This window comes from Alphaproteobacteria bacterium, from assembly GCA_023898725.1.
Classification (GTDB): Bacteria; Pseudomonadota; Alphaproteobacteria; order JAUHZC01; family JAUHZC01.
Genome location: CP060236.1, coordinates 620,172 through 850,857, shown reverse-complemented (window position 1 = coordinate 850,857; position 230,686 = coordinate 620,172). Strand labels below are relative to the sequence as shown.

Genomic DNA, 230,686 nt, shown 5'->3' with positions numbered 1-230,686 from the left:
CCGGAGGGAAGTTGTACCGTCCGCATAGTCGGATCAAGCGTTGCAAAAAGCATGTCTTTTTCAAGAACTTTTGCCTGCGTTAAATAGTTAAAAAGTGTTGATTTTCCCGCATTCGTATAGCCGACAAGGGCTACCACTGGGATCTTGTTTTTTTGGCGTGACTTGCGATGAAGCGCCCGTGTTTGAACAACTTTCGCCAGATCTTTCTCAATACGCTGAATGCGCTGACGAATCATACGCTTATCCATTTCCAGCTGGGTTTCGCCCGGTCCACCAATAAATCCAAGCCCTCCGCGCTGACGCTCCAAGTGTGTCCATGCGCGCACAAGGCGTGTCATTTGGTGGCGTAGTGATGCAAGTTCTACCTGCAAAGATCCTTCCGCGGATTGCGCACGAGCACCAAAAATTTCAAGGATAAGTTCAGTACGATCAAGAACCTTACAGTTGAGTAATTTCTCAAGGTTGCGCTGCTGAGTCGGTGAGATAGTAGTATTTATAATACAAACAGGAATATTTTCCTGTGACACCAACGCACTAATATGATCGATGAATCCTGAACCAAAGTAGGTTGCTGGCTTGGGACTACTGATTTTTTGAATAAAACTATGACACACCTGAAGATCTATAGCCGCCGCCAGACCCTCTGCTTCTTCCAATTGGGCGCTATGTGTCCGCGATGACACATAGCCACTGTACAAAGGTTTCCGGACATAATGTTCTGGGTGAATAACGATACACGTCTGTTTGTTTTTATCTACCGATACTAATGAAACGTCGGATTTTTTCAACGATACTCACATTCTTTACACGTCGTGAAGAACTTTATCACAGATAGAAAGCAAGATGCACAATATTCGCAATAAAAAACGAGATTACATAAAGAAGGTTGTGTGTATTACGTAATTTCTTTAAGACGGAGAGAGTCAATTTCTTTAAGGATAATAGGATCCACGGGTAAAATTGTCGATACGGCATGCTTAAAAATAAGCTGTGAATGTTCTTCGCGGCGCAACAAAACTGTGAAACTATCAAACCCTGTTATTACCCCCTGCAATTTTACGCCATTGACCAGAAAAATGGTAACGGAAGCCCTTTCTTTCCGAAGTTGATTCATAAACGTATCTTGAAGGTCTTGTATATTTTTTGACATAATTTATCCATATTTTTAGGGTGTATTTATTACAAATCTACAAATACCAACAACCACTCTACTCATGTTTCTGTATTTTAGGCAATATGATTTTTGACTTTATGTCAATTTTCTTATTCTTCCTTTAAAGAGATAAAATATTTCACAAAATAGCCTCCTACTCGTGTAAAGTTTAGAAAATGACTCATCTAAATTCTATGACACATACAATTTCACTGATTTACGGAGATGGGATCGGCCGGGAAGTGATCACCGCCACCCGCAGGATCATTGATGCCATAGGCCTTAACATCATCTGGGAAGAATGCATAGCCGGCTGCGAGGCCTTTCACAAGGGTATTGCCACAGGCATTCCACAAGAAACACTTGACTCCATCAACCGAAATAAAACTGTGCTCAAGGGACCTTTAGAAACCCCCATTGGTTTTGGTGAAAAAAGCGCCAATGTAACCTTGCGCAAATGTTTTGAAACGTTTGCTAATATTCGACCAGTCAGAAATTTTCCTAACGTCAATACTCCTTACTCCGATGTCCCCATTGATTTTGTTTTAATCCGTGAAAATGTTGAAGATCTTTATGCAGGCATTGAGTATATGACAAACGCAGAAACAGCTGAGGGATTAAAATTGATTACACGCGAAGGGTGTGAAAAAATTATCCGTTTTGCTTATGAGTTCGCACGCTCTGAGGGGCGAAAAACGCTTCACTGTGCAACAAAGGCCAACATTCTGAAGCTTACAGAAGGTATGATGAAGCATGTTTTCGAAAATGTCTCAAAAGAGTATCCCGACATTGAATCGCACCATATTATCGTAGATAACTGCGCACACCAGTTGGTACGATCGCCTGAAAAGTTTGACTGTCTTGTAATGACGAACATGAACGGTGATATTTTATCGGATCTTGCTTCTGGATTGGTGGGTGGGCTGGGGTTTGCTCCTGGCGCAAACATTGGCAGTGATATTGCTATTTTTGAAGCTGTTCATGGTTCTGCACCCAAATATGCAGGGAAAAACATGATAAACCCCACAGCCGTTCTTCTTTCGGGCACAATGATGTTGCGACATATTGGAGAAATACACGCAGCAACCGCTCTTGAAAATGCTCTTTTTGTCACCCTAGAAGAAGGATATCTGACCCGTGATGTTTTTCAGTCTGGTGGGGGTGTAACTACCTCTGACTTTACCGATCGCATTATTAATAACCTGGGAAAATCTCCGGTGGGAGCGATTGCTCGCACCTATAAAACCATTGATATGCGCCAAATAAAACCAAGTATAACCATACCCAAAGATGTCACGTGCACGGGAATCGATGTATTCATTGATAGCCGCCTACCTGTTACAGAAATTGGAGGAATTTTAGAACGAGCATGCCTTGGTCTCCCCATGCACCTTTCCATGATTGCGAATCGAGGAATCAAAGTATATCCGGATGTGGGGATGAAACCAGCGTGCAACTCATCCTGGCAGTGTCGATTACTGTCCTTGGAGGGAACACTCTCTGATGCCTTCATCCTCCAATTCCTCAGTGGTCTTTCAGCAACATTACCTTGGTCAACAATCAAAAAATTGTTCGTGCAGGGAAATACTCTTTTCTACACCAAAGTCCAGGGTGAGGCTTGACACACACGAAGCCATCACTCCCTCACAGATGAGGCCTACAAAGAGACTCGCTTATTTTTGACATCAAACAAGAAAGGGTTTACCGGATATACGGACCAGATATTGAACCATACACAGACAGGGAAACTATCCTCTAGGCTCTTTATTTTCTTTGCCATTTATGGACGCCTCAGCAGCAGAGCTATCTTCATCGGCTTGATAACCGTAAAAACTGTCTCTATCTTCTTCTTCCGTCATAGCAAGATAGGCGCGCACAGAATACCCTCGACCCAAAACACCGCGATGGGAGGCTTTTGATTTACCAGAAAAAGAAGCACGCCCGGGACTAACAAATTGCCTACGACTCTTGCGTTTCTGGCGTCTGTGCATATTCTGCATACGTTTTTTTTGTTTTTCAATCCGATCTTTGTGAAATTTGTCTAGCGCACCCCACGAAAAGCTACTACCCTCATGTACGCTTTCAGGCGAAGGGTTGTATATACGCCGCAATTCAGAAAGAAGCATGTTCTTGTCTGCCTGCGGTCCTCGCGCACTCAAGAGAAGATCGCTCGGCAGCCACGTGCGCAACCATCGCGGGATATTTGGCGCTACATGACGCACATATTCATCGTCAGAAAGCAGTAATCCTTCTGCAACAGCCCCCGATAGTACACTGCGTTGGGAAGCGCGCGCATTCATCTCTGCCCAGCGTACTTCCGCATCACGCGCACACCCAATTAAACGCTTTTGATGGGGGGATAAGTCATCCCAGGAAATGTCTGGAAAATCCTTCAGCGTCTGAATTAAACTATTTTGAGACAGTTCCCGTCCGCGATGCAGGGGGCGATCCCCTGGTAACCACATCCTGATTTTTTTGGGAAAAGAATTCCACACAGCAGGATATTCTGAGCATCCAACTGCTTGTGTGGCAACACTATCGTCAAGAATGCTCTCGGCGCAGGCAGAAATAAAAGAAGTTTCACCTATGGATAATAATAAAATTACTCTGATTAAATATGATTTTTTTTTCAATGGAATCATTCTACTTTATACATCTGTAATTATACGTATATTTTGGCTGTGAAAAAAATCCGCGTCTTTCACGGTGGTCACATTAATGAAAATGCCATACTATATTTGTGCAATCGAAGTCGGAGGTTGATTCATCACATGCGAGAAAAACATTATGCGTCTTTTTTCTTTTGAAGAGCAGCAACAATGACTCCTGTTATCACGAAGCCCTCCCCCAATTACACCCCGCGGTTAGATGCCACAACGGGCAATCAGGTGAAGGTGGAGTTTTTAATTGCACACTTTACACAAATTTCTGCTCTAGAAACGCAAAAAGCATTTTTAACGCCAGGCGGTGTAAGTGCACATTACACGGTTACAGATACGGGAACGATCTGGCAACACGTTGTTGAATCAAACGCTGCCCATCACGCCGGTGTTTCCTCTTGGGCTGGCATCCATAACCTTAACAACCGCTCTGTAGGTATTGAGTTTGTACATCCCGGATACCGGTGGCACGAAAAACTATCCCCAGAAAACACAGTAATCATACCGGGCATGCGGGAGCAATGGTATCCCTACTCATCAAGACAGCTTGAAGTAGCAGTCCCTCTGATGAAAAACATTATTAAGCGCCACCAAATCCCCCAACAGGGGATATTAGGACACAGCGATATTGCCCCCGATCGTAAAATTGACCCTGGCCCACTGTTTCCCTGGGAATGGCTGTCGAAAAATCATGGCATTGGCGTGTGGCCCAAACGAACATCCCCATCCGCAGGTGATACATCAGCAGGCCAGGTTGTCCATTTGTTGCGGATGATTGGATATAATTTTTGCGATACAATGACGCGCAGACACTTAGAAAGGCGGATACGTGCCTTTCAAATGCATTGGCTTCCAGAGAACCTCAGTGGCCAGGCTGATGAAGAAACAGTTTGGCGTATGAGATGTGTGGCTGATGCAATGCAAAAACACCGTTTCAAACCATAGAACTTTCTGAAGAAATTGTACCGCTAAGCCTCGACAAAACCGCCTCCATGCTATCCTTTCGTAAATACAGGACCAGTGGCTCGCCAGCGGGTTCATCCAAGGAGAAACCATCTACCCTGGGTAATGGGATTTTGGGATGTGAACAAAACTTAGCTCGTTGAATTTTCAAGGGTTCTCATGGATACAATAAGCTCCCAGAAAGCCTCATGTGCTGGTAACCACGAACTAACGCCCTTGAGACGCTTGAGTGTTTCTTTGCTTTCAACCGGATTCATTATCAGTGATACCAATGCCTCATCGGTAAAAATACGGGTACGTGGAATATTTCTTTCTTGGGCCAGTCGTTCACGAAATTCCGCCAAGATTTTTAGACGCTCACGCATTGGCGGGCTATAACGATTATTGTTCCAACGTCTCCATACGTTTGCAGGATCTTGGCTGTTTTTCACATGCAGGATCATTTCCCCACTTTGCACACGCCAGGCGTTTATGAGGTTTTCTTCCGTCAATCGCTTCTCAAAAAAGTGATATAACTGAGGGAGATAAAGCACGTCCCGTGCCGCATAGGACGTTTGCTCTTCTGTCAGAGGACGATCTCGCCATTTCCCGTGCTGTTCAGACTTATCCAAAGTAACTGCCATCACCTCCATAACCAGCGAAGCATATCCCACTTGGCGGCCCATATTGAGTAATCGGCTTGCAATTTGTGTATCCAAAACTGAAACAGGTGTGACATTAAAGTCATGCATGAAAATTTCACAATCCTGATCCGCAGCATGCATAATTTTTATAATATTATCATGAACCAAGACAGGCGCTATCACGGAAACATCAAGAAGCGTAGGATCAATAATATACACATCATTTGCCACGCAGACTTGCATCAAGCAAAGCTGTGGCCAATAGGTACGAACTCGCCAAAACTCGGTATCAAGCCCTATAATAACAGGAGCGCTTTGCGCATGCGCAAGAAGACCCTCCACACATTGGGTAAGCTCTTTTTGACTGACGGGGACATGTATTTTCACGGCATTACCTTTGTTGGATTTTGATTATACCGCCTCTCGAACAAAGATTCGACATAAAACTAAGAAAATAAGGCTTTTTAGCGAATGAATCAAGGAAAGTACTTGTGTTTTTCTGAATCAATGGTATACCCCTATTCATATTTTCTAGTGAATATGGAAAATTCCCCTCCTTGCTCATTCAACGCGCATGGGCTTGTAACGATAACGTTCATTAACCGTAAGGAGTTATAAATGAATCTTTATGAAAGCGTGTTTATCGCGCGCCAAGACCTTTCTTCCAAACAAGTCGAAGAGCTTGTTGAGAAATTCTCAAAAATTGTTGCCGATTTTAAAGGCAATGTGTTAAAAACTGAATTTAGTGGTTTACGGCCTTTGGCATATCCTATCCAAAAAAACCGTAAAGGCCACTATGTCATTATGTACATTCAGGCACCGGGTACGTTTGTTACGGAACTTGAACGCACAATGAAACTGCGTGAAGAAATTTTGCGCTTTATCACACTTGAGCTTGAAAGTGTTCCGGAAGGATCATCCCCCCTTCTCAAGCAAGCTCGTTTGTCTTCTGAAGGTGACAACAACCATGGTTCCCCCCGCACAGGAGATGATCGCACCCATCACCACTCACGCAGCTCCCATGAGTCGCGCCAAACTGCACAGGAAGGATAAACACTATGGCATACCCATCAAATCAATCAGGAAGCCGCACATCATCCTATACGCCAGGGCGTTCCGATGATCGTTCGTCAGCACAGGGCGGTAATAGAAAGCCCTTTTTTAAGCGCCGTCGTTCATGCCCTTTTTCAGGTAAAGATGCCATTGCTATCGACTACAAGGATGTGCGCATGCTGCAGCGGTATGTAACAGAACGTGGCCGTATTATGCCACGGCGCATTACCGGTATCTCAGCCGCTGCTCAACGCAATCTTTCTAAAGCTATTAAGCGTGCGCGTTTTCTAGCTTTGCTTCCCTACGTTGTAAAATAGGAGTACACAACCATGCAACTGATCCTCCTCGAACGAGTCCGCAATCTAGGCTTCATGGGCGACATCGTCACAGTGAAGAGTGGCTATGGCCGTAATTACCTTCTTCCGCAGGGAAAGGCTTTACGCGCGTCTGATGCAAACATGAAGGTGTTTGAATCACGCAAATCTGCGCTTGAAGCAAAAAACATTGAACGGCGTCAAGAAGCAGAGAAATTTGCTGCAAAGATGAAGTCCGTTACAATTATTCTTGAACGAAACGCCAGTGAACTTGGGCAACTATACGGCTCTGTTACAGACCGTGACGTTGTTGATTTTCTTGAGACACAAGGTTTTAAACTTGAACGTCGTCAGATTCATCTTACGGCTCCCATTAAACAAGTCAGTGTATCGTCTGTGCAAATTGTTTTGCACCCTGAGGTTGATTTTACACTCCCCATTAGTGTTGCTGCAACACTTGATGAAGCTACGAAGCAACTGCGCGAGCCATCAAAATCGGCTGAAGAAAAGAAAGCTGAAAAAGATGCACAAGCCGCTGCTGAAGCAGCTAAGTGGGAAGCAAGCAATAGTATTGATGACATAGAAGATAGTTCAGAGGAAGAATAAAGAATAAGGATTCTGTCACTGAACCTATTGCCTCATAATTAGCGAATATGATATCCCCTTCCTTAATTTGGTGGGGGATTTTTTTATGGGCAGATACGACATCTGATGCTGACTTTAACACCCCTACAAACGAAGGCTTCATGATTTCGACAACTAGCATGTGCATACGTGGAGTATCTACTTATGCCCATATAATTCAAAAGGGTTCTGTGATCCCCTAGTAATGTGCCCGAGATACACCGAATTCATTCATGGGATAGCTACGATCTCTATGCGAAGGTCAGAAGCAACTGATTGATCGTGTATCAAGAACGATACATTCTTATTTTTTGTGTGAATCACGCAATTATCTAAAAAAAGCCCACCTGATCCTGAAAAAAAAGAAAGTTCAGTTGTTCCTACCTACCAGCTAGGGGCTAAACTACACTACTTCAAAAATCTTTTAAAAAGACCATCCTCACGAAACTGCACAACCGAATAAACTTTTCACGAGGAGGATTACAGCTCAAACAATAGCAACGATGGCATCGCTTAGAAAATCTCTTAAACAAAGCAAGAAGGTACGAAAAAATAAAGAATTCAAAAACTTATAAAAGTCTATAGGCTAGAGGATTTTTTACCTATTCCCGGCAACCCTTACACAAAAGAATGAGAAAGTGTCTATACACACATAAAAATACTATACGTTTAAGCACTTGGTAGATTTATTGTCCTGCATATAACACAAAAAGCTAGAGATATTCTTAAGGAACAAAAGAAAAAGGTGAACACTCTTGTCACAACACTCATAAAGATGTGGGAACGGAATGCCACAGGAAAAAGGCCTGTATTTGCTATCTGAGTTGATAAGTGGGGAGGTAAATTAAGCGTGTGTAAAAATGGAAAATTAGTAACACCCCTATGGATTAGGCGTTAAATATTATCCACGGATCCTATCATTTATTTGGATTATGGGAGAGGGTGTAACAATCTCCCCCACCCAAGGATACCATGCTTCCCTATCAACTCTGCTAAAATTTTTGCTAATCAAACGCTTCCTCCTAATAGGATTGCAAACGTTTGGAAACATAGCAACCGATTTGTTACGTAAATTTATCTATCCACACAAAGACCCAGAAAGGCGATTCAAAAAATGGATTTAGGGCCTGGTAATCTAATTATCGAGGACAGAATAACAATTAATTCTATACTCCCATAAAAAATGGTCAGCGGGACAATGATTCTAGTCTCTCATCAACCCGTAATCTTCGGTCTCTTAGGGGGATACTACGATATTTGCAAGAAAAGTTTTAAAGTTCCCGTTACACATACGTTTACTATTTGTGTGATGCCATTCTCAGCCACTTTGGGCGACACAAGGTACGTTGCGGCTATGAAGGGCGCGACAGGCTGATCGTGCCTGATGTTCTGTTAACGCAAAAAGTTGTGGTTGAGATTTGCCCTTTGTTTTTCGTCCAACATGCACTTTTGGTTGAAAACCAAGTGCTTTCGTAAGAGCCACACGCATCTTTTTGGCCAACTGGAGAGATTGAGATTTATTGGCTAAAGATCCCATGCGCACTTGCCAATTGGATGCAGATTTTATTCTTTTCTTTGCCAACCGTATAGGAACAGGGGGTTTTCGGGACACTGGCTTTAGAGCCAATTGAAGTTTTGTCGTTGGCTTTAGACGAGGAAAAGCTTGCTCAATATGAGCCTGTCGACCATCCGCACGAATAAAGCTGAGAGTTCCTTGTGATTCCTGATCCACACGCCTAAATGTACGCTGAAGCAAACTACGCATTTTCATATCACGGGCACGGCCCGTTGACCCCCCCATAACAACAGCGACTAAACGCCGCCCCTTATACTTAGCCGACGTCGTAAGGTTGAAGCCTGCAGCTGCAATATATCCTGTTTTGATACCATCAACGCCCTGTACATTTCCCAAAAGTTTATTCGTTGTTCCATAGTTACGCCCGTGATGCCTAAAAGTTCTGACTTTAAAGTACTCAAAATAGCGTGGAAAATTTTTCATCAATGCACCGGCAAGTTTTGACATATCACGCGCTGTTGTTTGCTGATAACGATGATGAAGGCCCGATGCATTTTTGAATTGGGTGCGCGTCATTCCCAACGAGCGTGCTTTACGCGTCATGATGCGGGCAAAGCGTTCTTCATTTCCCGCAAGGCGCTCGGCCACTGCACATGCTACATCATTGCAAGATTTGACCACCATTGCGGTTAATGCCTGCTTAACTGTCAGCGTTTGCCCCGCACGCACCCCTAGATTAGAGCGTGGCTTACGCGCCGCATTGCGCGAAAAGCGGATGGATGAATCCATCCTTATTTCCCCCTTATCTAAAGCCTCAAAAAGCATATATAGCGTCATCATTTTTGTGAGTGATGCAGGGTGAACATAGGAATCAGCGTTTTGTGCGTGATACACACGACCGGTATTAATATCAACAACAAAGGATGCAGGAATAGGACGAGCCACCACAACGGTACACAACAGCGCCAACAACGCCAAGATATGTAAAGACTTTAGATACATTCCACTCTTAAAATCCGGATTTTTAACCATTGTTACCTTGTGATTATAGTACTAAAACCCTTAATAATTCTCTAAAGGAATTTCCTAAGACAGTTTTGTAAAATTCATATTAATCGTTACTTTACATATACACTCCTATGATAGTATTTTTTGAATCCTTGTGCAAACCCGTAAGTAAAAAATATACTTTCATGTGCATGCATCAGTTTTTGAGACAAAAAAACAAACAATATTGCATATTTTTTATGCGTATAAATCAAGCTACGCATAAAAAGCCTAGCCTCTAAAAGAAACTAGGCTAAAAAACAAAGAAATCTATATGAAGAAAAAGGAGTATGTTATTATAGCAAAAGCCAAAAGTGATGCGTAAAGCAATAATACACACACAAAACCGAGAAGTGAAAACTTAGACAATTATTGATCCGTTTATTCACCATCACCGATGATTATGGATGAGTCATTTTCAGCAATATCATCGTTTTCAAAGCCGATGTTATCAGAAAAATCCTCATCTTCAAGGTCAGAACTTCCTGCTTCTTCTTGAAAAAAATCACCATCACTAGCAAGAAGACTTTCAAGCTCTTCTTCGGTTTCCTCGAGATGGCCATGGTGCTTGCGCAGTGAGTACAAAAGGCTCTCTCGGAGTTGGTCTGCCGTAACAGTTCCTGCCGCCACTTCGCGCAACGCAAGGACAGTTGGCTTATCGTCGTTGCGATCAATAGTTAGTGATGCACCACCAATAATTTGGCGGGCTCGCTGACTTGTTAGGATGATTAGATCAAATCGATTTGGTATTTTTTGGATGCAGTCTCTGTTTGTAACGCGTGCCATGAATTTTGCCTTTATAGTAAGAGTGGGTACCTAAAGAGTGACTTGTGAAACAAACACTGTAATTATCACTCCCAGAAAAAACAAAGAGTGGATCGATACATTATCGCATCGCACTCAAGACTTGCATTAGCCCTGCCGAACCTTAAACCGAGGGTTCCGCTTGTTAATAACATAGATACGGCCATGGCGACGCACGACCTGGCAATTTTTATCACGTTTTTTAAATGCTTTGATTGAGCTTACTACGCGCACAAAAGAACCCTTAGGAATAATAGTACTCGTTTTATACGGGCTCTTGCCTGTCATTGTCAAGGTAAAAAGACATAACCCTAAAAATATAAGGAGATAAAAAATAAATAAGGTCCTCCACAAAAAACCATGGAGTATGAACACCTACGCATGAGCATGCAGCACCAAAGCCGGTCCCTGTAGGATTAAACGATCTGTTATTTCTTATCGTCAAGACGATTCATCAAAACGCCCAGCAATAAGACGCGCCACCTGTTCGATAGCCTCCTTTTCATCTGCACCATCAGCCTCAACAATAATTTGACTGCCACACTCAGCGCCCAAACTCAAAAGCTCAAGAATTGAAGAGCCATCAACTTTTCTCAACCCCTTACCTATCCACACTGTTGCTTGAAACTGTTGACACACACCTGAAAGCTTGGCTGCAGCCCGGGCATGTAGTCCTTTCATATTAAGAATTGTTACGTTTTTTGCAATCACCGTGTGTTCACTACTCCTTGTCTACGCTACAAAGCTTGATGCAACATTCATATAGTTTTGTCCTGCGGCCCGAGATGCCAAAACGATGTCATTCAATGAAAGGTTCGCCTCACGTCGCTGGACAAGATCGATCAGCATCGGTAAATTTACCCCCGCCACAACCTCCACATTTTTCCCCTTCGATACTGCAATTGCCAAATTTGACGGGGTTCCACCGAACATATCAGTAGCCAACACAACGCCCCGTCCCGAGTCTACTTGGGTAATCATCTCCTCAAGCGTCACGCGCTGAGCAATAATGTTATCATCCGGATTAATTCCCAGGGCCTTAAGGTTATTTCTGGGGCCAGCAACGTGCTCGAGAACAGCGACAAATTCGTAGGCTAGACGCCCATGAGCAATGACAATAATACCAATCATATGTTTCTTTTTAACCTCCCATGATTTACGATATGAAAAATAGCCTTGAGGTGCAATCCTTATTCGCTAAAAAGCAGATAATTAAAACATCGTGGGCATTTCTATGACCAAAACTATAACGTATTTTGTGGGATTTCTTAGTTTTGTAATAGTAACACTCCTCGTCGGGGGATGGTCATTCATTCATAGCGGAAAAACCCTCAACTTTCGGCGCATCCCTGTTATTATTCACCGTGGTGACACACTGCGCAAAACACTTGACCAGCTTGTTAAGCGCAAAATTGTGGATGGACTTCCCATACTTGAGACTTACATTCGCTTGACAGGACGCTGTCTTAAACCAGGAAAATACATTATTCCATCACAGCTTTCGTATAGGAAGCTTCTCAGGCTCTTAACGCGCTCGGATGGGCGTGTTTTCTTTTTTACCGTCATCGAGGGAAGCACACCTTATGAAGTTATTCACCTGATCAATAACAATAAACGCCTTAGCGGACCGCCCATTCCTCTCGACCATACACAGACCCTTCTCGGGGATACATACGCTTACAATCAAGGTGAATCGCGCCATAAGCTTTATAAGCGTATGCAAAAAAATCTTCATCAAATTGCTAAAAAACTTTGGGCACAGGCACAGACAAAAGATGTTCTGCCCTCGCCTAAAGCCCTGGTTATATTGGGATCGATTATTGAAAAAGAAACCGCACTTTCCTCTGAAAGAAACCATATTGCGGGAGTTTTTGTTAACCGTCTCCGCAAGGGCATGCGCCTACAGGCCGATTGCACGGTGCTATATGGTTGCTGCTACACCAATCAAGAGCGTTCGTGGAATCAAGGGTTAACCAAGAAAGAACTAAAAATAGACACACCCTACAATACTTATACCCGCAGCGGATTACCTCCTGACCCCATTGCAAACCCTGGCATAAAAAGTCTTCAAGCAGCAGCAAACCCCTCCAACACACAAGATCTATATTTTGTGGCAGACGGCACAGGAGGTCACGTGTTCTCACGGTTTTCCTCTCAACATGCGCGCAACCACCGTCTATGGAGAAAAATCCGCGCAGAAAAAAGCAATGCAGATACCCAAGCAAAAATATAAAAAATGCATTTTTCTGGCTCAGCGTCAGACAGCCAAACGTTTTTTGAGGTGCAGCAAAAAAACTATGAGCAAAGAAAGAAGTGTTTGGATAAACACTAGATAAAATAGATATTTTGTTTGTTGGCAATAAAAAAATAAGAGTTAATAAAATAGAAACAATAATTGATTATCGTATATATTAAGTTTCTCATTTATAAAAAAATGAACAAAAAATATTTTCTTATAGCACTTATAGCGACAACAGCAGGTGATTTCACAACATATGCATCCCAGGTTACGGCTTCAGAGGCAGCATTGCCAACGGAAGTCCTAGAGGCACGTTTGGCAAAAATTCGCGCAAAACTTGCCCTACTCACCAATGGTTTCAGCGAAACGCCTACAGCGCATGATCACAATCAACCTGTTTGCGACTGCACACAGCGGGTATCACGCCCCCCCATTGCACCCTATGTACCAGAACAAGACCCTCGACGGGTGAGCTTTAACAAAACCACCGAAGTGAGTGTTGGCAGATCTCCCTCTTATACCGATTATACACAGCCAGTCTCGCGCTCTCCACTGGCTCCCAAGCCTCAGAATTATGGACCAGAGTCTCGCACATCCTATCCGCGCAGAACAGATGATCAGCACCCAGATAACTTCCGATCCTCTTATAGCACAGTGCCTCGTCAGCATACCGAACGCCTGGCTACAATTGACGAAAATGCCGTATCCGATCACCGTGAATCCTATAAAAAGACATTGACAGAGCTGTTGCAGGATAAGTATGGAAGGCAAAGAATTGATCCCACGGAAGAAAGAGATACTCCCACACCTGCTGGCTACGCTCGATCTGCACCGACGATCAGCAGTTTGCGGCAAACACGAGCTATAGATCCTCGAGCAGATGATGATTTTGAGACACCTAATCATACATACACGCATATTAGTGAAAAAAGAAAAAGAAACGACCCGAGAGACGACAGGTATCCAAGTCCCACCTCCGGTGTTGGGGGTTACTAGGGTTCCCTCACAAAACACAAAAAAGACAAGCTTCGCAAAAAAGGAGACCTCTCGCTTCCCGAGAGGTTTCCTTTGCTATTGAAGTGTACTGATTACATGAGGGCTATCGAGTGAAAATGCCGGAACTTTTGCAGAAAAGTCATGACCATCAATATCAACCATTTCATAAAAACCCGACATAAAGCCCGTAGGCGTAGTCAAAGGAACAGCGCTGGTATACTCAAAAAGGCTGTCTGGCTCAATGATTGGTTGCTCACCAATGACACCCTCACCCCGAACCTCTCGTGTTATTCCCATCCCGTCCGTAATAGCCCAGACACGCTTCAAAAGCTTCACTGCCTTAGGACGTTTGTTATAAATCTGCACATGATAGGCCCAAACATATTTTTGATCCAAAGGGGCAGACTCATCCTCTAAATAAAAAGGAATAACCTTAATTTCGACACAGTGGGAGCGACGTGCAAAAATGTGAGCATCCACAGCGGTTTCTGACAGATCGTCACGCCTTAGTATGAATGATTTTTTCATATTTAGAACCTTTTTAGTCTTATGACGCAGCAAACTCTACTCCTTTGTAAGAATATGATTCCTTCATCCAAAAGGTCAAGATGAATGAGACAAAAAGAACCACCGGCATCACACTCAACCCATATTGAAAAGCAATAAGGCTTGCCTCACCTTCACCAGGGGAGCAAATATCAAGTATACTCCCAATAAAAGGTTGAGCCACAACACCACTCACCATAGAAAACATATTATATACTCCTGTTGCGCGGCCACTTAAGTTGGTCGGGTTTAAAACACTCACACTTGTAAAGGCAAGAAATTGTCCTGCCACGCATCCGCCGGCGATAAAAAGATAAGGGCCCAGCATCCACAAAGGAACTTTTGGGCCGTATAAAAGGTAAACGAAGCTAATAAAACCTAAAAGGGCTGTCCACCGCATTACACGACTGTGTGTCTTGAGGTGATCACTCATTGCAGCAATTGCAGGACCTGACAGACCAATACCAAGATAAAAAGCAGTCATGTGTCCCGAAGCTTGCATCTTAGAAATATCATAAGCCGCCATAACATAGCTTGTCCCCCACAGATCTCCAAATCCAGAAAGTGGAACGTACATGCAAAAACCAAACATTCCAAAGATCCACGTTTGAATACTGCGAATCAAAAATAGGAAGTCAGCCCATATGCGGCTCCATTCAAGACGATTTTCTATTTGCAGATGCAGCGGGTGATCACGCACAACGCAGGCACTGATGCCCATCAACATAAAGCCAATAGCACCAAAAATAACAAGTGTGATGCGCCACCCATAGCTTTCGATCAAAAGCGTTAAGGGAATGCCCGCAACAGTTGCCCCCAAGGACCCCATCAACAACGTCAGAGAAACCATCAACGGTAGCAATCGTTTGGGGAACCACAAATTAGCAATTTTCAAAGCAGAAAGAAAGGCAAAAGCAGACCCAACACCGATCATAAAACGACCAATTCCCATAGTAAAGAGGGTCTCACCAAGACCAAACAAAACACAACCGACCGAACACAATCCCGTTGCCCAAATTATTGGTCGACGTGGACCCATATAATCAAGAATGAACCCCGCAGGAATTTGCAGCCAGGCATACCCATTATAGTAATAAGAAATTAGGATACCTAAATCACAATTTTGTAGAGATAAATCTGCCCGAATTTCCTGGACCATAACCGTAGGTGAGACACGTAGTACAAATTGATAGGCATAAAAAATACCCCCACAAAGCCACATGAACCACGAGAGGTTTTCTGCTTTTGTAATTGTTTGTTTTTTCATCGAATCAAAGCACACAAAACGATACTGAACCTAAGACTACAGACCTAAACGATTACACTCAATTAGGCAAGGAGACTTCTTCCGGGGCGACGATTCCCACAGAAATAACCATTTTCAATCCTTCCTCTACCGTCATATTGACAGCACGCACACGTTCTTGGGGCAAAAACAGAAGATACCCCGAGGTAGGCACAGGTGTAGTTGGCACAAAAATACTGAGGCAATCATTATTCAGGGACTTTTGCACAGGTCCCTTGGCCTCTGTTGTGATAAAGCCTAAGGACCATGATCCCTCACACGGGAATTCCACCAAGACCACTTTCTGAAAAGAATTTGACTTCGACGAAACCATGGTTTCTAAAATTTGCTTTGTGCCTCCGTATAATGTGCGCACAACAGGCATCTTATTAACCACTTTTTCACCCAGTCCCAATACTGATTTGCCAATTACGCCAGCCATAATGGCCCCAATGATTACCAAAGATAGTAAAACGATAAAAAAACTAATTCCTGGAACCCCCTGAAAAAGAATCCAGTGCTTAATAAATCCTGGCAAAAGAGGTGTAATCACACGATCAACCGAGCTAACAATAAAAATAACCGCATAAATTGTTAGAATACCCGGAACAGTCACAAGAATCCCTGTGAAGAAATATGTACGCAAGCGTGCTAAAAGTGCATTAAAAGCCTTTTTCATCAGGTGACTCCTTTATTAAAACTGGGGTTATGCAGTATGTGTTTTGCGCGCAAACAAACGACCACAGTACGGACACACACACACAGAACGATGGCCGAACGCAAGATATATCTTAGGATGGCTTAAAATACCAGCCCCACCGCACGAAATCTGTGTTTCCTTTTCATCAACATAAACATGGTCGTTTTTTGGTTGATCACTCCGTCGTTCGTCAGGCATTAGCATTTATTTTTCAAAACATATAAGCATCATACGTAGTAAAAAGCCCCCTCGCAAGTGATTGCGTATCCCTTTATCAAACGCCCCTAAAGCAGAATTTATTAAAGAAGGCGCTTGACGTACAAACATAAGTCCTGTAGTTCCTTATGTGTCCTTAGCGGGTGTAGCTCAGTTGGTTAGAGCGCCGGCCTGTCACGCCGGAGGTCGCGGGTTCAAGTCCCGTCACTCGCGCCACTTTCCTTATCATTAGTAAAGATATTTACCATGATTGTTTCGGGGCCTATCTCCACGTATTGTAAGTCCACAAACGCTATATGAACCCATGTTGAACAACGATACTCACCTTTTTATGATTTCATCAGAGCAGGACGATCAGCCCTCTTTGTGCATCGGTCAGCGCCTTGATGCCGCTCTTGCCGCTCTTCTTCCAGATATTTCACGCACACAGTTACGAAATCTGATTGAGGGTGAGCATGTAACGCTAAACGGTCACACAGTCACAAAACCTCGCCATAAAATTCATGGTGGAGACAGACTTCGAATCACCATTCCTCCAGCGGCCTCAAACCACATTGCGGGAGAGCCTCTTCCGTTAACAATTGTGTACGAAGATGACCATCTTATTGTCATTAACAAACCAACAGGGCTTGTGGTCCACCCAGGGGCAGGCAATCACAGCGGGACACTAGTCAATGCGTTAATTCATCACTGCCAGGGATCTCTTTCTGGGATTGGCGGCGTCGAACGGCCGGGAATCGTCCACCGCTTAGATAAAGACACAAGTGGACTCATGGTTGTCGCAAAGACTAACCATGCCCATCAACACCTGACCAAACAGTTTGCCAGTCGCACAATTGGGCGTAAATATATGGCACTTGTCTGGGGTTTACCTAAACCTCTTTTCGGAACAATTGATGGCTCAATCGCACGATCACGCTTTAATCGCCAAAAAATGACAATTACAGAAACCCATGGCAAAGAAGCCCGGACAGAATATCGTGTGCAAGAAATATACGATGAGGTAGCAAGTCTTGTTGCGTGTACCCTCCATAGTGGGCGCACACACCAAATTCGGGTGCACATGGCGTCTATTGGTCATGGCTTGGTTGGCGATACAACGTATGGACGCTTGCCTCGCTTTCCCACCGCACAGCTTCGCGCACGAATAAACGCTCACTTAGCCGCACACAACCATCAGCACTTACACGCCTATGAACTGCACTTTATTCACCCAGAAACAAACAAAGAGATTTCATTTGAGGCGAATACTCCCTATTTATTTGATAAGTTTAAGAAAGAAATCAAAATAACTTGAAATATTGGCGATAATTTGCTAATTTAGAATAAAATTACACTGTATATGCATGGATCTTAGCAAGTTCAAACGACCGATCACGCCGCTGTCTGGTGAAGACTCCCTCTCTCATTACATTCGGAGTGTAAATAAATTTCCCCTCTTGACGCCTCATGAGGAGGAGGTCCTCGTCAAAATGTGGGTCGAGAATGGTAACATTGAAGCTGCCCAAGCACTGATCAACACGCACCTGCGGCTTGCCATAAAAATTGCCGGTGGGTATAGTGGATATAATTTTGTCATGGCGGAGCTTATTTCCGAAGCAACAGTGGGGCTTTCCCTTGCGGTACGGAATTTTGATGCGGCGCAGGGTGCTCGATTTTCAACGTATGCCACATGGTGGATTCATGCACAGCTAAAACAGTACGCTCTTCACAATTGGTCTTTGGTCAAGGTTGGCACAACGCGGGCACAAAAAAAACTTTTTTTTACATTGCGACGGTTAAAAGCAAAAATTCAGGGTGAAGATAGCCAAACGCTATCTTCCTCACAATGTCAATCTATTGCTAGTGAACTTGGTGTCACCACACAAGAAGTTGCCAACATGGAGCAACGTCTGGGAGGACGTGATTTCTCTCTTCAAACACCCCTGAGTTCAGGAGGTGATGGAGACGAATCAACGTTTGAAGACATCACTGAAGACAATGCTCTCAACCCTGAAGAGTATGTTATCGCAACAAATGAACATACCTATCGTCTCAATCTGGCTAAGTCATTTCTGTCACAACTCAGCGCCCGCGAACGTGCGATCATCATGCACAGAATTTGCCAAGAAAAACCAAAAACGCTAGAGGTTCTAAGTCAAAAATTTGGAATTTCCCGCGAACGCATTCGTCAGATTGAATCCGTAGCCCTCAGAAAAGTACGCAGCTTTGCGCAAGGCCTGCCAAATTAGCTCACAAAAAGGAATGAAAAAAAAGGCACGACCCCATAAATACCAGTGATGACGCCACAACGAACACCAACAAACTCCGGCTGCTGCAGCAAGCATGCTTACCCAAGAAAGCCCCTCAACACGCACCATTGCCAGAACATTTAACCGGTCGAACTGCTCCCCAATGAGAAATAACAATCGAAATATCAACACCAACACCCTATTCCAACTTTCATTCGGTTCAATCCCAACACACACGAGACTGACATCGATAAGCAGAATTGGCATAAGCACAAACCCCATTAATGGAATTGCCACAAAATTTGCCAATACCCCAATCCCCAGAACTCCACCTCCAGGGATTTGAGAAGCAAAGACAGCCGTAAGAGCGCTCAAACGCAGGGTAACAGAAAGGTTGCTAAGCGTTCGAATAGGAAATTCTTGCAACACAGAGTCCCTGTATGCCGGAACACCTACGCGACGAGTGTGCATTCCAGCTAACGTGAGCACACACAAGATCGACATTTGAAAGCCTGGCCTAAAAAGAGCCTCTGGCCACACCAAGAGTACGCCCAGCCCCCCACCAAGACTTGCCCATATCAGGCACAATTGACGTTGGCAGATGGAAAAAAACGTCAGAAACGCTGCTGCAATTGTCGCACGCACAGCTGTTATTGATGGCCAACACAGCCAACAATACCCCCCCACCACAAGAAGACTCATCATAGCGCCTGCAACCATAAACGCCCGTGCATACCATGATCGTCCCCATATAAGTGTCAAGGCACGCATACTTGCTGCAATGACGCCACCTAATAAACTAACGTGTAATCCCGAAACAGCCAGTACATGAGAAATACCCGTGTTTCCAAAATGGCATCGTACTTTTTGATTAACCATCCCCTTTCCAAGGACCAGTTTTTGATAAACACCTGCCACATGGGGATGATAGACGGTGAGGTCCTCTGCACGCTTTATAATACGGATACGCAAGGAGGGTAATTGCGGCGCCGGCGATCCCAAAAATGAAGGAAGTGTATGTATGTGCCAAATTTTCATCTGCCCCTGAATACCCTGCCACCGCAAGTAATCGCTACGATCAAAGAATCCATATTTTTTCCCGCTGAACACAGGAGAAACAAGCCCATGCACAAAAACACGTTGCCCTTCTTGAGAACAGCGATTCCGTGATGTCCACGCCTGTATCTTCCACTCTTTACGACGCAACACCATTTGGCATTGTTTTTCCCATATTTGTGAAGAATCCACATCCCACACACCCTTTTCTACATAGGCCTTATCCACTAAAGTATTGGCATAGCGCATACTTTTATGCCAATGCATATGAAGAATACCGCCAACAAGCGCAAGAGGCACCCCAACTCCGTGACATAGTTTCTGATCATACATGATGCGCACCGCAATGCAGCCAACGGCACCCCATGCGACCAAAGAAGACCACAAACACAAAAAGCACTGATAAACCCCTATACCCACAGCAAAAATAATCACATACCAGTAAAAAATTTGGCTTTTATCTTGGTAAAGCGCTTGCGTGAACATGCGTATGCTACCTATGTGCCATAAAAATCGAGTCAGAATGCGATGCGATCTATACATACGTTATTATTTTGCTTATGATCCCTCGTAATAATTGTTTTTAGAATACGTGAAGAGGGTTGGTCAAAAATATGACAGTTGTTACACGTTTTGCCCCATCACCTACTGGATATCTGCATATTGGAGGGGCACGCACCGCTCTTTTTAATTACTTATTTGCCAAGCACCATGGCGGGAAATACCTTCTGCGCATTGAGGATACAGATCGCGAACGCTCCACACAAGATGCTGTTGATGCCATTCTGGAGGGTCTGGCATGGCTTGACCTGCCTCCTGACGCCCCCCCTGTGTACCAATATGCACGTGCGGAACGCCACCGCCAGGTTGTTCAAGAACTCCTTGATTCAGGCAACGCCTACTATTGCTATTGTTCACCCGAGGAACTGGAACAAATGCGTGAAACCGCACGCTTAGCAAAAAAACCAATAGGATATAATGGCATGTGGCGCGACCGGGATCCATCAACAGCCCCTTCTGGTGTACACCCTGTTGTCCGTCTTAAATCTCCTCAGGTGGGAACAAGTACCATTGCTGATTTGGTTCAAGGAGAAGTGTGTGTGGATAACCGGCAACTCGATGACTTTGTTTTGCTTCGCGCTGATGGAAACCCCACCTACATGCTGTCGGTTGTTATTGATGATCATGACATGGGAATCACACACATTATACGTGGTGACGATCACTTGACAAACGCCTTTCGGCAGAAAAATATCTATGAGGCCATGGGGTGGCCTATACCACAATTCGCCCATATTCCCCTCATTCATGGATCTGACGGGGCGAAGTTATCAAAGCGTCACGGCGCATTAGGGGTTCAGGCTTACAAAGATAGGGGATTACTCCCCCAAGCGCTGTGCAATTATTTGCTGAAATTAGGCTGGGGACATGGAGATGATGAAATAATTTCGCGCACACAAGCCATAAATTGGTTTGACGTTGGCGCCATTGGTAAGGCCGCTGCGCGGTTTGATGTGCAAAAACTTCTTCACCTGAATGGGCATTATATCCGCCAGCAATCTCCTCCTAAGATTCTGGAGAACGCTCTTCCTTTCGTCGAAAAAGCTTGGGGCAGCTCTTTGAGCAATGACCAAAAGTCCCTCCTACACAAAGGAATTCATGGACTCCAGGAGCGTGCCAAAGATTTATGTGAGCTCGCACAGCATGCCTTAGTATACATCACCCCGCGGCCCATCACTATTGACCCAGAGGTAGAATCTCTTATTGCATCAGGCAAAGCGTTTCTCCCCGATGTCTTAGTTTTGCTTTCAGCTCTCTCGTTGTGGGAAAGGAGCGGTATTGAGAAAGTATTGCGGGATTATACAGAGAACAAAGGAATCAAGTTTGGTGTACTTGCTCAGGCTTTGCGTGCAGGCGTAACGGGCAAAAAACACTCACCAGGTATTTTTGAGGTCTTAGAAGTTTTTGGTAAAGAAGAGGCTTTGGGACGTATTCAGGATGTGCTAGTATTGTAAACAGTGTCATCTTTATTTTTGCAAAAATGCCAGATTCTAGAAGTCAGGGGCTATTATTAATAGATGACCAGCATGTGCAGTTACCCCACAGGAAAGGCACTTTAGGCCCCGACGTTATTGACGTCCAATCATTTTACAAACAAACGGGGATGTTCACATTTGACCCCGGCTTTACCTCTACCGCAAGCTGCGAATCTGCCATAACATTTATTGATGGAGATAAAGGTGAATTGCTCTACCGCGGATATCCTATTGAAGAATTGGCCAAGCACTCAACTTTTTTGGAAACAAGCTATCTGCTTTTGCATGGAGAACTTCCTACACCACAGGATTATGATGCCTTTGTTGGTTCTATTAACACGCATACAATGGTTCATGAAAAGCTTGTAAAGTTTTATGATGGCTTTCACCATGACGCCCACCCGATGGCTATTATGATTGGTGTTGTTGGTGCATTATCTGCCTTTTATCATCAGGCAGTAGACCTTAATGATTCAGAAAGCCGTCTTGATGCTTGCTATCGATTGGTGGCAAAGATGCCTACACTCGCTGCAATGGCCTATCGATACTCATGCGGTTGGCCATTCAACTATCCTCAAAATACCTTAGGATATGCAGAAAATTTCCTTCATATGTTATTTAGCCAACCCACGCAGGCCTATGCCCTTTCACCAACTATCGCGCGCGCCCTGGATAAAATTTTAATTCTGCATGCTGATCACGAACAAAACGCCTCTACCGCCACCGTTCGTCTGGCAGCCTCAAGTCAAGCCAATCCATTTGGATGCATTGCTGCTGGTATTGCCTGCTTATGGGGGCCAGCACACGGGGGCGCCAATGAAGCTGTCATACGCATGCTTACAGAAATTGGGACACCCGCAAATATTGGGAAGTACCTTGCTAGGGCTAAGGATAAAAACGATCCCTTTCGGCTTATGGGGTTTGGCCATCGCGTATACAAAAACTATGACCCACGAGCCGCGGTTATTCGTGAAGATTGTCATAATGTACTCAAGGAAGTGGGTTGCGTGGGATCTCCTCTTTTTGACATCGCGCTTCAGCTTGAATCACAAGCATTGGAAGATGATTATTTTATAGAAAGAAAACTTTTTCCAAACGTTGACTTTTATTCCGGAATCATTTTAAAAGCTATAGGTATACCCGTACAAATGTTTCCAGTATTGTTTGCCGTTGGACGTACTGTTGGATGGACCTCACACTGGCTAGAAATGAGTAATGAAAGTCATAAAATTGGGAGACCTCGACAACTATATATAGGTGCTAAAAAAAGACACTACATTGATATACAAAAAAGGTAAAAAACAATGGCAGATAATAATAAAAAATCATATAAACTTGTCATTCTCAAGCCTGGCGAAGCTACTGAATGGGGATTCGCCATCAACGACAACACCAATGGCAGCACGAGCAGTATTAGAAAAATCATTCTTTGGATAGGGTTCACAGCATCTGCTGTGGGATCTATGTATTTTCTCGGTTAGAAAAATGTGACAGAAAAAGTGATAATGATTGTTGAGACATAGGCATTTTTCCTGTTTCTCTTCCAAAAACAAGGCCCTGCTCTTTAATGAATACTAAATAAGTGCCCCAGGAACCCCTTGGGTAGTGGAGTGCTCAAAATGGAAGATTTTATCAGGGTATATTTGTGCCCGAATCTGGTGAGCTGCTTGGGCGGCCTCGCTAAATCCTGAAAGAATAAGCTTAAGTTTATGGGGGTAATCCGCCACATCACCCACAGCATATATACCTTCTGCATTGGTTTTCATGGTAAGAGGATCAACTGTAATGTGCTTATTTTGAAGGGTTAGCCCCCACTCACTAATGGGCCCTAAACTCATGGAAAGTCCAAAGAATGCCAACAGCGCATCAACAGCAAGGGTGCGTGTTTCTCCATCCATGTCCGTCACGGTGACACCTGATAGCACTCCCTCATTTCCCTGCAAACCCTTAAGCTGGTATGGTGTCACAAGTTCAATCTTTCCTGAATCTACTAAATCATGGAGTTTCGCTACGGAATCAGGTGCTGCGCGAAACCTATCGCGGCGATGAACCATATATATACACTTCGCCGTTTTGCTTAAGGTCAAGGCCCAGTCAACTGCAGAGTCTCCACCACCTGCGATCACAAGACGCTTGCCATCAAATTGGTTGCGATTTTTTACATAATAAAATACGGACTTGCCTTCGTAGCGCTCAATGCCCTCAAGAGGGGGACGATTAGGACCAAAAGCCCCTACCCCTGCAGCAACAATAACAGCTTTGGCCTTAATCTCCGTACCCTTGGATGTTTTTACGTACCATTCATCTTCCACGTTACGCAATTCATCCACGCGCTGATTTAGGTGATAGACAGGACGAAAAGGAGCTGCCTGAGACTCAAGATTATCAATAAGATCACCCCCCAAAATTGCAGGATAGGCAGGGATATCATAGATTGGTTTTTCCGGATAAAGGGCACGACATTGGCCTCCAATACCATCCAAGGCCTCCACAGCGTGACACTGGAAGCCCATCATGCCACACTCAAAAATGGCGAAAAGCCCAACAGGACCTGTTCCAATTATGACAACATCTGTTGTGTGCATATATCTCTAAATCTATTGCTTTTTTTCTGTACGCATTCTAGCGTGTTTCATAAAAATGAGAAGCCCTAATCCCCCTACTGCCCAAAACGATCCAAGGATAAAAATAGACGAACTGCCATAATGCTGGAGAAGATATCCAGCTGTTGCATTGCTGGCATATAAGAACACCCCTGCGACCAAATAAAATAAACCAAAGCCAGTTCCCCGCAGACCTTTTGGCACAGTATTGGCTATTTCCGCAAACAAAAGACTTTGGTTCAGGCCAAACTGTAATCCCCAAACGGCAACCCCCACATAAACCATCGCAACACCTTCCGCACGGGCCATAAACATATTGGCAACGATCATGAGCACAGAACAAAGCATCAACATATGAATTCTGTTCACACGATCTGAAAGACGACCCACCGGGTAGCTGATAAGGGCAGCGAGAATATTCTGCATCATCATAATTGTGGGCGCATCACAGGCATTTAACCCTTTTTCTTGCGCATGTAGAATCAAAAAGCTTCCTGCAGGATTAGCTAGACAATAAAAGGCAGCAACTCCTAAAATAAACCAGTATTTTTTTGGTAAATTATTAATTTCATGAAAAGAAAAGTGTGAACGGACTTGAGTATTCCGTGGATTCTCTTTTTTATCCTTAACAAAAAAGAGAAGCAGCAAAAGAGCAGTTACCGGAGGAACGATAGCCACGGTAAAAATAAATTGATAGTCTCCACTTGTTTTATGCATTAACCACCACAAAAGGGCGGAGCCTCCCAAAGAACCCACCATCCCAAGGCTATTACGCAGTCCATAGGCTGCTCCTTTTGTTTCCCTGTTCGAGTAGTCACTAATCAGGGCCTCCCGGGGCGACGCCTGCAGTCCATTGCCGAGACGGTCCAAAACACGGGCAAAAATCACAATCCCCAGAAAAGGGAAGAAGGCTAGCAACGGCCGCGAAAAAACAATAAACACAAGGGCAATAACTAGCAAAAATTTACGACACCGAAAAATATCGCTGATTACACCCGAAAATACACGCAAGAAATAGGCGACAAGCTCCAACCCCCCTTCAATATGTCCCAAGGCAAAAGGACTGACCTTCAACACTGTGGTCATATATGTTGGCATCGCCGTAAACATGATGCTTGCCGAAATATTTACAAGCATACTCATAAAGCTTATAATATAAATAGGAAATTCTAACCGGCGCGATTGAGTCATTAATGTAACTTTTATAAAACAAAAGCAAACACTATCAGAAGTATATGATTATGCAAAGAAATACCTTGAAAGCTTTGGTTTTCTTGAGGATTTGGCGTTCTAATCTGTGAAAAAATGGCGCCCAAAATCCTATAGACACAGAATCTACTTTTCCTGCGTATAGTGGTTCAAGAAAGTTTACATCTCACGATGTAACCTATCACGCAACTCAATAAGAGTTTCCGCAAAAGAATCAGGGTGTATCCCGGGGTTTTGCACTCTGTACTCATGGGCAAACCGCTCTAGGTCAACAGCTGTGGCGGTATGACGAAGCCCTTCTTGATAGGCAGTCCAAGCCCCAAGAACAATTATTGCCGTATCAGCAGGAGTAACACAAACAGACTTTACTTCAGTTGCCACTTGCATGGCATCTAAGCCGTCAATATCCACACCAGGAAGGCGCCCCTGAAACAAACTAACGGCTAATCGCTGAAGTTGTCCGGCAACACAAACGCGATGGCCATCACTCTCTATTGCATCTATCAGTCCACTCAAAAATGCTTCTTTTTGCTCTGCCACAGTTCCTCCTCTTGGGTCACGGTAATGCAAGGCAAAGTGCCATAGACGCCCCAGAAATTCATGTGGAGACATATTGATATCCAAAGAGGTTATCTTGTCTTCAATATCAAGAAGACCACCAAATGACTGACCGACTGCACGCATTAGACCAAGAGCTTGCAGAAGCATAGTCTGACGTGACTCTTCCAATAATTCCATCGTTTCCAAGAAATTGCCATAGGAGGTACTTATTGCTTCTTCTGTAAGACCTCTTTGATGATCCCAAACAAGTTCATACGCGCGTTTCGTAGCCGAATCTCGACCCAAAACATGGACATCAATGCCGTCAGCCGCCATATCTATCAGTCTTTCTTGAGGAGGAAGAATATTTTGCCCAACAGGAGACCGAAGAATGTCGAGGACACGGGTGGCGTACCCATGATGCCATGGTGAAAGACCTACATACTCATAAACACGAGCCACACGGCTTTTGCGTTCGTCATGGCTGCGCTCTAAGAGAATAGCCATAGCCTCCTCTCGGCTTTCCCCATCGAGGCGAATACCTTCAATCATATTAATAAAATCATCAACATTGCTCATCTGCGCATGCGGGGAGTACAGTCTATGGGTTGTAAGAAGAGCGTGCATTACATGCTCTTCTTTCTCCAGGCGTGGATAAAGCCTCCAGATCTTGGCAACGAAATCGTCACGATGCAGCGGCTGTATACCGGAGAGAATGCGCATAACTTCCACCCGATTTGATGGCGTCATGTCTTCTGTCGTTAGACTGCCTGCGTGGGCAATGCACCCCTCAACACTCCCTGGTGGCAATCCAGAAAGGATACGAACAAGCCGAGAGACATCAGCACCACGTGCCTCTATGCCCAAAAAAGTGCGCGCATGATATACATTATCCATCCACCTCTCATAGGAGCTTCTATCTGGAGTCAGAAGGCGTGCAGCTACATCGACGTGAGGTTGTTCCAATAAGCCAGAATCAGGAGGAGCCGTATATCCCATCCCAGATAACCCAGGAACAACTGTTTCGGGGGCCTCAGGATTTGCAGCACGCTGATCCGACCCCCAAACATGTGATAGTAATAGCGTGGCATTTGCCGCAAAAAATAGGCTTACATACGTTCCGCTAATGATCTTTTTCATAAGATTAAGAATTATTAATGCAGATTAATGTATTTGAGTTGTATTAAATTTTTATTTAAAAATAAAAATTTAATTTATATCAGTAAAAGACCTCATGTTTAAGGTTGGGAGTAATTATCAAAAAATTATTTTTTGTAATTTCCAGCATCTTCGCTTAGTGACGATTCCAGTTTTTACATTTGTGAGGAGTTTCGTCCAGAAATTTTCTGTAATAAAGTGGAGGAAAGAGTGAAGATTGACCACAGAAAAGTTTTTTTCACTATAATAAGTATGGGGTATTGCATGACTGAGAATTCATACAGTATTGTTTGAAAAAGGGGTTCATTGCGCAACAGAATAAACCCTCAAGAAAGAGAGAGAACAATGAAAATTGTAGCGTTCGCTGCCACCAATAGCAAAAAATCCCTTAATAATCAGCTTATTCACTATGCTTCGGCTCTTATAAAAAGTGAAATTTTACAAGGCGCAGATATTGAAATTATCGACTTGAATGATTTTGAAATGCCAATTTACAGCATCGATCGGGAACAAGACAGTGGAATTCCCGCTCTTGCACATCGTTTCTTTGATACGATTGGCGCTTCCGATGCTCTGATCATTTCTTATGCTGAGCATAATGGGTGCTATACGACGGCATTCAAAAATATTCTTGACTGGATATCACGCATCAATATGCGTGTTTTTCAAGACAAGCCCATGGTAATATTATCTGCTTCTGTTGGAATAAAAGGGGGGTCAAGCGTGATGAGGATCGCTCAGGAATCGGCACCATTTTTTGGAGCAATCGTCAAATCTACGCTTTCTATCGGTAGCTTTAATGATAATTTTGACAATCAATCTGGCAAACTAACGAACGCCACTCTTAATCAAAAACTAAAATTAGCCCTTCAGGCTCTAATCCCAATTGAAAAATTGCAATCCTAGACGTTTGAGGGTAAGTTTCAGATTACAGTGGTTAGTTTTTGGTTATTTACATGGCAACAAAGTCTCATAATGCATCCCCCGCACCCAAGAAAGAAGCCCTTAATAAAGTAACACCCTCTCATGAAAAATCTTCTTACACAGATATTATTCGGGACCTCGCAAAGGTTTTAGACGATACAAAACTTACCGAGATTGAATTTGAAAATCCAGGTATTGGACGGGTGCGCGTGTGCCGCCACACCTATCAGGGTCATTCAGCACCCGTGCCAGCGGGGAATTTTTTTCCTGTCGGTGCACAAACAGAAACTATCGCCCCAGAAAATCCCTCTCCTTCTTCACAGCAACAGTCTGATGAGATTGTGAAATCTCCCATGGTTGGTGTCGCGTACATGGCCCCCACGCCCGGTGAAAAAAACTTTATTGCAGTAGGGGCGAGGGTTAAAAAAGGGGATACTCTTGTGATTATTGAAGCTATGAAGGTCATGAATCCGATTCGTAGTACCAAAGATGGTGTTGTAAAAGCAATTCTTATAAACAACGAAGATCCTGTTGAGTTTGATCAACCTTTGGTTTCTATTGGATAAGCAGAGGGATATATGTTTCACAAGATTTTGATTGCTAATCGCGGTGAAATTGCTCTTCGGATCATTCGTGCCTGCAAGGAAATGGGTGTGCGAACGATCATTGCACACTCTACCATCGATGCAGAAAGCAAACCCGTCCGCCTCGCTGATGAGTCTATATGCATTGGCCCGGCACCTTCCCGTGACAGCTATTTAAATATGCAGTCTATTATCTCAGCAGCGGTTATTTCAGGAGCACAAGCCATTCATCCAGGCGTTGGGTTTTTGTCTGAGAATGATACCTTTGCCAGCATGGTCGAGGAACATGATCTTATATTTATCGGTCCCTCTCCTACGCATATCAAGGTTATGGGTGATAAGGTAACGGCTAAACAAACGCTCGAGAAATTCGGTGTACCTGTTGTGCCAGGATCTGCCGGAGCGGTGCGGGATGATCAAGCTGCACTACAGTACGCACGTAGTATTGGTTTTCCAATTCTTATCAAAGCGTCCAGCGGTGGTGGCGGAAAAGGGATGCAGATCGTGTATAGCGAAAAGGACATTCCTCACGCCTTGCGTATCGCACGATCCGAAGCAAAATCCAATTTTGGTGATGACACCGTATTTATGGAAAAGTATCTGACAAAACCTCGGCACATTGAAGTGCAGGTACTCGCTGATAATTATGGAAATGTTGTGCACTTAGGTGAACGTGACTGTTCTATTCAACGGCGTCATCAAAAAATTTGGGAGGAAGCACCTGGATTTTCTCTTACAGAAAAAGAGCGTTATAAACTAGGAAAAGTGGTTACACGTGCGGTGCAAAAGCTTGGTTACAGAGGGGTTGGAACCTTTGAGTTTTTGTATGAAGAGGGTCAGTTTTACTTTATTGAGATGAACACACGCATTCAAGTGGAACATCCCATCACGGAAATGATTACAGGAATTGACCTCATTCGTGAGCAAATTCGTGTAGCTGCAGGTGAAAAACTACGTTTCAAACAATCAGATATTCGCTTTTCTGGCCACGCTATTGAATGTCGCATTAATGCGGAAGATCCCGAAACATTTATGCCCTCTCCTGGCCTGGTTGAAAAATATCACCCTCCCGGAGGCATGCATGTGCGGGTCGACAGTCACTTATATGCCGGATACAAAGTTCCGCCGACCTATGACAGCCTTGTGGGCAAGATCATTGTCTACGGAGAAACCCGTGCCGAATGTCTTGCCCGACTCCAGCGTGCCCTAGAGGAATTCGTGATTACAGGAATCAAAACAAATATTCCCCTACACAAACGCCTCGCACACAATAGCAATATTGCTGAGGGTGCCTTTGATATTCACTGGCTTGAACGGTACTTGGCAAAGCCTGAGTAGAGAAATAAAGCATTCTTAATAAAAACAAAAAAAACCTGCGTTATTCTCATCTACCTTTGTGTACCGCCAAGGTACTCAATGAGCGTTGGCCATATCTCTGGTCGAGAAAATACTCTGCCCGTTGGATTTTGTGGTGTTATAAGTACTGGGCTGACGACAGTATCGTAACAAAACATGAGAGTTCGAATAAAATCAACTGCTTCGGCTGAGTTTCGCATAGGCTTAAATAAAAATGACCTGTGCTTCGTAAGAAAGCGCAAAAAAACAGGTGATATTTTTGATGCCTCATGAAGCACTTTGAGTACTCTTAGTCCTTGATGTTCTGCCAGTTTTTCATGCAGCGTCAGATAGGGTAAAAAATCAGGAGCACTCATAATTTTGAGGCAAGGAAGCACGTGCTCTATCTTACAGTACATAGTGGTGTGCGTAATACACCTGATAACCTCTAATTGCCCTTCTGGACCCAAACCCCAAGAAGAGTTTTCGGCATAAAAATCTTGCTGCCACGAGAGCCACGAGCGATATCCCTCTTGCGTTGCTCCTGGAAGCCCTAGCGTATTGTGGATCAAGGTGTTTTTTTGTTGCGCGGTGAAGTGAGGAAGAAAATCTTTTGCATAAATTCTTACCAAGCAATCCAGACGAGCTCTCATAGACTCATAGGGCTCACAGCGGCTCACAATACACAGAGCAAGACGGTGAGCTATTGTGTTCTTTTCGTGCAGACTCAAAGAACCAGGAAAATCATCAGCATACACTCTTTCTATGGCCTGAAGCCAAGGTCCTTTATCATGTTCTGGGAGATAAAAAAGTTTTTCAATCAGCCATGCTTTTTCCGATAAACCCAGATTGCCAGGGAAATCAGGGGAGTCAATTCTTTCCATGCACGCCCGCTCAGATAGTTCCTCCGCACCAGAGGAACTATCACTGGGGTCAGAAAAAAATGCTTCAGAGTCAGAGTGTATTGCCCTTGGTGATCGATCATAAGAGGATTCCTCCTCTTCACTTCTAAGCGCCGAGGAAGCCTGTAGCGCTAAGTGAGTAACAAAAAGAAGCGTTAGAATGTAGCATGATTTCATTTTTATATTTATTATCACATATTAGAATAATACGTAATTGAAGTAAATAAACAATAGTTTTTTATACACAAAAAATACACAGTATCCGTGTTTTTCACCACAGTATCTGCGCAATTGTATTGCGTATCTACACTTCTTTTTTATACCAGCATTGTGGGGCATGTGGAGCGAAACAACGTAGTTTTTTGATCGCATTGAATATGTTTTGAAAAATTCTGTAATTAAAGGGATATTGGGATTGTTTTTAAGGTTTTGCTAATAATTTCGGGATATGAATAGATTATAGAAAAAGGAAACGAAGAATGTATTTAGCCGAAGTTATTCGCCTGCTTGTTGGCGCTTTATGTCTTGCGTTTGCTTCAGGGGCGTCTTTCTTCGTTTAAATAGGCATTATTGCGATTTACTCCAAAGATGCGTATGGTGTATCTACGATTGAAGCAGTGTAGTTATGCGGATATGTTTTGTTATTGGTAGCTTGGCCTGTGGAGGAGCAGAGCGCCAACTCATCAATCTTGCTAAAGGACTGCGCCAACGCAAGCACGATATTCATATCGTCAGCCTAAAACCTCTTGATAAAGAAAACCCCCTGGCGTGTGAAAGTGGTCTGCACTATCACTCCCTAAGCATCCATGGGGGAAGAGAGATGGCCTTTGGTATCCCCTCATTAGTCAGCCTCTTCTACAGACTAAGACCTCACATTATTCATAGCTACCTCCCCTTGAGCAATGTGCTCATGGCGGCGCTGAAACCATTCATTCCGAAGCATAAGTTGGTATGGGGAATCCGTGATTCTTTGGCAACCTGGGGTGGCTATAGCCTAAAAACACGAACCATTGCAAGTCTTGAGCGTCTTTTATCGCAGGTTCCTCATCGCATTATTGTCAACTCACACACAGGACAAAAGAATCTGCACACACGGGGATACAGAGCGCCGCAAGAGATTATTCCCAATGGCATTGATACAGATTTTTTTTGCCCGGGACATAGTCAGTTCCGGCAAAGCTTGGGAATTTCTCACGAAAATATTCTTATAGGAATGGTGACACGTGTTCAACGAATCAAAAACATTGAGCGTTTCATTGCAGCTGCCGCTCACGTATCACGTGCAAACTCAACTGTGCGTTTTGTGCTCGTGGGGTCAGGTGACAAAGACTACAAAGAAAAATTGGAGAAAATGGTTGAGTCCCAGGGGCTATCTTCCGTATTCCACTTTTATCCGCACATCACAAATCCTGTTGCTATCTATCGCTCTCTTGATATACATGTCCTCACTTCGGTTGCAGAAGGGTTTCCCAACACACTGTGTGAAGCAATGGCATGCGGAGTTCCCTGCGCAAGCGCACAAGTAGGAGACGCTTCTGCAATTATTGGTGCGCATGGAGAAACGTTTAACCCTTCCACCACACTTAGTGTTGTCAACGCGATCACCCTTCTTGTAAAGCGCATACAGGGTGATAAAGAAAACATACGAAACCAATGCCGTAATCATATTACTGATAATTTTACATGTGAACGACTGGTGAAACGCACAGAGCATGTGTTACAACAAATACTCAGAAGTTAAGGATTTTTTTGATGTGTGGCATTGCCGGTGTTTTTGCACCCCATAAACTGACACCCAACCGCCTCAAGGATGCCCTGGGAATCATGTCAGAGACCTTACTTCACCGAGGACCCGATAGTCATGACACATGGCTTGATGAAAATCTCCAAGGAGGATTATGCCACAGGCGCCTAGCAATCGTCGACCTTAGTCCTGCCGGAAACCAACCAATGGCTTCTCAGTGTGGACGCTATATCCTCTGCTATAACGGAGAAATGTACATCGCTAATGAGCTCCGTATGGAGCTTAGCAAAAAAGGGCATACCTTCCGCGGTCACTCAGATACAGAAGTAATCGTACAAGCGTGCGTCCAATGGGGAGTGGTTGAAGCAACCAAACGGCTTGTGGGTGAGTTTGCCTTTGCGTTGTGGGATACCCACACACGAACACTGGCATGTGTGCGTGATCGCTTGGGTGTCAAGCCTCTCTATTGGGCCTACCGTGATGGCATGTTTGGTTTTTCTTCTGAGATCAGCGCACTCATGCGTACAGGCCTTTACGAAACAACCATTAATCCCCAAGCACTGAATGCCTATCTCACACTTGGTTACGTACCAGAACCACTCAGTATTTACACAGGCGTCTTCAAGCTTAATCCAGGGGAAATTCTTACCTATTCTTTAGGAAAGGAACCTACATGTGGATCCTATTGGGATTTTCATGCCCTTGCAAATAAAGAGCCAGATGGATCCATACCCTATAGCCAGGCAAAAAATCAGGTACACAAACTTCTCAAAAATGCTGTCCGGGGGCGCATGATGTCAGATGTACCATTAGGATCATTGCTTTCAGGGGGCATTGACTCCTCACTGGTTACGGCTATTTTGCAGGAGTATTCTGCAAGCCCTGTAAAAACTTTCACGATTGGATTTGAAGAACAGGGATTCAACGAAGCAATTTTCGCCCGCGATGTTGCGCGTCATTTAGGAACAGATCACCACGAACATTATGTAACATCCATGGATGCGCGCAATATAATTCCTGACCTTCCCGGCATGTATGGTGAGCCTTTCTCAGACTCATCCGCAATCCCCACATTTCTGGTTTCAAAGCTCGCCAAAACTCAGGTCACGGTGACACTTTCTGGGGATGGTGGTGACGAAATTTTTGGTGGATACTCCCGCTATGACTACGCTCAGCGTATCGCTGGATATATGAAAATTCTGTCCTTTCCAAAGGCTGTGGGGTGGTTTCTTGAAAAAATACCAACAGCACTTATTCCCACATGGTTGGGGAAATCTTACGCCACCAGACTCAACCGCCTGGGATTTATCTTGCGAAGCTCCCCATCACATCTGCCGCTTCATTTAGTCCAACAATGGGTGGTGGGGGAAATTCTATCTCCTGAGTGGATATCTTCCTATCATTCTATGTATGAACAAAAGCAACACAACGATCTTATTCCTAGTTTTATGATAGCCGATACGCTACAGTACTTGCCTGGTGATATCTTAACCAAAGTTGATCGCGCGAGTATGGCTGTTTCTTTAGAGTCACGCATTCCTCTTCTGGATCATCGACTGGTAGAGTACGCGTGGACATTACCTCAGACTTATAAGCGCCAGGCTGGGGGAAGTAAAAGAATTTTGCGGGATATTCTTGCGCACTATATACCCAAGCATTTGATTGAGCGACCTAAAATGGGATTTGGTGTGCCAATGGGAGAATGGTTGAAAAATGACCTTCACGCATGGAGTCGGGATTTACTCACGAGTGATACGGCAAAGTTATATTTTCACCATGATAGACTCATGAATACTTTCGACCAGCATGTTTCTGGTGCTGTAAATAATCCCTACCGCCTTTGGAATATACTGAGTTTTGTTTCTTGGCATAAAAGCCACCACTGATTGCCCCCCTAAGAGGATTTGTACGATGACAGAAAACTACTTTATTACAACAAACACAGTGCCAGAAACGCAGTCCCCCCTTCACACTATTTATACTCGCGACGGACATATTATTTTCGCAGGATTTGGCGAGTACAGTGGTGTTATTAGGGCTTTTCATAAACAGACACATAGGACAGATTCGCCCACACCAAAGAACTGTTCCCTCAGTGACATCAAAAAAATGCTCCTTGCGGCTGCTGGAACACCGTTTCAAAAAAAGGTGTGGTCTGCAGTGAAAAATGTACCAAGAGGAACCGTTACAACATATGGACAGCTTGCAGAAGCCATTGGAAAGCCCACAGCCGTACGTGCCGTAGGCACTGCGCTTGGATGCAATCCCATTAGTTATTTCATTCCCTGTCACCGCGTGGTACGCGCATCCCACAATATGTCTGATAGAACACAGGGTTATCGGTGGGGATCAGCCATCAAGCATGATATTATAAGGTATGAAGGTAAATTCATAAATGCTTAAAAACTTCGGGGATAGCCTAATCGCCTATAAGAAAGAGAGCTTCGGGTATAAAGTTATGAAAATTATCCTGCACGGTCAAGGTTTTTCCTGGTGCGACTCCGGCATCGGGGAGGCGGAAGCTATTTTTTAGAAGGGCTTTTCAAGAAAAAGGAAATCATAAAGCACAGCGCAGAAGTGGCAACCAAAACCGATAAAGCAACTGTGTAATTTTCAGCACTGTACACACGCAATCCATTGTCCATTGTTCCATCCCAATTCATGTCAAGCATTTTTCCAATAGTTTGATTCAAAAGACCACTGCCCAGCATATTAAATGTGTTCACTATGCCAATGATTAACCCTGATGTTTGGGGTGTAGCATACTGGGAAGCACCATTAAAACACATCATTTCTGCACCGCATAACATACCAATTGTTACCAAGAACCCAACCAAGAACCCAATGCTCAAACCAGGAATATACAAAATTACACAAAATAGTATCAATATTCCAAGGATAGCCATCCGTAGCATCGCATTAATATTATTAATGTACCGATTCACACAGGGAAGCAAAACAGCACCCAAGATCAAACCCACATACATTTGTACAATTGTTTGCGAAGCAAGTGCGTTATCCCATCCATATTTTGCCGATAAAAAGGCCGTCCCCCACAAGTCAGCAATTGTTGCCAACGGTGTATATACGCCAATAGACATGCATCCATACAGAATAATTGACGGATTAGTCAGTACACCTTTCAAATGTCGGCCAACACCAGAAAAAACAGGGGTATTTGCTTTCTTTTCCTCTTGATTAGAGAGATTTTTAGGAACAAATGTAAGCAAAAGAAAGGCAATCGGAGCACCTATCAACAAGCTATTATTAAGCACCACACGCCAGCTCATAACCTTGAGAAGCTCAGGAACTCCCATTCCCGCACTCAACGCACCCACAACACCGACACTCAAGCCCGCTCCCATAAAAATACCACGCAGATGTATCGGTAACTGATCTGATGTGAACTTCAAACATGACATCATTACTGCGGCAGAACCCAATCCCAAAAGTGATCGACTCACATAGGCCAAATTTAGCGACGTGACATTTGCCAGAGAAAAGACCGCCAGAAGCGTTAAAAAAACAGAAAAAAGACTAATTGTACGCACCCCAAATCTATCCAATAAAATCCCCATAGGGATTTGGGCAAGGGAGTACGCGTATAAATAACATGATCCAAATAGCCCAAACTGCTCACCTGTCATGGAAAATTCTGTTCGCAGTTGAGCAAACATAGCACCCGTACTCACACGAATAGCGTACATGTAAAGAAAAAAAAGATTGAGACTGATCCAGGCAGCTAATACTGGAAAAAAGTGTTTTTTTTGCACAAAAATTATCAACGAACACCGAGTGTAATTACAAACTAAAATAGCAGTGCCGTCAACTGCACGCACGAGCTTCTTCATTATGGATTTTTTTCTGCTGTCGGCTTCTTCCCTGTTCACCTCACACAGTCAGCTCCAGGGGCCCCGGGTTTCTGCAAAAAGAAGGTCCCCACTGCACACCCAGCAACTGCACAAATGATTACAACAAGTGCTGTTGTATAGTCCGCGACTGTATAGACGCGTATATTGCCAATCATCCCTCCACCCCAACTACAGTCAAGAATTTTTCCTATCAGTTGGCTCAATATGGCTCCACCCAGCATATTAAACGTATTCACAATCCCAATGGTTGTTCCTGAAGTTTTCCCAGTTGTATAGTGCGTGGCTCCTGTAAAACAAAGCATTTCCGCACCACACAGTATGCCAATACCAACAAGTCCTGCAGCAAAAGTAATGGCTGAAATATTCGGGATGTACAGGATACTTATCATCAAAAAGAAAATCCCAAATGTAGAAAACTGAATCACCCTGTTATAGTCATGAAGTATGCGACTAATCCAGGGTAAAACGATGCTGCCAAGCATGAGCCCTGCATACATGCGTGTCGCTGCTTTAGCTGCTTGATCAGCCGTCCAATCGAACTTGATCGTGAAATAAGCAGGGCCCCACAAATCTGCCAAAACAGCCAAAGGTGTGTAAACCCCAATTGACAAAAAACCATATAGCATAATGTGGCGATGCGTAATGACTGCCCACACAACACTAATAATCGCCCGCAGATTAAAAGGTTCGGTTGGGGTTCCCCCGTGTGGGGATTTCTTGGCTGGAATGACTATCATGAGCAAAGCAAACAGAGGGATTCCTCCATATGCCACCATCATAAGCACAGAACGCCATGAGTACAGCTCTAAAAAATCCGGAATATTACTCCCTGCTCCCAAAGCACCCATGACCCCAACACCTAAACTCAACCCCATGAATGTTCCCAAGTACTTTTCAGGCATCGTATCAGAAACATACTTGAGGCACGACATCAACACGGCTGCCGATCCAAGACCCAATAACGCGCGGCTGCCGTAAACCAACCAGAGTGTATCGGCATAGGCAAAAATAATCGTCGACATAAGAGTCAGAATCAGTGAAAAAAGAACCACCCAGCGAATACCTAAGCGATCCAATAGAACTCCCATAGGAACCTGCGCAAGAGCGTATGCATAAAAATAACAGGCCCCAAAAATACCGAACTGTCCTGCTGTCATACAAAACTCTGAACGCAGCTGAACAAACATCATGCCTGAACTGACGCGCAACACATAAACATACAGAAAAAAAAGACTTAGGCTGAGCCAGGCTGTAAATGTAGAAAAAGTTAACCGTTTAGTCATAGATCGTATTCTTTCGAATTTCCTGCAGACTAACAGGAAAAAGATTTTTTTGAAGAGACAAGTGATACTTATTTGTTTTTATTTATTTGTTAAATTATTTTTTTTATAATCTTTAAATCATACGCCTGCCTGCACAAAACAGCAGAATCCAACACATGGTTGACTATTTTCTTGTGTTTATCTGCGTTAATTTCTATCCTTATTCATAGAGTAGATAGGTCATTTCGCAAAGTTGAGGTAAAAAATGAAAAAATCTCTTCCCACAAAGAAACAGAAATCCTCCCACCCGCGCCAGGGCTTCTGCGATTCTTTTGCGTATTGGGTTGTGCAAATGTTGCGTTTTTGTGCAGACACATTTTTTAAAAAACGTTACGGTCATAGGGCTGTTGTTCTTGAAACAGTCGCAGCCGTTCCAGGCATGGTGGGGGGAATGTTTCAACACCTCAAAAGTTTACGACGGTGTGCCGATGACAACGGCTGGATTAAAATCTTACTAAGTGAAGCAGAAAATGAACGCATGCATCTGATGACATTCATTGAGATTGCTCAACCTTCCTGGTTTGAGCGCCTTTTGATCATCCTTGTCCAATTTTTCTTTTTTACAGCATACTTCATCCTGTATATTGTCTCCGAGCGCACAGCACACCGCATTGTTGGCTACCTTGAAGAAGAAGCTGTTATTTCATACACACAGTATCTCCATGAAATAGATAGTGGGCAAATTCCAAACACCCTTGCTCCTGCTATTGCTGTCGCGTACTGGGGATTACCCAAAGGGGCGCGTCTGCGTGAGCTGGTTTTGGCTGTGCGTGCGGATGAAGAAAATCACCGAGATGTAAACCATTCTTTTGCTAATCAGCTGACAGCTAAAGAGCACTCATAGCACCAGGGTAGTACTATCAGGGCAGCAACAGACCAATGGCCTATTGCTTTATGATCTTACGGAGATAAATCTTTTCCCCCATGCCCGTGTTGTCATACCCCAGACTTTGATAAAATGCATGGGCGCCTGAGGAGGCGCGATACCTTCCTGAGGTCAAATCAATCACCCAAACGCCCTCATTCCGGGCAAAAACTTCTACAATCCCCATAAGGTACTGACCGACACCACGCCTATGCATGCGAGGATTAACAACAAGACCCTCAATGCTTACTTTTAGACGCGCATTAACAAATAGCCGGCGCATGTGCCATGCAATGACTCCACATACAATGCCTTCACTCATAGCTACATAAGCGTAATACTCCCTCTCATTTGTGTATGTTTGCATAATGGTTGTGAGAGATTCCTCTGTTTGAGGATAACCAAGGTCCAACAGAAGATCTTTTAGAACGATCCTGTCCGTTAAAATAAGAGGACGGTGCGTGTATGTCATACGTTCCCTTTCTAGTATAGATATGGCCTAAATATGGATATTTACGCATTTCTGCATCAAAGATTCGTTTATTAGGTGTTTTTAAACAGTATATAGTTGATTATATAAAATTTTAATCAATTTTTAATACTTATTAATTACTTGGATGGCATTAATATTGTTACGTGTGTGACATTTTTATCAAAACCCCTGTTTTATAGGGGTTTTGGTGGCAGTATCGGGTTGTGGATAAGTCTGTGCATAGTCCAAATTCCAGGTTTTCCCGTTGACACCCATACTATCCCATGATATCCCATAAATAGGCACTTATTACCATTAAAGTGCTTCAAAAACTCACTGTGAATAACTTCAACGCTTGCGAAACAAATGGCTCTTTTTCTTTCCACATACGTCAATAAGCTCGACAAAAAAGCGCGTATTTCCGTTCCGGCCCAGTTTCGCGCAACTCTTTCAGCGGAAAGTTTTCAAGGATTAATTCTCTTTCGTTCATACAAGCACGCGTCTATTGAGGGCTGCACCATGTCACGTATGGAGCGCATGAGCCAAAGTATTGATTCCATGGATTTATTCTCAGATTCACAAGAAGACATGGCGTCCGCGATTTTTGCAGACGCCCATCAATTACCAATAGACAGTGATGGGCGCATCACTCTCCCGCAGGAGCTCATCGAGCACGCGGGACTTGATACGCATGTGGCCTTTGTAGGTCGGGGAGCAACGTTTCAACTCTGGCATCCAGATGTCTTTGCGCACACACAAGCCAATGCGCGCAACCGGATGAAAATAGAAAAACCAACGTTAAAGCTATCCGACACGCAAAAGGCCTAAGATGACTCGCGACACACACACACCCGTTCTCATTGCTGAAGTTTTGAAAGTCCTTTCCCCCACAGATGGCGAAACATATGTGGATGCCACGTTTGGGCGTGGTGGGTATACACGCGCCATCCTTAACGCTGCAAATTGTCGCGTTATCGCCTTGGATTGTGACGAAGCAGCCGTACCGCACGCGACGGCGCTAAAGGCCTCGTATGCGCAGCGGTTTGATTTTGTTCGCGCACGCTTTGGTCAAATTCACAAACACCTTACTGCACTCCCCCATGCTGGGCAGGGAGTTGATGGGATTGTTGCAGACTTCGGTGTTTCATCTCCTCAACTTGATGAAGCCGATCGTGGGTTTTCCTTTTTCCACGAGGGACCTTTGGACATGCGTATGGACCGTACAGAACTCCATACAGCTGCCCACGCTGTAAATACATATCCAGAAGAAGAGTTGATTCGTATCTTTCGGCACTATGGTGAGGAGCCCCGAGCACGAGCAATAGCAAGGGCCATTGTGGCTGATCGTACAGAAACACCCTTTACCACAACAAAGCAGCTCGCCAGTTTAGTAGCAAGGGTTGCTCGTTATGGTCATAAAAAAACGCACCCAGCTACGCGTGTTTTTCAAGCATTGCGTATTGAAGTCAATCAGGAGCTTGATGAAATAGATCGGCTACTCGATCAAAGTCTGATGTCTCTGAGGGCTAACGGGCGCTTAATATGTGTGAGTTTTCACTCGCTTGAAGACAGGCGCGTAAAGCAATTTATGAAGATGCACACACAGCCGCGCACGCACACGAATAAGTATAAAAACACAGTAACCCACAACAATGATCTCGCTCACTATGCCTTTGATCTCATTACACATAAGAGCATTACCGCATCTCAGGATGAACTTGCTAACAACCCTCGGGCGCGATCAGCAAAATTACGTGCCGCACGGCGCCTATTATCCTCTTCCTCACAGGGGGGGGTATTAGCATGAACGCAACGATGGCTCTTGTTGTGCTGATTTCTGGTGTTGCCTTTGGTTTGTTCACTTTGAAATACAAGGTCTCAAGTCTTGAGGATGAGCATCGGCAAATCAATCAAAAAATTCGCCAGCACACAAACTCTATTCGCATTCTCAAAGCAGAGGCAAATTATCTTAGCAGCCCTACACGCATGCAGCACCTCGCTCGTGCGCACACACAACTCCAACCCATTAAGCCTTCCCAGATTTTTCTACCCTCTGAAATCACTTTTGTGACCAACCGGAGAAAAAAATGAAGCGCACACATGTTTTTGGATATACACCTCAACCTGTTACACCCTCATTTTCCCAACGAGGTATTAATGACCTCCACAACCGTGTAATTGTTATTTTAGCTGCACTAACCTTTATCATGATATGTCTCATGATAAGGGTGGGTATGTTTGGCCTAGGTGGGTCTGATGCAGGGGGATCGTCGTCTGCTCTTCCCTACGGCGCGGTTGCAAAAAAAAGACCCGACATTTATGACGCGAATGGAGAGCTGCTTGCCACAACTGTCTCAACAGTGTCTTTGGCAGGTCGTGCTATCGCTCCTGACGAGGCCGACGAGCTTGCACAAAAATTACAAAATATTTTTCCCAAAAAATCCCTTGTGCGCCTAAGGGCAGCACTTGCCCGAGGACCTGGATTTGTATGGCTTGCTCGAAATATTACCCCGCGCCAACATGCGGCTATTTTAAAACTCGGCAATCCCAAGCTTGAGTTAGTGAATGATACACAGCGCTTCTATCCCCATGGTCGTTTGTTTTCGCACGTTCTTGGGTTAACAAACCTTGATAATAGGGGAATATCAGGCATTGAACATACGCTTAATGGCAGTCACTTTCACAATGTCAGTGCGGTGAGATTAGGCCTTGATATTCGCTTTCAGCAAGCGGCCTACGAAGAGCTGACAAAAGGTATTGCTGAATTTGGTGCTAACGCCGGAAACGTAATCATTATGGATGCCAAAACAGGTCTCATTAAAGCCATGATATCGCTCCCTGATTATAACCCCCATAGTTCAAAAGAGCGCACGCCGGTCAATATGTTTAACCGCAATACCTCGGGCGTCTACGAAATGGGATCAACCCTTAAGATTTTCAACACTGCGATGAGCCTAGAAACAGGAGCAGCAACACTTTCAAGTCGTTACAAAACAGGAGCTGGTTTAAAAATAGGACGCTTTCGAATCACCGATTTTCATGGAAAGAGCGAGTGGATGACTGTACCTCAGGTGTTTTTAAAATCCTCAAATGTTGGCTCAAGCTTAATGGCAATCGATGCGGGCATTGCCAAACAAAAAGATTTTTTTGAAAAACTGGGTTTCCTAAAGGCTCTATCGTATGAGCTTCCAGAAAAAGGAAACCCTCTCGTACCCCTCCATTGGTCAGAGACAAGTCTTTCTACTATTGCTTATGGGTATGGTATTTCAGTAACACCCCTGCATCTTGCAAAAGGAGTTGCAACAATTGTTAATAACGGTAAGGAAGTCACACCCTCCTTCATCATAGCTTCTCAACCACACTTAGGGCAGCCTGTTATTTCAAAGCGTGTGTCAGCACAAATGCGTGCATTGATGCGCCTTGCTGTGACAGAAGGCACGTGTAGAAAGGCCAATGTTGACTCCTATGTTGTGATCGGAAAAACAGGAACAGCCAATAAGCGCGTCGGCCGAAACTATCAAAAAAATAATGTGGATGCGGCCTTTGTTGGCGCTGTAGGTTCATCAATTAACGACATACGTTATGTCGTAGTTGTCATGCTGGATAACCCCCAGCGTCTTGCAAAAACATTTGGATTCAACAATGCTGGTTGGAACACAGCTCCCATTGCAGCACGCATTATTGCTAAAATTGCCCCGCTTGCAGGGATTACACCTAACCGTCAGGAAACATCTTCTCGCCATACAGAAGCGCTTATGCGACAAGTAAAATATATTCCTGTGGGGAATCACTGATGTTTCTGCGCGATCTTTTACCCAGCTATCTTCTCGATCAGCTTTCCAATCATCCAGTGATCACCCAAAATCCTTTCCTTACAAGACTGAGTGTGCAGGCGCAAAATGTTCGTCCTGGTGATATGTACTTTGCTCTACCCTCGGAGTCTGGCAAAGACACCCTCCCCTACATACGCCAGGCAATTCGCAACAAGGCATGTGTTGTGATTGTCCCTCCTCGTGTAATTCCAGTTGATACATCACCGACGATTATTGTCGTGGATGACGCTCGTGCGATTCTTTCTTATGCTGCTGCCAAATTTTATGCCGCTAAGCCTGATCATATCGTTGCTGTTACTGGAACAAATGGCAAAAGCTCAGTGGTGAATTTTGTAAACCAGCTATGGGGACATACAGGTATTTTGGGAGCATCTGTGGGAACACTTGGGGTGCATATCAACACGGAAAAAACCTACCGAGACGTGGGTAACACAACACCCGATATTATTTTTACTCATGAACTTTTGCAGGAGCTTAAAAATATCGGAGCGGAGCACGTTGCACTAGAGGCCTCTAGCCATGGCCTAAGTCAAAAACGTTTAGACAATATCAATGTTCGTGCCGCAGCATTCACAAATTTATCCCAGGACCATCTTGACTATCACAAAACATTTGATGCCTATTTCGCTGCAAAGTCACTTTTGTTTACTAAAGTTCTCACGCATCAAGGGACCGCTGTGATCAATATGAATGATCCCTATGGCCAACGCTTGGTTGATCTTTGCATCCAACAAAAAATAGCCGCGATTATTACGATTGGAAATACAGACCACCCATTTGTCTGTGACTTTACCGTGTTAGACATTACACCAAAACAAGACAGACAAGACATCACTGTGCAATGTTTTGGTGTGACCTATCACCTTACACTGCCTCTGATTGGGGAGTTCCAGATATACAATGCGCTTACAGCATGTGCCCTTGCATACAGCGCTGGGATGGCCCTTGAGGACACACTCAGTGGTCTCGAGCAATTACAGCAAATTCCAGGACGCCTTGAGTATACAGGACAAACCCCAACGGGAGGCCGGGTATACGTCGATTATGCGCACACCCCTGATGCTCTCAGTCATGCAATCGCTGCCTTGAAGAAGGGGTGTGGGGGGAAACTCCATCTCGTGTTTGGATGTGGCGGAAACCGTGATAGCAGCAAGCGCTCTCTCATGGGTCATATTGCTGAAAGTATGGCTGATGTTGTCATAATCACTGACGATAACCCACGCTTTGAATCACCCGAAGCAATTCGTACAGAAATCCAAGCCGCCGCCCCTCATGCACAAACTATTGGGGATCGTTACCTGGCCATCAAAACAGCTATACAGAATCTTCAGAAGGATGATATTCTTCTGATAACGGGAAAGGGACACGAAACCTACCAAATCTATAACGAACTTACCTTTGACTTTGATGATCGCAGTGTTGTGCGTGAAATTTTAGGAGACCTTTAAAACCCATGTGGACGTTAAATAACATTCGTTGTGCACTCACACCTGAGGTTATCGCTGAGGGATCGCACACCCTGTTTTCGAAGGTTGTTCTCGATTCACGTGAGGTGACAAATGGTGATATTTTTATTTGTATGCGTGGTACGAAGTCTGATGGTCATGATTATATTTCAGGAGCCCTGAACAAGGGAGCCTCTTGTATCATCCTGTCAAATAAAAACGCGTGTGAGAATCTTCCTCTTGAAGGAGTAACCATTCTTGCTGTTCCCGATACTGATGCTGCTCTTGTGGCAATGGGAACATACAAGCGTCAGCAGTCACATGCTAAAATTATCGCCATAACGGGAAGTTTTGGCAAAACATCGACAAAGGAATGGCTTCTTCATGTGCTGAGTCATTTTGGTGACGCTTATGCGAATTACAAAAGTTATAATTCTTTTCCTGGTGTACCGCTCACATTGGCCAATATTCCGGACTCTTGTGCCTACGCTATTGTTGAGATCGGCATGAACACCCCCCATGAAATTAAACCCTTAGCGTGCATGGTTTCTCCTGATGTTGCTATTATTACAACAATTGGACAGGCTCATCTTGAGCTGTTTGGGACAATTGATGCCATTGCCATAGAGAAAGCCGATATATTTGCAGGTCTTGTTGAGGGGGGCTGTGCAATATTTCCCTCTGATCAAACCACATCTTCTATTCTTTCCGACAAGGCATCTAGTGTTCCTGATGTGTGTATACGATCATTTGGCAAGGTGGATAATGCGCATACACGCCTACGCACCTGCACCCCTCATGGCGACACCCAAGCTATCACCGTTAGCCTTGGAAAATCGGGAGAGTCTGAGTACTCCTATACACTAGGAATTCCCGGCAACCATTGGGCATACAACAGCCTTGCTCTTGTCACCCTCGTTGACTACCTCGGCCTTGATATGCCTCGTGCATTAGCGGCACTTGGAAATTTTCGCGGACTTTTTGGGCGGGGCAAACATGTCCTGATTTCCCTGAACAAAGGTGGGAAAATTCGCATCATTGATGAAGCATACAACGGAGGACCTGAATCAATGATTGCCGCTATTGAAACACTTGCTTATATGTCTTGCTCAGGTCCTCATGGCCGGAAGATTGCTGTTATTGGAGACATGTACGAACTGGGAAATAAAAGTATCTACTTTCATGAGTTAATCGCCCATCACCTTAATAGTGCGGCTATTGATATAGTGCATACCAGTGGGACACATGCACGCACCGTGCACGAGCATGTGAGTCAATCGCGCAGAGGTTTTCACGATGATGACAGCGATCCCTCCGCACTTGGCACACGCATTGCACAAACAGTAAGGGCTGGGGATGTTTTGATGATCAAGGGATCTCGAGGCCCTACATTCACACAAGAGGGTCGTATGGGACAAGTTGTTGCCGCCGTCATGCACCTTGGTACGCTTGTAGAGGAATAAGAACTCATGTTACTTGATATCGCAGAAAAGTATATTTTGGATTATCATTTTCTGAATGTTTTTCGTTACATTACCTTTCGCACCGGGGGGGCAATTTTCACATCTCTTGCTTTTTGCCTGAGCTTTGGTGCATACTTCATTCGCTATCTAGCAAAACATCAAGCCTTGGGTCAACCTATCCGGAAGGAGGGTCCCGAAATGCATGCGCTTACCAAGAAGGGAACACCTACGATGGGAGGGATGCTCATTTTAGGCGCTCTTGTTCTTGGAACAATCCTATGGAGTGATCTGAGAAATCCCTACATATGGATTGTGCTATTTGTAACTTGTGCGTACGGAGGCATTGGCATCATTGATGACTATCTTAAGGTAAAGCATGGCAACAGCAAAGGTCTTGCCGGAAATCTAAAGATGGCATTACAAATTGTTATCGGGATTCTTGCTCTTTTATGGATTCAAGGAGAACTTCCTGAAACGATGTGCACAACTCTTGCATTTCCCTTCGTGAAATCTTTTGTGCTTGATTTGGGAGTATTTTTTATTCCCTTTGGTTTGCTTGTTATTGTGGGAGCATCCAATGCTGTAAACTTGACTGATGGTTTGGATGGCCTTGCTACTGTTCCTGTAATGATTGCCGCATTTTGTTTCGGTGCGATCACTTATGTTGGTGGCAATAGTATTTTTGCAACCTACCTGCAGGTTCCTCATATTCCTGGATCCGGGGAATTGGCGGTGTTTACAGGAGCGCTTATCGGATCATGCCTTGGATTTCTATGGTTTAATGCACCACCTGCTATGGTTTTCATGGGTGATACGGGATCACTTGCACTTGGAGGAGCATTAGGAACTTTGGCCGTTATTAGCAAAAATGAAATTGTTCTTGCAATCGTTGGGGGTGTATTTGTTCTCGAGGCCTTATCCGTAATGCTGCAAGTGGGATACTTTAAGATAACTGGAGGTAAACGCATTTTTCTGATGACTCCTATCCACCACCACTTTGAAAAAAAAGGTTGGAAAGAGGCGACGATTGTTATTCGCTTCTGGATTATTTCATTCATACTTGGCCTTATTGGTCTTGCAACACTCAAATTAAGGTAGGCTATGTACAACGAATACATCAAAGATAAGCATTTTTATATTATTGGCCTGGCACGATCAGGGTTATCCAGCGCCGCATTTCTGCAAGCCAATGGTGCCACAGTAACCGTGTGGGATGATACAAAAAGTAAACTCCAAGGAATCAACGAATCCTATTCCATTTGTTCTCCTGAAACGGTTGACTGGTCCACAATCACGGCTGTTCTGTTGAGTCCGGGTGTACGCTACAGCTATCCAGAGCCACATATCGCTGTTAGAGTGGCTCAGTCTAAAGGTATCCCCGTCATCAATGATGTTATTTTGTTTTGTGATCTTCATAAAAATGATCTGCTCATCGGTATTACGGGAACCAATGGAAAGTCTACAACAACAGCTCTTACGGCGCATATTCTCAGTGGTCTTGGTTTTCCTGCTACTGCCATCGGGAATATTGGCGTTCCTGTGTTTGGATCCTACCCTGAAGAAGGTCTGATTCGCTTAATTGAGGTATCATCGTTTCAACTTGAGCTCATGAAAAAGAGCCCTTTTTCCATTGCTGTTTTATTAAACTTAAGTGCACATCATTTGGATCGACATGGAAACATGGAAAATTACATTAATGCCAAAATGAATATTTTTAATCATGGTGAGCAACTGCGGGTAATCGGGGGTGAAGACCACTACACAAGGAATGTAGGGCGCCACTTGGCTGTCACCCTGCAAAGCAAGGCGAACATCATCACAACAAGCAGCAATGAGACGACGAAAGAGGGTATCTGGATTGATGATCGACGCATTTATATTAAAATGCCTGATTTAACCCATGAATTTGGGAATACGGATCGATACCAAGCACTCCGAGGATCACACAATCACCAAAACATCGCCTCAAGTCTAGGCATTATTTGTCATGTTTTTGCAAAACTAGGCAAGGGCTGCCCCGATTGGGATAAGATCGATGACTTGTTACAAACATTTGAAGCGCTACCGCATCGCCAGCAACTTGTTTTGACGCAAGGAAATGTCACTATTATCAATGATAGCAAAGCAACAAACGTGGCATCTGCCAAACGAAGTCTCAGTGCTTTCTCCAATATTCTGTGGCTTGTGGGCGGAAGATTTACGGACGATGATATTGATTTTGAGAAAAAGCATCTCAAAAATCTGGTTCATGGGTACGCCTATGGTGAGGCCTCTCGCCCTCTTGAGAAGGCCATTTCCCCAATGAAGCCATGCACGAGCCACACCTCTCTTGCAGAAGCCCTGGCACACGCCAAAGCCTACGCAGACATGCACAAAGAACAACACTTTACCTTATTACTTGCACCTGCGTGTGTCAGCTTCGATCAATTTAGTGATTTTGAAGAGCGAGGGAATGTATTCATGAAACTGGCAAAGGAGATATTTGGTTAGGTATGTTTACACGCTCAGACACAAGCTTGCTTGCCAGGTGGTGGTGGACTATTGATCGCTGGCTATTATTCCAGATATTTTTGTTAATGTTCATCGGTATCATTCTGGTTGTTACAGCGAGCCCCTCCGTTGCAAAAAAAATTGATGTGGAAAGTCTCTATTTTGCCAAGAGACACCTCGCTTATATGATCTTGGGATCGGCAGCACTAGTCGGTGCTTCATTACTAAAACCTGAGCAAATTCGTATTTTTGCAGCAGGGTTATTTGTCTTGATGGTTGTTGGTATGCTTCTGACCTTCTTTAGCGTCAGCATTAAAGGAGCACGGCGTTGGATTAATCTTTGGGGTTTTTCTTTGCAACCAAGTGAGTTTCTTAAACCCGCCTTTGTGATCCTCACAGCATGGTTATTTGCAGAACAAGCAAATGATCGAACGTTTCCCGGACAACGCATCGCTATGGGCGTTCTTATTTTTAACCTCATACTTTTGTTATGCCAACCTGATGTAGGGACAAGTGTGTTAATGGCGGCCACTTTCACAGGGCAATTTATTTTAGCTGGTTTATCACTTGTGTGGATTTTATATGTTTTCTTACTCGGTGGCGCATCACTCGTAGGAGCATACTTTTTCTTTCCCCATGTGGCACAGCGGATTGATCGTTTTCTCTTTGCAACAAATGTTGATAAATACGCAGAGGGATATCAAATCCATCAGTCACTTGAGTCCTTTGCCAATGGGGGATGGCTTGGTATGGGGCCAGGAGAAGGCATCATCAAAAAGCACCTCCCCGATGCCCACGCTGATTTTATTTTTTCCGTGGCAAGCGAAGAGTTTGGACTCGTTTTTTGCATCGTTGTAATTGCTATTTTTACATCTATTGTCTGGCAGATATCAAGCCGCGCCCTCCAGGAAAGCTCCTACTTTCATGTGTATGCAACCATTGGGCTTGTCATTCAGTTTAGCCTCCAAACAACCATCAACATTGCCTCTTCCGTTCATCTCATTCCGACTAAGGGAATGACTCTTCCACTTATCAGCTATGGTGGATCCTCAATTATTGCCACATGCATGGCCCTTGGGTTTATCTTGAGCTTCAATCGTCGAGTGGTTATTGGAGGGCGTCATGTCCGCTAGTCCACACATTGTGCTTGTTGGTGGGGGTACAGGAGGACATGTGATGTCTGCTGTGAGTGTTGGTGAGGAGCTCATACAGCGCAACATCCCATTTTCTGTGATCACTGATATCCGGGGGTCTTCCTATTGGCCCGATGAATGGAAAAAAACGATTACTAGCGCAACCCACATTCGCACACGTAATCCCCTGGGTATTCTGCGACGCCTGTGTGTCTTGGGGAAAAGTTTTTATGAATCTTTGATGTATCTGCGCCGCATAAGACCAACGATTGTTTTGGGCTTTGGAGCGTATCCAACAGTGATGCCGCTACTTGCTGCCCGAATTTTGAGGATTCCCCTGGCAATTTTTGAACTCGATACCTGTGTGGGAGCAGCAAATAAGATTCTCATGACTTTTACGCGTTTGCGCATGAGCGCTTATCCTCTTGAAGATCTCGGCTTCAAACATATGGGCATTCCGGTGCGTCAACATATTGAAGAAATTGGCAATACCCCTTATCGTCTGCCTGCAACAAACGAAGCTTTTGTCATCACGGTCCTTGGTGGTAGTCAAGGCGCATCGCTTTTTAGTCAAGTTATCCCAAAAGCTTTTGGAGATATCAAACCCGAAATCCGTGATCATATTATCCTTATTCATCAGGCTCCTGCAAGCGATGTTCTCCACCTTCAAAAGGTCTATCGTGGGCTTGGTCTACAGGCAACAGTAGAACCTTTTGTTCATGATATGGCAACGGCATACATGCGTACCCATATCATGATCTCACGTGCCGGAGCCGCCACCATTGGTGAAGTCATCGCAACAACTCGCCCAACAATTTTTGTACCCTATGCGCGTGCTGCAAAGAATCACCAACTGAAGAATGCTCAGTTATTAGAGCATAAAAATGCAGCTATTGTCATACCTGAAATGCTTTTTATTCCAGAAAATCTTACCGACTATCTTAATAAATTATTCTATAGCAAAGAAATACTTTTGCAGTATAGTAAAGAATTGCGCAAAATCCGTCATCCTGGCGCTGCTTCTAGAATTGTCACTTTTTTATGCAAACATCAACGAGGATAATGATGCACACATCTCCCCAAAAAATTGGACTTATTCACTTTGTCGGCATTGGTGGCATTGGTATGAGTGGAATTGCAGAGGTTCTGCATAATCTTGGCTATCGTGTGGCTGGAAGCGACCGCTCTCTCAGTGCAAACACCGCAAGGCTCGAAGGTCTTGGCATTACGGTGCATCGCGGACATAGTGCGGACAACCTTACTCATGCCGCCGTTGTCGTCATATCAACGGCTGTTTCACGTACAAATGAAGAGGTTATCAAGGCCCGCGAACTTGGTATTCCGATCATTCATCGCTCAGACATGCTTGCAGAACTAATGCGCCTCAAACCCTGTATTGCTATCTCGGGCACACACGGAAAAACAACAACCACATCACTTATTGGATGCGTTCTCGAGAGTGGTAACTTTGATCCCACTGTGATTAATGGGGGAATTATTAATGCTTATGGCACGAATGCGCGCCTTGGAACTGGAGACTGGATGGTGGTAGAGGCGGATGAATCTGATGGATCGTTCCTAGGATTACCGGCAACACTAGGAGTCATTACAAACATTGATGATGATCACCTTGATCACTACGGAAGTTTTGATGCCGTGAAAACAGCTTTTATCACATTTTTTAAACAAATACCCTTTTATGGCTTGGGCATTTTGTGTGGAGATAACGGGGTCATTCAGGAACTATCGCCCTTCTTCCAGGATCGTAGACGTGTTCTTTATGGCCTCAATGACACCAACGATATTTATGCAGAAAACATTGCTTATCAGCGTGATCACGTGCAGTTTGATGTTGTATGCAAATCCCATGTTCTCAAAACTTTTATCCGTAGCCGCAACTACTTCACTGATACAAATGATGACGTTCGCTTTGAACGCTTTCATTTACCCCTGCTTGGTGAGCACAACGTGCAAAACGCCCTTGCTGGAATTTGTGTTGCTTTAGAACTAGGGATATCGATGGAGCACACACGGACTGCCTACACCCAGTTTGCTGGTGTTAAAAGACGCTTCTCAATTGTCGATGAGGTTGCTGGACGGGTAATTATTGATGATTATGCGCATCACCCGACGGAAATTCGCACGGTTCTTCAGGCGGCTCGACGTTCTGCCAAAAACAGGGTTATTGCTGTTCTTCAACCACATCGATACTCTCGTTTATCTAGACAGCTTTCTGAATTTGCCGCGGCGGTTGCTGCTGCAGATAGCGTTCTTGTTACGCCGGTTTATGCTGCAGGAGAAACACAACAGAATGATGTTGACCACACATCTTTGGCAGCAGCAATTAATGCCATCACACCAGGAAAGGCCATTGCTGTATATACACAAAAGGAAGCCGTACATGTTTTGGCAGACCAAAGCAAAGAAGGCGACACAATTCTCCATCTGGGAGCAGGAGATATCACAAAATGGGCCCATGAGTTGCCCGCACAACTCACAACTCTTATTCACAATATCGAGAAAGGATTCTCCCATGATTGATGGAATTTCCCTCATCCAAAGACTTCCAAAAATTCGTGGACGCTACACTCCCAACACCTCACTTAGCGCCATTACATGGTTTCGCGTCGGTGGCCCCGCTGAGGTTATTTTTAAACCTGCAGATCTTGATGATTTGACTTTTTTCATGAAACACAAGCCCTCAGATGTTCCTGTGAAAATTCTCGGGGTTGGTTCAAATATTCTCGTGCGGGATGGTGGCGTTCCCGGTGTAGTCATTCGCCTAGGAAGACACTTTACAAACATTGTTGTCCGTGAGAATACCGTTGATGTTGGTGCAAGTGTTCTCGATCGGACGCTGTCAGTGCTGGCACGTGATCGAGGTCTTGGAGGGTTGAGTTTTTATTGCAGTATTCCTGGTACCCTTGGAGGTGCATTGCGGATGAATGCAGGATGTTACGGCCGAGAAACTTCCGATGTCGTAGAGTCTGCATTAGTTATGGACCCCAAAGGAAAAATTCACCGACTCACAAACAAAGAGCTCGGTTTTTCGTATCGCCATTGTGCTATTCCCGACGACTGGATTTTTCTCGGGGCACGCCTCACGTTCACACACACGGAGCCTCATATTCTTGCACAGGAAATGGAGGAAATGCTCACAAAGCGAGAGGAAACCCAGCCCACAAATTCCCGAACAGGCGGAAGTACTTTTGCAAACCCACAAGGATACTCTGCGTGGGAACTGATTGACAAGGCAGGCTGTCGTGGCCTAAAAGTTGGAGATGCGCAGATGTCTGAAAAACACTGCAATTTCATGATTAACTGTGGACAAGCAACCGCTGATGATCTTGAAAAACTTGCTGAAACCGTTCAAAATTGCGTCCGCGAGTCTTCAGATATTGCCTTGAATTGGGAAATCATCCGTTGGGGGGTTGGCGTAAAAAAAAATAAAAAGGCTGCGTAACCCAGAATGCAAAAAATAAATAAAGTGTTGCTTTTATACGGTGGCTGGAATGCCGAGCGTGCTGTTTCCCTTTCCTCGACGCCTGACATTGTTGCTGCATTGAAAACCAATGGATATGAAGTCATCACCTACGACTTTGACCGTGATCTTATTTGCCTACTGACGCTTATTAAGGAAGAAAAGCCAGATGTTGTTTTTAACAATGTTTATGGCCGTTATGGTGAAGACGGCCATGTGCAAGGAGCTCTTGAGATTATGGGCATTCCCTACACACACTCAGGTCTGTATGCATCTGCTGCAGCCATGTTTAAGCCTTTCACCCAAATGATTTTGCGCGCCCATGGTATACCAGTCGCTCCCCACACACTCGAGGAAAACCTTGACCCCACGCATCCGCCTCAAAAATATCCGTTTGTTCTTAAACCGTGTGATGAGGGTTCAAGCATTGGCGTAGGGATTATTCGTTCAGATGCTGACTATAAGGCATACATTAAAACACGTGTACCAGAGATCAGATACCCTCTCATGGCCGAAACATACATCCCGGGAACAGAGTTATCGGTGGTAGTATTAGAAGGAAAAGCGTACGGCATTATGGAGATCAGGCCAACAAAAGAGTTTTATGACTACACAGCCAAATACATCGACAAGGTGACAGCGCATATTTATCCTGCAGAGATTCCAACAGATATTTATCAAATTTGCCTTTCCTATGGGGAAAAAGCCTATGCAGCCCTTCGTTGTCAAGGTCTTGCCCGGGTTGACATTCGCTTTGATACGGAACGTGGAAGCGATGGCATTTTTGTTCTTGAGGTCAATCCTCAACCTGGCCTTACATCACTTTCAATAGCTCCTGAAGTGATGGAAAACAACGGTATGAGCTTTCCAAGTCTTGTGAAGCAGATAGTTGAAGGCGCCCGATGTCCCGGATAAAGCGCTCTTCCTCCCTACGCAAGCCTCGCACAAAGAGACACCCTGAGGGCCCTCTATGGTCCCACATTTCCCTGAGGCATGTTTCTGTCGTATTCATACTATCATTGCTTATAGGTTTTTTCATTATATCCCAGAGCGTTGATTGTGCCGCAATCTGGAAAACTTATCGTGATCATGTCCTTTCAAGAATATCTCGGGGATTAGAACTAACCGTCAACGAAATCACCATTACGGGTATGCGCCACACAACCCCAGGTGATGTTTACAAAAGTCTTGGGTTCACACAAAATGATCCGATGCTTTTGATTGATCTGAGCCAATCACACACGAATCTTGAACAATTACTATGGGTTAAGCGAGCAACAATTACGCGTATTTTTCCGAGAAATATTCATATAAACCTTGAGGAACGAGAGCCATTAGCCCTATGGCAGCACCAAAAAAAACTGCACCTCATTGATACGCATGGTGATGTTATTAGACTGGTTGATACAAAACCCTTTCATAATTTTCCTCATATTTTGGGAAAGGGAGCGCCGCAAAATGCGCATATGATTATTAGAGAGTTAAAAGGTTTCCCCACACTTGCCAAACATATTCATGCGTGTGCTTATATTGATAACAGGCGTTGGGATATTATCTTGCATAATAAAATTCGCGTGCAACTTCCTGAGGAACGAACCAGAGAGGCTCTTGCGCACCTCAATCAGATGGTCAAAGATGGGTATATTTCGGATGAATCAGTCCTAAAAGTGGATCTTCGCATTCATGGAAGAACATACTTACAGCTGACACCTAAGGCATTTTCCACACAAACAAAACGAACAGGTGCCTACACATGAGATGGTTGTTCGGAAAACATAAAGGGCAATCCCGCGCAGAGCTTATTAGTAGTATCGACATAGGATCAAGCCGCATAAGCTGTGCTATTGCTGAGATCGATGCCGATAATGGTTTGCGTGTTCTGGGTATGGGACACCATAGTTCTGACGGAATTCGTGGCGGCGTCATAACAAATATGGAACACACCAAAGAAGCCATTTCTAAAGCTGTTATGCATGCGGAAAAGCAGTCTCGTGAAAGCATTCGCAACGTGTTCATTAACGTACCATCTCCGCATGTTTTCTCGCACGGGATTGATGTTGAAATGCCCATTCATGGTGCAGAAGTCACAAATGAGGATATTTCACAGCTTCTTTCTCAAGCATCGAAGAATCTCTCACCCGTTGATAAAGAAATCATTCATGCCATTCCATCAAGCTACTATATTGACGGCAGTCACGGTATTAAAGACCCTAAGGGTATGGTTGGTGATGTGCTGGGGGCAAAAATTCATCTTGTTTCATCCACGCTCGGGCCCCTTCGTAACTGGATTGCCTGCGTCGAACAGTGTCATATGGATGTACAGGGCGTTGTTGCAGCTCCTTTTGCTGCAGGAATAGGCGTCCTTGATGACGATGAAATTGATCTGGGAACCGTCGTCATTGATATGGGAGCGAGCAACACAGGGATTGCTATTTTTGCAGAAGGAAGTTTGCTGCAGCTTAGCGATGTTCCTATCGGCGGCAATCACATTTCACGAGATTTAGCGCGTGCATTTTCCACCCCTATTTCCCATGCTGAGCGCGTTAAGTGCTTATATGGAAGTACTATCGTTGGTTCATCCCTCGAGCGCGAAACGATCATTATTCCTATCATCGGGGAACAACAAAGCTCATCAGGCAGTCAAGTGTCACGTTCAAGCTTAACGCGTGTCATTAAACCACGCATGGAGGAAATATTTGAGCACGTTCGTGAACGTTTGCGATCCCTGGGCGTTGATCAAATTCCTGGTTGCCGAATTGTTCTCACAGGGGGTGGTTGCTTACTTAGTGGCACAGCAGAGTTAGCACAAGCAATTCTTGCAAGGCCTGTACGTGTTGGCTACCCCCTTCACTTACAAGGACTTAATAAGGAATATACCGTTCCTTACCTTGCCGCCTGCGCCGGGATTCTTTCGTATGTGCGCCTCCAGCAAAATCAAGAAGAAAGCGATCACCGCCCCTCCTCACCAAGCCCCAGGGGTTTATTACAAAACATTTTCCAAAAACTTAGAGAAAGACTTTAATTATTTGTTAATTGTGTGTAAAGATAGTAACTATTGCTAGAAGGAAACTTTTTAATGAACATCTCTAAATCTCGTAATCGCCTTGATTCTGACTTTAAACCCAAAATAACAGTCGTTGGCGTTGGTGGCGGCGGTGGCAATGCCGTTAATAACATGATCAAATCACAACTCGAAGGCGTTGAATTTGTTGCAATGAACACAGATTACCAAGCGCTCAGTCAATCACTAACCGATGTTGATCGGCGTGTTCAACTTGGGAATGAGCTGACAAAAGGCTTGGGTGCTGGTTCTGCACCTGAAGTCGGACGAGCCTCTGCCGAAGAATCTATTGAGGAAATCAACGAACAAATTCATGGGAGCAACATGGTCTTTATTGCCGCTGGTATGGGTGGCGGTACAGGAACCGGCACCGCACCTGTTATTGCGCGTGTGGCACGCGAAAAAGGGATTCTTACTGTTGGTGTTGTAACAAAACCTTTTCATTTTGAAGGTTCTCAGCGCATGCGCTCAGCGGATCGCGGAATTGAAGAACTGCAAAAATATGTAGATACACTCATCATCATTCCCAATCAAAACTTGTTTCGCATTGCCAACGAACAGACCACTTTTGCCGATGCTTTTCGCATGGCCGATGATGTTCTCTATGCCGGTGTGCGGGGCATTACAGATCTTATGATTATGCCGGGCCTTATTAATCTTGATTTTGCCGATGTCCGCGCAGTCATGAGCGAAATGGGGAAAGCAATGATGGGTACAGGAGAAGCTGAATCTGAAGGTCGCGCGATTGCAGCAGCCGAAGCGGCTATTTCTAACCCACTCCTTGACGACGTTTCTATGAAGGGCGCTCAGGGGGTTTTAATTAACATCACAGGTGGCATGGATATGACGCTGTACGAAGTAGATGAGGCGGCCAACCGTATTCGTGAAGAAGTTGATCCTGAAGCAAATATTATTTTTGGATCAACCTTCGATGAACGCTTGAATGGGCGCATGCGTGTTTCTGTTGTAGCAACCGGCATTGATGGAGTGCACAACAAAGAAAGTCCTCGCACGGTATTTTCCACGAAACCAGCGGCAACTATTGCGCGAGCAAATCGCTTTCATAATGAAGGAACCTCAGCCACGACCAGAACACAAACACCAACGCCCGAAGCAGAGGTTGATGGCGAACAAAGCCACGCCACAGAACATTTACGTGTTATCTCTGGGAATGATACAGACACCACCGATGCACCACATGCCCCTGCAACAAGTCCTTTTGAACCTGATGATGACATGCAACAAAAACCAAAAGTAGGTTTCTTCAGCCGTCTTCTTGGGCGCAAATCTCAACCTGAAAGTAATGTTGTACAGGCACGCTTCAAACGCCCAGACAAAGAAACAGAGATGAATCTCTTCACACATTCATCTCCAGCACCAAGTGCACGATCAGGGGAACACCCTGCCATGCCACACGGGAAAGAACCTAACGAATTAAAAGAGAAAAACCTGGATGTTAAAGAAGAGGAAGATTTGGATATTCCATCTTTCATGCGACGAACCTAGGAGGCACCCAGGGACAAGAACAGATAAATCAAGAGACTCATGTGACATGGGTCTCTTTTTTTGAACTACAGGCATTCACAATACGAGCATCACAAAAGATCAGTTTTCCCAAAAAGCAGGGGTTAACAAAATAACGATGGTAAGGAACTCCAGTCGCCCCAATAACATACACGCTGAATATGCCACCTTCGCATATAGAGGAAGATCAGCATAGTTACCCGAGGGTCCTACACCACCAAACCCCGGTCCGACATTTGTGACACTTGCTAGGGCGCCTGAAAGTGCCGTCAGCAAATCAACCCCAGCAAGAGTAACCGATAGGGTTGCCACAAGAATGATAAGAATAAAGGCGGCTAAAAAAGTGATCACCGACATTAGAATTGCTGGATCAATTGTGCGACCATTGAATTTAGGGCTGACAACCGCACGGGGGTAGATAATCTGTCGCATATATCCTTTTACATGCTCCCAAATTATTTGATAGCGAAAAATTTTGATGCTTCCCGATGTGGACCCTGTACACCCTCCTATTATCATGACTAACCATACAAGCGCCTTCATAAAGCCTCCCCAGGATTCATAATCAGTGCCCACATACCCTGTGGTTGTCAACATAGAAACCAATTGAAAGAGCGTTGAGATCCCCCCACCTATGGTACTATCTTTTTGATACAAACTAGGCACTGCCGCTACACACACCAGAAAAAATAGAACCTTCGCATATCCCCGAATTTGTTGATCCCTAAGTACAGAAAAATCACCCCGGAACGCCCGAGCTTGAAGCACAAGACTACCCCCACCCAAAATCATAAAAACGATGGATATACTTTCAATGACAGGGTTCTGATAGAAACGAAAGGATTCATTGTGAACAGAAAACCCCCCCGTAGAAACAGTGGCTAAGCTGTGACAAACCGTTTCAAGAAGAGGCATACCTGCAAAATAATATCCACAAGCACAGCAGAAGGTAAGGGAGGTATAAATACCTAACAAGTGTGAGGCAACATGAGATAACCGTGGCAGAAATTTTTCCGAGCGATCAGAAAATTCATTGCGATATAACAATACCCCCCCTACTCGCAGCATAGGAAGAACGGTAAGAGCCATCACGATAATACCAATACCTCCAAACCACTGTAACATTGCTCGCCATACATACGTTCCAGGAGACGCATAGCTTAAATCCCGAATCACGGTTGCACCAGTTGTCGTTAAACCCGATGTTGCCTCAAACAATGCGTCAATAAACGTCGGTGTACATCCAGAAAAATAAAAAGGAAGCGCCGATATCACACAAAGGACGCTCCAGACAAGTGTCGTAAGTAAAAAAGCTTGATGGTTGCGTAGCTGAACATCCCCTGCAGGGCGGTTGGCTGTAACCATAAAGCCAGCGGCAATAGTAATAATAATAATGCTGTGGCTGAAGGCTGTTGCCTGGGGAAGACCTAGCGAGAAATCAATTAATGCAGGAATGGTCATAGCCACTGCAAAAATTCCCATAAAAATTCCCACCACGTAGCTTAGCTGATTAACAAAAACAAGGCGCACGATCTACACCCTTTCTACACTGACGATTTGAGAAACTGACCGCAACGACGCGATAATATCCGTAAGGTGATCCGCATTTTTGACATCCACATCAACCACAATATCAAAGAAATTCTCCGTGCGATTGGTAATTTTAAAATTAATAATGTTAGCATCTTGCTGTGAAACCACTGTTGATAGTTTTGCCAGTGCCCCAGACTGATTCGAAAGAAGTACATAAAGCCTACCCACATGAGTACTTTCAGGCGTATTTTCTGAATCCCAAGACACATCCAACCAACGATCTGGTTCTGATTCATAGTGCATAAGTGTGGCACAATCTCGCGTGTGAATCGTCACGCCTTTTCCCGTTTGGACGATCCCCACCACACGATCCCCGGGAAGAGGATGACAACAGCCAGCATAATGAATAGCCATTCCAGGAATCAAGCCCCTCAGTGGAATAGCTGATCGCTTATCTGTTTTGCGGTTTGATGCTTTATCAATTATGCTCGGCACCGTGTTTTGTGTCTGCTCGGCATTTTCTTCGGCCCCACTGCGATTCTCTGGGTGCATACGCGTATAAACATCTGCGGCTGTATAAACGCCTGATCCCACGCTTGCGTAAAGCTCATCTAGGCTCTTCATGCGAAAATTTGAAAGAAACTCAATGAATGTGCGATCGCTGAACGCTTTTTTATATTTTTTAAAATATTTTTGAAGGATCGACTTGCCCAAAATAATATATTGATCTCGCTGTTGAGTGCGAATAAATCGTCGGATATTTGCACGAGCCTTGCCTGTAACCACACAGCGTTCCCACGCTGGTGAAGGGTTTTGTGATTTAGATGTGCATATTTCAACCTGCGATCCATTACGCAAAACAGTCCGAAGTGGAACAAGTCTTCCATCAATTTTTCCACTCACACAATGATTCCCCACATCGGAATGAATAGCATAGGCAAAATCAATCACTGTCGCGCCTTGGGGCATTGAAATCAGGTCACCTGCTGGTGTGAAACAAAACACCTGGTCTTGAAACATTTCAAGTTTTGTATGTTCTAAAAATTCTTCAGGATCACTCGAATGTTCAAGAATATCCAACAACCCCCGCAACCACCGGTATTCACTTTTGTCTTCTGTCGTGTTTTGTTTATATTTCCAGTGCGCGGCCACCCCATTTTCGGCATACTCATGCATGGTGTGTGTGCGAATCTGGATTTCAATACGATGATTTGTAGGACCAATAACTGTTGTGTGCAATGACTGGTAGTTGTTGGGTTTCGGTGTGCTAATGTAGTCTTTAAAGCGCTCTGGAACCATCGCAAAGGCACCATGTACGGCTCCTAGAGCCCGATAGCACTCTTCGCGCGTGCCCAACAATATACGAAAAGCGATGATATCGGTCAGCTGTTCAAAAGGCACTTTGCGTTGGCGCATTTTACGCCAGATGGAATATATGCTTTTTTCCCGACCGGATAGCGAAGCCTCCATAGTATTTTCCTTCATCAGCTGAAGTATTTGTGTTTTTATACTATCAACCGTGTCTTTCCCTTTTTCACGCAAGAAATGTAAGCGCGCGGTTATTGACTCATAGGCCTCGGGATGCAGCTGCGCAAAGGCAAGTTTTTCAAGCTCTTCCTTAATATGCTGGATACCAATACGCTCTGCCAGCGGGGCATAAATATCGAGGGTTTCTTGGCTAATACGTTGTCGTTTTTCCAGCGAAGCGACATAATGAAGGGTGCGCATGTTATGCAACCGATCTGCAAGTTTTACAAGTAAAACCCGCATATCAGAAGCCATAGCCAACACAAGCTTGCGGAAATTTTCCGCCTGCTTTTCATGTTTTGATTGCCACTGAATTTGCGATAATTTAGTAACACCATCAACGAGTGTGCGTACCTCTTTGCCAAAATTTTTTTCAATTTGATCAAGGTTGACGCTTGTATCCTCAACTGTATCATGCAAAAGACCCGTGATAATGGTTTCAAGATCCAGATTCAACTCGGCAAGAATACTAGCAACCTCGAGCGGATGAGAAAAATAGGGGTCACCTGATTCACGCATCTGATTGCCGTGTGCTTGCATGGCAAAGACATAGGCCCGATTCAGTTTGTCCTCATCAACATCAGGGATGTATATACGGACTTTTTCTACCAGTTGGAACTGTCGGATCATGAAGGAGGCACGGCTTTAATGAAGTAATATTGTACAAAATAATACAATCTACACAATAGCACGAGAAAAACCATTTGTATCAAATCTTTTTTCTAGTCTTTGCGTAGCAAGGAGAGGATATTAACACTTAATTAACAAAAATTACTGACTATAATAATTACTTAAAATAATTTGTATAAATGTATATTATTTGTAGATATTTACTGTTCTTTTTATTTGCAACAATGGGCGCGCAAGCCTCAAGACAAATATCTGCCTCAGATTTATCTTCTCCCGAATCCATAGAAAGTCGAAGAGTGAACTTTGTCGTTCCTATGACTGCCATAAACGCCCCAGAACCCCCTTCTGTTATACCTACACCCGCGAACACTGTTCCCATGCCTACCATTCCTATGGATGATCTGGACTTTAGCGTCCAGCTAGCCCCATACAGCTTTGGTCGCCCAATTGAGCGTCCCATATTTATACTCTCATTAGATGGAGGCGGAATTCGCGGACGCCGTGAGGCAGAAATACTTGCTGCACTTGAGCGCGAAACATTATCAGAGTTTGGCCTTCACCTGTGTCGTATTTTTGATATCATGGCAGGAACATCTACAGGAGCTGGTATTGTCGCCGCCTTAAGTCTTCCTGGAAGTACACCACATATACCCGCATTCACTGCCGAACGCTTGCGTGCTCTTTATACCTCACACAACGCAAAGAAAATTTTTCACGCTCCTTTAGGGTATCGCATCCGTACGCTTGGTGGCTTGCGTGGCCCGCGTTTCCCAAGCACCGGCCTATCCCATGTTTTGCGAGAGTACTTTAAAGATCATTGGATAAGCGAAGCCATGACAAACATTCTTATACCTGCTTTCAGTCTCGATACCGGAAGAGAAAAGTACTTTCGAAGCGACCGTGCACAACAACATCTCTCAGAGGATTATTTTGTTTTTGACGCTGTGAAAGCAAGCGCCTCAGCACCCACATACTTCCCCGCACACGCGGCCATTAATGGGGAAGGTTTGGAAACATTATGTGTTGACGGAGGGCTTTGCATGAATAACCCCACAGCTGAAGCTTTTCGAATGGCAGAAGAACTATACCCAGGATCAGAAAAGTACGTGCTGTCCCTTGGCACCGGAGAAAAAGCTCCTCACGGTAATACCAAAGCTCTGCACGCCGAGGGGCTTATTCGTGCTGCACGAGCAATCATAAATGCAACCATGAGTGGAAGCTCACGCCACGTGGATGATGAAATGCATCGATTGCTTCCAACACCCTCTGCAGGTTATCCCGGTCATCAGCATTACTTTCGGTCACAAAGCACCATCACAGGTTCTTTAACTGATATGGCATCCACTGATCCTCATGTCATTGCGGCGATAGCACGTCTTGGAGATCCCGGACACAATCCCGAAGTACGCACCACTATCGAGAGCTTTATGAACGTGCTTAGACCTTTTTACAACAGAGCACACACAGCCCCACACATGGAATAACACAGACAAAAGAGATTAACCAACCGCCGCCAAACGTTGTGGGGACCTGTGCGCTTGTAGGAATTCAGCGATGAGACTCTCAAGACGCACAAATGAGCGGTATATTTTTTTATCAAATTTTTCTTTTGCCAAGTGACTGATGTTGCGCACAGCACGGCACAACGATGATAGTTCGTCAATCTGTGCAGCACTAGGGGAGGATCCCCCGGTTAATGATTGTGTTAGGGTGCGAAAGTCAATAATGAAGGCCCACAAGATCTCACTTTGTTCTTTTGGAGTCAAAAAAGTGACATTCCGCTCAATGCGATCGTTACTCATGATACAATACCTCTTTAAACGTTATTATTGGCAAATTTTTTTTATTATATGGGAATATAGCATGAGACAGATGATTGTAAAGAATTTTAACAAAAGATTTGTAAAGTTTTTAATTTTTAAACAGTATTTTTGACAGTAAAGTATTATGATATTTTTTAGGTGTTTCATTTGCAATGAACCAACAACCATACAGTTCTCTATTTGCACTATGTGTCGTAAAAAAATTTCCAGTCGGAAAGAAATATCCCAAAAAATTCTTGATATTGCTTTATCTCCAGGGAAAGATAAAAAACTTATCGTCACCGCAAATTTTTCTTACCGTGGCCTTATTCGTGATTTTATTATGCTTTTGAAGTATCGAAAAAATCCCCATGTCGCAAAATTTATGACAGAACTCATGTATCCACTCATAGACACACCTGGCAGTGTTATCTTTTGTCCGGTACCAGCACACCCTCTACGCCTTGTATCCCGGGGCTATAACCAGTCCATGGAGTTAGCCAAAGAGATGGCTCAGAGATTTCATCAAGGAACAGTCGTTGACGCGCTGGTACGGCGCCGTAATACACCCCAACAAAAAAAGAAAACTTTCTTAAAGCGCTACCAAAATATCCATAATGCTATAGGCCTAAGGCCCAATGCCCACTCTCATCTTATGAGAAAAGATATTATTCTTCTCGATGATGTTTGCACTTCAGGCGCAACACTTGTAGAATGTGCAAAAGTCCTGCTGACAGATGGGGGAGTTGCAAATGTTAAAGCCTGCGTTTTTGCACTGGCCACAAAAAAAGATCCGAATTCTTATTCTTTTTAGTGCCATTGCAATCGGGTTTCTCTTTTCTCATTGTTTTACAGAACGCTTTTTTGATCGCCCACTACTCACCACAACAAAAGGTTTTCCAATGTCCCACGTTACCATTTACTCCAAATCCGTTTGTCCCTATTGTGTGCGGGCTAAGGCACTATTTGACAAAATTGGTATCGCCTATAATGAGGTGCGGATTGATCTTCATGAAGAAAAACGGGATGAGATGCTCCAGAAATCTAATGGGAGCACAACTGTTCCACAAATTTTTATTGGTGACAAGCACATCGGAGGATGTGATGAGTTATACGCACTACATGCCAATGGCAGACTGATGAAGCTTTTGGCTTAGGTCCGATCCCAAAAATGCTCTTTTACGTACACACAAAGCTCGCGAAATAATTCACTTGCGTTAAGCCAATGAAACACCCTTGACGCGTACAGGGATTGAACATATATCCCTGCACATCACATAAGATTCCCGAACATGCGCGAACATAGCGTGCAATCTCAGCAGGGGTGATAAACTTATTCCAGTCATGTGTTCCTTCCGGAAGAAGCTTAAGAATATTTTCAGCTAGCCCAATGACCATCCACCGTGAAAGCTTCGTGCGGTTTATTGTCGATAAAACAGCAACTCCCCCAGAAGCAATGCGTGCCTGTATCGCCCGCAGAAATTCCGATGGGTCTGTCACATGCTCAATGACTTCAAAGGCAATCACCAAATCGAACTCCCCTTGTATATCAGCAACCTCACCCTCCACATAGGTTATTGCGAGGGTATTTTTTTCGGCATGCTCTCGGGCAATTGCGATACTGGTTGGCGATGCATCAACACCCACCACCAACGCACCGCAGCGGGTTAGTGCCTCGCACAAAACACCTCCCCCACACCCAACATCAAGAATTCGCATGCCTTTGAGTGTGCCGAAACCAGCACGAGTCGCCACACGCATGATGTACTGCATACGCAAGGGAAGCAAATCATGCAACAATCCATGCTCTCCTCTTTCTGACCACCACCCCTTAGCCATTCGTTCAAATTTTTCAACTTCATCTAAGTCAATGGAGGACGTTGTCATGAGGCACTCTTTTCTTTAACGACAGATGCCAAAAATGGCGGGATACGCACACTCACTTCTGTTCCATCTTTCAGCGTTACCAAAACACCATCCACCACCGGAAAATCCCGATATCTAAGCATCAATGCACATACGTGATTGTAACAAAAAAGGAGCTTACCAACACGCACACCTTTATAGTAGACTTCTTGAGGACTCTCATCTACTGATGATCCTTGCGCGGGTACTCCTGCGAAGACGTACTTGCGAACTTCACCAGCGTGTTGCGTGCGTGTTATAAGCTCTTGACCAACATAGCAGCCCTTATTCCAAGAAAGGGCATTGATGAAGGCACCATTGGTTTCCATGGGAAACAGTTGGTCTTCGCCATACTCACGAACGCCCTCTAAAACACCCATAAGAAGGCGCTTTTGACGCCACTGGTTATACATCACGGAATCCTGGGCGCGTTTTTCTTTCAATGATTCTTGTTCGAAAGAAGTAATAAGATAGCGATAACCTAACGCGGGGGGACTATCCCCCCGTTGTGGCACACGAGGGTCCCCTCCCCCCAAAAAAGACGCAAAGGGGGTGTACGTAATACATTCTACCAAATCCGCATTTTCAGCAATTGTCACATCACACCGCAGCTTGTACATCATCAGTAACTGTAACACACGAGAACCAACACGGGCATCACACGACAGAGTCACGCCACCAACGTCTGGCGCTCCTATCGGCACACCAAACGAATGGGTGTAAACAAAAATATCTGCTATCACTTTACTGCGCGGTGTGAGCAAATAACCATAAACAAGATCTCCCGCCAAAACGGCGGCCAGGTCACACGTTAATAACCCCTGCAAAAAAGAGCGCCACTGGGTGCCTTTGATATCAATACACATGCGATAAGGCAGTATGGTTACAGTTTGGGAGTACATGATTATTTCTTCTTGGATTTCTTCTGCCGGGTGCGTTCTTTTTTCTGCAATCTCTGTTTTAGATCATGCCCTATAGCATAATCTGCCCCTGCCCCCCCTACCACAGGAATAATCTGGCCAGACGTTGGTTTTTTGCGCAGTTGCCCAACAGAAGTTCCTCTGGGGATGAGAGCTTTTCCCATATTTCCCCCAGCACCAGATGCAAACAAGCTACTATGGAAAATGCGTATTGGATTCGGAATTTTGCGCCTGCGCCCTCTTTTTCCGCGTTGTGAATGAGAGGCCAAAACGGTGGTATCGATATCACCCTCCACAACAGTAAGGCCGTCACGAAAAGAAATGGCAGACGGAGGACGCATATGTGATGATGGCAATGAGCGCCATAGGGCGTTTTTTCTTGCCAGACCACCACCGCTTCTTGGGGCTTCTCCACGTGAAGAGGGCTGTTCACGTGTTATGAAAATGCCACCATCTCTCCGGGCTTCTCTTTTGCGATCCTTGCGAGAGGCGAGCTGTGCACGATTAAGATCATTATCAACAGGTCTATCAGGCACAGCAAGAGGGATCCGGCGCTCAACAACAGGGCGCCCATCATCACGCGGTACACCTTCATCAATCACAGATACTTGTAACAAGCTAACGGTACTCAAGAAAAAGTATATCATGCGACAAGACGCGTTAAACAATGAAGCAATCTTTTCACGGCTTCAGCCAGGACGTCAACTGTATTTGTCAAACAAATACGCACATAACCAGGGGCGGCAAAATAGCTACCGGGCGTCACACACAAATGCTCTTGCGCAATTAATGTGTGAACAAAGGATTCGTCATCAATCTCACCCGTTGCCTTTTGTAAAAAAGGACGGATGTCTGCAAGAATATAGTATGCACCCTGTGGGTTGGATGTGACAATACCATGTTCTGCAAACAACGTCCGGACAAATGCAGCCCGTACCTTCAACTCTGCGCAAAAAGGTTTGAGAAAATCAAAACCATTCCTCAGGAGCGCTTCTGCTGCTACTTGTGAAATCACACTTGGATTTGATGTCTGTTGAGACTGAATTTTACCCAGTGCTTCTATCAGATGGCGAGGACCAGCAGCAAATCCTAGACGCCACCCTGACAACGCCCCACACTTGGAAACACCGTCAACCACAACAACACGGTCAGCCAAATCTGCATTCACATGGGCAAAACTAGGACAAGGAAGACCGTCATGAACAAGCAGAGCATAAATTTCATCGCATATAATATTCACATGGGGATGGCGGCGCAGAACATCCCCAAGGGCTTGTTGTTCGTCATATGTATAGACAGCGCCCGTAGGATTATGAGGATTATTCAAAAGAAGCCACTTTGTTCGAGGAGTGATGTGGCGCGCTAAACTTTCGGGGGTCACCTTGTAATCATTGATGTACTCAAGAGCAATCCCCACAACAGTGCCACCCAGAAGCCGCACCATCGTCTCATAAGTTGGCCAATAGGGCTGTGGAAGCAAAACCTCATCTTCGGGCAATAACGTAGCCATGAGGGTATTAAAAATACCTTGTATGCTCCCATTTGTAGCGATCACAGCAGTATCATCTGTCAGTGTAATCCCCCGCATATCCCTAAAGTAGTTACGTATTTCATGCAGCAAGGAAGGTCGCCCTGATACAGCTGTATAGCGACAGACGCCATCAAGCATACCCTTGCGCACGGCAGTAAGTACGCATTCAGGAGGGGTAAAGTCTGGCTCACCCACTGTAAGGGCAATAAAGTCTGAGTGTTTTTGTGCGTATTCTTGAGCCGCTGCATTGAGTTTCAACGTACGGGACCCCTCAATACGCCGAACAAAATTGGTAAGAGCTATCATTGGCCAGCCATAACCTTTTTCTGTATTTTTATCTGTTAGCCTAAGTATAATGGATATTGAGAGTAAATCCTACGCGAAAGATCTTCAAAACTGTGAAGAGGTTTCTTCACGACGCTTTTTGTATGTGTACATTTTTTGTATACAAAGACCCTTCTTTCCTCACAGAGGATTCACCCCTTCTGGGAACGCCAATAATCCATAGGACAATCAGGGACATAAAAACAAGGTAACTACACATCATTTGAAGATGCACCCCTGTTTCGCGAAAACTATTCACGATTGGAATCATGGCACTCCCCATCAGGGCAGCTCCCAGTGTTAAACTTGTTGTCACTCCTCGGCATCTGTATTTTTCGGGGAAATCATCCATAACATAGGTGTTGATTCCGGAAGAATACAAAATAGCACACAGATTCACAGCAAGCTGCAAGCCAACAACGGTTCTTAACGGAGCATCTGGAAAAATACTTACCCCAACACCACCACAGATACACAAAAAAATACTTCCGACGCGCATGTTAAACAGATGACCTCTTGCATCTGCCAATATACCAAAAAGTGGATAAAGGACCATATAACCCACACATATCAGCATATTAATAAGAATTTTTACATTCGTTTCTATACCGAAACAGGCAATCAGTTCATTGGTAAGGTAGATATTGAACAGCATATATGGTGCAGCGGAAAGACCTCCAATACAGGCACAGCGCAAAAATTTGCGAAAAAGAACCCCAGATGAAAGAATGTCTATATCTTGATGGCGGTTACGCATTGTAGGACGAGCGACGTCCACTTGCTGCCTTAAAATGAAAAAAGAAAACCCCAAAAGCCCTGAAAAAACAAAGGCTAGGCGCCATCCACCTGGATACCAAGATGCCATCGTAACAATAAAAAAGCTGACAACACAGGCAAGAACAGCTCCCATAAAGTTGCTTGCATTCAAAAAATTTATATGGGTATTAAGGTGAGTATGTTTGTATTTTTCATACAAATATGTGCTGGCCGTACCATACTCGCCTCCGACGGAGAGCCCCTGTACAAACCGACATACTCCCAATAAAAATGCAGAAAATATACCTATACTTTCATGGCTGGGGATTAGCCCAATAGCCAGTGTTGCCATTGCCATCATCAAGACAGATCCCCGCAACGCCCTGCTTAAATGATATTTATCCGCCACCCATCCCCAAAAATAGGCACCCAGAGGACGGCTAATGTACGCCGCTGAAAATAACACATAACTTAAAGAACTTTCCCCACCTCCGTCTGTTGGAAAAAAAACATAGTGAATATGAGGCAGCAAAAACCCCATGAGCGTCGCATCAAAAAATTCAAGGGTATTTCCTCCAAAAACTCCTAAAACTAAGCGAATCGCAGATGTATGATTTTTTGTCATAGTATAAAAACAATTAGTGTAAGGATCTTTTATTTTATTATTTTGTGTAAATCAAGTATTTTTATTTTTTATTCATTTTGAATGACAGTAATAAATCTGTTTTGAGCGTGGTTTTTCCGCAAAAAAATACATGCGTTATAAGGTGGTATACTTATAAAAAAACTCTCTCTTAACTGGATTATAGGTTCTTGCAAAAATGCAGCAACATGGTTAGAGTACTGGATATTAAGCAATGTAGATTTAGACCATGGTTGATATTATCCAAGAAGCCAAAGAAGAAGCCCGCCATGAGGCAATTCGCCATTTCCTCAAGAAGTACGCCACACAAATAGCGCTTGTTTTTGTGATGATATTTTCCGCTGTGGGTGGCTACTCTTACTGGAAGAATGCACAAAAAACTGCAGCCGCAGAGGCATGCAAACAGTATATGCGAGTCCTTCAAGACCTTCAAACAGCTTCCCCAGAAGAACGGCAAAAATCGCTAAAAAGTCTTTTTGATCTTAAGGGATATGGGGCACTGGCCAAAATAATTTTTGGTGTTACTGTCCTCACAGAGCCTGACATCAAGGCTGATACTTTGTCACAAGAAATTGACACGCTTCTTAATGATAAGACTATGGATGATTTCTTACGGGATCTTTTAATTGTTTCACTCGCACAGGGGATGCTGAATAAAAACTTTACCCACGTCAAGTTGACAGAGGCACTCAACCGTATTGCCCGGGCAAACTCATTTCTAAGGACATACGCCCTTGAAACCCTCGCACTCCAGGACATGAGTAGCGGAAACACAACGCATGCGGCTGAGCTCCTTAAGCAAATAGAGAATGATGCTACATCGCCCCGACAGAGTCGTGAGCGTGCGCATATTATCCAACGTCAGATTGCTTCACAAGAATCGGTTTTGGAGCAGTAACACTTCAAAAAATGCCTTCACGTGATTATACTCAGGACCCCTTTATGAAACTCCACTTTCTTTTTACAATGACTTTCGTGCTACTTCTTGCTGCTCTGGGGGGGGGCTGCAGTAAAGAAAAAGTAGTAATTGATGGAAAACGCGAAAACATTATTCTCCTCGAAACAGCGCTAACACCAGAAGTGCCCGGTGATGTTGCAACGTTTACTATGCCAAAGACTTACAACAAACGCACATGGGCAAGCCCCCATGGTGCTACAGATGGGTCACGGAATGCCTTTATATACAGCAACAAACTGACCACTAAATGGGCCTTTTCTATTGGCCAGGGGTCAACCAGCAATCAACCTCTGATGGCCACACCTCTCTTTGTGGATGACCGCATAATTGTCTTGGATGCTTCAGGGAATTTAATCTCCTATGATCTTGCAACACAACGACGTGTGTGGGCAGTACCCACAAACCCTTCTGGATCTTCGTCTTCTGAGGCATTAGGGGGAGGCATTTGTTACGGTGATGGGTTGATTTTTGTAACATCGGGATTTGGACAAACGAGTGCCTATGACTTCAAAACGGGAAAACATCGTTGGACAACTCCTGCGAATGCTCCCTTGCGGATTGCACCGCTTTTCTATGACAAAAAAGTTTTCACCATCTCGATTAACAGTCATATGGACGTGCTCGATGCACAAACAGGAGCGCTCTTATGGTCACACGATGGCATTGCTGAGAGTGCCGGACTTCTTGGCGGTGCAACACCGGTCATTCACAAAAATAGTGTTCTTGTCCCCTATCCATCTGGGGAAATTTTTGTCCTCGATCGCATCAGTGGGAAACTGCACTGGAGTGATAATATTGCTTCTTCATTAAATCTGAGTTCACTGGGAACAATTGCACACGTCCATGCACAACCTGTTATTGATGGTGACACAGCTCTTGTGTCAAGCCATAGCGGGCTTTTGGCAGCAATTGATGTGAACACAGGTGTCCGCAAGTGGTTTCGCGAAACTACCGTCATTCACACACCAACAATGACGAGCGCTTACATCTTTATTGTTAATGACCTCTCACAAGTGGCTTGCTTGCGCAAAAGTGATGGAAAGGTAATTTGGGTACATAATTTAGTAAAGCACGTACCGCAAAAACCTGAAGAACGTATTTTTTGGTCGGGACCTCTTTTGGGTGATGGATTCCTTTATGTTGTTAGCTCTCATGGGGAGCTTGTAAGCCTTAAAGTTTCAGATGGTACACACGCTAAAACGGTGAAAATTCCTCATGGATCAAAAATGATTCCACAAATTGTGAACAATACCCTTTATGTGCTGTGTGATAACGGAAGGCTTGTTGCCTTTAATTGAGGCCTACTCTTATGAATCTCACACACAAACAGCCTAAGGTTCTTCTTTTTGGAAGGGCCAATGTCGGAAAATCGACACTTTATAATAAACTGATTGGCCACGCTCAAGCAATTGTCTATGACGAACCTGGCGTTACTCGTGATGTGCGCGAACATCCATTTACTTTGGGTGGAGTGGATTTTTTGCTTATGGACGCCGCTGGTTACGAGGTAGGAGCAAAAACAGAACTCGCACAGGGTATTCATAAGTTGCTCTCTCAAGCTGCGACTGACGCTGATGTTATTCTTTTTATTGTTGATGGGCGCGAAGGAATTCAAAACCTGGATCAGCAAGCTTCCGCATGGTTACGCAAAGTTGTGGGAAAGACACCGGTTTTTCTGCTTGCCAATAAGTGTGAAAGCAAAAAAGGCTTGGAACAGACAAATGAATTTTTCCATCTCGGATGGGGAGAACCAATCGCCATTGCTGCTGAGCATGGCATTGGTTTTTCTGACATTTATGAGATCCTTATACAAGCCACGCACCATCTTCGTAAAAAAAATCTGGGACCGTCTGAAGAAAGTTCCTCACAGACAGAGGAGTTTTTAGCCGAAGATACGGTCCACAGCCCCTCGTCTGATCCTGCCTCTGCCGAGAAAGACCTTTCCCGTCCTCTCTCCATTACGATTATTGGACGACCAAATGTAGGCAAGTCAACACTTGTGAACGCTCTTTTAGGCAAGGAACGTGTTTTAACCGGAGATCAGCCAGGTGTCACACGGGATTCTGTACGGATATCGTGGGTTTATGAAAATCGAGAGATACAACTGGTGGATACTGCAGGTATTCGCCGCAAAAGCCGCATTGATACAGATATTGAACGTCTCAGTGTGCAGTCAAGTCTCCATAATATCCGCTTTGCCGAGCTTGTAATTTTGCTTTTGGATGCAACCCAACCCTTGGAAAAGCAGGAGCTTCTTCTTGCAGAGCATGCGGTAAACGAAGGGCGGGCTCTGATTCTTGCCCTGAATAAATGGGATCTTGTTCCAATTGAGGAACAACAACCACTTTTGACACATCTGCATCGTCGTATTTCACATGTTCTCCCCCAAGTGAAGGGAATTCCCTGCGTAACGTTGTGTGCAAAAACAGCAGCCGGTCTTGATAAGTTAATGCAAACACTGTTAGTAATGGAAGGTAAATGGAATACCCGTTTATCTACGGGAAAGCTCAACCGCTGGCTCAAGGATGTAACAACCCAGAATCCCCCCCCCCTAGTCAAAGGACGTCCCTTTAATATCAAATACATTGCACAAATCAACAAGCGTCCCCCTACGTTTACTCTCTACACCAGCAAGTCTGCTGAGCTTCCCAAAAGTTATATGCGCTACCTGGTGAATCATCTGCGTGAGACTTTTGACCTGTCAGGCACCCCCATACGTTTACTGACCCGAAGCGCGAAAAACCCCTACCATGAAGCCACCACGTAATCAGCGAACGTGTGTCTTGTCCCTCTTGAATAAATAATGAAATGGGGCTATGTATAAAAGGCTGTGGCTACAGGTGAACATGTACATAATATACCCCGGGGCGATGCTTACGCGAACGGGAGCTGTCTTCTGTCTTTGCCCGTGGGCTTTGATATATGGCCCCCACTTGGTTTTTTGGCCACGCGTGGATATAATCAAGCATGCACGGTAGCTACGGCACCTGTTGTTGCGTCTGTTCAAAAGGGTGTCACATGATACGAATCCTCTTTTTTGGTGATGTTGTTGGTCGATCGGGACGCGATGCCCTCATCGAACACCTGCCGCGTATTCACGATCGTTTTACACCAGACTGCGTGATTGTAAACGCGGAAAATGCCGCTGCAGGGTTTGGTGTTACCAAAAGCATCTGTGAAGATTTATACGCAGCGGGGGTTCATGTGATTACCACAGGGAATCATGTTTGGGATAATACAGACATTCTCAATGCCTTTCAGAGCTTCAAAGGCCTTCTGAGACCGGCAAACTTTCCTCAGTCATCTCCTGGGAGCGGCTGGACTTTATACCCCATACCAATAGGGAAAAATCAGGGGAAGCATATTCTTGTTATTAACTTGATGGGGCGGTTGTTCATGGATCCACTGAATGATCCCTTTGAAATCATGGAAGAAATTCTCCAAAAATATAGCCTTTCTAGCCCCTCTACTGATGCCATTTTTGTTGATTTTCATGGAGAAGCAACAAGCGAAAAACAAGCTTTTGCCGCGTATTTTGATGGCAAAATTAGCGGCGTGATAGGAACTCATACCCATGTTCCCACAGCAGACACCCGCATTTTACCACAAGGAACAGCCTTTCAAACAGATGCCGGCATGTGCGGCGACTATCAATCCGTCATTGGGATGGAATTAAGCACATCATTTCCCAAATTCTTGAAACGAGGCCCATCAAAACGTATGCAAGTTTCATCGGGAGAAGGAACACTTTTTGGGGTATGCATTGATGTGGATGATCAAACAGGAAAAGCCATTGCTGTTGAGCGCCTCCAGTACGGAAAATCTCTTTAGCCGTCTATAAATATCTGTCTTTTTTATGGTGTAAATACGAGGCTGAGAAACAAATGGAGCTTCATCCTTCTGATCCCTTTCCCGTGCTTTTGCCACTGACACAGTTATAAAGATTTGCCCAGTTATAAAATCCTGCAAGGAATTCCCAACTGGAGAGCCTTCTTTGCTACAAGAGTTGAAGCATTTACCACAAGAGCAGCACAGGCAGATGGCCATACCTGCAAATCATCCTTAGAGTTTCCTGCATAAAGGTATCTGCCTTTTCCCAACCGTTCGTTCAGGGCAATCGCCTTTGCCTGAGCACGCCGGTTAGTCGTGCCATCACTGGCAACTACAGCATCAAAGAGACCTAAGTACTGAGAAATACGCTCGGCCACACTTTTATCTGCGGCAGTGGCTAACACGGTTAGTCCTCCTTGTGCACGGTGACGCTTGATCAAGTTCAAGAGTCCTTTATTGTATGTAAGGGTTCTCACATCCACTTTGTAAGACTGCTCCACATATTGTTTTGCTTGGGCATGACCGCGAAAAAAACATAACAGACCCCGCATCAGTTTAAGAGGGCTCGGTTGCCTTACAAGACCCCAAAAAGCACGCACAGTCACATCTTCTGTAATGAGAGTTCCATCCAGATCAATGCACCAGGGAATCTTGGGATTATCAAATATTTTCGTATCAAGCATATGGGCGACTATGGCCTCTCCTATGGTTTTTTGTTGTACAATGGTATGCATTGCTTTATAGATTTGCAACAGGAATGGAAAAATAAATGGGTCAAGAAATCACATTATCGCTTGCGCTTCGTTCGCGTCATGCACGTATTGTTGGTGTGCAGACATTGTTTGTTGCCATCCGGGATGACACCCCAGCACGTAACCTTGACAAATCAATCACAACAGCACTGTCTAAAGCGGGTGCAGACACGGACACAAAAATCACACCAGACTCTGTTGTTTTACGGCGTATTGTCTCAGCCTATGATGATAACCGAGAAAAAATATGGGAGATTGTTTCTGGGCACCTTCCCGAAGCATGGCCCCTTAAGCGTGTAGACCCTGTGATTAAAGCGATCCTCGGGGCCGCTTTAGCCGAAGCATTCAGTCAGAAAACCCCAGGTAAGGTTATTCTGCGAGAATACACAACTATTGCTGATTCATTTTTTTCTCACAAAGAAATAGACTTTATTCACAGCATTATCAGTGGCATGCTACAAAAGACTGGTTATCTTGAAAACAACACATGCACCAAGGACTTACTGAAAGTCACGTAATTGATGCCCTGCGGCGCGCCTTCCCTCATGATGCAGATTTGCATAATGATGCTGCCATGCATCATGCGACCTCACACGAAATTATTGTGTGCTCGGATAACTGTATTGAAGGAATCCACTTTCATAACACAGACTCTCCCAAGACTGTCGTTAAGCGTTTTATGTGTCGTGTATTTTCGGACCTTGCCGCTTCGGGAGCATACCCAACAGCAATCTCCCTTAATTTCATGCTTGGTTCCAGAATAACCCTTTCTTATATCACCGAGATGATTGCACATATTAAAGACATCTGTGAAAGTGATAATATTCGGCTGCTGGGTGGGGACACATCCTTATTACCAGGAGAGACATCGGCTTTTAGCATTACAGCTCTTGGCCACACTGACCATCGATTGAGGCGAGATTTAGCCATTGATGGACAGCTTTTGTTTGTAACGGGAACAATTGGTGATTCATATCTTGCTTTTATGATTAAAAGTGGAAAACTTACAGCACCAACATCGGCAATTCGGGAGTATTTTTATGCGCACGATGAATCGCCAAACGCACGCGTTTCCTGTATGCAAACACTGTGTCCTCACATTGACTGTGCTATTGATATTTCAGATGGTCTTTTGCAAGATGCCCATAACTTAGGCTTATCCTCCAACAAACACACCGTAATCCATATTTCAGACATCCCGCTTTCTGTCCAAGCATGCGCCGTTCTTCAGGCATGTGACAGTGACACCCGGCAGGAACTTCTCATAAAAATGTTAACCTGGGGGGATGATTATGAAGTTTTGTTTACAGCCTATCCAGAAACCCTTTTGCCTATCAAGAAAGTCCAAGAAATCCATTCTCTGCCTGTGACGTGCATTGGGTATGTTGGGATTAAAAAAGATAAGAACTCCTGCGTTACACTGATTGCCTCTGATGGGTCAGATATCACCCCATCAGTTTTAGGATACGCACACAAAAGGATTATGAGAAAATGAAGATTTCTTTTTGGGGAACACGTGGATCACTTCCTTGTCCAGGAGCACGCTATACAAAGTATGGAGGAAACACCAGTTGCATTTCTATCACGACAAGCAATGGTGAGCTTGTTATTGATGCCGGAACAGGGTTGCGTAACTATGGTAATGCACGTCAAGGAAAAGCAACGCAAAACCTCCCCAACGTATACCATATTGCTCTTTCGCACTTTCACTATGATCACATTATTGGAATCCCCTTTTTCAAGCCTTTATGGGATCCAAACGCTATCATTCATTTTTATTCTGGAACATGCGCAGGAAGAGAAGATCTTGAGCGTGTGCTACGGTTGCTCTTTCGCGAGCCATTTCTGCCTATGTGCTACGATGATATTCCAGCAACACTCATACTCCACACGCTGACAGAAACACAATCCATAGAAATTTTTTCTGGTGTTTGTCTTCGGGTATTTCCCCTTAATCATCCCGGAGGAGCATGCGGCTATAGCGTGAGTGAACAAGGAAAGTCGGTTGCCTATGTTTCTGACCATGAGCACTCTCAACAAGGAGAGAAAAATCTAACCCCTTTTCTTCATGGACATGACCTGATGATTTTCGACGCATTTTTCTGCAATGAAACATACCGTGCAGGATGGGGACATTCCACCTGGGAGCAGGGGGTATCTCTCGCAAAAAGCCTAAACATACCCCAAGTTGCCCTTTTCCACCATCACATCGAGTGTGATGATGGTGCTCTTGATATCCTACAGAACCAAATTTCCCAGGTTTTTTCAGGTGCGTTCTTTGCGCGCGAAGGAACAACTGTCACTCTTACTGAGGCTTTTTGATACGATTGGTGCCCAACCCATGAACCATAACCAATCAAAGGAAAGGGCTTTTTCTGCATGATCGTGAGAGAAGTTTTGCTGCAAGACTCGCAAATACGTTGATGTCACGGGATACCCCAAAAGAGGGATGCCGGTATGAACCATAAGATCACGCAACACATCCTCGACACGCGCATACTTCACTTGTATACGATCCCAATCACAAACAGGAAGGGAAAAGGATGCATATTGCAAAAGTTGAGCAACACTTTGGGGTTTTATAAATGGTAATAAACGCTGATAGGCCTTATCAAAAACCATCAGATCCGTATTAATTAGTGTTTTGTGAAAGCTATGAAGTGTTTCATTCCCCCAGCATCCTCCGATATACAAACCCCCATCTTTGAGAAGATTTCGTGCCTGAATCAGTTTTTCTTGAGGATCTTCCTCACGATGCAGACGCTCCCAGTCCACAACAAGATCATAGCTTCCCATATCGATGTTTTTCAAAGGCTTTTTCACAAAAGATGGTATCGCAACGGTATGGATATCAGCATGAGGATAACACGCACGCACAGCTTTCACTACAAGGGCAAGGTGATCCCCCAGCACACAAACTCTAGTAAATGAGCGCTTAACAAACGATAGGCGCTCTCCTAAGTCAGCAATCAACTGCACATAGCAGTTCTGAATATGGTCAGGCAGACATGCCTGTAGTGAGCCTGACTCAGTGATTACGCGCGCGCAAGAAGCCATTTTTTCACAATAACATAAAAAGCAGGAACCACCACTAACGTACACACGGTACCAATTGACATACCTCCCACAATCACCATGCCAATTTGACGACGAACCTCAAACCCATTCCCTGTTGCAAACATAAGTGGGAGAGCTCCCACAACCATTGCAAAAGTTGTCATAAGGATAGGGCGCAGCCGCAGGCAGGCCGCATCAATCACAGCAGGAAACGGATGAATCCCTTCTTCATGGACCTGGTGATTGGCGAAATCCACAATGAGAATGGCGTGTTTTGTTATTAAACCAATCAGCGTTACGAATCCAATCTGGCTATAAAGGTTTAGAGTCCCTCCAAAAACATACAAAAAGAGTACCCCACCAGAGAGTGATAACGGAACACTAAAAAGAATGATCAAAGGATCAATATAACTTTCATATTGCGCAGCAAGAATAAGAAAAATAAAAAGCAAGGCCATTCCATACACAAGGACAATGCTGGATTGCTCATCCAAATAGCGGCGACTTTCACCCGCAAAATCATACAGAACATTGTCAGGAAGATGTTCCTTAGCAAGCACACGGACGTCATCAATAGCTTCGCCCAAAGAGCCTCCTGGACGTATGCGCCCAAAAATGCTTACTGAACGAACCCCTCCGTAGTGCCGAATTTCTGTTTGCGAGGTTGTCTTTGTGACCTTTATGAGCTCACTCAGGGGAATCATGCGATCCTGATCCGTATCACCGCTTGTTTGTTTGCGTATGCTGCGCAGGAAAATGCTTGAAAGATCTTCCGGCGTCGCCCGAAAATCATCGTCAAGCTCAACACGGACAGGATAGCGCTTTCCATCCCGTTGAAAATGATCAGCGATTCGCCCACTAATAGCGGTATCAAGAACTTCACTCACAGTGCTCACATCGACACCCAACGCCGCAGCTTTATCCCTATCCACGTCAACAGTAAACTGTTGCCCTTCAGGGATAATATCAGGCACAACCTGCATCAAGTTTTTGTTGCGCATCAAGTGTCGACTAAAATTATCCGCAATCTCCACAAGCTCTTTATATGGCTTTGACGATTGAAGAACAATTTGAAAAGGGTTTGCACTGTTAGGAATTACGCCACTAGAGCGTGGTGACATCCGTATATCAAGACCCGTAATTTTCATCATTTGTTCATTGAGCTCAGTCGCGATTGTTTCTGAGCTACGCGTACGTTCATTCACTGTTCCTAGCATAACCCGCAACGTGGGCTCACCAGGTGTTTGTGATTGTGCCAAGATACTTTTAACTTCAGGAATGGCACGTACAATTTCTTCAGCCTGTATCATGTATTTATCAACGTACGCAAGATTGGCACCGAAAGGCGGTGAAATCCGCGAAGCAATGATCCCTGTATCTTGTGTAGGGTTAAGCTCTGATTTTAAAAGTGTCGAAAGGCCAAAACTCATAGTAGATAGAATCACAGCACTCAGAAGCACAATACCCGGTTTAAGTAATGTTCTTCCCAAAAAAGAAGCATAGTAAACGCTTGTTTTGTCAAATACTCTATCAACCCAAGCAATGGCCTTAGAAATAATTGTTTTTTTCTCTACAGAACCTGCATCATGTACCCGCAAAATCTTCGCACACATCATGGGAGAAAGCGTAATAGCAATAAAACCTGATATCAAAACAGCACCCGCTAATGTAATGGCAAACTCTGTAAACAGTTTACCAACAAGCCCAGGCGTCAAAGCAATCGGCGCATAAACAGCCGCTAGCGTGAGAGTCATCGCAATTACCGCAAAACGAACCTCAGACGCTCCTTTAATCGCCGCAGGAAGAGGCTTCATCCCCTTTTCAATATAGCGATAGACATTTTCCAAAACAACAATAGCATCGTCGACAACCAAACCAATAGCAAGAACAAGAGCCAGTAGAGTCAAAATATTAATCGTAAATCCCAACAAATACATCAAGGCAAAGGTCCCAATAAGAGAGATGGGAATTGTTACCGCTGGAATCCAGACGGCCCGTAGCGATCCAAGCGTCAACAAAACCACCACAATAACAAGAAATGTTGCCTCAAAAATAGTACGCTTTACTTCATTAATCGATTCCTCAATGAATACTGTGGAGTCATAGGCCACATGGATTTTCATTCCCCGCGGGAGATTTTCTGAAATTTTTGGTAAGAGCTTTTCTAATCCACGGGCAATATCGAGTGGATTGGCAACAGATTGTTTAACAATAGACAACGAGACAGATGGAAGCTGATTAAAGCGAATTTTATTCCGGCGATCTTCTGCTTTTAACACTACCTGTGCAACGTCTTTTAAGCGGACAAGTCCGCCATCTTTTTCAACAAGACTAATATCGCGAAAATCATCCTCTGTTTTAAGAGCTGCTGTTGTTGTCACAATGATATCACGATCTTTCATACGCAACTGACCCGCAGGTTTCTGTACATTCTGACGCTTAACCGCAACCACCACGTCTTCAGGGCTGAGCTGGTACGAAGCAAGCTTCACAGGATCTAACATAACGTGCATCTCAAACATACCACCGCCAAAAACTTCCGCACTCGAAACACCTGGTAGTGCTTCAAATTGGTTGATCAGATATTTTTGGATATAGTCAGCCATTTCCTCAGGTGTATGTTCTGAGCTTGTCAGGGCCAAATCAACTACCGAAACAGCATCAGCATCGGCTTTACGAATCCGAGGATCCGTAATTCCACGTGGCAAGGTATCACGCACACGAGCAATTCTGTCACGTACATCACTCGCCGCATCATCAATGCGCCGCCCATTATCAAACATCAAACTAATGCGACTCTCACCAATCATACTTTGAGAAACAATCGTTTCAACCCCTTCGATTCCCGAAAGAGTGCTTTCCAGTTTCTTTGTAATGAGGGTTTCGATAATCTCGGGACTTGCGCCTTCAAGCTGGATAATAACACTGACTTTCGGGAATGAAACATTCGGATATTCCCGTAAATTCAACCGAGACATCGTCACAAGACCTATTAATATAATGATCAGGGATAAAACAGTCGCTAATACAGGGCGTCGGATAAATATTTCTGTAAAGCCAAATGATTGGGAGGAGTTATCAGAATTTTTGGGTGCTGTCATGGCTTATACCGATACTTTTCTCTGTGTATCTGTTTCTAGGTCTTCTGCCTTTTTGTTCTCACTGCCGTCAACGGAGTCTGACGAAACGGGAGTCCGTGAGGATTTTTGAATAGGAGGTTTTGGTTGCTTCAGCGAAGAATCCGATGACTCTGCGTGCGCATCTTGATGTTTTTGCAATACATCTTCGTCGTCATCTTCGTCGTCATCGTCATCCTCATCTTCATCAAAAATTTTATTGCCAGAATCTGTAGTTGTCTGTGTCTCTTTTTTTGCGGGTTCGGGAGAACTCTCTGAAACTTTTTTCCCAGCCAATACCTCCTCTTGTGCCTTTTTTTTATCGGCATTTTTTCGTACAAGGGCGTCATAATCAACTGTTTGTTTTTGCAAATCAGGATAATCATCTGCATTCACAACATCTGCACGCGCATGAGGAATGCCTCCAAACTTCATGCTTCCCACAGTTACAACGTGATCTTCAGGGCCTAAACCAGAAAGAATTTCAATATCTGATCCCTCACGAATACCTGTTCTCACGGTAACTTTTTCCGCCAAATAGCCCAGTTTTCCACCCTGCAAGAGCGGCACAACCTTGTAAACAAAAGACTCTTCCGCGGACATGTCAACAGCAACCTCGGGAATGACCAAGGCCCCAGGGCGTGTTCCTGCCTCAAGAAACACACGACCAAATAGTCCTGGCCGCAAAATTCCATGAGCATTTGAGGCAACAGCATACATGCTGAGACTGTTTGTTGCTTTATTCACCTGCGCATCAATAGAATCGATGGTCGCTGTCATTTTTTTATCTCCTTGGCCATCCACATTAAATTGGACAGATTGGCCCTTATGAAGCTTCATAGCAATACTTGCCGGCACAGCAAAGCGAATGCGTATGGGATCCACATCCACAATGCGCAAAAGTTCCTGGCGTTGGTCCACGAGTGCACCCACGCTTAGGGTTTCTTGACGTAAGCCTACTGTCCCATCAAATGGTGCACGAATAACCGTATTTTCAAGTTGGTGCTTACTGACTTCGTATCTGCTCTCAGCCTGGCGATACTTTGCCTCGGCCTGCTCGCGAGACTTTTGTGACGCATAGGTATTCTGTTGAGAGAGTTTTTCTATACGCTCAAAGTCAGCTTTTGCCGTTTTAAACTGGGCTTCCGCATCCAAAAGGTTTGCCTTATATACACGATCTTCAATCGTAATAAGCGGAGAATCTTTCGCAACAGAATCTCCCCCTTGAAAGTGAATTTCACTGATTGTACCTGTTACCTGCGCACGCAACACTACCAACTGGTTTGCCTCTAGACTCCCAATAACAGTGGCTTTTTCATACAACCCGGCTGTGCGCACTTTTGTCACCTCAACCGTCACACTCCTACCGGACTTTTGTGTGTGCACCCCAAGCACATAATATCCCAGCCAAGCAGCGATAAATCCCACAACAACCGCAGGGATTATAATCTGCAAATACTTAGGAAGCTTTAAAAAGAGCGCGATCGCCCGTTGGGTTTTTTCAATAGTAACCGTGTGTATATTCGTAATCATATGGATGCTCTTTCAGTCGTTTTACGCATGCACAGAATTTTATTCTTAATATAATTTTCAATGACTGTATATCTTCTAATAGCAGCTATTATAATAATGTAAAAAATTCACATTCTATAATTTATTATATATAGATGTCGTGTACAATAAATTAATTTAATGAATTTTTTTATTATTTATTTTCTCTCTGTTGATTATAAATTATATTTTTTAAGTAATAAACTCAAGAGATCTTTGCAGTCAGTGGCTTACATGCAAGGGGCGTAAGCCTTCCTGCAGTAATTTTGAGCTCCCTATCACTTTCTCCAGGACGACCAAGCGTGCATATCCCCGGAATTTTTTGCGATTCTATGGTGCGCTCAGATGGGCCCTTCATTTCATACGCAAAAAGAGTCACATGCTTATCCGCCACGACGTACACGATGTATTCTCCTTTTTGCGAGTTCCCCGAAGCACGCAGCTCTATTGTTGCTGCATTATTAGGGGGTATAATAATTTTATTTTTCTCAACTGGTTCAAGCGTTATTTCTGACCGCACACCAATCATTGGCTTTACAACCTTAGGCTCAAGATTTTCCTGACGCAATTCCACTTCAATAGGGCGATCAAGTGTATTTTTCAGGGTAATAAGATTTGCAGGCCGTTGTTCGGCTGCCTGCGCGCTGGCCAAAGACAAAAACTGAAGTGCCCAAAAACCAATAGAAACACTCAAGTTTCTTATCATAATTTGTAGTATCATTATCATAATTCCCTTACGTACGAAGACATTCTACGAGTTTATCGATACACACACAATGCTCAATTGCATCGGGAGAACCCAGCTTCAGCTGATGCGAAACCATAATAATCGTTTTTCTTTTATGACGCGCTAAATCAACAAGATCACTGCGCACCTGACGAGCTCTGTCTAGGCTCAGGTAATTCAATGGTTCATCAAGCAGAATTGCTGAATGGGGTACGAGACGGGTGCGCAACAAACTAATCAGTTGTTTCTCGCCAGAACTTAAGTCACGAGGATAACGTACACTGAGATTTTCCGCATCATACGAAGCAAGCAAATGATGCACGAGCTCCATATCACCGCCACCTGCAACAGCTAAGTTTTGTTGTACAGTAAGCCCAGGAAACAAATTTCCATGAGCAAACACAAGATAAACCCCCCTATTTTCAAGCATTTTTCGTGTAATATCGTTTGGGCCATAAAAAATCTTTCCACTATGCAACGGGACAATACCCGCAAGGGCATGCAAGAAAGTCGTTTTTCCCGATCCATTTTCTCCCGTTATTGTCGTAACTGACGCTTCCTTAAACACACCGTGTGCGCGATATTGAGGACCCTTCTCATATCCATAAACTAAATCTTCACAACGTATCATAGAATCTCCTTCCGCTGGCTTAGCCACACATAGGCTCCCACACAAAGACCGTTCATGAACATAAGCAGAGCAACAGCAGGAAATGCCTCTAAATAGCGGTAGTGCCCCAATGCGGCGGTAATCATTGTTGGTAAGGGCATAAGTGTTGCAAAAGAAAGTGCCTGAGCCGTAACAAATTCATTCATGACAATCAAGCAAAACAAGGGATAGAGCGCCCAAACATGAGGCAAAACCTCCGTCTTAATAACTCCCCTCCAAATGTCCTGTAAAGACAGGCGGTGGAGGCGCACAAGAGGAAGATACTTTTTTTGCATACTCTGTAAAATACCATGAAGAAACCATGTCGCCGCCGAAAAACCCAGAATACCCTGGGCAAGGATAAAGGAAACGTGAGGATAGTTAGCCCCAATTAAGACAAAGCGTGGTGCGATAAAACCCAAAATAGCACAAAAAACCATGACGTTCACACCATAAGGCCTTACAAAAAAAAGAACTGATGCGGACACAAAAACAGCGGCACCGATCAGCGCTGCACTCATGGCAACCCCCAAACTATACGCACCACTTATGAGAAAATCAGACGAGATCTTCCATTCTAGGGCCTGTTGAACATATGGTGCAGCACCTTCTCCCACCATAAAAAATCGTATAACAGGAAACAAAATAGGCCCTCCATAGAGAAGCATAACTCCCAGAAATACAACCATGGGCCAATAACGCCATGGCATCGAAACCCCATTGTTCGACAGGCTCCACGTATCTGCTGGTATTGGAGTACGTGCTATCCCTCCCAGCAAAGCTGTTCCCGCAATAATAATATGTGGCACCCATACGAGGGGATTACTGACCCATGATGCTCCCTCGTGTGCATGCATTAGCACATACGTGTTAATGCTAGGAATGGCTTGGGGGATTATCTGTGGTTCCGTAAATAAAAAAACTCCGCATACGCCAAAAAGAATAAAGGGAATTGTTACAAAATATCCTCTATAAGATTCCCACATACACGGCACATATACAGCCCAAAAGAATCGTATTGGAGCAAGACGCACCTGACGTGCTTGTACAATCAGGGATTCTGGCAGTTTTTGATTCGCTCCTAATACCATTACACTGACAAAGCCCACACCAATCCACAGCTCAAAAATACCGGCCCAAAGCCATCCATTCACGTGCGGCCATGCACGCTGCACAAGGGGGATAAGAATAACATGTGGCACGAACACAGAGCCCCCTACGCATGCGCGCACAATTGTTTGGACTTTGAGGGGGGTAAATGCCCCTAACCATCCCAACACAAGGCCACAAATTACACTCAAGACGCCGATTAGAATGGAAAAAACTGCTGTCACTGTAGTTGTTAATCCAAGATTAGTCACATGATTAATGAAGTGCGGACGATCAAATCGCCTCATGTACTCTCGCACAACATGTTGATGCAAATGCCTGTTTTCAAGGAAGTGTGCCGGAGAACCCCCTGGTGGATACATACGAAAGACACGCTGAATGGCCTGGGTATGCTGATCATCTTGAATAAAATCCAAAAACTCTGCACTTCCACGAGACGGGGTCACTTCCATCGCCACATAGCGATGGATGAGATGACCCTCATCCATTACCATAGGAATAAACTGCGTGGGGGGATAGTGGGTAGACTGTGCATGAAAAAGAGAGGATCCTGCATAGGAAACAACAAATGGGGCATGTCCATACAGAAAAGAAACATACGCACTGGACCACGAGGATGCATGCTGAAGGTTCAAATTATGCTGACCACAGACATGCGCCAAAACAACCATCATATCGCGCCCCTGTGCGGAACCAATCGTATGTGGCATAAGAATTGTGTGCCGTAACCGACACATGCGCAGCAAAGATTTCTGCTCCACAAAGCCACGGGATAGCATCAAAAATCCATTAGGGATCTTTGCTACAGCCCGGTTCACCATCAGCGTAAGGGGAGACTCGGCAAATACCTGTGATTTTCCTTGCGCCCGACCATGAAACCGCAAGGCATCAGCCTCATAATCAAGCAACCCCATAATGACCGATGGTTTGGGACCGGGGTAATCATGAGATCCAAGGATACGCCAAAGATGGCCTACGTGCGCAACAGTTACAAATCGGACCTTCCCCTGAGTGAGGGACGGATATTTTTTGCAAAACACAGGATTTTTTTTCTGATCCTTCAATGTTTTTGCGTAATAAGAAGCCAGACCTGATTTTCCTGCTATGTGAGGGGTGATATAAATAATAATGTCATCAGAAGGCCCCACGGCACACACATGTGTGAACATAAATAAAAACAGCATCCACCAATACGCGTAAATGTGCACGGATATTTTCTTTTCGGTTGCATGATCTAGGTCAAGCATACGCTTGAAACAGAGGCTCCTCAAATCAGTTGGTTGTGAGGAAGAAGCGTTCATTTTACCTTGAAAATATACTCTGAGAACCCCAAAATCTGGAGCGGATGAGGGGAATCGAACCCCCGTCTGAAGCTTGGGAAGCTACTGCTCTGCCACTGAGCTACATCCGCGCATGTGTGTTGAATACGGCAACACTGAACAAAAATCAAGTGTCTCCATTGGGTGTGTTTGGAAAATTTGTAAACATTTTTTGAAGAGCCATAGTATTATCTATTGCAAGCTTTTTCAGAGATGTGTATCTTGCCTGTAAATTCATGGGGTGTGGCCAAGCGGTAAGGCAACGGGTTTTGGTCCCGTGACCGAGGGTTCGAATCCTTCCACCCCAGCCATTTTATAGCACGCAAAGCATTTTACCCCCCACGTAACATTCCATCACCCCCTTGGAGATCTCGCAAAGGCTTGATATTTGCATCGTGAATCCCCAAGGTTAGGGTACACCCCTATGGGAAGTCCCGTGCGGAGTCTCGCAAAAGGATGCGCCAAAACGATTTTCGGGTAACCGCCCTTTTCCCCACACGCTCGTTGCTAACACACCAGAAAACATGGCTATCATAGCCAAGAACTGATAGAAAGGGTATCCTCCTAATACATGTAATCTTGCGACGATTCTCACAAGAGAGTCATCATTGATACAGGGATTTTGATGAGGAAATTTGATTGTGGCATGGGAAAATATCTGTTAGATTTGGGGGAGTTATTTTTGAGATGTCTATTATGCAAAAACTGCGCGATTTTCTGTTTTCCCCCCTGATTGAACGCATTATTATTGGCTTGATTTGTGCAAACGCGCTGGTATTAGGGCTGGGTACAAATATGTACCTCCAGGAAAACTATGGTATGCTCCTCGATTTTATGGACCACCTGTTTGTTCTTGTTTTTGCTACAGAAGTTGCCCTGAAAGTTTTCTTGTTGCGGAGCAAGTTTTTCAAAAGTGGCTGGAATGTTTTTGACTTTTTGGTTGTTGCCATCCCACTCTTAAGCTCTGTGCGTCAATTATCTGTGTTGCGATCCTTGCGTATTTTGCGCGTTATGCGCTTACTGCATTTTATTCCTCGCTTTCAGATTATTATTGATTCTTTTATGCTAAGCTTGCCAGGGATTATGGGAATCATCGGGTTGCTTTTAGTCTTTTTCTATACCTATGCCGTAATGGGAGTTGCCCTTTTTGGCGGTGATCACCCTTCTCTTTTTGGGGATTTAGGAACAGCCCTATTTTCCGTTTTTCAAGTAGCAACCATTGAAAATTGGCCAGATATCGCGCGCGCCGTTATGGAGACACACCCATGGTCATGGGTATACTTTGTGGCACTTTTGCTGACAACCGCTTTAACCGTTATGAACCTTATCATCTCGCTTCTCTTGGATGCTGTTTCTGAGCTTCGTGAAAAGCAAAAAGGATCATCGAATGATAAAATGGCTGAGCTTCTCCGTGACGTGCGCGAGATTAAGGAAAAACTTCAACAGCAATAAAGATCAGTGTCAACGCAGGGCTTCCATTTAGAACAGGTATAGTATTGCCACTCCCACCTCTTTCCGAGAGAAACAGTTGCGGCATTAACGCACCTTGGATTTCCTATAGGAATGGCACTCAGGCCTCAAAAAGCATGTAGCATAGACAACCCTTCAGTCTTTCTTATCCTTATCTTCTTTTGCTTGACGTGCCATTGCTTCGAACTCTCCTGACCACATGCCCTCAATATCATACACTTTGCGAGATTCTGCCCGGAACAAATGCACAATCACATCATTCGTGTCTATTAACAGCCAATTGGGGCTACCTTCACCCTCTACGTGGATTCCCTTAATTCCCTGTTCACGCAATCCCTCTAGTACACGATTTGCCATGGATCCCAAGTGACGATCTGATGTTCCTGTCACAACAATTAACATATCTGCCAAAGATGTTTTTCCTTTCAGAGGAATGGTAACAATTTCTTGCCCCTTAGCACTATCCAGAATGTCCACAATTAATGTAACCAGTGATTCGGATGTTATAGTCTTTGGAAGTGTTGGTAAGTCATGCATACTGTAGCCTTTTTTGTTGGAGTGTTTTCTACCAATTATGTATCAACTGTCGGGGTTGTTAGGGATCGCCCAGCCTGAACGTGATGCAACAGCGCATTTACTACCGCATCAACACCCTGACCAGTTGCTGCCGATATTACAAAGACATCAGCGCCTGTATGCGCCTCAAGCGCCACACGTTTTTCATGTAACAGCTGTGAATCAAGAGATTCACACTTATTGAGCGCTACAAGGATGGGTTTTTTCAAAAGATCCGGTGCATAGGCATGAAGCTCATACTGAATGGCGTCATACCGTCCGATCACATCTTCCTCAAGAGCATCAACAAGGTGCAACAAAACGTTGCAACGCTCAATATGTCCAAGAAAACGTGTGCCCAAACCTTTTCCTTCATGCGCGCCTTCAATCAAACCAGGAATATCGGCCAAAACAAAAGAATCATCATGAACACTTACAATGCCCAGGTTTGGGTGCAGCGTGGTAAAAGGATAATTAGCAATTTTAGGCTTTGCACGGGAAACCTGACTCAAAAATGTGGACTTACCAGAATTTGGAAAGCCGACTAAACCCGCATCAGCCAACAATTTCAAGCGCAACCATACCCATAGCTCCTCAAACGGTTGCCCAGGATTTGCCCGCTGAGGTGCCCGATTGACGGACGTTTTGAAGCGAGCGTTACCAAAACCACCATTCCCACCTTTGAGAATCGTATAGCATTGACCCTCCTCACACATATCCACAATCATTGTTTCTTTATCATCATGAAAAATTTGCGTGCCACGGGGGACTTTGATAATCAGATCCTCACCCCGGGCCCCTGTGCGGTTACTACCCATTCCGTGTGTGCCAATCGGCGCCTTGAAATGCTGCTGATAGCGAAAATCGATAAGTGTATTCAGGCCTGAATCAACAACAAACATTACGTGGCCTCCACGCCCACCATCGCCGCCGTCAGGTCCCCCAAATTCAATAAATTTTTCACGACGAAAGCTGGTGCACCCATCACCACCAGCACCACTTCGCAAATATATCTTGGCTTCATCTAAAAATTTCATGCGCTTGCACTCACTTGATTACTCTCGTTATAGTTCTAACGCCAATGATTTTTTTTGTCACAGGAGAACCAAAAGAAAGTGGGCAACCACAGGAATTGCCCACTCTATAGTTCAGAACGTAACCTACCACGACGAGACTTATGCCTCGGTAATGAAAATTTCTTTACGTTTGTTGTAGCCAACTTTAAAGCGAACAAAGCCTGCAATTTTCGCAAAAATTGTATGGTCTTTTCCCATCCCAACATTCGCACCAGGATGCACCTTTGTGCCCCGCTGACGAACAAGAATATTACCCGCAACCACTTGCTCACCACCAAATTTTTTAACGCCTAACCGACGACCTGCGGAATCGCGTCCATTCCGCGAACTACCACCAGCTTTTTTTTGTGCCATGACTTATGCCCTCACTGATTACTTTGTTGTTTTTGGTGCAGCTGCTTTTGTCGCTGCTTTTGCCTTAGGTTTTGTTCCCGACTTTACAGCTGGCTGATCTGCCAGAGGTTTGTCAGCCTTTTTCACCGTTTTCTTAGGGGCCATTTGAGCGGTAGCTACAACCGGAGACGACTGTCTTGTAGCAGGCGCTTCTGATGACACAGGTGACACAGGCTTAGGAGCAACAAGTTTCTCCGCTTTTCCGGAGATACCTGTGGCAGAAATCTCCAGAATTTGCAAAGCAGTCAAGTTTTGACGATGCCCTTGCTTACGCCGATAGTTATGACGACGCTTTTTCTTGAAAACAATAATTTTTTCACCGCGCTCTTGGTTGATAATCCGTGCCTTCACGGATGCACCACTCACACATGGCGTACCAATGTGTGTTTTTTGACCATCGGAAATAACCAAAATATCACTAAACTCAATAGCATCACCATTAACCCCAGGGAGACGCTCTACGGTAAAAACATCACCAGGAGTTACGCGATATTGTTTTCCACCCGTCTTAATTACAGCAAACATTGGAACCTCTGAACAAAAAATGCACAGTCACAACTTGCGACATATGCGAATGAGTATAACTTTGTAACTTGAGTATAATTCTCTCAGCCGAATGTCAAGCAATTTACCCATAAAAACCAGAAATTTTGCAATTATATGCCGGCGCCACATCATAATCAGGGCACGTTCACCACAAACATCACCATGTCCAAATCCTTGCGGTTACCAACACACCAAGTCTACTCGCTACTCAAAAGGCGTTTTTCCGTACGTTTTCCAGACAGAGTGTCCTCAGAGATTTCAAGTTTCTTTGGTTTCTTTGATTCAGGAACATGCTTTGATAAGAAAATCCGCAAAAGACCATTATCAAGGGCAACATGGTCAATTTCCATAAAATCCGCAAGATTAAAGGTTTGCTGAAAAGCCCGTGACGCAATGCCTTTATGAAGGTAGACACCTTCTTCCTGGGTTTTGCGGGGAGATCCTGAGATCATAAGACGGCTCTCCTGGACAACAACCTCTAGTTCGCTTTTGATGAACCCAGAAACCGCCATAGTTATGATATAGCGATCATCATCAAATTTTTCAATATTGTAGGGCGGATACGAGCTAGGCGTAGCTGTTTCATTGGTCATAGCTCCCTCTAGAAAATCAAAGAGACTATCGAAGCCAATCGTTGAACGAAACAAGGGTTTGTAGTGTGTGCGTGTCATTTTCTCTATCCTTTCATTAAGCAATAGAACACTAAACGAAGAAACCTTGTCAGATGCCCCCATTCCCTAGGTATTGTTTATCATCACTTTTACAGTATCGTGATGGAGAATTGGGACTTCTAATAAAAGCATTTCCCCTTCTATCAATATAGTTTTTATCCATAAAAAAAGTCAACGTTTTCCAAGCAATCATTTGCTCTTTTCTGAGAAAAAAATAAATCTGTTCTGCAGAGTTATAACCTGACAAAATTAACCCAGTATGCCTATGATACTGTTGATAGGAGGCAATCATGCATTTATTTTCAAGCACATTCTGGATTGTGTTTCACCTGTGTTTGTTCGGGGCGATTGGGGGCGACCTTTGGCTCACACGACACACAAAAACAAAACAAATGCCCCTTCTCCTTAGCAGTCTATGGGTATTGGCTGCTTTTATCTTTGGTGTGGCACTGATTTTTACGCACACCCCCGAAACGGCTCAAATTTTCATCAACGGTTATCTTATTGAAAAAAGCCTGAGTATCGACAATATATTCCTTTTTTATCTTGTGTTTCACAAACTCGCCATCCCCCCTGAATTTCAGCACCGCGTTCTGTTTCTTGGAATTTTAGGAGCACTTATTTTCCGGGCATTTTTCATCGTAGCGGGCATTGCCTTAATCAAAAAATTTACGTGGATGATTCCACTAATGGGAATTTTTCTTTTTATCATGGCAATCAAATTCTGGCGAAACACGGAATCACACGAAACCACTGAAACACTCAATTTTCTCAAACGATGGTTGCGGATTCACCCTACAGTCTTGGGGCCTCAGTTTATGACTTTAGACAAAGGAAAGCGCTACCTTACGGTTACAGGACTCTCTCTTATATACATTGAACTCTCAGATGTCATCTTTGCATTTGATTCTGTACCTGCAGTTATGGCTTTTACACGCGAGATTGAACTTATTTATTTATGTAACGTTTTTTCAATATTAGGTCTTCGTTCTTTGTATTTTGTTATTGCAGATATTAGCCAAAAATTCTCATCTGTGCACATGGGCGTCAGTTTACTGCTAGGAATAGCAGGCACAAAGATGCTCCTATCACCTGTCATACAAATCCCGGCATACCTATCAATGAGTCTTATCATGGGCGTTATTATTGGGTGTATCGCAATCGAAGCTCATCGGTCCTGGAGACGCTAGGGACACAAACTTAAAACAGACTCTGTGCGCAATTGGTCACGGGAAATTGCTCCATCAACAATATTTGCCACGAGATGAAGATGCGCCTGCTGTTGCGAAGAGAGCTGTGCAAACAAATCACCCTGCATTAAGGCTTTTGCTGGTCCTGCACTTCCAACATTCAAGAGCGCCCAACAGTTCAAATACAAACTATACGGTGAGTTCGGAGCAAAACTCACAAGCCTCTGAACTCTATCAAGGATCTCCCATGAGTCCTGTGCGCCATCAATGTATGATAGTAAAAGCTCTTTGTTTTGAATAACTTTCCAGCTATTCTCAAGGACTTTATTAACCCCACACACATTCTTTTGCCGCTTAAGACATCGCACTAAATTCTGCACAACTCCTATGTGTTTTGGGTCAGTTTTGAGGGCTTTTTCTAAAGCATTTTGCTGCGCCCGTAGGTCGGTGCACTCCTGTGCAATCGCCCAATAAAAAGCTGTTGTCACACGATTGATATAGGCCGGACTTATGTTCCCCACGCGCGCGAGTTTACGCGCCCACATGTATGCACTCTGGGTATCGTTCACCTCGAGCAGTCGATCGATTAAGGGAATATAGAACAAGGCTTGTTTTGGTTGCATACGAATTGCCTTTTCGAGACATTCTCTTCCTTGTGCATACTGATGATTATCCCACAAAAGCTTACCCTTAAGACTTAAAGCCGCTGCTGAGTCGCCGCTGATTCCCCGCATCAATGTTTCTTGTGTACAACTTTGCAAATGCTTCCATTCATTCCCAACAAAAATGATTTCGGGTGTTTTGCTTGACGAGGGAAACAAGCGTATGCGCCTTAACCATTGGCGCAACCGACCCAAAGCATAGGATAGAGTGATCAGGCTCACAAGAACCCCAAGTGCAATACTCATTGCAAGTGCAATTGAAGCCTGTGCCTCAAAATCCTTATAGACAAAGAGAATGTATCCATCTGAGTCTGGAAAAAGAACATACGACAGCAAGGCAATCATGACAAAAATAAGAAGGAGAATTGGCTTCATTCCGGTACTCCTGATTGACAATTTTTATGGACAAATGATTCAAGCCTTGCATAGGCGTCAATCTGCATCAGCAACGGTGCAAGTTTTTTTGCGGTAGTGCGGTTCCCTCCCATCAGCTGAATTAGGGCACTTTTCGCCTCCACAAAAGATAGTTTTTCCAGAGCCCTCCCAACAGGATCAACCCCTGAAACATCCCCATCCGCGTGAATGGCCATAAATTTATCCGCAAGAGGACTATCATAATACCGGAGTTTGTGAATCAACAAACGATTCTGCTGATAGGTTCGAATTAAGCGAAAATAGGTGCCGGCGCCTTGTTGGTTGAAGTTACGCAACACCCTATCAATGCGACTATCAGCAATCCCCGAACAACTTTTATGCAACACTGCTTGCAACGCGTGCATGTCCCCACCAAGGAGCGCACGCGCATAGGCAAAAGACAAAGCGCAGCTGGGAGTTGAAACAACTGGTTCAGGAGTTAGCGCATCATTGTGACGGACAGCATCACAATGATGGCAGGGCGTGCGATCGGTAGGGGCCACCTGAGGGATAGGAGGATCCTCTGGTAGCAGGTCTACGGGCGCCTCAAAAGATGCAGAAGCGGGCGCCGGGATTGTTGCGGCATCAGAAGGCGCATTGCTTTCTTCTTCCGAGGCATTATGGCGCACTGATTGCTCAAATAAGGCCCCCAAAGAAGAGGACGTCTTATCATCAAAGCCCCCGACAGATTCTTCAGAGTCACCCAGAGAATCCCCTTTTGTGCACGCACAAATCTCCGCTTTCTGAGGATCGCTCAGGGTGCAAGTCATGGGCTTAATTACCTGGTACATGGCATTAAAAACACCCGCTACATGGGTTTGATTGCGCAGCAATCCGACACATAGAAAAAGGGATAGAGTAAGGACAATATAGCCACGTAAAGGCCATCTTCGTATTTTGAGGGTATTTTTTTCCTTACTCACGCACGTCTCCTTTTTGGGCAAATATTGGGTGTAGCAAAAGAGCTCTTAGTAATTCCACAATCAAACACATTCTAACAAAGAAGCTTGCAGATTGAAATCCTTTAGAAATCTTCCTACAAACAGCACATTGCCCCATCCATGTCTTGGGGACATAAAAATGGGATAACGCATGCTATTGATGACGAATACCCCTCTATCGCAAAGAGTGGGTCACAAAAAAACGTTGTCTCAATACCTTACACACATTTGTTGGCAACACATACGTATAAGTATGTCTGTAAGTCAACTGAATTCCTCGCATTTTGATTAAAGGGTAATACGAAAATCGTGGCGCAATCGGTCTCCAATGCGGGTACGAATTATTTCACCTAAATGCGCCCCAATGCGGGCATAATCATGTACATCACCATAGATAACATCCCGAAATATTTCAGAGCCATCTGGCCGAATAACAGCACCCTCAAGGCGAATTTGATCATTTTCCGTAATAGCAAGTGCAGCAATTGGCGTACGGCAAGAGCCATCGAGATGACGCAGAAAAGCACGCTCCGCCATAACCTCACGGTAACTTTGTTCATGATTCAAAGGCTTTGTCAAAGAAATCAGAACATCATCATCGGCCCGACACTGCAGCGCAACAGCCCCTTGCGCAACCGCTGGAAGCATTCGTTCTGTAGACATAATTTCACGAATACAGGGCTTTAAACCTAGTCGTTCCAAACCAATCGCCGCTAGAAATGTGGCATCGGCCTCACCTGAGGCCATTTTTTTGAGTCTGGTTTCCACATTTCCGCGAAAGGGAACAATCTGCAAATCCGGGCGCATCAACCGTGAAAACGCTTCACGACGCAGTGAACACGTTCCAACCACAGCATACTGCGGAAGATCACTAAAGCGGGCATAACCGTTCGATACAAACGCATCGCGTGGATCATCACGGGGCATAACCGCACTAATAGGAAGGCCATCTGGCAGACGCGTTGCCATGTCTTTGAGCGAGTGCAACGCAAGGTCAATACGATTATCCCTCAAGGCTTCTTCCAATTCTTTTGTGAAAAGTCCCTTCCCACCAAAATCTGCCAGTCGCACAGCATAAAGAGTGTCTCCAGTTGTGCGAATGTTCACATACTCAATCGTCACATCAGGTGCATACATTTGTATCGCCTTGCCCGCCCGATGGGCTTGATGAACAGCAAGAGGACTAGCACGGCTGCCTATGCGTATTTTTTGACCCAAACTCCCCAAGCCTTGACAATTATTAATGCCCACACCATAAAAAACATATTCATAAAAAACAACATAATTAACAGCTACAGGAAAGACTTTTGCAAACCCATGGATAGTGATCATCACATGAATGTACTAGCTATCGAAACAAGTTGCGATGAAACTGCTCTTGCCGTTGTCAGTAACAAAGGGACTATCCATGCAAGCACCATTTACTCGCAATTCCCTGAACACGCCGCTTATGGAGGGGTTGTACCAGAGATAGCTGCCCGTACACACCTAACAAAACTGCCAACTCTGTTAGAAAAAACACTCGGTGAGGCAGAACTCTCTCTCAAGGATATTGATGCTATTTGCGCAACAGCTGGGCCCGGACTTATCGGTGGCCTTTTGGTAGGGCTCAATTACGCAAAAGCACTGGCTTTTTCACTCGAAAAACCCTTCTACAGCATTAATCACCTTGCAGGACATGCTTTGTCTGTGCGCCTCCATGAAACAGTTGCGTTTCCGTATATGCTTCTGCTTGTTTCAGGGGGACATACACAACTGATTGTGGTTCATAGCTCCTCACGTTTCACATTACTGGGTGAAAGTCGCGATGATGCGGCAGGAGAAACCTTTGACAAAACCGCAAAACTTTTGGGTCTTCCTCAGCCCGGAGGACCCAATATCGAAAAATGGGCGCTGTCAGGCAATGCACATGCGTATAACTTTCCACACCCCTTCGCCAATGAATCTCACTGCGATTTTTCTTTCTCAGGGCTCAAAACAGCCGTACGCACCTGCATAGCCAACACAAGCGAAAACGAGAAAGCTAATATTGCCGCTAGTTTTCAGCGCACAGTCGCGGAGATTCTCTACGAACGATCATGCCAAGCGTTGGCAACTTGTAGCATCCAAAAAATCCCCGTGAAAAGCTTCGTTATTGCCGGAGGCGTTGCAGCTAATAATTTTATACGTAATGCCCTCATAAAACTAGAGAAAAAATTTCAAATTTCTTGTATATTTCCTCCTATATCACTTTGTACAGATAACGCAGCCATGATCGCTTGGGCATGTATCGAACAAATACGGGATGGCTCAGCAACACCAAACATGCGGGCTGCAGCCACGCCGCGCTGGCCGCTTAATCAACTGAACCGTGAAGGAACAACGAAATGACAAAAGTTGTCGTTATTGGTGCAGGAGCATGGGGCACAGCGCTCGCATCTGCGTTTCAAAAAGCCGAGAATATCGTTTCTCTCTACACGATTGAAAAAGATGTCGCAACACAGATTAACGCCGATCATGAAAACAAAAAACGCTTACCCGGCGTGAAGCTTTCTCCTGCAATTCGGGCAACACTAAAGCCTGCGTGCCTTAAGGATGCCCACATTGTTGTTCTGGCTCAACCGGCACAAGCAACCCGTGAGGTGGTTACAAAGCTCAAACCTTTTATTGGAAAAGATAGCTATATTATTGTCGGCTCTAAAGGCATCGAAGGCAGCACAGGAGAGTTACTCAGCAGTGTCATTGCCAGCATTCTCCCTGAACAACCTATAGCTGTCCTTTCAGGACCAGCCTTTGCGTTACCATTGGCACAACATAGGGCCACAGCCTGCACACTTGCAAGCGCCCGCATCTCGGCTAGTCGTTGGTTAGCCAGCACCCTAAGCAGTAAAACGTTCCGACTATACCCAACAGATGACATGATTGGTTGCCAGTTAGGGGGTGCCCTCAAAAACGTTATTGCGATTGCATCCGGCATTACAGAAGGTGCAGCCATGGGAGAAAATGCCCGTGCAGCCATTATTACGCGAGGCTTACATGAAATCGCACGCCTGGGTGTAATAATGGGAGGGCGTACCGAAACACTTATGGGTCTCTCTGGACTCGGTGATATGATTCTTACGGCTGCATCGCACACATCACGCAATTTTCAGCTCGGGTATGCTATTGGTCAAGGGGAAAGTATCGCAGAGCTTATGCAGGACGCCACCATTACACGTGAGGGGATTTTTACCGTCAAGGCTGCTCATATTCTCAAACAGAAATATGATGTTGATATGCCCATACTAGAGACAATGCATATGATATTATACGATGGCGCTTCTGTTCAAAAAGCATATGATGCTCTACTAAACCGCCCCTTGCGTACAGAGGAAAGAGCATAAAATGAATACATGGTTGATGAAAACAGAACCGGGAACCTATTCGTGGAGCAATCTACGCACAGATCAGCAAACTTCCTGGGATGGGGTGCGTAATTATCAAGCCAGCAATAATATGAAACGTATGGCTATTGGTGATAAAGCCTTTTTTTATCACTCTATCCGTGAAAAATCTATCGTGGGTATCGTGAGTATTGTGCAAACATATCACCCAGACCCAACGGATGATACAGGCAGATTTGGCATGGTTACTGTTGCTATGGATGCCCCGCTCTATCGACCTGTCACGCTGTCAGAAATGAAAACTAATGGAATACTTCAGACAATGCCTCTCATTACACAATCACGGCTATCTGTGATGCCTGTCACTCCCAGTCAATGGAGGGAAGTGCTGATCCTAAGCGGAAATATTGCGGGATGAAAAGAGGGGTACAACTACTTTCCACCAAACAAATTCTTCTGACAATCTTGGTGGGTATCATTCCACTTGTTATCCTCTATATGCCAAAAGCAACGCCAATTATCTGTGTTTTGCTCACAGGCACTATGTTTCTTTACCCACGTAACCCCCATCACCTAACGATTAGCCCCCTGTCTATGCTGGGGATTGCTAGTATAGGGTATGTGGGAGCAACATATTTATGGTCTATTAACACCGAATATGCCGGTCAAACAATACTACAGCTTATGGGAACAGGGCTTCTAACCGTCTGGACGACTATTCTCGTTGCACAACAACCCGCACATACAATCAATCTTCACACGCTGCGTTGGTTTAAGGTAGCACTAATCATTGCGAGTATTTTTGTATTTATTGACGTGTATACCCATGGATTTTTCTGGAATTATCTGAAAAAATCATTATACGTCAACACTTCGTTTAATAAAACATTAGCGATAACGATTATTCTTTCCTCTGTATTCATTTCTCCAATTTTCTATCCCAAAGAACACAAGGAGCGAACAAATGATATATTTATCATAATATGGTTTGTGACTCTTTTATGCGCAACATATATGAGCGAAAGTGATGCAGCAAAACTAGCCCTTGGAGTAGGGATTATTAGCGTATTTCTTGAAAAGAGAATTTCGCATTTTTACGCCTTCGCGCGCTACGGCTTTGTTCTTTACGTATGTTGCGTTCCCTTACTTTTTTACGCTGTACTCACACCTGAAAACATTCGGTACTTTGAAAGTTTTCTTGGGCAATCGAGTATGCACCGTTTGCATTCATGGGCACACTTTAACACGTTCATTAGTCAGCGCCCCCTTATTGGTTGGGGAATTGGCTCTACCCTTACCCAACCCCTGCAAGGAAATGTTGTGCTTTTTCAAAAATTCATTACCGAAACCAGCACATACCCCCATAATTTTGCACAGCAGGTTTGGATCGAAGGTGGTTTTATCGGAGCCTTTTTAACCGCTGGGTTTGGATGGCTTACAAATAAGCGTATCACTCAACTGCCAAACACAATCCGGAAAAACTTTCTTTTTTTATGGGTATTCACAGTAGTTATTCTCTCATTTGGGATCAGTATCTGGCATTACTGGTACTGGTGTACTATTATCATAGCCACAACACTTTCGAAGCTTGCTCTTGCCAACCCACACACTACGACACATGACCCATGAAACGCTTTAGCTCACACAAATCACCCCCCTTACGCAAGAATACCCGCCCATCTCTTTTTCTGCGCGTGAAAAAAACAATTGGCATAATCAGCCGTGACATTTACAAAACTCTTGCTACGTTTCGTGTGTGGCAAAAGAGCCTACGCCCAACCCAGATTGTATTTGTGCATGATGTTGGCATGATGGCTTTAGCGTCATTAGGCCCCCTAGGATTGATTAATCCAGAGCACTTTTCGTTGATTGGTGTATGGTTTATCATGCGTTATGCTTGTGTATACGGTCTTGTGAGCATCGCTGTTTTCATATGGCTGCGCCCTAATCGTCACTCTTGGAAGTACCTTTCTTCGATTGATATTATGCGTGTTATCCTATCAATTTTTTATGTGAACGCCCTCTTTTTTATTCTTCAAGCAAAGCTTTTGTCTTTACCTGATAGTGCAATTCGCATCAGTCTTTTGACCAGCATCATTAGCTTTGTTTTCTTAGCACTTCCACGCTTCTTGTATTACGCGTTCCATAAGAACTGGCTGTTACCCAGATTTTTTCGCAACGAAAAAAAAGTTTTACGCGCGCTTGTTATTGGAGCAACAGATGATGCAGAGCGTTATTTGCGCCATACAAGCAAATACCATCAAAGTCCCTATGAAATTGTCGGAATTCTAGACGACACATCCCATAAACGAGGGCAATCTATCCATGGTATAAGTGTAATCGGCGCGTTCTCAGACCTACAGCATATCTTGAGGCACTACCAACGACGCAACAAGCCCATCAACACACTCCTAATTGCGGACATTAGCATGTATGGGCCTGCCGTGAGACCTCTTGTGGCGCTTCAAGAAATTTTTGCCATTGACTTGTTGCGCATCACAGGTGTGAATGAAATGACGAAATCTTTTTCAGAAAAGATCAGTCCACGGCCCTTACTGCTAGAGAATTTCCGAACAGACGCAAAACTCCCGGCATCTCTTACATTTCTGCAAAAAAAACTCAAAGACAAAAGCGTAATGATCATCGGTGCCAATCATGGAATTTCACCCAGTTTGTGGCGAGCATTCGTAACAATGGAGGTATCACGCTTAAGTGTTATAAACTATACGCGTCATGAGAACCCAGATCTTCAATCAGCTATTACGCAGTCACCCAGTCATGTGCACATAAAAACCTATATGAACGATCTGTCCTCAAAAACTACATTGACACGTATTTTGAAAGAAGAGCTCCCAGACTTTATTATTGTCGCAGCCGAGTTTGTTTCTGAAAAAAATATAGAGACTCAACCAGCACAAAGTTTTCACTTCAATATTTCGCCGCTTATTCTGGCGCGCGACTGCATCCAAAAGATAGCGACACCCCATACAGTGTTACTTTCCTCGATACAATCACCCTCCACTAATGAGTCTTCTGCTGACTTGCAATGGCAATTGTTGGAGCAAAGCTACATGGCATCGCTTAACAAAACGTGCACTATTTTGCGCTTGCCTCCTATTCTTGAGGATCCTTATGGCGTTCCCGCAACGATCATTAATAATGCCATGGATAACCAGCCCATTTTTTTAGACAAACCTGATACGAAGAGCTATTTTCAATCACAGAAAAACGCAGCAACATTTGTATTGAATGGTCTTCAGGTATATCTCCAAAAACGCCAACCTCTTATTATTAGTCCTGTTTTTGAAGCACCAGTCAATATATGTGAGGCCGTGCACAAAACACTCAACGCACTTGGTATTCATCCAGATTTCGACCAGCGTATTCATTACGCCACACATCAAATAGCCCCATCAAATACAAAAGTAGTGCAGAAACACACGGAAAAGTCCCTCGCATCAACCCACCAGGGCTTGCGCCTTTTTACGCCGCACAATTCCAGCATAACTATTCATTCTGGGCTTTCCTTGCTTGTCAAAAATGCACGAGAGGGAAATGACTTTGCGGTTGAAAAATACTTACGATCTATGGGAAATAAAAAACATCTCCGTGAAAAACGCACATAAAAAAACCCCTAAGATTGGGGTTTTTGCTTTCACAGGAACAAAAATACTTTTACTTCAGAGCTGTCACTGATTCCATTTCATGATGTTTCTCAGAATTGTCGGCGGCCCCCTTGGTAATCTTTTTTGCTTCTGCCATTGCTACTTTGTTGAGCTGCTTGCTTTTCGCAGAGGATATTTCTTTCATCACCAACGATTTTGTCATTTCCTTTGATTCTTTTGTTGCAGGTGCAGGAAGCATATTACTAGCCATTGATGGTTTCTGCTTTGGTTTTGTTAGATTTTTTTCATCAATTTTACATGTGGCAAACATGGGAATTGCCCCCATTCCATAATAGGAAACAGGGGTACGGCCGAACCGTGTCCAGTCAACGGAAAAACCACCGACGACAACGGCTACAACAAATAAAGGAAGAGCAATCTTTCCAACGAAACTGCTATTTTTCTTGTTTTTCATAGAATTTCTCAAATAAATACATATATACTTTATTTTAAAAGTATTAATACTTAGTTAAGCTCTATTTTTGAAGTATTTGTTTCTTACGAAGCATACGATCACAATAAACATTTCATTTTTATTCCGTTCTCAGCCAATGTACCAGTATATGCTCCATGTACGGAAGCACCAGGAATGAATCCACATTTCCTATACACATACTGCGCCACCTGATTTGACTGACGCACCACTAACACAGCTGTTCGGATTCCTTGTGTACGCCATACTGCACACAAATGCCGAAGCAAAACAGTTGCATAGCCTTTATGCTGGTAAAGAGGATCTGTCGCCATGCTGATAACTTCTGCCGAATCACCTCCTGTCATATAGCAACAGGTGGAATAAATGCTGTCGGTCGTGGCTATAGCCATTGCGTGTCCATAGGCAAGAAAAGATTCAAATCTTTCCACGGGCCACTGCTCGCCAGGAGATCGGCAAAAACATCGATGAAAAATAGCACTCATTTCTGTCGCACGCGCCTGACACGCAGAGGTGCCCAAAAACTCATACTGTGGAGGAACGAGTAACATCAGGAGCCCGGATATAAAATGGTTTCAGCTCTGACAATTGATGGTTTTCGGCGTATAAAACATCACGCACAAGCAGAACATCAAGAGATGTCACTGCCAACTCTTGACTAGAGGCAGTTGTGTCAGTACGCAGATAAACAGGGACATCTGCAGGAAGCAATCCCTGGTAAGGTGTATCATGGTCCCCGTGATGGCGCCAGTATTGGCAGAAATAATCTCCTTGATGGCTGCGCTGAGCCGTACAAAATGGAAACGATGCTCCTTCCCGCGTGGCCTTACACGCCATAACAGAAAACGCTGTGATACCACATACCGGAATTCCATGCGGAGCGGCAAGACCAAGGGTCGTCGCCACAGCAACACGAATTCCGGTGAATGAACCAGGACCCAAAACAACCCAGATTTCTGTCAAATCACGTATCTTGCGGTCAGCCTGTATGAGCAAAGCCTGAATAGTTGGTATTATCTCTGTGCCTTGGGATCGTTGATCATGCAAAAATGCTGTCTGCATTTTAGCTGAAGCAAGCAATGACAGTGTCCCTGGTGTAACGGTTAGGTCAATGCTTAGAATATTCATACGTGCAGCTACCTTGTGTAAGTATTGGAATTTTGTTAGGGTCTTATAGTTTTCCACAAAATATGGCATGTCTTTAGTTAAAATTGAACCCCAAAAACACGATGTGATCCTTTCTATCGCCTATGGGACACACAATAACGTTACTGGTAAACCTCTTTATCGTAATCCAGCATGCTTCCTGCGCCCAGAAGCAGAACGTTGCCTTATAAAATCCATCGATCTTGCCGCGGCACTAGGGTATCGCATTAAGATTTGGGATGCCTTTCGCCCACAACAGGCGCAGCAGAAACTATGGGACCATACACCCAATGCGAGCTTTGTTGCTCCCCCGGAGCGTGGATCTCCGCATACACGAGGAGTTGCGGTAGACTTAACATTAGTGGACGCACAGGGCAACGATTTGGATATGGGGACGGGCTTTGATGACTTCACGGAAAACTCATTTCACTCCCACCTGGGTATTTCCCGTGAGGCACAAATCAATCGGCGAATTCTCTTAGGGATTATGACTGCCAGTGGGTGGGATTATTTTGAAAATGAGTGGTGGCACTATCAATTACATGGCAGCAAGGATTTCCCTCTTATTACTGCCGGTTCCGAATCTGATGCCATGATGGGCTAAGAAATTTTCTTCAAAAGCAGTGTTGACCACTCTCCTTTTGTATGATGCTCACACATCGTAAGTCCCATAGGGATGTATTTTTGAATAATTGACTGTGACTGCTCATTCAAAAGACCCGAAAGGATTAAAAAGCCCTGCGAACATAGGGCCCCATAAAATTGGGATGCCAAATCCAATAAAGGCTGGGCCAAAATATTTGCAACAATGATATCATACCCTCGAACACCTTTTAAAAGAACCCGGTCACTCACAAATACACGCACACTATCACCAACGCCATTACGTTCGACATTTTCCACACACACGCGTATCGCTTCTGGATCGCAATCAACCGCTGTCACTGCCAGGTGGTCCCAGATTTTGGCTGCAGCTATCCCTAAAATTCCTGATCCTGTACCCATGTCCAGAAGATGATACGGTTTTTTCGCATAAGGTTCACGAGGAAGCTTATCAAGAATACTCAAACACCCCTGTGTTGTTTCATGATGACCTGAGCCGAAGGCAGTAGCCGCCCCAATCACCAGTGGTAGTGTGTCTTTAGGAGTATTTCCCTCATATTCACTGCTGTGTACATAAAACCTTCCGACCGTAAAGGGGGCAAAAAGTTTTGCATTTTCTGTAAGCCAGTTTTTTTCTTCTACTTTTGTTACTGTCATTTCAGGTGTAGCAAGACCCAAAACGCGGCAATATTTGGTGAGATACTGCTGCCAGTATTCACTATTTGGTTCTGTTGAAAAAATAACGGTTACCTGCCACTCAAACTGCTTAGGAACCTCTTTCCAGCTCAACGATACGATCTCATCTTCATCAAACGCCATAGTGATACTGTTCAGGGCTTCAAGTGGACTCATGAAATTCAGTTGCCACATCCGTACGATTTATCCTTGTGCTTTGGTTAAAAAACTGGCCAACACTTTTTTCAACCCCGTATGATCAAAAAATACCGACAACTTGTCGTCCTCAACGGATTTGATGTGCCCGTAACCAAATTTATCATGAAACACACGCTCACCAACTGTGTAATCACTCTCGGACGAACGTACAAATCTACGCTGTGAAAATGACGGCGCGCGGCTTGGCATATGTGTGTACGAGGTGCTCCTTGGATTACATGCAAGGCTTCCGTGTGTTTCAATATGATGAGGAGGTATTTCAGTAATAAAGCGCGAAGGGGGGTTGCTTTGCCAACGCCCTTGAATACGGCGATTCACAGCATAGGTTATATATGCCTTGCGACGTGCTCGCGTTAAGCCAACATAGGCCAAGCGACGCTCTTCCTCAAGACCCGCACGCCCAAGGTCATCTAATGCACGCGGATTAGGAAAAACTCCCTCCTCCCATCCCGTGAGAAAAACGTGAGAAAACTCAAGACCTTTTGCGGCATGCAATGTCATAACCGTTACAACATCTGTACGCGCATTCGCCAGATTATCCGCGACTAAGCTCACATGATCAAGAAAACCATCAATGTTTTCAAAGCCCTCAAGTGCTGTGACCAACTCTTTTAAGTTATCCAGGCGCCCCGGAGAATCAGGTGACTTATCATTCTGCCACATACTCACATAGCCAGACTCTTCAAGCATTACTTTCGCAAATTCCGCCGGTGCCATCTCACGCATGACCCCGCGCATGCGATGAATAAAACCGAAAAAATCCCGCAATTTTGTACGAACTCCTGCTTTTAACTCATCCGTTTCGATGAGCTGTAGAGCAGCTTCTGGTAATGACCAGTGTGCATGGCGCGCTGTTGTATGCAACACCTGAAGGGTTGCCCCACCAATCCCGCGTCGGGGTACATTTACAATGCGCTCAAATGCCATGCCATCATTTGGGCGCGCTATCAAGCGTAAGTACGCGATGGCATCCCGAATTTCTTGACGTTCATAAAACCGTGCACCTCCCACAACTTTATAGGGGATACCAGCTATTAAAAACCGTTCTTCAAATTCACGCGTCTGATAAGCGGCACGCACCAGAACAGCCGTATCACTTAAATGTTCTCCTGCGCGTTGGATAGATTCAATCGTATCAGCAACATAGAGAGCCTCTTCTTCGCTTTCCCACACATTTTTCAGCTGTACTTTGGCACCAGCGTCATACTCCGTCCACAGCTCTTTCCCCAGGCGCTCTTTGTTTTTTGCGATTAACCCTGACGCAGCCCCCAAAATATGCCCTGTAGAACGATAATTTTGTTCCAAGCGAATAACTTTTGCCCCTGGAAAATCTTTCTCAAATCGCAGAATGTTGGTAATTTCAGCCCCACGCCAACCATAAATGGATTGGTCTTCATCTCCTACACAGCAAATATTGTGTGACGATCCCGCCAGCGCTTTCAACCACAGATACTGTGCCGTATTTGTATCTTGATATTCATCCACCAAAACATACTGAAATTGTGCTTGATACCGCTCTAAAACATCAGGGTAGCGTGCGAATAGTTCTAGTGCCATCATCAACAGATCACCAAAATCAAAAGCATTGAGTGTTTTTAAACGGGCCTGATAAAGAGGATAAACATGCGCAGCAGGAGATCCTCCCTCGTGTTGGGTAATTTTTTCAGCTGTGAGTGCTTTATCTTTCCATCGGCTGATGATCGAAAGAATCAAGCGTGGGGGATACTTTTTAATATCGATATTTTCCGCTTCAAGGAGCTGCTTGATAAGACGCTGTTGGTCATCTGTATCCAAAATAGAAAAACCTGCTGTACGCCCCACACGCTCCGCATGAATGCGTAACATTCGCACACACAGTGCATGAAAAGTGCCAATCCAAAGCCCTGAAGTGGGATAGGCAATCATTTTTTCCACCCTCATTCGCATTTCATGCGATGCTTTATTTGTAAAAGTCACTGCCAGGATGTTCGCTGGTGGTACCTTTTGGTGTGTGATGAGGTTCCCCAAACGTGTTGTAAGAACACGGGTTTTCCCCGTTCCAGCTCCCGCTAGCACAAGAAGTGGTCCGGTAACATGAAGAATCGCTTCTTTTTGTTGAGGGTTCAGTGTAGCAAGATCAAGGGAGTTCCCTGATGCATCAGTTGCCATTGTTGAGCATCCTCTTGTTGGCAGTTCCATCACATCCCTTCAACACTTTTTGTGATCTCTTCACATACTTTTTTTGCATCTCCGTAAAGCATCATGGTTTTATCATGAAAAAATAATTCATTCTGAATACCCGCATAACCAGGTGACAGTGAGCGTTTCACAAATAGAATTGTCTTTGCTTTATCTACATCCAAAATGGGCATGCCAAAAATAGGGCTTGTCGAATCTGTTCGTGCGGCTGGGTTTGTTACATCATTCGCACCAATCACAAATGCGACATCACATGCGCCAAAGTCACTATTAATGTCATCAAGTTCAAACACATCTTCATAGGAAATATTGGCCTCTGCAAGGAGAACATTCATATGTCCTGGCATCCGTCCTGCTACTGGGTGAATCGCAAACCGGACGCGTGCACCTTTCTCTCTTAATACCGATACCATTTCTCGTAACGCATGTTGGGCTTGGGCCACCGCCATACCATATCCAGGAACAACGATGATATCTTGCGCATTTTCCATAATAAAAGCAGCATCTTGAGGAGCACCTGATTGCGCCGTGCGATCACCCCGAATCATTGCCTGCGCAGAAGTGGATGTCCCCGCTCCACCAAGGATAACACTTATAAATGAACGGTTCATACCTTTGCACATAATGTAGCTCAAGATAGCTCCTGAGGATCCGACAAGCGCCCCCACTATCACAAGAAGGTCATTATGCAATGTAAACCCAATACCTGCAGCTGCCCATCCTGAGTAGGAGTTTAACATTGAGACAATCACGGGCATGTCCGCACCTCCAATAGGGAGTACAAGTAAAAACCCAAGAGCTAATCCAGAGCACGCGACCATAGTAAAATAAGAACTGTGTTCTGTTGTTGAAAGCATCACAATACTCACGACCAGGACTATTCCAAGAGCAAAATTAAGGTAATGTTGACCCAAAAACCGTAACGGAGCACCACGCAAAAATCCCTGAAGCTTGCCAAAAGCAACCAACGATCCTGTAAAGGTAAGGGCTCCAATTCCAAGCCCGCAGCCCATCTCCACAAGTGATCCAAGGGGAATATGTCCATGATCAAGAATATTAAAGGCGACAGGATTGATAAATGCAGCCATCGCGACATACACAGCCGCCAAGCCTACCAAGCTGTGAAATGCCGCCACGAGCTGGGGCAGGGCTGTCATCGGAATGCGCTGCGCCACACGTAGGCCAATCAGCGCCCCACCAGCCAAAGCACACCACACAGCTGGCTCATATCCAAGATTGTATTGCCACACGGTGGCCACAAGCGCAATGACCATCCCAACAATTGCATAGCGATTGCCACGCACGGCTGTGCGGGCAGAGGATAGCCCCTGGAGTCCCAAAATAAAAAGAATGGCAGATACAAGGTAAACGTACGGGGTCAGTCCCATCATCGGCTATTTCCTTTTGAACATGTTAAGCATACGTTGGGTAACCGCAAATCCACCAAAAATGTTAATGGCGGCAAGAAAAACGCCCAAAATGCTGAAGATTTTCCCCCACCCCCAGAAAGAATCAGCACACCCAATCAATGCCCCAAGAATAATAATGCTTGAGATGGCATTTGTCACAGCCATCAAAGGTGAATGCAATGCTGGGGTGACGTTCCACACCACAAAATAACCGACAAAAATTGCTAAAATAAAAATAGTTATTGCCTCATAAAGCATGACCTAAGAACCCTTTCCATAGACAATTTTTCCTTCATGAAGAACACAGGCCGCCTTGACAATTTCATCCGTTTCCGTGGTAAAGCTCTTGGTATCTGGGTCCCACATGAGCTGAAGAAAGTTGTATACATTTTTGGCATAAAGCAAGCTACAGCTTTGGGCCAGGCGTGAGGATAAATTAGTATACCCAACGATGGTAACTCCTGATACGACCACTACCGCGTCCGGTTTACTCAAAGAACAATTACCCCCAGATCCAGCAGCCATGTCAACAATCACGCTTCCTGGACGCATAGATGCTACCATCTCATCCGTAATCAAACGCGGAGCTTGTTTTCCTGGGATGAGGGCTGTTGTAATAACAATGTCACTTTTAACAACACTCTCTGCTATTCTCAGTGATTGGCGCTCTTTATACGCAGCCGACATTTCTGTGGCATATCCCGATTTTTCGTCATCCGTGACATCAACGTCAACGGCAATAAATGTAGCACCGAGGCTTTGTACTTGTTCTCTAACAGCCGGACGTACATCAAAAGCACTGACCACCGCTCCCAATCTTTTAGCCGTTGCAATAGCCTGAAGGCCAGCAACCCCGGCACCCAAAACCAGAACTTTTGCGGGCGAAACGGTTCCTGCAGCTGTCATCATCAAGGGAAACGAGCGACCATAGCAAGAAGCTGCCTCAAGAACAGCACGGTACCCTGCCATATTGGCCTGGGATGAAAGAACATCCATGCTTTGTGCGCGACTAATACGGGGAATAAGGTCAAGCGAATACACAGTTTGCTTCTGCCAAGACGCTCTCATCACCGTTTGATCGCCACCCAAAACACCATACGTCCCCAGAAAAACGGTGGTTGGATCAAACAACGCAACAAACTTGCTAATTCCCAGACTATCTGCCGCTGGCCGCGTTACACCAACAACGTGCGTAACACCAGCTGTTTGCTTAGGACTATCCACACACAATGCCCCTACCGCACGATAGGCATCATCCGAAAATCCCGCCGAGTCACCCGCACTTTTCTGTACATAAACAGGGGTTTTTTTGATCAAACTTCCTACAATATCAGGGGTTAAGGATACTCTTGCCTCACCAGGAACTGTTTCTTTAGTAACAAAAATAGCCATGCGTATGACGTGTGAATGTTATAAATTTCTAACACATTACATTGTCTTTGACGAGCCTACCATCCTAAAAACTCTCGGGCATCACCACAGATAAAAAAGCCCGAGAAAGCACGGGCTTTTAGAGAACAAAAAATTTTCTTTTTTACCTAGACACGGCTTGATCAACAGCATTTGCAAGTAATCCGCCCAGAATTGAACCAAGTCCTTCTTTTTTAGGGATAGGAGCGGGTTTTGGCGTAACCAACTCTTCCTCAACTTCCAACTCTTCCTCAACTTCCAACTCTTCCTCAACTTCCAACTCTTCCTCAACTTCCAACTCTTCCTCAACCTCGAGGGCAACTTCTTCCTCATTCTCATCATTTTCGGCATCAAGGAAGCTTTCAGGGAGATCCAATCCACCGTCATCGACCATGATTTCTGTTCGTGATGATGAAACAGCCGCAGGAACAAAGGGAGTTTCCTGCTCTACACCTTTTTCAGAGCGGCCCATAGATTGCTGGGTACGGGCTTTTGCCTTTGCAGCCCTGGCTTTTAACAGCGCCACAGCCCTCATACGCTGGGCAGGATCCAACCGTTTCAATGCCGTCTTTTGTTCGGGATTTAAGTCAAGTTCCTCTTCCTCTAACAATAATTCCTCTTCTTCCAAAAAATCGGTGTTTGGCAGTGCCTCTTCAGAACGGCCCATAGATTGCCGGGTACGGGCTTTTGCCTTTGCAGCCCTGGCTTTTAACAGCGCCACAGCCCTCATACGCTGGGCAGGATCCAGCCGTTTCAATGCCGTCTTTTGCTCGGGATTTAAGTCAAGTTCCTCTTCCTCTAACAATAATTCCTCTTCTTCCAAAAAATCGGTGTTTGGCAGTGCCTCTTCAGAGCGGCCCATAGATTGCCGGGTACGGGCTTTTGCCTTTGCAGCCCTGGCTTTTAACAGCGCCACAGCTCTCATACGCTGGGCAGGATCCAACCGTTTCAATGCCGTCTTTTGTTCGGGATTTAAGTCAAGTTCCTCTTCCTCTAACAATAATTCCTCTTCTTCCAAAAAATCGGTGTTTGGCAGTGCCTCTTCAGAACGGCCCATAGATTGCCGGGTACGGGCTTTTGCCTTTGCAGCCCTGGCTTTTAACAGCGCCACAGCCCTCATACGCTGGGCAGGATCCAGCCGTTTCAATGCCGTCTTTTGCTCGGGATTTAAGTCAAGTTCCTCTTCCTCTAACAATAATTCCTCTTCTTCCAAAAAATCGGTGTTTGGCAGTGCCTCTTCAGAGCGGCCCATAGATTGCCGGGTACGGGCTTTTGCCTTTGCAGCCCTGGCTTTTAACAGCGCCACAGCTCTCATACGCTGGGCAGGATCCAACCGTTTCAATGCCGTCTTTTGCTCGGGATTTAAGTCAAGTTCCTCTTCCTCTAACAATAATTCCTCTTCTTCCAAAAAATCGGTGTTTGGCAGTGCCTCTTCAGAGCGGCCCATAGATTGCCGGGTACGGGCTTTTGCCTTTGCAGCCCTGGCTTTTAACAGCGCCACAGCCCTCATACGCTGGGCAGGATCCAACCGTTTCAATGCCGTCTTTTGCTCGGGATTTAAGTCAAGTTCCTCTTCCTCTAACAATAATTCCTCTTCTTCCAAAAAATCGGTGTTTGGCAGTGCCTCTTCAGAACGGCCCATAGATTGCCGGGTACGGGCTTTTGCCTTTGCAGCCCTGGCTTTTAACAGCGCCACAGCTCTCATACGCTGGGCAGGATCCAACCGTTTCAATGCCGTCTTTTCCTTTTGTGACATGGTTGACACAATTTCTTTTGTAGAAACTGCTGGATTTTTAGGATGAGACTCCAGGCTCAGTTGTCTCGTGTTCTGTTGAGAATTTAAGTGCTCCGTAACACGGGCAGCGACAACATCTGCAATATTATTTTGCCGAGCCTCAAGGGCATTTTTTTCTCTTTCAATACGCTTGTTTTCCTCTGAAATTCTTGCAATATCATCTATTATTTTCCGCTGCTTAATTTCAACAAGCATCGCACTCCTTCTAAGCGCCATACTCTGTGAAAGAAGCCGGGTCCTTTCGGACTCTACCTCCGCAAGTTTTGCATTAATTTCTGCTACTGACTCCTGTGAGGAAGCTTCCGATTTCTTGGCATTCTCCAAAGCTTCGCGCAGCTGTGACAATCTGGCCTCTGCAGCTTCTCTCTTTGACTCAAAGGCCTCACTCTGTACTTGAGCAGACTTTAATGTTGCATTTGCGCGCGCTGTGCGCTCAGTTGCAAGCTGATGAGCACTCTGTAAACGAGCTGTTCTGGCTTGAAGTTGAGCCTGTTGAGCAAGCAGTTTTGCTTTTTCTGTTTCAACACTTGCAAAAACTCCTGTAGACCGTGTGACTGCTTGAATCATTTTTCTCTCTGCGTCCTCTTCCGCACGACGAGCTTCTTCAAGTTTGGCCTCAAGCTCCCCAATCTTACTTTCTTTTTCTGATATTTTTTCGGGGGAAGAAAGAACTTCGCCGGTATCCGCATCAACAATTCTCCATGGAGAAGATCCTGCAATACTGATGTGCTTTGTGCCAGCAACAACATCGACTTTAACGCCATCGCTAAGAGCTTCAAGAGTTTCTTTTTCCGGCGTTGAAGGGAGCTCATTCTTAGGTTGTGCGGCTAATTTTGCCATCATCTGATTAAACTTCATCGCATTGGCCGCTGTGCGCAGTGATTGCCTTTCTCCACCAGGAGAAGACACAGATGAAGGTACAGGAGAACCAGGAGAACCAACCGAACGCAACGTGCTACGATCAAAATTGGCAATCTGACCAGCCATTCCAGATGGCATCACAGGACGAGAAGGCGCATCGCCTGCACGCGCTTGGGCGGCACGCTTGGCTGCTGCCTGCGCTTGCAGTGCACGGAAATCAATCGGTGCGGAAGGAGCACCTCTTGGTGATGCAATATCCATACCTCTGGGGCCTCTGGGACCTGCCTGCCTGCTAGAAGCAGAACTACCTGCAGTGCTAGGAACAGCAAGGTTCATACCACGATTAGCTGCAGATAAACGTTGGGAACCCTGTTGAGCATCCTGGCGCTTTGCCATCATCTGATTAAACTTCATCGCATTGGCCGCTGTGCGCAGTGATTGCCTTTCTCCACCAGAAGAAGGCACAGATGAAGGCACAGGAGAACCAACCGAACGCAACGTGCTACGATCAAAATTGGCAATCTGACCAGCCATTCCAGATGGCATCACAGGACGAGAAGGCGCATCGCCTGCACGCGCTTGGGCGGCACGCTTGGCTGCTGCCTGCGCTTGCAGTGCACGGAAATCAATCGGTGCGGAAGGAGCACCTCTTGGTGATGCAATGTCCATACCTCTGGGGCCTCTGGGACCAGCCTGCCTCCCAGAAGCAGAATTACCCGCAGTGCTAGGAACAGCAAGGTTCATACCACGATTACCTGCAGATAAGCGTTGAGCACCCTGTTGAGCATCCTGGCGCTTTGCCATCATCTGATTAAACTTCATCGCATTGGCCGCTGTGCGCAGTGATTGCTTTTCTCCACCAGAAGAAGGCACAGAAGAAGGCACAGGAGAACCAGCCGAACGCAACGTGCTACGATCAAAATTGGCAATCTGACCAGCCATTCCAGATGGCATCACAGGACGAGAAGGCGCATCGCCTGCACGCGCTTGGGCGGCACGCTTGGCTGCTGCCTGCGCTTGCAGTGCACGGAAATCAATCGGTGCGGAAGGAGCACCTCTTGGTGATGCAATGTCCATACCTCTGGGGCCTCTGGGACCAGCCTGCCTCCCAGAAGCAGAATTACCCGCAGTGCTAGGAACAGCAAGGTTCATACCACGATTACCTGCAGATAAGCGTTGAGCACCCTGTTGAGCATCCTGGCGCTTTGCCATCATCTGATTAAACTTCATCGCATTGGCCGCTGTGCGCAGTGATTGCTTTTCTCCACCAGAAGAAGGCACAGAAGAAGGCACAGGAGAACCAGCCGAACGCAACGTGCTACGATCAAAATTGGCAATCTGACCAGCCATTCCAGATGGCATCACAGGACGAGAAGGCGCATCGCCTGCACGCGCTTGGGCGGCACGCTTGGCTGCTGCCTGCGCTTGCAGTGCACGGAAATCAATCGGTGCGGAAGGAGCACCTCTTGGTGATGCAATGTCCATACCTCTGGGGCCTCTGGGACCAGCCTGCCTCCCAGAAGCAGAACTACCCGCAGTGCTAGGAACAGCAAGGTTCATACCACGATTACCTGCAGATAAGCGTTGAGCACCCTGTTGAGCATCCTGGCGCTTTGCCATCATCTGATTAAACTTCATCGCATTGGCCGCTGTGCGCAGTGATTGCTTTTCTCCACCAGAAGAAGGCACAGAAGAAGGCACAGGAGAACCAGCCGAACGCAACGTGCTACGATCAAAATTGGCAATCTGACCAGCCATTCCAGACGGCATCACAGGACGAGATCCAACAGGACCGGTAGGACGTTTGCGCGCCGTTGCTTGCACAGGACGAGGAGCCGCTGACCCACGCTTAGCCGCTGCCAAATAGTTCATTGTGACAGGACGAGATCCAACAGGACCGGTAGGACGTTTGCGCGCCGTTGCCTGCACAGGACGAGGAGCCGCTGACCCACGCTTAGCCGCTGCCAAATAGTTCATTGTGACAGGACGAGATCCAACAGGACCGGTAGGACGTTTGCGCGCCGTTGCTTGCACAGGACGAGGAGCCGCTGAAGAAGGTTCAGCTTTCACCACAGCATGAGAAAAACCAAATAGACTCAATGATACTAAAAATACTGAAAGGACACTTGTTTTTTTACGCATAATACTCTCTCAAAACAATGTGGTTTTCTTTAGTGTAGAATTGTTTGGTTAAGATATTATGAATAATATAATTGAAATGTCCCTTCATTCCTCAGGGCTTAGTACTCACCAGCATAATTTTGGTCAAAACCCTCACCATAGAAGGCATTGGGGTCTTCGTAAAAACCTTCGTCATATCCGGCATTGGAATCTTGATAGGGTTCATAACCGTGGCCGGCGTTGGGGTCTTCGTAAAAACCTTCATCATATCCGGCATTGGAATCTTGATAGGGTTCATAACCGTGGCCGGCGTTGGGGTCTTCGTAAAAACCTTCATCATGTCCGGCATTGAGACCGAACATCCCGTTAGTCCCAAATTCACTACCCTCGTTATGCTCAAAACTTTTGTTCCATGATTCTTGTGGGAATCCATATTCCCCCACCTGCGCTGCCATACCAAGACTTTCTTGTTGGAATCCCTCCATACCACCTTGGTGATACGCTTCGATCGCATTCCCAGCACTTCCCGGAACTACCTGCGCTGCCATACCAAGACTTTCTTGCTGGAATCCCTCCATGCCACCTTGCTGATACGCTTCGATCGCATTCCCAGCACTTCCCGGAACTACCTGCGCTGCCATACCAAGACTTTCTTGCTGGAATCCCTCCATGCCACCTTGCTGATACGCTTCGATCGCATTCCCAGCACTTCCCGGAACTACCTGCGCTGCCATACCAAGACTTTCTTGCTGGAATCCCTCCATGCCACCTTGCTGATACGCTTCGATCGCATTTCCAGCACTTCCCGGAACTACCTGCGCTGCCATACCAAGACTTTCTTGCTGGAATCCCTCCATACCACCTTCTGCATAACTGTTTGCATAGTCCTGCACAAAACCTTCTGGAGCGACACCTGCTGCCATACCAACTAATGATTGGGTATCACCTGCCATCCCAGCCCCAGCAACTTCCTGCATGTTCTGAGGAACAACATCCTGCACGATACCCCTAGCAACGTGTCCCAGAAGCCCTCCCGTAGAAGCGTTTGCTTGCTGAGCAAGAGTACTTGATTTTTCTGTAAGGCCTGAAAAAGTTTCACCTGAACCGAAAAAGCTTTTTTCCTGAGGACCTTCAATATCATCACTACCCTCTAAATCGTAGGAATCTTCATCTAATTCATAAAAATCGCCTGGTTCATCGCTGTCAGGGCTATTGTCTGATTGTTTCTTCCTTTTTCCTTTGCGAGAACCCTTTTGATCCGAACCGCCAGACTGCTTGTCGCGGGCGGAATCATCGCCTGGTTCATCGCTGTCAGGGCTATTGTCTGATTGTTTCTTCCTTTTTCCTTTGCGAGAACCCTTTTGATCCGAACCGCCAGACTGCTTGTCGCGGGCGGAATCATCGCCTGGTTCATCGCTGTCAGGGCTATTGTCTGATTGTTTCTTCCTTTTTCCTTTGCGAGAACCCTTTTGATCCGAACCGCCAGACTGCTTGTCGCGGGCGGAATCATCGCCTGGTTCATCGCTGTCAGGGCTATTGTCTGATTGTTTCTTCCTTTTTCCTTTGCGAGAACCCTTTTGATCCGAACCGCCAGACTGCTTGTCGCGGGCGGAATCATCGCCTGGTTCATCGCTGTCAGGGCTATTGTCTGATTGTTTCTTCCTTTTTCCTTTGCGAGAACCCTTTTGATCCGAACCGCCAGATTTCTTGTCGCGGGCGGAATCATCGCCTGGTTCATTATCTTTCTTCCCTGATCGGACGGCTTTCTTAGAACCTCCACGGGCCGGAGCTGCCCCCTTTTTAGCACCCCCGCGAGCCGGAGCTGCCCCCTTTTTAGCACCCCCGCGAGCCGGAGCTGCCCCCTTTTTAGCACCCCCGCGAGCCGGAGCTGAATCTTTTTTAGCACCCCCACGAGCCGGAGCTGAATCTTTTTTAGCACCCCCACGAGCCGGAGCTGCCCCTTTTTTAGAACCCCCACGGGCCGGAGCTGCCCTCTTTTTAGCACCCCCACGGGCCGGAGCTGCCCCCTTTTTAGCACCCCCGCGAGCCGGAGCTGAATCTTTTTTAGCACCCCCACGGGCCGGAGCTGACCTTTTCTTAGAACCCCCACGAGCCGGAGCTGCCCTTTTCTTAGAACCCCCACGAGCTGGAGCTGCCCTCTTTTTAGCACCACGCGAAGAACTCACCGATGTTTTACTGCTGCGTGTGGGCCTGGTAGATTTTTTAGAAGCAGTGCGCGCAGAACGTGTATTTGACTTAGTACTCTTTGAGGTGCGGTTAGAAGTACGATTTATACGAGGACGAGTAGATTTACTCCTTGTAGAAGACTTTCTATTTGCAGTTTTCTTTTCACGATCAGCCCTGCGCTTTGCCGCATCGGCCTTGCGCTTTGCTGCTGCAGCTTCTCGGGCCTTTTGGCGTTCTTCTGCGCGTTTTTTCCGGGCTGCCTGAATACTTGCCCGTCTATTAGAGCTGGTAACTACAAAAGGTAAATCTTGACTAACTCCTGCATGTGATGATTGAAAAAAAACAATCGACTCTTTTGCCTGAAGATTAGAATATACAGAAATATTTAAAAGTAACAGTAAAAAAAATCGTATGTAATTTCTCATGGGAAAAAATATTTTTTTTTATTATAAATAAAGAATCATAATAAAATCTTAATTTTTTATACTTATCTATCCTCAGAAAATCAGAAAAATGTTATTTTTAATTTGACGATTGGTTTCCTTTTTGCAAAAACTTCATAAGATTCTTAGAGTTTGTAATGTCCGAAAACCCAGACAAAAAGACAATGATCCGCAGAGGATGGTGCGCCGTCGCTCTTGGAAGTGCTTTTTTTTGTTACCAATTTATTGTCCGTGTTTTTCCCAACATTTTGCATGATGAGCTCATGGATATTCTTAATCTGAACACGGCTTCTTTTGGAGTAATTATCTCTGCCTATGGATGGGCATACGCCCTTATGCAACTTCCTCTGGGGCTTGCGATTGACCGTTGGGGACCACGCTATCTTGTATCAAGTGCTTCACTTTTATGTGCAATAGGGTGTCTACTCTTTATTGTTGCAAAAAATATTTACGTTGCATGGATTGGACGTTTTTTGATGGGCATGGGCTCAGCGTGCGGATTCATGAGTTGCGTCAAGCTGGCAACACTTTGGCTCCCTACACGTTTCCTGGCGCGCGCAATCGCCCTTACTATGCTCTGCGGTACTTTAGGAGCTGTTCTGGGAGGGACCCCCTTAAGTTTATATGTAAATGCTGTAGGCCCCCATGCATGTATTGTGACACTTGCAGGACTGGGGGTCGTGATGGGTCTTCTTCTTCTCTTATTCATTCCTCACGCACCACCACCCAAAAAATTTCTGTCTTGCCCTAAATCCACAGGCACGCACAATCACCCTTTGGTAAATCTCAAAACTATTATGCTTAACCCACAATCCTGGATTATAGGGACTTATAGCATGCTTATGTACGTACCTATTACTGTCTGGGGCGAAGCGTGGGGAGTCCCTTTTGTGGAACGTGCCACCCAATCGACTGAAAAAATGGCTGCCATGGCGATTACGTGCATGTTTGCAGGAGCAGCCGCAGGAAGTCCTTTGTTCACAGCTATTTCTGATTTATGGCGTAGTCGGCGATTCCCCATGGTTCTTGGCTCAGTCTTAGCCCTTGCTACAAATGCTATGATTGTTTTTATTGCCGATATACCGCTGATGGGAATGTATGTTCTGTTTTTTTTGGCAGGCCTTGTTTATACGGCAAAAATCCTTACTTTTTCATCTATTTGTGAGATTGTTCCGCGTTCTATGAGCGGTGTGTCCGTAGCGATGGTAAATGCGATTGTTATGATGACAGGACCTATTTATCACCCCCTTGTTGGACATCTCATTGAAAGTCACGCCACTCGTGGAGGCCTTTTACCAGCTGATTATATCTACACATACATGGATTATCATGCTGCACTGTATGTTGTTCCTCTCTCAACGCTGGGGGCCTTTTTCCTTGCTTTTTTTATTAAGGAAACACATCCTGATCGCCCCTCTTCCTGATAGGAACGAAGCGATACTAACGACACATTTTTACGCGCGACCGAATGGCCTCTACCGTTAAAACCTCAGGAAAAACATAACCGTGAGGACATTTGGGACTGTAAATAGCATTAAATGGAATACCATAACGACCGTGATTGTTAATAAAACGAGTAATTTCCGAAGATGGACGTGTCCAGTCTCCTTGTAAAATGAAGACTTGTTGATCCTTAAAATCTTGAATAAGGCGACTATCTGAAAGAATGAATTTTTTATTCGCGATACACGTCACACACCAACGCGCAGTAATATCAACAAAAACTGTTTTTCCTTCTGCAATCAGTGTATCGAGTAATATCTGTGAAAAGATATGGATACGCTTTTTTGCATCAATGACGGTAGACTCACCTGAATGCGTGTTTTCTGTCTGAATTTCCCCCACCAGTACGGTGCTCAGCCAGATAACCGTCACGAGAAGGCTAGCACCCAGAATAATACGCAACCGTTGCATCCAGGGTCCCGGTCGCGGAAGGTAATGATAAAGAGTGGGCTTCAGGATTATTACAAGATAAGGAATCCCAAATCCTACTCCGAGAAATGTAAATACAGCCACAATTGTGGCCGCATCATGTGTCAAAGCATAGCCCACCGCGGTTCCTAAAAACGGTGCGGAACATGGTGTCGCTAATACTGTGGCCAAAAAGCCCAATCCAAAATCCCGCCACAGCGTGTCTCTAAACCTTGAAAAATTAATCCCCATAAAAAGAGGAAGCCGAAACTCAAATACCCCGAACATATTGAGCGAAAAAATTATCAAGACAATCATCATGATGCCAACAAAAACCGGTTGTTGAAAGTGCATTCCCCACCCAACATGAACCCCAAATTTGCGCAAAAATATCACTGCCACTGCCAAAAGCCAAAAAGACACCATAAGCCCCGCAAACGTGGCCAGAGATTTTCTAACGACGCTTTCCCGGGAAAAATCTCCTTTAGTCAATGCCATCAGCTTTAAAGATAAAACCGGCAGCACGCAGGGCATAAAATTCAGAATAAACCCTCCCAAAAGTGCCATCAGAAGAATAATACCGATGCTTCCCCCAACAGAGGGCATTACTTCTTTCAGCGGCACTGGTGGAAGACTTGTTATCCCCCTCTGGTAATCCTGCAGTGATGGTAAAAGTGTTGCCAATTTTTCATCAAAAAAACGACATTCCTCCCGACAAATCGAAAAAACAATTCGCATAATGAAATCCACGGGAATCTTCGAATCGTGGGGATATACACGCATAGTAACCGACGCTCCATCACGCAAAGGTCTCTTAGATTGGGGCCATGTAATTGTGAGATCACGGATATTTTTTCCTTGATCTGTTGTAATGCGAGGCGCAATACCGTCAACAGCCTGACCATCAGGGTGAAGAATTTTCCAGCCACTTTCAATATGGAAAACAAGCTTCACATCAAGGTACTCTTGCGTGGGGGAGTGCGCGGGGATTAGCTGAAGGGTAAAACTCACAGGGTCTACAGGCTTTGCCACAAGCGGAACAGAAGCGGCGCTCAAGAACACTAGCCATCCTACTAACAGCATGTATCGGTTCACGATAAATACCCTCACTGCCCTACACTCTTTGCAACGATTGCCTTCGTGCAGTGTATCCAATTCTGTTGAATTTTACACGAAAAAACTCGTGTGATGTGTGTCGGCTCTGTGATACCACCGACGGTAATAAGCCAATGCCATTCCCAAAAGAACGAAGCTCAGAAAATACCATACCCCCGCGTACATCAAATGCGTATTTCTAATATTGACTTTATACCCAAGCATTATTGGAAATTGTATGAGATTTTGGGGCGATAAGTCACCATTCAGCTGATACGGTTCGCACATGACATAGACCGGCATCAAATGATGCATTCCTGTATGCTTCACAATTTCGTGATAATCAATTTTAAACCATTGATTTTTAGAAGGTTTATTATCAGGACTAAACCACGATTTACGCGGAACAGGCAAAATAGTGGCCATCAACACTATCTCTCCTTCAGGGCGATCAATTTGAACACGCATGAACTGATCCCGGGCAATATCAACAGGAACCCAGCCGCGATTGACGAGTATCTGCGTGCCATTTTCCAATTGAAAGGGAGTCACCACATCAAACCCCGCTTTTTTGATACCGTAGGAAACTTCATGAGAGCGGGGATATACGTGCATTTCTCGATCATGCTGAAATGTTCCACTAATGCGCACCCGTCGATAGTAGTGATTGGTGCGCAAATCATCACCCTCAACAACAGCACGTGCAGCTACCGATGTCAAAACACCATCCAGATCCACAATGGGTTCACGTTGATTCGCATGCACGCGGATGATGGCGTTTTGCGTTTCATGGTGACGCTTGATTTGCCAAATCCCCAGATAGCTCAATACGCCGTATAGCATCACTATCAAAACAAGGAGTGTGCGGGGAAAAGTTCCCGAATTCTGATTCATCTTATCAGCGGCTCCTCAGTCATGTGTAACGTAAACCATAAAACCATATAAATACCAATAGTAACCCTACGTCAACAAGATGCACCCCTCTTGCCTGTGTCTAATATCAACGATCGTTGGCTAAAATGGCTAAAAACGCTGTGTTGGTTTTCTAGACTAGTGTGATGCAGTTTGATCCCACCAGAAACTTTTTTCCGGGATTTTTAGTCGATCAGACTTTGTGAGGAATGTAAGGTTGGACGCATGCAACGCACATGTTTGTGCGGGATGACCCAGTGGCACAACAAGATAAAGGCTTAACAATCGGTGATCAAGCATCTGAGCAGCGGACCGTTGTTCTTCGTAAGTTTGTGACCCCAAAAGAAGGCGGACCGCCTGATCAACCTGTCCATCGCGTACCTGCGCAAAATTCAAAGACCCTTTTATGTCTGCAGATTCTGTTGTCCAGCGATTACGTTGCTCGGCCCCAGGAGACTGAGACCCTGTCCACCGAAAAGCGGTCATTTGATAGTCAAAAGCCAAGACTTTCCGCCAATATTGCGCGGAATCTTTTCTGTGAATTGTCAAAGTGATTCCGAAGGCCTTAAGGTTACGAGCATAGGCAATAGCTTCCGGTTTATGCTCATCGCCCTCAAGAAGAAGACTCATTTCCAAAGGTACGCCGGTTTTTTCAGAAACACAGATCCCATTTTTAATAATCCATCCTGCTCGCTTTAAGAGTCGAATTACACGCTGATGACGGCGGCGAGGGTTTTTTATGTGAAGCGGTGGAGCTTTCTTTACCTGCGCAACAGAACTACCCGCTACCAACGTGTCACCTGCGCAGGCAGAAAAATCCGTGTGCATAAAGTAACTATTCGCACGCACATAAGCTCCCCCATAAAGATTATGTGCTATCCACCCCCAATCACACGCCAGCACCATCGCCTTGCGGAAGTGATAGTTATCAAAGGGAAACTGACGCGTGTTCATGACAAAACCGAGCATTGACTTCGGTTGCACGTTTGAAGCGCACGTCAAGGTAACATCACCCCGTGTGAATCGATCAAAGGTATACCCACGCAAGCGCCTGCGGATATTTTCTTCAATAAAAAAATCGCCTTCACCTGCTTTCAAACCCTCAAACCCCACATTAGCTTCGCGAAAATATGTAAACGTCAGTTTCTGAAAGTTGTACCGCCCCTTGGCAATCATAAGTCTCGCACGATCGCCCCAATAATCAGAACGGCGTACGTAACTAATACGCCTTCCATTGACAACCATACCGTAAGCGTATGGACCACTTCCAGGCAGTTTCTCTTGAACAATCTCATCTAGGTGGCGTGGGCCAATAACGTGCTTGGGTAGAACTGTCATCCCCGCTAGGACCATGATGTTTTCACGAGAGTAGTATGTTTTCCCTTTCTCCGTGGGGTGATCACATGCTTTCATAACAAAGCGTACCGTATGAGGGTTTTCAACAACAATCCGTGCAACAGATGCGTACAGATTGCGAAAAATGATGCGGCCTTGGGTACGTAGCACCTCGCACGTAAACGCTACATCCTCTGCACTGACAGGCTTTCCATCTGCCCACGTTGCTTGAGGATTTAACGAGAATCGCACCCAACTGTTATCCGGGGCCACTTCTACGTAAGATGCCAACCACGGATAAAAGGTAAACGGCTCATCAGGGTTACGGTACATGAGGCGCTCAAATACCAAAGGCTCGTCAGTAATCCCATTTCCACAAGCAGGAATTCCTTTATTTGCAAAGGGAAACAAGCAATCGAAGGCATTGCCAATCACGATCGTTCGCAAGTGCGTATCACGTCCCATAGAGGCATGAGGATTGGCTGCTGGTAGGTGTGTGGCTGATGCGGGAATCTGCGGAGAAGCCATCAAAGTCAAGTACGGATTTTTTCCATACAGCCTGTCTTTTTGTTCACCATTTACTCCTGAAACACTTATCAGAAATAGGTACGCAACAACCGCAACTCTTATACCCATGTAAGACTACTCAGCACGATCTTTTACACAAGCATTAAAATATCAAAGATGAGCTGTCAACTTTTACACAGTGTGTTAGTATTTCATATCCTTGCAAACGAAAACCCAATGCATGTCTGTACACGCGCTCATTGTTGGATCAGGCCCCGTTGGAATGGCCCTGGCCTTAAGCCTTTCACGGGGGGGCATTCCCACCACTCTTCTTGAAAAAGGTCTCGCGCTTTTTGATAAAGCAAACGATTCTCGCGTCTATGCATTGAGTGCCGGAAATGCTGATTTCTTACGTGATTTGGGGGTGTGGGAGCAATTAAAACCCCATGCAACCCCCATTCATACGATTCGCGTGCAAGAATCCGGAAGTCTGGGGGGGGTTCTTTTTGATCATCCTGTACGCCACGGAAGTTCAGGCGAAAATTTGCACGGATACATGATACCCAGCACGGCACTCTGTCAGGTCTTACACAAGGCTGTGCGGGATTGTTCTGAGATTACATACCAAACCGAAACAGCCGTTACACATGTTCACCAGGACAGTGATTCCGTCACGCTAACACTTCAGCAAAAAGGCCCTCACAAAACAACGCTTCGCGGCAATGTCGTTTTTGCCGCTGATGGAAAAAACTCTATGATCAAGCGTTTACTTGAAATTTCTGAGGAAAAATTTTCTTATGACCACGCAGCCCTCATATGCAATGTCACGCATACAAAACCTCATCATAATGGGGCCGTTGAAGTGTTCACACCTTTGGGCCCGCTGGCATTTTTGCCTCTTCAGGGCAATAAATCGGCCTGTGTATTTTCTATGGCAAAACGCTTGGGAGACTCTTATGTCCGTCAGAGTATGGATGTTTTTACCCATAAATTGGAAGAGCTTTTTCCGGATTACGGAACCTACACCTTAGATACACCCCTCTCCTCATTTCCCCTAGTGGCAACGTTTTCCCCTCAGCCTGCTCGGAACCGGGTAATGCTATGTGGAGACGCAGCCATGACTATACACCCCGTAGCAGGACAAGGATTAAACTACGGCCTTAAAGATGTTCGTGCGATATATGATAACATCGCACAGATGTCTGTAGACGGTGATATTCCCACAGTGTTATGTACAATTCAGAATGCCCGCATGACCGACCGACGCATCATGCTCCACGCAACAGATGGAATTATCCGGATTTTTGCCCTAAAAACCCCTGGGATTCGATGTATGCGGCAAGTGGGAATGTCTTTGATCAACCTATCACCATCTATCAAATGGCTCTTTACTGAACGAGCGGGGGCCTAAAGGCGGATTGTGGAAATCCAAAAACCATGTTGACAATTTGCTATTCTTTAATAGAATGGCTCGTAATATGGTGCAATGCCAGTTTGGCAAAAAAATAGTTCTTAACTAAGAACACTTCGCGATATAAGTGTAGCCCCTTTGTCCTAGTGAAAAACTTTATAAAAACATTCTTAAGGGTCTGGTATTGGGGCAATGAAAAGATCGTATTGTTTATTCGGCAGGAGAGGAACCCATGAGCATGCCATTTGATTACGATGCAATAGTCCAAGAAGCACTCCTTGAATCTATTGCACGCATCCTCAAACGCGTAGCGCAAGATGGTTTACAAAATGACCATCACTTTTATATTACCTTTCGCACAGACAGAGATGATGTCAAAATTCCAGCTTTTTTGCGTGAGCGCCATCCCTATGAAATTACCATTGTTATTCAGCATATGTTTTGGGACCTCAAAGTGAACAGCGATGGATTCGCCGTGACACTCAGTTTTAATAACGCACCTGAAACAATTGAAGTTCCCTTTAGCGCCTTAATCAGTTTTGTCGATCCTTCCGTGCAGTTCGGCTTACACTTTGTGCCCTCCACGCGAGAAAACCCGGATGGAACCCCATCATCCCGCGATGAGGGATTAAGAGGGGTCAAGATCACTTCTGCAGGCACGCCTACCGCTTCGGTCCCGATAGATACGCCACCGCCTACCCTGTCTGGGGAAAAGGTTGTCCAGCTTGATCGCTTTCGCAAATAGGCTACTGTGGCTTATTTTTTATAGACTTTACCTTTTGTGCCATCATCCCAAGTAGTTTTCCTAAAATTTCACTATATCCTGTTGACATTTTTCCCAAAGGGACAAAGATACAAAAAAGTAGTGCGAATAATTTGTGATGCTAGACAAAGAGCCCTTTATATCATGTCAACCATCCTGTAGGATTAGGACAAAAGGTTCTTACCTACAATCAAATGAGTGTAAGCACACATTAATGCATACATCTTCACGGCCATCGCCCCATTGTTGGCCTAAGATTAGAGGTGATTTCATCTCACTAATACAGGCACATATCAAACGTTTATTCACTCCCACTCTCCCAGCGTTTGGATTAATCGAGATACTTATAGCACTTGTCGTTGTCGGTTTTTTCTTGCGCAACAGCGTGGGCGAACTTTTTGGAGGCGTCGATGATGCGCGCATCAAAAGTGCCATCAGTCAATATACTACTATCCGCGGGGCAGTAATCCAGTTCGTTGAAACGTTTGATGCACTCCCTGGTAATTTTTCTGAGGCGGATCAAGTATTTGGTCAGGATAGCCCCGTTGGTAGAGGGGACGGACACATAAGTGGTGCTGGTCTTGACGCCCCACATAAAAGTGAAGCCGCTGCTTTCTGGCTACACCTTTCTCAAGCCAAGATGCTGTCTTTGCCCGATATCATCGCACCTGATAGGCCTTTGCGTCCAAACATACATATGCCAGATTCCAGTTTTCAATACGCGGCATTCAGCGTCAAAGAGAGGCCATTTGGATGGAAGGGGGTCTGGCTTGTCTTGGGTGCAGTGAACGGCTCGGACACTGATGGAGGCGCATTCACCCCCCTCCAAGCAAAAAAGTTTCTAAAAATATCGGGACTTCGGGCCCCGCAATCTGGCAATACCCGCATTGCAAATGGACGAGGACTTGACACATGTCTTTCTCACAAAGACCGCCTTAATTTTCGATCAGGAGAACGCGCATGCACGGTATACTTTCGTCTATGGGGGGGGTAATTCGGCGCGGACACAAAGCCTTATTATCCCTGGAATACCAGGCTTTTGGTCTTATAGAGGCTTGTGTATCTCTCATTATTTTAGGTGTTATTCTTTCACTGGGCTTGCGTTACAACACTGTGCAAACACAGCGAATCAAAGCCCATCAATACAACCAAGTACGCGCGGAAATCAAGCGATCTTTCCGCACCTACTACATAGTAAATCGATCCTATCCACTCCCCTGTGGAGCATCCGATAGGGGAGTATCTCCTGAACATGGTGAAACACAGGTTTTTTATAAAAATTTTTTACCTTACAAAACTCTGGGTATTCTGAGCCGAATGTCAGAAAGTCCCTTTATGTATGCTGTATGGGGAAGCGCTACGACAGTACCACCTGCAGCTATTATACATACTGCTTCTATTGATACAGCCAGTGTTGACCTCGGCGATCAAGCACCCATTCAGGCACCATCCTTGATTGATGGAGGTTTTACCGTTCTGGATTCCACACGTACAAATATTATAGACCCCCGCCATCAAAAAATAGTGGTCATTGTGGCTAGTGCAGACACTCTCAAGCGACTCACACACAAAGGAGAGCTTACCCTAAGCCCCGCCGAACGCAGAAATGTTATTCTCATCACCCAGGCGAAAGCAAAAAAGCCATAGGCCCTTGTACAATAAAAACCCTAAATTCCGCCCCTAAAACATTAGGACAAGAGGTCTTTATTTACTTTCACACAGGATTCCTGTGTTCTCTTACGCTATGTATTCACATGAAAAAGTTGAAAACAAAAGGTGTTTCCATACTCACACACAAGGCATTCTGTTGATTATATCAACTGAAGAACCGTTGACAGAGTGGCGCTCTTTGATCTAAATACACGCTATGAGTTTAAGCTATCAACACTGCTATCACGCTGGCAATTTTGCCGATATTCACAAGCACTTATGGTTGATAGCTACGCTGCGAGATCTACATAAAAACCACCAATCAATTTTCTGGATAGATACGCACGCAGGACGAGGGCTTTATGATCTTAATGCGCCAGAGTCTCTCAAAACCCAGGAAGCATCCTTTGGTATTCTTAAGGGTTTTGAAACATCTCTTTCTTGGTTTGACTCCCATATTCATCAAACGTATAAAAATATCATTCACGCATTTAATCCCCAAGGTGGGGTATCTCACTACCCAGGCTCACCACTTATTGCTGCACATCTCCTCAGAAAAAATGATCGCATAGCATGTTGTGAGCTACATCCACAAGAATTTATACATTTGCGTCGTGTCTTGGGAACCTATCCAAATGTTGCTATTCGCCACAAGGATATCACCAAGGAACTCCTTCACTTAATGCCTCCACCAGGCACAGCCGGGGGGATGCTGGTTGACCCTAGCTATGAGATCAAAGCCGAGTACGATACAATTCCGCTTTTACTGATCAGGGCTCACCACAAATGGCCACAAGGTGTTTTTATTCTTTGGTATCCCATTCTCAGCGCGGGTCGCCATAACCGCATCATTGATATAATCAGCGGCCAGTTACCCCCCCATTACTATACGATTGATGAGTGCCAAGCCCCTTACATACCAGGAGGACGCATGTTAGGATCCGGGATAATCCGTATCGAAAAGAGACCCATATGATACCTACTACGAGGGAGGATGGGAAAAAACGCTGCTTTGGAAATAAAACCGGACAAGCCCTCTACGCACACTATCACGATACCCAGTGGGGCATTCCTTTGCACGATGACCGCCTTCTTTTTGAAATGCTTATTCTAGAAGGGGCGCAAGCAGGATTACGTTGGGAGACGATACTCAGCAAACGGGAGGGATACCGGGAGGCCTTTCATCATTTTGACCCTGGAAAAGTAGCCGCTATGACTGATAATGAGCTGGAACACTTGCGTGAAAATCCAGACATTGTGAGAAATCGCCTCAAAATATATGCTGCACGCACAAATGCCTCCTGCTTTATATCAATTCAAAAAGAATGGGGCTCTTTTGATGCTTATGTATGGAATTTTGTCACTAACGTCCCTATCCGCAATCAATGGAAAACAGTAGCGGAAGTTCCCACAAAAACGCCACAAAGTGATGCTCTTTCGAAAGACCTGAAACAACGTGGGATGACATTTGTTGGCAGTACTATTATGTATGCATTTATGCAAGCTGTTGGCATGGTTGATGATCATCTGGTAGATTGTTGGTGTCGGCAGCAATAAAGAAATTCACCATGTCACGTATCTATCCCTCTCTTTTTATCTGTCTTGCTGTGTTCTTTCTATATGGCACCCCTATCCATGGGGGATGGGAGGAAATTATCGAAAACCAATGTCCGACATCATCTGTCTGTAAAATAACACATGAGGATAAAACCTACTGGGTAAAGCGTCCCGAAAGCAAGAAATTCGCCCAGTCCGTTGTCTGGCGCATGCGCATCCTTCAGTGGCTTATTCCCCTGCGTATGCTCAAACCACAGGTATTCACCTCTCCCACCGCACTCATGAACCAAGAAGTTTCTCGCTTACAAACATTTCATCAAGCAGGCATCAGCGTACCTCGCCTTGTTTATCGTGCCCAAAATACCCTTATACTCACAGATGTCGGAATGAATGTAGAAATTCTCCTGCGCATTGATACATCCCCTGATACACGTATCCGCCTTCTAAAGAAGGTTGTACGGGCCATAAAAATCCTGCACACGAAGGGACTGTATCACGGCCGTCTTCTACTAAAAGACGTCTCCTACAAAAATGGGAGGGTAAGTTTCTTGGATTTGGGTGAAGCTTTCTGCGGGCACATGGATATATACGAAGCACAGGCTCGAGACATTCTCCTATTTATGTATGCCGCTCTTCCTTTTATCAACAATGATCATAAAATTCTTCAAGAAATCCTCGGTTATTACGGAGAATATTCTGACACGGTTATAGAGAAACTACGTACCACACGCCGTTATCTCATTCCTGTCTATTGGTTGATACTCCCCTTTGCACGTTTTCTTGGCAATGACACCCGTCGGGCCCTTGTCGCCACACGCACACTTGGTATCGTTTTAGCAACACTGTCTCACAGGATTCCCACGACTACTACGGGCTCACCTCAATTGTTTTATCCCGGTACTTATGCCCATAAGTCATGATTGAGGAAGATGAAATGCATTAGCCAAAACGGCGGTGACTCTTTTAATGGCCGTTCCACCTTCGAACACAACAGTCGTCACATACGCACGGATTAGGAGGCCTTCTGTGGAGAAATATAGTGTATCCTCCCGGCAAACAGGCCTTATAACATACAGCGGGATCAGATTACCTTATTTTCCGTGGTGTACTTTTTACTATCTGCCCTTACTCCCCTTAAGACGACGAATAATCTCAACCTTTGCACGAATAGCCTGTGTATCTGTATGACGAGATTCCTTAGCATAGGTTTCAGAAGAACGATTTTTACGCTCTTCAATAGCAGCAATTGTTTTTTCCAAAGAAGCCTCATCAAGCGCATCAATCCGCGTGGCTTCTTCAGAAATTACAGAGGTCTGCGTATTCGTAATTTCCAAAATACCCCCAGTAACGTAAAAAAACTGAGTCTTTTGCGCGCCATAACGCACAATAACAGGTCCCGAGTCCAGGCACACAACCATCTCCTCATGGCCCGATAAGATTTCCATTTCCCCTGAAAGGGCACTGACATAAAGACTCACCACCTGCTCATCTAATATAACGCCCTGCGGTGTCACCAGTGAAACGGAAAATGTATGCGACATACGATATACCCTTAAGACGTCAATTTTTTTGCTTTATCATGTACGTCATCAAGTGTACCTGTCATATAAAAAGCTTGCTCAGGAAGGTGGTCACACTCACCCTCAATGATCGCATTAAAGGCTTCAATTGTTTTCGCAAGAGGAACATACGCACCTTTTGATCCCGTAAACACCTCAGCCACAAAGAATGGTTGTGACAAGAAGCGCTGCATTTTCCGCGCACGCTCAACGATTAGCTTGTCTTCCTCACTGAGCTCATCCACTCCTAGAATAGCGATAATATCTTGCAAGGACTTATACGATTGCAAGATGCGCTGCACTTCTCGGGCAACATCATAGTGCTCTGCCCCCACAACGGCAGGGGTAAGCGCACGAGAACTAGAGTCCAGAGGATCAACAGCAGGATAGATTCCAAGCTCAGCAATTTTCCGATTTAACACAGTCGTTGCGTCTAAATGCGAAAATGATGTCGCTGGAGCCGGATCTGTTAAATCATCGGCCGGGACATAGATGGCTTGAACACTTGTGATAGAACCGTGCTGGGTGGAGGTAATGCGCTCTTGAAGCTCACCCATTTCTGTAGCGAGTGTGGGTTGATACCCCACCGCAGAAGGAATGCGTCCCAAAAGCGCAGAAACTTCGGATCCTGCTTGGGTAAAGCGAAAAAGATTATCCACAAACAACAACACATCCTGACCTTTCACATCACGGAAATATTCCGCTTGTGTAAGGGCCGTCAAAGCAACACGCGCACGGGCGCCGGGAGGCTCGTTCATTTGACCATACACCAATGAAGCTTTTGATTGTCCTTCGAGATTAATGACCCCAGATTGAATCATTTCATGGTACAAATCATTTCCTTCACGGGTACGCTCGCCTACACCAGCAAACACTGAATACCCTCCATGTGCGCGAGCAATATTATTGATCAACTCCATAATTAGAACCGTTTTGCCTACACCGGCGCCTCCGAAAAGACCAATTTTTCCTCCGCGAACATAGGGCGCAAGCAAATCAATAACTTTGATTCCTGTCTCAAGAACATCAGCGTCTGTGGACTGTTGGGTAAAATCCGGCGCTTTGCGATGAATCGCCCAATGCTCTTTAGCCGCTACAGGGCCACGCTCATCCAAGGGCTGACCCAGTACATTCACAATGCGCCCAAGGGTTTCTTCGCCCACTGGTGTTTTAATAGGTTCACCGGTATCAATCACCTCTTGGCCACGAGCCACACCATCCGTGACTTCCATGGCAATGGTACGCACGACACCATCTCCCATATGTTTCGCCACCTCAAGAGTAATGGATCCTGTTGGCATTGTGATCGATAATGCATGCAAAAGCGCGGGTACTCTTTCAGGAAAATAAACGTCAATGACCGCACCAAGGACTTGTACGATTGATCCTGTATTCTGTTGTTTTGTTGCCATTCTTAGTTCTCGCCCTTCATGGATTCACTTCCTGCTATAATTTCAATTAACTCACTCGTAATTGTTGACTGACGTTGACGATTATAACGCAATGTCAGTTCCTCAATCATCTCTGTTGCATTGCGTGAGGCCCCGTCCATCGCACGCATACGTGCTGCGTGTTCACTTGTCACACTTTGAAGGATACACTCATATAGTTTACTCCGCAGATAAAACCCCCACAAATGATCAGCCCCCGTTTGCAAATCAGGATCAACGGAAATCTCCCGCAAAACACCTATGGCCTCAGCGTATTCATACGGGAAAATTTGGATAGCTTGAGCTTCTTGCAGAAGCGCACTGCGGTAACGTGTACCCAAACAGATCACCTTACGGTAAGTGCCTGCTGTTATGGCAGGTAAAACATGCTGAATGACCCCTTCAATCTGGGAATAATCTGGAGTATCACCAAGCGGATAATGCGCAATATGATCAACATCCTCACAACGCCCAATGAACTCCCCCCCCTTCTTTCCCAAAGTAATAACATCCAAGCTACTTTCCGTTCCTTGATTTTGTTCGAGAATCATCGTGGTCATTCGGAAAATATTTTGATTATAGCTCCCGCACAAGCCTCGATTCGCGGCAACAATGATATACAAATCTTTCTGCACATCAGGAGATTGCGTGTAGCGACCAAACGCTTGAGAGGACTGCGCAACGACCACCTGAAATAAGCGCTCAATATGAGAAACGTAGGCATCAGCCTGCTGTTTAATACGCTGGGCCGCGCGTAAGCGCGAAACAGCAATCATCTTCATCGCAGTTGTAATTTTTTGCGTTGAGCGAACAGCCTCACGACGTTCTTTGATTGCCTGTAGTTGGGACATTAATCAACCTCCTCATAAGCAGTACGCGTACGGACGATAATTGCGCCAAGCTCCTCGGCCATATCGTCTGAAAGCTCACCACGATGGTTCAACTCATCAAGGAACGGCTTATGATTAGCATGACATGTTGCATGGAGTTTCGCAAGAAAACCAGGCACGCGATGCAAGTCGATTTCATCCAGATACCCACCTGTACCAGCAAAAATCTGTACCAGCTGTTCGGCCATGGACAGTGGCGCGTATTGATCTTGCTTGAGAATTTCAACCAGACGCTCGCCGCGGCGTAGAAGCTGTTGTGTTGCTGGATCAAGATCACTGGAAAACTGGGCAAATGCCTCCATCTCACGATACTGGGCAAGTTCCAGCTTCACTGAGCCTGCCACACGTTTCATCGCTTTTGTTTGTGCTGCCGACCCCACACGACTTACGGATAGACCGACATTAATGGCAGGGCGCACACCCTTGTAAAACAAATTTGCTTCGAGAAAAATTTGACCATCCGTAATCGAAATTACATTGGTAGGAATATAAGCCGAGACATCCCCTGCTTGCGTTTCAATAATAGGAAGAGCTGTTAAGGATCCCCCGCCGTGCGCATCACTCATTTTGGCTGCACGCTCCAAAAGACGGGAGTGCAAATAAAAAACATCGCCAGGATATGCCTCACGTCCAGGGGGGCGACGCAACAACAAAGACATCTCACGATAGGCGGTAGCATGCTTAGATAAATCATCATAGATAATAAGTGCATGTTGACCATTATCGCGAAAATACTCACCCATCGCGCAACCAGCATAGGGTGCTAAAAACCGCATAGCTGCAGCCTCCGATGCCGTGGCCGATACAACCGTAGTATATTTCATTGCTCCACGGTCTTCAAGAATGCTGACCAACTGTGCAATAGTAGCGCATTTTTGTCCTACTGCCACATAAACGCAGTGTATTTTTTGTTGGGGATCACCCGACTCAAAGGCTTGACGCTGATTTAAAATAGCATCAATGGCAATCGCTGTTTTTCCTGTTTGGCGATCACCGATAATCAGCTCTCGCTGACCACGACCAACCGGAACAAGTGTATCAATAGCTTTGATCCCTGTAAGAAGAGGCTCATGCACAGACTTACGAGCGATAATACCAGGGGCACTCGTTTCTACCCGGCGAAGCTCAGTTGTCTCTGCGGGCAGCGCTCCCTTGCCATCGATTGGTTCACCAAGGGCATTCACAACACGACCGAGAAGTCCTTCCCCCACAGGAACCTCTAGAATTTTCTGGGTGCGCGTCACCACATCTCCCTCAGCAACCCGAGAGGCATCACCAAATAAAACAATCCCCACATTGTCTTGTTCAAGGTTTAGCGCTAATCCCTTAATGCCTGATGCTGTCACCACCATTTCACCTGCTTGCACATGTGAAAGCCCCATCACCCGGGCAACACCATCACCTACATCAATGACCTCACCCACCTCCGCCGCATGTGTGGGGTTTGCATCACCCAGAATTTCAGATTGGATAAATTTTGTCAGTTCAACAGCTTTTTGCATTTTGAGACCTATATTTTTTGTGTTGTGAGGGTTGTTTGAATGCGTGTGCGAATGCGTCTTAATCGCCCTTGCAAGGTGGCATCAAAACGCCAATCTCCACACACAACATCAAACCCAGCGATAAGAGAGGGTACCAATTGAACCATGAACGTGGGCTTTACCCTTCGGGCCTGATGCACAAGCGTCTCTATTGCCTTGATTTGCTCAACAGACAATGGGTGAGCAGCGCGTATGACAGCGGGAAAGGTTCCGCGTGCCATACATTGACAAATATAGTACGCATAAGCAATCTGAGGCAACAACGGTGTGCGCTTGCGCAAAAGAAGCTGCAGAATGAAACGCCCCAATATGTTCTCTGCAGGAGCACTGTCGTGAGCCAAAAAAGTCCTTAGCGCACGATGCGCTTTTTTGCTGTTCACAGAACCATAGCCCACAAAAGAAGGAGCGCCAAGAATAATAGCGGCAAGGGAATCACTTCCCAAAACAAGACAGGCAAGAGCGCGTCCCACCTCTTCCTCCACAGCGCGAACTTGGGCAGCCTTGAATAATGCAACAGCATACATACGTGATCGTGCAGAAACAAACATCAAGTATGCCTCATGCGTGAGAAATAACAGGAAAAATTCTTCATCATTTGTTATTGCTAGCATATTCACATGACCTCTGCAATAAAGGGTTGTATAGAGTTGCACTGAAATGCGATTTTGTGTACAAGTGTTCAGATCGTGAAAGAGGTAATAATCAGTGTCAGATACGTACTTAGTTACAGGAGCAGCAGGGTTTATTGGATTTCACGTTTGTCAGGCACTTTTACACAATGGTCACACTGTCATTGGCCTTGATAATCTGAATGATTATTATGATCCTATCCTCAAAAGCAATCGTATTAATGCTATTGGTGATACCCCCCACTTTATATTCTATAAGCGCGATATTGCCAATCGCACAGACATGGAAACACTCACAAAAGACCATCCTGAAATCACCCATGTGGTAAATCTGGCAGCGCAAGCCAGTGTTCCCTACTCTCTTAAAAACCCTTATGCGTATATTGATGCGAATGTCTATGGACATTTAAATGTGCTTGAAATGTGTCGTACATTGCCCACCCTGAAGCACTTGGTTTATGCAAGCACATCGTCCGTGTATGGGTACAACACAAAAATGCCTTTTTCCGTTAAAGACAGAGTGGATGCGCCGATGGCCATTTATGCTGCATCAAAACGTGCGGGGGAATTAATGACTCATAGTTATAGCCATCTATACAAAATACCAGCCACGGGTCTGCGTTTTTTCACCGTGTATGGTCCTTGGGGGCGCCCGGATATGGCTGCTTATCTGTTTGCTGATGCTCTCACACACGATCGTCCCATCAAGGTTTTTAATAACGGAGATATGCGTAGAAACTTTACCTATATTGATGATATTGTTAGCGGTGTTGTTGCGTGCTTGCAAAAGCCTCCTCAATGTCCGGTTAATGGGGCGCTCCACACAATTTATAACATTGGCAATGATCGCTCCGAGGGATTAATGGACTACATTCACACACTTGAGCTGGCTTTTGGAAAAAAGGCGAAAATTGAGTTTTTACCCCTTTTGCCGGGAGACGTCAAAGAAACAGTTGCTGATATTTCTGAAAGTCAGGCGGATTTTGGATTTTCACCCCAAACTAATATTACAGAGGGGATCCCTCTCTTTGTTGAATGGTATAAATCTTATTACGGAGTTTCCTAAATGCCCCCTATATACAGCATTGCAGTGATTGGACTTGGTTATGTCGGCCTTCCTCTGGCTATTGGTCTTGCGCGCGTGCACACCGTCACAGGCTTTGACATCAATAATAGGCGGCTAGCCGAACTTCATAGGGGAACAGATTCCACAGCAGAAGTCGCCCCCGAGGATTTGCGCACATCAACTCTCACATACACTAATCAGCTGGGTGATATTAGTGGCAAAGATGTGTATATCGTCACCGTTCCCACTCCCATTACAGATAAAAACGAACCAGACCTTACACCCCTGATGAAGGCCTCCGAAACTGTGGGGAAAGCCATCAAAAAAGGAGCGATTGTTGTTTACGAAAGCACGGTTTATCCAGGCGTTACCGAAGATGTGTGCGCTCCTATTCTTGAGAAGTTTTCAGGGCTCAAAGCGGGGAAGCACTTCCACTTGGGATACTCACCAGAACGCATCAACCCTGGGGACAAAGTGCACACGGTAGCAACCATTACAAAAATTGTCGCGGGTGAAACCCCTGAAATCACAGATCTCTTGGCGGATATTTATGGGTCTATCAATAGCAATAATATTTTTAAGGCTTCCTCCATTAAAACAGCGGAGGCGGCGAAAGTTATTGAAAACGCCCAAAGAGATATCAACATTGCATTTATGAATGAGATTTGCATGATCTTTACCGAAATGGGTCTCAACACGCACGATGTGCTCGATGCAGCAAAGTCTAAATGGAATTTCTTGCCTTTTTCACCGGGACTTGTGGGAGGGCACTGTATCGGTGTTGACCCTTATTATTTAGCCCATGCAGCAAAGAACTATGGTCAGGAACCAAAGATTATTCTTTCAGGACGTGAGATTAATGAAAGCATGAGTTACTTCTTGGCATCTAAAATTCATGACGAAATTAGTAAATCCACGCCCACCCCAGCAGCTCGTATCTTGTTGTTGGGACTTACATTCAAAGAGAATGTCCCTGACTTGCGGAACACAAAGATTATTGATCTTGTACGCCACTTGCGTCAATTTGGCCATAGGCTTGAAATTCACGATCCACTTGCCGATGTAAATGAAGCAAAAGATTTGTATGATTTGGATATTCATGTTCATCTCGAGCAGTTACAGGGGTTTGATGCTGTAATTGGCGCCGTTCCTCACGCAGGCTATAAAAACTTCACATCCGCATCTTTTGAAAAACTGTTGACCCCGAACGGTGTGATTCTTGATATCAAACGCATCTGGTCCTCTCAGGTTGCATCCTCAAAAATGCGTTATTGGTCAATTTAAGGAGCGTCCATGAACTGGCTCACTGATTTTGTTCGCCCTCGTCTTAAGGCACTTATGGGGCAAAAGAACGATATACCGGAGGATCTTTGGCATAAGTGTCCTGCGTGCGAAAAGCTTATTTTTCATCGTGACCTTGAAGCCAACATACATGTGTGTCACCACTGTGATCATCATCTTCGGCTGAATGCCAAAGATAGATTGCGGTTTTTATTTGATGGTGCCACTTATACACGTATTGCACTTCCCCCCTCTTCCCTTGATCCACTGAAGTTTCGTGACTTAAAGAAATATGCCGATCGCCTCAAACAAGCGCGCACTGAAAATGATATGGATGATGCCGTTTGTGTTGCTGAGGGAAAGATTGAAGGACAAGCCCTTGTCGTAGCAGTGTTTGACTTTAATTTCATGGGTGGATCCATGGGTGTTGCCGCAGGAGAGGCTCTTGTGGTTGGTGCACAACATGCAGTCCATCGGAAGCTTCCCTACCTTGTGATCACAGCATCAGGGGGTGCACGCATGCAAGAAGGCATTCTATCACTCATGCAGATGCCACGGGCAACCATTGGTGTTTCTATGGTGAAAGATGCCGGACTTCCTTATATTACCGTTCTTACGGATCCAACAACAGGAGGGGTGTCTGCTTCATTTGCTATGCTAGGAGACATTATTATGGCTGAGCCTAAGGCATTAATTGCTTTCACGGGTGCGCGCGTAATTAAACAAACCATCCGTGCTGAACTGCCTGAAGGATTTCAGCGCTCGGAATATTTACTGGAACATGGAATGATTGATCGTGTCGTCCATCGCAAACACCTGCGTCGTGAGCTTGCAACGGTGCTAAAAGTTCTTTTACCCTAATATATAAAGATTTTATGCGGAAGGAGATTCTGGCTTCTTCTCGGATAGGGATGAGGTTTTACTCTTTTTATCTTGACAGAGTATGTCCCTTTTTTTGTCAGACTCCTCAACTCGTTTCTTTGTATCGTCATCAGGTTCTTGCATGTGTTGGGATTGCAAATCAAAGGCCCCAATTGCAACTAACATACTATTATCGTTTGCGCACTTGAGATCACTAACCCAGGGGTGCTTGGTAAAACTCTGGCGTTGGCGACGGATAGTTTTTTGTCCTTTGGTTTTATCAAGCACCTCTTCGACGCTAGGGACCACCATATAGTATGTCCCTAGCTTTAGGGCTTGTGGTTCTACAGGGGTAACATAACAAGTGCCATTTTGGCTGCGAAAAAAACCAAGCCCCATCGTTGTTTTGCTTTCACCACTTTTTGTACGGGTCACGACAGTTTGTTCTTTGTAGGTCACATAAATAGCTTTTTGCATCCACTGAACCCATGATGACAGAGTATTATCATGGATTTCCATGACTGACGGTACTTCATCACGCTGTTTTTTACCCTGGAAATAACTCCCAGACCTTAGCCACAAAGGTTTGAACTCTTGTGAGGCAGAAGGAGCACTGTGATCCTTCTTTTCTGTTTCCTCTTCTAATTGTTTTATGGGGGAACGCACAGAAACAGTTTCGGTGGAAACAGACTCTTCTGCAGGCTGGTCGCTTTCTTTCGTATCTGGTGTTGTATAAAGCTTCTCAGGCCCAGCCGCAGATACATTTTCTGCCGCATAAAGACTGGGAATAAGGCAAAAAATACTGATGATCCCATAGAAAAAATGCGTTAAAAAAACAGGGATTATCATTCTGGGTATCCGTATACAATTGCTAAAATCTCTACTTCTTTGAGGTTTTTACAATCAAATGGTGCTATCCAATCCTCACCATCTAAATCGCGCACAACGGGCCCCGGGTTCTTACGGACCTTCTGGATCAACGGCGCGCCTGAATAAGAAAAACCGGGCACAGCATTCTTCACGATGCCATCGGCTACAGAACAATTACCCTCGTCATCCTTAAAAACAGATCGATCCTCAGATAGTTTCGTATTCTGAAAATTCTTTAGAAGTGTCGTAGCAATATGGGCCTTTCCTTGGTAGGTCAGTCGATAGAGACCTGGAACTTTGTACATATCAGTTTTTGTTGTTACTTCTTTAAGATTAAGATCTTGTTTTTTATCGGACACAAAGGTTCTCCCCCCCTTAGAAATCCACAACGGATAATGGGGTTTTGCATCGGTTGCGGTTTGATGTACGGGAAAAAGAATTGCAACCTCATTGATTTTCTTCCATTTCCGGCAACCTTGACCTTTTAGGACATCCTTGAAAGCAGTTAAGTCGAGCAAGAGTCGTTTCTCATGTTGATAGGCCGCTAGTAAGGGTAGCGAATACCCAGGTTTTATCCCAGCAATCTCCGTGGGCTGAACAATACTATAGCATTTTCCCCCAGGAGATTTAAAAAGTGTGACGTAACTGGTGAATTTCTTAGCATTCGCAATCAGTACACGTCCGGCTGTTGTCCTATATTCTTTTGAGAGCACAACCGATTCAACAGAATCAAATTCATTGTTCTTGTTTAAAACATAGGTGTTTTTGCGACTTGTTTTCCAAAAAGGTTTGTGACCCTTAAACGGAGATTGTTTCTTTTTTCCTTGAGGTTTAGGTGTTTTTTGAGAGTTCCCTTGGGCTTTTTCTTCACGGACAGGTTCTGCAGCATCAACGGATGGAGGGAGGGGTGTATCCTCATCAAGCGACGATTCGGCTATCTCTTGCTTAGAGCTGTCTTCCAGATTCTCAGATCTGGCTTCAACCGCAACCTCCTCAAGTGGTTCTTCTGCATAGAGATTGTGTGTAGCATGCATGGAACCAAGAAAAAAAAGTAGGAAAAATTTATCGAGATGTTTCATTTTTATTGCGCCCCTAAAAAAATATAAAATATTCTAGCATAAAAACTATGCACCCTACAGATATACGTACCAATATTATTCTTACAAAAAAAACCACCTCCCTGAGGAGATGGTTTTTTTACTGCACTATCGTATAGTATTACTTCGTCGCTGCAACGATGCTTACGGAGTACCTTGACACACTGCAGGTTAGACCACTCGGAACATTGGAAAGCGTATAGAGCGCCTTAGAACCGGCTTTTTCAGGGTTTACTTTGCTTGCCTTAGGAACAACAGCCAGATCATAGGATGATCCAACCTTAATGGATGAAACATTTGTGCCGTTAGATAACTGAAGACACTTGCCATTAGAATCAACAAACCAAGCTGTCTTTCCCGAAACATTTTTGGCAATAGCGGATTTAATCACAAATTGCGGATTCACCGCTGAAATCTTTGTTGTGGCTGAAGCCACTGTCATCATTAGTGTTTTTGTTGCATACGGTTTTGCAGCGTACGCAACTGTTATTCCGGCTGCAATTGGCGCTGGATCAGCAGCAGCGGCGGCTTTTTTCGCAGCTTCAGCTTTAGCAGCGTCTTCAGCAGCTTTTTTCGCAGCTTCAGCTTTAGCAGCGTCTTCGGCGGCTTTTTTCGCAGCTTCAGCCTTAGCAGCTTCTTCGGCGGCTTTTTTCGCAGTCTCAGCCTTTGGGTCTGTAGTTTCCTGTGAAACAGCTGCTTTTTCAGCGGCGGCAGCGGCAGCAGCTGCGGCTGCTTCTTGCTGTTTTTTGAGTGCAAGTATAGCAGTGGCACTAGCTTCAGAAATAGAAACAGCAGCAAAAACAGTCGCTAATATTGCACCTAATGTTCGTTTGTTCATGTTTTTTCTCATAGGGTTAGGAGTTTATTACAAGAAATATAATAAACCCCATATATTAACAAATAGTTAACCAAGTTTCTTAAAGCAATAAGAGATACGAGCCATCATTGTGTGGGATTTATCCGTATGCTTTGTTGTAAAGTCAGTTGTACTATTGGTACCAAACTTTTTGCCATTACCAATATTAACGCGGTAATCGAGACTAAGTTCTAGGGTATCGTTCATTTTCATTGTGCCCCCTACGCCAGGAACAAAGGAAAAATCTGTGTAGCTGCGTTTGGCTGTACGTTGTTGATGAGTTAAACCATTAAAAGCACTACCTAAATTAGGACTAATCTGATGCTTACGGTACTCACCGCCAAGACGGATGAAGAGAGATGATGACTCGTTCACGTTCCAACCAAGCAAAAGACTGGCGCCAAATCCCAACCCAGTTTTAATTTTAGGTTCATTAAACTCTGTGTTGTTGCGTTTTACCTCAGGATCCGCTTCATTCTTATACGTATAAGGAGAGTTAGCATCAATCTCCAATCCCGCATAAAACATCTCAGAAACACCCAGACGATAACCAAGAAACACTTGGCCAGCAAATTTGTCTGAAGTCACGTCATAAATATCAGAGTTGCTTGCTCTACCGCCCAAAGAGGCCGTATATCCTCCCATTTCCGCATGGACTTTTTTCATGCCCAGCCCAAGACCACCATAAAATTTACCCGTCATAGCCGCAGAAGACCCTGTCGTAACGGCTGTTGCTACAGCCAAAAGTGTCAGAATTTTTTTCATTAATAATCTCCGTTAAAAAATAAATTTACACTTCCCTATTGTGCGTGAAATTACGGTACACACAATGGGGCTTCGATAATCAGGCTTGATTATGAAAATTTTTGACACATTTATTTTTTTTATGACACAGGAACGAGTGACAAAAAACTCGTAGAAAAAACACTTTTTTTCTTTGTTGCACAGAAGCATCACAAAAAATCATCTCTTTTGTGACAAACAGACATACGTGAGGTGGTTTTTTAATTTTTTATTAGCTATTTATTATACATAATTACATATAATATTATAATATTAATTTTAATACATTCTATGAACAAAAAAATATCACTATTGATTTGTTATTTATTTTTTTGTCCGATTAAGGCATCAGGTTGGGAAGCTCTTGCCTTCACTACTGTCGGCACACTTGTTTCAGGGGGCGTTGCACTTGCAGGATCTATATGGTCAAACCCCAATCAAGCACGAGAGCGGTGCCGATCATTGTCTTGTTGCTGGAAACGAGATCCCTATGAAAACAATCGTCTCACTGAGTTTTATCCAGACACAATGCCTCGTTTTATGATGCAACTCCTGAATAACGCTGCCAATAAACTAGAAGGCATGTGTCCCGATAGCAACAAAGAAGTGCTTGGGGATGGGCTCTCTTTTCGCACAAGGGATTATGAGTATACCATGCGTTGGTTTCGCGCAAGCGAAGACCCCGACCCCTCAGACCCCCCTGGGCCACCTGATATCTTAGCCGCAACTTTTCGGGAGATACAAGGAGCGGCGCGCCAAACAGGGCGCTTAGATGCTGATTTTTTTACATCTATTAATGAAGCACGCCATCACGGGTGGATTAATCTCCGCGTGCGGGAGGAAGGAGGAAGTAATGTCCTTTATGCCTTTATTTATACAGGTGTTAGTCCGCGTACAGGCGAACAGGATCCCTTCATTTTTCGTGTTTCACGCACCACATCTCGGGGGCATTTATCCCATAGACACGAGGGATTTCCCCACATGCACAGAAGAGGGAGCGAGCACACCTCCCTACAACTCTCAGGGGATTCGCACGCGCTTCACGAGATGCCCGCTAAAAAGGCAACACCCGGCACCAATTACGGCGCACCAAAAGATAGTCCGCCCATCATATCCAGATCCATCGATACACAAACCACGACGGATGAAGAAATGGGGATAGATTCCTCACCCGCTTCAAGAAATTCACTCTTCCGAGTAGGGTTTTTCACCGCACGCATGTTGGCACGCCTTCATGTAGAGGATTCTGGTGATGCGCAAGAAACAGCTGGTAAACCCAAATCTCCAAGAATATCAAGAGACATCGCCGCTAATGATGTAGAAAGAGATATATCCTAAGCGTCCTCACAAAGTAAGTTTTTAAAAGATTGTATGATCTTGGGGATCATCGCAACCATCTGGCTCGACCTGAGGCCAGCGATTCTCCCGCAAAAAATCACAAAAAACAGGTTCTGCTTGATGCGCAAAGACTTCAGTGATGCTTTGATCATGAGTCCAAAGAATATATCCTGTGATCGTTTTTCCGGGGTATATCTTTTCTAAAAGTGAGAAATAGCAACCCATTTGCCCAAGCATATAGGGTGGTAGTCGTTTAGGATCGCGCACAATATGTGTACTTGTTTTGTAATCAAGAAACCACACACCATGCTCATCCACACCCATGCGATCAATAACGGCCATTACCGGTTTGTTTGCGAGGACTCCTCTCACCCGCACTTCTGTCGAGTGATTGCCGGCAAAAAAGCGGGAATATTCAGGATGTTGCCAAATGCTGCTGACTTTCGCAATCTCCTCAGGGGAGGCAAGAAGGTTTTTATCTTCATCAGACACATTCGGCCATAGCTCAAACAACCGATGCAATCTAATTCCTTTTTCCCGCAAGTCCTCGGATTTACGCACCACGGCGCCAACGCCCATAGGATCTTCAGCACGCGCGATACTCCGCGTTAAAGAGGTAGGAGAAACAGCACGCGGCACAGGGCACTCCGTAACCGCTTGTCTATAAAAATGCTCCGGAATAGAAAGAGAAACACATGCTATGGCGGCGTCAAAAACATCACGCGAACTCTCCGAGGAACGCACAGGTACATTACCCACAATGAGATCATCATTTGGCAGAACAGAAACATCGGAGCACGAGCGAACACTGCTTTGAACGATGTGATACCATGAGTCTTGATAGTTAATCACACGTCCAGACTCCCATCCACACACCACAAGCATATCTTCCGCACGCGTCATCGCAACATATAGAAGACGGTAATATTCAGCCATCATCTGGGCATGGGCATGCGCAAAGGCAGCATCCAAGCGCGCAGGACGTTCCCGCCCCGAAGGCAGATAAACTAAATCCCCTTTTTCATCTAACGACAACGCTTCAACGGTTGTAGGCACACGGACAGTATCAGGTAAAATCACGATAGGTGCCTGCAGTCCCTTTGCTCCATGTACCGTCATAATGCGCACACCGCGTACATGATTGGCATGCGGACGAATAACTTCGGTATTCGCATGACGAAACCAAAGCAAGAAACCTGCCACTGTGGGGATCTCTTTGGCTTCAAATATCTCAAGCAGACTCAAAAAATCGCGTGCAGTATCATAGGCTTCATCACCCATTGCTGCTGCCATGCGCTTGATACCACCATCGACATACAAGACGCGCATAAAAAAATCAAAGGGACGGACAGTTTTCGTATCCACGATTAGCCCCCCCAACCAGGATATAGTATTTTTATGCCCAGATGCACACAACTGTTCCCACAAGCACTCTCCGGATAATGTGCGCAAACACAGCAACTCATCATCACACAACCCAACAAATGGGCTCTTCAAAACACAAGCAAGGGCTAAATCATTGCTCGGGAGATCACAAAACTCGGCTAGGTTCAATAAATCTTGTACACCTAGGTTATCGGCTAAATCATAGCGATCTTGGCCTTCCACAGGAATACTGTGTGCACGCAGATGGCGGATTAATGCGGACACAAAAGGACCACGACGCTGTACTAAAACGAGAATGTCATGCGCTTGAATAGGCCTTAACCCTGAAGGTAACAACCGCTTCTCACGTAACCATGTACCCAGTGTTTTAGTGATACGTTGGGCCAAGACTTCGGAGGAATCCTTTTTTGTCGTCGAGGAATGGCGCGGAGCATCCCACGCATCAAAGGGAATATTTGCGCAGGGAGGCGCTTTCTCCAAAGGCCATATCTCCACACGCCCAGGAGCATCAGTGCGAAAGGCAACATGAGAAACTCGGCGTAACTCACAAAGCTGAGCAGCGCGCCCAGGGTCAGCAAACACACTGTCAACAACCCGCAACACCTCGGGTGTTGATCGAAAAGATATATTAAAAGGAATATCTTGCCAGGATCTATGAGCTTCTGTAAAGGCTTGGCGGAAATAGGCGCGGTTGGAAACAAATCCAGCAGGATCTGCCCCTTGAAAGCCGTAAATAGATTGCTTAACATCTCCCACAACAAAAAATGTGCGCTTTCGGTCAGTCGTATTTCCACTAAAAAATTCATCCAGCAGACTCCGCACAAGAGTCCACTGATGGTGAGACGTATCTTGTGCTTCATCCAAAAGCATATGATCAATTCCACCATCAAGCTTATAAAGCACCCATGGAGCCATCGCACTATTGGTAAAAAGCCGCACGGTGGTATCAATTAAATCATCATAATCCAAGACACCCTCTCGGGCCTTTAATTCTTTATAAATACGAGAGACATGGACCGCTAAAAATGAAAATGATTGGCTTATTTCATATGCTTTTGCATCCTTGCGTGCATCACAGGCCGTTTCTAGGGCTAAAATAAGTGCTGCAATGCTTTCAAGCGCCTCAGGATAACTATCCCGCAAGCGTTTCGTTAGTATTTGCTTGCGGGGTTCTCCGGATTGAGTAAAGCATAGGCTATACAACGTATCGTAAATTTTCTGCGATGATGGTGTATCCGCCAAAAGAGCGGCACACGCTGCTAAAAAGGGAGACTCTTCTAATGCTTCGCGACACGTATCAACAAGCTGTTTTAGGAGGGGAGTAACTGATGCCTTCAAGGTTTCATAGAAGGTATTATTGGTTAATTCTGGAGGGAAATTTTCCTCTTTTTCACGAGCAGATAACCACGTACGCCAACGCAAGGACATAAGCTCGCGGAGATAATCCTCAACAGTTTCTGCCGTAAAATACTGCAACATACGTGTCAGAACTGTTGTGATTTGAGGATGAGGAGACGCCAAAAGGTCATGAATAGCCTTCCCCATGAGAGAGCGGCTGGCGTGTTCATCAGCAATCTCAAACCCCGGGGTCAAGCCAGCCTCCAAGGGGAAACGTCGCAGCACCATTTGAGAAAAACCATGCAGCGTATCAATACGGACGCCTCCTGGTGTTTCCAAAACGCGGTTTAGTAATTCTTGTGCGACAGATACCATTGAGAATGGCACAGGACCCCCATTAAGAGCATGCAGTTCTCGTGTCAGAGATTTTTCATCGCTATGGGTAAAATCGCTCAAACGACGGTAAAGACGATTCGTCATTTCTGCAGCGGCCGCATTCGTAAATGTCAAACAAACAATGCGACTTGGATCAACACCAGTAAGCAACAATCGCACCAGACGATCAATTAACACTTTTGTTTTACCACTTCCTGCCGATGCGGCAACCCAGGCACTCGTTTGGGGATCGGACGCACGGGTTTGTAAGACATTTGCGTATTCGCCTAAATTCAAAGAGACTGTTGGTGTGCGCATGGATTTTATTGCCATTCCTGAATGCGTGAAAGGGCCTCATAATCATTAAAACGGGGTGCATGTGCCTCATGCGGACATGCCGGATACCCAGAAGAGGGCTCATTATAATAAGCAAGCAAACGCTCTATACCTTCCTTGGCATGCGCAAGTAAATCATTGAGGCCTTTCTCAAACCGTACAATCTGACCATTCGTTGCACCGCCCGTCAATGACCAGTACTGTAAGGAAGATACGGGCGCTTTTGGTACACGCTCAAAAGACCCAAATGAGGCGATCAGCCCCTCAACCAGAAGTTGGGGGGCAAATCCCTTATTCACATCTACCTGCGAAGGGACTCCGCCCGTTTTGTAATCTATGATGTGTAGATTGCCTGCAGCATCGATATCAATGCGATCTGCTTTTGCAATCAGCGTGCGCGTAGAACCATCCGCACAAATTAGGTTCCATTTCCCCCATACCTCCACATATGTTTGCGCCGGAAGATTTTGAAGCAAGTGTGCGATAAACCAATTATAAACTACCATAAAACGTGGCTGCCATGCACGAAAATAGTGATCGCCAACACCCTCTTCCTCACAAGCAATGCGTCCCAGTTCATTGAGACTTGAAGGCGTTGGTATAAATCTATCCTCAGAAAATCTTTTCATTGCAAGCTCAAGAGAACGATGCAAAACTGTTCCTCGTTTAGCCGCATTCGGCACATCATCAAGATTATCAAGCATACGAATCTTCAGTATTTTCTTCGCAAAGATACTATAAGGATCCGTCACAAGTGTCCCTAAATCCGTTGCGGAAAATTGCGTGGGACGTAAGGAAATCGGAGGAACTGGCGAAGGACGCCCTCCAGGCACATACCCACCACTCTGCCGAGAAAAAACCTGTTTTGCCCTTGCGGACCATGTGTGTGTGTTATCGTGGGCTGCAAAAAGTATCGCCAGTCGCGTCCACCATGGTGCCGGGATTTGTTCCTGACCGTTCACGCGTAGGCTCCGAGTGATATAAACTTCCGGATAAGCGATAGCACTCACAAAATCATGGCAGGAGAGCCCCGTGCGCTGTTCCAAGGGACTCAGCCCCACATCTGCCCTCATTCCCCGAGACATCCATGGATCGATTGTATTACCTCGCGGCCAATCCCCTTGGACCAAGCCCCCAAGAACAGCAACGTCCGCCCACATGCCCCTGGCTTCCAGGGGACCCAGAATCTGTATCCGAGGATGCCTCTCAGAATGCTGCTCACGTATCGTTTCACCATGAATGAGCGCTTGCCAAATATGGCAATAGTCCTCAAATGACACATCCCCATAAAAATTATTTGCGCACGCAAGTTCCTCCCAAATCGTCACCATGCGGGAATGGGGGGCACATATTTCTGTTGTGAGACCCCGGTGCCATAAAGAAAATACAGAAACGCAGTGTTTTTCCCGTCCGTATTTTTCGTACGTTTCAATCCACTTCTTTGCCCACTTATCAACATCTTCTGGCCAAGTGAGGGGTGATAAATCACGACCATCCCGGAGTTTACGCTCACACCCGTGATACGCGGCATGGGTTACATCGTCAAAAACACTGTATGTTTTATAGAGCCTTAGTGCCATCATTCGCACTTGATGGGCGGTTCCCGATACTTGCAAAACTTGCAACGAACAGGCCCCCTCACGCGTGACAGAAAGGGGTTTACCAGCAGAATCCGGTATGCGAATACCCCACATGCGCATCAGTGCCTGGACACGTCGGGCAAGTTGGCGGTTATGAGTTATAAAAATCCCAGTTTTCGCCGTTTTTTCAACAACATCCCGCAAAATACAACTAATCATTTGTGCTTCATGCTCTTGGTCATCCGCAATAAGCGTTGTCAAATCTGGATCATGAAACGACTGATTATCTGGGTCTTTTTGATTCTCTAGCCCCTGTGTTATTGCTAAAGAGCGGATGCGAATATTCGGTACCATACAGGGAATAACTACCGTACGTTCATGATAAGGAGAAAGGCAGCGTATTAATCGGGCCAGTGATGACAAATGATGGGTTGGTGAAAGATTTTCTGAACGGGATGCCAAATCCACAGATGCGCCCGGTGGAAGCACTACATGCCCTCTGGGGAGTTCAGCAATCGCAGTAATAAGTTTCTGGGTAACCGGCAGGCTACCGCTTGAACCGATGACAAAAATAGGCGTCTGAGGGGGTGATGCCCGCCATGCTAGAAGAAGTTCGTTCACAACGCGCACATGAAGACTGGCACGATCCATGACCTCCCGTGTCGCACACACTTTTGGCCACGCACTGTATATTCTTTTGAGAAAATCACTTGTTATCTGCCAGTGAATGGCAAAATCATCAGCAACAACTTTATCCAGATCCATAAGCTCTATACCATGGTAAGTCAGTGTTTCCATCAGTTCCGACAGATTTTTAGCCAGATTAATTGCCTGAGATAATGTACAAGCAAAGGGGTTAGTGTGTTCATCCATAATGAGCTGTGCCAACTGCAGGTGCTGCTGTATGGCCGGCAAAACGGGAGGAAAGTTTTTTACGCGCCCCGTCAGTGTTGCTAAATCAACGCATGAAAGAGCACCAAGATGATAGATACCAGGCAATATTTGGCTTGCTGAATCCCTCGTTAGTTCCGCTATCAAACGCTCCCCCAAGCGTCTCGTAGGAACAAAAACCGCAGTCTCATGCACACGCAAGGGGTCCCAGGTCCGTAAAATGCGCGCAACGTAAGCCACCATATCCACGCCAAATTCCGGGCATATAATTTTATGTGTTTCCACCACACAATCCCAAAAGCTTCTGTTTCAGCTCACAATACCTCTCTTCAAACCCCGGGGGAGGAGAAATTGTTATTTCACGCACCTCTTGATTCATTTGAAATATCACCTCCCAACAAATAGCCGGATACATGGTGTCAAGTTTCTCCGGCCACTCGACAAGTGCCAAGGCATGTGAGCGATCCTGCCATCCCAACTCTATGACATCTTCTGAGTTTTCAAGACGGTATAAATCGAAATGCATAAGAGGAAATCTTTTTCCCTCATAGGTTTGAACAAGGGTATACGTAGGGCTGGGGACGTTAAGATCATAGCCCATGATTGTGTGAATAACCGCACGGGCAAAAACAGATTTTCCCATACCAAGATCTCCCATCAGTGCGCACAGATCCCCCTGAACAAAAAAATTTGCGGTCACGCGGGCAATTGCTATCGTGTCCGCTTCTGAGGATGACAAACAAACAATCGGAGGATTTCTATCACTGGTTTTCATCGGAATTATACGTAATCAAATGAGCGCATAGTAACACCCTTTTCATCATTACAAAAAGTTTTGTGGGTCCATGTCAAGCTTGATCCGTAGGGCACGGGGAAACTTCAAGCTTTGCATCCACGTAGCGGCATACTTACTTAAGGGGAAACGAGAGGGAGCCCGAAACAAAAAGCGCCACCGGTAGTGATTGCGAATTTTTTCCAGAGGTGCCGGTGCTGGCCCTAATACCTGCACATCAGGGTGCAAAGGGATGTGATCTCGCATACGCCTTACCCACTCCGTCACCATGTCAAGAGATGTTGCCGAGACAACAACAGCCATCATGCGCCCAAACGGAGGGAGATTTCCTTGTTCTCGCTGATCGAGTTCCAAACGATAGATGGCATCTCTATCATGGGTGCATAAAGCCTGTAAAACAGGATGCTCAGGTTGATAAGATTGAATATACACATGTCCCGCTTTTTCAGCACGCCCAGCACGCCCAGCCACCTGATGAATTAATTGATAGGTTTTTTCACAGGCACGCCAATCCTCAGACATTAATCCAGCATCAGCATCGACCACACACACACAAGTAAGATTAGGAAAGTGATGTCCCTTAGCTAACATTTGCGTACCAATCAAAAGTCTAATTTTATTAGCTTCAACATCCGCAAGAAGGGCCTCCATTTCCCGAGGAGAGCGCAGGTGATCACTGGATACAACAGCAACATGCGTTCCAGGGAAATACTTGTGCACATAGGACTCAAGGCGCTCAATACCAGGACCACACGGTAGTAGAGCCTCGCTTAGGCACGACGGGCATGTCCTAAGGAGCGTTTGTAAAAATCCACAATGATGACACCGTAACGTATTGTTGGTTGTATGAAGAACAAGGCTTGTGCTGCATTGAGGGCACCCCACGCGATGACCACACGAACCGCACATCACGAGGGGAGCATAACCCCGACGATTCAAGAATAAAAATACTTGATCTTGGCGATCCAAGGTTTCCTTGATCTTTACCAAGACTTTGGGGTGAAGCCATCGCTCAGGCGTGTCACCGTCAGTACGTGCGTTACCTTGGCGCATATCAATCGTTTCAATCGAGGGAAGTGTGCTGACGCCTACACGCTCGGGCATTTTTGCATGCACATATTTCGCCTGCAGTGTATGATGATACGTTTCTAAGCTTGGCGTAGCTGTACTTAAAATCACATCTACTTGCTCAAAATGACTGCGCGCCAAAATTACATCGCGTCCATGGTAAACGGGGGATTCCTCCTGCTTATAGCTCCCATCGTGCTCTTCATCCATGACAATCAAGGAGAGATTGGCAAAGGGTAAAAGAGAACCGGAACGCGTGGCAATAACCACAAGAGGATCTCCGCGCACAACACGTGTCCACACCCGATAACGTTGAGCCGGTGTCATGCGCGAATGCCATACAACACAATCAGCGGCAAATCTCCCCTCAAACCGGGATATCCACGCAGGAGTAAGGCCAATTTCAGGCACACACACTAATACCTGCTTTCCTAAGAGCCAGGCATCATAAACATGGCGCACGTACACTTCCGTTTTTCCTGAGCCTGTGACGCCATCCAGTAAGGCTACTTTTGTACCTGCGGCAAAGCCATTTTTGATGATTTGAAAGGCATTTTCTTGAATAGCATTCAAAGTCAAAGGCTTGGTCTCAGCATCTCTCGGTATTTTTGGTTTTATTGGGCGATAGCAATGGTCAAGGTCAACTCCTCCCAGCGTTGCTTTTAAAAACTGCCCCAAAGGCACTACGTTATAAGTACTTACCCACTCCAATACTGTTAAAAAATCGGCTGTCAGTGCGTACATATATGTTGCCGAAATATTTTTAATACGCGCAGGATCGATTGTGGGATGCACACAAGAATCAATAACAACAGCAGTTACTTCCTGCCGGCCTAATGGCACACGCACAAACATCCCCCTGTGTATATCCAGATGCTCTCCCCACGCATAGTCATAAGCATCCCCGTAAGGGCCAACCGGATGAGCACGGAGATATTTGGGTGAGTGACTCGACAATAGTAAGCTCATTAATTATGATGATGCAGTATAGAGTTCTGTGAATTCCACCGTCAAGTAAGGCCCACCGTGTTTCCTTCATCTTTTGTTGAATGCTATCAATCATGGCTCACATGGCTCAAAGTCTCCAAAGGGGGCTCAAAGCACACGTGCCTCAATTATGCGTGCGATGTACACGCTTTTTTGGTTTTTCTTGCTCAACACACCAATGATACGATAACCATGGAGACTATTCGTACGCTAGAAGCCCGTGATATTCGTGCATTTTTATCTCACCGCCTGAACAACCATGTTTCTCACCGCACGCTCGCACGTAATCTTTCTGCCTTAAAATCGTTTATGCTGTATCTTGAGAGTGAACGAGGCCTCCAAACATCGGCGTTTGCGCATCTGACATTGCCTCGCATTCCCAAAAAAATGCCGCGGCCAATGACTTTTGTAAATATTACCAAAATTCTTGATGCCACAGGGATGCACACATGGGTACACGTGCGTGATCGAGCCATTTTTATGCTTTTGTATGGCTCGGGATTGCGTATCAGTGAGGCACTGGGACTTCGCATCCGCGATATTGCAGACACACTCATCATTCGGGGGAAGGGCCAAAAAGATCGTGAAGTTCCCATGCTTGCCCCATGCAGGCAAGCCATTGAGTGCTATCGTGCGCAATGTCCCTTTCCTGAGGAGTCAGAGAGACTCCTTTTTCTAGGCGCACGAGGAGGAAAACTTAGCGCAGGGGTTATTCAACAATCGCTGAGGCGCGTTCGCAGACTTTTGAATCTTCCAGATGAGGTAACGCCTCATGCTTTGCGGCATAGCTTTGCTTCACATCTGCTGGGTAATGGAGCGAACCTGCGGGAAATACAAACCCTTTTAGGTCATGCGAACCTATCAAGTACGCAACAATACGTTGATGTAAATATGGAGCAGTTAGTTAAAATACACAGCGAAGCGCACCCTCGCGAAGAAGGAATCCTGCTTTCAGAAAGCAAAAAATCTATCAAAAAGCAGTAGCAAAGATCTTATTGCGATGACGTTAAGTCAGCCTTATTTAATGGCAACACGACAGGCCCGCGACATGGTGCGCAGCGCCTGCAAACTCCCTCGGGTTGAGTATGTATCTGTTGTCAACGTTCCGCGAGAAGATTTCCCCTTAACCACAATATTCCCCGACGTCTTAGCAATAGCTAAGGCTACTTTCTTATCTGTTGTAGCCTGTGAAATCCATGCTGTTTCTCCTTGAACGAGGTCAAATGCATAGCTTTTTTGTTGCGCTATAAGAGTCATCTTATGGCCACTATGGATGGTATACCCCGCGTCAATGCTTACTGAGAAATAACTGTTAAGATAGGGGCGATGAGTGACAATAATGAACGCAGGACCACGCACTTTATACTTACCTTCTGCTTTCGTCGCAGATGATGTCATATAGCAGATGGGTTTTCCCTCTTCGGTTGCTTTAAAGACATCCCACGCGCCAAATCTTCCTAGACGTGTCGGGCTTTCAGCCAAAACAGGGGATAAAAAAGCACTGAGAGCAAAAGAGAGACAGAGATATTTTTTCACGGACTATACTAGATTATCTGGATACTACTTTATCATAAGATCTGGAAAAACTAAATGAAAGATACGCATCTGAAGAGCAGATAACCCTGTTTTTTTTACAGCACTTACAGCAAGGACCTCAGGGGCGCAGGTAAAATGATCCTCTACAGACTTCTGTGTCTCCAGCTGACGACTCTCCACCTCATCGGAGGATATTTTATCTGTCTTGGTCAAAACAACCTGAAAAGGTGTCGCTGACGCGTGTAAAATATTAAATAAATCAAAGTCTATCGGCTTTAGCCCATGACGAGCATCCACCAAAACAAAGAGCATCCGCATCCCCCGACGCGTTGTCACATAGGTGGTCATGTCTTTCTGCCAAGCATGCTTTAGTTTTATAGGCACACTCGCAAAGCCATAGCCCGGCAAATCTACAAAGAGGGCCAGTCCACCCAAATTAAAAAAGTTTATTTCTTGGGTACGGCCGGGTGTGCGTGATGTTCGCGCCAAGTTTTTACGATTAAAAAGAGCATTAATAAGTGACGACTTACCCACATTTGAACGCCCAACAAATGCTATCTCGGGCAAATCAGGCAGCTTGAGAACCGATGGATCGCCACTTCCCCCAACAAAATCACAGGATTTTACAAATAACTGCCGAGGGGTAATAGACTTCACGTTATTTCTTCTTCGGAGACTTTGGCTTGTGAGAAATTATTTGACCTTTGTCCCCATTTTCTGCTGCATACGTTCGTAAACCAAGTCCCTTGTTTTGGTTCATAATATACCACTGCTGTGCAATTGTCAGAATATTGTTCCACGCCCAGTAAATCACCAAGCCCACAGGAAACTGTGCCAACATATAGGTAAACATTACCGGCATAATCATAAACATTTTTTCTTGAATAGGATCTGTCGGTGCAGGATTCATGCGTTGCTGAAGCACCATCGTCAGCCCCATGATCAAGGGCCACAAACCCATCATCAAAAAACTGGGGGGGGTCCATGGGATCAAGCCAAAGAGCGTAAAGATATTTGTAGGATCAGGCGCTGATAAATCACTTACCCATCCCCAAAACGGCGCATGACGCATCTCAATAGATATAAACAATACCTTGTATAGGGCAAAGAAAAAAGGAATTTGCACAACCATCGGCAAACAGCCACCCATAGGATTTACACCTTCACGCTTATAAAGGGCCATCATTTCTTGATTCAGGGCCATCTTATCGTTGGCGTAAGTTTCCTTAAGCTTCTCCAGTTTTGGCTGTAATGCCTTCATTCGGGACATAGACCGGTAGGATTTGTTTGCAAGAGGCAAGAAAATAAGTTTGAGAATAACCGTGAGGGCAAGAATTGCCACGCCAAAATTTCCAAGGATTTTTTGGAGAAAGCTCAATAAATGGAAGATGGGTTTTGTAATAAAGTAGAACCAACCAAAGTCAACCGCCAGATCAAAGTGCTCAATACCCAAAAGTTCTTCATAACTGTCTAGCACATTAAGTTCTTTGGGGCCTACAAAAGCATGCGTAGTGGTTGTTACGGTTCCCCCCGGCTTCACAGCAAGGGCATTGCTTACGGTATCTACTTGGTAGCGGACGTCACTCTCATTGCGTGTATGTCGAAATGTTACAGGTTGATCGGTTTTAGGATCAGCAATAATAGATGTTAGCCAGTATTTATCCGTAAAACCAAACCATCCCGCTTGCGTCCGGAACTCCAGCCTTCCCTTCTCTTGGATGTCAGCATACTTAAGTTCCTGAAGTTTTCCCCCAACATAACCAATTAGCCCCTCATGTACCGCCATATAATTCGATACATCAGGAGTTCCATGGCGGCTTATCAGTGCATATTGCTGGATGTTTACATTAGTATTGCCGGTATTGTGAACACTGTCCTGCACAGTAAACAGATACTTATCATCAACACTGATTGTCCGGGTGAATACAATCCCGGTGCTGTTTTGCCAGGTCAGAACAAGAGGATTTCCGGGTGAAAGGTTTTGTGACTGTGCACGCCACGGGGTGTGCTCATTCGGCACTTCCTGCGTACGATCCGTGCTCAACCAACCAATGTCAATATAATACGCACCGGTACTGCGTTGGGGATTCAAAACACGAACCTTAGGATCATCTTGATTAACGTTTGCTTTGTATTTTTCCAACGTTATATCATCAAGACGTGTACCCACGAGACGCAGGGTTCCCGAAAAGGTCGGTGATGAAATAGCAATACGAGGACTTTGTTTCAGAACATCTTCTCGCGACACAGAGGTTGAGAGATCAGCATGAGACCGCAGAGTATCTTCATTGGTAAAAGAACCAGAAGATTTTTTAGCAGACGGAACATCTTCCGAAAGCACTTTCGATGCTTCTGATGCACTTGAGACTGTTTTGATCGGCGTCGTATCAAAAAAAACATTCCACCCGAACAGCACAACCATGCTAATTACAAGCGTTAGGATTAAATTTTTGCTATCATCACTATTCATTGCTTATTCTCGCTTGTGTTACACACTGATTCTCTTACTTTTTAGAAAGAGAATCCTCATTTTGATCATTGGTTGTACCCCAGGGATGGCATTTGCTCAAGCGTTTTAATGCCATCCCCCCTCCTTTAAGAAGGCCATTCTTCAGAATCATTTCATAGGCATAGGTTGAACATGTTGGTTCAAACCGACACTGACGGCCAATGAAATAAGAAAACGTTAGTTGATACAAACGAATTAAAACCAACATTATGGCCGTAAAAAGTTTCATCGCGCACCAACCCTCACGCAAAGGTCCTGGATTCCTTTCTCTAGCGACTCTACAAGTTCACAAAAGGGTGCCTGAGTACACCGTGCATTTCCAATTACAACAATATCAACACAGCAGTCTAATGAAAGCTTTTGCCTATGCAGCGTAGCGCGGCACGCTTCTTTTAAGCGTCTCTTAATACGGTTACGTACAACGGCTCCGCCATTTTTGCGTGTTACAATAAAGCCAAATCTGATCTGTGCTTTTTGCTGATTCGTCATATCGTCTAACAAAGAGGGATCTGCAGGAGTACAAACACCCTGCAGCAAGAAATAGCGGCAAAAAAACCTGTTACCACTATGAGAAACATACTGGTACTGAGGCCTTTTGCGAATGCGTCCAAATGATACCAAGGAAATTCTTTAGATAGTCAAAAAATCTGAAGGGCAGACAGAAAGTCTGCCACGTATAATAACTCAGGAAAACAACGAAAAGATCAGGTTATGCACTTAAGCGCTTGCGACCTTTTTGACGGCGACGGGCAATAAGATTGCGACCATCAGGTGTTGCCATGCGTGAACGAAACCCGTGGCGACGTGCACGAACAAGCCGACTTGGTTGGAACGTACGTTTCATCAAACAATCCTTACATTAAAAAACAATTTAGTACTCTATAAGTGCTCTTTAGGGGTAAGTCAACAGTTCCCACAAAAAAACACATAACCCTTACTAAGAAAAATGACTGATTTACACGCCCGTGCATAGATATCACGAGACATTACGCGCGCACTTAGAAAGCCACGACACGTGAACGGCCTGTGCTGTAAATATAAAGAAGCACGCGTTGACCGGCAGCAATTGGATTGTCCTTTCCTTGAACGACTGTTTTCAAGCGTCCATCTGTCAGGCGCACCACATACTCCAAGCCTTCCTGCGTCGTAAGGGCATCTTCTGCTAAGGCACCAAGACCTGCACCAAGTAGCCCTCCGCCGACTGTGGCTGCAATATTCCCTCTACCTTTACCAAACTGATGGCCCAAAACACCGCCCGTAAGGCCACCTATGGCCATGCCTGTTGCGTTTTCTCCCAATTTCTCAGCGCCCTTTACAGTTACAGATCGAACCTTTAGGATTGTTCCCTCCAGTGTTTCTGCAACACTACCAACCGAACTCTCAGAGTACATCGATGAGCTGATATTACGGGCACACCCACCCACCACAAGAGCGGATATTACCAACCCTGGAACAAGAAAACCTACGGATATTATTTTTTTCATAAAGAGCGACTTTCTTAAAATTTTTGTACTGCTTCAAATAAGCGTACAGTATTTTAGAAAAAAAGTGAAGATATGAAATTTTAGTGGTGGGCCCGGTAGGACTCGAACCTACGACAACACCGTTATGAGCGGTGGGTTCTAACCAACTGAACTACAGGCCCTTATGATCCTTGAAACATAACCGATTCTTAAAAAAACTCAAGCCCTTATAACAAGAGTAGGTATTTTTCGTTAGGGTTTCCAAAGGATTTTGATGTGTACTCACAAAAAAACCTGATCGCATGGACCAGGTTTATACTTTTTTGAAATCTTCTATTGGGCGTAAAAAAATATTCCTCAGCACGAATGACTAGCGTGAGTAAAACTCAATGATCAGGTTAGGTTCCATTTGCACAGGATAAGGAACATCGTCCAACAAAGGATCACGTGTAAACTTTCCTGTGAAGGACTTCGCATCCACATCAATGTAGTCTGGAATATCTCGCTCTGGTGATTGTTGGGCTGTTAGCACCACAACATTCGTGCGCATGGTATCACGCAACTCCACAACGTCGCCTAAACGCAGGCGATAGGAAGGAATATTTACACGCTGACCGTTGACCGTAATGTGACCGTGATTCACAATCTGCCGGGCAGAAAAAACAGTAGGAGACCACTTGGCTCTATACACAAAGGCATCCAGGCGGTGCTCAAGAAAGCTGATGAGATTCTCGCCCGTGTCACCTTTAGCGCGAGCGGCGCGCTCATAGGTATTGCGAAATTGACGCTCATTCAAGTTTCCATAGTAACCCTTAAGTTTTTGCTTAGCCATAAGCTGAATACCATACTCTGATGCCTTGTGAGGTTTTGCGGAATGCTGGCCGGGGCGGGCATTGCGTTTATTAATGGGGCTTTTTGCTCTTCCCCACAGGTTCACGCGCAATCTACGATCAATCTTGTGCTTTGCTTCGATCCTTTTGGACATGTGTTTCCTTAAATTTCTGCGTAATTATAAGAGTTATATTCCTTTATCGTAATTCCAAATGCAGTGTCAATGATTTTGTTCCAAGAATCACCTTTTTACCCCAAGACTTTAACAATCCCAATCTGGTGACGACCCTGCTACCCAAATCGTTTGCCCGAAGGCGGATCTACCCCATATTGCTGCACGCTTCTATATATGATATTTTATTAGCATAAAAATTTTGTATTGCCTTATGCCTATCGTCAAAAAATATTCTTACCCTTTTACATACAGGGGAAACATTGTTCTTTTTATTCTATTCTTGTTTACCTTTCCCCCTGTTGCTCTTATCCTGGCTGTGAAAAATCTTGGTTTAAACTTCAACGATATCACACTTACTCTTGAGTACCGCGGATCCATGGGGTGGCTCTTATTTTGGTCGGTACTTTTTTTCCCATTTGCCATTATCCTTATATTGCTCAAGGGCGTAGATTTAGTAGAGGAACATTATTGATTATGCCAACACGCAAGCTTTCAGGAAGCCTTACCAGAGAGACGACAGACCAGGACTTTTGGCCAGGGTTTGTTGATGCGCTTTCCTCTGTGCTTCTTGTCGTGATCTTTACACTTATTGTTTTCGTTGTAGGCCAAACACACCTAAGTCTTCGCGTAAGCGACCAAAAAACCCAACTCAATGAGACGAATCAAAAGCTCACCCGTGAAACAATTGATAAGAAAAAACTATGGGCGCAATTATCAGCCGCCAACTTTAATTCTCACGCGATGAAACAGGCACTTTTACAGTCATTAAATAGGGAGATGTCTCTTACACAAACCATAGATACCTTAAAGATACAAAATGTCGCACATGCGCAAACTCTTACAGAAAAAGAGCAGGTCATTCAAAATCTTGAGCATATGGTAACTGAGCTAACAGCAAAAACACGCAACCTCAAAGAGGAGTCACAAAGCCTCCAAATGAAACTGTCTGAGGTCAATGCTCTGGTATCAATGGCACAAAAGCGCTCGGATTTTTTAATGCAGGTTTCAAAAAAATTAGAAAAAATCAAAGGCATTCGCCAACATGACGATCGGTTTGTGTTCGACTCAAACCTTCTCTTCAAGACTGCTTCTGCCAAACTTACCCCCGCCGGTATGGCCAAAATTAAAGATCTGGCAAGCATTGTTCAAACCATTCTCTTGGAGCTACCGAATGCTATTCCCTGGATTGTACGCGTCGACGGACATACAGATACTGTTCCAATCAACAATATCCGCTTTAAATCCAACTGGGAGCTTTCCTTTGCTCGCGCAATGTCTGTTGTAGCGGTACTTGAAAAACAAGGAATTCCTGCTGGACGCCTTGCTGCAGCTGGGTTTGGTGAACACCACCCCGTTCAAGACAAAGCCAACTGTTATGAAAACAGGCGAATTGAGATTCGTATTGATAGCCTATAAAACGAATAATAGTTACTCTTTTTTGCTAAAGGTTAAGTAAGAATTTATTTTTATCTACACTTTATAAACTATTCCTTAGGAATTAGGCTCTACACTCTAAAGTATCCAAAATTGGATCGAGGAATGTATAGATATTTAAAATTTATGTCTCTTTTTGCATGTGTGGTAAGCCTCACCGCTTCCGTGCACGCCACATCAGAGAGTGGTGATACAATCAAGAAAATTCTTGATATCTTTACGGGTAAATCTGACACCCCTGCGGCTCCTGTGCCTACTCCCGCTGTGCCTGCTCCTGCTGCAGCTGTCACTAAAGAAGCGACAAAAAAACCAGAGGATAAGACTCCAGAGAAAGAAAAAACTCCGGCAAAAAAAGAAGAGGTTCAGAAAGAAAAGCCAGTCACTGCTGTAAAAAAGAGTACTGACGTACAACCAACAGTACCCCCCAAGACAGACTTTTCAAGCATTGATGACCCCACCATCAGGGCCTGTGCAGAGCAATACAACACAAAAGTAACAGCCTGCGCTAACGATTCAAATTGCACGTTAGAAGCACGCCACACACTCAAAGGGTGTATCAGACCAGCTATTGCCCGCAATCATCTTTATGCATACATCGCAATGTTTAATAAGGCAGATGACCTATTTCGAAAAGCGGGATTCTATCGTGAGTGTGCCGATACATTTTCCCAGCTACGCCCTCAGTGTAACGGAAATAAGGGATGTGAGGAGGTTCTGTACTACTCTTTACATAAAAACTGCGGAAAACGGTTTTTTCATAAAGGCTATGTCCAAAAACGCTCCTCAACTGTTGAGGACCTTGTGATCAATACCCAGGGATCAAAGCAAAAGGCCGTGGGGACATCTGATAATGTCTCTGCCAAAAAAACAACTCCAGATACAGAAAAAGCTGTTGAAGAAGAGACAGAAGTTGTTCTTGAAGCAGAAGATGATTCTAGTAAAGTCCCTACCGAGACCCCTGAGGCCCAAAAAGCCACAAAAGAAGGATCCTGATGATGATAAATACTCACATAAACAAGGGTTTTATTCTTGGTCTGGGGTTCTGTTTCAGTCTTCTCTCGACCGCACCTGTTGTTGCGGTAACAGACCTTCCGACAGTCAGCGTTGATGACGTAGAAAGTAAAATTGCTGAAATTGAAAATACCTCTCAAGAAGCAATTAGCACAGTCACAAATGAGCAACTAAAAAATCTTTACAAAAAAGCACAGTCTCTTGATGAAGCAGCAATGGCTCTCAATGACTGTCGCAATGTTAGTGATATTACATCTGAGTGTGAAGGAAACTCTGCCTGTAAAGACATAATTTGGGATATTACAAAACGGTGTGTTTCAAGATATCCTGAAACAAAAACAGACACTAACTTCAGTGAGTGGTTGAAAGACCGACTGCAGCGGTTGCTCCGAGAGGTGCATGATAATGACCAAAAAATAGCGTATCTCAATGGTGACATCAATCGCGCACAAGCTATTTCAGCAAAAGCGCTTTCTGATATTGCAACTTACGATGCCGAGGGAAGCAAAATCATGCTTAATATGACCAAGCTTGATAACCAAGTCACACAAGAAAAAATTGATGAGCTGCGCAGCCAAAATGAAGAGCTGAGAACAGAGGCCGATGAAAAACCTTCCTCATCAGCACCAACAAACGACACCTCTCTGTCACAGTAGCGCTCTTCGTAACCCCTGTATAGGCCTTCTATAGCAATAGATTCTTAATCTTTTTTTGTTAAAATTTGAAATAGTTCTAACGAGTAAAAAATACGCATGCGCACCATTGCCACGCTCTCCGTTTTTTTTCTGATCTTTTCGCCACTCCTATCAGTCGGTGCGCGCGAACAGCCATCATCAGACTTGCCCAAGCAACAAGAGTACTTGGCGCTTCTTGCCGAAGTTGGTTATGAAAACACAGATGAATTAGAATTTACTGCATCCTCATCAAACGCTAAAGGGAACCACACCACGCCAGGACCAGAGAGCCTTTCCGAAGCAAAAATTGCCCGACTTGAAGCCAACAGTAAGGCCCTACAAGAATTTTTGGCATCTGTGGGAACACGTATGGAAAAAGAAAACAAAGAAACCCGCGATAATCTTAAAAAAGTCCATGACGAAAATAAAAAGATGAATGAAGAGCTGCACCAAAAGATTGCCTCTCTGGATGATAAAGAAAAAGCCATCGAAGCCCGTCAAGTAAAGCTTGAAAAGGCCGTCACCACTCAACTACAGTCAACAACAGAAGGGGGATCTGCACCAGAGGTCACAAGAAAGCACAAAGATTCGCTGGAAAAGATTAAAAAAGAATATGCCTTGAAATCAAAAGCAATAGAAGAGCGGGAAAAAGCTTTTCTTGAGAAACAGCAACGCGATATGCGTCAAGAAATTGAACGAGCTGTGGCCGATTTGAAAAAACAGCTTGCATCTAACTATGAATCTCAGCTGGCGAAATCAAAGATGAGCTGTGAGAAAAAGATTAAGAAAGCTGTTGAAGAGGCCCGAAAAGCCGAAAAACTCACATGCCATGAAAAAGTAATTCCTGCAGCTATTAAAGAAACGGTGAGCAAAAAAGAAGCACTGCGCACACAAGCTGAAGTGGAAGAGAAGCTCAAAATTTCTGAGCAGAAACGTCAAGGCATGGTACTATACGGAAACTTTAAAGGTGTTCGTAAAGAGAGTGAGTGTATCAGTCGTTATAGACTGCACTTCTGGAGTTGCAAATCCAAAAACGATAGCGGGTGCTGGAAACAACTCTTCAAAGAATTCCACAACTGTCTCAAAGTCACCGTTCCTGAGGGAAAAGAGTATAACACTGAGTCTACAAAAATTTTAGCCAAGGAAAAATCTCATGCACAATAATCGCTTTATTCCTCTACTTGCTTCTTATCTGAGACTTTTGTTATGTGTGTCACCCTGTATCGCTGTTGATATACCTGGAACCCCTACAGCTGATCCTGTAAAATCTGCGGAGGCCCAAAAGTTGAAAGCAGAAGCCGATCACATGGAAATGGAAACACTAAGCAAACAAACTGATACAGCCAGTATGTTGCTGAAGAAGTCACAGCATGAATTAGCAACCAAACGTACAGAAGCACACGCAGCACGTCGCAAAGCGGCAAAAGATATAGGTATTGCACAAAAAAAACATCAGAAGTTGCGCGCTATTCGTGCAAAGTTTGAGGAACGGGCAAAACAAAGAGAAAAAGATCTGGAAGACCGTGAGAAAGCCTCCCAACAGAAGCTCATCGATCAAGAAGCACGAAAAGTGATCGATAGTGAACGCAAGTCAGTGATTACAGAGATTTTGAGTGAGCTTCTTGATGTACGCAATATTCAAAGAGATGCCTCCGAGACTACAGACCTTGAAAAGCTTCAGGCAATGCTCAAAAAAAGTGAAGAAAGGCTTAATAATGCTCAGACCATTCATGCAAAATGGCGTGCCCAATATTCGGAACCCCTTCCCCAAGCAGAAGAAGTTCTCAAAGATTTAGGTGCTGCAGTTGGTACCATCAAAGAATTCGTTCAAAAAGCAACTGTTTCGGGATTACCAGACCAGTCTGCAAAAATTAATGCTGAGAAATGACAAGAGAAGAGAGACCGCTGATGATAAATATATGGACACACAGTTGCTTGATTGCACTCATAGCCTTAACTTTTTCACACGCATTTGCCCAGCCAGTTACAGCGGAGAAAGCCTCTACTCCTCAAAAAACTTCCACAGATGTCTCTGCTGACAAAAAAGACTTAGAGAAGATCAAGGCACAAATCACACAGACACCTCCTCTTAAAGAGCCCATTTCAGCCGCAGCTTTTCTTGATACCCAAGAAATTCCCCTCGCAACAGAAGAAGAGCTACGCAAACGTCGTTCAATGCTCATTGCCAAAAACACAGAACTCAAGCGCAAGGAGTTTCTTGCGCGGGCTCAAATAACTGTGCTCAAGGAGGACCCTTCTTTGTCACAACTTCCTGCCTACAGCACTGAAGGCGAATCTGTCACACAAACAACAGAAAAACCTGACTAGTTGGTTACCTCACCCAGACCGAAAAGATTGCGCGCAAAGGCATCTGCGCTCATTGCTTGGAGGGCATCAGCTGATTCACCCACGCCTATGAAATGTACACACAGTTGCTTTGTGTGCACAACATTAAGCAGCACACCTCCTTTGGCCGTTCCGTCTAGTTTTGTCATAATAATGCCTGTGAGAGGAATATACTCTTGAAAGGTGGTGACCTGCTGTAGGACGTTTTGCCCGCTCGTTGCATCAAGAACCATAACGCAATGAATATGCTTTGCATCTACCAGTTTACGGGTCACAGCGATAACTTTAGACAGTTCTTCCATCAGATTTTTCTTTGTGTGTAAACGTCCGGCTGTGTCAACAACGACAAGGTTATCTCCTGTGGTTTTGGCTGTGACTATTTCTTGGTAGGCAAGCGCCGCGGCATCGGCACCATCGACCCCTGAGGCAATTGGAATATCCGCCTTCTCACACCAAGCCCGTAATTGATTAACCGCTGCAGCACGAAAAGTATCACCGGCAACAACCCGGATAGTTCTCCCCTGTTTTTTCAAATATGGAAGAAGTTTTCCAATAGTCGTTGTTTTTCCTGCTCCGTTAATACCCACTACAATTAAAACATCAGGATCTGTACCACCAGGTTCATTACTCCACGCAATTGGTTTTGCATAAGGCTCCAGTTTTTCAGCCACATGCTCAGCCAGGAACCCCCGCACCTCATCAGCAGTAATCTCTTTTGCAAAACGTTTGCTGCGCAGGTAACCACACAAGTCTCCCGCAACTTGTGGGCCCATATCTGTTGTGATTAAATACTCCTCTAGTGCTGTTAAGGTATCATCATCCAGCTTTGTTTTTGTAACAATATCTGAGATGCCCCGCGTAATTGTTGTTGTCGTTTTTGTAAAACCTTCTTTAAGTTTCTGCAACCAACTCATTTTATACCTTTCGTGATCCTGTATGTGAAACAAGCAACGTATTGCCGCTTATGTCATAGGGCTTAGCAATAATGAGCTCTCCAGGAGTGACATCCTCACGGAACGAAACTTTAATATAGTCCTCCGTGTAGCCCTGATTACGTTTTTCACAAAGAACACGCAACGAATCTCCTGAGCGGAGCTTCTCGTAGACGTAGGAGGCAAGCTTAGACGCACCCAATGTCCGTAACTGACCCGTGCGGTCCTTAATGACGCGCCGATCCAGCTGTGGCATGCGCGCAGCCGGAGTGCCCGCCTTCGGAGAAAACGAGAACGCATGGATATGTGTAATATCGCATTCCTCAATAATGGACAGTGAGTCAGCAAACTGCTGATCCGTCTCTGTAGGAAAACCAGCGATGATGTCTGCACCAAAAACAGCATCAGGGCGTAACGCACGCACACGGGCACAAAAAGCAACAATGTGATGACGCGCGTGACGACGCTTCATCCGTTGCAAAATCATATCATTTCCGGATTGTAAACTAATATGAAAGTGCGGCATAATCCGTTGTGACTGGCCCAGAACCCCATACAGGTCTTCATCCACCTCGACAGGATCCAATGAAGATAGACGCAGCCGAGGAAGATCAGGAATATGTCTCAGCATGCGGGCGACAAGCATTCCTAACGTTGGTTTCCCAGGAAGATCAGAACCATAATCCGTAATATCAACACCGGTCAAAATAACTTCTTTTATTCCGGCATCTACACGTTCACGGACATGACGAATGAGCTGTGCGAGAGGAATACTCCGATTGTTTCCCCTGCCAAAAGGAATAGTGCAAAATGTACACCTATGGTTGCATCCATTTTGTATTTGCACAAATGCTCGTGACCTTTCCGTACACCCTTCTGTCATGGACGCGAGCAGGGGATAGGTATTTTTTTTTATCTCCATGATATTGCCAACATCAATGCCTGCACCATGTGATGCATAACTTTCAGGCAGCATTTTCTCGTGATTACCCAGAACGCGCGTGACCCCAGGAAGACTTCCATACGTCAAGGGACTAATTTGTGCCGCACACCCCGTTACAATAATCTTGTGATCCGGATGCTCAAGGTTCAGTTTTCGAATAGCTTGCTTTGCCTGGCGCTCGGCTTCATTTGTTACGGCACATGTGTTGATAATAATGGTTTTCTCCAGTTTATGCGCATGGGCATGAGATGCCATAACTTGAGACTCAACAGTATTCAAGCGACACCCAAAAGTCACAACTTTTATCTGTGTTTGCGGGACATTGGTTCCCATTATTCATGAACTCCTCGCATGATATTCACCTCCATCTAGATAAATACCATCGAATACATAACAAACTGCCCCTATCATCTCAAGCTGATTATTTTCTTTCACAGATATACGCAGCTCTCCACCATCAAGGGAAAGAATAACTTCTGTATCGCAGTATCCCTGTTGCGCTCCCACAAAGACACTGGCGCATGCCCCTGTCCCACACGCCTGGGTGATACACTCCGCTCCTCGTTCATAAACACGCATGCGTCCGTGTGTAGCATCGAAAAATTTCACAAACTCAACATTAATCCCTGAAGGAAAGTTTGGGTGGGAACTATTTAACCACCGTCCATAAGCAATCAACGTCTCGTCGTCAGGAAGAGAATCCACCACGTGTATCATGTGAAAATTACCCGTTTGGACAAAAACAAGACTGTAAAGAGAAGGAAGGGACACAGGAGATTGGGTATAATCATAGCTGCCAACCCCCTGCACAGCGGAGAAACCAACAATCGGGGCAGGAATTGTTACAGAAACAGCCTCAACACTGTGCACCCGACAGGATACTCCGCCTCCCGGTGTATGAATCATAACGTTAGTCTGTTGAAATTTTTGTGCATAGAGGTACGCTAAACACCGCGTTGCATTCCCACATGCCTTGGCTATAGTGCCATCACGATTAAAAATGTGCATTTTGGCCACTGTTACACTACTGAAATCTTCAACCCAAATCAACTGGTCGGCACCAATACCACGCATGCGATCAGACATGCGAATAATGGTTTCACGATCAGGTGCCTGCGGTAAGAAAGACGACTGAAAAACAAAAATAAAGTCATTTCCAAGGCCATGCATTTTTATAAAGGGAATTCCCCTATGATTTTTCTTCATTATAAAAAGTAAAACTTTCTTGGTGTTTTGAAATCAAAGAATAGAATTTTCCTTTGAGTTTCCGTAATTTCTCTTATAGTATCACTTTATGTCTGATCCCTTACACCAATTTTTGATTCAGGTAATCTACCCCATTAGCTTTTGGGGTGTAGATATATCCTTCACGAATGCGAGCCTTTTTATGCTTATCGGGGTAAGTCTCATCCTGGGCGTCTTGATTACAGGGCTATCCTCAGCGGCTGTAACGTCACCATCTCTTTTTCAGTATGTTGTCGAAGCAATTCTCGGATTTGCAAAGAACCTCACAGACGATATCATAGGGGCGCAAAGCACACGCCTTGCTCCTCTTGTTTTTGGTTTTTTCTTTTTTATTGCAACGATTAATCTTCTGGGTATTGTCCCTTTTTCCTACACGGTCACCAGCCAATTTGTCGTCACACTTGCGCTGGCTATCTTCATGTTTATTGTAGCGACAGGCTTGGGACTTATGCGGCATGGATTCAGGTTTTTCAAACGCTTTATGCCAAGTGGTGTCCCCCTTGTGATTGCTCCCATTATTATTCCCATTGAAGTTATTTCCTATATGTTTCGGCCCATTAGCCTTGGGGTTCGCCTTTTTGCAAACATGTTTGCTGGACACATTGTTTTAAAAATTTTTGCAGGATTTTCTGTAGGCTTAGGGCTTGTTGGCATTATTCCCATGTTTTTCAACGTATTGTTTATGTTATTCGAGATTTTTGTGGCATGCTTGCAGGCATATATCTTTACTATTCTTTCGTGTGTATACATTCATGACGCAAGAGAGATGCATTAAGACCTAGCAATTAAAGTAGAAAATTTAATAAGGAGATTAACATGGACGCATCATCAGCAAAGTTTATTGGCGCAGGCATTGCAATGTTTGCCGCCCTCGGGGCAGGTATTGGCCTTGGCAATATTTTTGCCGCTTGGTTGGGAGCATTATCACGAAACCCCAGTGCTGAAAAAAAATATGCAACCATTGGATATGTTGGGGCTGGTCTTGTTGAGGTGGTGGCTCTATTGGCATTCGTTTTGGCAATCATGATCTTGCGGTAAGACACGAGAACACCCATGCCACAACTGGATATTAGTACCTACTCCTCACAATTGTTTTGGTTATTCGTCAGTCTGCTAGTACTCGTTGTTACCCTGCATCGTGTTGTGATACCGCAATACATTACACTTATCCAAACCCGTAAAAACACGATTAATGCAAAAATATACGACATAGAGAAAATTGAGGCTAGCAATCACACACGTGCTGCAGCTATTGCAGAGATCACACGGCAGTCAAAGGAGGCACTACGGAAGCTTCTTTCTCACGAACGCCACGCCCTTAGTCAAGAAAACATCTCGGCGCGGGCTGCAATCTTTGCGCACGAACGCAAACGCCTGCGGTTTGAGATGAAAAAGATTGGCAATGAAGCGCTAGCTATGGATAAAAATCTCAGCGGCGTACGGGATGATATTCATAAACATATCTGTAAATCTTGGATTACAGGCGCATGATTCCTATTTACGATTCTTTCATGATCTCTGCACAACAAAAGCCTGAATTTTGGATTGTCTGCTCTTTTATAGTTACGTGCCTGTTTTTGTGGCGCACAGCCTGGCCATGGGTGCGCAAGGGGGTTACAAACCAGCAATCCGCACTAGCAGAAACATTTCAAACACTCACTGAGAGAAAAAACAATGCCCGCGCGCATACAGACACACTGGCACAAAAGCAGGCGGAAGTTCAAAAGATCATCGATCGCAAAGACGCAGAAACGCGAATGATAATTGATCATATGCGAACACATAACATTGCCCAACGAGCCCATTGGCAGAAACACACCATTGCATCTATCGATCGCACACTCGATCGCGAGCGTCGTATAGTTGCTATAGCGGGCACCGATAAGCTGATTGAAGAACTGACTTCGGTACTTACGAATGATTCCAAAGAGACGCTCGATTTTCAAAAAAAATACACACACGCCATGATCACGCACATGAGAAAAGAACTGAAAAATAGGGACAAGCATGAAAAAGGTGAAGGCTCGACACGACCTAGCGCGTGACGTTACGGGTGCTTTCTTTCGAATCTCGCCGGATTAGCGCCTTGACTACCCACACCGAGCCTTCTCCCCTTATCTAGCCTGTCCGCAAGTATAATTCAAGTCTTATATATAAAGAAACAGTCTTCTTAGCACGTGTACAGCTGTGGTGTTTTTTATCCAATTTCTACAGAAAAATCAAACAGTTCAATATTATTTTATTTATTTAACAATAAAGTAATTATATTTCAATATTATTGAATAAAGTGATTTGGTTCTATTTTATTGCGTGTATTTTTTGTTTATATTTGTCTTTCTTTGGGGACACTCTTGGGGTTTTGTAATATAGCCTTAGCCATGTATGCATTTTTCCAAACATTTCATGCGATTCATGGGTGTAACCCAAACTCATTCATTTTAATGAATAGCGGAGGAACTTTATTGATCCATTTAGGGGTATTAATTTCTGCTCTTACTTCTTTCACTCTTGGTTTTATTGTTTGCACCAAACCTTGGGTTCTTTTTGTGCGGCGTGCATACGACTATGCGTATCATGTAAGCACAACACGCGCGATGCTTGGTTTTGTTCTCAATCCCGTCATCATAGGGTATGTTGGTGGCAAAATTATCTGAATAAATCACGAACAACCCCGCGCGCAACCTTCTGTGATTACATCTGGCACTTAGCAAATACCTATGGTAAGAATTGAGAGGTTTTGTTATAAGCGTACTGTGTCAAATATACTATCCAGCTATCAGGTCTTTGCGCGCAAATATCGCCCGCGCACCTTAGAGGATATCAAAGGTCAGCCGATATTGGTTCGCATTTTAACTAACGCTCTTACTAATGGCCGATTGGGGCATGCGTTCATTTTTCATGGCATTCGTGGAACAGGAAAAACAACGACAGCCCGTGTTTTGGCACGCTGTCTCAACTGTAGCCAAGCGGAGGCACCCACGCTCACCCCCTGTGGTGTCTGTGAGAACTGTAAGGCCATAGAGTCAGACAGACATATCGATGTTATTGAAATGGACGCCGCTAGCCGAACCGGCGTTGATGATATTCGTGAAATCATTGACTCCTCACGCTTTAAACCTGTTTTGGGGCGTTATAAAATTTTCATTATTGATGAAGTGCACATGTTGTCGAAAAGTGCCTTCAACGCACTGCTGAAAACCCTGGAGGAGCCTCCTGCTCATGTAAAGTTCCTTTTTGCAACGACCGAAGTACAGAAAATTCCCGCAACTATTTTATCCCGATGCATGCGCTTTGACCTTCAGCGCTTTCGGGAAGACGATTTGATTGGGCTCTTTGCTAATGTATGCGAAAAAGAATCAATCACGACGGACTCAACGGCGCTTAGGCTCATTGCTCAAGCCGCGGAGGGATCCGCCCGTGATGGGCTTTCGATTTTGGATCAAGTAGCAAACACAACTAATAACAGTTTTGGTGCCCAAGAGGTGCAGCATATGCTTGGCCTTGCCAGTCATCAGCACATTGCTGACCTTGCCTTTCATCTCATGAAGGGGGAAATTGCCATAAGCCTTGAGAAGCTTGATAATCATTACGAAAAAGGGGTAAATCTTTTAAGCCTTTTTCGGCATTTGATGGAGTTTATACACATTCTTACAACAGCTAAAGCAGCTGGGGATAAATACATTACCTATTGGATTCATGAAAAAGACTTACAGCAACAGGCACTAAAAGTTCTTCCACATGTAACCATTGATGGATTAAACCGTTTTTGGGATATTGTGCGTACGAGTTACGATGATATCGCCCGCGCCCTCCTTCCCCTTGCTGCTGCTCGGATGGCCTTTATTCGTTTGTGTTATGTGGCAAACTTACCTACACCAAGAGAATTAGCATCAAGGGAATTCGCCCCCGAAGAAGACACTCGCGAACATACACCACAACCCTCTCCTATCCCTCTCACAAGCCAGGCTGAACCCTTAGCAAAGGAAAAAACTCGCACCTCTCCCTCCTTACAGAAAGCCGATGAGAGATATCCAGAAAACAAGCCTATGGCTGCTAATACAAGTATTTTTGACCGTGTGTGTGCACACGTTTCAGAGGCACGCGAGCCACTAATCCACTCTCACTTATTACACCATGTACGCTGCCTCGATGCTGGTCCCGGGAAACTAGTACTTGCCGTTGATCCCACTGTTCCCAAAGACTTCGTCAAACGCCTTCAGGCTATTCTTGCTCCGCTTGGTACACCATGGGATATTACTCTGCAGCCACAAACAGAGGATATGCAGAAAGATTTCCCTACAACAGCAGAGCGCAACGCCCACGATCATGGCAAAAAATTAAAAAAAGCAGAAGAATATCCCCTTGTAACACAGGCACTGGAAATATTTCCCGGAGCTGCTGTTGTTGATGTAAAACCAACCCCATAGTTATTGAAAGGATCGCCGATGCGTAATTTTGCCCAATTTATGAAACAAGCTCAAAAAATGCAGGAACAAGTTACCAAAGCCCAAGAATCTGTAACACAGATACAGGCCACAGGAGAATCAGGCGCTGGACTTGTGTCCATCACGGTAAACGGGAAAGGTGTTATGAAACACATTGCCATTGACGCGTCTCTTCTGAAGCCTGATGAAGGAGAAATCCTTGAGGATTTGATCCTTGCTGCTTACAACGATGCCTTTGCAAAGGCTGAGGAAGCAGCAAATAAAGAAATGGAAAAAGCAGGTGCAGGACTCAATTTGCCCGATGGCATGCATTTACCCTTCTAAAGGCAAGAGATAGCCCCCTAATGGCCAAAGAAATCGACCAACTTATTCAGATGTTTGCTAAGCTTCCCGGTCTGGGGAGCCGTTCAGGGCGACGCATTGCCTTACATTTGATGAAACACCGGGAAACCATCTTAGAACCCCTTATTAACCGCATGCAAACCGTGCATGATACGCTACGGAACTGTAAGATTTGCCATAACCTTGACAGCAACGATTGTTGCCACATCTGTACAAATCTAGACCGTGACAATCATATTATTTGCGTGGTCACGGATGTTGCAGACGTATGGGCATTAGAACGGGCTCACTTTTTTAAAGGGCGCTACCATGTTTTAGGAGGCGTGCTATCCGCCATTGATGGAGTAACACCCGATAACTTAACCCTAGAGTCTCTCAAAAATCGCTTGAGGGCGACTCCTTGTGTTACAGAAATTGTGCTTGCTCTGCCCGCAACACTTGACGGTCAGATAACAGCCCAGTATGTGCGCCGGCATCTCGAAGGGCTTAATCTTTATGTGAGTTCTCTTGCACAAGGTGTGCCCATGGGTGGTGAGTTGGATTATCTGGATGATGGAACGTTACACGCAGCATACAATGCTCGGCAAAAGTTACCTGATTAATTCTTGCACATAGAAAAAGCCCCAAAAATGGGGCTTTTTCTTAGCAAACAAAGTAGTTATATTTTGTAAATGAAACGCAACTTCAAGGTATCAATCGTGGCCTGACTTTTGAAGTTTCCTTTGTTTCTAAGAACCCGCACAGCCCCTGGATGATCAAAGGCTTTTTTCTCAGTTCTATATAATGCATATTCATAATCTATACCCACAGCAAAATTGTGAGCAATGTTCTTTACGTAGCCAACCCCTACATAATATCCCGTCGCATTTTTGTCATAATGAAGATTGGAAACTTGATTACGGTCAAAGAATGTCCTGTGACGAACTTTTGCAAAAGCAACGCCTGCCTTTAGGTGTACAGCAGAATCACCAAATCTCTTTCCAATAATTAGGCCTGTTTGGATCATATGCGACATTCTTCTGTGGTGAAGCGCGTGATTCTTATTCACATATAGAAGATGAGGGGAGTTGGATTGTGCTTTTAAGTCCCCAATCAAGTAGGAAATTTCTGCGCCTAAGTAGCCACCACTCTCGCCTATGTTCAGATGCCCTTGCACTGTGAAGCCAGGAAGAACCGCACGTTTTGATTCTGTCGTTTTACTCCAAGGGGCAGGTGTTGTGGACGATTGCATCCGGTTTCTTACTGTTAGGTTTTTTCCAGCCAAATCAACACTCAACAAAACGGACCACTTTTTTGAATCAGCTGCTGCAGGTGACGACGATGGGTGAGCAATAGCATTATCCGCCGATAGAGACACAGCCGACATAGCTGCCCATAACGTCAAGCACGTTAATCTTTTAGTCATATTTTCTTCCTTTCAATTAATTGTTATGAAATCAAGCAACAACCGCCTGAGTTTCCCGAACCCCTCTCTTCGTTATCAGTAGATGGTAAATCAGCCCTAGATGATTCTAGAAGGGGAGTACGTGAACTTGGTTCAACACCTTGTTGACTTCTTTGCAAGGCAGCCACAAGGTCCTCCTGGGCTTTTGTTAACGCAGAGGCAAGGCGCCTTTGTGCCTCTTCACGCTCACGCACGCTCTCTTCTACCCTTTTGGCAAGAGAGTCAGCCGAAATGTCAGACGAAAGACCGAGAATATCCCGTATTTTTGCCTCTGCCGTCTCATGGCGCACAAGTCTTTCCTCGCAATCAGTCACGCGCGCCTGCAGATTGTCCGAACGCGTGCGCTCTTCTGCTAGGAGGGTCTTTTGTGTCTTAGAAACGGTGGCAGCTTTGCGTGCTAGGTTAAGCAGTGTGTGTGTGTCATCTATATCTTCAAAATCTTTTAGCACCTTCTTCGTTTCCACAACCTGTTGCATAAGATCAGTGGATTTTTGGCATTGCGAACGGCACAGTGTGGTCACCCCTGTTATAAGACTTTTCAGATCATCACCAGAGGAGACTTCCATTGCATGATCTGCCAAGAAAGTCCGTAGACCAATTGTGATGCCTTCTAGAGGATCATGTAACGTTGGGTCATCGGTGGATTCTTCTGATCCTTGCAGTATAGAATTTCCTCCAGGCCTTGGTGGTGTTGCAGTGTCTTCATTCCATGGCCTACTGTTCTGAAGATCTCTTGATGCTTGATCAAGAAATCGAATACGATCCAACATATTTCTAACGACAGCCTTGAGTGTACGCAGATTTCTTTGTGCCGCATGACGATTCTCTCCCAGCATATTGGAGACACCTCTTTCTCCTGAAGCACTGTCTGCACTTTCTGTAGACTCAATACTGGCAATACTGCGCGTCGGGCTTGCAAAATCCGTTGATTGAGGCTCAGGGAACATCTCCGCAATCCCACGAACTTCGACACAAAGGGCCTCAGATTCCTCTTGAACCTGACCCAGCATACTTAAAAGCTTATGTGCCTCCCTCGCCAGTTTCATGCGGTCACGCAGGAGTGCTCGAACGATCGCGGGAATTGATTCCACGGCAACCTTAACCCCCAAACTTGTAACCAAGTTGTATGAATTTTGAACAAGAGCCTCTTGCCCACTTGGGTCTCCAAGTTCCGCGTATGCATCTTCCTTAGTTTGCAAGGGTGGTAAGGCAAAGAGAGTAGTTCGCATGCGCTGAATGTTTTCAATGCTTGGCAGGATATTTTCATCGTCAGCCAAAGGAGCAGAACTTGCGTGAATTGGGTGCTTACCCACAAAGGAAATTGTTATGACAAAGGTAGTTGTCAGTAAAAATTGTTTAAATACCCCCCCATTACGTAGGTTTTTAAACATTTTGTATCACTATTTTTCTGATGCAAGTATTTGTTTAATCGCATTGAAAAGTAAATATGTTTTCTAAAAATTTAGTGGCATTTTTGCCAAACACACCTTATATGAGTTAAAATTGCAACAAAAAATGGGCTTCTACACATATTGCATTCTTTTTATCAATAATAAAACAGGCAAATATCGCATGCATTGTATTAATGAAAATAACGCATAACCCTTGGCGCAGAAGGCTTTCTCTTCTTTATCCGCCAGAACAGGCGATGCCTAAGTTTTACAAAATCCGCCGAAAGTGTGTTATTCTTGCATCCTTTAAAAAGATTCTAAGCCAAAAAATCCAATGGCCTTTCTTCAATAAATCCGCTTTCTTGAATGGCACCTGATACATGCGGTAAGGTACCTGCTTCGCGCTTCTGCAGAACAATGTGGGCATCAACCCGAACAAGCCCATATCCCTTTGCCTCAAAGTTCCGCATCAGATCCTCGAAAGATGTCGCAAATGAGACACGCAGGTTTGCCGAGGATGTGTTTACGGACAGAGACGACACATTACTCACTCCTGGAACACGAAGAATGGTATCAAGCATTTTCTCAAAATCATCAAGGCCTTTATGATGGATGGTTAAAACAAACTCTTCAGCCTGATGATCAACAGGAGAAATTCCCTGTGTGAACTTTGCGATTGACTCCAAGAAATCAATGAGATAGCCGCTGGCTTGGGGTTCAATTGCAACTTCATCCGCGGCCGAAAGATTCAAGGACTGCGTGCTAAGAATATTTCCTGTGGCGATATCATACGCTATTAAGTTGAGACCTGCCCGACCATCATCTTGCGCCACCAACTCTGCAACAACTAACCGTGTTGCATAATATTGAGAACCGAAAGAAAGTCCGATACTCTGACGAAAAGTGGGGTAGACCGTAACAGGCCATGTGCTCATATCAAAAAGATCACCACGGGGCAAGCGAAAAGGCTGCAACGGGCTATGCGCATCATAGGTGCGCAGAAATTTTCCCCACACATTTGTGTTTCCCCACATAAACACTTTATCACCACGTTTTAGAATCGGCACAACCAATACAGGTGGTTGAGCAGTCGTCAGTACTTTCGTGTTTGCACTAGCAAAAACATCAAGAATGGCCTGCTTTGAAAAAACAATCTGAAAGGTTGCTTGATAGGATGTGTGCGATAACAACTCATTGGAAACCTGATAGCTTTCAACAAATGTATTAATTTGATCAGGGTTATAAGCAAACAAATAAGCCGGAGGAACACCAAGCGCCAGCCGGCGCACAAGTTTGGCAAACGCCACACGCAAGGCCTGGCGCTTAGCATCCATTTGGGCATCTACACCGCTTGACTGATGTGATTCGATACTGACGCCTTTTACAACAAAAACGTTGTGAGCGTCATTCCTGTGAGAACAGAACAAAGACGTTAGCATTAACAGCAAACATAGGATTTTTGACGCTGCCCGAATGTAATTTCCCTCCCCCAAAGAAACTACCCCACGATCTCGCTATCAGCAAAAAAGAATGATATTTCAGTGCGCGCATTCTCTACGCTGTCTGATCCATGAACAGAATTTGCCTCAATGGACTCTGCGTGTATCTTTCGAATTGTTCCCTCATCCGCATTGGCAGGATTTGTTGCTCCCATAACAGCACGATAGCTTGCAACTGCATCTTCGCCTTCAAGGACCTGAACAACAACCGGTCCTGAAGTCATAAACGCACACAGCTCACTAAAAAATGATCGTTCCTTATGCACATCATAGAAAGCAGCTGCCTGGGAAGGGGTTAGCTGAATGCGTTTTTGCGCCACAATGCGCAAACCCGCCGCTTCGATCAAGCTGTTGATCGCCCCTGTCAGATTGCGACGTGTTGCGTCTGGCTTGATAATGGATAGCGTGCGTTGACGACTCATAATATATCTCCGTAAGTAAGTGACATTAATCTAGAAACTTTGTAACAGTTCTTGCGCTTTATTCCAAGAACCTTCATCTTTCCACATCACCATATCCGCATGCAACGCACGATACACATCTAAGCGCTTGCAAAAATGTGTCACTGAACTCTTATCCGAGAGAGAAAATAAATCCAAGATGCGCGTAAAGGCTCCCGCTAATAAATCTTTTTCTGCCACAACTTGGTAATCAAAAACAACCAACACACCTGCGTTGTTGGGGTTTTCAAACACAGAAGTAAGCCAAATTGGTTGCAAAGAGGGGTCCCCAGAAACCCCCTCTCTCTTCTTGCCATGCGGAAGGAAACCAAGAGGGGTATAGGTCCACAATCCTTTGTCAACAACCTCGAGTAAGTCTTGGGGCACAAGAACAGTAGCCCTCTCCTCTGTTTCGAGCACCTTTTCAAGTAACCGTGGTAATGTCCGAATCAATGGACGATCTTGGTGCCCATAAATAGTTACAGAAGCAGAGAAAGCCGACATTACTTTTCGACAAACTCACGGACATAACGATCGAGAAGACGTACCCCGAATCCAGTCGCCCCTCTAGCAGAAAGCGGTCGATCCTTTGATGAATCGGCAACCCCAGCAATATCAAGATGTGCCCATCGTACATTATTCACAAAGCGCTGTAAAAACTGCGCGGCCGTGATACTGCCCGCTGCTCCTGCTGTTTTTTGAATATTACACACATCAGCAATATCAGAATCAATATCCTTATCGTAGGCACCCATAAGAGGAAGTCGCCACAAGCGCTCGTCAACTGCCTCAGAAGCTTTTTGAAGATTAGCGGCAAGCGTGTCATCATTGCTAAACAGCCCTGCATGCTCATGACCAAGCGCAACAACAATAGCGCCCGTCAACGTAGCAAGATCAATCATTGTGTGTGGTTTAAAACGCTCTTGCGTGTACCAAAGAGCGTCTGCCAACACCAAGCGACCTTCCGCATCCGTATTTAGAACTTCGATTGTTTGACCCGACATCGACGTGAGAATATCACCCGGACGTAGGGCATTTCCAGACGGCATGTTTTCAACCATTCCCATAATACCAATCGCATTAATTGGTGCATTACGTCCGGCCAGGGCCCGCATCAACCCCGCCACAACAGCTGATCCTGCCATGTCATACTTCATGGTTTCCATACTCTTAGGAGGCTTCAAGCTGAGACCGCCAGAATCAAATGTGACGCCCTTACCCACAAAAGCAATGGGCTTTTCGCTTGGATCTTCTGCACCGCGCCACTCAATAATAATAAGCTGCGCTTCTTTTGCACTCCCCTCAGCAACACCCAACAGAGCATTCATTCCCAGCTTACGCATGGCCTTCTCGCCAAGAATCTCTACTTCTAGGCCTATTTTTTTAAGTTCGAGAACCTGACTAACCATGCTTTCTGGGTAGATTGTATTCGGAGGCTCACTCACGAGGGTCCGTGTCAACTGCACCCCCTCTATGACAGAGGCCTCAGTATTAAATTGCTCCTCAGCGGCAATTGCCTCTTCGGTCACAATTTTCACAGACACTAAATGGGAAAGTTCTTCCGTTGAGGACTTTGTTTTATAGCGATCAAAGCGCCAGCTGCGCAAAGACATACCTACAGCCACATTCACAGCAACAGTGGCTCCTGATAAGTGGGCAACAGCACAGGAATCGGCATAAAATATCGCACCACTGTCAGGCGTACGCGACATCATAAGTTGAGCAGCGGCACCCGCTTGCTGATAGGCTATTGGTGTCAGTTTTTCAGGCTGCCCCAATCCAACCAGAAGAACCCGTTGGACACCAGACAAACCCTGTGGAGAGGGTATCGCAAATACCTCCCCTAACGAACCTTTAAAGTGATTCGCTTTCAATGTGCGGCTTAACAAACCATCTGTCTCATTGTCCAGCCACTCTGCAGAGGCAGTAAAGGCCTTTCCCTGATAAACCCCCACAATAATCGAGTCACTTGGTGTACTAATTTCATCGACAAAACTGATCTGCATTGCATGTAAACCTTTCCTTGTTACAGGGCATTTTACCCATTTCCCACATACTCACAAGCATTTTATTGGTTGACAAGCATGATACCTGAGTTCATAAAGAAAACAAAATTGTTGGATTAAATCATGGCTAAAGCTATCCGAATTGGTATTCGATTGGTCAGCACTGCAAAGACAGGCTTCTTTTACGTTGGTTTTAAAAACCCCCGCACCAAGCCTGAAAAGCTTGAAGTACGTAAGTATGACCCTGTAGTGCGGAAACATGTTATGTTTCGTGAATCAAAACTCAAGTAATATTGAGAATACTTATCAGTCATTACGAAAAACCTCAGATTCTCTGGGGTTTTTTATTAAATATAAAGATGGTTCTGACAAAAAACCAACAATCTATGGGATTGTTTAAGATTCCCTCTCTCCTATTAATTGTTAATTCGAAGAAAGATTTTTGAACGATGTTGTGTTGTCACTTCCTGGAAATACTGTTAAATGGACGCAACTTATAACAGTGAAACGCAGGCACTTGAAGATGCGTTTTATCAAGCCGGCACATCCCGATTCCCATCGCTTTGCCGAAGTCACAACCCTGCTATGGGGGGTGTTCAAACAGCGCCACCCTTGACTGCTTTGCATTCTTAGGTTCCTCATCCGACGGGGCGACCTGGAGGGGGGGGGAAGGGCTCCTACTTTGCCCCTAACGCTATTGTTCGTTTAATCAAAGCCACTGATGGAGTTGCGTGGACATACAACCACGGCCTTGTGGCTTTAGTTACATACGGTCACATCGTACATCCCAATCCCTGAGGGGTTCTCATTGCCTTTTCCAACGAGAGACTTACCAAAAAAGCAAGTATAGCATGTTTATACTTGCTTCTACAACGCTTTCGGACGATTCAGAGCGGAGAACTTGATAGGCATTTTGCACCCAAACAACTGAAATTAAAACACCTTTTGCGAGAGACCCCCGCTGGAAGTGAATCAACCATTTCAAAAACAGTTGTTGAAAACCACGTATAGGAGGTAAAAATGCTCAATCAATAAAAGGTCAGCATTAAGATGCCACAGATGATGAGAAAATCAGAGGATACGCAAGAATAAGAACGCTACAGGAACTTACAAATTTTCAAATAACAAAGAGTGACCCTACACAAACAGAGCCACTCAGTAGTTCCAAAAAGAATGTATCGGGTGTTATGCGGAGGCAGAGGCGGCAGAGGAATCATTTAAATCCTCTGTTGCCTCCCGAGGCATCGCTGGTTTAGCCGAAAGATCACGCTCAACAAACTCAATATAGGCCATCGGGGCATTATCGCCGTAGCGAAAACCACTTCGAATAATACGCACATAACCCCCTGGACGCTTACGATAACGATCAGCAAGAGTGTCCATCATCTTGGAAACAAGTTCACGATCTTGTATGGAAGAGAGAATGTCACGACGCGCAGCGAGGGTGCCTAAGCGCGCTTTCGTCACAAGCTTCTCAATGTATGGACGGAGCTCTTTAGCTTTTGGCAAGGTCGTCTTAATCTGCTCAAATTTAACGAGGGAGCAGGCCATATTGCGAAGCAAGGCTTTGCGATGTGCACTGGTGCGATTGAGCTTACGTCCGGATAGTTTATGACGCATAATGAGTTTCCTTCGTAATTAAAATGGTTCTTCGATTTTTTTGGTCAATGCATCCACGTCTTCTGGGGGCCAGTCTGGCGTATTCATACCCAAATCAAGACCCATTTCAGAGAGAACAGCCTTGATTTCATTCAAGGACTTGCGACCAAAGTTAGGTGTTTTTAGCATCTCTTGCTCTGTCTTTTGGACAAGATCACCAATATAGACAATATTTTCATTTTTTAAACAGTTTGCCGAACGAACTGAAAGCTCTAATTCTTCAACACGACGCAAAAGGTTACGGTTAAAGGGAAGATCCGCATCTCGCTTCTCAAGAGCAATGTCCTCAGGTTCATCAAAGTTTATAAATTGCTGGAGTTGATCTTGCAAAATGCGTGCAGCAATCGCAACAGCATCTTCGGGACGCATAGAGCCATTTGTTTCCACAAAAAGACTGAGTTTATCATAGTTTGTTACTTGACCGACACGGGTATTGTCGACCTTATAAGAAACTTTCCGAACAGGACTAAACCAGGAGTCAATGGGGATAACACCCACAGGGAGGTCATCTGTACGATTCATCGAAGCGGGAATATAACCCTTACCAGAGTCAACAGTCATTTCCATTTTCAACGTAGCAGTCGCATCAAGCGTGCATATAAAAGCATCAGGGTTGAGCAGCTCAACATCCGCAGGAATTGTCAAATCTCGGGCATAAACAGGGCCCGAGCGAGAGACATTTAACGTAACACGTGCGGGAGATTCTGATTTTTTCTTAAAACAAAGCCCCTTAATGTTCAAGATTATCTCTGGAATGTCCTCTTTTACTCCCTCAATCGTACTAAACTCGTGCACGGCACTATCAAACTTGACAGTTGTCGCAGCAGCACCTTGTAATGAGGAAAGCAAGACCCGACGCAAGGCATTTCCAATAGTCAACCCAAAGCCTTTTTCGAGAGGCTCCGCAACTACTGTTCCCACATATTCGGAGGAGTTATTTGTCTTCAAGTCTAACTTGAAGGGACGAATTAATGCTTGCCAATTGTTTTGGATATTTTGCTGTGCCACTGATGAACCTCTAACTGCTCGTTGAACGCATACTTGACTTAATCGGCGTACTTACACACGGCGACGCTTTGGTGGACGAACACCATTGTGAGGAACAGGCGTAACGTCCCGAATTGATGTAACATTCAATCCCGAAGCCACAAGCGCCCGCAATGCTGTTTCACGCCCACTGCCTGGGCCATAAACCTCAACGCTCAAGGTCACAAGACCATGCTCTTTTGCTTTTGTTGCAACATCTTCTGCAGCCAGCTGCGCTGCAAAGGGAGTTGACTTACGAGATCCCTTAAATCCCACAGCGCCAGCGGACGATGCAGCTATGGAATTACCGTGAACATCGGTAATGGTGACTATTGTATTGTTGAATGTACACTGAATATGTGCGATTCCTGTTGGTATATTCTTCCTGGCGCGACGCTTGACGCGTGAAGGTGTTTTACTCATTTTTATCCCTTATTTCTTTTTACCCGCAATGGCAACGGCACGCCCGCGACGTGTCCGGGCGTTTGTATGTGTACGCTGTCCATGAACGGGCAAATTACGGCGATGACGAAGGCCACGATATGTTTTAAGATCCATAAGACGCTTCATGTTCATAGAAACCTCACGACGGAGATCTCCTTCAACTTTATAATTAGCTTCTATCAATTCGCGCAAGCGAAGAAGATCCTCATCTGTTAATTCATGCACACGCATGGAATCCTTGATCTTCATTTGCTCACAGATTTGTTGAGCACCGTGAGGACCAATTCCATAAACATACTGGAGGCCTATAATTACACGTTTTTCTGAAGGAACGTTTACGCCTGCTATACGAGCCACTCGGATCTCCTTAATAGTAAAGATAACTAGCGAAATCTACAGAAGATTCACCAGGTAAGTCAAGTAATTAGTGTGTGTTTTTTAATATTTTTTCCAAAGCCCCAAAAACGGCTTCAGGAGACGGAGCTCCTGAGATCGTGTGCAAAATTCCACGACCCTCATATACGGCTAAGATTGGTGCTGATTTTTCGTGATGAAGGGTTAGACGCTTGCGAATAGCTGCTGGCTCGTCATCACTGCGTTGTAGAAGATTTGCTCCACACGCATCACATATCAGGTTATTTGTTGGGGGATTATAGAGCAAGTTATAAATTGCCTTACACTGAACACAACTGAGGCGCCCAGAAAGCCTCTCGATAATCAAATCATCTGGAATATGAAAGTGAACAACGGCAGAAATACGCATGCTTTTATTACATAGAACAGTATCTAGGCCATAAACTTGACTAAGGGTACGTGGGAATCCATCACATAAATAAGCTTTCTGAGGATTAGAGAGCTTTTCACTCACAAGATCCAAGATAATTTCATCCGAAACAAGATTACCCTGATCAATTGTTTCTCTTAAATCACGCGCACGATCACTCTGGGAGTAGGCCTCTGCACGAATAAGATCCCCCGTGGAGATGTGAGAAAAGCCATGTTTTTCCACTAGAAGCTTGGCCTGCGTACCCTTTCCGCAACCAGGAGGTCCCATCAACAAAACAACCATCAGCGTGAGCTCCGGGCCCCAATCTGTGATTTATTAATCAAAGATTTGTACTGATGAGCAAGTAAATGGGAATGAACCTGAGCAACAGTATCCATAGCAACGCCTACAACAATTAACAAGCTGGTGCCCCCTAGATAGAATGGGATATTAACTTTTGTCATTAAAAATTCCGGTATTGCGCATATAAAAGCAAGATACAGAGCACCAACGACCGTCAGGCGTGTCAGAACATAGTCGAAATAGTTTGCTGTATCATCACCTGGTCTATATCCCAAAACAAAAGCACCATTTTTTTTGAGATTTTCAGCTGTTTCAACTGGATTAAAGACAATTGAGGTATAAAAGAATGCAAAAAACAGAATAAACAAAACAAATATAAACATTCGAATCGGGTGACCCCCAGAAAGATAGATCGGAAGGTTACCAAAAACACTTTCCGATTTTGATGCCAGTAAAGTAGCCAAGGTAGAAAAAAGAACCAAGATAGAGCTTGCAAAGATGGGGGGTATCACACCCGAAACGTTAATTTTAATTGGTAAGTGTGAGTTTTCACCACCAATAATCTTTTTTCCTACCTGACGTCGAGGATATTGAATCAAAATTCTCCGTTGTGCTCGTTCCATAAAAACAATAATGGCGATCATTCCAATAACTAAGGAGAAAACTCCCAAGATGAATAGAACCGAAGATTTTTGCAACATCCCAAGCTCAAGAGTTGACTGAACTGCTCGAGGAAGGTTAGCAACAATTCCAGCAAAAATTAGCAAGGAAACGCCATTGCCTATACCTCTGGAAGTAATTTGCTCACCCAACCACATAAGAAACAGCGTGCCACCTGTTAAGGTTACAACAGAAGTAAGACGAAAGAAAATTCCTGGGTAAATAACAGCAGAAACGCCATTTGATGTCATAATCTCAAGACCAACAGCCATACCATATCCCTGCACTATGGCTAAGAATACTGTTAGGTAGCGCGTATACTGGTTCATGCGCTTGCGACCCTGTTCTCCATCTTTCTTGAGAGCCTCAAGTGATGGCATCACAGAACTAAGGAGCTGAACAATGATGCTCGCACTAATATAGGGCATAATTCCAAGAGCAAAAATAGTCATTCGCTCAAGGGCCCCACCTGAAAATGTATTGAGATAAGCCAAGAGACCTTTGCTTTGCTCGGTGGCAACACTAGCCATAATCCCCGGGTCAACGCCAGGCAATGGAAGAAAAGTACCCAAACGATAGACGATAAGTGCGGCGAGGGTAAAGTATATACGCTTTTTTAGATCTTCTGATTTACCAAAAGCACTATAGTCAATATTTGAGAGCATACGCTCGAATGTAGACGTCATTGATCCCCCTCATGACACAGATTAGTAATCTAAGACGACTTGGAAATAGACTCGTTTGTATTGTTATCCACTGGAGACAGAATCTCCCCCTTTGATTTCAAGATGGCCTCTTTTGCCGCTTCTGAATAATGAGCTGTTTGAAGAACTAGTGGATGCGTAAGATCGCCTTTGGCCAAAACCTTGAATGTCTTCGCATGACGGTTCAACATACCAGCAGCCTTAAGGACATCGACAGTCACAGGCTTTGATCCGTCGATGCGCTTTTCCGTGACAGCTTGTGAAAGAGCCCCTAGGTTTATCACGTCAAAAACAATCATGTTCCGATTCGTGAAGCCACGCTTGGGGAGACGACGATAATAGGGCATCTGCCCTCCCTCGTATCCCTTAAGAGCAACGCCTGTACGAGCTTTTTGTCCTTTTTGCCCAGATCCAGAAGTTTTTCCTTTGCCAGACCCGATGCCGCGACCAACTCGTTTTGATTTTGAACGAGAGTTACAGTTGTCTTTAATAGTATTTAATAACATAATTCAGCTCTTTTAGACAGTTTCTACCTTAACTAAGTGATTCACTTTACGAATCATGCCTTGGACCATAGGGGTGTTCTCGAGAATACGGAATCTGTGCATTTTTCCAAGCCCAAGACCTTTCAAATTCTGAAGCTGGTATTGAGGTCTACGTAGAGAACTCCCAACTTGGGTTACCTTCACTTTAGATATGTTAGGCATTTTCTGTCTCCTCTGAACGACGAGTTACGATATCAACTGTTCGCTTGCCTCGACGCGCAGCAATACCTTTTGGAGAATTCATTCGGGCGAGAGCTTCAAAGGTTGCACGCACCATGTTGCCGGGGTTAGACGAACCCAGAGATTTTCCCACGATATCCTGGATTCCGACGGCTTCAAAAACTGCTCTCATCGGGCCACCGGCGATCACACCGGTACCAGGAGGAGCTGACCGCATAACAACACGAGCGGCACCATGGCGACCTATAATATCATAATGAAGAGTTCTGCCTTCTCGCAAAGGAACATGATGCAGTGTTGCCTTAGCCTGGTTTGTTGCTTTATTGACAGCATCTGGAACTTCACGGGCCTTGCCATGACCATAACCAACACGCCCTTTACCATCGCCTACTACAACAGTAGCAGAAAAACCCATTCGTCGACCACCTTTCACAACCTTAGAAACGCGCTGAATAGAAACAAGCTTCTCAACAAGGCCTGACTCTTGACGATCTTGACGAACATTATCACCTGTATTTCTGGACATTTATTTTCCTCAGAATTTTAAGCCAGCTTCGCGTGCCGCATCAGCTAGAGATTTCACACAACCATGATACGCCAGCGAGCCGCGATCAAAAACAACAGCGGACACCCCCGTTTTTTTTGCTCGCTCCGCAATCAGCCTTCCAACTTCCTTTGCTGCTAGAGAATTACTATAGTTCTTTAGCTTTTCACGCAGAAGAGGATCCAGAGATGATGCCGACGCAAGGGTACAAGATTTGCTATCATCAATTAACTGAGCGTATACATATCGATTTGATCGATGAACAGACAAACGAACTGATCCTGCCGCACGAAGCAACAGTTGGCGACGAGTTCTCTGCTTTCTACGAAGCGTGCGATCAACTTTAGCTATCACTTTTTCTTTCCTTCCTTACGTACAATATGCTCGTTGGCATACTTTATTCCCTTACCTTTATAGGGCTCCGGCAAGCGAAAAGAGCGGACTTTCGCCGCAAACTCACCCGTTTGTTGGCGATTAAACCCAGTAATGGTAAGTAACGTTGGCTTCTCACAAACAACCGTGATGCCCTCCGGAATAGGGACAACAACATCATGGCTATAGCCAAGCTGCATCGACAAGTCGTTACCCTTGAGTGCCGCACGATATCCGACGCCATTAATCTCAAGGCGCTTCACATATCCCTGATCCACATCACTTACAGCATTGGCTATTAACGACCGATATGTACCCCAAAGAGAAAGGGACTTACGATCTTTCTTCTTGGGAGACACGAGAATTTGTTGATTTTTGTGCTCTACGAGTAACTCATCAACGAGAGAAACGGTCAACTCACCAAATTTTCCAATTACTGTCAGCAGGTTACCCGCAAGGGTGCATCGAACAGATTCAGGAATGATTACAGGGTTTTTACCAACACGAGACATAATATTTCCTAAAATACTTTAAACAGATATTCACCACCAACTGACTGGGCACGGGCTGTCGAATCGGCAAGAACACCCTTAGGAGTGGAAAGAACAGAGACACCAAGGCCATTGTAAACCCGGGGTAGATCTGCCACAGATGTATACACCCGTCTTCCCGGTTTACTTACCCGCACAATTTCTTCAATTCCAGGAACACCATGGGTATACCTTAGCTTTATCTGCAATTGATCAAACTTACCAACTTTTTTTTGAGAAAAGTCACTGATATAACCGTTTTCTTTCAAAACAGTTAAGATAGAAGTCCGCATCCGAGAAACGGGGGCAAGCACAAAGTCGTGGCGACGCATATAACCATTGCGAATACGGGTGATTAAATCACCGATAGGATCATTAATATTCATAGTTACCAACTCACTTTCTTTAGACCAGGGATTAAACCAAAAGAACCCAGATCACGTAAGGCAATACGACTCAGACCAAAGCGCTTATACACGGCCCTTGGACGACCTGTCAGCGCACAGCGAGTGCGTATACGGACAGGGGACTCATTACGGGAACGTTGAGAGAGCTTCATCTGAGCAGAAAAACGCTCATCCATAGGAAGGTTTTTATCATTGATCAGGGCTTTTAGTTTTTGCCGAGATGTACGAGCTCCTGCGCATTTTTTTATATTACGTTTTGTTTTTTCAACCAAACATTTGCGTGCCATTAGATGAAAACTCCTATAGTATTAAGGGTAAATTAAATGACTGCAGCAATTCACGGGCCTCTTCATCGGAGCTTGCAGTCGTTGTGATAACAACATCTAGCCCACGTACGCGATCAACTTTGTCATAATCGATTTCAGGAAAAATGATTTGCTCCTTAATCCCAAAGGAATAGTTTCCTTTTCCGTCAAACGATCTCTTTTTCAACCCTCGAAAGTCTCGTATGCGGGGCAAGGAAATATTAATCAGCCGATCTAGAAACTCATACATTTGGCGTTTCCGAAGAGTAACCTTCGCACCAATAGCCATTCCCTCACGTAGCTTGAACCCAGCTATAGACTTGCGCGCCAGAGTAGGAACAGCCTTTTGGCCCGAAAGGAGTGTCAACTGCTCAACGATACCGTCTATAATTTTTTTGTCGCGCACAGCATCGCCAACTCCCATATTCAAGGTTATCTTGGACAGCGATGGAACCTGCATGACAGAAGTGTACATCATTTTCTTCATGATCTCAGGTCTGATTTTTTCGTTATATTGTTTAAATAGACGTGACACGTAACAACCTATACTATTATTTCACCAGATTTTTTAGCAATACGCTTTTTTTCACTATTTTTATCCCAAACAAAGCCAACTTTGGTCGGGGTCTTTGTCTTCGGATCCAATAAGGCCACATTGGAAATATGAATCGGAGACTCTCTCTGGACCACCCCCCCTTTTGAGGAAGCGGACGCACGCTCAAAATGGTGAAGAAGATTCATGCCCTTGACAAGCAGTGTACTTTTATCGACATTAACCTTAATGATCTCGCCTGATTTACCCTTGGATCTCCCAGCAATAGCAATAACTTGATCGCCACGCTTTAGCCTAAATTTTTTCATTAGATTACCTCTGGTGCAAGTGAAATGATTTTCATAAAACTTTTGGCGCGCAGTTCTCGGGTTACGGGACCAAATATGCGAGTGCCAACAGGCTCTCCCTGAGCATTAATCAAAACCACTGCATTACGATCAAAACGAATCACCGTGCCGTCAGGACGACTAAGTGGATAGGCAGACCGAACAATCACAGCCTTCATCACGTCGCCTTTTGAAACTTTTCCCCGAGGAATAGCACTCTTTACACTAACGACTATTGTATCACCAATAGCTGCTGACTTCCGTTTTGATCCTCCCAAAACTTTTATACACTGAACTTCTTTTGCTCCTGTGTTATCAGCAACATCTAGGCGCGACTGCATCTGAATCATTTTTGCTCTCCAAGGGGATTAGACATGACTTCCCACGTCTTTCGTTTAGACTTTGGAGCAATTTCAATTATTGTTACTAAATCGCCAATGTTGCAAGAATTTTGCTCATCATGCGCCATATAGCGCTTTGATTTAGTCATAATTTTTTTGTACTTCTCATGTGTAACACGGCGAGAAACATTTACGACTACTGATTTATCGCACTTGTTACTCACAACTACACCTGTCAATGTTCGACGTGGCATAAAAAACTCCAATTAACTCTTTTTTTCAAGTGCTACGGTATTAAATCGTGCGATTTCACGACGAATACTGCGCAGTTGATGTGTCTTATCCAAATCTCCGGAAGACTTGCGAAATCTTAAATTTAATAGCTCGCGATTCTTCTCTACCACATGCTTCTGGATGTCTTCAAGGCTTTTCTTGCGAATCTCGATGATTTTTAACATAGGTTATGGCTCCAAGCGAGTGATTAAGCGCGTTTTAATAGGAAGCTTTGCTGATGCTAGCTCAAAGGCCCGCACAGCCAGTTCATGAGGAACTCCGTCAAGCTCAAACATGATACGCCCCGGCTTCACACGTGCCGCCCAAAACTCCGGCGCACCTTTTCCGCTTCCCATTCGAACTTCCGCTGGCTTTGTCGAGACAGGTACGTCAGGAAATATACGAATCCAAACGCGACCTGAGCGTTTAATATGGCGTGTGATAGCACGACGCGCCGATTCAATTTGCCGCGCTGTGATGCGAGCAGGCTCAAGAGCTTTCAGACCAAAGGATCCAAAATTCAGAGTTACCCCCCCCTTAGCCAAACCATGTATGCGCCCCTTAAAGGCCTTACGGTGTTTTGTTTTTTTAGGACTTAGCATAACAATACCTTAACGTTGAAATATTCTGCGCTCGTGAGCCATCGGATCATGTTCAAGGATTTCTCCCTGATAGACCCAAACCCGCACACCACATTTACCATAAGTTGTGAGGGCTGCTGATTCTCCGTAATCGATATCTGCCCGCAATGTGTGAAGGGGAACACGCCCCTCTCTATACTCTTCAGTGCGCGCAATCTCAGCACCACCTAGCCGACCCGAGCAAACAACACGGATGCCTTGAGCACCCATACGCACAGATGATTGAATTGCACGCTTCATAGCACGACGGTAGCTAACACGTCGCTCTAGCTGTTGGGCAATACCATCAGCAACTAGTTTTGCATCAAGCTCTGGTTTGCGAATTTCCATTATATTAACCGCAACCTCTGCTTTGGTAAGCGCAGAGATTTGCTTCTTCATACGATCGATATCAGCACCTTTTTTGCCAATAAGAACACCCGGACGGGCTGTTTGAATAAAAACATTAATTTTTTTTGCTGGACGCTCAATAATCACATGAGAAATACTCGCTTGAGAAAAATTCTTAAAGACAAATTCCCGAATTTTAATATCTTCTAGCAGTAACTTGGCATAGTCACGATCAGCAAACCAACGAGAGTCCCATGTGCGGTTTATTCCCAAGCGGAGCCCAATTGGCCTAACCTTTTGTCCCATTAGTTAAGCTCCTTCTCAGTAAGTATGATAGTAACATTTGAAAATACCTTTGTTATACGAGAGCCGCGACCACGCGCCCGGGCATGCATACGCTTTAACTGCATATTTTTACCCACATAGGCCTCATTAACAACTAAACGATCAACGTCCATGTCGTAGTTATTTTCCGCATTTGAAATTGCAGAAAACAAAAGACCATGAACGTCATTAGCCACACGTTTTGTCGAAAACCTCAGTTGCTTTAAAGCCGCAGAAACGGGCTGACCCCTAATAAGGCCTAAGACTAGGTTTACCTTTCGTGGACTGCAAGAAAGTTTTGTCAAAATAGCCTTAGCCAATTTTTGACCCGCGGGTGAGAGTTTTTCGTGTACCATGTTAACCTCTTTTTGCCTTTTTATCCGCACCATGCCCATGATATGTACGTGTTGGGGAAAACTCACCAAACTTGTGCCCAACCATCTCCTCTGTCACATACACAGGTATGAACTTATTACCGTTGTGAACAGCGAAGTTGAGCCCCACAAAATTAGGCAAAATTGTAGATCTGCGAGACCATGTTTTAATAACATCATTACGAGATGACTCACGAACAACATCTGCTTTTTTAAGCAAATAACCATCCACAAAGGGACCTTTCCAAACTGAACGTGCCACTGATAAATTCCTCTGTTAGTTCTTACGTTTGCGTATAATGTACTTTGAAGAAGGCTTCTTCTTGTTACGCGTTTTCTTGCCCTTGGTACAAATACCCCAAGGCGAAACTGGATGGCGACCACCTGACGTTCTCCCCTCGCCGCCACCATGCGGATGATCAACAGGGTTCATAACCACCCCTCGAACGGATGAGCGGCGACCCAGCCAACGTGAGCGACCAGCCTTTCCAAGCTTGATGTTTTTTTGATTTGGGTTTGATACAACACCAATAGTAGCGCGACAAGCACCCAAAATCATTCTGAGCTCTCCCGAGCCTAGACGCACTTGAACATATGCATCATCACGGCCCACAATTTGTGCGAAGGCACCAGCTGATCGGACTAACTGAGCCCCTTTTTGGGGCTTAAGCTCTAAATTGTGCACAAGAGTTCCCACAGGAATACTGGAAAGAGGAAGGCAGTTCCCCACCTTTATATCAGCACCTACACCAGACTCCACCACATCTCCAGCACTGAGCTTTTGCGGAGCTACTATGTAAGCTTTTTGTCCATCAGCATAAGACAAGAGGGCGATGTGAGCTGTACGATTAGGATCATACTCAATGCGCTCAACAGTTGCCTTTTGACCGTCGCGCTGTCGCTTGAAGTCAATAACACGATAGAGACGCTTGTGACCACCGCCACGATGGCGCATCGTCATACGACCAAGATTATTGCGGCCGCCACTTTTGTGCAAACCCTCCGTCAAAACTTTAATAGGACGGCCTTTCCAAAGACCCTCATGTGACACAAGGACGGTATTGCGTGTTGATGGGGTATATGGTGAAAAAGTCTTTAAATGGGTCATACCACTTGACCTCCAAGATCAATTGAACCAGACAGTAGACGCACAAACGCATAGGAGACATCTGATCGCTGGCCACGACGACCACGAAACACTTTTTTCTTTCCTTTGCGCACAAGGCGAGAAACAGACGAAACCTTAACTTTATATAAATCCTCAATAGCGCCCTTAATTTGGGTTTTTGTCAATTCAGGAGAAACAACAAAAGTATAACGCCCGAAAGTCGTAGCAGCCATAGATTTTTCAGTAACCACAGGCCGGCGAATCCCTGCGTAAACATTTTGAGAATTGAAAATATTAACCATCGAGCTTCTCCTCAAGCTGCTTTGCAGCCTCTTTGGAAATCAAAACATGCTTATGTCGGACTAGGTCATAAACATTCACTCCCTCAACTGGTAAAACATCAATATTTGGAAGATTAGAACCAGCTTGGCGCAATAAACCTACCTTCTCCTTAACATCAATAAGAAGAGTTTTTAAATGAAGATATGAGGCAAAAGATTTTGCGAAATCGGCAGTTTTCAAAGATGAAAGATCAAAATTATCAAAAACACACAAGCTATCCGCACGTAGCTTTTCCGAGAGTGCCGTTTTTAAAGCAAGCTTACGAAATTTACGTGTAAGTTTATGTGCATGTGAACGTGACTGGGGACCAAATATCGTTGCTCCACCACGAAACTGGGGTGATCGCAAGCTACCTTGACGTGCATTACCAGTGCCTTTTTGTCGAAAAGGCTTACGGGTCGTACCACTTATCATAGAGATGGTTTTTGTTTGATGTGTGCCAGCTTGACGCTTGGACAACTGCCAAGTAACCATGCGGGCAATAATGTCTTGGCGATAAGGAACACCATAGACAGCATCAGAAAGTTCTAGACTTCCCTTAACCACGTCATTAATTGTTTTTACACTAAGCTTCATTATATCACTCAACTATTCGCTTTTATCTTCAGAAACAACAGGATTGGATACGACATCCCGCGTAGGTTCTTGTGCCTGATTTAGGGGTACGTTGTCAAGGGACTTTTCATTTAAAAATGCCGCTGGATAAGGTAAGTCTGAAACCCCCGGACCTTTTACTGCATCACATATAGTGACGTATTGATTCTTTGGCCCAGGAACAGAACCAATCACCATAATCAGACTATTAGCGATATCCACACCGTGAACTTCAAGATTCTGCTTAGTCACACGGGTATTTCCCATCTGACCAGCCATTTTTTTTCCCTTTAGTACACGACCAGGGTCTTGACACATACCTGTCGAACCATGACTACGATGCGCTATCGAAACACCGTGACTGGCGCGTAATCCCCTAAAGTTGTGACGCTTCATCGGCCCAGCAAAGCCCTTACCAATGGACGTCCCAACAATATCAACTTTTTGGCCTGCAACAATATGGGAAATCGCAATCTCTTGGCCGACGACATAGCCCTCCGAATCCTCAAGACGAAACTCACGTGAAATTGCTCGAGGAAGCAAGCTGTTAGCGGAAAAACGCCCACGATCCGCAGCAGTAAGACGTTTGGTTTTCACGGCCCCCGTGGAAAGTTGGACAGCGGCATAACCGTGCTTTTCTGGTTTCTTTACATCAGTTACAACACATGAGTCATATTGAAGAACTGTCACCGGAACGACCTCGCCAAGGGCGTTGAAAACCCGGGTCATGCCAATTTTTTTAGCTATTAATCCTGATCGCATCATTTTCTACAACTTAATTTCTACATTAACACCAGCCGCAATGTCTAACTTCATCAGGGCATCTACCGTTTCTGGAGTCCAGTCCACAATATCCAACAATCGCTTGTGCGTTGTCAGAGCAAATTGTTCCCGAGACTTTTTATCAATATGAGGAGAACGTAATACCGTATAAACTTCCTGCTTTGAAGGTAAAGGAATAGGACCAAGAACTTTAGCACCTGTGTTATGAGCGGTATTTACAATCTGCGATGCCGATTCATCCAAGACATTATAATCAAATGCCTTAAGGCGTATGCGAATTGATTGATTTTTCATTACGTATAAATTCCTTATTTAATAATCTTAGCGACGACACCGGCTCCGACCGTACGCCCACCCTCACGGATAGCAAAACGCAGCCCCTCTTCCATCGCAATAGGGGCTATTAACTCAACAACCACTTTCACGTTATCGCCAGGCATAACCATCTCAACACCATCCGGTAACTCAACCGTACCCGTCACATCCGTCGTACGGAAGTAAAACTGTGGCCGATAGTTCTTAAAAAATGGCGTATGACGACCACCCTCTTCCTTCGTCAGAATATATACCTCTCCCTCAAACTTCGTATGAGGGGTAATCGAACCAGGCTTCGCCAAAACCTGACCACGCTCCACATCCTCACGCTTCGTACCGCGCAACAACAATCCAACGTTATCACCAGCTTCACCCTGATCCAACAGCTTGCGAAACATCTCAACACCCGTCACAACTGTCTTCGTCGTATCACGAACACCAACAATCGATACTTCCTCACCAACCTTCACAACACCACTCTCAATACGTCCCGTCACAACCGTACCACGACCAGAAATCGAAAACACATCTTCAACAGGCATCAAAAACGGCTTGTCTACCGCACGCTCAGGCTGAGGTATATAACGATCAACCTCACTCATCAGTGACTTAATCGCCTCAGAACCACGCTCCGCATCACGATTCTCAAGCGCACACAACGCAGAACCCTTCACCACAGGAATATCATCACCAGGAAAATCATAGCTCGATAACAGCTCACGGATCTCAAGCTCAACCAACTCCAACAACTCAGGATCATCAACCTGATCAACCTTGTTCATAAAAACAACAATCGCTGGAACACCAACCTGACGCGCCAACAAAATATGCTCCCGGGTCTGAGGCATCGGACCATCAGCAGCAGAAACAACCAAAATAGCTCCATCCATCTGAGCCGCACCGGTAATCATATTCTTCACATAGTCCGCATGACCAGGACAGTCCACATGCGCATAATGACGATTGCCTGTCTCATACTCTACGTGGGCCGTCGAAATCGTAATACCACGCGCACGCTCCTCAGGAGCTCCATCAATCTGATCATACGCCTTAAACACCGCTCCACCAGACTCAGACAACACCTTCGTAATCGCTGCGGTCAACGTCGTCTTACCGTGATCCACGTGACCAATCGTTCCTATATTACAATGCGGCTTATCCCGCAAAAACTTCTCTTTCGACATGTTGTCTCTCCTGATTAACCTAAGTTTGCCTTGACTTCCTCAGCAATATTGTGTGGAACCTGCGCATAATGATCAAACTGCATTGTATATTGCGCACGACCCTGGGTCATTGAACGCAACGTATTCACATAACCAAACATGCACGCTAGTGGAACATGGGCATTAATAACGCGGGCATTACCACGGTCATCCATCCCCTGCATTTGACCGCGTCGACTATTAAGGTCCCCGATGACGTCTCCCATGTAGTCCTCAGGCGTCACAACTTCGACCTTCATCATCGGCTCAAGCAAGCATGGAGACGCCTTACCGATGCCCTCTCGAAAAGCCGCGCGAGCAGCAATCTCAAAAGCCAGAACACTCGAATCAACATCATGGTAGGCACCATCAAGAAGCGTTGCTTTAAAGTCAATAACAGGGAAACCAGCAATAACACCACTCCCCATAGCTGAGACAATACCTTTTTGGACGCCAGGAATATACTCTTTTGGCACAGAGCCACCAACAATTTTACTTTCAAATGTAAAAGGAACACCCGGATCCTGCGGCTCAAACAAAACCTTAACGCGAGCAAACTGCCCCGAACCACCACTTTGTTTTTTATGGGTATAGTCAACCTCAAAAGGCTTCGTAATTGTTTCACGATAAGCCACTTGTGGCGCACCCATTGTAGCATCAACTTTAAATTCGCGACGCATACGATCAACAATAATATCCAGGTGAAGCTCACCCATTCCTTTAATAACTGTCTGACCTGACTCAGGGTCACTTGATACACGCAGTGAAGGGTCCTCTGCCGCTAAGCGGCCCAAAGCAATACCCATCTTCTCTTGATCAGCCTTTGTTTTTGGCTCCACAGCCGCCTCAATGACAGGCTCCGGAAATTCCATGCGCTCGAGAATAACAGGCTTTGAGAGATCACACAGCGTTTCTCCAGTCGTCGTATTCTTAAGACCACATAAAGCCACGATATCACCAGCTTCAGCAAATTTAATGTCCTCACGAGAATTTGCATGCATGAGAAGCATACGCCCGATGCGCTCTTTGTTGTCCTTCACACTGTTCAAAACTGTTACACCAGCCTCAAGTCTTCCCGAATAGATACGAGCAAAGGTTAAGGACCCAACAAACGGATCTGTAGCAATTTTAAAGGCCAGCGCCGAAAAAGGCTCACTCACGTCAGGATTACGCAAAACCTCGGCCTCGCCGTTCATAGCAACACCCTTAACAGCACCCACATCAAGTGGTGAAGGCAAATAATCAACCACAGCATCAAGAAGTGGCTGAACACCCTTATTTTTAAAAGCAGTGCCACACAAAACAGGGACAAACGAAGAGCTTAAAGTACCCCTACGGATACACTTCTTCAAAACATCAACGGAAACCTCCTCCCCATTCAAATACGCCTCCATGGCAGCATCATCCTGCTCCACAGCCGCCTCAATGAGCTTTGTGCGATATTCAGCCGCTTTTTCTTGGAGATCTGAAGGAATATCGACATAATCAAATTTTGCACCAAGCTCTTCGTTTTTCCAAACAATTGCACGATTATTGATAAGATCCACAACACCAGAAAAATCCACCTCAGAGCCAATTGGAAGCTGCAAAACGAGGGGGCTAGCACCCAAACGATCAATCATCATAGCAACACAACGATAAAAATCAGCACCGGTACGGTCCATTTTATTTACAAAACACATCCGCGGCACACGATATTTATCTGCCTGGCGCCAGACTGTCTCCGACTGAGGCTCAACACCCGCAACACTGTCGAATACCGCAACAGCACCATCAAGAACACGCAAAGAACGCTCAACCTCAATTGTGAAGTCTACGTGACCAGGGGTATCAATAATATTAATCCGATGATCATTCCAGAAACACGTTGTCGCCGCAGAAGTAATCGTGATACCACGCTCCTGCTCTTGCTCCATCCAGTCCATAGTTGCAGCACCCTCGTGCACCTCACCAATCTTGTACGAACGACCGGTGTAGTAAAGAACACGCTCCGTAGTGGTTGTCTTTCCCGCATCAATATGGGCCATAATGCCGATATTGCGATACATGTTCAGAGGTGTCTTTGTCGTCATTATGCTAACCTTAAGTTTTCTTACTAATTACCAACGAAAATGAGCAAAAGCCCGATTTGCCTCAGCCATTTTGTGCGTGTCTTCGCGCTTCTTCACTGCCGAACCACGACCCTCTGAAGCATCCAACATCTCCCCACAAAGACGATCTGTCATTGTTTTTTCTGATCGTGCACGCGCGGAATTAATCAACCAACGAATAGCCAAAGCTTGAGCGCGATCCTGACGAACCTCGGAAGGAACTTGATACGTGGCACCACCAACACGGCGGGAACGGACCTCCAGGGCAGGCCGCACATTATCAAGGGCAGAGCTAAAAATTTCAATACCGTCTTTTTTAGCACGCCCCTCAGCTAAGCCCACAGCTTGGTAAAAAATTGTCTCCGCCAAGGATCGCTTACCATCCCACATCAGGCTGTTGATAAATTTTGAAACAACAATACTCCCGTACTTGGGGTCCTTATTAATTTTCCGCTTTTCTGCAGCGTGGCGACGTGACATTTTTCTTTCTCCTCGATTACTTCGGACGCTTCGCGCCGTATTTTGAGCGACCCTGACGACGATCCTTCACACCCTGGGTATCTAGAGACCCACGGACAATATGATAGCGCACACCAGGCAAGTCAGGCACACGACCACCACGCACCAACACAACTGAGTGCTCTTGGAGGTTATGACCCTCACCCGGAATATAACTCGTGACCTCCATACCCGTTGTAAGGCGAGTACGCGCAATCTTACGAAGCGCGGAGTTCGGTTTCTTTGGTTTTACGGTTCCCACACGCGTACATACGCCGCGCCTCTGTGGGCAATCCTTTAGGGCCGGTGACTTATCACGAAGCTCTTGTGTTTTACGCGGCTTGCGAATCAGCTGATTAATTGTGGGCATAAAACCCCTTCCTTCTAATCAATTATATCTCGTGTCCTGACAGATAATGGAATTTGCCCAATTTCGCAATAGCAAAAAGAAAAAAAACACTAATTTTCCAATTATTTCCAGTTCTCTTCTATGAGAAATGCAAAAAAGGGTGGCGCAGAACCCCACCCTTCACAAAATTCCACAAGATTTTCTACTTAGTTTTCCGGTAAGCTCTCAGGATGAGGCTTAGGACCAAGAGAGGCATGAACACGATTCATAGCTGCTCCCGTTCCAGCTGGAATCAGGCGACCCACAATGATGTTTTCCTTCAATCCCTCAAGCGTGTCTATTTTTCCAGCAACAGCTGCTTCTGTGAGAACACGTGTCGTTTCTTGGAAAGAGGCCGCAGACAAAAAGGATTTTGTATGCAATGAGGCTTTTGTAATTCCCTGGAGAACCGGGAATGTTTGAGCCAATCGTAATCCCTCTGCATCCGCTTTTGCATTGATCTGTGCAAGTGTTTCTTTATCAATCTGTTCACCGATAAGGAGGGTGGTATCTCCTGGATCGGAAACCTCGACCTTTTGAAGCATTTGACGAACGATAACCTCAATATGCTTGTCATTGATCCGAACCCCCTGCAGTCTATAAACTTCCTGCACCTCATCGGTCAAATAGGCAACCAAAGCTTCGGAACCGAGAACACGTAGAATATCATGCGGAACAACACTACCGTCTACAATCACATCTCCGCGACGTACTTCATCACCATCCATAACAACGATGTGCTTGCCACGTGGCACAAAGTGCTCAACTGGCTCACCCTCTTCACCCATCGGCCGAATAATAATCCGACGTTTTGCCTTATAATCCTTCGCAAATTCAACTCGTCCATCAATCTCACTAATAATTGCGTGATCTTTTGGCTTGCGGGCCTCAAATAACTCAACAACACGCGGTAGACCTCCGGTAATATCACGTGTTTTTGTGGACTCTCGTGGAATACGAGCAATGGTTTCTCCACGGGACACCTGTGAACCAGACTCAACTGTTAGGACTGCATCAACAGGAATAAAATAGCGAGCCTCAGATCCATTAGGGAGCTTCAGCTGTTTGTCTTTTGAGTCGCGCAGAATAATGCGCGGCTTCAAATCGCCACCACGTGCATGCTGACGCCAATCGGTAATTACCCGACTGGACATGCCTGTACTTTCATCCAAAACCTCACGCATAGAGATACCATCCACAACATCCACATGATGGGCTACACCATCAGCCTCCGCAATAATAGGCATTGTATAGGGATCCCATTCAGCTATTTTTTGCCCTTTTTGAACAGTGGCATCTTCCTTCACAAGAATGCGTGCACCATAAGGAACCCGATGGCGTGCCTTTTCTGAGTTATTTTTGTCAAGAATAACAAGCTCACAATAACGACCCATCACAACATCTGTCCCATCCGGCGTAGACACAAGGTTCTTATTTGCAAAAGTCAAAACGCCCTCCACCGAAGATTCAATACTTGAACGTTCTGTGTCACGTTGAGCCGCACCCCCAATATGGAATGTGCGCATCGTCAATTGAGTCCCCGGCTCGCCAATTGACTGAGCCGCAATAACTCCTACAGCCTCACCCATATTCACCGGTGTTCCTCGTGCAAGGTCGCGACCATAGCACTTACCACACACCCCAAGTTTTGCCTCACAAGTCAATACAGAGCGCACCTTAATTTTCTCAACACCAGCCGCTTCAATGGCAGATACATGAGACTCTTCAATAATCTCATTGGCAGGGGCAAGAATGTCACCCGTTTGTGGATGCAGAACATCTCCAAGCGGAACACGTCCCAGAATACGCTCGGCAAGCGCAGTAATAACCTCACTACCATCCATCACCGCAGCAACCTCAAGACCACGCGTTGTACCACAATCTTCTTCATGAATAATCACATCTTGCGCAACATCCACAAGACGACGCGTTAAATATCCAGAGTTAGCCGTTTTAAGCGCTGTGTCAGCAAGACCCTTACGCGCTCCATACGTTGACGTAAAGTATTCCAGGACTGTCAACCCTTCCTTAAAGTTTGACGTAATGGGCGTTTCAATAATTTCGCCGGTAGACTTAGCCATAAGACCACGCATGCCCGCAAGCTGTTTCATTTGGTTTGCCGAACCACGCGCACCAGAATGAGCCATCATGTAAACAGAATTCAATGGCTTTCCAGGCTCAATGCGAGACAAACGCTTCATTAAGGCATCACTGATCTTATTTGTGCAACTGGTCCAGGCATCAACAACCTTATTATATTTCTCGCCTTGCGTAATAAGACCATCAAGGAACTGTTGTTCGTATTCGTTCGTGCGCGCACGCGTCTCGTCAACAAGTTCTTTTTTCTCCTCTGGAACAATGAGATCATCCTTACCAAAAGAAACACCTGACAGCGTTGCATACTTAAATCCAAGGGCCATAATATGATCAGCAAAGATCACAGCATCTTTTTGACCGCAGTGACGGTAAACTTCATCAAGAATTGCTGAAATTTCTTTTGATGTTAGCTCACGATCCACAAGACTGTACCCCAACTTGGCGTGCTTAGGCAAGGAATCTGCCAGAATCATACGACCAGGTGTCGTGTGGATAATTGTTGTTTGAAGCGCACCAAACTCATCCACAAACTCATAGCGAGCCTTGACTCTTGCGTGGAGCGAAACAATTTTCTCGCTCAGCGCATATTCAATTTCACTAAGGGTTGAGAAAACCATTCCCTCCCCTTTTTCTGCCTCACGAGAAAGAGACAGGTAGTAAATACCAAGAACCATATCTTTTGTAGGATTAATAATTGGGCGCCCATTTGCAGGATGCAAAATATTATTCGTTGACATTGAAAGAACCCGAGATTCTAACTGTGCCTCAACCGAAAGCGGGACATGAACAGCCATTTGATCGCCATCAAAGTCCGCATTAAAGGCTGTACAGACCAAAGGATGTAACTGAATTGCTTTTCCTTCAACAAGCTTTGGTTCAAAAGCCTGAATCCCCAAGCGATGCAGGGTTGGTGCGCGGTTCAGAAGAACGGGGTGTTCGCGAATAACTTCCTCGAGAATATCCCAAACCTCAGGACGTTCACGCTCAACCATTCGTTTTGCCGCCTTGATAGTTGCGGCCAACCCATATTTTTCAAGCCGCGAAAAAACAAATGGTTTAAAAAGCTCCAAGGCCATTTTTTTCGGCAACCCGCACTGGTGAAGCTTAAGTTCAGGGCCCACGGTAATAACAGAACGACCCGAGTAATCGACACGCTTTCCGAGAAGGTTCTGCCGGAAACGTCCCTGTTTACCCTTTAGCATGTCCGAAAGAGACTTCAGTGGACGCTTATTTGTTCCTGCCATTGGACGCCCTCGACGGCCGTTGTCAAAAAGCGCATCTACCGCTTCTTGTAACATGCGCTTCTCATTGCGTACAATAATGTCTGGTGCGCGCAACTCAAGAAGACGCTTAAGACGATTGTTACGATTAATAACCCTGCGATACAGATCGTTTAGATCAGAGGTAGCAAAGCGCCCCCCATCAAGAGGAACGAGCGGACGCAAGTCCGGAGGAATCACAGGCACCACGTCCATAATCATCCACTCTGGTTTTGTGCCGGACTCGATAAAGGCCTCCACAAGCTGCAACCGCTTCACAATTTTTTTGCGCCGCATCTCAGAATTGCTTGTTTTAAGCTCTTCGCGCAATAATTCTTGCTCTTTCTTTAGGCTGATGTTGCTTAAAAGTTCCTTCAGTGCCTCGGCACCAATTCCCGCCTTAAATGTATCTTCACCAAATTGATCCTGAGCATCCCAATATTCTTGTTCTGTCAAAAGTTGCCGAGGACTCAAAGAAGTCATTCCCGGATCAATGACGACAAAACTCTCAAAATATAAAATTTTCTCTAGATCTTTAAGCGTAAACTCAAGCGCTAAAGCCAAGCGACTTGGGAGTGACTTGGTAAACCAAATATGAGCAACAGGACTGGCAAGTTCAATATGCCCCATACGCTCACGCCGAACCTTTGAAAGCGTAACCTCAACACCGCACTTTTCACAGATGACGCCCCGGTACTTCATGCGCTTGTACTTACCACACAAACACTCATAATCTTTTACAGGGCCAAATATGCGTGCACAGAAAAGACCTTCCTTTTCAGGCTTAAAGGTCCTGTAGTTGATGGTTTCTGGTTTTTTTACCTCACCATATGACCATGACCGAATTTGTTCCGGACTTGCAACCGTAATCCGCAAGCTTTCAATACTTTGCGGCGTTTGAGAGTCTGTTTTTAGTAAGCGTGCTATTTGAGTAGACAAGGTTTTACTCCCGTTCCTAGATTAGTTATGCGGCCTGTTTACCAAGCTCGATGTTCAAACAGAGTGATCTTAGCTCTTGGACCAGAACGTTAAATGATTCCGGAACCCCCGCCTCAAATGTTGTATCCCCTCGAACAATAGATTCGTAGACTTTTGTACGCCCAGATACATCGTCAGATTTAACGGTTAGCATTTCTTGAAGAGTATAAGCAGCCCCATACGCTTCGAGTGCCCAGACCTCCATTTCACCAAATCTTTGGCCACCAAATTGAGCCTTACCACCCAGTGGTTGTTGCGTCACAAGACTATAGCGCCCAATTGAACGTGCATGAATTTTGTCATCAACCAAATGGTGAAGTTTCAAAATATACATATAACCAACAGTAACCGAGCGATCAAAAGCCTCACCTGTCCGGCCGTCATAGAGTGTAACTTGACCAGAAACATCTAGACCTGCCCGCTCTAGCTCATCCACAATGTCGCCTTCATGCGCACCATCAAAAACAGGCGTAGCCATGGGAACACCATGCGAAAGACGCGCACTCATCCTCAGAATTTCGTCATCCGAGCGCGCATCAATCTCTTTGGCATCTTTTGTATTGTGATAAATTGCTTTAAGCCCCTGGCGCAGATCTTCTGTTTTGCCTGTACCGTCTTTTTCCACCTTATCCAATAACGCGCGAACCTGATGACCAAGTCCCGCAGAGGCCCAACCAAGGTGAGTCTCGAGAATTTGCCCAACGTTCATCCGCGAGGGAAGACCAAGAGGATTCAAGATCATATCAACAGGAGTGCCATCTTCAAGATAAGGCATATCTTCAATAGGAGCCACGAAAGAAACAACACCCTTGTTACCATGACGGCCGGCCATTTTATCACCCGGCTGCAGCTTGCGCTTTACAGCAATAAAGACCTTGACCATCTTCAAAACTCCCGGGGCTAATTCATCCCCCCGACGGAGTTTTTCAATTTTATGATCATAGCGCTCCATTAACGCGTCTATTGTTTCGAGATGTTTTTTCTTAATCGCATCAAGCGTCAAAACAACCGCCTCATCAGAAACTGTAATATTTTTCCACTCAAGCTTCCCAAGCGTCTCAAGAGCATTTTCTGTAATCTCGGTGCCTTTTTTCATATCTTTATGTGTTTTGGCCACAACATTCCCGAGAAGAACCTCTCGCAGATTCGCGTAAAAAGCACGCTCAAGAATCTTTCGCTCATCCTCACGGTCGTTCACCATCCGAGAGATCTCCGCCTGCTCAATGGCTAATGCGCGCTCATCTTTCTCAACACCTCGGCGTGAAAAAACCCGCACATCAACAACCGTCCCCGTTATTCCCGGCGGCACACGCATTGAACTATCCCGAACGTCTGATGCTTTCTCGCCAAAAATCGCACGAAGCAGTTTTTCTTCCGGTGTTACAGGCGCCTCACCCTTAGGGGTCACCTTACCTACTAAAATATCTCCTGGCTCCACTTCTGCACCAATAGACACAATTCCAGTTTCATCCAAATGGCGCAGCGCTTCATCACCCACATTAGGAATATCACGGGTGATCTCCTCATGTCCTAACTTGGTATCGCGAGCCATTATTTCAAATTCATCCAAATGGATCGAAGTGAAAACGTCATCACGAGCGATCCGCTCAGAGATAATGATAGAGTCTTCAAAGTTATAGCCGTTCCAGGACAAAAATCCGACCAAAACATTCCGGCCCAGTGCTAATTCTCCCTCATCTGTCGAAGGACCATCAACAATGACATCGCCTTTGGTAACCATATCACCCACACACACAATGGGGCGCTGGTTTAAGCAGGTACTGTGGTTCGTTCGTTGGTATTTTTTCAGATTATAAATATCCACTCCTGGCGTTCCATCATTATCAGAAACATCAACGCGAACCACGATGCGGTTTGCATCAACTTGATCCACAACTCCAGAGTGACGCGCACGAATCACGACCCCAGAGTCCTGGGCTACCACTTTTTCCATGCCTGTGCCAACGAGTGGCGCCTCAGAGACAATAAGTGGAACAGCCTGACGCTGCATATTTGCCCCCATAAGAGCCCGGTTACCATCATCATTTTCCAAGAACGGAACTAATGCTGCAGCTACCGAAACAACCTGTTTTGGTGACACATCGATATAATCAACATCTCCTGGGGGGGCAATAATAAAGTCACCCGCCTTGCGACAATTCACGAACTCTTGCTCAAAGGTCCCATTGTCATTCACAGGCGCATTTGCCTGGGCAATGGTGCAACGCCACTCCTCCATCGCAGACAAGTACAAAACATCTGATGTTACTTTGCCATCAACTACTTTACGGTATGGAGTTTCAATAAACCCATATTTATTCACACGCGCATAGGATGCCAAGGAGTTAATTAAACCAATGTTTTGACCCTCGGGTGTTTCAATCGGGCATATTCGGCCATAATGCGTGGGATGGACATCGCGCACCTCAAACGTTGCACGATCTCGAGACAATCCACCGGGGCCCAACGCAGATAAGCGGCGCTTATGGGTAACTTCTGAAAGAGGATTTGTTTGATCCATGAACTGAGAAAGCTGTGAAGATCCAAAAAATTCACGCAGCGATGCCGCTGCTGGTTTTGCGTTGATCAAGTCATGGGGCATGGCGGTTTCAATATCCACGGAACCCATGCGCTCACGAATGGTGCGCTCCATGCGCAAGAGACCCAAACGGTAGTGATTTTCCAGCAACTCACCCACCGAGCGCACACGGCGATTCGCTAGGTTATCAATATCATCGATATCCCCACGGCCATCCTTAAGCTCAAGGAGGATTTTAATCATACGAATAATATCGTCGCGCGAAAGAACACGGTGATCGTCAGGCAGAGAAAGACCCAACCGCGAGTTCATTTTTACACGACCAACAGCAGAGAGATCATACTTATCCTTATCAAAGAAAAGTCCATAGAAAAGAGCCTCTGAACCCTCAAGGGTGGGAGGCTCGCCAGGGCGCAAAACACGATAGATATCTGCAAGCGCTTCGGCACGGGACATGTTTTTATCAATCGCCAGCGTATTGCGCAAATAAGGCCCTACATGGACGAAATCAATATTCAAAATCTCAAAGGAGGTGACGTTGTGAGCGTCCAACGACGCCAAAAGGGTATCCGTGATTTCATCCCCCGCCTCAGCAATGACCTCACCTGTGGATTTATTGGTAAGAGTCCGCGCCACAAATCGACCCATCAAGGATTCTGATGAAACAAGAATGTTTGTTACTTTTTGTTCCGCCAATTTCTTAAGAATGCGAGGGGTCAAGCGTGTCCCTTTTTCAACAAGAACACTGCCAGATGTTGCATCGACCAAATCGTCCGTTAACTTTTGTGAACGCCAAGCCTCTGCATCAAAGGGAATACTCCAACTTTTATTTTTTTGAGTCACCTGCTGTGGAGCGTAGAAAGTATTTAATATATCCTCACGAGACATGCCCGCAACCTCGAAATCCAGAGAGGCACTCGGAAAAGCATCGAGAACACCAGCCTTCAAACGCTTATTTGCCGTATCAGCATTATCCAAACACATGAGTAAGGTCGTTACAGGGACCTTGCGTTTTCTATCAATGCGAACATACAGAATATCTTTGGCATCAAACTCAAGATCCAACCAAGAACCACGATAAGGAATCACGCGAGCCGAGAACAGGTATTTCCCCGAAGCGTGCGTTTTGCCAAAATCATGATCAAAAAACACACCCGGGGAGCGATGCATTTGCGAAACAATAACACGCTCAACACCATTGACAATAAAAGTACCATGATCAGTCATCATAGGCATATCGCCCATGTAGATAGTCTGTTCTTTTATGTCTCGTATAGAACGAGCACCTGTATCTTCATCAATATCCCAAACAACAAGACGGAACGTTGCACGCAAAGGAGTCGCGTACGTCAAACCACGATAGCGACATTCATCTTCATCATACTCAGGAGAGCCCATCTCATAGGAGAGAAATTCAAGATGCGCACGCCCAGAATAGCCCACAATAGGAAAAACTGAATGAAAAACTTCCTGAATTCCACACAAACCCCTATCAGCAGGAGCCGTGCTCATTTGCAAAAAATCAGCAAATGATGATTTCTGAAGACCAATAAGGTCAGGAACCTCAGCCACAGCTTCGATGGAAGCATAGGACTTACGTAAACGATGACGCGATGTAAATGAATTAGCCATAAGCTGCGAACCCTTCTAAGTACGGTAAATGCCTGCAAATGCGCAAAATGGAGCACTACACCTGTAGCACTCCATAAGATTAAGACTCAGACAGGTTACTTGAGAGCAACCTTTGCCCCAGCTTCCTCAAGTTTCTTCTTTAGCTCCTCAGCTTCGGCCTTAGCAACACCCTCTTTAATTGTCTTAGGAGCACCATCCACAAGCGCCTTAGCTTCTGTTAAGCCAAGCCCCGTAATGGCACGCACCTCTTTAATAACATTAATCTTCTTCTCACCGGCCGCCTCAAGAATAACATCGAAATCAGTCTTTTCTTCTACAACAGCGACAGGAGCAGCAGCCGCTGCAGCAACAGGAGCAGCCGCAGAAACACCCCATTTTTCTTCGAGCATCTTAGAAAGCTCCGCTGCCTGCAGAACACTCAACGCAGACAAATCATTTACAATTTTATTTAAATCAACAGACATTTAGTATACTCCTTATAAGTTTTCTTTATTTATTCGCTTCTGCGTATGCAGAAATTAGTCGCGCCGTCATAGCAGCTGGTTCGGAGGCAAGACGGGCAATGCGTGTCGCTGGAGTGCTGATTAATGCAATAAGCATACCACGCAATTGGTCCAATGACGGCAACTTGGAAAGAGCAACAACCTCATCCCGGGAAAGAAGGACCCCCCCCATAACACCGGCAATCACCTCGATTTTTTCATTAGCCTGAGAGAAATCAACGATTGCTTTTGCAGCAGCAACCGGATCTGTGGCAAACGTTACAGCCGTGGGGCCACTAAATACACCCAGAAGCGCCTCAAAGGCTGTACCCTCAAGGGCACGGCGAACAAGTGTGTTCTTAGCCACACGATAGTTTGCCCCGACACTACGGATACGCTGACGCAAAACCGTTGCTTGAGCAACAGAAAGGCCAGATTGCTTTGTAACAAAAACAGCCTCTACTGAGTGGAACTGATGTGATAAATCACTAACAAAAACTTCTTTTTCTTGGCGTTGCACTTCAAACTCCTTAATAAATAATACGGACGCACGTAGGAGAAGACTGCTTATCTACGCGGGCGGAACATCATTAAACTTAACGTACCAGCGGTCTCAGACAAACGAACGCATGAGCCTTATACACTCATTATTTCACTTCAGCAAGCAAAACCTTTACAGATCCACCCATGGTTGAAGAAAGATGAACTGACTTTAAGAAAGAACCCTTCACCCCTGCTGGTTTGGCCTTAACAACCGCAGACGCAAAGGCCTTAATGTTCTCAATAAGAGACTCAACAGAAAAGCTTTTCTTGCCCACACCAGCGTGAACAATACCCGACTTATCGGCACGGAACTCAGCCTGACCCTTCTTTGCCAAAGAAACAGCAGCAGCAACATCTTGCGTCACAGTCCCTAACTTAGGCGTGGGCATAAGCCCCTTAGGACCCAGAACCTTAGCAACCTGTCCAACCATTCCCATCATATCTGGCGTTGCAACACATAGATCAAAGTTGATCTTTCCCTCTTTGATCATTTTCACGAGATCATCAGAACCCACGATATCAGCCCCAGCCGCTTTGGCTTCTTTCGCTTTTTCATCTTGTGCAAAAACAGCCACACGAACCGTTCTCCCCGTTCCATTCGGAAGAGAAACCATTCCACGAATGGTTTGATCAGATTTTCGTGTGTCCAAACTCAAACCCATGGCAATTTCAATACTTTCATCAAACTTTGCAGAGGCAGAATCCTTTATTGATACAACAGCATCTCTGAGAGAAACCTCAGAGTGCGGCAATTTTTCACGAATGCTTTTGATGCGTTTTCCCATAGTCATTACTCCACTACCTCGATACCCATTGAGCGCGCCGATCCAGCGACCATCTGAGAGGCTGCCTCAACATCTGTCGCATTCATATCTTCCATCTTGTCTGCGGCAATTTTACGAATATCATCCATCGTTAACTTACCAACAAGGGCACTACCAGGTGTTTTACTCCCTGCCTTTAGGTTGGCCGCTTTTTTGAGATAGAAACTCACAGGAGGTTTGCGCATAATAAAAGTAAACGTGCGATCCGCATAGGCCGTAATCACAACAGGAACAGGGGTTCCCGGCTCAAAATCATTTTGCGTTTTTGCGTTAAAGGCCTTGCAAAACTCCATAATATTAAGACCCATCGGACCCAGAGCCGTGCCAACAGGCGGTGCGGGGTTTGCCTTCCCAGCAGGGATTTGGAGCTTTATAATTCCAATTTCTTTTTTAGCCATAACGTACCTAGTTCCTTAGAATAATGAAGAAAACAATGCTTTATAACGCCTCTTTTACCGAATCACACAAATTATGCAAGCATTATTATAAAAAATATCAAAGTTTCTTTACCTGAGAAAACTCAAGATCAACAGGCGTTGGACGCCCAAAAATCGACACAGACACCTTGAGACGCAACCGCGCTTGATCAATTTCCTCCACAATACCATTGAAGGAGGAAAAAGGACCATCACAAACCTGAACTTCTTGCCCAATTTCAAAATCATCGACCGAGTGAACACTTGCGACGCCCTCTTCCAGCTGATTCATAATGCGATCAACTTCTTTTTGACTCACAGGGGCAGGCTTTCCTTGCGCACCCAAAAAACCTGTCACCTTGGGAATATTGCGCACCATGTGCCACGCATCATCGTCGAGTTCCATGTTAACAAGCACATAGCCAGGGAAAAATTGACGCTCGGCGTTCACTTTCTCGCCACGCTTTACCTCTATGACGCTCTGGGTTGGAACTAACACCTCTTTAATAAATCCGTCCAAACCCTTGCGAAGAGCTTGCTCTTTAATCATCTCAGCTACTTTTTTCTCAAAACTAGAATAAACATGCACGACGTACCAACGAGCAGCCATATTAACCCCCAAACCCTAGAACTTTACCAATAACAAACATGAGGGTATTGTCCACAAGAGCAAAGTACAGAGCAGAAATAACAGCCATAACACAAACCATTATAATAGAAACACTTGTTTCTTTTTGAGTTGGCCAGGTAATCTTCGCCATTTCTTGACGAACTTGGCGAACAAAGTGCGCAGGAGTTAATTTCGACATATATTCCTCGTTATCAGGTTGGCAGGAGTGGAGGGGATCGAACCCCCAACCTTCGGTTTTGGAGACCGACGCTCTACCAGTTGAGCTACACTCCTATAACACACAATGGGGGCATGAGCAAACACCCTACCCCCTTATGATCATTACGTATAAATTCCTTATTTAATAATCTTAGCGACGACACCGGCTCCGACCGTACGCCCACCCTCACGGATAGCAAAACGCAGACCCTCTTCCATCGCAATAGGGGCTATTAACTCAACAACCACTTTCACGTTATCGCCAGGCATAACCATCTCAACGCCATCCGGTAACTCAACCGTACCCGTCACATCCGTCGTACGGAAGTAAAACTGTGGCCGATAGTTCTTAAAAAATGGCGTATGACGACCACCCTCTTCCTTCGTCAGAATATATACCTCTCCCTCAAACTTCGTATGAGGGGTAATCGAACCAGGCTTCGCCAAAACCTGACCACGCTCCACATCCTCACGCTTCGTACCGCGCAACAACAATCCAACATTATCACCAGCTTCACCCTGATCCAACAGCTTGCGAAACATCTCAACACCCGTCACAACTGTCTTCGTCGTATCACGAACACCAACAATCGATACTTCCTCACCAACCTTCACAACACCACTCTCAATACGTCCCGTCACAACCGTACCACGACCAGAAATCGAAAACACATCTTCAACAGGCATCAAAAACGGCTTGTCTACCGCACGCTCAGGCTGAGGTATATAACGATCAACCTCACTCATCAGTGACTTAATCGCCTCAGAACCACGCTCCGCATCACGATTCTCAAGCGCACACAACGCAGAACCCTTCACCACAGGAATATCATCACCAGGAAAATCATAGCTCGATAACAGCTCACGGATCTCAAGCTCAACCAACTCCAACAACTCAGGATCATCAACCTGATCAACCTTGTTCATAAAAACAACAATCGCTGGAACACCAACCTGACGCGCCAACAAAATATGCTCCCGGGTCTGAGGCATCGGACCATCAGCAGCAGAAACAACCAAAATAGCTCCATCCATCTGAGCCGCACCGGTAATCATATTCTTCACATAGTCCGCATGACCAGGACAGTCCACATGCGCATAATGACGATTGCCTGTCTCATACTCTACGTGGGCCGTCGAAATCGTAATACCACGCGCACGCTCCTCAGGAGCTCCATCAATCTGATCATACGCCTTAAACACCGCTCCACCAGACTCAGACAACACCTTCGTAATCGCTGCGGTCAACGTCGTCTTACCGTGATCCACGTGACCAATCGTTCCTATATTACAATGCGGCTTATCCCGCAAAAACTTCTCTTTCGACATGTTTTTTTCACACCCTTTATAGAATTACTTAATATACTCATAACACAAAAATAACCGTGGGGAATGGTATTGATGGAGCGGGTGATGGGAATCGGACCCACGTAGCCAGCTTGGAAGGCTGGAGCTTTACCACTAAGCTACACCCGCACAACATTTCCCAGGGTGGTGGAGGGAGTAGGATTTGAACCTACGTAGACATACGTCGACAGATTTACAGTCTGTTGCCTTTGACCGCTCGGCCATCCCTCCAGATACCCATTACGTCTTTACACCAAAACTTTCAGGATCTCAAGGCGTAATACCAAAAAACATTTCCACGCAAAAAAGAGTATGCAAAAAATGCCTGCGAGGGAATCACACAGGCACCTCGTACGTAAAAACTGCTGAGGTTATCAAAAAAGGGTGTGAACATTACTGTGAGATTAAGCTAATCTTAGGAAATAAAAATCCCTCATTAAGGGCCATTTCCATTCTCTCGATTCCTCAGCGCATGCTCAAGATCCGGCCTATTGGCATAAACATCACACCGTGCTTTCCCAAGGTTATCTTTATAGGTATGGATATTGATACTACCGCCGATTGTTGCAGGATCAATGTTCTCTACAGGGCGCCCTTGAAATAAACATGAGGCAGAAACTCTAATGTTTTCCTCTCGAAAATCGCCAACACGGCCGGAGAAACGCTCCACGAGCGTAAGTGTTAATCGCCGCGTGCTATTTTTTAGAACATCAGGCACATCCTGTTCGCCCGTGTATCGATCAACCCGCCGCGCATCCAAGCGCGGTACGGTGGCAACGATACGACTCATATGGCCAGAGCTTCCCTCTCGTTGCATACCAGAGCCTTGCTGTTGGTGTGCAATAACAACTCCGTCGTGGCTGGGATCAAAAGAGCCATCGGTGTTTTTAATAAAGAACCTGAAGTTTTCAATCGCGCCCCCCGTCGATGGCTCAAAAGTTCTTGATGTTCTATCCGTCACCGGATCGCTCGATTGATCCGACTGAAAGGACATGAGGGAACGACGCATACTTTCTAACTCTGACATCATGCGATCAACATTACGAACGAGGTCATACACTCTGCTGTTTTCCTGTCGATCAGACTCGCCGGAATAACGCGCAAAGAGCTTTCCCGAACCCACAGTCACGTAAACAAATACAAGAAAAACCATTGAAAAAATATAATATTTAATAAGCTTTTTCATTTAATTAAGAATCTTTTTAATCACCTCATCATACACAATATCTGTTTAAAAACGGTTAAATTATTTATAAATAAGGAGCATTAGAATATAAAAACCATATTTTTCAACAATAGTTATGGCTTCTCTTAGACGCCAACAAGAGGGGATGTAGTCTTATGAACGCACACTTGCTATTGGTGTTTTTCACAAAAACACCAAATTCTTCAACGTTCTGTGAATAATATCTTTCACCAGTAGTCGTAACCGCTTATATTGTTTGAAAAATTGTAGTTTTTCTGACGTGAAGCATTTTATTTATGGCACGCACTCTGTGCAACACGCACTGAGAAACCCTCAACGGACGCTGTACAGACTTCTCACCAGCACTTCAGCAGCAACGATGCTAAATATTGGCGCAGGAATTCCTCATGATATTCTCGAAATGGGAGCAATGAGTCGCATATGTGGCAATGATGCCGTTCATCAAGGAGTGATCCTCTATTGTGACCCCCTTCCCCAACCCAATCTCGGGAATCTTTTGAAACACCTTGCCAAAAACAAAGGCGCGCACACTCTGCTCATCTTAGATAATCTCACCGATCCTCAAAATATTGGCGCCATTGTTCGCACATGTGCCGCCTTCGGCGTCAAGGGAATTATATGCCATGACCGTCAAACGCCTGCCACAGAAACACCAAGTCTTGTAAAAGCAGCCTGCGGAGCCCTTGAGTACGTCCCTATCACCCGCGTCGGCAACATTGCAGCCACGCAAGAAACATTGAAGGAAAACGGCTATTGGTGTTTGGGCTTAAGTGAGCATGCACAAACAACACTGGATAAAGTCCCAACATACGAGAAGCTCGCAGTGGTGATGGGATCAGAAGGGAAGGGAATTCGCCCCCAAGTTCTCAAAAATTGTGATATCACAGCTCGTATAGCAACCAATCCCAATTTTCCCACACTCAATGTATCCGTTGCAACGGCTGTTACACTTTCCACACTTACTTTAGGGCACAAATAACCATGGATCTCCTTGCACACCCCCCTCTATATTACATACTTGCATATTTTATTGGAGCGATCCCGTTTGGTTATATCTTTACAAAAGTCCTCACGCACAAAGATATTCGCCGATTTGGGTCCGGAAGCGTTGGAGCAACCAATGCCTTGCGATCAGGGAGCACACTTGCCGGCATTGCAACACTCGCCTGTGACACGGCAAAAGCATACGGGTGCCTTGCTTTTCTTAAGCATATCGGGGCCAATGTCCATGAAATAGGTTTCTCAGGGATTATCCTGATCATTGGGCACTGCTGGCCACTCTGGTTAGGATTTAAGGGGGGCAAAGGTATTGCGGTTTTCTTGGGGATAATTTTTACACATGATTACTTTCCCTATGCGATGACACTTCTGGGGGTTATTCCCGCCCTCATTATTATTAAAGCCACACGCCTGTCGTCACTCGGGACATTAACAGGGATATCTTTGAGCCTTGGGTACGGGCTTTACGCCCAACACATTGCATTTCTCTATGGAGGCATCATGTATGCCCTGATTATATGGCAACATCGTGGAAACATTCAACGCCTTGTTTACGCAGAAGAGGGGCGTATTTAACCGTGACATCCTACACAAACATTTCTGGCCACGCCCCCCATGACCCCATGAACAGTAGGTATTGGTACGCTCTTGCCCGCTGTAAGGGAATGAAAGCGCCCTTGTTGCGTGCCTATCACAAAGAAAAAAGATCGCCCATATCCTTGGCGCGAGAGGCACCCTGGTCTCATCAAATAGACGCGTTTCTTGAAGAGCATGATTATCTATATCCACACACGCTATCAATAGAAAAAATAGAACAAGTCCCCCAAAATACGGGTTATATTCTTGCGTGTGATACGCACTACCCTGATTGTCTTTTTCAGCTGGACGACGCTCCATCAGTACTGTGGTATCGTGGAAAAAACACCCTTTTATCAGTACCACAAATTGGGGTGGTCGGCGCGCGTAATGCGTCTCTCAATACACAAAAGTTTGTCCAGAAAATTGTCCGGGAATTGGGGGCCCATGGATATATTATTACGTCAGGTTTTGCAAAGGGCATTGATACCTGTGCGCATGAAGCAAGCCTTTCAACTGGCACAATTGCGGTTCTTGGGTGCGGAACTGATGTCATCTACCCCCAGGAGAATAGGGCACTTTTTGATACGTTAGAAAAATTGAATGGGCTCATTATTAGTGAGTTCCCCCCTGGGACTCCTCCTCGTGCCCAAAACTTTCCGCGCCGGAACCGTATAATTGCCGCGTTGTCTCAATCTATTCTCGTCGCTGAAGCGGGTGCAAGGTCAGGATCCCTTATAACAGCCCGCCTCGGAAACGAACTCGGGAAAGATATCTACGTCATTCCTGGTTTCCCCGAAGATCCTCGCTTTATCGGAAGCATTGAGTTGCTCAAGCAAGGAGCTATCCCCCTTAGCACCGCAACGGATATTATAGAAAACTGTTTTGCCAAAACACCTATTTTTCATCAACGGGCACAAAAAACCCAATCACCCTCATTTTTTCCTGACTCATCAATTCTTGAAGGATACACAGCGGCTCACCAGCAAGTGTTAGAACTCCTCAGTTTCAGCCCAACACCCATTGACGACCTTGCCGTAAAATGCAAAACATCAATGGATACTCTGTGTCAGCTGATCGCAGAGCTTGAACTTGAAGGAAAGATCGCACGCACCCACGATCAATCACTTGTCTTGACTTACTAGTATAGTGGAGGTTTCCCAGCCCTATGGCAAAAATTGTTATTGTTGAATCGCCCGCTAAGGCGCGTACCATCCAAAAATATCTCGGCAACACCTATGAGGTCATTGCCTCTATGGGACACATTCGTGATCTTCCCTCCAAGGATGGCTCCGTCAACCCTGATGCAAATTTTGCTATGGTGTGGGAAAGTGACCCTCGGGCCAAAAAACAAATTACTGCTATTGCAAAGCTTGTTAAAGAGGGAAGTAGCCTTATTCTAGCAACCGATCCAGACCGCGAAGGAGAGGCAATTTCTTGGCACATTGTTGAAGCTCTGCGTGAAAAAAAAGTACTCAAGGATCAACCAATTACACGGGTTGTTTTTCACGAAATCACCAAACGAGCTGTCACCGAAGCCATTGCTAAGGGCCGTGAAGTTGACCAGAATTTGGTTGATGCTTATCTTGCGCGTCGCTCTCTTGATTACCTTGTCGGTTTTTCCCTGTCTCCCATCTTATGGCGAAAACTCCCTGGAAGCCGTTCAGCAGGGCGAGTCCAGTCTGTAGCACTGCGCCTCATTACAGAACGTGAAACAGAAATAGAAGGCTTCAACGCCCAAGAGTATTGGCATGTTGAGGGACAATTTCTTGTTGGTACCCACAAACCATTTGTCGCAAAACTAGTATCCTACAAAGGTGAAAAGCTTGATAAATTTTCCTTGATCAAGGAGACGCAAACGCAAGATGTGGTCGCAACCCTCAAAGATCTCACCTATGCTATCTCCTCTGTTGAGACAAAACAAACGCAACGCAAGCCTGCTGCACCTTTCACAACCTCCACGTTGCAACAAGAGGCAGCACGAAAACTAGGGTTTGGTGCCCGCAAAACCATGCGTATTGCCCAGCAACTGTATGAAGGAATTAACATAGGTGCTGAAAGTATCGGTTTAATTACTTACATGCGTACAGACGGTGTAACAGTTTCCCAAGAAGCTATTGCAGGGGCACGAACACACATTGCAAAAGCATATGGTGGTGATTATCTGCCTGCAGATGCGCGCGTTTATGCGACGAAAACCAAGAATGCTCAAGAAGCCCATGAAGCAATACGTCCGACAGATATCACCCGCACCCCTGATGGGGTCAAAACCTATCTTGATGATGATCAGCTCAAGCTTTATACAATTGTGTGGCAACGCATGGCAGCGTCCCAAATGGCAAACGCTCGCTATGACCAGTTAAGCGTCACCATCAATGATGCATCAAAAGATCATACGTTTCGTGCAACAGGTTCAACGTGTACCTTTGATGGGTTTCAACGTGTGTATCGTGAGGGCAGGGATGAAGCAGATGAGGACGACGAAACAGAAAATCTTCTCCCACCCGTTAAATCCAATGAACGTGCCGATGCGAAGACTGTTACAGGGCATCAGCATTTCACCCAACCTCCTCCCCGCTACTCAGAGGCAAGTCTGGTCAAAAAACTCGAGGAGCTAGGAATCGGACGTCCCTCCACCTACGCCTCGATTATCTCAACCTTACTGGAGCGGAACTATGTGCGCCTAGAGAAAAAGCAATTTATTCCCGAGTCTCGAGGACGCATAGTAACTGCCTTCTTGGAGCATTTTTTCAATAAGTATGTCGCTTATGATTTTACCGCAAACCTTGAAGAAAGCCTTGATGAAATTTCTCGTGGCGAAAAAGCATGGCTCACTGTTTTAGGGGATTTTTGGCAAAATTTCACAGCAAAAATTGCCGATGCAGGGGAACTGCGCACCTCTGAGGTGCTGGATAGGCTGAATGATGACCTTGCACAGTTTCTTTTTGGTGCACAGAAAGATCGCTCCTGTCCCAGTTGTAGCAAGACAGATGGTGGAACTCTGAGCCTTAAACTTGGGAAGTTTGGGGGTTTTATTGGCTGCTCACGCTATCCTGAATGTAAGTTCACACGACAATTTATGGATCAAAGCACTGCGGAAGAGAGCATCACTGAGGGTGATGGGGCAGAATCCAATGAGCCAAAACTCCTTGGTACAGATCCTGTGTCAGGGCTTGAAATAACCCTTCGCAAAGGCCCATACGGGGCCTACCTACAGTGGGGTGAGGCTACAAAACCCAAAGAAAAGCCTAAGCGTGCCACACTGCCGCGCGGTGTTACACCCACCAACCTAACCTTAGAAAAAGCCATTGAAATAGGACAGCTACCGAAAACTCTTGGTAAGGAAGAGGAGTCCGGTGATGATGTTGTTCTTAATATAGGGCGATTTGGTCCCTATGTGAAGGTTGGCAAAATTTTCGCATCTATTCCTTCATCCATGGATATTTTTGAGATATCCTTAGCGGAAGCAATTGACCTTTACACAAAAAAGAAATCCGCTCCTCCCCGAGCGTTCGGACGCAAAGCGAAAAAATGAGCACAGAAATCCCTTTTCCCACATCTGCAGAGATTCTTCATTATATTGAGCAAAATCGGGGAGAGGTCACGCGGCGGGAGTTAGCTCGAGCCTTTAAGATTACCGCCAACAACCGTAACAACTTACGACATATCATTCGTCAGCTATGTGAGGATGGACACCTCCAGATTTTTCGCAATAAACTCTCACGGTTACCACTCCCCAAAATTCTTATTGTTGTCATTAGTGAGATTGATGAGAGAGGTAATATTCTCGCCCGCCCCGATGCCGGACATCTTGCAGGGTTAATTCATATACAAGAAAATGAGAAAACCTATCACCGTATTGGCGATCGCCTCAAGGTGCGTATTGAGGAAAAACTGGAAAGTTATGCCTATACAGCTAAGATCATTGAAACCATCACGAATCAAACAACACGCATTACTGGTGTTTACACTTGTCACCCTCAGGGGGATTTTATCGAACCCACAGAACGTGGGTGGCCACCCAAGATTTCTGTAGATGGCAATGGCCATCACCCAAAATCAGGCGATATTGTGCTTGCAAAAATTTCCCAGAAGCACCGCACCTTCCATGCAACCGTCGAAGAGATTCTTGGTCACTGCACCGATTCTCATATTTTAGGGTTGATTACCCTACACAACTATAAGCTGCCTCTTGCGTTTCATCCCGATGCCCTTAACGAAGCTGAAAAAGGCACTATACCAACGATTGCTGATCGTGTGGACCTTCGGAACATGCCACTTGTAACGGTTGATGGGGCCCATGCCCGGGATTTTGATGATGCTATTTTTGCGGAACCAGATCCAGACAACCCGGACGGATGGCACCTCGTGGTAGCTATTGCAGATGTCAGCTATTATGTACAACCAAACTCTGCGCTTGATCGCGAAGCCCAAAACCGTGGAAACTCTGTCTATTTTCCTGATCGCGTTGTTCCTATGCTTCCAGAAAAACTATCAAATGATTTATGTTCCTTGAAACCACACGAGGATCGTGCATGTCTGGCGGTTCACTTATGGATTGATAAAAATGGCATCCGTAAACGTTATAAATTTGTGCGGGCTCTGATGCGCTCGCACGCACGATTGACGTATCAACAAGTGCAGAACCATCTAGATGGGAGGGAGATTGACGCACCCAAAGGTTTTGATACTGTCCAACTGAATCATCTTCTTGGTGCATACCATGCTTTGCGACGCGCACGCCAACATCGAGGTACGCTAAACGTTGATCTACCTGAAACTGAAATACACGTTGATTCCACAACGGAAGAAACATCTTTTGCGACGGCCGACCGTTACGATAGTCACCGCATTATTGAGGAGTTTATGATCCTTGCAAATGTTGCAGCAGCCCACATGTTGCAGCAACACAAAACACAAGCGATCTATCGCACCCATGAAATTCCAGATCCTTTGAAAATTAAAGAATTGCGTGACACGTTGAAGGCTCTTGGTGTTCCCCTCCCTAAAGGTGAAATTCGCGAGCCTAAACACTTAGATCAAATTCTACAACACGTTTCGGATAGCCCCCTACAGCGCCTCGTGAGTAAATTAGTTTTACGCACGCAAACTCGTGCCATTTACAATCCAGAAAACCAAGGGCATTTTGGGTTGAATTTGCCACAATATGCCCATTTTACATCCCCTATTCGTCGCTATGCTGACTTTGTTGTGCACCGTGCCATTCTGCATGCCATGGGACGTGAGAAACACACACCCTTTAATCGGCCTGAAGTTGAGCGCATTGCGAACCACATCACGCAACGAGAACACCAAGCAGATATGGCAGAACGCTCGTTGCGGGAACGCTATATGATTAATTATCTGAAAGGTCACAGGGGAGGGTCTTTCAAAGGTATTATTGATGGGGTTACCAAATTTGGCCTTTACGTAGAACTTGATGACTATCCTGCTTCCGGATTTGTTCCACGTGAAACATTATTGGGCGATCGATACAGCTATGATCACAAAACCAATCGTATGGTCGGCCAACGAGGAAAACATATCTGGAGCCTTGGAGATATTGTTGTTGTTACCGTCGTTGAAGCAGATCCCCTGCGAAAGAAGCTACTTCTTGCGATAAAAAAGCGCCTCCAATCTGTGGCAGAAATCGCCTTGCATTAATAAATTACGAGAAAAAATTACCATCAAAACTATAGAATTTTTTTATCTGAAGGTGAAAAGCCAGGCTGTGAAAGAAAAACACACAACCTATTCGTAAAGGAGACCCAAAAACAAGGGACTCTTAGGAAGTGTTGCGCCTGACTGGGAAAATAGCTATACATGAGTAATAAAAAGTAACTCCATACTCACTATGCTTACTCGGCAAATTCGTACGACATTTTTGGACTATTTCCAGAGGCACAGCCATCAACACTTGACATCAAGCCCTCTCATTCCCCACAGCGATCCAACGCTTATGTTTGTAAATGCGGGAATGGTTCCGTTTAAAAATCACTTTACGGGCGCTGAAGAACCCGCGGCACCGCGCATCACGTCTGTCCAAAAGTGTGTCCGTGCTGGGGGTAAGCACAATGATCTCGAGAATGTAGGACATACAGCGCGTCATCATACGTTTTTTGAAATGCTGGGGAATTTTTCTTTTGGCGATTATTTCAAAGATGAGGCTATTGCCTTCTCATGGAATCTTCTGACAAAAGAATATGATATAGATCCTCAGCGCCTTTACATTACACACTATCATGAGGATCAAGAGGCTGCAGATATTTGGAAAAAGGTCACCGGATTTGGATCAGATCGCCTCATAGGAATCGCAACATCTGATAATTTTTGGTCAATGGGGGACACAGGTCCGTGCGGCCCTTGTTCGGAAATTTTTTATGATCACGGGGCACATATTGCTGGCGGCCTACCGGGAACACCTAATGAAGATGGCGATCGCTATGTGGAGATTTGGAATCTTGTTTTTATGCAATTTCTCCAACATGCTGATAGAACGCGCACACCTCTTCCTAAACCCTGTATTGATACCGGCATGGGGATTGAGCGCATTGCGGCCGTTTTGCAGAATACTCATGATAACTTTGAGACGGATATTTTTAAAACCCTGATCAATGGATCCGCCACCTACTCACAGACAGATCCCCAAGGGAAACATGCTATCTCTCATCGGGTGATTGCAGACCACCTGCGTGCCTGCTGTTTCTTAATCGCGGATGGTGTGATGCCTAGTAACGAAGGGCGAGGATATGTTTTACGACGTATTATGCGTCGTGCCATGCGGCATATTCATATCATTGGCATTGAGAATCCCTTTATGCACAGACTAGTAGCTATACTTCTTACCTCGATGGGGGAAGCGTATCCTGAGCTTGTGCGTGCGCAATCACTCATAGAAAGTACGCTCCTTCGTGAAGAAGAGCGCTTCCAAACAACCTTGGGGAAAGGCCTACACCTCCTCCATGAGGCAACAGCCTGCCTTGGTTCCACGCAAACTCTTCCTGGTGATGTGGCATTTAATCTTTATGATACTTACGGATTTCCTCTCGATCTCACACAAGACATCCTGAAATCTCAGAACATCACCGTTGATAAACGTGGTTTTGATGATGCCATGGCCATACAAAAAGAACGCGCACGAAAATCTTGGGTTGGATCAAGCGCAAGTAATGATGACGCCCTCTGGTTGGAGTTCAAGGCAATCCATGGAGATACGGAGTTTGTTGGATACCATCATACATCCGTCACGAATGTCATTTGCGGTCTTTTCGATGAAAACGGGGCACCTGTTGAAACACGGACAGAGGGACAGAAAGGGTATTTGCTCAGCAACGCCACCCCTTTTTATGCTGAATCTGGGGGACAAATCGGCGATACTGGTGACATTCTGGGAAAAACGCCCCAAACGCATGCTACGGTTACAGCCACACACAAAAAGGCGGGGGGGCTTCACGTACACACTATCCAAGTTACACAGGGTGTTTTTACCGTTCACGATTGTATCACCCTCACTATTGATACAAAACACCGCACTGCCGTTCGTGCGCACCACTCTGCCACACATCTTTTGCACAGTTCCCTCAGAAAATTCCTAGGTACTCATGTCACACAAAAGGGCTCTTTGGTAACGGCAGATCGGTTGCGTTTCGATTTTAGCCACCCTGACAGAGTTGACGATGCTATGCGCAGAACCATTGAAGCAGACATCAATACAATTATTCGTGCAAATGCCTCTGTAATTACGACAGAGATGACCCCAGATGAGGCAATTACCAGCGGGGCCTTAGCGCTTTTTGGGGAAAAATACAGTGATCGCGTCCGTGTAATTCGTGTAGAGGAACCATCCAATCAAACGGCCTACTCTGTGGAACTTTGTGGCGGCACTCACGTCGCACATACAGGGGAAATTGGGGTTTTTGTTATTATTTCTGAATCAGGAATTGCTGGCGGTATCCGGCGCATTGAAGCGTTAGCGGGAAAAGCTGCCGAAGAGTATCTTTTTTCTCAGCGTGATATTCTAAAAGTTGCATCAGAAACCCTCGGATGCACATCCGCTGATGTTCCTGAAAAAACCATTAAACTTCTGAGAGACAACAAACGTCTCGCAAAGGATCGTAAGGTAGGCCACACCCAAACAGCAACAAAACATCAGGGCTCTGATTTGCGTGATATGCATGGTATAAAAGTTCTTTTTAAAACGATGAGCGGTGTTAGCCCCCAAGATCTTCGCCCCATGGCAGATCATGCAAAAAAAGACCTTGGATCTGGCATTGTTATTTTGTTGAGCACTAATGAGAGCAAAGCTTCTTTAGTAGTTGGCGTAACGGATGATCTCACCAATCGGTATAGCGCTGTTGATCTTGTAAGGGCTGGTTCAGAAGCCCTAAACGGTACAGGTGGTGGTGGACGACCAGACATGGCACAAGCCGGAGGCAATACCCCTCAAGATCCTGCTCGTGTTTTCGATGCAATTGCTTCTTTTTGTTCCTAAGCATGGAGAAACTATTAACTATTAGATCTATATCTTTGGGATATCTGGCTGCGAAAAGTTTTTGATAAAACATTGTATGCTTCATTAATTTTTTTCATCTGCTCATGACTTGTGCGGGAATTTTTATTAATATCTGGATGATGTACTTTGATAATTTGCTTATAGGCTCTTTTTACGTCATCAAAATCACAGGGATATTCCAATCCAAAGAAAGCCAACGCTTTCCCTTCAGGGGTGTGTGGCGGAAAAAGATTACGCTCTTCTTCCGTCAATTGCACAGATCGCCCTACAGCTTCCAGGACCTCGAAACGCAGACGAGCACTCTTGGCATGGTGTTCGTGAACAGGCCATGATGGCCGCTGCCAGGTTAAATCAGCGTGCTGGTGACTTTGAATAGCCCCAGGTGTCATGCCTTTGTAAAAATTCCAATCAGAATTATAACTGCGCACATGGTTCAAACAAAACCAATGATACTCTCGCAAATGCCGATCTTTGGGAGCACGATAATGAGCACTCTCGCAACACCCCTCGTGATGACAAACCGGTGTAGTGTTCTGCGCCTCATCGAAAACAGGCTTTAATGTTTTTTTCAGTCGTGCCATAACAGGCATTAATATGAGAGTGGTTTACGAAAAATTCAAGAGATATGATTCGAACAATGCGAATAAAACAAGTTTTGTCGGCTGCACTCAGGGATTGCGCTCTCACCATTACAAATGATTCTGCCAAACATGCTAAACACAAGGAAAATCCCGGTGGTGAAGAAACGCACCTGATAATCAGGGTTATCAGTACTCACTTTCAGGGTATGAGCCGGATTGCACGTCACCGCTATATTCACAGCTTACTAGCAGCCGAATTTCATACGGGATTGCATGCTATCACACTGATTCTGCTTGCTCCTGAAGAAAAGGTTCTTGCTCTCAAGGAACCCCATAACTAGTACTAAAGGATTTCTTCTTTACGTGCAGGTGGTGTTACTTTCAGAAGGGTTATTTGGTTACGCACCCGCCGTAGCACACGAATCCGAAACCCCTGTATCATATACGCCTGACCAACCGCAGGAATACTGCGTGACTCATACAGAAGAACACCCGCAAGCGTACTTGCATTTTTATCACTCAGCGACCAGTCAAATTGACGGTTCAAATCACGAATTGTGGTGGCACCCTCAACAAGATAGCCACCATCTTGTGTTGGCACAGCATCTTCACTTTCAACATCAAACTCGTCATTAATTTCACCCACAATTTCCTCGAGAATATCTTCCAAACAAACGATTCCCTCAAAGGACCCATATTCATCTACAACAATAGCAAAATGTTTGCAGCGCTGACGAAAGGCCTGTAGTTGATCAAGAAGCGTTGTGGTTTCAGGAATAAACCATGGTTTATCCGTCACATCCTCCAGCACAACCTTCGAGGGATTATTGCCGGCATCAGCCAATGCATGCAGGTATCTCTTTGTGTGCATAATACCCACAATTTCGTCCGCGCTTCCCCGCACAACTGGGATACGGGAATAGGGGCTTTTAAGTACTTCTTGCAAAATCTTTGCAGGCGCATCGTTCAAATTCAGCATCAAGACATTTTTGCGATGGATCATTATTTCAGCAATTTTCACATCGGCAAGATCGAGGATACTTTTTAACATCGCTCGCTCCTGGGCTTCTTTTGATGAAGCCCCTTGATGACTATCGATAAATCCCCGCAAATCCTCAACCGAAATAGTTGATTCAAAATTGCTACGAACCCGTACCCCAATTACACGCAAAAGTGAGGAAACTAACCATTCGATCCATTGCACAAGGGGGGACACAACAAAGAATAAGGCATTCACAAATGGAACCGAGAAAAATGTGAATCTTTCAGGAAAATTAAGGGCAATCGTCTTTGGAAGAACTTCAGCAAAAATCACAAGAATAACCGTCATCATTGCTGTTGCAACGAGCATGCCCGATTCACCCAGCGCCTGAGTGAACAAATGCGTCGTTACCGCCGAAGCAAGACTGTTATTTAATGTATTAGCAATTAAAAGCCCTCCCAGCAATCGAGCCATGCGTTTGCGTAGTTTTAAAACACGCCCAGCAGCCTTATTGCCTGCACGTGCACTGCGTAGCAATCGCGGATTAGAAGCAGCCACAAAAGCAGTCTCAGCTGCAGAAAGAACACCAGAAAAAGCCACGAGAAAAAGAACAAGAATCACATAAAACGCTAAAGACATGAAGAAAAAGCTAACCTCTATTGTAAGGGTATTTTATCACGAACGCATACACACGCCGCGCAATGACCTTCGCACAGTTCAACACCGAGTATCAAGAATTTCCTTGAACTTCTAATGAATTGACTTTAGCACTGAAAACCATAAGGATAAAATTTTAAATGACAGGAATACATAAAAATGAGGCTTTACCGATCGTTCGGCACCGTTGCCCTGCACACTATAGGAAGTCGCATTTTTGGATTCTTCCGCACCATGATGATGGCAAGTTTTCTTGGGCCTGGCCCCATAACTGATGCGCTAACGATGGCCACCAAATTCCCGGCTGTTTTACGCCGTATTTTTGCAGAAGGTGCCTTTAACGCTGTTTTCGTGCCCATGTACACGCGAGAACTGAGCACACATGGCAAGAAATCGGCACACGCCCTCGCACAAGATATCTTCAATATTTTATTCACTACACTAATCATTCTTGTGATGGTTGCTGAAGTTTATATGGAGAATATTGTGACGTTTCTTCTTCCTGGCTTCGTAAGCACCCCTGAGCGTCTTATGCATACCATCCTTTTCACCCGCATCACTTTTCCGTTTATTCTTTTTATCTCTTTGTGTGCTTTTTACAGTGGAATTTTAAACTCACATCAGAGATTTTCTGCTGTTGCCTCATCACCAACGTTGGGAAATATTGCTATTATTGTGGTATTCCTGGGCCTCTACCCCTTTATGGAAAACAAAGGCGTTCCCATGGCCATTGGCATTCTAGCATGTGGGATAGTGCAATGGGCTTGGGTGTGGTTCCCAGCTCACAAACTGAATATTTCACTGACACCGCGTCGACCCCACATTACCCCCACAGTCAAGAAGTTCTTTCGAAAAATTATCCCGGCCCTTGCCGGTGGCGGTGTTGTTCAAATTAACATTCTGGTGGGTGCAATGATTGCCTCCAACCTTCCCAATGATCGTGTATCCTATCTTGAGTTTGCAGAGCGCTTGAACCAACTTCCCTTGAGTGTCATTGGTACGGCAATCAGCACTGCCATGCTCCCTACGCTTGTGCGCCAATTTAAAAACGCTGATATTACCCATGCGCTTAATACCCAAAATAAAGCCCTTGAATTAGTATTGTTTTTAACACTTCCTGCTGCTGTGGGCTTGTTTTGTCTTGCTGATGTTATTGTTACAGTTCTCTTTGAACACGGGAAATTTCTCGCTTCTGACACTGCTGCCACAGCGGGGGCATTGCGCATGATGGCAGTAGGTCTTCCTGCTTATATTCTTGTGAAACTCCTGACGACAAGCTTTTTTGCTAATGAAGACACACGCACACCTCTAACCACCGGGGCTCTTTCAATTATCCTTGACATTGCTTTAAGTCTTGCGTTGATTGGGCGGTATGAACATATTGGCATTGCCGTAGCAACAGCGCTTGCATCCTGGGCAAATACACTGATGCTTTTCATGATTCTTTGTTCCCGGAAGCAGTTCCTTATTTCCAAAGCGTTGCGTCTGTTTATAGCACGCATCTTAGTAATTTCCTTTGGATTTGCAGGCTTTTTAGTCCTTTTGAAAAGCATTATAACTGGATGGCAGGACACATGGATTATCCACCAAATTATCGCACTCTCTGCTTTTTTGATTCTTGGGATAGGCTTTTACGCGCTTTTATGTCATAAAAGTGGCACATACGATGTCCTCCTTTTTTATAAACAGTTTACGCGTAAGGGCGCAGAATAAATGCCACATCACAAACGTATCATCTCAGGCATACAAGCCACTGGACGCATCCATCTGGGTAACTACCTTGGTGCTATTCGCAACTGGCTATCACCAACGCACAATATTCATGAGTGTTTTTTCTTTATTGCGGATCTTCATGCACTTACGGTGGACACAGACCCCACTACCCTGCAATTTAATGCCCGTTTTTTACTCGCAACCTATATTGCTTGTGGGATTGATCCTCATAAACATGTTCTTTTTCAACAAAGCCATGTTGCCGAACACACCGAACTATACTGGCTTCTGGGTTGTCACACACCCTTAGGATGGTTGAACCGTATGACACAATTCAAGGATAAGGCCGGGAAAAATAAAGAAGTCGCCAATCTTGGTTTATACGCTTACCCCGTTCTCATGGCTGCCGATATTTTGCTATACCGTGCAGATGCCGTACCTGTAGGAGACGATCAAAAACAACACCTTGAGCTTACCCGTGATATCGCACAATCGATCAACCATCACTATGACGCGCCTGTTTTTACAGTCCCTGAGCCTCTGATTGTTGCGCAGGGAGCTCGTATCATGAGTTTGCGGGATGGCACAAAGAAAATGAGCAAATCAGATCCTTCTGAGCTCTCTCGTATCCTTTTGAATGACACAGATGAGGCTATTGCAGTCAAAATTCGCAAGGCAAAGAGTGATGCCTTTCCTTTTCCAGGAACAATAGTAGAGGCACAAGAAAGACCAGAAGCTTTTAACCTTGGTCAAATATACAGTGCTCTTACCAATCAATCACTGGCACATGTGTGCGCCCTATGGGCGGGTAAAGAGTTTTCTGTGATTAAAAAAGAGCTTATTGACTCTTGTTGCGCAACTATTGGGCCCATTCGTGAAAAAATAGCCCTCCTCATGGAGAACAGGGATTATCTGGATGATATCTTACGAAAAAATGCCCATAGAGCCAAAGAGATAGCACACGTAACACTTGCTAGTTATAAGCACTGCTTGGGTCTGGGCATATAGTTTACGATCTGTTTTTACCATTTTAATAACCATAGAAAAACCTCAGCTTTAATAGCTGAGGTTTCTCTATGCGCACGAACATAATGCAGCATTTTATTTTTTTACTTCAGCGGCCTTTTGCACCTGGCGCCGAATTTTTAACAGCGACGTGTCAAGCTTAGCCGCGCGGGAATTCACGAGAAACTGGTCAAGGCCTCCCTTGTGCTCAATCGTACGGATTCCGCGTGTCGATAAACGAAAACTAAACGTGCGCCCAAGGATCTCACTCAAGAACGTTGCTTTTTGCAAGTTCGGCAAGAATCGCCGTTTGGTCTTGTTGTTTGCGTGGCTGACGTTGTTCCCCGTCTCAGTTTTTTTGCCCGTTACAATACATACACGTGACATATAAATACCTATAATAAATTATAGATCAGCTGTAAGGTATTTACCATCCTCAGTCAAGAGTTTTCCCCGCGTTCTTTGCAGATATATTTCAAGGGCAACCGGGTGGCACATGAATGTTAGCACATTACATATGTACACATAACGGGGCACAAACGCCAAGGTATTAAACATAATTGTAACTATATACCCCATCACAATCATACTTATAAACACGAGAGAAGATGCAAGTTTTTCCGCGCGCCGCAAACGCACTCCCCAGAAAAAATATAGCAACAAAAAGGGCGCTTGAGTGATATAGGAAAAAACACGAGGCGCAAGGGCTTTTACTTGATCATTGAAGGGTTTTTCTATCCACGGACGAGGGTCATCAGCGGCCACATTTGATCCAACGAACATACGATATACACCATATAGGCGATGCTGCATGTAGGCAAAAGGATGCGCAATGAGGGCTTTGCACCAACGATCCTGCAGTTCCACACGTTCAGCTTCCGAACGCGTACCCCGCAAAGGTGCCTGAGGGAAAGTCACAAGAGTTTCCCACTGATCCGTATAGGCATCCTTAATATCTTGAAGAACAACACCTGGCCTGCTGTTCAGAAATTCTGGTACAGCCCGGATATTTGCATAGTACGAAATGGCTGCCAAATCGTATATCTTCACCCACTGCCACGAGTGTGTGGGTTGGATGCGCGCGACGCCCTGACTATCCAGATAGCTAAAACCCATTCCAGCTGCAACGCCTACAACCAGGCTTGTCGCCATTATCAGCAAACGGCTTTTCAACAGTGTTGACTGCATAAGTGCTCCGCCTATAAGAAGAGGAATTATAAACCGCACTTGGTATTTCATAGCAGCCGCATAGAAAAATAAAAACAGAACCGCCGCTAGTCGCCCCCTGTGCAAGCGCCGATCGTGCACATGGGCGTGAATCATTAATGCAATGGCCGTAAAAATTGCATAGATATAGTGGGGTTCCCGAAGAATAATCGCATTTACATGCAGGTATACCGGATAAAACGGCAATAATAGGGCAAAAATACGGGTGATTGGTTGGCGCAAGCTACCCACCAAATAATAGATACCAACCCACAGCAATCCAACTTGGATAAGGAACATAGGTATTTGTGCCATTATCTGAGGCCATAAGAGTGACCATAGTTTGATGTAGGCAACTGGCACATGTCCGGTGAATGTGCCTGCCTGAGCAAGAGATAATGCTGTCAATGAGTCCGGCTGAAGCACACCAGGCCACAACACAGCCACATTAAATCCATAGAGAACAACACACCCGAGAAAGAGGTGGCGATTTATGCACTGATTAATATATACAAAGATCGTCATATGAGGTCCTTATTACACAACCAGTTGCGGTGATGATTTTTCCTAGCACACGGTTTGGACACATTCAACACAAAGCTAATCTGAGGGTGCAAGAACCTGACGTAATGCGCCTACATTAGAGAGTCCATGGAGGGAAATCCCTTTAAGATTCATGGTTGTTTTGTGAGGAACAATCGCCTTGATGAAACCCAGTTTTTGGGCTTCCTTGAGGCGTTTTTCTGCTTGGGAGACCCGACGAATTTCACCCGTTAAACCAATTTCCCCAAACATCACAACAGACGAAGGCAAAGGAACCCTAACCATCGCAGAGATCAACGCGCAAGCAATGGCAATATCCGCTGCAGGCTCTGTGATACGCAAACCCCCAACAATGTTGAGATAAACCTCTTTATCACTAAAGCGGTATCCTGCATGGGTTTCCAGAACAGCCAAGATCATATTAAGGCGGTTAACATCATACCCCACTGCCGAACGCCGCGGCACGGCCATTGTCGTTGGCTGAACAAGCGCCTGTACTTCCACGAGGAGCGGACGCGTCCCCTCAATGCCCGAAAAAACACAAGACCCAGGGGCATCGTGTGCGCGCTCCTGTAAGAAAAGAGCAGAAGGATTGGTGACTTCTGCCAACCCCTCAGCTTCCATCGAAAAAACACCGATCTCATCCGTTGGTCCAAAACGGTTTTTGACCCCGCGTAAGATGCGAAACTGATGCGTGCGATCACCTTCAAAGTGCAGCACTGTATCTACCATGTGCTCCAAAACACGCGGCCCCGCAAGGGTTCCCTCTTTCGTAACATGACCCACTAAAATGATGGCTATATTTTTTGTTTTTGCTATACGAATAAGCTCCTGTGCACAATGACGCACCTGACTCACACTCCCTGCGGCTGAGTCCAAGTCCTCATGGTGCATCGTTTGAATAGAGTCAATTACAACAACGTCAAGCGTAGGACTTTTTTCGAGATAACTCAGAATCTCTACCATCCGGGTTGAGTTGGCCAAAGGCATGTCGATATCCTCAACACCCATACGGTGGGCGCGCAACCGAATCTGATCGTGAGCCTCCTCTCCGGAAACATAGGCTATTGATTTTCCTGCTTGAATAAGCTTGGTAGAAACCTGAAGCAAAAGTGTCGATTTTCCAATACCGGGATCACCCCCGAGCAAAAGTACAGACCCAGGCACAATCCCCCCGCCACACACACGATCAAATTCTTGGACAGTAGTCAAATGACGCGCAGAGGTAGGGGAATCCTCATCAGTAACCAACGATTGAAATGCCATTGCTCCGGTATCGGCACGCACTTTGGCCCGTGACGGACTCACTATCTCCTCAGTGATAGTATTCCACACATGACAAGAAGGACACTGGCCTGTCCACTGGAGAGTAACTGAACCACACGTATTACATACAAATTGTCGTTTGGGCTTAACCATAATACACGCTGATTCCTGAATGACTGCTGCTATAAGAGTGATACTGAGATATTAGGATTTCGGTGTCAATGGACCCTCAAGGCGACCATTCACAAATTGTTCAACAGCTGGATTTTTTGATGTGTCCAAATTTTTCACATCATCATGCCACAAGATCTTCCCTTGATGGATTAATGCCACACGATCCGCAATCTTACGGGCGCTTGCAAGATCATGTGTGATAGTTACAGCCGTTGCACCCAGCTCTTTTACAGACGTAGAAATAAGATCATTAATGACTGCACTCATAATAGGATCTAAGCCCGTTGTGGGTTCATCAAAAAACACAATTTCAGGATTCGTTATAATGGCTCGAGCCAGCGCTGCACGGCGCAGCATTCCACCAGAAAGTTCAGCAGGATAAAGAGAAGCAACACGCGCTGCCAACCCCACCGCCGCCAGTTTTTCCATAACTTTTTCATGAATTTGTCGTTCAGTAAGATCTTTTTGTTGACGAAGGCGGAAACTGATATTATCTGCAATTGTCAAACTATCAAAGAGGGCTGATCCCTGAAAGAGCATACTCATGCAAGAAATAACACGCTCTTGAAGGCTCGTCGACGCACCAACCATTTCATGCCCACTCACACAAATAGAGCCACTGTCAGCACCCAATAACCCGAGAATACATTTTAGCATCACAGACTTACCTGTCCCTGAACCACCAAGAACAACCAGTGACTCCCCCCTGTTTACGGTGAGATTGACCCCGTTCAAAACAATATTTGAGCCGAACGCTTTGTGCACGCCCTTCAGGACGATGTGTTTGTTATCTGTCATTGGTGAAACATCAGTGCTGTTAAAAAGTAGTTAGACAAAAGAATCAAAATCGACGCAGCAACAACAGCATGTGTTGTTGCCTCACCCACCCCCTGGGCTCCCTTCTTTGAATAAAAACCATTGTAGCACCCCATAAGGGCAATAAAAAACCCAAACACTGACGCCTTCACGAGTCCTGAAAAAACATCTTCAAACTCCAGAAACTCAACCGTGTCGTGCAAATAGGTCACAGGATTAAACCCAAGCTTATAAATACCCACTAAATACCCCCCCATGATTCCGATAACATCGGCAATACCAACCAATACCGGAAGAACTATAACAGCCGCTAGGATACGAGGGCTTATAAGATACTTGAAAGGATTGGTTGCCAGCGTAATCAGTGCATCCAGCTGTTCGGTTACACGCATTGTGCCAATTTCCGCAGCCATGGCAGCACCGACACGCCCCGCAACCATAAGTCCGCCCAAAACGGGCCCCAACTCACGTGTCATTGAAAGAACTACTACAGTGGCAACAGCCTTACTTCCTCCTGCAGACAAGCGACTAACTCCCGTATCTGTTTGCAACGCCAAAACCATACCAGAAAATACGGCTGTCATTCCCACAACAGGCAGCGAGTAATAGCCAATCTCTAGAATTTGCCGCACGAGTTGTCGCCCATAGTAAGGTGGCGTAAAAATATGCACAATGGCTTTCATGGCAAAAATACTGATAGATCCAATACCCCATAAAAGGTTCAAA

At 45.1% G+C, this 230,686-nt stretch carries 226 protein-coding genes, 7 tRNA genes and 1 pseudogene (2 of these 234 only partly in view); 93 read left to right on the top strand and 141 right to left on the bottom strand.

The window, feature by feature from the left end:
• Together hflX and hfq are read right to left on the bottom strand one after the other, a co-directional pair.
• A protein-coding gene (gene hflX, locus H6849_03950) for a GTPase HflX (protein ID USO01223.1) crosses the window boundary here: on the bottom strand, positions 1-788 show its 5' portion. It extends 547 nt beyond the left edge of the window; 788 of the gene's 1,335 nt are visible here — the first part of the coding sequence; its start codon is at positions 786-788; its stop codon lies beyond the left edge, outside the window.
• 107 nt (positions 789-895) lie between these two features.
• Entirely contained in the window at positions 896-1,150 is a 255-nt protein-coding gene (gene hfq, locus H6849_03945; GenBank protein ID USO01222.1) for an RNA chaperone Hfq, read from the bottom strand.
• Between the two features lie 179 nt (positions 1,151-1,329).
• On the opposite strand from hfq, the gene H6849_03940 reads away from it, so the two are divergent.
• Complete coding sequence (locus H6849_03940) at positions 1,330-2,775, top strand: NADP-dependent isocitrate dehydrogenase (GenBank protein USO01221.1); 1,446 nt, start codon at positions 1,330-1,332, stop codon at positions 2,773-2,775.
• Positions 2,776-2,901: 126 nt separating this feature from the next.
• Here H6849_03940 and H6849_03935 read toward each other — a convergent pair whose 3' ends face one another.
• A complete protein-coding gene (locus tag H6849_03935) occupies positions 2,902-3,786 on the bottom strand; it encodes a hypothetical protein (GenBank protein ID USO01220.1) in 885 nt (294 codons plus the stop codon).
• A 186-nt stretch (positions 3,787-3,972) separates the two neighbouring features.
• Between H6849_03935 and H6849_03930 the strand changes: the two genes are divergently transcribed.
• The gene (locus tag H6849_03930) at positions 3,973-4,758 is read left to right on the top strand and encodes an N-acetylmuramoyl-L-alanine amidase (protein ID USO01219.1); all 786 of its coding nucleotides are present in this window, start codon (positions 3,973-3,975) and stop codon (positions 4,756-4,758) included.
• Between the two features lie 149 nt (positions 4,759-4,907).
• Here H6849_03930 and H6849_03925 read toward each other — a convergent pair whose 3' ends face one another.
• Positions 4,908-5,786, bottom strand: coding sequence for an HRDC domain-containing protein (locus H6849_03925; protein ID USO01218.1), 879 nt, complete (start codon positions 5,784-5,786; stop codon positions 4,908-4,910).
• A gap of 231 nt (positions 5,787-6,017) precedes the next feature.
• Between H6849_03925 and rpsF the strand changes: the two genes are divergently transcribed.
• Genes rpsF through rplI form a run of 3 tightly spaced genes read left to right on the top strand, consistent with a single transcriptional unit; the run spans position 6,018 to position 7,372 of the window.
• On the top strand, positions 6,018-6,452 hold the full coding sequence (gene rpsF, locus H6849_03920) for a 30S ribosomal protein S6 (GenBank protein USO01217.1): 435 nt from the start codon (positions 6,018-6,020) through the stop codon (positions 6,450-6,452).
• A gap of 5 nt (positions 6,453-6,457) precedes the next feature.
• Positions 6,458-6,769, top strand: coding sequence for a 30S ribosomal protein S18 (locus tag H6849_03915; GenBank protein ID USO01216.1), 312 nt, complete (start codon positions 6,458-6,460; stop codon positions 6,767-6,769).
• A 12-nt stretch (positions 6,770-6,781) separates the two neighbouring features.
• Positions 6,782-7,372, top strand: coding sequence for a 50S ribosomal protein L9 (gene rplI / locus H6849_03910; protein ID USO01215.1), 591 nt, complete (start codon positions 6,782-6,784; stop codon positions 7,370-7,372).
• A 1,336-nt stretch (positions 7,373-8,708) separates the two neighbouring features.
• Here rplI and H6849_03905 read toward each other — a convergent pair.
• From H6849_03905 to H6849_03885, 5 genes are all read right to left on the bottom strand, one after another.
• Positions 8,709-9,938, bottom strand: coding sequence for a serine hydrolase (locus tag H6849_03905; GenBank protein ID USO01214.1), 1,230 nt, complete (start codon positions 9,936-9,938; stop codon positions 8,709-8,711).
• Positions 9,939-10,334: 396 nt separating this feature from the next.
• Complete coding sequence (locus tag H6849_03900; GenBank protein USO01213.1) at positions 10,335-10,739, bottom strand: DNA-directed RNA polymerase subunit omega; 405 nt, start codon at positions 10,737-10,739, stop codon at positions 10,335-10,337.
• Positions 10,740-10,865: 126 nt separating this feature from the next.
• A complete protein-coding gene (gene rpmJ, locus H6849_03895; protein USO01922.1) occupies positions 10,866-10,991 on the bottom strand; it encodes a 50S ribosomal protein L36 in 126 nt (41 codons plus the stop codon).
• Between the two features lie 207 nt (positions 10,992-11,198).
• The gene (locus H6849_03890) at positions 11,199-11,468 is read right to left on the bottom strand and encodes an HPr family phosphocarrier protein (protein USO01212.1); all 270 of its coding nucleotides are present in this window, start codon (positions 11,466-11,468) and stop codon (positions 11,199-11,201) included.
• A 21-nt stretch (positions 11,469-11,489) separates the two neighbouring features.
• Positions 11,490-11,888: a PTS sugar transporter subunit IIA gene (locus H6849_03885; GenBank protein ID USO01211.1), complete on the bottom strand. Its 399-nt coding sequence runs from the start codon at positions 11,886-11,888 to the stop codon at positions 11,490-11,492.
• Between the two features lie 103 nt (positions 11,889-11,991).
• On the opposite strand from H6849_03885, the gene mltG reads away from it, so the two are divergent.
• Together mltG and H6849_03875 are read left to right on the top strand one after the other, a co-directional pair.
• Complete coding sequence (mltG, locus tag H6849_03880) at positions 11,992-12,990, top strand: endolytic transglycosylase MltG (GenBank protein ID USO01210.1); 999 nt, start codon at positions 11,992-11,994, stop codon at positions 12,988-12,990.
• A 201-nt stretch (positions 12,991-13,191) separates the two neighbouring features.
• Positions 13,192-13,992, top strand: a complete 801-nt coding sequence (locus H6849_03875) for a hypothetical protein (protein ID USO01209.1) — start codon at positions 13,192-13,194, stop codon at positions 13,990-13,992.
• Between the two features lie 75 nt (positions 13,993-14,067).
• Here H6849_03875 and apaG read toward each other — a convergent pair whose 3' ends face one another.
• The 4 genes from apaG to H6849_03855 all read right to left on the bottom strand — a co-directional run bounded on the left by apaG (position 14,068) and on the right by H6849_03855 (position 16,721).
• Complete coding sequence (apaG, locus tag H6849_03870) at positions 14,068-14,460, bottom strand: Co2+/Mg2+ efflux protein ApaG (protein USO01921.1); 393 nt, start codon at positions 14,458-14,460, stop codon at positions 14,068-14,070.
• Between the two features lie 79 nt (positions 14,461-14,539).
• Entirely contained in the window at positions 14,540-15,805 is a 1,266-nt protein-coding gene (locus H6849_03865) for an MFS transporter (protein USO01208.1), read from the bottom strand.
• A 58-nt stretch (positions 15,806-15,863) separates the two neighbouring features.
• The gene (locus H6849_03860) at positions 15,864-16,502 is read right to left on the bottom strand and encodes a DUF502 domain-containing protein (GenBank protein USO01207.1); all 639 of its coding nucleotides are present in this window, start codon (positions 16,500-16,502) and stop codon (positions 15,864-15,866) included.
• 27 nt (positions 16,503-16,529) lie between these two features.
• Positions 16,530-16,721 carry a zinc-finger domain-containing protein gene (locus H6849_03855; GenBank protein ID USO01206.1) on the bottom strand — a complete coding sequence of 64 codons (192 nt, stop codon included), beginning with the start codon at positions 16,719-16,721 and terminating at the stop codon, positions 16,530-16,532.
• A gap of 157 nt (positions 16,722-16,878) precedes the next feature.
• Between H6849_03855 and H6849_03850 the strand changes: the two genes are divergently transcribed.
• From H6849_03850 to H6849_03840, 3 genes are all read left to right on the top strand, one after another.
• Positions 16,879-16,955 (top strand) — tRNA-Asp (locus H6849_03850).
• A 115-nt stretch (positions 16,956-17,070) separates the two neighbouring features.
• Entirely contained in the window at positions 17,071-18,036 is a 966-nt protein-coding gene (locus tag H6849_03845; protein ID USO01205.1) for an RluA family pseudouridine synthase, read from the top strand.
• 49 nt (positions 18,037-18,085) lie between these two features.
• Positions 18,086-18,970, top strand: a complete 885-nt coding sequence (locus H6849_03840) for an RNA polymerase factor sigma-32 (protein USO01204.1) — start codon at positions 18,086-18,088, stop codon at positions 18,968-18,970.
• On the opposite strand, the gene H6849_03835 is transcribed toward H6849_03840, so the two are convergent.
• Positions 18,872-20,512: a ComEC/Rec2 family competence protein gene (locus H6849_03835; protein USO01203.1), complete on the bottom strand. Its 1,641-nt coding sequence runs from the start codon at positions 20,510-20,512 to the stop codon at positions 18,872-18,874. The two genes, H6849_03840 and H6849_03835, sit on opposite strands and share 99 nt — an antisense overlap.
• Positions 20,513-20,640: 128 nt before the next feature.
• Between H6849_03835 and H6849_03830 the strand changes: the two genes are divergently transcribed.
• Genes H6849_03830 through H6849_03820 form a run of 3 tightly spaced genes read left to right on the top strand, consistent with a single transcriptional unit; the run spans position 20,641 to position 23,543 of the window.
• The gene (locus H6849_03830) at positions 20,641-22,041 is read left to right on the top strand and encodes a glutamate--tRNA ligase (protein ID USO01202.1); all 1,401 of its coding nucleotides are present in this window, start codon (positions 20,641-20,643) and stop codon (positions 22,039-22,041) included.
• Positions 22,042-22,067: 26 nt separating this feature from the next.
• Positions 22,068-23,360 carry a citrate synthase gene (locus H6849_03825; GenBank protein USO01201.1) on the top strand — a complete coding sequence of 431 codons (1,293 nt, stop codon included), beginning with the start codon at positions 22,068-22,070 and terminating at the stop codon, positions 23,358-23,360.
• 6 nt (positions 23,361-23,366) lie between these two features.
• Positions 23,367-23,543, top strand: a complete 177-nt coding sequence (locus tag H6849_03820) for a hypothetical protein (GenBank protein ID USO01200.1) — start codon at positions 23,367-23,369, stop codon at positions 23,541-23,543.
• Positions 23,544-23,636: 93 nt separating this feature from the next.
• On the opposite strand, the gene H6849_03815 is transcribed toward H6849_03820, so the two are convergent.
• The 3 genes from H6849_03815 to H6849_03805 form a co-directional block, all read right to left on the bottom strand.
• Positions 23,637-24,647 (bottom strand): NAD(P)/FAD-dependent oxidoreductase, encoded by a 1,011-nt coding sequence (locus tag H6849_03815; GenBank protein USO01199.1) that lies wholly within the window; start codon positions 24,645-24,647, stop codon positions 23,637-23,639.
• A 12-nt stretch (positions 24,648-24,659) separates the two neighbouring features.
• Positions 24,660-25,856, bottom strand: coding sequence for an MFS transporter (locus tag H6849_03810; GenBank protein ID USO01198.1), 1,197 nt, complete (start codon positions 25,854-25,856; stop codon positions 24,660-24,662).
• Between the two features lie 177 nt (positions 25,857-26,033).
• Positions 26,034-27,554 carry a hypothetical protein gene (locus H6849_03805; protein USO01197.1) on the bottom strand — a complete coding sequence of 507 codons (1,521 nt, stop codon included), beginning with the start codon at positions 27,552-27,554 and terminating at the stop codon, positions 26,034-26,036.
• Positions 27,555-27,917: 363 nt separating this feature from the next.
• Here H6849_03805 and H6849_03800 point away from each other — a divergent pair, with 363 nt between their 5' ends.
• The 3 genes from H6849_03800 to accC are packed head-to-tail and all read left to right on the top strand — an operon-like array spanning position 27,918 to position 30,418.
• Positions 27,918-28,478, top strand: coding sequence for an NAD(P)H-dependent oxidoreductase (locus tag H6849_03800; GenBank protein USO01196.1), 561 nt, complete (start codon positions 27,918-27,920; stop codon positions 28,476-28,478).
• A 50-nt stretch (positions 28,479-28,528) separates the two neighbouring features.
• Positions 28,529-29,062: an acetyl-CoA carboxylase, biotin carboxyl carrier protein gene (locus H6849_03795; GenBank protein USO01195.1), complete on the top strand. Its 534-nt coding sequence runs from the start codon at positions 28,529-28,531 to the stop codon at positions 29,060-29,062.
• Positions 29,063-29,074: 12 nt separating this feature from the next.
• Positions 29,075-30,418 (top strand): acetyl-CoA carboxylase biotin carboxylase subunit, encoded by a 1,344-nt coding sequence (accC, locus tag H6849_03790; GenBank protein ID USO01194.1) that lies wholly within the window; start codon positions 29,075-29,077, stop codon positions 30,416-30,418.
• A gap of 50 nt (positions 30,419-30,468) precedes the next feature.
• Here the strand turns inward: accC and H6849_03785 are convergent, their stop codons facing one another.
• Positions 30,469-31,494, bottom strand: coding sequence for a hypothetical protein (locus tag H6849_03785; GenBank protein USO01193.1), 1,026 nt, complete (start codon positions 31,492-31,494; stop codon positions 30,469-30,471).
• Positions 31,495-31,942: 448 nt separating this feature from the next.
• Here H6849_03785 and H6849_03780 point away from each other — a divergent pair, with 448 nt between their 5' ends.
• The 3 genes from H6849_03780 to H6849_03770 are packed head-to-tail and all read left to right on the top strand — an operon-like array spanning position 31,943 to position 35,464.
• Positions 31,943-33,058 (top strand): glycosyltransferase, encoded by a 1,116-nt coding sequence (locus tag H6849_03780; protein ID USO01192.1) that lies wholly within the window; start codon positions 31,943-31,945, stop codon positions 33,056-33,058.
• A gap of 11 nt (positions 33,059-33,069) precedes the next feature.
• Positions 33,070-34,947 carry an asparagine synthase (glutamine-hydrolyzing) gene (gene asnB, locus H6849_03775; protein USO01191.1) on the top strand — a complete coding sequence of 626 codons (1,878 nt, stop codon included), beginning with the start codon at positions 33,070-33,072 and terminating at the stop codon, positions 34,945-34,947.
• A gap of 25 nt (positions 34,948-34,972) precedes the next feature.
• Positions 34,973-35,464: an MGMT family protein gene (locus tag H6849_03770; GenBank protein USO01190.1), complete on the top strand. Its 492-nt coding sequence runs from the start codon at positions 34,973-34,975 to the stop codon at positions 35,462-35,464.
• 119 nt (positions 35,465-35,583) lie between these two features.
• On the opposite strand, the gene H6849_03765 is transcribed toward H6849_03770, so the two are convergent.
• Entirely contained in the window at positions 35,584-36,912 is a 1,329-nt protein-coding gene (locus H6849_03765; GenBank protein USO01189.1) for an MFS transporter, read from the bottom strand.
• Between the two features lie 35 nt (positions 36,913-36,947).
• Entirely contained in the window at positions 36,948-38,216 is a 1,269-nt protein-coding gene (locus H6849_03760) for an MFS transporter (protein ID USO01188.1), read from the bottom strand.
• A gap of 244 nt (positions 38,217-38,460) precedes the next feature.
• On the opposite strand from H6849_03760, the gene H6849_03755 reads away from it, so the two are divergent.
• On the top strand, positions 38,461-39,099 hold the full coding sequence (locus H6849_03755; protein ID USO01187.1) for an alternative oxidase: 639 nt from the start codon (positions 38,461-38,463) through the stop codon (positions 39,097-39,099).
• A gap of 40 nt (positions 39,100-39,139) precedes the next feature.
• On the opposite strand, the gene H6849_03750 is transcribed toward H6849_03755, so the two are convergent.
• On the bottom strand, positions 39,140-39,592 hold the full coding sequence (locus tag H6849_03750) for a GNAT family N-acetyltransferase (protein ID USO01186.1): 453 nt from the start codon (positions 39,590-39,592) through the stop codon (positions 39,140-39,142).
• Between the two features lie 366 nt (positions 39,593-39,958).
• On the opposite strand from H6849_03750, the gene mraZ reads away from it, so the two are divergent.
• The 16 genes and pseudogenes from mraZ (at position 39,959) to ftsZ (ending at position 57,539) form a co-directional block, all read left to right on the top strand.
• Positions 39,959-40,420 (top strand): division/cell wall cluster transcriptional repressor MraZ, encoded by a 462-nt coding sequence (mraZ, locus tag H6849_03745; GenBank protein USO01185.1) that lies wholly within the window; start codon positions 39,959-39,961, stop codon positions 40,418-40,420.
• A 1-nt stretch (position 40,421) separates the two neighbouring features.
• Positions 40,422-41,399: a 16S rRNA (cytosine(1402)-N(4))-methyltransferase RsmH gene (gene rsmH / locus H6849_03740; protein ID USO01184.1), complete on the top strand. Its 978-nt coding sequence runs from the start codon at positions 40,422-40,424 to the stop codon at positions 41,397-41,399.
• Positions 41,396-41,683 (top strand): hypothetical protein, encoded by a 288-nt coding sequence (locus H6849_03735; protein USO01183.1) that lies wholly within the window; start codon positions 41,396-41,398, stop codon positions 41,681-41,683. Before rsmH ends, H6849_03735 begins: the two co-directional genes overlap by 4 nt.
• Complete coding sequence (locus H6849_03730) at positions 41,680-43,386, top strand: penicillin-binding protein 2 (protein ID USO01182.1); 1,707 nt, start codon at positions 41,680-41,682, stop codon at positions 43,384-43,386. Before H6849_03735 ends, H6849_03730 begins: the two co-directional genes overlap by 4 nt.
• Complete coding sequence (locus H6849_03725; protein USO01181.1) at positions 43,386-44,873, top strand: UDP-N-acetylmuramoyl-L-alanyl-D-glutamate--2,6-diaminopimelate ligase; 1,488 nt, start codon at positions 43,386-43,388, stop codon at positions 44,871-44,873. Before H6849_03730 ends, H6849_03725 begins: the two co-directional genes overlap by 1 nt.
• Before the next feature lie 5 nt (positions 44,874-44,878).
• Positions 44,879-46,333, top strand: coding sequence for a UDP-N-acetylmuramoyl-tripeptide--D-alanyl-D-alanine ligase (locus H6849_03720; protein ID USO01180.1), 1,455 nt, complete (start codon positions 44,879-44,881; stop codon positions 46,331-46,333).
• A 6-nt stretch (positions 46,334-46,339) separates the two neighbouring features.
• Positions 46,340-47,431 (top strand): phospho-N-acetylmuramoyl-pentapeptide-transferase, encoded by a 1,092-nt coding sequence (locus H6849_03715; GenBank protein ID USO01179.1) that lies wholly within the window; start codon positions 46,340-46,342, stop codon positions 47,429-47,431.
• A gap of 3 nt (positions 47,432-47,434) precedes the next feature.
• Entirely contained in the window at positions 47,435-48,823 is a 1,389-nt protein-coding gene (gene murD, locus H6849_03710; GenBank protein ID USO01178.1) for a UDP-N-acetylmuramoyl-L-alanine--D-glutamate ligase, read from the top strand.
• Between the two features lie 2 nt (positions 48,824-48,825).
• Complete coding sequence (locus tag H6849_03705) at positions 48,826-49,956, top strand: cell division protein FtsW (GenBank protein USO01177.1); 1,131 nt, start codon at positions 48,826-48,828, stop codon at positions 49,954-49,956.
• Entirely contained in the window at positions 49,946-51,019 is a 1,074-nt protein-coding gene (locus tag H6849_03700) for a UDP-N-acetylglucosamine--N-acetylmuramyl-(pentapeptide) pyrophosphoryl-undecaprenol N-acetylglucosamine transferase (GenBank protein ID USO01176.1), read from the top strand. Before H6849_03705 ends, H6849_03700 begins: the two co-directional genes overlap by 11 nt.
• Before the next feature lie 2 nt (positions 51,020-51,021).
• Positions 51,022-52,497, top strand: coding sequence for a UDP-N-acetylmuramate--L-alanine ligase (locus tag H6849_03695; GenBank protein USO01920.1), 1,476 nt, complete (start codon positions 51,022-51,024; stop codon positions 52,495-52,497).
• Positions 52,490-53,419, top strand: a complete 930-nt coding sequence (gene murB / locus H6849_03690; GenBank protein ID USO01175.1) for a UDP-N-acetylmuramate dehydrogenase — start codon at positions 52,490-52,492, stop codon at positions 53,417-53,419. The genes H6849_03695 and murB overlap by 8 nt, the downstream gene beginning before the upstream one ends.
• A 6-nt stretch (positions 53,420-53,425) precedes the next feature.
• On the top strand, positions 53,426-54,352 hold the full coding sequence (locus H6849_03685) for a D-alanine--D-alanine ligase (GenBank protein ID USO01174.1): 927 nt from the start codon (positions 53,426-53,428) through the stop codon (positions 54,350-54,352).
• Positions 54,340-55,194 carry an FtsQ-type POTRA domain-containing protein gene (locus H6849_03680; GenBank protein ID USO01173.1) on the top strand — a complete coding sequence of 285 codons (855 nt, stop codon included), beginning with the start codon at positions 54,340-54,342 and terminating at the stop codon, positions 55,192-55,194. Before H6849_03685 ends, H6849_03680 begins: the two co-directional genes overlap by 13 nt.
• The gene (gene ftsA, locus H6849_03675) at positions 55,191-56,459 is read left to right on the top strand and encodes a cell division protein FtsA (GenBank protein ID USO01172.1); all 1,269 of its coding nucleotides are present in this window, start codon (positions 55,191-55,193) and stop codon (positions 56,457-56,459) included. Before H6849_03680 ends, ftsA begins: the two co-directional genes overlap by 4 nt.
• Positions 56,460-56,513: 54 nt before the next feature.
• Positions 56,514-57,539 (top strand): annotated as a pseudogene (gene ftsZ, locus H6849_03670) (cell division protein FtsZ).
• 564 nt (positions 57,540-58,103) lie between these two features.
• Here the strand turns inward: ftsZ and H6849_03665 are convergent.
• Together H6849_03665 and H6849_03660 are read right to left on the bottom strand one after the other, a co-directional pair.
• Positions 58,104-59,552 (bottom strand): TrkH family potassium uptake protein, encoded by a 1,449-nt coding sequence (locus H6849_03665; GenBank protein ID USO01171.1) that lies wholly within the window; start codon positions 59,550-59,552, stop codon positions 58,104-58,106.
• Between the two features lie 3 nt (positions 59,553-59,555).
• The gene (locus H6849_03660; protein USO01170.1) at positions 59,556-61,712 is read right to left on the bottom strand and encodes a bifunctional (p)ppGpp synthetase/guanosine-3',5'-bis(diphosphate) 3'-pyrophosphohydrolase; all 2,157 of its coding nucleotides are present in this window, start codon (positions 61,710-61,712) and stop codon (positions 59,556-59,558) included.
• A 314-nt stretch (positions 61,713-62,026) separates the two neighbouring features.
• On the opposite strand from H6849_03660, the gene H6849_03655 reads away from it, so the two are divergent.
• Positions 62,027-63,196, top strand: coding sequence for a patatin-like phospholipase family protein (locus tag H6849_03655; GenBank protein USO01169.1), 1,170 nt, complete (start codon positions 62,027-62,029; stop codon positions 63,194-63,196).
• Positions 63,197-63,211: 15 nt separating this feature from the next.
• On the opposite strand, the gene H6849_03650 is transcribed toward H6849_03655, so the two are convergent.
• Positions 63,212-63,514 carry a hypothetical protein gene (locus H6849_03650; protein USO01168.1) on the bottom strand — a complete coding sequence of 101 codons (303 nt, stop codon included), beginning with the start codon at positions 63,512-63,514 and terminating at the stop codon, positions 63,212-63,214.
• Between the two features lie 208 nt (positions 63,515-63,722).
• On the opposite strand from H6849_03650, the gene H6849_03645 reads away from it, so the two are divergent.
• Both H6849_03645 and grxC read left to right on the top strand, forming a co-directional pair.
• Positions 63,723-64,328, top strand: coding sequence for a ComF family protein (locus H6849_03645; GenBank protein ID USO01167.1), 606 nt, complete (start codon positions 63,723-63,725; stop codon positions 64,326-64,328).
• Positions 64,329-64,416: 88 nt separating this feature from the next.
• Complete coding sequence (gene grxC / locus H6849_03640; GenBank protein ID USO01166.1) at positions 64,417-64,671, top strand: glutaredoxin 3; 255 nt, start codon at positions 64,417-64,419, stop codon at positions 64,669-64,671.
• Positions 64,672-64,693: 22 nt separating this feature from the next.
• Here grxC and ubiG read toward each other — a convergent pair whose 3' ends face one another.
• From ubiG to H6849_03615, 5 genes are all read right to left on the bottom strand, one after another.
• Positions 64,694-65,401: a bifunctional 2-polyprenyl-6-hydroxyphenol methylase/3-demethylubiquinol 3-O-methyltransferase UbiG gene (gene ubiG, locus H6849_03635; GenBank protein ID USO01165.1), complete on the bottom strand. Its 708-nt coding sequence runs from the start codon at positions 65,399-65,401 to the stop codon at positions 64,694-64,696.
• The gene (locus H6849_03630; protein USO01164.1) at positions 65,398-66,321 is read right to left on the bottom strand and encodes a hypothetical protein; all 924 of its coding nucleotides are present in this window, start codon (positions 66,319-66,321) and stop codon (positions 65,398-65,400) included. The genes ubiG and H6849_03630 overlap by 4 nt, the downstream gene beginning before the upstream one ends.
• A gap of 2 nt (positions 66,322-66,323) precedes the next feature.
• Positions 66,324-66,986, bottom strand: a complete 663-nt coding sequence (locus H6849_03625; protein USO01163.1) for a hypothetical protein — start codon at positions 66,984-66,986, stop codon at positions 66,324-66,326.
• Positions 66,983-68,176, bottom strand: coding sequence for an aminotransferase class I/II-fold pyridoxal phosphate-dependent enzyme (locus H6849_03620; protein USO01162.1), 1,194 nt, complete (start codon positions 68,174-68,176; stop codon positions 66,983-66,985). Before H6849_03620 ends, H6849_03625 begins: the two co-directional genes overlap by 4 nt.
• Positions 68,177-68,282: 106 nt before the next feature.
• Positions 68,283-69,575, bottom strand: coding sequence for an MFS transporter (locus H6849_03615; protein ID USO01161.1), 1,293 nt, complete (start codon positions 69,573-69,575; stop codon positions 68,283-68,285).
• Positions 69,576-69,822: 247 nt separating this feature from the next.
• Here H6849_03615 and H6849_03610 point away from each other — a divergent pair, with 247 nt between their 5' ends.
• The 4 genes from H6849_03610 to H6849_03595 all read left to right on the top strand — a co-directional run bounded on the left by H6849_03610 (position 69,823) and on the right by H6849_03595 (position 74,382).
• Complete coding sequence (locus H6849_03610; GenBank protein USO01160.1) at positions 69,823-70,491, top strand: tetratricopeptide repeat protein; 669 nt, start codon at positions 69,823-69,825, stop codon at positions 70,489-70,491.
• A 44-nt stretch (positions 70,492-70,535) separates the two neighbouring features.
• The gene (locus H6849_03605) at positions 70,536-71,849 is read left to right on the top strand and encodes a PQQ-binding-like beta-propeller repeat protein (protein USO01159.1); all 1,314 of its coding nucleotides are present in this window, start codon (positions 70,536-70,538) and stop codon (positions 71,847-71,849) included.
• Between the two features lie 11 nt (positions 71,850-71,860).
• Positions 71,861-73,318 carry a ribosome biogenesis GTPase Der gene (der, locus tag H6849_03600; GenBank protein USO01158.1) on the top strand — a complete coding sequence of 486 codons (1,458 nt, stop codon included), beginning with the start codon at positions 71,861-71,863 and terminating at the stop codon, positions 73,316-73,318.
• A gap of 254 nt (positions 73,319-73,572) precedes the next feature.
• Positions 73,573-74,382, top strand: coding sequence for a TIGR00282 family metallophosphoesterase (locus H6849_03595; GenBank protein ID USO01919.1), 810 nt, complete (start codon positions 73,573-73,575; stop codon positions 74,380-74,382).
• A gap of 122 nt (positions 74,383-74,504) precedes the next feature.
• Here H6849_03595 and H6849_03590 read toward each other — a convergent pair whose 3' ends face one another.
• Positions 74,505-75,116, bottom strand: coding sequence for a haloacid dehalogenase-like hydrolase (locus H6849_03590; GenBank protein ID USO01157.1), 612 nt, complete (start codon positions 75,114-75,116; stop codon positions 74,505-74,507).
• A gap of 35 nt (positions 75,117-75,151) precedes the next feature.
• Between H6849_03590 and H6849_03585 the strand changes: the two genes are divergently transcribed.
• The 3 genes from H6849_03585 to H6849_03575 are packed head-to-tail and all read left to right on the top strand — an operon-like array spanning position 75,152 to position 77,456.
• On the top strand, positions 75,152-75,652 hold the full coding sequence (locus tag H6849_03585; protein USO01156.1) for a hypothetical protein: 501 nt from the start codon (positions 75,152-75,154) through the stop codon (positions 75,650-75,652).
• The gene (locus H6849_03580; GenBank protein USO01155.1) at positions 75,622-76,629 is read left to right on the top strand and encodes a thiamine-monophosphate kinase; all 1,008 of its coding nucleotides are present in this window, start codon (positions 75,622-75,624) and stop codon (positions 76,627-76,629) included. The genes H6849_03585 and H6849_03580 overlap by 31 nt, the downstream gene beginning before the upstream one ends.
• Positions 76,626-77,456, top strand: coding sequence for an MBL fold metallo-hydrolase (locus H6849_03575; protein ID USO01154.1), 831 nt, complete (start codon positions 76,626-76,628; stop codon positions 77,454-77,456). The genes H6849_03580 and H6849_03575 overlap by 4 nt, the downstream gene beginning before the upstream one ends.
• On the opposite strand, the gene H6849_03570 is transcribed toward H6849_03575, so the two are convergent.
• The 7 genes from H6849_03570 to H6849_03540 form a co-directional block, all read right to left on the bottom strand.
• On the bottom strand, positions 77,400-78,191 hold the full coding sequence (locus H6849_03570; protein ID USO01153.1) for a hypothetical protein: 792 nt from the start codon (positions 78,189-78,191) through the stop codon (positions 77,400-77,402). The genes H6849_03575 and H6849_03570 overlap by 57 nt on opposite strands.
• Positions 78,170-81,292 (bottom strand): efflux RND transporter permease subunit, encoded by a 3,123-nt coding sequence (locus H6849_03565; GenBank protein ID USO01152.1) that lies wholly within the window; start codon positions 81,290-81,292, stop codon positions 78,170-78,172. The genes H6849_03570 and H6849_03565 overlap by 22 nt, the downstream gene beginning before the upstream one ends.
• Positions 81,293-81,295: 3 nt before the next feature.
• Positions 81,296-82,840 (bottom strand): efflux RND transporter periplasmic adaptor subunit, encoded by a 1,545-nt coding sequence (locus H6849_03560; protein USO01151.1) that lies wholly within the window; start codon positions 82,838-82,840, stop codon positions 81,296-81,298.
• Positions 82,841-83,063: 223 nt separating this feature from the next.
• A complete protein-coding gene (locus tag H6849_03555; protein ID USO01150.1) occupies positions 83,064-83,579 on the bottom strand; it encodes a hypothetical protein in 516 nt (171 codons plus the stop codon).
• Positions 83,580-83,592: 13 nt separating this feature from the next.
• On the bottom strand, positions 83,593-84,216 hold the full coding sequence (locus H6849_03550) for an ATP-binding cassette domain-containing protein (GenBank protein ID USO01149.1): 624 nt from the start codon (positions 84,214-84,216) through the stop codon (positions 83,593-83,595).
• Positions 84,213-86,645 carry a hypothetical protein gene (locus H6849_03545; GenBank protein USO01148.1) on the bottom strand — a complete coding sequence of 811 codons (2,433 nt, stop codon included), beginning with the start codon at positions 86,643-86,645 and terminating at the stop codon, positions 84,213-84,215. Before H6849_03545 ends, H6849_03550 begins: the two co-directional genes overlap by 4 nt.
• A gap of 36 nt (positions 86,646-86,681) precedes the next feature.
• Positions 86,682-86,755: transfer RNA gene (locus tag H6849_03540), tRNA-Gly, on the bottom strand.
• A gap of 145 nt (positions 86,756-86,900) precedes the next feature.
• Between H6849_03540 and H6849_03535 the strand changes: the two genes are divergently transcribed.
• A tRNA-Gln gene (locus H6849_03535) sits at positions 86,901-86,974 on the top strand.
• A 385-nt stretch (positions 86,975-87,359) separates the two neighbouring features.
• A complete protein-coding gene (locus H6849_03530; GenBank protein ID USO01147.1) occupies positions 87,360-88,115 on the top strand; it encodes an ion transporter in 756 nt (251 codons plus the stop codon).
• Between the two features lie 153 nt (positions 88,116-88,268).
• On the opposite strand, the gene rsfS is transcribed toward H6849_03530, so the two are convergent.
• The 5 genes from rsfS to H6849_03505 form a co-directional block, all read right to left on the bottom strand.
• Positions 88,269-88,670, bottom strand: a complete 402-nt coding sequence (gene rsfS / locus H6849_03525) for a ribosome silencing factor (GenBank protein USO01146.1) — start codon at positions 88,668-88,670, stop codon at positions 88,269-88,271.
• Positions 88,671-88,705: 35 nt separating this feature from the next.
• Complete coding sequence (gene obgE, locus H6849_03520) at positions 88,706-89,725, bottom strand: GTPase ObgE (GenBank protein USO01145.1); 1,020 nt, start codon at positions 89,723-89,725, stop codon at positions 88,706-88,708.
• Positions 89,726-89,863: 138 nt separating this feature from the next.
• Positions 89,864-90,118 (bottom strand): 50S ribosomal protein L27, encoded by a 255-nt coding sequence (rpmA, locus tag H6849_03515; GenBank protein USO01144.1) that lies wholly within the window; start codon positions 90,116-90,118, stop codon positions 89,864-89,866.
• 18 nt (positions 90,119-90,136) lie between these two features.
• Positions 90,137-90,682, bottom strand: coding sequence for a 50S ribosomal protein L21 (gene rplU, locus H6849_03510; protein USO01143.1), 546 nt, complete (start codon positions 90,680-90,682; stop codon positions 90,137-90,139).
• Between the two features lie 218 nt (positions 90,683-90,900).
• Complete coding sequence (locus tag H6849_03505) at positions 90,901-91,374, bottom strand: Hsp20 family protein (protein USO01142.1); 474 nt, start codon at positions 91,372-91,374, stop codon at positions 90,901-90,903.
• A 290-nt stretch (positions 91,375-91,664) separates the two neighbouring features.
• Between H6849_03505 and H6849_03500 the strand changes: the two genes are divergently transcribed.
• Positions 91,665-92,564 (top strand): TerC/Alx family metal homeostasis membrane protein, encoded by a 900-nt coding sequence (locus H6849_03500; protein USO01141.1) that lies wholly within the window; start codon positions 91,665-91,667, stop codon positions 92,562-92,564.
• On the opposite strand, the gene H6849_03495 is transcribed toward H6849_03500, so the two are convergent.
• The 3 genes from H6849_03495 to hemC form a co-directional block, all read right to left on the bottom strand.
• Positions 92,561-93,601 carry a hypothetical protein gene (locus tag H6849_03495; protein USO01140.1) on the bottom strand — a complete coding sequence of 347 codons (1,041 nt, stop codon included), beginning with the start codon at positions 93,599-93,601 and terminating at the stop codon, positions 92,561-92,563. The two genes, H6849_03500 and H6849_03495, sit on opposite strands and share 4 nt — an antisense overlap.
• Positions 93,598-94,563, bottom strand: coding sequence for a hypothetical protein (locus tag H6849_03490; protein ID USO01139.1), 966 nt, complete (start codon positions 94,561-94,563; stop codon positions 93,598-93,600). Before H6849_03490 ends, H6849_03495 begins: the two co-directional genes overlap by 4 nt.
• A 306-nt stretch (positions 94,564-94,869) precedes the next feature.
• Positions 94,870-95,916 (bottom strand): hydroxymethylbilane synthase, encoded by a 1,047-nt coding sequence (gene hemC, locus H6849_03485; protein USO01138.1) that lies wholly within the window; start codon positions 95,914-95,916, stop codon positions 94,870-94,872.
• Between hemC and tsaD the strand changes: the two genes are divergently transcribed.
• Genes tsaD through H6849_03460 form a run of 5 tightly spaced genes read left to right on the top strand, consistent with a single transcriptional unit; the run spans position 95,917 to position 101,569 of the window.
• A complete protein-coding gene (gene tsaD, locus H6849_03480; protein ID USO01918.1) occupies positions 95,917-96,951 on the top strand; it encodes a tRNA (adenosine(37)-N6)-threonylcarbamoyltransferase complex transferase subunit TsaD in 1,035 nt (344 codons plus the stop codon). It abuts the gene before it with no gap.
• Positions 96,948-97,943, top strand: coding sequence for an NAD(P)-dependent glycerol-3-phosphate dehydrogenase (locus H6849_03475; GenBank protein ID USO01137.1), 996 nt, complete (start codon positions 96,948-96,950; stop codon positions 97,941-97,943). The genes tsaD and H6849_03475 overlap by 4 nt, the downstream gene beginning before the upstream one ends.
• Position 97,944: 1 nt before the next feature.
• Entirely contained in the window at positions 97,945-98,361 is a 417-nt protein-coding gene (locus H6849_03470) for an EVE domain-containing protein (GenBank protein USO01136.1), read from the top strand.
• Complete coding sequence (locus tag H6849_03465; protein USO01135.1) at positions 98,358-99,572, top strand: O-antigen ligase family protein; 1,215 nt, start codon at positions 98,358-98,360, stop codon at positions 99,570-99,572. Before H6849_03470 ends, H6849_03465 begins: the two co-directional genes overlap by 4 nt.
• Entirely contained in the window at positions 99,569-101,569 is a 2,001-nt protein-coding gene (locus H6849_03460) for a hypothetical protein (protein USO01134.1), read from the top strand. The genes H6849_03465 and H6849_03460 overlap by 4 nt, the downstream gene beginning before the upstream one ends.
• Before the next feature lie 49 nt (positions 101,570-101,618).
• Here the strand turns inward: H6849_03460 and H6849_03455 are convergent, their stop codons facing one another.
• The 3 genes from H6849_03455 to tsaB form a co-directional block, all read right to left on the bottom strand.
• Positions 101,619-102,023, bottom strand: a complete 405-nt coding sequence (locus tag H6849_03455) for a hypothetical protein (GenBank protein ID USO01133.1) — start codon at positions 102,021-102,023, stop codon at positions 101,619-101,621.
• A 98-nt stretch (positions 102,024-102,121) separates the two neighbouring features.
• Positions 102,122-102,592, bottom strand: a complete 471-nt coding sequence (locus H6849_03450; protein USO01132.1) for a GNAT family N-acetyltransferase — start codon at positions 102,590-102,592, stop codon at positions 102,122-102,124.
• Complete coding sequence (gene tsaB / locus H6849_03445) at positions 102,567-103,169, bottom strand: tRNA (adenosine(37)-N6)-threonylcarbamoyltransferase complex dimerization subunit type 1 TsaB (protein USO01131.1); 603 nt, start codon at positions 103,167-103,169, stop codon at positions 102,567-102,569. Before tsaB ends, H6849_03450 begins: the two co-directional genes overlap by 26 nt.
• A gap of 67 nt (positions 103,170-103,236) precedes the next feature.
• On the opposite strand from tsaB, the gene ddpX reads away from it, so the two are divergent.
• The gene (gene ddpX, locus H6849_03440; GenBank protein USO01130.1) at positions 103,237-103,791 is read left to right on the top strand and encodes a D-alanyl-D-alanine dipeptidase; all 555 of its coding nucleotides are present in this window, start codon (positions 103,237-103,239) and stop codon (positions 103,789-103,791) included.
• Here ddpX and H6849_03435 read toward each other — a convergent pair.
• From H6849_03435 to H6849_03400, 8 genes are all read right to left on the bottom strand, one after another.
• On the bottom strand, positions 103,788-104,642 hold the full coding sequence (locus H6849_03435; protein ID USO01129.1) for a 50S ribosomal protein L11 methyltransferase: 855 nt from the start codon (positions 104,640-104,642) through the stop codon (positions 103,788-103,790). The genes ddpX and H6849_03435 overlap by 4 nt on opposite strands.
• A 27-nt stretch (positions 104,643-104,669) precedes the next feature.
• Positions 104,670-106,832, bottom strand: a complete 2,163-nt coding sequence (locus tag H6849_03430; protein USO01917.1) for a UvrD-helicase domain-containing protein — start codon at positions 106,830-106,832, stop codon at positions 104,670-104,672.
• Between the two features lie 29 nt (positions 106,833-106,861).
• Complete coding sequence (locus H6849_03425) at positions 106,862-108,253, bottom strand: NAD(P)(+) transhydrogenase (Re/Si-specific) subunit beta (GenBank protein ID USO01128.1); 1,392 nt, start codon at positions 108,251-108,253, stop codon at positions 106,862-106,864.
• Between the two features lie 3 nt (positions 108,254-108,256).
• On the bottom strand, positions 108,257-108,529 hold the full coding sequence (locus H6849_03420) for an NAD(P) transhydrogenase subunit alpha (protein USO01127.1): 273 nt from the start codon (positions 108,527-108,529) through the stop codon (positions 108,257-108,259).
• 3 nt (positions 108,530-108,532) lie between these two features.
• On the bottom strand, positions 108,533-109,663 hold the full coding sequence (locus H6849_03415) for a Re/Si-specific NAD(P)(+) transhydrogenase subunit alpha (protein ID USO01126.1): 1,131 nt from the start codon (positions 109,661-109,663) through the stop codon (positions 108,533-108,535).
• 142 nt (positions 109,664-109,805) lie between these two features.
• A complete protein-coding gene (locus tag H6849_03410; protein USO01125.1) occupies positions 109,806-114,479 on the bottom strand; it encodes a hypothetical protein in 4,674 nt (1,557 codons plus the stop codon).
• Between the two features lie 98 nt (positions 114,480-114,577).
• Positions 114,578-115,459: a hypothetical protein gene (locus H6849_03405; GenBank protein ID USO01124.1), complete on the bottom strand. Its 882-nt coding sequence runs from the start codon at positions 115,457-115,459 to the stop codon at positions 114,578-114,580.
• 170 nt (positions 115,460-115,629) lie between these two features.
• On the bottom strand, positions 115,630-116,631 hold the full coding sequence (locus H6849_03400; protein ID USO01123.1) for a hypothetical protein: 1,002 nt from the start codon (positions 116,629-116,631) through the stop codon (positions 115,630-115,632).
• A gap of 59 nt (positions 116,632-116,690) precedes the next feature.
• Between H6849_03400 and H6849_03395 the strand changes: the two genes are divergently transcribed.
• Together H6849_03395 and H6849_03390 are read left to right on the top strand one after the other, a co-directional pair.
• Complete coding sequence (locus tag H6849_03395; protein ID USO01122.1) at positions 116,691-116,909, top strand: hypothetical protein; 219 nt, start codon at positions 116,691-116,693, stop codon at positions 116,907-116,909.
• A gap of 316 nt (positions 116,910-117,225) precedes the next feature.
• Positions 117,226-118,512 carry an MFS transporter gene (locus H6849_03390; protein USO01121.1) on the top strand — a complete coding sequence of 429 codons (1,287 nt, stop codon included), beginning with the start codon at positions 117,226-117,228 and terminating at the stop codon, positions 118,510-118,512.
• 16 nt (positions 118,513-118,528) lie between these two features.
• Here H6849_03390 and H6849_03385 read toward each other — a convergent pair whose 3' ends face one another.
• The 3 genes from H6849_03385 to H6849_03375 form a co-directional block, all read right to left on the bottom strand.
• Complete coding sequence (locus tag H6849_03385) at positions 118,529-120,094, bottom strand: thioredoxin family protein (protein ID USO01120.1); 1,566 nt, start codon at positions 120,092-120,094, stop codon at positions 118,529-118,531.
• A gap of 72 nt (positions 120,095-120,166) precedes the next feature.
• Complete coding sequence (locus H6849_03380; protein USO01119.1) at positions 120,167-120,988, bottom strand: SURF1 family protein; 822 nt, start codon at positions 120,986-120,988, stop codon at positions 120,167-120,169.
• Positions 120,989-121,144: 156 nt separating this feature from the next.
• Positions 121,145-122,977, bottom strand: a complete 1,833-nt coding sequence (locus H6849_03375; protein ID USO01118.1) for an ABC transporter substrate-binding protein — start codon at positions 122,975-122,977, stop codon at positions 121,145-121,147.
• A 112-nt stretch (positions 122,978-123,089) separates the two neighbouring features.
• Between H6849_03375 and H6849_03370 the strand changes: the two genes are divergently transcribed.
• From H6849_03370 to H6849_03340, 7 genes are all read left to right on the top strand, one after another.
• Complete coding sequence (locus H6849_03370; protein USO01117.1) at positions 123,090-124,259, top strand: FAD-dependent monooxygenase; 1,170 nt, start codon at positions 123,090-123,092, stop codon at positions 124,257-124,259.
• A 232-nt stretch (positions 124,260-124,491) separates the two neighbouring features.
• A complete protein-coding gene (locus tag H6849_03365; GenBank protein USO01116.1) occupies positions 124,492-125,004 on the top strand; it encodes a hypothetical protein in 513 nt (170 codons plus the stop codon).
• Between the two features lie 391 nt (positions 125,005-125,395).
• Entirely contained in the window at positions 125,396-126,016 is a 621-nt protein-coding gene (locus H6849_03360) for a hypothetical protein (GenBank protein ID USO01115.1), read from the top strand.
• Positions 125,983-126,669, top strand: coding sequence for a hypothetical protein (locus H6849_03355; protein ID USO01114.1), 687 nt, complete (start codon positions 125,983-125,985; stop codon positions 126,667-126,669). Before H6849_03360 ends, H6849_03355 begins: the two co-directional genes overlap by 34 nt.
• Positions 126,670-126,889: 220 nt before the next feature.
• Positions 126,890-127,648, top strand: a complete 759-nt coding sequence (locus H6849_03350) for a 23S rRNA (adenine(2030)-N(6))-methyltransferase RlmJ (GenBank protein ID USO01113.1) — start codon at positions 126,890-126,892, stop codon at positions 127,646-127,648.
• On the top strand, positions 127,645-128,229 hold the full coding sequence (locus H6849_03345) for a DNA-3-methyladenine glycosylase I (protein ID USO01112.1): 585 nt from the start codon (positions 127,645-127,647) through the stop codon (positions 128,227-128,229). The genes H6849_03350 and H6849_03345 overlap by 4 nt, the downstream gene beginning before the upstream one ends.
• A gap of 11 nt (positions 128,230-128,240) precedes the next feature.
• The gene (locus H6849_03340; protein USO01111.1) at positions 128,241-129,149 is read left to right on the top strand and encodes a hypothetical protein; all 909 of its coding nucleotides are present in this window, start codon (positions 128,241-128,243) and stop codon (positions 129,147-129,149) included.
• A gap of 195 nt (positions 129,150-129,344) precedes the next feature.
• On the opposite strand, the gene atpC is transcribed toward H6849_03340, so the two are convergent.
• From atpC to H6849_03315, 5 genes are read right to left on the bottom strand one after another with little or no spacing between them, the layout of a single operon-like run.
• On the bottom strand, positions 129,345-129,770 hold the full coding sequence (gene atpC, locus H6849_03335; protein ID USO01110.1) for an ATP synthase F1 subunit epsilon: 426 nt from the start codon (positions 129,768-129,770) through the stop codon (positions 129,345-129,347).
• 11 nt (positions 129,771-129,781) lie between these two features.
• Positions 129,782-131,200, bottom strand: a complete 1,419-nt coding sequence (gene atpD, locus H6849_03330; protein ID USO01109.1) for a F0F1 ATP synthase subunit beta — start codon at positions 131,198-131,200, stop codon at positions 129,782-129,784.
• 2 nt (positions 131,201-131,202) lie between these two features.
• The gene (atpG, locus tag H6849_03325) at positions 131,203-132,069 is read right to left on the bottom strand and encodes an ATP synthase F1 subunit gamma (GenBank protein USO01108.1); all 867 of its coding nucleotides are present in this window, start codon (positions 132,067-132,069) and stop codon (positions 131,203-131,205) included.
• On the bottom strand, positions 132,069-133,610 hold the full coding sequence (atpA, locus tag H6849_03320) for a F0F1 ATP synthase subunit alpha (protein ID USO01107.1): 1,542 nt from the start codon (positions 133,608-133,610) through the stop codon (positions 132,069-132,071). Before atpA ends, atpG begins: the two co-directional genes overlap by 1 nt.
• 8 nt (positions 133,611-133,618) lie before the next feature.
• Positions 133,619-134,260: a F0F1 ATP synthase subunit delta gene (locus H6849_03315; GenBank protein ID USO01106.1), complete on the bottom strand. Its 642-nt coding sequence runs from the start codon at positions 134,258-134,260 to the stop codon at positions 133,619-133,621.
• Between the two features lie 94 nt (positions 134,261-134,354).
• Between H6849_03315 and H6849_03310 the strand changes: the two genes are divergently transcribed.
• From H6849_03310 to H6849_03300, 3 genes are read left to right on the top strand one after another with little or no spacing between them, the layout of a single operon-like run.
• On the top strand, positions 134,355-135,344 hold the full coding sequence (locus H6849_03310; protein USO01105.1) for an SDR family NAD(P)-dependent oxidoreductase: 990 nt from the start codon (positions 134,355-134,357) through the stop codon (positions 135,342-135,344).
• Complete coding sequence (locus H6849_03305; GenBank protein USO01104.1) at positions 135,345-136,628, top strand: nucleotide sugar dehydrogenase; 1,284 nt, start codon at positions 135,345-135,347, stop codon at positions 136,626-136,628.
• Positions 136,629-136,637: 9 nt separating this feature from the next.
• Positions 136,638-137,486, top strand: coding sequence for an acetyl-CoA carboxylase carboxyltransferase subunit beta (locus tag H6849_03300; protein ID USO01103.1), 849 nt, complete (start codon positions 136,638-136,640; stop codon positions 137,484-137,486).
• 12 nt (positions 137,487-137,498) lie between these two features.
• Here the strand turns inward: H6849_03300 and H6849_03295 are convergent, their stop codons facing one another.
• The 4 genes from H6849_03295 to H6849_03280 all read right to left on the bottom strand — a co-directional run bounded on the left by H6849_03295 (position 137,499) and on the right by H6849_03280 (position 141,074).
• The gene (locus tag H6849_03295; GenBank protein ID USO01102.1) at positions 137,499-138,335 is read right to left on the bottom strand and encodes a hypothetical protein; all 837 of its coding nucleotides are present in this window, start codon (positions 138,333-138,335) and stop codon (positions 137,499-137,501) included.
• The gene (locus H6849_03290; GenBank protein ID USO01101.1) at positions 138,332-139,435 is read right to left on the bottom strand and encodes a hypothetical protein; all 1,104 of its coding nucleotides are present in this window, start codon (positions 139,433-139,435) and stop codon (positions 138,332-138,334) included. The genes H6849_03295 and H6849_03290 overlap by 4 nt, the downstream gene beginning before the upstream one ends.
• Before the next feature lie 139 nt (positions 139,436-139,574).
• Positions 139,575-140,291 carry a hypothetical protein gene (locus tag H6849_03285; protein ID USO01100.1) on the bottom strand — a complete coding sequence of 239 codons (717 nt, stop codon included), beginning with the start codon at positions 140,289-140,291 and terminating at the stop codon, positions 139,575-139,577.
• A 66-nt stretch (positions 140,292-140,357) separates the two neighbouring features.
• Entirely contained in the window at positions 140,358-141,074 is a 717-nt protein-coding gene (locus H6849_03280) for an outer membrane beta-barrel protein (protein ID USO01099.1), read from the bottom strand.
• Positions 141,075-141,383: 309 nt separating this feature from the next.
• On the opposite strand from H6849_03280, the gene H6849_03275 reads away from it, so the two are divergent.
• Complete coding sequence (locus H6849_03275; GenBank protein USO01098.1) at positions 141,384-142,430, top strand: hypothetical protein; 1,047 nt, start codon at positions 141,384-141,386, stop codon at positions 142,428-142,430.
• A gap of 21 nt (positions 142,431-142,451) precedes the next feature.
• On the opposite strand, the gene addA is transcribed toward H6849_03275, so the two are convergent.
• Genes addA through priA form a run of 4 tightly spaced genes read right to left on the bottom strand, consistent with a single transcriptional unit; the run spans position 142,452 to position 151,166 of the window.
• Positions 142,452-145,847: a double-strand break repair helicase AddA gene (addA, locus tag H6849_03270; protein ID USO01097.1), complete on the bottom strand. Its 3,396-nt coding sequence runs from the start codon at positions 145,845-145,847 to the stop codon at positions 142,452-142,454.
• A gap of 5 nt (positions 145,848-145,852) precedes the next feature.
• The gene (locus H6849_03265) at positions 145,853-148,579 is read right to left on the bottom strand and encodes a PD-(D/E)XK nuclease family protein (GenBank protein ID USO01096.1); all 2,727 of its coding nucleotides are present in this window, start codon (positions 148,577-148,579) and stop codon (positions 145,853-145,855) included.
• Between the two features lie 28 nt (positions 148,580-148,607).
• Complete coding sequence (gene tsaE, locus H6849_03260) at positions 148,608-149,111, bottom strand: tRNA (adenosine(37)-N6)-threonylcarbamoyltransferase complex ATPase subunit type 1 TsaE (GenBank protein USO01095.1); 504 nt, start codon at positions 149,109-149,111, stop codon at positions 148,608-148,610.
• 48 nt (positions 149,112-149,159) lie between these two features.
• Positions 149,160-151,166, bottom strand: a complete 2,007-nt coding sequence (priA, locus tag H6849_03255) for a primosomal protein N' (GenBank protein ID USO01094.1) — start codon at positions 151,164-151,166, stop codon at positions 149,160-149,162.
• A 57-nt stretch (positions 151,167-151,223) separates the two neighbouring features.
• Here priA and H6849_03250 point away from each other — a divergent pair, with 57 nt between their 5' ends.
• Positions 151,224-152,168: a tyrosine recombinase XerC gene (locus H6849_03250; GenBank protein ID USO01093.1), complete on the top strand. Its 945-nt coding sequence runs from the start codon at positions 151,224-151,226 to the stop codon at positions 152,166-152,168.
• A gap of 33 nt (positions 152,169-152,201) precedes the next feature.
• Here the strand turns inward: H6849_03250 and H6849_03245 are convergent, their stop codons facing one another.
• From H6849_03245 to rpsD, 9 genes are all read right to left on the bottom strand, one after another.
• The gene (locus H6849_03245) at positions 152,202-152,720 is read right to left on the bottom strand and encodes a hypothetical protein (protein USO01092.1); all 519 of its coding nucleotides are present in this window, start codon (positions 152,718-152,720) and stop codon (positions 152,202-152,204) included.
• Between the two features lie 24 nt (positions 152,721-152,744).
• Positions 152,745-153,377, bottom strand: coding sequence for a YihA family ribosome biogenesis GTP-binding protein (locus tag H6849_03240; protein ID USO01091.1), 633 nt, complete (start codon positions 153,375-153,377; stop codon positions 152,745-152,747).
• 1 nt (position 153,378) lies between these two features.
• Positions 153,379-155,190, bottom strand: coding sequence for a membrane protein insertase YidC (gene yidC, locus H6849_03235; protein ID USO01090.1), 1,812 nt, complete (start codon positions 155,188-155,190; stop codon positions 153,379-153,381).
• Positions 155,191-155,224: 34 nt separating this feature from the next.
• Positions 155,225-155,458: a membrane protein insertion efficiency factor YidD gene (gene yidD, locus H6849_03230; GenBank protein ID USO01089.1), complete on the bottom strand. Its 234-nt coding sequence runs from the start codon at positions 155,456-155,458 to the stop codon at positions 155,225-155,227.
• Positions 155,455-155,832, bottom strand: coding sequence for a ribonuclease P protein component (gene rnpA / locus H6849_03225; GenBank protein USO01916.1), 378 nt, complete (start codon positions 155,830-155,832; stop codon positions 155,455-155,457). The genes yidD and rnpA overlap by 4 nt, the downstream gene beginning before the upstream one ends.
• 106 nt (positions 155,833-155,938) lie before the next feature.
• Positions 155,939-156,073 carry a 50S ribosomal protein L34 gene (rpmH, locus tag H6849_03220; GenBank protein ID USO01088.1) on the bottom strand — a complete coding sequence of 45 codons (135 nt, stop codon included), beginning with the start codon at positions 156,071-156,073 and terminating at the stop codon, positions 155,939-155,941.
• 154 nt (positions 156,074-156,227) lie between these two features.
• The gene (locus tag H6849_03215; GenBank protein USO01087.1) at positions 156,228-156,713 is read right to left on the bottom strand and encodes a glycine zipper 2TM domain-containing protein; all 486 of its coding nucleotides are present in this window, start codon (positions 156,711-156,713) and stop codon (positions 156,228-156,230) included.
• Positions 156,714-156,797: 84 nt separating this feature from the next.
• Positions 156,798-156,874 (bottom strand) — tRNA-Ile (locus tag H6849_03210).
• A 188-nt stretch (positions 156,875-157,062) separates the two neighbouring features.
• Entirely contained in the window at positions 157,063-157,677 is a 615-nt protein-coding gene (gene rpsD, locus H6849_03205; GenBank protein ID USO01086.1) for a 30S ribosomal protein S4, read from the bottom strand.
• A 495-nt stretch (positions 157,678-158,172) separates the two neighbouring features.
• Here rpsD and H6849_03200 point away from each other — a divergent pair, with 495 nt between their 5' ends.
• From H6849_03200 to H6849_03175, 6 genes are all read left to right on the top strand, one after another.
• Positions 158,173-159,114: an OmpA family protein gene (locus H6849_03200; GenBank protein USO01085.1), complete on the top strand. Its 942-nt coding sequence runs from the start codon at positions 158,173-158,175 to the stop codon at positions 159,112-159,114.
• 144 nt (positions 159,115-159,258) lie between these two features.
• Positions 159,259-160,125: a hypothetical protein gene (locus tag H6849_03195; GenBank protein ID USO01084.1), complete on the top strand. Its 867-nt coding sequence runs from the start codon at positions 159,259-159,261 to the stop codon at positions 160,123-160,125.
• The gene (locus H6849_03190; GenBank protein USO01083.1) at positions 160,125-160,799 is read left to right on the top strand and encodes a hypothetical protein; all 675 of its coding nucleotides are present in this window, start codon (positions 160,125-160,127) and stop codon (positions 160,797-160,799) included. Before H6849_03195 ends, H6849_03190 begins: the two co-directional genes overlap by 1 nt.
• A gap of 96 nt (positions 160,800-160,895) precedes the next feature.
• A complete protein-coding gene (locus H6849_03185) occupies positions 160,896-161,981 on the top strand; it encodes a hypothetical protein (protein ID USO01082.1) in 1,086 nt (361 codons plus the stop codon).
• On the top strand, positions 161,971-162,705 hold the full coding sequence (locus tag H6849_03180; protein ID USO01081.1) for a hypothetical protein: 735 nt from the start codon (positions 161,971-161,973) through the stop codon (positions 162,703-162,705). The genes H6849_03185 and H6849_03180 overlap by 11 nt, the downstream gene beginning before the upstream one ends.
• 20 nt (positions 162,706-162,725) lie before the next feature.
• Positions 162,726-163,145, top strand: coding sequence for a hypothetical protein (locus H6849_03175; GenBank protein USO01080.1), 420 nt, complete (start codon positions 162,726-162,728; stop codon positions 163,143-163,145).
• Here the strand turns inward: H6849_03175 and ftsY are convergent.
• Genes ftsY through dapF form a run of 3 tightly spaced genes read right to left on the bottom strand, consistent with a single transcriptional unit; the run spans position 163,142 to position 166,244 of the window.
• Positions 163,142-164,077: a signal recognition particle-docking protein FtsY gene (gene ftsY, locus H6849_03170; GenBank protein ID USO01079.1), complete on the bottom strand. Its 936-nt coding sequence runs from the start codon at positions 164,075-164,077 to the stop codon at positions 163,142-163,144. The two genes, H6849_03175 and ftsY, sit on opposite strands and share 4 nt — an antisense overlap.
• A gap of 1 nt (position 164,078) precedes the next feature.
• Complete coding sequence (gene mtaB / locus H6849_03165; GenBank protein USO01078.1) at positions 164,079-165,371, bottom strand: tRNA (N(6)-L-threonylcarbamoyladenosine(37)-C(2))-methylthiotransferase MtaB; 1,293 nt, start codon at positions 165,369-165,371, stop codon at positions 164,079-164,081.
• Between the two features lie 3 nt (positions 165,372-165,374).
• Positions 165,375-166,244, bottom strand: a complete 870-nt coding sequence (gene dapF / locus H6849_03160) for a diaminopimelate epimerase (GenBank protein ID USO01077.1) — start codon at positions 166,242-166,244, stop codon at positions 165,375-165,377.
• 88 nt (positions 166,245-166,332) lie between these two features.
• Between dapF and H6849_03155 the strand changes: the two genes are divergently transcribed.
• The 8 genes from H6849_03155 to recR all read left to right on the top strand — a co-directional run bounded on the left by H6849_03155 (position 166,333) and on the right by recR (position 171,672).
• The gene (locus H6849_03155) at positions 166,333-167,058 is read left to right on the top strand and encodes a F0F1 ATP synthase subunit A (protein USO01076.1); all 726 of its coding nucleotides are present in this window, start codon (positions 166,333-166,335) and stop codon (positions 167,056-167,058) included.
• Between the two features lie 41 nt (positions 167,059-167,099).
• Positions 167,100-167,321 carry a F0F1 ATP synthase subunit C gene (locus tag H6849_03150; protein USO01075.1) on the top strand — a complete coding sequence of 74 codons (222 nt, stop codon included), beginning with the start codon at positions 167,100-167,102 and terminating at the stop codon, positions 167,319-167,321.
• 15 nt (positions 167,322-167,336) lie between these two features.
• Entirely contained in the window at positions 167,337-167,774 is a 438-nt protein-coding gene (locus tag H6849_03145) for a hypothetical protein (protein ID USO01074.1), read from the top strand.
• On the top strand, positions 167,771-168,328 hold the full coding sequence (locus H6849_03140) for a hypothetical protein (GenBank protein USO01073.1): 558 nt from the start codon (positions 167,771-167,773) through the stop codon (positions 168,326-168,328). Before H6849_03145 ends, H6849_03140 begins: the two co-directional genes overlap by 4 nt.
• Before the next feature lie 306 nt (positions 168,329-168,634).
• Complete coding sequence (locus H6849_03135; GenBank protein ID USO01072.1) at positions 168,635-168,937, top strand: hypothetical protein; 303 nt, start codon at positions 168,635-168,637, stop codon at positions 168,935-168,937.
• Between the two features lie 99 nt (positions 168,938-169,036).
• Positions 169,037-170,710 carry a DNA polymerase III subunit gamma/tau gene (dnaX, locus tag H6849_03130; GenBank protein USO01071.1) on the top strand — a complete coding sequence of 558 codons (1,674 nt, stop codon included), beginning with the start codon at positions 169,037-169,039 and terminating at the stop codon, positions 170,708-170,710.
• A gap of 18 nt (positions 170,711-170,728) precedes the next feature.
• Complete coding sequence (locus tag H6849_03125) at positions 170,729-171,052, top strand: YbaB/EbfC family nucleoid-associated protein (GenBank protein USO01070.1); 324 nt, start codon at positions 170,729-170,731, stop codon at positions 171,050-171,052.
• Between the two features lie 20 nt (positions 171,053-171,072).
• Positions 171,073-171,672 (top strand): recombination protein RecR, encoded by a 600-nt coding sequence (gene recR, locus H6849_03120; GenBank protein ID USO01069.1) that lies wholly within the window; start codon positions 171,073-171,075, stop codon positions 171,670-171,672.
• A 56-nt stretch (positions 171,673-171,728) separates the two neighbouring features.
• Here the strand turns inward: recR and H6849_03115 are convergent, their stop codons facing one another.
• The 6 genes from H6849_03115 to H6849_03090 form a co-directional block, all read right to left on the bottom strand.
• A complete protein-coding gene (locus H6849_03115) occupies positions 171,729-172,475 on the bottom strand; it encodes an outer membrane beta-barrel protein (protein USO01068.1) in 747 nt (248 codons plus the stop codon).
• Positions 172,476-172,498: 23 nt separating this feature from the next.
• Complete coding sequence (locus tag H6849_03110) at positions 172,499-173,905, bottom strand: hypothetical protein (protein USO01067.1); 1,407 nt, start codon at positions 173,903-173,905, stop codon at positions 172,499-172,501.
• Positions 173,906-174,222: 317 nt separating this feature from the next.
• Positions 174,223-175,344, bottom strand: a complete 1,122-nt coding sequence (locus H6849_03105; protein USO01066.1) for a DUF2066 domain-containing protein — start codon at positions 175,342-175,344, stop codon at positions 174,223-174,225.
• Between the two features lie 59 nt (positions 175,345-175,403).
• Positions 175,404-175,826 carry a nucleoside-diphosphate kinase gene (gene ndk / locus H6849_03100; GenBank protein ID USO01065.1) on the bottom strand — a complete coding sequence of 141 codons (423 nt, stop codon included), beginning with the start codon at positions 175,824-175,826 and terminating at the stop codon, positions 175,404-175,406.
• Positions 175,827-175,856: 30 nt separating this feature from the next.
• Positions 175,857-176,348: a DNA polymerase III subunit chi gene (locus H6849_03095; GenBank protein ID USO01064.1), complete on the bottom strand. Its 492-nt coding sequence runs from the start codon at positions 176,346-176,348 to the stop codon at positions 175,857-175,859.
• A complete protein-coding gene (locus H6849_03090) occupies positions 176,348-177,850 on the bottom strand; it encodes a leucyl aminopeptidase (protein USO01063.1) in 1,503 nt (500 codons plus the stop codon). The genes H6849_03095 and H6849_03090 overlap by 1 nt, the downstream gene beginning before the upstream one ends.
• Positions 177,851-177,973: 123 nt before the next feature.
• Here H6849_03090 and rpmG point away from each other — a divergent pair, with 123 nt between their 5' ends.
• A complete protein-coding gene (gene rpmG / locus H6849_03085) occupies positions 177,974-178,141 on the top strand; it encodes a 50S ribosomal protein L33 (protein USO01062.1) in 168 nt (55 codons plus the stop codon).
• Between the two features lie 894 nt (positions 178,142-179,035).
• Here the strand turns inward: rpmG and rplQ are convergent.
• From rplQ to H6849_02865, 44 genes are all read right to left on the bottom strand, one after another.
• Positions 179,036-179,470, bottom strand: coding sequence for a 50S ribosomal protein L17 (gene rplQ / locus H6849_03080; protein ID USO01061.1), 435 nt, complete (start codon positions 179,468-179,470; stop codon positions 179,036-179,038).
• Between the two features lie 18 nt (positions 179,471-179,488).
• Positions 179,489-180,502, bottom strand: a complete 1,014-nt coding sequence (locus H6849_03075) for a DNA-directed RNA polymerase subunit alpha (protein ID USO01915.1) — start codon at positions 180,500-180,502, stop codon at positions 179,489-179,491.
• 66 nt (positions 180,503-180,568) lie between these two features.
• Entirely contained in the window at positions 180,569-180,958 is a 390-nt protein-coding gene (gene rpsK, locus H6849_03070; protein ID USO01060.1) for a 30S ribosomal protein S11, read from the bottom strand.
• A 9-nt stretch (positions 180,959-180,967) separates the two neighbouring features.
• Positions 180,968-181,336, bottom strand: coding sequence for a 30S ribosomal protein S13 (gene rpsM / locus H6849_03065; protein USO01059.1), 369 nt, complete (start codon positions 181,334-181,336; stop codon positions 180,968-180,970).
• Between the two features lie 67 nt (positions 181,337-181,403).
• Positions 181,404-182,048, bottom strand: a complete 645-nt coding sequence (locus tag H6849_03060) for a nucleoside monophosphate kinase (protein USO01058.1) — start codon at positions 182,046-182,048, stop codon at positions 181,404-181,406.
• Entirely contained in the window at positions 182,048-183,394 is a 1,347-nt protein-coding gene (secY, locus tag H6849_03055; protein ID USO01057.1) for a preprotein translocase subunit SecY, read from the bottom strand. The genes H6849_03060 and secY overlap by 1 nt, the downstream gene beginning before the upstream one ends.
• Before the next feature lie 29 nt (positions 183,395-183,423).
• A complete protein-coding gene (locus H6849_03050) occupies positions 183,424-183,918 on the bottom strand; it encodes a 50S ribosomal protein L15 (GenBank protein USO01056.1) in 495 nt (164 codons plus the stop codon).
• Positions 183,919-183,930: 12 nt separating this feature from the next.
• On the bottom strand, positions 183,931-184,119 hold the full coding sequence (gene rpmD / locus H6849_03045) for a 50S ribosomal protein L30 (GenBank protein USO01055.1): 189 nt from the start codon (positions 184,117-184,119) through the stop codon (positions 183,931-183,933).
• Entirely contained in the window at positions 184,112-184,663 is a 552-nt protein-coding gene (gene rpsE, locus H6849_03040; protein ID USO01054.1) for a 30S ribosomal protein S5, read from the bottom strand. The genes rpmD and rpsE overlap by 8 nt, the downstream gene beginning before the upstream one ends.
• Positions 184,664-184,672: 9 nt before the next feature.
• Positions 184,673-185,035, bottom strand: coding sequence for a 50S ribosomal protein L18 (rplR, locus tag H6849_03035; protein ID USO01053.1), 363 nt, complete (start codon positions 185,033-185,035; stop codon positions 184,673-184,675).
• Positions 185,032-185,565 (bottom strand): 50S ribosomal protein L6, encoded by a 534-nt coding sequence (rplF, locus tag H6849_03030; GenBank protein USO01052.1) that lies wholly within the window; start codon positions 185,563-185,565, stop codon positions 185,032-185,034. The genes rplR and rplF overlap by 4 nt, the downstream gene beginning before the upstream one ends.
• A gap of 8 nt (positions 185,566-185,573) precedes the next feature.
• Complete coding sequence (rpsH, locus tag H6849_03025; GenBank protein USO01051.1) at positions 185,574-185,969, bottom strand: 30S ribosomal protein S8; 396 nt, start codon at positions 185,967-185,969, stop codon at positions 185,574-185,576.
• Between the two features lie 2 nt (positions 185,970-185,971).
• On the bottom strand, positions 185,972-186,277 hold the full coding sequence (rpsN, locus tag H6849_03020) for a 30S ribosomal protein S14 (GenBank protein ID USO01050.1): 306 nt from the start codon (positions 186,275-186,277) through the stop codon (positions 185,972-185,974).
• Positions 186,278-186,290: 13 nt separating this feature from the next.
• The gene (rplE, locus tag H6849_03015) at positions 186,291-186,830 is read right to left on the bottom strand and encodes a 50S ribosomal protein L5 (protein USO01049.1); all 540 of its coding nucleotides are present in this window, start codon (positions 186,828-186,830) and stop codon (positions 186,291-186,293) included.
• Positions 186,831-186,838: 8 nt separating this feature from the next.
• A complete protein-coding gene (gene rplX, locus H6849_03010) occupies positions 186,839-187,156 on the bottom strand; it encodes a 50S ribosomal protein L24 (protein ID USO01048.1) in 318 nt (105 codons plus the stop codon).
• Entirely contained in the window at positions 187,156-187,524 is a 369-nt protein-coding gene (gene rplN, locus H6849_03005) for a 50S ribosomal protein L14 (protein ID USO01047.1), read from the bottom strand. The genes rplX and rplN overlap by 1 nt, the downstream gene beginning before the upstream one ends.
• Positions 187,521-187,769, bottom strand: a complete 249-nt coding sequence (gene rpsQ, locus H6849_03000; protein USO01046.1) for a 30S ribosomal protein S17 — start codon at positions 187,767-187,769, stop codon at positions 187,521-187,523. The genes rplN and rpsQ overlap by 4 nt, the downstream gene beginning before the upstream one ends.
• Positions 187,770-187,781: 12 nt before the next feature.
• Entirely contained in the window at positions 187,782-187,955 is a 174-nt protein-coding gene (locus tag H6849_02995; GenBank protein ID USO01914.1) for a 50S ribosomal protein L29, read from the bottom strand.
• A 21-nt stretch (positions 187,956-187,976) separates the two neighbouring features.
• Positions 187,977-188,390 carry a 50S ribosomal protein L16 gene (gene rplP, locus H6849_02990; GenBank protein USO01045.1) on the bottom strand — a complete coding sequence of 138 codons (414 nt, stop codon included), beginning with the start codon at positions 188,388-188,390 and terminating at the stop codon, positions 187,977-187,979.
• A gap of 9 nt (positions 188,391-188,399) precedes the next feature.
• Complete coding sequence (gene rpsC, locus H6849_02985) at positions 188,400-189,065, bottom strand: 30S ribosomal protein S3 (protein ID USO01044.1); 666 nt, start codon at positions 189,063-189,065, stop codon at positions 188,400-188,402.
• Entirely contained in the window at positions 189,065-189,478 is a 414-nt protein-coding gene (rplV, locus tag H6849_02980; GenBank protein ID USO01913.1) for a 50S ribosomal protein L22, read from the bottom strand. Before rplV ends, rpsC begins: the two co-directional genes overlap by 1 nt.
• Positions 189,441-189,719 (bottom strand): 30S ribosomal protein S19, encoded by a 279-nt coding sequence (rpsS, locus tag H6849_02975; GenBank protein ID USO01043.1) that lies wholly within the window; start codon positions 189,717-189,719, stop codon positions 189,441-189,443. Before rpsS ends, rplV begins: the two co-directional genes overlap by 38 nt.
• 15 nt (positions 189,720-189,734) lie before the next feature.
• Positions 189,735-190,565 (bottom strand): 50S ribosomal protein L2, encoded by an 831-nt coding sequence (gene rplB, locus H6849_02970; GenBank protein USO01042.1) that lies wholly within the window; start codon positions 190,563-190,565, stop codon positions 189,735-189,737.
• Positions 190,562-190,867 (bottom strand): 50S ribosomal protein L23, encoded by a 306-nt coding sequence (locus tag H6849_02965; GenBank protein USO01041.1) that lies wholly within the window; start codon positions 190,865-190,867, stop codon positions 190,562-190,564. Before H6849_02965 ends, rplB begins: the two co-directional genes overlap by 4 nt.
• Positions 190,860-191,483: a 50S ribosomal protein L4 gene (gene rplD / locus H6849_02960; protein USO01040.1), complete on the bottom strand. Its 624-nt coding sequence runs from the start codon at positions 191,481-191,483 to the stop codon at positions 190,860-190,862. The genes H6849_02965 and rplD overlap by 8 nt, the downstream gene beginning before the upstream one ends.
• 12 nt (positions 191,484-191,495) lie before the next feature.
• Positions 191,496-192,263 carry a 50S ribosomal protein L3 gene (gene rplC, locus H6849_02955; GenBank protein ID USO01912.1) on the bottom strand — a complete coding sequence of 256 codons (768 nt, stop codon included), beginning with the start codon at positions 192,261-192,263 and terminating at the stop codon, positions 191,496-191,498.
• A gap of 6 nt (positions 192,264-192,269) precedes the next feature.
• Positions 192,270-192,578 carry a 30S ribosomal protein S10 gene (rpsJ, locus tag H6849_02950; protein ID USO01039.1) on the bottom strand — a complete coding sequence of 103 codons (309 nt, stop codon included), beginning with the start codon at positions 192,576-192,578 and terminating at the stop codon, positions 192,270-192,272.
• 14 nt (positions 192,579-192,592) lie between these two features.
• Complete coding sequence (gene tuf / locus H6849_02945) at positions 192,593-193,783, bottom strand: elongation factor Tu (protein ID USO01038.1); 1,191 nt, start codon at positions 193,781-193,783, stop codon at positions 192,593-192,595.
• A 14-nt stretch (positions 193,784-193,797) separates the two neighbouring features.
• A complete protein-coding gene (gene fusA, locus H6849_02940; protein USO01037.1) occupies positions 193,798-195,873 on the bottom strand; it encodes an elongation factor G in 2,076 nt (691 codons plus the stop codon).
• A 27-nt stretch (positions 195,874-195,900) separates the two neighbouring features.
• Complete coding sequence (rpsG, locus tag H6849_02935) at positions 195,901-196,371, bottom strand: 30S ribosomal protein S7 (protein ID USO01036.1); 471 nt, start codon at positions 196,369-196,371, stop codon at positions 195,901-195,903.
• Between the two features lie 16 nt (positions 196,372-196,387).
• Complete coding sequence (locus tag H6849_02930; GenBank protein ID USO01035.1) at positions 196,388-196,759, bottom strand: 30S ribosomal protein S12; 372 nt, start codon at positions 196,757-196,759, stop codon at positions 196,388-196,390.
• Between the two features lie 185 nt (positions 196,760-196,944).
• The gene (gene rpoC, locus H6849_02925) at positions 196,945-201,060 is read right to left on the bottom strand and encodes a DNA-directed RNA polymerase subunit beta' (GenBank protein ID USO01911.1); all 4,116 of its coding nucleotides are present in this window, start codon (positions 201,058-201,060) and stop codon (positions 196,945-196,947) included.
• 37 nt (positions 201,061-201,097) lie between these two features.
• Positions 201,098-205,282: a DNA-directed RNA polymerase subunit beta gene (gene rpoB / locus H6849_02920; protein USO01034.1), complete on the bottom strand. Its 4,185-nt coding sequence runs from the start codon at positions 205,280-205,282 to the stop codon at positions 201,098-201,100.
• 95 nt (positions 205,283-205,377) lie between these two features.
• Positions 205,378-205,746, bottom strand: coding sequence for a 50S ribosomal protein L7/L12 (gene rplL / locus H6849_02915; GenBank protein ID USO01033.1), 369 nt, complete (start codon positions 205,744-205,746; stop codon positions 205,378-205,380).
• Between the two features lie 25 nt (positions 205,747-205,771).
• On the bottom strand, positions 205,772-206,284 hold the full coding sequence (rplJ, locus tag H6849_02910; protein USO01032.1) for a 50S ribosomal protein L10: 513 nt from the start codon (positions 206,282-206,284) through the stop codon (positions 205,772-205,774).
• Between the two features lie 127 nt (positions 206,285-206,411).
• Positions 206,412-207,098, bottom strand: a complete 687-nt coding sequence (gene rplA, locus H6849_02905; protein ID USO01031.1) for a 50S ribosomal protein L1 — start codon at positions 207,096-207,098, stop codon at positions 206,412-206,414.
• A complete protein-coding gene (rplK, locus tag H6849_02900) occupies positions 207,098-207,529 on the bottom strand; it encodes a 50S ribosomal protein L11 (protein ID USO01030.1) in 432 nt (143 codons plus the stop codon). The genes rplA and rplK overlap by 1 nt, the downstream gene beginning before the upstream one ends.
• A 97-nt stretch (positions 207,530-207,626) precedes the next feature.
• Positions 207,627-208,157, bottom strand: a complete 531-nt coding sequence (gene nusG / locus H6849_02895) for a transcription termination/antitermination protein NusG (GenBank protein USO01029.1) — start codon at positions 208,155-208,157, stop codon at positions 207,627-207,629.
• Between the two features lies 1 nt (position 208,158).
• A complete protein-coding gene (secE, locus tag H6849_02890) occupies positions 208,159-208,356 on the bottom strand; it encodes a preprotein translocase subunit SecE (protein USO01028.1) in 198 nt (65 codons plus the stop codon).
• A 19-nt stretch (positions 208,357-208,375) separates the two neighbouring features.
• A tRNA-Trp gene (locus tag H6849_02885) sits at positions 208,376-208,451 on the bottom strand.
• Positions 208,452-208,514: 63 nt separating this feature from the next.
• Positions 208,515-209,705 (bottom strand): elongation factor Tu, encoded by a 1,191-nt coding sequence (gene tuf, locus H6849_02880; GenBank protein USO01027.1) that lies wholly within the window; start codon positions 209,703-209,705, stop codon positions 208,515-208,517.
• Positions 209,706-209,778: 73 nt separating this feature from the next.
• Positions 209,779-209,852, bottom strand: a tRNA-Gly gene (locus tag H6849_02875).
• A gap of 16 nt (positions 209,853-209,868) precedes the next feature.
• Positions 209,869-209,954, bottom strand: a tRNA-Tyr gene (locus tag H6849_02870).
• 205 nt (positions 209,955-210,159) lie between these two features.
• Positions 210,160-210,909, bottom strand: coding sequence for a hypothetical protein (locus tag H6849_02865; GenBank protein ID USO01026.1), 750 nt, complete (start codon positions 210,907-210,909; stop codon positions 210,160-210,162).
• A gap of 280 nt (positions 210,910-211,189) precedes the next feature.
• Here H6849_02865 and rlmB point away from each other — a divergent pair, with 280 nt between their 5' ends.
• From rlmB to alaS, 6 genes are all read left to right on the top strand, one after another.
• Positions 211,190-211,909 carry a 23S rRNA (guanosine(2251)-2'-O)-methyltransferase RlmB gene (gene rlmB / locus H6849_02860; protein USO01025.1) on the top strand — a complete coding sequence of 240 codons (720 nt, stop codon included), beginning with the start codon at positions 211,190-211,192 and terminating at the stop codon, positions 211,907-211,909.
• Between the two features lie 2 nt (positions 211,910-211,911).
• Complete coding sequence (locus H6849_02855; GenBank protein USO01024.1) at positions 211,912-212,505, top strand: glycerol-3-phosphate acyltransferase; 594 nt, start codon at positions 211,912-211,914, stop codon at positions 212,503-212,505.
• 2 nt (positions 212,506-212,507) lie between these two features.
• Positions 212,508-213,650 carry a DNA-protecting protein DprA gene (dprA, locus tag H6849_02850; protein ID USO01023.1) on the top strand — a complete coding sequence of 381 codons (1,143 nt, stop codon included), beginning with the start codon at positions 212,508-212,510 and terminating at the stop codon, positions 213,648-213,650.
• A 23-nt stretch (positions 213,651-213,673) separates the two neighbouring features.
• Positions 213,674-216,040 carry a type I DNA topoisomerase gene (gene topA, locus H6849_02845; protein ID USO01022.1) on the top strand — a complete coding sequence of 789 codons (2,367 nt, stop codon included), beginning with the start codon at positions 213,674-213,676 and terminating at the stop codon, positions 216,038-216,040.
• The gene (gene rnr / locus H6849_02840; GenBank protein USO01021.1) at positions 216,037-218,169 is read left to right on the top strand and encodes a ribonuclease R; all 2,133 of its coding nucleotides are present in this window, start codon (positions 216,037-216,039) and stop codon (positions 218,167-218,169) included. Before topA ends, rnr begins: the two co-directional genes overlap by 4 nt.
• A gap of 190 nt (positions 218,170-218,359) precedes the next feature.
• Positions 218,360-220,996: an alanine--tRNA ligase gene (alaS, locus tag H6849_02835; GenBank protein ID USO01020.1), complete on the top strand. Its 2,637-nt coding sequence runs from the start codon at positions 218,360-218,362 to the stop codon at positions 220,994-220,996.
• A 14-nt stretch (positions 220,997-221,010) separates the two neighbouring features.
• Here alaS and H6849_02830 read toward each other — a convergent pair whose 3' ends face one another.
• Complete coding sequence (locus H6849_02830) at positions 221,011-221,598, bottom strand: J domain-containing protein (GenBank protein ID USO01019.1); 588 nt, start codon at positions 221,596-221,598, stop codon at positions 221,011-221,013.
• 56 nt (positions 221,599-221,654) lie between these two features.
• Between H6849_02830 and H6849_02825 the strand changes: the two genes are divergently transcribed.
• The gene (locus tag H6849_02825) at positions 221,655-221,939 is read left to right on the top strand and encodes a BolA family transcriptional regulator (protein ID USO01018.1); all 285 of its coding nucleotides are present in this window, start codon (positions 221,655-221,657) and stop codon (positions 221,937-221,939) included.
• 2 nt (positions 221,940-221,941) lie between these two features.
• On the opposite strand, the gene H6849_02820 is transcribed toward H6849_02825, so the two are convergent.
• A complete protein-coding gene (locus H6849_02820; GenBank protein USO01017.1) occupies positions 221,942-223,219 on the bottom strand; it encodes a DUF21 domain-containing protein in 1,278 nt (425 codons plus the stop codon).
• A 177-nt stretch (positions 223,220-223,396) separates the two neighbouring features.
• Here H6849_02820 and murJ point away from each other — a divergent pair, with 177 nt between their 5' ends.
• Both murJ and trpS read left to right on the top strand, forming a co-directional pair.
• Positions 223,397-224,950 (top strand): murein biosynthesis integral membrane protein MurJ, encoded by a 1,554-nt coding sequence (murJ, locus tag H6849_02815; GenBank protein ID USO01016.1) that lies wholly within the window; start codon positions 223,397-223,399, stop codon positions 224,948-224,950.
• Positions 224,951-225,958: a tryptophan--tRNA ligase gene (gene trpS, locus H6849_02810; protein USO01015.1), complete on the top strand. Its 1,008-nt coding sequence runs from the start codon at positions 224,951-224,953 to the stop codon at positions 225,956-225,958.
• Between the two features lie 93 nt (positions 225,959-226,051).
• Here trpS and rpmB read toward each other — a convergent pair whose 3' ends face one another.
• From rpmB to H6849_02785, 5 genes are all read right to left on the bottom strand, one after another.
• Positions 226,052-226,342 carry a 50S ribosomal protein L28 gene (rpmB, locus tag H6849_02805; protein ID USO01014.1) on the bottom strand — a complete coding sequence of 97 codons (291 nt, stop codon included), beginning with the start codon at positions 226,340-226,342 and terminating at the stop codon, positions 226,052-226,054.
• An 18-nt stretch (positions 226,343-226,360) separates the two neighbouring features.
• The gene (locus H6849_02800) at positions 226,361-227,686 is read right to left on the bottom strand and encodes a hypothetical protein (protein USO01013.1); all 1,326 of its coding nucleotides are present in this window, start codon (positions 227,684-227,686) and stop codon (positions 226,361-226,363) included.
• Positions 227,687-227,761: 75 nt separating this feature from the next.
• Positions 227,762-229,123 carry a DNA repair protein RadA gene (gene radA / locus H6849_02795; GenBank protein USO01012.1) on the bottom strand — a complete coding sequence of 454 codons (1,362 nt, stop codon included), beginning with the start codon at positions 229,121-229,123 and terminating at the stop codon, positions 227,762-227,764.
• Between the two features lie 51 nt (positions 229,124-229,174).
• On the bottom strand, positions 229,175-229,942 hold the full coding sequence (locus H6849_02790; protein USO01011.1) for an ATP-binding cassette domain-containing protein: 768 nt from the start codon (positions 229,940-229,942) through the stop codon (positions 229,175-229,177).
• Positions 229,939-230,686, bottom strand: the 3' portion of a protein-coding gene (locus H6849_02785) for an ABC transporter permease (protein ID USO01010.1). Its footprint extends 32 nt past the window's final position; the window shows 748 of its 780 coding nt (coding positions 33-780); its start codon lies beyond the right edge, outside the window — the gene reads right to left on this strand; it ends in the stop codon at positions 229,939-229,941. The genes H6849_02790 and H6849_02785 overlap by 4 nt, the downstream gene beginning before the upstream one ends.

What these genes read in the sequence shown, in the direction of transcription:
- H6849_03215 (USO01087.1), bottom strand. Translation starts at nt 156,713, where the DNA reads ATGAAAAAAATAATATCCGTAGGTTTTCTTGTTCCAGGGTTGGTAATA.
- rpoB (USO01034.1), bottom strand. Translation starts at nt 205,282, where the DNA reads ATGGCTAATTCATTTACATCGCGTCATCGTTTACGTAAGTCCTATGCT.
- H6849_03660 (USO01170.1), bottom strand. Translation starts at nt 61,712, where the DNA reads ATGATCCGACAGTTCCAACTGGTAGAAAAAGTCCGTATATACATCCCT.
- H6849_03905 (USO01214.1), bottom strand. Translation starts at nt 9,938, where the DNA reads ATGGTTAAAAATCCGGATTTTAAGAGTGGAATGTATCTAAAGTCTTTA.
- H6849_03940 (USO01221.1), top strand. Translation starts at nt 1,330, where the DNA reads ATGACTCATCTAAATTCTATGACACATACAATTTCACTGATTTACGGA.
- H6849_03430 (USO01917.1), bottom strand. Translation starts at nt 106,832, where the DNA reads ATGGCAACTGATGCATCAGGGAACTCCCTTGATCTTGCTACACTGAAC.
- H6849_03265 (USO01096.1), bottom strand. Translation starts at nt 148,579, where the DNA reads ATGGTGGCTTACGTTGCGCGCATTTTACGGACCTGGGACCCCTTGCGT.
- H6849_02825 (USO01018.1), top strand. Translation starts at nt 221,655, where the DNA reads ATGCGAATAAAACAAGTTTTGTCGGCTGCACTCAGGGATTGCGCTCTC.
- H6849_03560 (USO01151.1), bottom strand. Translation starts at nt 82,840, where the DNA reads ATGATTACGAATATACACACGGTTACTATTGAAAAAACCCAACGGGCG.
- mltG (USO01210.1), top strand. Translation starts at nt 11,992, where the DNA reads ATGACCAAAACTATAACGTATTTTGTGGGATTTCTTAGTTTTGTAATA.
- H6849_03735 (USO01183.1), top strand. Translation starts at nt 41,396, where the DNA reads ATGAACGCAACGATGGCTCTTGTTGTGCTGATTTCTGGTGTTGCCTTT.
- H6849_03645 (USO01167.1), top strand. Translation starts at nt 63,723, where the DNA reads ATGTGTCGTAAAAAAATTTCCAGTCGGAAAGAAATATCCCAAAAAATT.
- H6849_03145 (USO01074.1), top strand. Translation starts at nt 167,337, where the DNA reads ATGCCACAACTGGATATTAGTACCTACTCCTCACAATTGTTTTGGTTA.
- atpC (USO01110.1), bottom strand. Translation starts at nt 129,770, where the DNA reads ATGTCGCATACATTTTCCGTTTCACTGGTGACACCGCAGGGCGTTATA.
- H6849_03140 (USO01073.1), top strand. Translation starts at nt 167,771, where the DNA reads ATGATTCCTATTTACGATTCTTTCATGATCTCTGCACAACAAAAGCCT.
- H6849_03500 (USO01141.1), top strand. Translation starts at nt 91,665, where the DNA reads ATGCATTTATTTTCAAGCACATTCTGGATTGTGTTTCACCTGTGTTTG.
- H6849_03630 (USO01164.1), bottom strand. Translation starts at nt 66,321, where the DNA reads ATGTACTCCCAAACTGTAACCATACTGCCTTATCGCATGTGTATTGAT.
- tsaE (USO01095.1), bottom strand. Translation starts at nt 149,111, where the DNA reads ATGAAAACCAGTGATAGAAATCCTCCGATTGTTTGTTTGTCATCCTCA.
- H6849_03765 (USO01189.1), bottom strand. Translation starts at nt 36,912, where the DNA reads ATGAAGAAGCTCGTGCGTGCAGTTGACGGCACTGCTATTTTAGTTTGT.
- murJ (USO01016.1), top strand. Translation starts at nt 223,397, where the DNA reads ATGAGGCTTTACCGATCGTTCGGCACCGTTGCCCTGCACACTATAGGA.
- rpsH (USO01051.1), bottom strand. Translation starts at nt 185,969, where the DNA reads ATGAATATTAATGATCCTATCGGTGATTTAATCACCCGTATTCGCAAT.
- rplP (USO01045.1), bottom strand. Translation starts at nt 188,390, where the DNA reads ATGCTAAGTCCTAAAAAAACAAAACACCGTAAGGCCTTTAAGGGGCGC.
- H6849_03805 (USO01197.1), bottom strand. Translation starts at nt 27,554, where the DNA reads ATGAAAAAGATCATTAGCGGAACGTATGTAAGCCTATTTTTTGCGGCA.
- H6849_03545 (USO01148.1), bottom strand. Translation starts at nt 86,645, where the DNA reads ATGAACGCTTCTTCCTCACAACCAACTGATTTGAGGAGCCTCTGTTTC.
- H6849_03885 (USO01211.1), bottom strand. Translation starts at nt 11,888, where the DNA reads ATGATTGGTATTATTGTCATTGCTCATGGGCGTCTAGCCTACGAATTT.
- H6849_03810 (USO01198.1), bottom strand. Translation starts at nt 25,856, where the DNA reads ATGACTCAATCGCGCCGGTTAGAATTTCCTATTTATATTATAAGCTTT.
- atpG (USO01108.1), bottom strand. Translation starts at nt 132,069, where the DNA reads ATGTCCCAACTACAGGCAATCAAAGAACGTCGTGAGGCTGTTCGCTCA.
- ddpX (USO01130.1), top strand. Translation starts at nt 103,237, where the DNA reads ATGTCTTTAGTTAAAATTGAACCCCAAAAACACGATGTGATCCTTTCT.
- H6849_03900 (USO01213.1), bottom strand. Translation starts at nt 10,739, where the DNA reads ATGGCACGCGTTACAAACAGAGACTGCATCCAAAAAATACCAAATCGA.
- H6849_03705 (USO01177.1), top strand. Translation starts at nt 48,826, where the DNA reads ATGTTTACACGCTCAGACACAAGCTTGCTTGCCAGGTGGTGGTGGACT.
- H6849_03530 (USO01147.1), top strand. Translation starts at nt 87,360, where the DNA reads ATGCAAAAACTGCGCGATTTTCTGTTTTCCCCCCTGATTGAACGCATT.
- rplD (USO01040.1), bottom strand. Translation starts at nt 191,483, where the DNA reads ATGAAGCTTAGTGTAAAAACAATTAATGACGTGGTTAAGGGAAGTCTA.
- H6849_03685 (USO01174.1), top strand. Translation starts at nt 53,426, where the DNA reads ATGCAAAAAATAAATAAAGTGTTGCTTTTATACGGTGGCTGGAATGCC.
- murB (USO01175.1), top strand. Translation starts at nt 52,490, where the DNA reads ATGATTGATGGAATTTCCCTCATCCAAAGACTTCCAAAAATTCGTGGA.
- H6849_03570 (USO01153.1), bottom strand. Translation starts at nt 78,191, where the DNA reads ATGGCTTCTTGCGCGCGCGTAATCACTGAGTCAGGCTCACTACAGGCA.
- topA (USO01022.1), top strand. Translation starts at nt 213,674, where the DNA reads ATGGCAAAAATTGTTATTGTTGAATCGCCCGCTAAGGCGCGTACCATC.
- H6849_03555 (USO01150.1), bottom strand. Translation starts at nt 83,579, where the DNA reads ATGATACTACAAATTATGATAAGAAACTTGAGTGTTTCTATTGGTTTT.
- H6849_03060 (USO01058.1), bottom strand. Translation starts at nt 182,048, where the DNA reads ATGGTTGTTTTGTTGATGGGACCTCCTGGTTGCGGAAAGGGTACGCAG.
- secY (USO01057.1), bottom strand. Translation starts at nt 183,394, where the DNA reads ATGACGTCTACATTCGAGCGTATGCTCTCAAATATTGACTATAGTGCT.
- H6849_03390 (USO01121.1), top strand. Translation starts at nt 117,226, where the DNA reads ATGTCCGAAAACCCAGACAAAAAGACAATGATCCGCAGAGGATGGTGC.
- rpsQ (USO01046.1), bottom strand. Translation starts at nt 187,769, where the DNA reads ATGCCACGTCGAACATTGACAGGTGTAGTTGTGAGTAACAAGTGCGAT.
- H6849_03820 (USO01200.1), top strand. Translation starts at nt 23,367, where the DNA reads ATGGCAGATAATAATAAAAAATCATATAAACTTGTCATTCTCAAGCCT.
- H6849_03655 (USO01169.1), top strand. Translation starts at nt 62,027, where the DNA reads ATGACTGCCATAAACGCCCCAGAACCCCCTTCTGTTATACCTACACCC.
- rpsC (USO01044.1), bottom strand. Translation starts at nt 189,065, where the DNA reads ATGGGACAAAAGGTTAGGCCAATTGGGCTCCGCTTGGGAATAAACCGC.
- H6849_03830 (USO01202.1), top strand. Translation starts at nt 20,641, where the DNA reads ATGACAGTTGTTACACGTTTTGCCCCATCACCTACTGGATATCTGCAT.
- H6849_02800 (USO01013.1), bottom strand. Translation starts at nt 227,686, where the DNA reads ATGACGATCTTTGTATATATTAATCAGTGCATAAATCGCCACCTCTTT.
- H6849_03855 (USO01206.1), bottom strand. Translation starts at nt 16,721, where the DNA reads ATGCCTGACGAACGACGGAGTGATCAACCAAAAAACGACCATGTTTAT.
- H6849_03605 (USO01159.1), top strand. Translation starts at nt 70,536, where the DNA reads ATGAAACTCCACTTTCTTTTTACAATGACTTTCGTGCTACTTCTTGCT.
- H6849_03800 (USO01196.1), top strand. Translation starts at nt 27,918, where the DNA reads ATGAAAATTGTAGCGTTCGCTGCCACCAATAGCAAAAAATCCCTTAAT.
- rpsN (USO01050.1), bottom strand. Translation starts at nt 186,277, where the DNA reads ATGGCACGCAAATGTTTGGTTGAAAAAACAAAACGTAATATAAAAAAA.
- H6849_03090 (USO01063.1), bottom strand. Translation starts at nt 177,850, where the DNA reads ATGCAGATCAGTTTTGTCGATGAAATTAGTACACCAAGTGACTCGATT.
- H6849_03280 (USO01099.1), bottom strand. Translation starts at nt 141,074, where the DNA reads ATGAAAAAAATTCTGACACTTTTGGCTGTAGCAACAGCCGTTACGACA.
- H6849_02830 (USO01019.1), bottom strand. Translation starts at nt 221,598, where the DNA reads ATGGCACGACTGAAAAAAACATTAAAGCCTGTTTTCGATGAGGCGCAG.
- mtaB (USO01078.1), bottom strand. Translation starts at nt 165,371, where the DNA reads ATGGGAACCAATGTCCCGCAAACACAGATAAAAGTTGTGACTTTTGGG.
- H6849_03845 (USO01205.1), top strand. Translation starts at nt 17,071, where the DNA reads ATGATTTCATCAGAGCAGGACGATCAGCCCTCTTTGTGCATCGGTCAG.
- H6849_03505 (USO01142.1), bottom strand. Translation starts at nt 91,374, where the DNA reads ATGACACGCACACACTACAAACCCTTGTTTCGTTCAACGATTGGCTTC.
- H6849_03290 (USO01101.1), bottom strand. Translation starts at nt 139,435, where the DNA reads ATGAAACATCTCGATAAATTTTTCCTACTTTTTTTTCTTGGTTCCATG.
- secE (USO01028.1), bottom strand. Translation starts at nt 208,356, where the DNA reads ATGTCGAAATTAACTCCTGCGCACTTTGTTCGCCAAGTTCGTCAAGAA.
- H6849_03825 (USO01201.1), top strand. Translation starts at nt 22,068, where the DNA reads ATGCCAGATTCTAGAAGTCAGGGGCTATTATTAATAGATGACCAGCAT.
- H6849_03345 (USO01112.1), top strand. Translation starts at nt 127,645, where the DNA reads ATGATACCTACTACGAGGGAGGATGGGAAAAAACGCTGCTTTGGAAAT.
- rplA (USO01031.1), bottom strand. Translation starts at nt 207,098, where the DNA reads ATGACTATGGGAAAACGCATCAAAAGCATTCGTGAAAAATTGCCGCAC.
- yidC (USO01090.1), bottom strand. Translation starts at nt 155,190, where the DNA reads ATGAATAGTGATGATAGCAAAAATTTAATCCTAACGCTTGTAATTAGC.
- H6849_03700 (USO01176.1), top strand. Translation starts at nt 49,946, where the DNA reads ATGTCCGCTAGTCCACACATTGTGCTTGTTGGTGGGGGTACAGGAGGA.
- H6849_03370 (USO01117.1), top strand. Translation starts at nt 123,090, where the DNA reads ATGTCTGTACACGCGCTCATTGTTGGATCAGGCCCCGTTGGAATGGCC.
- H6849_03680 (USO01173.1), top strand. Translation starts at nt 54,340, where the DNA reads ATGTCCCGGATAAAGCGCTCTTCCTCCCTACGCAAGCCTCGCACAAAG.
- rplK (USO01030.1), bottom strand. Translation starts at nt 207,529, where the DNA reads ATGGCTAAAAAAGAAATTGGAATTATAAAGCTCCAAATCCCTGCTGGG.
- H6849_03720 (USO01180.1), top strand. Translation starts at nt 44,879, where the DNA reads ATGTGGACGTTAAATAACATTCGTTGTGCACTCACACCTGAGGTTATC.
- rpmH (USO01088.1), bottom strand. Translation starts at nt 156,073, where the DNA reads ATGAAACGTACGTTCCAACCAAGTCGGCTTGTTCGTGCACGTCGCCAC.
- H6849_03150 (USO01075.1), top strand. Translation starts at nt 167,100, where the DNA reads ATGGACGCATCATCAGCAAAGTTTATTGGCGCAGGCATTGCAATGTTT.
- H6849_03355 (USO01114.1), top strand. Translation starts at nt 125,983, where the DNA reads ATGCACGGTATACTTTCGTCTATGGGGGGGGTAATTCGGCGCGGACAC.
- H6849_03815 (USO01199.1), bottom strand. Translation starts at nt 24,647, where the DNA reads ATGCACACAACAGATGTTGTCATAATTGGAACAGGTCCTGTTGGGCTT.
- H6849_03875 (USO01209.1), top strand. Translation starts at nt 13,192, where the DNA reads ATGAACAAAAAATATTTTCTTATAGCACTTATAGCGACAACAGCAGGT.
- H6849_03580 (USO01155.1), top strand. Translation starts at nt 75,622, where the DNA reads ATGCACCAAGGACTTACTGAAAGTCACGTAATTGATGCCCTGCGGCGC.
- murD (USO01178.1), top strand. Translation starts at nt 47,435, where the DNA reads ATGTACAACGAATACATCAAAGATAAGCATTTTTATATTATTGGCCTG.
- rplX (USO01048.1), bottom strand. Translation starts at nt 187,156, where the DNA reads ATGAAAAAATTTAGGCTAAAGCGTGGCGATCAAGTTATTGCTATTGCT.
- asnB (USO01191.1), top strand. Translation starts at nt 33,070, where the DNA reads ATGTGTGGCATTGCCGGTGTTTTTGCACCCCATAAACTGACACCCAAC.
- H6849_03180 (USO01081.1), top strand. Translation starts at nt 161,971, where the DNA reads ATGCACAATAATCGCTTTATTCCTCTACTTGCTTCTTATCTGAGACTT.
- H6849_02855 (USO01024.1), top strand. Translation starts at nt 211,912, where the DNA reads ATGGATCTCCTTGCACACCCCCCTCTATATTACATACTTGCATATTTT.
- H6849_03835 (USO01203.1), bottom strand. Translation starts at nt 20,512, where the DNA reads ATGTTCACGCAAGCGCTTTACCAAGATAAAAGCCAAATTTTTTACTGG.
- nusG (USO01029.1), bottom strand. Translation starts at nt 208,157, where the DNA reads ATGGCTGCTCGTTGGTACGTCGTGCATGTTTATTCTAGTTTTGAGAAA.
- H6849_03750 (USO01186.1), bottom strand. Translation starts at nt 39,592, where the DNA reads ATGACATACACGCACCGTCCTCTTATTTTAACGGACAGGATCGTTCTA.
- ftsA (USO01172.1), top strand. Translation starts at nt 55,191, where the DNA reads ATGAGATGGTTGTTCGGAAAACATAAAGGGCAATCCCGCGCAGAGCTT.
- tuf (USO01038.1), bottom strand. Translation starts at nt 193,783, where the DNA reads ATGTCGAAAGAGAAGTTTTTGCGGGATAAGCCGCATTGTAATATAGGA.
- H6849_03840 (USO01204.1), top strand. Translation starts at nt 18,086, where the DNA reads ATGGATCTTAGCAAGTTCAAACGACCGATCACGCCGCTGTCTGGTGAA.
- H6849_03785 (USO01193.1), bottom strand. Translation starts at nt 31,494, where the DNA reads ATGAAATCATGCTACATTCTAACGCTTCTTTTTGTTACTCACTTAGCG.
- H6849_03470 (USO01136.1), top strand. Translation starts at nt 97,945, where the DNA reads ATGAATACATGGTTGATGAAAACAGAACCGGGAACCTATTCGTGGAGC.
- H6849_03155 (USO01076.1), top strand. Translation starts at nt 166,333, where the DNA reads ATGTCTGATCCCTTACACCAATTTTTGATTCAGGTAATCTACCCCATT.
- H6849_03125 (USO01070.1), top strand. Translation starts at nt 170,729, where the DNA reads ATGCGTAATTTTGCCCAATTTATGAAACAAGCTCAAAAAATGCAGGAA.
- addA (USO01097.1), bottom strand. Translation starts at nt 145,847, where the DNA reads ATGCGCACACCAACAGTCTCTTTGAATTTAGGCGAATACGCAAATGTC.
- ubiG (USO01165.1), bottom strand. Translation starts at nt 65,401, where the DNA reads ATGACAACGTCCTCCATTGACTTAGATGAAGTTGAAAAATTTGAACGA.
- radA (USO01012.1), bottom strand. Translation starts at nt 229,123, where the DNA reads ATGGTTAAGCCCAAACGACAATTTGTATGTAATACGTGTGGTTCAGTT.
- H6849_02930 (USO01035.1), bottom strand. Translation starts at nt 196,759, where the DNA reads ATGCCCACAATTAATCAGCTGATTCGCAAGCCGCGTAAAACACAAGAG.
- H6849_03340 (USO01111.1), top strand. Translation starts at nt 128,241, where the DNA reads ATGTCACGTATCTATCCCTCTCTTTTTATCTGTCTTGCTGTGTTCTTT.
- H6849_03495 (USO01140.1), bottom strand. Translation starts at nt 93,601, where the DNA reads ATGAAGCCAATTCTCCTTCTTATTTTTGTCATGATTGCCTTGCTGTCG.
- H6849_03305 (USO01104.1), top strand. Translation starts at nt 135,345, where the DNA reads ATGCCCCCTATATACAGCATTGCAGTGATTGGACTTGGTTATGTCGGC.
- H6849_03410 (USO01125.1), bottom strand. Translation starts at nt 114,479, where the DNA reads ATGCGTAAAAAAACAAGTGTCCTTTCAGTATTTTTAGTATCATTGAGT.
- rpsE (USO01054.1), bottom strand. Translation starts at nt 184,663, where the DNA reads ATGTCCAGAAATACAGGTGATAATGTTCGTCAAGATCGTCAAGAGTCA.
- H6849_03550 (USO01149.1), bottom strand. Translation starts at nt 84,216, where the DNA reads ATGATACGTTGTGAAGATTTAGTTTATGGATATGAGAAGGGTCCTCAA.
- rplV (USO01913.1), bottom strand. Translation starts at nt 189,478, where the DNA reads ATGGGCATGGTGCGGATAAAAAGGCAAAAAGAGGTTAACATGGTACAC.
- H6849_03190 (USO01083.1), top strand. Translation starts at nt 160,125, where the DNA reads ATGATGATAAATACTCACATAAACAAGGGTTTTATTCTTGGTCTGGGG.
- H6849_03760 (USO01188.1), bottom strand. Translation starts at nt 38,216, where the DNA reads ATGACTAAACGGTTAACTTTTTCTACATTTACAGCCTGGCTCAGCCTA.
- H6849_03200 (USO01085.1), top strand. Translation starts at nt 158,173, where the DNA reads ATGCCAACACGCAAGCTTTCAGGAAGCCTTACCAGAGAGACGACAGAC.
- H6849_03300 (USO01103.1), top strand. Translation starts at nt 136,638, where the DNA reads ATGAACTGGCTCACTGATTTTGTTCGCCCTCGTCTTAAGGCACTTATG.
- rsmH (USO01184.1), top strand. Translation starts at nt 40,422, where the DNA reads ATGACTCGCGACACACACACACCCGTTCTCATTGCTGAAGTTTTGAAA.
- yidD (USO01089.1), bottom strand. Translation starts at nt 155,458, where the DNA reads ATGAAACTTTTTACGGCCATAATGTTGGTTTTAATTCGTTTGTATCAA.
- H6849_03585 (USO01156.1), top strand. Translation starts at nt 75,152, where the DNA reads ATGGGTCAAGAAATCACATTATCGCTTGCGCTTCGTTCGCGTCATGCA.
- H6849_03615 (USO01161.1), bottom strand. Translation starts at nt 69,575, where the DNA reads ATGACAAAAAATCATACATCTGCGATTCGCTTAGTTTTAGGAGTTTTT.
- H6849_03715 (USO01179.1), top strand. Translation starts at nt 46,340, where the DNA reads ATGTTACTTGATATCGCAGAAAAGTATATTTTGGATTATCATTTTCTG.
- H6849_03375 (USO01118.1), bottom strand. Translation starts at nt 122,977, where the DNA reads ATGGGTATAAGAGTTGCGGTTGTTGCGTACCTATTTCTGATAAGTGTT.
- H6849_03650 (USO01168.1), bottom strand. Translation starts at nt 63,514, where the DNA reads ATGAGTAACGATCGCATTGAGCGGAATGTCACTTTTTTGACTCCAAAA.
- H6849_03915 (USO01216.1), top strand. Translation starts at nt 6,458, where the DNA reads ATGGCATACCCATCAAATCAATCAGGAAGCCGCACATCATCCTATACG.
- ndk (USO01065.1), bottom strand. Translation starts at nt 175,826, where the DNA reads ATGAGTCGTCAACGCACGCTATCCATTATCAAGCCAGACGCAACACGT.
- trpS (USO01015.1), top strand. Translation starts at nt 224,951, where the DNA reads ATGCCACATCACAAACGTATCATCTCAGGCATACAAGCCACTGGACGC.
- H6849_03590 (USO01157.1), bottom strand. Translation starts at nt 75,116, where the DNA reads ATGCATACCATTGTACAACAAAAAACCATAGGAGAGGCCATAGTCGCC.
- H6849_03185 (USO01082.1), top strand. Translation starts at nt 160,896, where the DNA reads ATGCGCACCATTGCCACGCTCTCCGTTTTTTTTCTGATCTTTTCGCCA.
- H6849_03380 (USO01119.1), bottom strand. Translation starts at nt 120,988, where the DNA reads ATGAATCAGAATTCGGGAACTTTTCCCCGCACACTCCTTGTTTTGATA.
- H6849_03195 (USO01084.1), top strand. Translation starts at nt 159,259, where the DNA reads ATGTCTCTTTTTGCATGTGTGGTAAGCCTCACCGCTTCCGTGCACGCC.
- H6849_03795 (USO01195.1), top strand. Translation starts at nt 28,529, where the DNA reads ATGGCAACAAAGTCTCATAATGCATCCCCCGCACCCAAGAAAGAAGCC.
- atpD (USO01109.1), bottom strand. Translation starts at nt 131,200, where the DNA reads ATGGCAACAAAACAACAGAATACAGGATCAATCGTACAAGTCCTTGGT.
- tuf (USO01027.1), bottom strand. Translation starts at nt 209,705, where the DNA reads ATGTCGAAAGAGAAGTTTTTGCGGGATAAGCCGCATTGTAATATAGGA.
- H6849_03425 (USO01128.1), bottom strand. Translation starts at nt 108,253, where the DNA reads ATGATGGGACTGACCCCGTACGTTTACCTTGTATCTGCCATTCTTTTT.
- rnr (USO01021.1), top strand. Translation starts at nt 216,037, where the DNA reads ATGAGCACAGAAATCCCTTTTCCCACATCTGCAGAGATTCTTCATTAT.
- H6849_03865 (USO01208.1), bottom strand. Translation starts at nt 15,805, where the DNA reads ATGAAAAAACAAACAATTACAAAAGCAGAAAACCTCTCGTGGTTCATG.
- rsfS (USO01146.1), bottom strand. Translation starts at nt 88,670, where the DNA reads ATGCATGACTTACCAACACTTCCAAAGACTATAACATCCGAATCACTG.
- H6849_03620 (USO01162.1), bottom strand. Translation starts at nt 68,176, where the DNA reads ATGATAGCTCTTACCAATTTTGTTCGGCGTATTGAGGGGTCCCGTACG.
- rpsD (USO01086.1), bottom strand. Translation starts at nt 157,677, where the DNA reads ATGTCCAAAAGGATCGAAGCAAAGCACAAGATTGATCGTAGATTGCGC.
- H6849_03625 (USO01163.1), bottom strand. Translation starts at nt 66,986, where the DNA reads ATGATATACTTTTTCTTGAGTACCGTTAGCTTGTTACAAGTATCTGTG.
- H6849_03365 (USO01116.1), top strand. Translation starts at nt 124,492, where the DNA reads ATGAGCATGCCATTTGATTACGATGCAATAGTCCAAGAAGCACTCCTT.
- H6849_03450 (USO01132.1), bottom strand. Translation starts at nt 102,592, where the DNA reads ATGTTACTCGTTCCTCCACAGTATGAGTTTTTGGGCACCTCTGCGTGT.
- rpmG (USO01062.1), top strand. Translation starts at nt 177,974, where the DNA reads ATGGCTAAAGCTATCCGAATTGGTATTCGATTGGTCAGCACTGCAAAG.
- H6849_03475 (USO01137.1), top strand. Translation starts at nt 96,948, where the DNA reads ATGACAAAAGTTGTCGTTATTGGTGCAGGAGCATGGGGCACAGCGCTC.
- H6849_03435 (USO01129.1), bottom strand. Translation starts at nt 104,642, where the DNA reads ATGAGTCCACTTGAAGCCCTGAACAGTATCACTATGGCGTTTGATGAA.
- H6849_03755 (USO01187.1), top strand. Translation starts at nt 38,461, where the DNA reads ATGAAAAAATCTCTTCCCACAAAGAAACAGAAATCCTCCCACCCGCGC.
- accC (USO01194.1), top strand. Translation starts at nt 29,075, where the DNA reads ATGTTTCACAAGATTTTGATTGCTAATCGCGGTGAAATTGCTCTTCGG.
- H6849_03565 (USO01152.1), bottom strand. Translation starts at nt 81,292, where the DNA reads ATGACAGCACCCAAAAATTCTGATAACTCCTCCCAATCATTTGGCTTT.
- H6849_03115 (USO01068.1), bottom strand. Translation starts at nt 172,475, where the DNA reads ATGACTAAAAGATTAACGTGCTTGACGTTATGGGCAGCTATGTCGGCT.
- H6849_02965 (USO01041.1), bottom strand. Translation starts at nt 190,867, where the DNA reads ATGGTTAATATTTTCAATTCTCAAAATGTTTACGCAGGGATTCGCCGG.
- alaS (USO01020.1), top strand. Translation starts at nt 218,360, where the DNA reads ATGCTTACTCGGCAAATTCGTACGACATTTTTGGACTATTTCCAGAGG.
- recR (USO01069.1), top strand. Translation starts at nt 171,073, where the DNA reads ATGGCCAAAGAAATCGACCAACTTATTCAGATGTTTGCTAAGCTTCCC.
- H6849_03695 (USO01920.1), top strand. Translation starts at nt 51,022, where the DNA reads ATGCACACATCTCCCCAAAAAATTGGACTTATTCACTTTGTCGGCATT.
- H6849_03455 (USO01133.1), bottom strand. Translation starts at nt 102,023, where the DNA reads ATGAAAAACAAGAAAAATAGCAGTTTCGTTGGAAAGATTGCTCTTCCT.
- rpsJ (USO01039.1), bottom strand. Translation starts at nt 192,578, where the DNA reads ATGAAAAATCAATCAATTCGCATACGCCTTAAGGCATTTGATTATAAT.
- H6849_03460 (USO01134.1), top strand. Translation starts at nt 99,569, where the DNA reads ATGAAACGCTTTAGCTCACACAAATCACCCCCCTTACGCAAGAATACC.
- atpA (USO01107.1), bottom strand. Translation starts at nt 133,610, where the DNA reads ATGCAAAAAGCTGTTGAACTGACAAAATTTATCCAATCTGAAATTCTG.
- H6849_02790 (USO01011.1), bottom strand. Translation starts at nt 229,942, where the DNA reads ATGACAGATAACAAACACATCGTCCTGAAGGGCGTGCACAAAGCGTTC.
- H6849_03780 (USO01192.1), top strand. Translation starts at nt 31,943, where the DNA reads ATGCGGATATGTTTTGTTATTGGTAGCTTGGCCTGTGGAGGAGCAGAG.
- H6849_03095 (USO01064.1), bottom strand. Translation starts at nt 176,348, where the DNA reads ATGTCGGCTTTCTCTGCTTCTGTAACTATTTATGGGCACCAAGATCGT.
- H6849_03730 (USO01182.1), top strand. Translation starts at nt 41,680, where the DNA reads ATGAAGCGCACACATGTTTTTGGATATACACCTCAACCTGTTACACCC.
- H6849_03770 (USO01190.1), top strand. Translation starts at nt 34,973, where the DNA reads ATGACAGAAAACTACTTTATTACAACAAACACAGTGCCAGAAACGCAG.
- H6849_03350 (USO01113.1), top strand. Translation starts at nt 126,890, where the DNA reads ATGAGTTTAAGCTATCAACACTGCTATCACGCTGGCAATTTTGCCGAT.
- rplL (USO01033.1), bottom strand. Translation starts at nt 205,746, where the DNA reads ATGTCTGTTGATTTAAATAAAATTGTAAATGATTTGTCTGCGTTGAGT.
- rplB (USO01042.1), bottom strand. Translation starts at nt 190,565, where the DNA reads ATGACCCATTTAAAGACTTTTTCACCATATACCCCATCAACACGCAAT.
- rpmD (USO01055.1), bottom strand. Translation starts at nt 184,119, where the DNA reads ATGCCTAACATATCTAAAGTGAAGGTAACCCAAGTTGGGAGTTCTCTA.
- H6849_03315 (USO01106.1), bottom strand. Translation starts at nt 134,260, where the DNA reads ATGCTAGCAATAACAAATGATGAAGAATTTTTCCTGTTATTTCTCACG.
- tsaB (USO01131.1), bottom strand. Translation starts at nt 103,169, where the DNA reads ATGAATATTCTAAGCATTGACCTAACCGTTACACCAGGGACACTGTCA.
- obgE (USO01145.1), bottom strand. Translation starts at nt 89,725, where the DNA reads ATGAAATTTTTAGATGAAGCCAAGATATATTTGCGAAGTGGTGCTGGT.
- mraZ (USO01185.1), top strand. Translation starts at nt 39,959, where the DNA reads ATGGCTCTTTTTCTTTCCACATACGTCAATAAGCTCGACAAAAAAGCG.
- H6849_03415 (USO01126.1), bottom strand. Translation starts at nt 109,663, where the DNA reads ATGGCTATTTTTGTTACTAAAGAAACAGTTCCTGGTGAGGCAAGAGTA.
- rplC (USO01912.1), bottom strand. Translation starts at nt 192,263, where the DNA reads ATGCGATCAGGATTAATAGCTAAAAAAATTGGCATGACCCGGGTTTTC.
- rplI (USO01215.1), top strand. Translation starts at nt 6,782, where the DNA reads ATGCAACTGATCCTCCTCGAACGAGTCCGCAATCTAGGCTTCATGGGC.
- rpmB (USO01014.1), bottom strand. Translation starts at nt 226,342, where the DNA reads ATGTCACGTGTATGTATTGTAACGGGCAAAAAAACTGAGACGGGGAAC.
- H6849_03110 (USO01067.1), bottom strand. Translation starts at nt 173,905, where the DNA reads ATGTTTAAAAACCTACGTAATGGGGGGGTATTTAAACAATTTTTACTG.
- dapF (USO01077.1), bottom strand. Translation starts at nt 166,244, where the DNA reads ATGAAGAAAAATCATAGGGGAATTCCCTTTATAAAAATGCATGGCCTT.
- H6849_03725 (USO01181.1), top strand. Translation starts at nt 43,386, where the DNA reads ATGTTTCTGCGCGATCTTTTACCCAGCTATCTTCTCGATCAGCTTTCC.
- tsaD (USO01918.1), top strand. Translation starts at nt 95,917, where the DNA reads ATGAATGTACTAGCTATCGAAACAAGTTGCGATGAAACTGCTCTTGCC.
- grxC (USO01166.1), top strand. Translation starts at nt 64,417, where the DNA reads ATGTCCCACGTTACCATTTACTCCAAATCCGTTTGTCCCTATTGTGTG.
- H6849_03610 (USO01160.1), top strand. Translation starts at nt 69,823, where the DNA reads ATGGTTGATATTATCCAAGAAGCCAAAGAAGAAGCCCGCCATGAGGCA.
- rplU (USO01143.1), bottom strand. Translation starts at nt 90,682, where the DNA reads ATGTTTGCTGTAATTAAGACGGGTGGAAAACAATATCGCGTAACTCCT.
- rpmA (USO01144.1), bottom strand. Translation starts at nt 90,118, where the DNA reads ATGGCACAAAAAAAAGCTGGTGGTAGTTCGCGGAATGGACGCGATTCC.
- rplF (USO01052.1), bottom strand. Translation starts at nt 185,565, where the DNA reads ATGTCTCGTGTTGGTAAAAACCCTGTAATCATTCCTGAATCTGTTCGA.
- fusA (USO01037.1), bottom strand. Translation starts at nt 195,873, where the DNA reads ATGACGACAAAGACACCTCTGAACATGTATCGCAATATCGGCATTATG.
- H6849_03285 (USO01100.1), bottom strand. Translation starts at nt 140,291, where the DNA reads ATGAACAAACGAACATTAGGTGCAATATTAGCGACTGTTTTTGCTGCT.
- H6849_03465 (USO01135.1), top strand. Translation starts at nt 98,358, where the DNA reads ATGAAAAGAGGGGTACAACTACTTTCCACCAAACAAATTCTTCTGACA.
- H6849_03295 (USO01102.1), bottom strand. Translation starts at nt 138,335, where the DNA reads ATGATAATCCCTGTTTTTTTAACGCATTTTTTCTATGGGATCATCAGT.
- H6849_03275 (USO01098.1), top strand. Translation starts at nt 141,384, where the DNA reads ATGAACAAAAAAATATCACTATTGATTTGTTATTTATTTTTTTGTCCG.
- H6849_03930 (USO01219.1), top strand. Translation starts at nt 3,973, where the DNA reads ATGACTCCTGTTATCACGAAGCCCTCCCCCAATTACACCCCGCGGTTA.
- H6849_03420 (USO01127.1), bottom strand. Translation starts at nt 108,529, where the DNA reads ATGCTTTATGAGGCAATAACTATTTTTATTTTAGCAATTTTTGTCGGT.
- der (USO01158.1), top strand. Translation starts at nt 71,861, where the DNA reads ATGAATCTCACACACAAACAGCCTAAGGTTCTTCTTTTTGGAAGGGCC.
- ftsY (USO01079.1), bottom strand. Translation starts at nt 164,077, where the DNA reads ATGAGTTGGTTGCAGAAACTTAAAGAAGGTTTTACAAAAACGACAACA.
- H6849_03175 (USO01080.1), top strand. Translation starts at nt 162,726, where the DNA reads ATGATAAATATATGGACACACAGTTGCTTGATTGCACTCATAGCCTTA.
- H6849_03575 (USO01154.1), top strand. Translation starts at nt 76,626, where the DNA reads ATGAAGATTTCTTTTTGGGGAACACGTGGATCACTTCCTTGTCCAGGA.
- H6849_03050 (USO01056.1), bottom strand. Translation starts at nt 183,918, where the DNA reads ATGTTATTAAATACTATTAAAGACAACTGTAACTCTCGTTCAAAATCA.
- hfq (USO01222.1), bottom strand. Translation starts at nt 1,150, where the DNA reads ATGTCAAAAAATATACAAGACCTTCAAGATACGTTTATGAATCAACTT.
- H6849_02820 (USO01017.1), bottom strand. Translation starts at nt 223,219, where the DNA reads ATGTCTTTAGCGTTTTATGTGATTCTTGTTCTTTTTCTCGTGGCTTTT.
- rpsK (USO01060.1), bottom strand. Translation starts at nt 180,958, where the DNA reads ATGAGTAAAACACCTTCACGCGTCAAGCGTCGCGCCAGGAAGAATATA.
- priA (USO01094.1), bottom strand. Translation starts at nt 151,166, where the DNA reads ATGAGCTTACTATTGTCGAGTCACTCACCCAAATATCTCCGTGCTCAT.
- rpsF (USO01217.1), top strand. Translation starts at nt 6,018, where the DNA reads ATGAATCTTTATGAAAGCGTGTTTATCGCGCGCCAAGACCTTTCTTCC.
- rplN (USO01047.1), bottom strand. Translation starts at nt 187,524, where the DNA reads ATGATTCAGATGCAGTCGCGCCTAGATGTTGCTGATAACACAGGAGCA.
- rplQ (USO01061.1), bottom strand. Translation starts at nt 179,470, where the DNA reads ATGCGTCATAAACTATCCGGACGTAAGCTCAATCGCACCAGTGCACAT.
- H6849_03105 (USO01066.1), bottom strand. Translation starts at nt 175,344, where the DNA reads ATGCTAACGTCTTTGTTCTGTTCTCACAGGAATGACGCTCACAACGTT.
- H6849_02865 (USO01026.1), bottom strand. Translation starts at nt 210,909, where the DNA reads ATGAAAAAGCTTATTAAATATTATATTTTTTCAATGGTTTTTCTTGTA.
- rpsG (USO01036.1), bottom strand. Translation starts at nt 196,371, where the DNA reads ATGTCACGTCGCCACGCTGCAGAAAAGCGGAAAATTAATAAGGACCCC.
- H6849_03860 (USO01207.1), bottom strand. Translation starts at nt 16,502, where the DNA reads ATGAAAAAGGCTTTTAATGCACTTTTAGCACGCTTGCGTACATATTTC.